184 protein-coding genes and 1 tRNA gene are annotated in these 199,671 nt (G+C 68.6%); 89 read left to right on the forward strand and 96 right to left on the reverse strand.

Annotated features, from left to right (window positions below; translation table 11 throughout):
• Positions 1–871: 871 nt before the first annotated feature.
• The gene (locus tag DFR50_RS01830) at positions 872–1,252 is read right to left on the reverse strand and encodes a nuclear transport factor 2 family protein (RefSeq protein WP_113887489.1); all 381 of its coding nucleotides are present in this window, start codon (positions 1,250–1,252) and stop codon (positions 872–874) included.
• A gap of 85 nt (positions 1,253–1,337) precedes the next feature.
• Between DFR50_RS01830 and DFR50_RS01835 the strand changes: the two genes are divergently transcribed.
• The 4 genes from DFR50_RS01835 to DFR50_RS01850 all read left to right on the forward strand — a co-directional run bounded on the left by DFR50_RS01835 (position 1,338) and on the right by DFR50_RS01850 (position 5,310).
• A complete protein-coding gene (locus tag DFR50_RS01835; RefSeq protein ID WP_113887490.1) occupies positions 1,338–1,691 on the forward strand; it encodes a hypothetical protein in 354 nt (117 codons plus the stop codon).
• A 13-nt stretch (positions 1,692–1,704) separates the two neighbouring features.
• Positions 1,705–2,496: a 3-oxoadipate enol-lactonase gene (gene pcaD / locus DFR50_RS01840; protein WP_113887491.1), complete on the forward strand. Its 792-nt coding sequence runs from the start codon at positions 1,705–1,707 to the stop codon at positions 2,494–2,496.
• Positions 2,497–2,615: 119 nt separating this feature from the next.
• Positions 2,616–4,541 carry a potassium transporter Kup gene (locus DFR50_RS01845; RefSeq protein WP_113887492.1) on the forward strand — a complete coding sequence of 642 codons (1,926 nt, stop codon included), beginning with the start codon at positions 2,616–2,618 and terminating at the stop codon, positions 4,539–4,541.
• Between the two features lie 10 nt (positions 4,542–4,551).
• Positions 4,552–5,310: a glycosyltransferase family 25 protein gene (locus DFR50_RS01850; protein WP_113887493.1), complete on the forward strand. Its 759-nt coding sequence runs from the start codon at positions 4,552–4,554 to the stop codon at positions 5,308–5,310.
• Positions 5,311–5,337: 27 nt separating this feature from the next.
• Here the strand turns inward: DFR50_RS01850 and DFR50_RS01855 are convergent, their stop codons facing one another.
• The 5 genes from DFR50_RS01855 to DFR50_RS01875 form a co-directional block, all read right to left on the reverse strand.
• Positions 5,338–7,623, reverse strand: a complete 2,286-nt coding sequence (locus DFR50_RS01855) for an NADP-dependent malic enzyme (protein ID WP_113887494.1) — start codon at positions 7,621–7,623, stop codon at positions 5,338–5,340.
• A gap of 1,748 nt (positions 7,624–9,371) precedes the next feature.
• Positions 9,372–9,872 carry a hypothetical protein gene (locus DFR50_RS01860; RefSeq protein ID WP_113887495.1) on the reverse strand — a complete coding sequence of 167 codons (501 nt, stop codon included), beginning with the start codon at positions 9,870–9,872 and terminating at the stop codon, positions 9,372–9,374.
• Positions 9,865–12,726, reverse strand: a complete 2,862-nt coding sequence (locus tag DFR50_RS01865; RefSeq protein ID WP_113887496.1) for a 2Fe-2S iron-sulfur cluster-binding protein — start codon at positions 12,724–12,726, stop codon at positions 9,865–9,867. Before DFR50_RS01865 ends, DFR50_RS01860 begins: the two co-directional genes overlap by 8 nt.
• A complete protein-coding gene (locus tag DFR50_RS01870; protein WP_113887497.1) occupies positions 12,723–12,977 on the reverse strand; it encodes a sarcosine oxidase subunit delta in 255 nt (84 codons plus the stop codon). Before DFR50_RS01870 ends, DFR50_RS01865 begins: the two co-directional genes overlap by 4 nt.
• A gap of 107 nt (positions 12,978–13,084) precedes the next feature.
• On the reverse strand, positions 13,085–13,825 hold the full coding sequence (locus DFR50_RS01875; protein ID WP_113887498.1) for an SDR family oxidoreductase: 741 nt from the start codon (positions 13,823–13,825) through the stop codon (positions 13,085–13,087).
• 407 nt (positions 13,826–14,232) lie between these two features.
• Here DFR50_RS01875 and DFR50_RS01885 point away from each other — a divergent pair, with 407 nt between their 5' ends.
• The 9 genes from DFR50_RS01885 (at position 14,233) to DFR50_RS01920 (ending at position 21,030) form a co-directional block, all read left to right on the forward strand.
• The gene (locus DFR50_RS01885) at positions 14,233–15,786 is read left to right on the forward strand and encodes an acyl-CoA carboxylase subunit beta (protein ID WP_113887500.1); all 1,554 of its coding nucleotides are present in this window, start codon (positions 14,233–14,235) and stop codon (positions 15,784–15,786) included.
• Positions 15,787–15,808: 22 nt separating this feature from the next.
• Positions 15,809–16,150, forward strand: coding sequence for a hypothetical protein (locus tag DFR50_RS01890; protein WP_170153003.1), 342 nt, complete (start codon positions 15,809–15,811; stop codon positions 16,148–16,150).
• 45 nt (positions 16,151–16,195) lie between these two features.
• Complete coding sequence (locus tag DFR50_RS01895) at positions 16,196–16,573, forward strand: biotin/lipoyl-containing protein (RefSeq protein ID WP_113887502.1); 378 nt, start codon at positions 16,196–16,198, stop codon at positions 16,571–16,573.
• Positions 16,574–16,585: 12 nt separating this feature from the next.
• The gene (locus DFR50_RS31835; protein ID WP_170153004.1) at positions 16,586–16,750 is read left to right on the forward strand and encodes a hypothetical protein; all 165 of its coding nucleotides are present in this window, start codon (positions 16,586–16,588) and stop codon (positions 16,748–16,750) included.
• 34 nt (positions 16,751–16,784) lie between these two features.
• Complete coding sequence (locus DFR50_RS01900; RefSeq protein ID WP_113887503.1) at positions 16,785–17,915, forward strand: sodium ion-translocating decarboxylase subunit beta; 1,131 nt, start codon at positions 16,785–16,787, stop codon at positions 17,913–17,915.
• 323 nt (positions 17,916–18,238) lie between these two features.
• Entirely contained in the window at positions 18,239–18,727 is a 489-nt protein-coding gene (locus tag DFR50_RS01905) for a hypothetical protein (protein WP_113887504.1), read from the forward strand.
• A 134-nt stretch (positions 18,728–18,861) separates the two neighbouring features.
• Positions 18,862–19,332 carry a hypothetical protein gene (locus DFR50_RS01910; RefSeq protein ID WP_147262633.1) on the forward strand — a complete coding sequence of 157 codons (471 nt, stop codon included), beginning with the start codon at positions 18,862–18,864 and terminating at the stop codon, positions 19,330–19,332.
• Positions 19,333–19,432: 100 nt separating this feature from the next.
• Complete coding sequence (locus DFR50_RS01915) at positions 19,433–19,825, forward strand: PP2C family protein-serine/threonine phosphatase (RefSeq protein ID WP_113887506.1); 393 nt, start codon at positions 19,433–19,435, stop codon at positions 19,823–19,825.
• Complete coding sequence (locus DFR50_RS01920) at positions 19,822–21,030, forward strand: MFS transporter (RefSeq protein WP_170153005.1); 1,209 nt, start codon at positions 19,822–19,824, stop codon at positions 21,028–21,030. The genes DFR50_RS01915 and DFR50_RS01920 overlap by 4 nt, the downstream gene beginning before the upstream one ends.
• 93 nt (positions 21,031–21,123) lie before the next feature.
• Here DFR50_RS01920 and DFR50_RS33415 read toward each other — a convergent pair whose 3' ends face one another.
• Positions 21,124–22,098, reverse strand: a complete 975-nt coding sequence (locus tag DFR50_RS33415; protein WP_342634523.1) for an MEDS domain-containing protein — start codon at positions 22,096–22,098, stop codon at positions 21,124–21,126.
• A gap of 144 nt (positions 22,099–22,242) precedes the next feature.
• On the opposite strand from DFR50_RS33415, the gene DFR50_RS31185 reads away from it, so the two are divergent.
• From DFR50_RS31185 to sorB, 3 genes are all read left to right on the forward strand, one after another.
• On the forward strand, positions 22,243–22,488 hold the full coding sequence (locus tag DFR50_RS31185) for a DUF6894 family protein (protein ID WP_147262634.1): 246 nt from the start codon (positions 22,243–22,245) through the stop codon (positions 22,486–22,488).
• Positions 22,489–23,079: 591 nt separating this feature from the next.
• Positions 23,080–24,288: a SorA family sulfite dehydrogenase catalytic subunit gene (gene sorA, locus DFR50_RS01930; RefSeq protein ID WP_113887737.1), complete on the forward strand. Its 1,209-nt coding sequence runs from the start codon at positions 23,080–23,082 to the stop codon at positions 24,286–24,288.
• Positions 24,289–24,290: 2 nt separating this feature from the next.
• Entirely contained in the window at positions 24,291–24,596 is a 306-nt protein-coding gene (gene sorB / locus DFR50_RS01935) for a SorB family sulfite dehydrogenase c-type cytochrome subunit (protein WP_113887508.1), read from the forward strand.
• Between the two features lie 826 nt (positions 24,597–25,422).
• Here the strand turns inward: sorB and DFR50_RS31190 are convergent.
• The 3 genes from DFR50_RS31190 to DFR50_RS01945 form a co-directional block, all read right to left on the reverse strand.
• Positions 25,423–25,830 carry a hypothetical protein gene (locus DFR50_RS31190; RefSeq protein WP_147262635.1) on the reverse strand — a complete coding sequence of 136 codons (408 nt, stop codon included), beginning with the start codon at positions 25,828–25,830 and terminating at the stop codon, positions 25,423–25,425.
• A gap of 440 nt (positions 25,831–26,270) precedes the next feature.
• Positions 26,271–28,799 carry a hypothetical protein gene (locus tag DFR50_RS33270; protein WP_113887509.1) on the reverse strand — a complete coding sequence of 843 codons (2,529 nt, stop codon included), beginning with the start codon at positions 28,797–28,799 and terminating at the stop codon, positions 26,271–26,273.
• A 62-nt stretch (positions 28,800–28,861) separates the two neighbouring features.
• Entirely contained in the window at positions 28,862–29,707 is an 846-nt protein-coding gene (locus tag DFR50_RS01945) for a formylglycine-generating enzyme family protein (protein ID WP_113887510.1), read from the reverse strand.
• A gap of 240 nt (positions 29,708–29,947) precedes the next feature.
• On the opposite strand from DFR50_RS01945, the gene DFR50_RS01950 reads away from it, so the two are divergent.
• Entirely contained in the window at positions 29,948–30,859 is a 912-nt protein-coding gene (locus DFR50_RS01950; RefSeq protein ID WP_113887511.1) for a DUF4399 domain-containing protein, read from the forward strand.
• A gap of 327 nt (positions 30,860–31,186) precedes the next feature.
• On the opposite strand, the gene DFR50_RS01955 is transcribed toward DFR50_RS01950, so the two are convergent.
• Positions 31,187–31,840 (reverse strand): glutathione S-transferase family protein, encoded by a 654-nt coding sequence (locus tag DFR50_RS01955; protein ID WP_113887512.1) that lies wholly within the window; start codon positions 31,838–31,840, stop codon positions 31,187–31,189.
• 134 nt (positions 31,841–31,974) lie between these two features.
• Between DFR50_RS01955 and DFR50_RS01960 the strand changes: the two genes are divergently transcribed.
• On the forward strand, positions 31,975–33,189 hold the full coding sequence (locus DFR50_RS01960) for a polyhydroxyalkanoate depolymerase (protein ID WP_113887513.1): 1,215 nt from the start codon (positions 31,975–31,977) through the stop codon (positions 33,187–33,189).
• Positions 33,190–34,296: 1,107 nt separating this feature from the next.
• On the opposite strand, the gene DFR50_RS01965 is transcribed toward DFR50_RS01960, so the two are convergent.
• Together DFR50_RS01965 and DFR50_RS01975 are read right to left on the reverse strand one after the other, a co-directional pair.
• Positions 34,297–37,203 (reverse strand): beta strand repeat-containing protein, encoded by a 2,907-nt coding sequence (locus tag DFR50_RS01965; protein WP_113887514.1) that lies wholly within the window; start codon positions 37,201–37,203, stop codon positions 34,297–34,299.
• 964 nt (positions 37,204–38,167) lie between these two features.
• The gene (locus DFR50_RS01975; protein ID WP_113887738.1) at positions 38,168–39,223 is read right to left on the reverse strand and encodes an aldo/keto reductase; all 1,056 of its coding nucleotides are present in this window, start codon (positions 39,221–39,223) and stop codon (positions 38,168–38,170) included.
• A gap of 178 nt (positions 39,224–39,401) precedes the next feature.
• Here DFR50_RS01975 and DFR50_RS01980 point away from each other — a divergent pair, with 178 nt between their 5' ends.
• The 3 genes from DFR50_RS01980 to DFR50_RS01990 all read left to right on the forward strand — a co-directional run bounded on the left by DFR50_RS01980 (position 39,402) and on the right by DFR50_RS01990 (position 43,196).
• Complete coding sequence (locus DFR50_RS01980) at positions 39,402–40,049, forward strand: DsbA family protein (RefSeq protein ID WP_170153006.1); 648 nt, start codon at positions 39,402–39,404, stop codon at positions 40,047–40,049.
• 274 nt (positions 40,050–40,323) lie between these two features.
• Positions 40,324–42,801, forward strand: coding sequence for an arylsulfatase (locus tag DFR50_RS01985; protein WP_425376059.1), 2,478 nt, complete (start codon positions 40,324–40,326; stop codon positions 42,799–42,801).
• Positions 42,801–43,196, forward strand: coding sequence for a hypothetical protein (locus tag DFR50_RS01990; RefSeq protein WP_245427255.1), 396 nt, complete (start codon positions 42,801–42,803; stop codon positions 43,194–43,196). Before DFR50_RS01985 ends, DFR50_RS01990 begins: the two co-directional genes overlap by 1 nt.
• A 204-nt stretch (positions 43,197–43,400) precedes the next feature.
• On the opposite strand, the gene DFR50_RS33420 is transcribed toward DFR50_RS01990, so the two are convergent.
• Together DFR50_RS33420 and amrS are read right to left on the reverse strand one after the other, a co-directional pair.
• Positions 43,401–43,700, reverse strand: coding sequence for a DUF2934 domain-containing protein (locus DFR50_RS33420; RefSeq protein WP_113887518.1), 300 nt, complete (start codon positions 43,698–43,700; stop codon positions 43,401–43,403).
• 47 nt (positions 43,701–43,747) lie between these two features.
• Entirely contained in the window at positions 43,748–44,857 is a 1,110-nt protein-coding gene (amrS, locus tag DFR50_RS02000) for an AmmeMemoRadiSam system radical SAM enzyme (RefSeq protein ID WP_113887740.1), read from the reverse strand.
• A gap of 157 nt (positions 44,858–45,014) precedes the next feature.
• On the opposite strand from amrS, the gene amrB reads away from it, so the two are divergent.
• Positions 45,015–46,448, forward strand: coding sequence for an AmmeMemoRadiSam system protein B (gene amrB / locus DFR50_RS02005; RefSeq protein ID WP_170153007.1), 1,434 nt, complete (start codon positions 45,015–45,017; stop codon positions 46,446–46,448).
• A gap of 61 nt (positions 46,449–46,509) precedes the next feature.
• Here amrB and DFR50_RS02010 read toward each other — a convergent pair whose 3' ends face one another.
• Complete coding sequence (locus tag DFR50_RS02010) at positions 46,510–47,094, reverse strand: PEP-CTERM sorting domain-containing protein (protein ID WP_210208781.1); 585 nt, start codon at positions 47,092–47,094, stop codon at positions 46,510–46,512.
• 567 nt (positions 47,095–47,661) lie between these two features.
• Between DFR50_RS02010 and DFR50_RS02015 the strand changes: the two genes are divergently transcribed.
• Complete coding sequence (locus DFR50_RS02015; RefSeq protein WP_170153009.1) at positions 47,662–48,345, forward strand: choice-of-anchor E domain-containing protein; 684 nt, start codon at positions 47,662–47,664, stop codon at positions 48,343–48,345.
• 251 nt (positions 48,346–48,596) lie between these two features.
• Here DFR50_RS02015 and DFR50_RS02020 read toward each other — a convergent pair whose 3' ends face one another.
• The 6 genes from DFR50_RS02020 to DFR50_RS02045 form a co-directional block, all read right to left on the reverse strand.
• Positions 48,597–50,975, reverse strand: coding sequence for a primosomal protein N' (locus tag DFR50_RS02020; RefSeq protein ID WP_245427257.1), 2,379 nt, complete (start codon positions 50,973–50,975; stop codon positions 48,597–48,599).
• 71 nt (positions 50,976–51,046) lie between these two features.
• The gene (locus DFR50_RS02025; protein WP_113887522.1) at positions 51,047–51,286 is read right to left on the reverse strand and encodes a CDGSH iron-sulfur domain-containing protein; all 240 of its coding nucleotides are present in this window, start codon (positions 51,284–51,286) and stop codon (positions 51,047–51,049) included.
• 46 nt (positions 51,287–51,332) lie between these two features.
• Positions 51,333–51,746, reverse strand: coding sequence for a 50S ribosomal protein L19 (rplS, locus tag DFR50_RS02030; RefSeq protein WP_113887523.1), 414 nt, complete (start codon positions 51,744–51,746; stop codon positions 51,333–51,335).
• 148 nt (positions 51,747–51,894) lie between these two features.
• A complete protein-coding gene (locus DFR50_RS02035) occupies positions 51,895–52,545 on the reverse strand; it encodes a GNAT family N-acetyltransferase (RefSeq protein WP_170153010.1) in 651 nt (216 codons plus the stop codon).
• Between the two features lie 30 nt (positions 52,546–52,575).
• Complete coding sequence (locus tag DFR50_RS02040; protein WP_113887525.1) at positions 52,576–53,292, reverse strand: DJ-1/PfpI family protein; 717 nt, start codon at positions 53,290–53,292, stop codon at positions 52,576–52,578.
• Between the two features lie 30 nt (positions 53,293–53,322).
• Positions 53,323–54,873 (reverse strand): Ppx/GppA phosphatase family protein, encoded by a 1,551-nt coding sequence (locus DFR50_RS02045; RefSeq protein WP_170153011.1) that lies wholly within the window; start codon positions 54,871–54,873, stop codon positions 53,323–53,325.
• Between the two features lie 190 nt (positions 54,874–55,063).
• Here DFR50_RS02045 and DFR50_RS02050 point away from each other — a divergent pair, with 190 nt between their 5' ends.
• The 5 genes from DFR50_RS02050 to DFR50_RS02070 all read left to right on the forward strand — a co-directional run bounded on the left by DFR50_RS02050 (position 55,064) and on the right by DFR50_RS02070 (position 59,906).
• Positions 55,064–55,720: a LysE family translocator gene (locus DFR50_RS02050; RefSeq protein WP_113887527.1), complete on the forward strand. Its 657-nt coding sequence runs from the start codon at positions 55,064–55,066 to the stop codon at positions 55,718–55,720.
• 253 nt (positions 55,721–55,973) lie between these two features.
• Positions 55,974–57,494, forward strand: coding sequence for a DUF1800 domain-containing protein (locus DFR50_RS02055; protein ID WP_113887528.1), 1,521 nt, complete (start codon positions 55,974–55,976; stop codon positions 57,492–57,494).
• On the forward strand, positions 57,491–58,741 hold the full coding sequence (locus DFR50_RS02060; RefSeq protein ID WP_113887529.1) for a DUF1501 domain-containing protein: 1,251 nt from the start codon (positions 57,491–57,493) through the stop codon (positions 58,739–58,741). Before DFR50_RS02055 ends, DFR50_RS02060 begins: the two co-directional genes overlap by 4 nt.
• An 87-nt stretch (positions 58,742–58,828) precedes the next feature.
• Positions 58,829–59,617, forward strand: a complete 789-nt coding sequence (locus DFR50_RS02065; protein ID WP_113887530.1) for a bestrophin-like domain — start codon at positions 58,829–58,831, stop codon at positions 59,615–59,617.
• 214 nt (positions 59,618–59,831) lie between these two features.
• Positions 59,832–59,906, forward strand: a tRNA-Gln gene (locus DFR50_RS02070).
• Positions 59,907–60,032: 126 nt separating this feature from the next.
• Here the strand turns inward: DFR50_RS02070 and DFR50_RS02075 are convergent.
• From DFR50_RS02075 to DFR50_RS02125, 11 genes are all read right to left on the reverse strand, one after another.
• Positions 60,033–60,419, reverse strand: coding sequence for a hypothetical protein (locus DFR50_RS02075; protein ID WP_170153012.1), 387 nt, complete (start codon positions 60,417–60,419; stop codon positions 60,033–60,035).
• A gap of 26 nt (positions 60,420–60,445) precedes the next feature.
• Entirely contained in the window at positions 60,446–60,862 is a 417-nt protein-coding gene (locus DFR50_RS02080) for a Sec-independent protein translocase subunit TatA/TatB (RefSeq protein ID WP_113887532.1), read from the reverse strand.
• A gap of 46 nt (positions 60,863–60,908) precedes the next feature.
• On the reverse strand, positions 60,909–62,159 hold the full coding sequence (locus DFR50_RS02085; RefSeq protein ID WP_113887533.1) for an NRAMP family divalent metal transporter: 1,251 nt from the start codon (positions 62,157–62,159) through the stop codon (positions 60,909–60,911).
• A 117-nt stretch (positions 62,160–62,276) separates the two neighbouring features.
• Positions 62,277–64,067 (reverse strand): ABC transporter substrate-binding protein, encoded by a 1,791-nt coding sequence (locus tag DFR50_RS02090; RefSeq protein WP_113887534.1) that lies wholly within the window; start codon positions 64,065–64,067, stop codon positions 62,277–62,279.
• Positions 64,068–64,122: 55 nt separating this feature from the next.
• Positions 64,123–64,398, reverse strand: coding sequence for a DUF2160 domain-containing protein (locus DFR50_RS02095; RefSeq protein ID WP_113887535.1), 276 nt, complete (start codon positions 64,396–64,398; stop codon positions 64,123–64,125).
• Positions 64,399–64,409: 11 nt separating this feature from the next.
• Positions 64,410–65,216, reverse strand: coding sequence for a carbohydrate ABC transporter permease (locus DFR50_RS02100; RefSeq protein WP_113887536.1), 807 nt, complete (start codon positions 65,214–65,216; stop codon positions 64,410–64,412).
• A complete protein-coding gene (locus DFR50_RS02105; RefSeq protein ID WP_113887537.1) occupies positions 65,216–66,106 on the reverse strand; it encodes a carbohydrate ABC transporter permease in 891 nt (296 codons plus the stop codon). Before DFR50_RS02105 ends, DFR50_RS02100 begins: the two co-directional genes overlap by 1 nt.
• Complete coding sequence (locus DFR50_RS02110; RefSeq protein WP_113887538.1) at positions 66,103–67,185, reverse strand: ABC transporter ATP-binding protein; 1,083 nt, start codon at positions 67,183–67,185, stop codon at positions 66,103–66,105. The genes DFR50_RS02105 and DFR50_RS02110 overlap by 4 nt, the downstream gene beginning before the upstream one ends.
• Complete coding sequence (locus DFR50_RS02115; RefSeq protein WP_113887742.1) at positions 67,182–68,273, reverse strand: ABC transporter ATP-binding protein; 1,092 nt, start codon at positions 68,271–68,273, stop codon at positions 67,182–67,184. The genes DFR50_RS02110 and DFR50_RS02115 overlap by 4 nt, the downstream gene beginning before the upstream one ends.
• Positions 68,270–69,829 (reverse strand): glycerol-3-phosphate dehydrogenase, encoded by a 1,560-nt coding sequence (gene glpD / locus DFR50_RS02120; RefSeq protein WP_113887539.1) that lies wholly within the window; start codon positions 69,827–69,829, stop codon positions 68,270–68,272. The genes DFR50_RS02115 and glpD overlap by 4 nt, the downstream gene beginning before the upstream one ends.
• A 116-nt stretch (positions 69,830–69,945) precedes the next feature.
• Positions 69,946–70,770: a DeoR/GlpR family DNA-binding transcription regulator gene (locus tag DFR50_RS02125; protein ID WP_113887540.1), complete on the reverse strand. Its 825-nt coding sequence runs from the start codon at positions 70,768–70,770 to the stop codon at positions 69,946–69,948.
• 310 nt (positions 70,771–71,080) lie between these two features.
• Here DFR50_RS02125 and DFR50_RS02130 point away from each other — a divergent pair, with 310 nt between their 5' ends.
• Genes DFR50_RS02130 through DFR50_RS02160 form a run of 7 tightly spaced genes read left to right on the forward strand, consistent with a single transcriptional unit; the run spans position 71,081 to position 77,710 of the window.
• Positions 71,081–71,809, forward strand: coding sequence for a YjbE family putative metal transport protein (locus DFR50_RS02130; protein ID WP_210208782.1), 729 nt, complete (start codon positions 71,081–71,083; stop codon positions 71,807–71,809).
• The gene (gene hflK, locus DFR50_RS02135; protein WP_113887542.1) at positions 71,799–72,929 is read left to right on the forward strand and encodes an FtsH protease activity modulator HflK; all 1,131 of its coding nucleotides are present in this window, start codon (positions 71,799–71,801) and stop codon (positions 72,927–72,929) included. Before DFR50_RS02130 ends, hflK begins: the two co-directional genes overlap by 11 nt.
• Entirely contained in the window at positions 72,926–73,840 is a 915-nt protein-coding gene (gene hflC, locus DFR50_RS02140) for a protease modulator HflC (protein ID WP_113887543.1), read from the forward strand. The genes hflK and hflC overlap by 4 nt, the downstream gene beginning before the upstream one ends.
• The gene (locus DFR50_RS02145; protein ID WP_113887544.1) at positions 73,837–74,802 is read left to right on the forward strand and encodes a hypothetical protein; all 966 of its coding nucleotides are present in this window, start codon (positions 73,837–73,839) and stop codon (positions 74,800–74,802) included. Before hflC ends, DFR50_RS02145 begins: the two co-directional genes overlap by 4 nt.
• Before the next feature lie 25 nt (positions 74,803–74,827).
• The gene (locus DFR50_RS02150; protein ID WP_113887545.1) at positions 74,828–75,481 is read left to right on the forward strand and encodes a TIGR02466 family protein; all 654 of its coding nucleotides are present in this window, start codon (positions 74,828–74,830) and stop codon (positions 75,479–75,481) included.
• A 7-nt stretch (positions 75,482–75,488) separates the two neighbouring features.
• Positions 75,489–77,000 (forward strand): glycerol kinase GlpK, encoded by a 1,512-nt coding sequence (gene glpK / locus DFR50_RS02155; protein ID WP_113887546.1) that lies wholly within the window; start codon positions 75,489–75,491, stop codon positions 76,998–77,000.
• Positions 76,997–77,710, forward strand: a complete 714-nt coding sequence (locus tag DFR50_RS02160) for a hypothetical protein (RefSeq protein ID WP_113887743.1) — start codon at positions 76,997–76,999, stop codon at positions 77,708–77,710. The genes glpK and DFR50_RS02160 overlap by 4 nt, the downstream gene beginning before the upstream one ends.
• Here DFR50_RS02160 and DFR50_RS02165 read toward each other — a convergent pair.
• On the reverse strand, positions 77,677–78,612 hold the full coding sequence (locus DFR50_RS02165) for a tetratricopeptide repeat protein (RefSeq protein WP_113887547.1): 936 nt from the start codon (positions 78,610–78,612) through the stop codon (positions 77,677–77,679). The two genes, DFR50_RS02160 and DFR50_RS02165, sit on opposite strands and share 34 nt — an antisense overlap.
• Before the next feature lie 390 nt (positions 78,613–79,002).
• Between DFR50_RS02165 and DFR50_RS02170 the strand changes: the two genes are divergently transcribed.
• Complete coding sequence (locus tag DFR50_RS02170) at positions 79,003–80,097, forward strand: Gfo/Idh/MocA family oxidoreductase (protein ID WP_113887548.1); 1,095 nt, start codon at positions 79,003–79,005, stop codon at positions 80,095–80,097.
• Positions 80,098–80,131: 34 nt separating this feature from the next.
• Here the strand turns inward: DFR50_RS02170 and DFR50_RS02175 are convergent, their stop codons facing one another.
• The 25 genes from DFR50_RS02175 to DFR50_RS02295 form a co-directional block, all read right to left on the reverse strand.
• A complete protein-coding gene (locus DFR50_RS02175) occupies positions 80,132–80,323 on the reverse strand; it encodes a hypothetical protein (RefSeq protein WP_113887549.1) in 192 nt (63 codons plus the stop codon).
• Between the two features lie 32 nt (positions 80,324–80,355).
• A complete protein-coding gene (locus DFR50_RS02180) occupies positions 80,356–81,153 on the reverse strand; it encodes an amino acid ABC transporter ATP-binding protein (protein WP_113887550.1) in 798 nt (265 codons plus the stop codon).
• Complete coding sequence (locus tag DFR50_RS02185) at positions 81,146–82,228, reverse strand: amino acid ABC transporter permease (RefSeq protein WP_113887551.1); 1,083 nt, start codon at positions 82,226–82,228, stop codon at positions 81,146–81,148. The genes DFR50_RS02180 and DFR50_RS02185 overlap by 8 nt, the downstream gene beginning before the upstream one ends.
• Positions 82,225–83,412, reverse strand: coding sequence for an amino acid ABC transporter permease (locus DFR50_RS02190; protein WP_245427259.1), 1,188 nt, complete (start codon positions 83,410–83,412; stop codon positions 82,225–82,227). Before DFR50_RS02190 ends, DFR50_RS02185 begins: the two co-directional genes overlap by 4 nt.
• A 68-nt stretch (positions 83,413–83,480) precedes the next feature.
• Positions 83,481–84,524, reverse strand: coding sequence for an amino acid ABC transporter substrate-binding protein (locus DFR50_RS02195; protein ID WP_113887552.1), 1,044 nt, complete (start codon positions 84,522–84,524; stop codon positions 83,481–83,483).
• Between the two features lie 215 nt (positions 84,525–84,739).
• The gene (locus tag DFR50_RS02200; RefSeq protein ID WP_113887553.1) at positions 84,740–85,546 is read right to left on the reverse strand and encodes an SDR family oxidoreductase; all 807 of its coding nucleotides are present in this window, start codon (positions 85,544–85,546) and stop codon (positions 84,740–84,742) included.
• Between the two features lie 8 nt (positions 85,547–85,554).
• On the reverse strand, positions 85,555–86,097 hold the full coding sequence (locus tag DFR50_RS02205) for a carboxymuconolactone decarboxylase family protein (RefSeq protein ID WP_113887554.1): 543 nt from the start codon (positions 86,095–86,097) through the stop codon (positions 85,555–85,557).
• 25 nt (positions 86,098–86,122) lie between these two features.
• Positions 86,123–87,424, reverse strand: a complete 1,302-nt coding sequence (locus DFR50_RS02210) for an O-acetylhomoserine aminocarboxypropyltransferase/cysteine synthase family protein (protein ID WP_113887555.1) — start codon at positions 87,422–87,424, stop codon at positions 86,123–86,125.
• A gap of 70 nt (positions 87,425–87,494) precedes the next feature.
• Positions 87,495–88,370: a nitrogenase iron protein gene (nifH, locus tag DFR50_RS02215; protein WP_113887556.1), complete on the reverse strand. Its 876-nt coding sequence runs from the start codon at positions 88,368–88,370 to the stop codon at positions 87,495–87,497.
• A 34-nt stretch (positions 88,371–88,404) separates the two neighbouring features.
• Positions 88,405–89,337, reverse strand: a complete 933-nt coding sequence (locus tag DFR50_RS02220) for a radical SAM protein (protein ID WP_113887557.1) — start codon at positions 89,335–89,337, stop codon at positions 88,405–88,407.
• The gene (locus DFR50_RS02225; RefSeq protein WP_113887558.1) at positions 89,334–89,720 is read right to left on the reverse strand and encodes a NifB/NifX family molybdenum-iron cluster-binding protein; all 387 of its coding nucleotides are present in this window, start codon (positions 89,718–89,720) and stop codon (positions 89,334–89,336) included. The genes DFR50_RS02220 and DFR50_RS02225 overlap by 4 nt, the downstream gene beginning before the upstream one ends.
• On the reverse strand, positions 89,717–91,126 hold the full coding sequence (locus DFR50_RS02230) for a nitrogenase component 1 (RefSeq protein WP_113887559.1): 1,410 nt from the start codon (positions 91,124–91,126) through the stop codon (positions 89,717–89,719). The genes DFR50_RS02225 and DFR50_RS02230 overlap by 4 nt, the downstream gene beginning before the upstream one ends.
• Before the next feature lie 11 nt (positions 91,127–91,137).
• Positions 91,138–92,649, reverse strand: coding sequence for a nitrogenase component 1 (locus tag DFR50_RS02235; RefSeq protein ID WP_113887560.1), 1,512 nt, complete (start codon positions 92,647–92,649; stop codon positions 91,138–91,140).
• 185 nt (positions 92,650–92,834) lie between these two features.
• The gene (locus tag DFR50_RS02240; RefSeq protein WP_113887561.1) at positions 92,835–94,010 is read right to left on the reverse strand and encodes a trans-sulfuration enzyme family protein; all 1,176 of its coding nucleotides are present in this window, start codon (positions 94,008–94,010) and stop codon (positions 92,835–92,837) included.
• Between the two features lies 1 nt (position 94,011).
• Positions 94,012–95,421: a pyridoxal-phosphate dependent enzyme gene (locus DFR50_RS02245; protein ID WP_113887562.1), complete on the reverse strand. Its 1,410-nt coding sequence runs from the start codon at positions 95,419–95,421 to the stop codon at positions 94,012–94,014.
• Positions 95,422–95,467: 46 nt separating this feature from the next.
• Positions 95,468–95,755, reverse strand: coding sequence for a hypothetical protein (locus DFR50_RS02250; protein WP_113887563.1), 288 nt, complete (start codon positions 95,753–95,755; stop codon positions 95,468–95,470).
• A gap of 10 nt (positions 95,756–95,765) precedes the next feature.
• A complete protein-coding gene (locus DFR50_RS02255) occupies positions 95,766–96,563 on the reverse strand; it encodes an ABC transporter ATP-binding protein (protein WP_113887564.1) in 798 nt (265 codons plus the stop codon).
• The gene (locus DFR50_RS02260) at positions 96,563–97,561 is read right to left on the reverse strand and encodes an ABC transporter permease (RefSeq protein WP_113887565.1); all 999 of its coding nucleotides are present in this window, start codon (positions 97,559–97,561) and stop codon (positions 96,563–96,565) included. Before DFR50_RS02260 ends, DFR50_RS02255 begins: the two co-directional genes overlap by 1 nt.
• Before the next feature lie 3 nt (positions 97,562–97,564).
• The gene (locus DFR50_RS02265) at positions 97,565–98,593 is read right to left on the reverse strand and encodes an ABC transporter substrate-binding protein (protein WP_113887566.1); all 1,029 of its coding nucleotides are present in this window, start codon (positions 98,591–98,593) and stop codon (positions 97,565–97,567) included.
• A 44-nt stretch (positions 98,594–98,637) separates the two neighbouring features.
• A complete protein-coding gene (locus DFR50_RS02270; RefSeq protein ID WP_113887567.1) occupies positions 98,638–99,969 on the reverse strand; it encodes an O-acetylhomoserine aminocarboxypropyltransferase/cysteine synthase family protein in 1,332 nt (443 codons plus the stop codon).
• 35 nt (positions 99,970–100,004) lie between these two features.
• On the reverse strand, positions 100,005–101,057 hold the full coding sequence (locus DFR50_RS02275) for an isopenicillin N synthase family dioxygenase (protein WP_113887568.1): 1,053 nt from the start codon (positions 101,055–101,057) through the stop codon (positions 100,005–100,007).
• Positions 101,058–101,298: 241 nt separating this feature from the next.
• Positions 101,299–102,033 carry an ABC transporter ATP-binding protein gene (locus DFR50_RS02280; RefSeq protein ID WP_113887569.1) on the reverse strand — a complete coding sequence of 245 codons (735 nt, stop codon included), beginning with the start codon at positions 102,031–102,033 and terminating at the stop codon, positions 101,299–101,301.
• Complete coding sequence (locus tag DFR50_RS02285; RefSeq protein WP_245427261.1) at positions 102,030–102,776, reverse strand: ABC transporter permease; 747 nt, start codon at positions 102,774–102,776, stop codon at positions 102,030–102,032. Before DFR50_RS02285 ends, DFR50_RS02280 begins: the two co-directional genes overlap by 4 nt.
• Before the next feature lie 10 nt (positions 102,777–102,786).
• Entirely contained in the window at positions 102,787–103,794 is a 1,008-nt protein-coding gene (locus DFR50_RS02290; RefSeq protein ID WP_113887745.1) for an ABC transporter substrate-binding protein, read from the reverse strand.
• Between the two features lie 157 nt (positions 103,795–103,951).
• On the reverse strand, positions 103,952–104,866 hold the full coding sequence (locus tag DFR50_RS02295) for a LysR family transcriptional regulator (RefSeq protein ID WP_113887571.1): 915 nt from the start codon (positions 104,864–104,866) through the stop codon (positions 103,952–103,954).
• A gap of 105 nt (positions 104,867–104,971) precedes the next feature.
• On the opposite strand from DFR50_RS02295, the gene DFR50_RS02300 reads away from it, so the two are divergent.
• Entirely contained in the window at positions 104,972–105,676 is a 705-nt protein-coding gene (locus DFR50_RS02300; protein ID WP_113887572.1) for a pirin family protein, read from the forward strand.
• Between the two features lie 70 nt (positions 105,677–105,746).
• On the opposite strand, the gene DFR50_RS02305 is transcribed toward DFR50_RS02300, so the two are convergent.
• The 5 genes from DFR50_RS02305 to DFR50_RS02325 all read right to left on the reverse strand — a co-directional run bounded on the left by DFR50_RS02305 (position 105,747) and on the right by DFR50_RS02325 (position 112,418).
• Positions 105,747–107,678 carry a S9 family peptidase gene (locus tag DFR50_RS02305; protein ID WP_113887573.1) on the reverse strand — a complete coding sequence of 644 codons (1,932 nt, stop codon included), beginning with the start codon at positions 107,676–107,678 and terminating at the stop codon, positions 105,747–105,749.
• A 132-nt stretch (positions 107,679–107,810) separates the two neighbouring features.
• Entirely contained in the window at positions 107,811–108,665 is an 855-nt protein-coding gene (locus tag DFR50_RS02310; RefSeq protein WP_147262638.1) for an extensin-like domain-containing protein, read from the reverse strand.
• A 177-nt stretch (positions 108,666–108,842) separates the two neighbouring features.
• Positions 108,843–109,844 carry an ABC transporter permease gene (locus DFR50_RS02315; RefSeq protein WP_113887575.1) on the reverse strand — a complete coding sequence of 334 codons (1,002 nt, stop codon included), beginning with the start codon at positions 109,842–109,844 and terminating at the stop codon, positions 108,843–108,845.
• Complete coding sequence (locus tag DFR50_RS02320; protein WP_210208783.1) at positions 109,841–111,403, reverse strand: sugar ABC transporter ATP-binding protein; 1,563 nt, start codon at positions 111,401–111,403, stop codon at positions 109,841–109,843. Before DFR50_RS02320 ends, DFR50_RS02315 begins: the two co-directional genes overlap by 4 nt.
• Before the next feature lie 22 nt (positions 111,404–111,425).
• Entirely contained in the window at positions 111,426–112,418 is a 993-nt protein-coding gene (locus DFR50_RS02325) for a sugar ABC transporter substrate-binding protein (RefSeq protein WP_113887577.1), read from the reverse strand.
• 469 nt (positions 112,419–112,887) lie between these two features.
• Here DFR50_RS02325 and DFR50_RS02335 point away from each other — a divergent pair, with 469 nt between their 5' ends.
• Genes DFR50_RS02335 through DFR50_RS02345 form a run of 3 tightly spaced genes read left to right on the forward strand, consistent with a single transcriptional unit; the run spans position 112,888 to position 115,137 of the window.
• Positions 112,888–113,628 (forward strand): SDR family oxidoreductase, encoded by a 741-nt coding sequence (locus DFR50_RS02335; protein WP_113887579.1) that lies wholly within the window; start codon positions 112,888–112,890, stop codon positions 113,626–113,628.
• 19 nt (positions 113,629–113,647) lie between these two features.
• Complete coding sequence (locus DFR50_RS02340) at positions 113,648–114,385, forward strand: acetoacetate decarboxylase family protein (protein WP_113887580.1); 738 nt, start codon at positions 113,648–113,650, stop codon at positions 114,383–114,385.
• Complete coding sequence (locus DFR50_RS02345) at positions 114,382–115,137, forward strand: tyrosine-protein phosphatase (RefSeq protein ID WP_113887581.1); 756 nt, start codon at positions 114,382–114,384, stop codon at positions 115,135–115,137. Before DFR50_RS02340 ends, DFR50_RS02345 begins: the two co-directional genes overlap by 4 nt.
• Before the next feature lie 93 nt (positions 115,138–115,230).
• Here the strand turns inward: DFR50_RS02345 and surE are convergent, their stop codons facing one another.
• Complete coding sequence (surE, locus tag DFR50_RS02350) at positions 115,231–116,031, reverse strand: 5'/3'-nucleotidase SurE (protein ID WP_113887582.1); 801 nt, start codon at positions 116,029–116,031, stop codon at positions 115,231–115,233.
• Positions 116,032–116,152: 121 nt separating this feature from the next.
• Between surE and DFR50_RS02355 the strand changes: the two genes are divergently transcribed.
• The 11 genes from DFR50_RS02355 (at position 116,153) to DFR50_RS02405 (ending at position 129,870) form a co-directional block, all read left to right on the forward strand.
• Complete coding sequence (locus tag DFR50_RS02355) at positions 116,153–117,397, forward strand: thiolase family protein (RefSeq protein ID WP_113887583.1); 1,245 nt, start codon at positions 116,153–116,155, stop codon at positions 117,395–117,397.
• Positions 117,394–118,911, forward strand: coding sequence for a class I adenylate-forming enzyme family protein (locus DFR50_RS02360; RefSeq protein ID WP_113887584.1), 1,518 nt, complete (start codon positions 117,394–117,396; stop codon positions 118,909–118,911). Before DFR50_RS02355 ends, DFR50_RS02360 begins: the two co-directional genes overlap by 4 nt.
• 145 nt (positions 118,912–119,056) lie before the next feature.
• The gene (locus DFR50_RS02365; protein WP_113887585.1) at positions 119,057–119,800 is read left to right on the forward strand and encodes a PEP-utilizing enzyme; all 744 of its coding nucleotides are present in this window, start codon (positions 119,057–119,059) and stop codon (positions 119,798–119,800) included.
• 39 nt (positions 119,801–119,839) lie between these two features.
• Positions 119,840–121,399, forward strand: a complete 1,560-nt coding sequence (locus DFR50_RS02370; protein WP_113887586.1) for a hypothetical protein — start codon at positions 119,840–119,842, stop codon at positions 121,397–121,399.
• Between the two features lie 17 nt (positions 121,400–121,416).
• Complete coding sequence (locus DFR50_RS02375) at positions 121,417–122,928, forward strand: AMP-binding protein (protein WP_113887587.1); 1,512 nt, start codon at positions 121,417–121,419, stop codon at positions 122,926–122,928.
• Positions 122,925–123,527, forward strand: a complete 603-nt coding sequence (locus DFR50_RS02380; protein ID WP_113887588.1) for a hypothetical protein — start codon at positions 122,925–122,927, stop codon at positions 123,525–123,527. The genes DFR50_RS02375 and DFR50_RS02380 overlap by 4 nt, the downstream gene beginning before the upstream one ends.
• A gap of 11 nt (positions 123,528–123,538) precedes the next feature.
• Complete coding sequence (locus DFR50_RS02385; RefSeq protein WP_113887589.1) at positions 123,539–125,323, forward strand: pyruvate, phosphate dikinase; 1,785 nt, start codon at positions 123,539–123,541, stop codon at positions 125,321–125,323.
• Positions 125,320–125,826, forward strand: a complete 507-nt coding sequence (accB, locus tag DFR50_RS02390) for an acetyl-CoA carboxylase biotin carboxyl carrier protein (protein ID WP_113887590.1) — start codon at positions 125,320–125,322, stop codon at positions 125,824–125,826. Before DFR50_RS02385 ends, accB begins: the two co-directional genes overlap by 4 nt.
• A 1-nt stretch (position 125,827) precedes the next feature.
• Entirely contained in the window at positions 125,828–127,195 is a 1,368-nt protein-coding gene (locus DFR50_RS02395; protein ID WP_113887591.1) for an acetyl-CoA carboxylase biotin carboxylase subunit, read from the forward strand.
• A gap of 2 nt (positions 127,196–127,197) precedes the next feature.
• Complete coding sequence (locus DFR50_RS02400) at positions 127,198–128,661, forward strand: pyruvate carboxylase (protein ID WP_113887592.1); 1,464 nt, start codon at positions 127,198–127,200, stop codon at positions 128,659–128,661.
• 15 nt (positions 128,662–128,676) lie between these two features.
• Positions 128,677–129,870, forward strand: coding sequence for a thiolase family protein (locus DFR50_RS02405; RefSeq protein WP_113887593.1), 1,194 nt, complete (start codon positions 128,677–128,679; stop codon positions 129,868–129,870).
• A 224-nt stretch (positions 129,871–130,094) separates the two neighbouring features.
• On the opposite strand, the gene DFR50_RS02410 is transcribed toward DFR50_RS02405, so the two are convergent.
• From DFR50_RS02410 to DFR50_RS31195, 3 genes are all read right to left on the reverse strand, one after another.
• On the reverse strand, positions 130,095–130,835 hold the full coding sequence (locus DFR50_RS02410) for an SDR family oxidoreductase (RefSeq protein WP_113887594.1): 741 nt from the start codon (positions 130,833–130,835) through the stop codon (positions 130,095–130,097).
• A gap of 4 nt (positions 130,836–130,839) precedes the next feature.
• A complete protein-coding gene (locus DFR50_RS02415; protein WP_170153015.1) occupies positions 130,840–131,583 on the reverse strand; it encodes a GntR family transcriptional regulator in 744 nt (247 codons plus the stop codon).
• Between the two features lie 116 nt (positions 131,584–131,699).
• A complete protein-coding gene (locus tag DFR50_RS31195; RefSeq protein ID WP_170153016.1) occupies positions 131,700–132,737 on the reverse strand; it encodes a zinc-binding dehydrogenase in 1,038 nt (345 codons plus the stop codon).
• A 130-nt stretch (positions 132,738–132,867) separates the two neighbouring features.
• On the opposite strand from DFR50_RS31195, the gene DFR50_RS02430 reads away from it, so the two are divergent.
• Positions 132,868–133,650: an SDR family NAD(P)-dependent oxidoreductase gene (locus DFR50_RS02430; protein WP_170153017.1), complete on the forward strand. Its 783-nt coding sequence runs from the start codon at positions 132,868–132,870 to the stop codon at positions 133,648–133,650.
• 30 nt (positions 133,651–133,680) lie between these two features.
• Complete coding sequence (locus DFR50_RS02435; protein ID WP_113887598.1) at positions 133,681–134,556, forward strand: 3-hydroxyacyl-CoA dehydrogenase family protein; 876 nt, start codon at positions 133,681–133,683, stop codon at positions 134,554–134,556.
• Positions 134,557–134,594: 38 nt separating this feature from the next.
• Here DFR50_RS02435 and DFR50_RS02440 read toward each other — a convergent pair whose 3' ends face one another.
• Entirely contained in the window at positions 134,595–135,089 is a 495-nt protein-coding gene (locus tag DFR50_RS02440) for a hypothetical protein (RefSeq protein WP_113887599.1), read from the reverse strand.
• A 216-nt stretch (positions 135,090–135,305) separates the two neighbouring features.
• Here DFR50_RS02440 and DFR50_RS02445 point away from each other — a divergent pair, with 216 nt between their 5' ends.
• The 11 genes from DFR50_RS02445 (at position 135,306) to pbfA (ending at position 152,272) form a co-directional block, all read left to right on the forward strand.
• Positions 135,306–136,613 (forward strand): acyl-CoA dehydrogenase family protein, encoded by a 1,308-nt coding sequence (locus tag DFR50_RS02445; RefSeq protein ID WP_281015840.1) that lies wholly within the window; start codon positions 135,306–135,308, stop codon positions 136,611–136,613.
• A gap of 152 nt (positions 136,614–136,765) precedes the next feature.
• Positions 136,766–138,559: an acyl-CoA dehydrogenase gene (locus DFR50_RS02450; RefSeq protein WP_113887601.1), complete on the forward strand. Its 1,794-nt coding sequence runs from the start codon at positions 136,766–136,768 to the stop codon at positions 138,557–138,559.
• A gap of 96 nt (positions 138,560–138,655) precedes the next feature.
• Positions 138,656–140,200 (forward strand): carboxyl transferase domain-containing protein, encoded by a 1,545-nt coding sequence (locus DFR50_RS02455; protein WP_210208788.1) that lies wholly within the window; start codon positions 138,656–138,658, stop codon positions 140,198–140,200.
• 30 nt (positions 140,201–140,230) lie between these two features.
• Positions 140,231–142,237, forward strand: coding sequence for an acetyl/propionyl/methylcrotonyl-CoA carboxylase subunit alpha (locus tag DFR50_RS02460; protein ID WP_113887603.1), 2,007 nt, complete (start codon positions 140,231–140,233; stop codon positions 142,235–142,237).
• 35 nt (positions 142,238–142,272) lie between these two features.
• Positions 142,273–144,342 (forward strand): 3-hydroxyacyl-CoA dehydrogenase NAD-binding domain-containing protein, encoded by a 2,070-nt coding sequence (locus DFR50_RS02465; RefSeq protein ID WP_113887604.1) that lies wholly within the window; start codon positions 142,273–142,275, stop codon positions 144,340–144,342.
• Between the two features lie 345 nt (positions 144,343–144,687).
• Positions 144,688–145,716 (forward strand): putative 2-aminoethylphosphonate ABC transporter substrate-binding protein, encoded by a 1,029-nt coding sequence (locus tag DFR50_RS02470; RefSeq protein WP_245427263.1) that lies wholly within the window; start codon positions 144,688–144,690, stop codon positions 145,714–145,716.
• Between the two features lie 107 nt (positions 145,717–145,823).
• Positions 145,824–146,963, forward strand: coding sequence for a putative 2-aminoethylphosphonate ABC transporter ATP-binding protein (locus DFR50_RS02475; RefSeq protein ID WP_113887605.1), 1,140 nt, complete (start codon positions 145,824–145,826; stop codon positions 146,961–146,963).
• Between the two features lie 73 nt (positions 146,964–147,036).
• Complete coding sequence (locus DFR50_RS02480) at positions 147,037–148,977, forward strand: putative 2-aminoethylphosphonate ABC transporter permease subunit (protein ID WP_210208789.1); 1,941 nt, start codon at positions 147,037–147,039, stop codon at positions 148,975–148,977.
• Positions 148,974–150,110 (forward strand): TIGR03364 family FAD-dependent oxidoreductase, encoded by a 1,137-nt coding sequence (locus DFR50_RS02485; protein WP_113887747.1) that lies wholly within the window; start codon positions 148,974–148,976, stop codon positions 150,108–150,110. Before DFR50_RS02480 ends, DFR50_RS02485 begins: the two co-directional genes overlap by 4 nt.
• Positions 150,111–150,920, forward strand: a complete 810-nt coding sequence (gene phnX / locus DFR50_RS02490; RefSeq protein WP_113887607.1) for a phosphonoacetaldehyde hydrolase — start codon at positions 150,111–150,113, stop codon at positions 150,918–150,920.
• A gap of 14 nt (positions 150,921–150,934) precedes the next feature.
• Positions 150,935–152,272 carry a (R)-1-hydroxy-2-aminoethylphosphonate ammonia-lyase gene (gene pbfA / locus DFR50_RS02495; RefSeq protein ID WP_113887608.1) on the forward strand — a complete coding sequence of 446 codons (1,338 nt, stop codon included), beginning with the start codon at positions 150,935–150,937 and terminating at the stop codon, positions 152,270–152,272.
• A gap of 6 nt (positions 152,273–152,278) precedes the next feature.
• Here the strand turns inward: pbfA and DFR50_RS02500 are convergent, their stop codons facing one another.
• Positions 152,279–153,430, reverse strand: coding sequence for a 2-aminoethylphosphonate--pyruvate transaminase (locus DFR50_RS02500; protein ID WP_113887609.1), 1,152 nt, complete (start codon positions 153,428–153,430; stop codon positions 152,279–152,281).
• A 244-nt stretch (positions 153,431–153,674) separates the two neighbouring features.
• Between DFR50_RS02500 and DFR50_RS02505 the strand changes: the two genes are divergently transcribed.
• Both DFR50_RS02505 and DFR50_RS02510 read left to right on the forward strand, forming a co-directional pair.
• On the forward strand, positions 153,675–155,081 hold the full coding sequence (locus tag DFR50_RS02505; protein ID WP_113887610.1) for an MFS transporter: 1,407 nt from the start codon (positions 153,675–153,677) through the stop codon (positions 155,079–155,081).
• Between the two features lie 132 nt (positions 155,082–155,213).
• Positions 155,214–156,809, forward strand: coding sequence for an alpha-amylase family glycosyl hydrolase (locus tag DFR50_RS02510; RefSeq protein WP_113887611.1), 1,596 nt, complete (start codon positions 155,214–155,216; stop codon positions 156,807–156,809).
• A gap of 70 nt (positions 156,810–156,879) precedes the next feature.
• Here the strand turns inward: DFR50_RS02510 and DFR50_RS02515 are convergent, their stop codons facing one another.
• Positions 156,880–157,059: a hypothetical protein gene (locus DFR50_RS02515; protein WP_113887612.1), complete on the reverse strand. Its 180-nt coding sequence runs from the start codon at positions 157,057–157,059 to the stop codon at positions 156,880–156,882.
• Between the two features lie 333 nt (positions 157,060–157,392).
• Here DFR50_RS02515 and DFR50_RS02520 point away from each other — a divergent pair, with 333 nt between their 5' ends.
• A complete protein-coding gene (locus DFR50_RS02520; protein ID WP_113887613.1) occupies positions 157,393–157,947 on the forward strand; it encodes a ferritin-like domain-containing protein in 555 nt (184 codons plus the stop codon).
• A 58-nt stretch (positions 157,948–158,005) separates the two neighbouring features.
• Here the strand turns inward: DFR50_RS02520 and ligD are convergent, their stop codons facing one another.
• The gene (ligD, locus tag DFR50_RS02525) at positions 158,006–159,022 is read right to left on the reverse strand and encodes a non-homologous end-joining DNA ligase (RefSeq protein WP_113887614.1); all 1,017 of its coding nucleotides are present in this window, start codon (positions 159,020–159,022) and stop codon (positions 158,006–158,008) included.
• A 134-nt stretch (positions 159,023–159,156) separates the two neighbouring features.
• On the opposite strand from ligD, the gene DFR50_RS02530 reads away from it, so the two are divergent.
• Positions 159,157–159,825, forward strand: a complete 669-nt coding sequence (locus DFR50_RS02530) for an SOS response-associated peptidase (RefSeq protein ID WP_113887615.1) — start codon at positions 159,157–159,159, stop codon at positions 159,823–159,825.
• 29 nt (positions 159,826–159,854) lie between these two features.
• Here the strand turns inward: DFR50_RS02530 and DFR50_RS02535 are convergent, their stop codons facing one another.
• Positions 159,855–160,844, reverse strand: coding sequence for a LacI family DNA-binding transcriptional regulator (locus DFR50_RS02535; RefSeq protein WP_113887616.1), 990 nt, complete (start codon positions 160,842–160,844; stop codon positions 159,855–159,857).
• Positions 160,845–161,133: 289 nt separating this feature from the next.
• Between DFR50_RS02535 and DFR50_RS02540 the strand changes: the two genes are divergently transcribed.
• The 10 genes from DFR50_RS02540 (at position 161,134) to DFR50_RS02585 (ending at position 171,381) form a co-directional block, all read left to right on the forward strand.
• Positions 161,134–162,093 (forward strand): ABC transporter substrate-binding protein, encoded by a 960-nt coding sequence (locus tag DFR50_RS02540; RefSeq protein ID WP_113887748.1) that lies wholly within the window; start codon positions 161,134–161,136, stop codon positions 162,091–162,093.
• Positions 162,094–162,177: 84 nt separating this feature from the next.
• A complete protein-coding gene (locus DFR50_RS02545; RefSeq protein ID WP_113887617.1) occupies positions 162,178–163,689 on the forward strand; it encodes a sugar ABC transporter ATP-binding protein in 1,512 nt (503 codons plus the stop codon).
• 25 nt (positions 163,690–163,714) lie between these two features.
• On the forward strand, positions 163,715–164,728 hold the full coding sequence (locus DFR50_RS02550; RefSeq protein WP_113887618.1) for an ABC transporter permease: 1,014 nt from the start codon (positions 163,715–163,717) through the stop codon (positions 164,726–164,728).
• 22 nt (positions 164,729–164,750) lie between these two features.
• Positions 164,751–165,785 carry an aldo/keto reductase gene (locus DFR50_RS02555; RefSeq protein WP_210208784.1) on the forward strand — a complete coding sequence of 345 codons (1,035 nt, stop codon included), beginning with the start codon at positions 164,751–164,753 and terminating at the stop codon, positions 165,783–165,785.
• A gap of 85 nt (positions 165,786–165,870) precedes the next feature.
• Positions 165,871–166,641 (forward strand): L-iditol 2-dehydrogenase, encoded by a 771-nt coding sequence (locus DFR50_RS02560; RefSeq protein ID WP_113887619.1) that lies wholly within the window; start codon positions 165,871–165,873, stop codon positions 166,639–166,641.
• A 3-nt stretch (positions 166,642–166,644) separates the two neighbouring features.
• The gene (locus DFR50_RS02565; RefSeq protein WP_113887620.1) at positions 166,645–167,598 is read left to right on the forward strand and encodes a tagatose kinase; all 954 of its coding nucleotides are present in this window, start codon (positions 166,645–166,647) and stop codon (positions 167,596–167,598) included.
• Positions 167,595–168,869 carry a D-tagatose-bisphosphate aldolase, class II, non-catalytic subunit gene (locus DFR50_RS02570; RefSeq protein ID WP_113887621.1) on the forward strand — a complete coding sequence of 425 codons (1,275 nt, stop codon included), beginning with the start codon at positions 167,595–167,597 and terminating at the stop codon, positions 168,867–168,869. The genes DFR50_RS02565 and DFR50_RS02570 overlap by 4 nt, the downstream gene beginning before the upstream one ends.
• Before the next feature lie 18 nt (positions 168,870–168,887).
• Positions 168,888–169,322 (forward strand): L-fucose mutarotase, encoded by a 435-nt coding sequence (fucU, locus tag DFR50_RS02575; RefSeq protein WP_113887622.1) that lies wholly within the window; start codon positions 168,888–168,890, stop codon positions 169,320–169,322.
• A 386-nt stretch (positions 169,323–169,708) separates the two neighbouring features.
• Positions 169,709–170,200: a DUF4142 domain-containing protein gene (locus tag DFR50_RS02580; RefSeq protein ID WP_170153018.1), complete on the forward strand. Its 492-nt coding sequence runs from the start codon at positions 169,709–169,711 to the stop codon at positions 170,198–170,200.
• Between the two features lie 359 nt (positions 170,201–170,559).
• A complete protein-coding gene (locus DFR50_RS02585; RefSeq protein ID WP_113887624.1) occupies positions 170,560–171,381 on the forward strand; it encodes a shikimate 5-dehydrogenase in 822 nt (273 codons plus the stop codon).
• 88 nt (positions 171,382–171,469) lie between these two features.
• Here DFR50_RS02585 and DFR50_RS02590 read toward each other — a convergent pair whose 3' ends face one another.
• Positions 171,470–171,958, reverse strand: a complete 489-nt coding sequence (locus tag DFR50_RS02590) for a GyrI-like domain-containing protein (RefSeq protein WP_113887625.1) — start codon at positions 171,956–171,958, stop codon at positions 171,470–171,472.
• A gap of 127 nt (positions 171,959–172,085) precedes the next feature.
• On the opposite strand from DFR50_RS02590, the gene DFR50_RS33515 reads away from it, so the two are divergent.
• From DFR50_RS33515 to DFR50_RS02610, 4 genes are all read left to right on the forward strand, one after another.
• Positions 172,086–172,355 (forward strand): hypothetical protein, encoded by a 270-nt coding sequence (locus tag DFR50_RS33515; protein WP_113887626.1) that lies wholly within the window; start codon positions 172,086–172,088, stop codon positions 172,353–172,355.
• A 230-nt stretch (positions 172,356–172,585) separates the two neighbouring features.
• The gene (gene rfaD, locus DFR50_RS02600; protein WP_113887627.1) at positions 172,586–173,575 is read left to right on the forward strand and encodes an ADP-glyceromanno-heptose 6-epimerase; all 990 of its coding nucleotides are present in this window, start codon (positions 172,586–172,588) and stop codon (positions 173,573–173,575) included.
• Between the two features lie 93 nt (positions 173,576–173,668).
• Positions 173,669–173,881 carry a hypothetical protein gene (locus DFR50_RS02605; protein WP_113887628.1) on the forward strand — a complete coding sequence of 71 codons (213 nt, stop codon included), beginning with the start codon at positions 173,669–173,671 and terminating at the stop codon, positions 173,879–173,881.
• The gene (locus tag DFR50_RS02610) at positions 173,847–174,239 is read left to right on the forward strand and encodes a hypothetical protein (RefSeq protein WP_147262640.1); all 393 of its coding nucleotides are present in this window, start codon (positions 173,847–173,849) and stop codon (positions 174,237–174,239) included. Before DFR50_RS02605 ends, DFR50_RS02610 begins: the two co-directional genes overlap by 35 nt.
• Before the next feature lie 29 nt (positions 174,240–174,268).
• Here the strand turns inward: DFR50_RS02610 and DFR50_RS02615 are convergent, their stop codons facing one another.
• Positions 174,269–174,928, reverse strand: coding sequence for a class II aldolase/adducin family protein (locus tag DFR50_RS02615; RefSeq protein WP_113887630.1), 660 nt, complete (start codon positions 174,926–174,928; stop codon positions 174,269–174,271).
• Between the two features lie 234 nt (positions 174,929–175,162).
• On the opposite strand from DFR50_RS02615, the gene DFR50_RS02620 reads away from it, so the two are divergent.
• Genes DFR50_RS02620 through DFR50_RS02630 form a run of 3 tightly spaced genes read left to right on the forward strand, consistent with a single transcriptional unit; the run spans position 175,163 to position 177,331 of the window.
• Complete coding sequence (locus DFR50_RS02620) at positions 175,163–175,633, forward strand: hypothetical protein (protein ID WP_113887631.1); 471 nt, start codon at positions 175,163–175,165, stop codon at positions 175,631–175,633.
• A gap of 35 nt (positions 175,634–175,668) precedes the next feature.
• Positions 175,669–176,283 (forward strand): L,D-transpeptidase, encoded by a 615-nt coding sequence (locus DFR50_RS02625; RefSeq protein ID WP_113887632.1) that lies wholly within the window; start codon positions 175,669–175,671, stop codon positions 176,281–176,283.
• 31 nt (positions 176,284–176,314) lie between these two features.
• Complete coding sequence (locus DFR50_RS02630; protein WP_113887633.1) at positions 176,315–177,331, forward strand: amino acid ABC transporter substrate-binding protein; 1,017 nt, start codon at positions 176,315–176,317, stop codon at positions 177,329–177,331.
• 15 nt (positions 177,332–177,346) lie between these two features.
• On the opposite strand, the gene DFR50_RS02635 is transcribed toward DFR50_RS02630, so the two are convergent.
• Positions 177,347–177,607: a hypothetical protein gene (locus DFR50_RS02635; RefSeq protein WP_113887634.1), complete on the reverse strand. Its 261-nt coding sequence runs from the start codon at positions 177,605–177,607 to the stop codon at positions 177,347–177,349.
• A gap of 312 nt (positions 177,608–177,919) precedes the next feature.
• On the opposite strand from DFR50_RS02635, the gene DFR50_RS02640 reads away from it, so the two are divergent.
• The gene (locus DFR50_RS02640) at positions 177,920–178,759 is read left to right on the forward strand and encodes a hypothetical protein (protein WP_113887635.1); all 840 of its coding nucleotides are present in this window, start codon (positions 177,920–177,922) and stop codon (positions 178,757–178,759) included.
• A 106-nt stretch (positions 178,760–178,865) separates the two neighbouring features.
• Here DFR50_RS02640 and DFR50_RS02645 read toward each other — a convergent pair whose 3' ends face one another.
• From DFR50_RS02645 to DFR50_RS02685, 9 genes are all read right to left on the reverse strand, one after another.
• Positions 178,866–179,057 (reverse strand): hypothetical protein, encoded by a 192-nt coding sequence (locus DFR50_RS02645; RefSeq protein ID WP_113887636.1) that lies wholly within the window; start codon positions 179,055–179,057, stop codon positions 178,866–178,868.
• A gap of 77 nt (positions 179,058–179,134) precedes the next feature.
• Positions 179,135–179,506 (reverse strand): cysteine rich repeat-containing protein, encoded by a 372-nt coding sequence (locus DFR50_RS02650; protein WP_170153019.1) that lies wholly within the window; start codon positions 179,504–179,506, stop codon positions 179,135–179,137.
• 154 nt (positions 179,507–179,660) lie between these two features.
• Complete coding sequence (locus DFR50_RS02655) at positions 179,661–180,275, reverse strand: RNA-binding protein (protein WP_113887638.1); 615 nt, start codon at positions 180,273–180,275, stop codon at positions 179,661–179,663.
• Between the two features lie 26 nt (positions 180,276–180,301).
• A complete protein-coding gene (locus DFR50_RS02660) occupies positions 180,302–181,147 on the reverse strand; it encodes a DUF2092 domain-containing protein (RefSeq protein WP_170153020.1) in 846 nt (281 codons plus the stop codon).
• Between the two features lie 172 nt (positions 181,148–181,319).
• The gene (locus DFR50_RS02665) at positions 181,320–181,730 is read right to left on the reverse strand and encodes a hypothetical protein (RefSeq protein ID WP_113887640.1); all 411 of its coding nucleotides are present in this window, start codon (positions 181,728–181,730) and stop codon (positions 181,320–181,322) included.
• A gap of 11 nt (positions 181,731–181,741) precedes the next feature.
• Positions 181,742–182,098 carry an HdeA/HdeB family chaperone gene (locus DFR50_RS02670; protein WP_113887641.1) on the reverse strand — a complete coding sequence of 119 codons (357 nt, stop codon included), beginning with the start codon at positions 182,096–182,098 and terminating at the stop codon, positions 181,742–181,744.
• A 99-nt stretch (positions 182,099–182,197) separates the two neighbouring features.
• Positions 182,198–182,413, reverse strand: coding sequence for a hypothetical protein (locus DFR50_RS02675; RefSeq protein WP_113887642.1), 216 nt, complete (start codon positions 182,411–182,413; stop codon positions 182,198–182,200).
• A gap of 40 nt (positions 182,414–182,453) precedes the next feature.
• A complete protein-coding gene (locus DFR50_RS02680; RefSeq protein ID WP_113887643.1) occupies positions 182,454–184,925 on the reverse strand; it encodes an arylsulfatase in 2,472 nt (823 codons plus the stop codon).
• A 133-nt stretch (positions 184,926–185,058) separates the two neighbouring features.
• Entirely contained in the window at positions 185,059–186,324 is a 1,266-nt protein-coding gene (locus tag DFR50_RS02685; protein WP_113887644.1) for an anaerobic sulfatase maturase, read from the reverse strand.
• Positions 186,325–186,591: 267 nt separating this feature from the next.
• Here DFR50_RS02685 and DFR50_RS02690 point away from each other — a divergent pair, with 267 nt between their 5' ends.
• On the forward strand, positions 186,592–187,620 hold the full coding sequence (locus DFR50_RS02690) for an AraC family transcriptional regulator (protein WP_170153021.1): 1,029 nt from the start codon (positions 186,592–186,594) through the stop codon (positions 187,618–187,620).
• A 377-nt stretch (positions 187,621–187,997) separates the two neighbouring features.
• Here DFR50_RS02690 and DFR50_RS02695 read toward each other — a convergent pair whose 3' ends face one another.
• Positions 187,998–188,243 carry a hypothetical protein gene (locus DFR50_RS02695; protein ID WP_113887646.1) on the reverse strand — a complete coding sequence of 82 codons (246 nt, stop codon included), beginning with the start codon at positions 188,241–188,243 and terminating at the stop codon, positions 187,998–188,000.
• 250 nt (positions 188,244–188,493) lie between these two features.
• Between DFR50_RS02695 and DFR50_RS02700 the strand changes: the two genes are divergently transcribed.
• The gene (locus DFR50_RS02700) at positions 188,494–190,482 is read left to right on the forward strand and encodes a M10 family metallopeptidase C-terminal domain-containing protein (RefSeq protein ID WP_113887647.1); all 1,989 of its coding nucleotides are present in this window, start codon (positions 188,494–188,496) and stop codon (positions 190,480–190,482) included.
• 107 nt (positions 190,483–190,589) lie between these two features.
• Positions 190,590–191,012, forward strand: coding sequence for a nucleoside-diphosphate kinase (ndk, locus tag DFR50_RS02705; RefSeq protein ID WP_113887750.1), 423 nt, complete (start codon positions 190,590–190,592; stop codon positions 191,010–191,012).
• A gap of 38 nt (positions 191,013–191,050) precedes the next feature.
• Here ndk and DFR50_RS02710 read toward each other — a convergent pair whose 3' ends face one another.
• The 10 genes from DFR50_RS02710 to DFR50_RS02750 all read right to left on the reverse strand — a co-directional run bounded on the left by DFR50_RS02710 (position 191,051) and on the right by DFR50_RS02750 (position 198,637).
• Positions 191,051–191,704 (reverse strand): ParA family protein, encoded by a 654-nt coding sequence (locus DFR50_RS02710; RefSeq protein ID WP_113887648.1) that lies wholly within the window; start codon positions 191,702–191,704, stop codon positions 191,051–191,053.
• Between the two features lie 139 nt (positions 191,705–191,843).
• Entirely contained in the window at positions 191,844–192,839 is a 996-nt protein-coding gene (locus DFR50_RS02715) for an aldo/keto reductase (RefSeq protein ID WP_113887649.1), read from the reverse strand.
• A gap of 50 nt (positions 192,840–192,889) precedes the next feature.
• Complete coding sequence (locus DFR50_RS02720; RefSeq protein ID WP_113887650.1) at positions 192,890–193,249, reverse strand: YciI family protein; 360 nt, start codon at positions 193,247–193,249, stop codon at positions 192,890–192,892.
• Between the two features lie 38 nt (positions 193,250–193,287).
• Positions 193,288–193,767, reverse strand: a complete 480-nt coding sequence (locus DFR50_RS02725; RefSeq protein ID WP_113887651.1) for a VOC family protein — start codon at positions 193,765–193,767, stop codon at positions 193,288–193,290.
• A 29-nt stretch (positions 193,768–193,796) separates the two neighbouring features.
• Positions 193,797–194,570 (reverse strand): VOC family protein, encoded by a 774-nt coding sequence (locus tag DFR50_RS02730; RefSeq protein ID WP_245427265.1) that lies wholly within the window; start codon positions 194,568–194,570, stop codon positions 193,797–193,799.
• A gap of 95 nt (positions 194,571–194,665) precedes the next feature.
• A complete protein-coding gene (locus tag DFR50_RS02735) occupies positions 194,666–195,367 on the reverse strand; it encodes a TetR/AcrR family transcriptional regulator (RefSeq protein WP_113887652.1) in 702 nt (233 codons plus the stop codon).
• A 534-nt stretch (positions 195,368–195,901) separates the two neighbouring features.
• Positions 195,902–196,051, reverse strand: a complete 150-nt coding sequence (locus DFR50_RS31840) for a hypothetical protein (protein WP_170153022.1) — start codon at positions 196,049–196,051, stop codon at positions 195,902–195,904.
• 206 nt (positions 196,052–196,257) lie between these two features.
• Positions 196,258–196,713: a hypothetical protein gene (locus DFR50_RS02740; protein ID WP_113887653.1), complete on the reverse strand. Its 456-nt coding sequence runs from the start codon at positions 196,711–196,713 to the stop codon at positions 196,258–196,260.
• Positions 196,614–198,365, reverse strand: coding sequence for a hypothetical protein (locus DFR50_RS02745; RefSeq protein WP_113887654.1), 1,752 nt, complete (start codon positions 198,363–198,365; stop codon positions 196,614–196,616). Before DFR50_RS02745 ends, DFR50_RS02740 begins: the two co-directional genes overlap by 100 nt.
• Entirely contained in the window at positions 198,353–198,637 is a 285-nt protein-coding gene (locus DFR50_RS02750; RefSeq protein ID WP_113887655.1) for a hypothetical protein, read from the reverse strand. The genes DFR50_RS02745 and DFR50_RS02750 overlap by 13 nt, the downstream gene beginning before the upstream one ends.
• Between the last annotated feature and the right edge of the window lie 1,034 nt (positions 198,638–199,671).

Below are 199,671 nucleotides of genomic sequence, written 5' to 3' on the forward strand. Positions count from 1 at the left end.
CGCAAGCGCCTCTGCGGCGCCGCCCAACGGGAGGACGCCCGTCCCCGGGCGGCGGGACGCCGCCCTCCCGGGGCGCGCCCTGCCCCGGCCCCTCGCGAACAACCGCCCCGGGCGTTGCACTCGCCCGCAACACCCAAGCCGCCGTCCTCGCGAGGAGCGAAGCGACGTGGCGATCCAGGGGGCGCGGCCAAGGTCTGCCGTATGCCGGGCCTCGCCGCGCTTCAACGTCGGCGCAGGCGGCCCCTGGATCGCCGCGTCGCCCTTCGGGCTCCTCGCGAGGACGGCGGGAAGCGTCATCGCCCCGCCTCGGCGTCGACGACCGCCCGTCATTCCCAAGGCGCGCCATGGCTTGGGCGTTGCACCTGCCCGGAAAAACCGCCGCAAAGGTCTGAAAAAATTGATTCCGCGCCCGAAAATCCGCCCCCTCGCGCCCCGTCCACGCAAGCGCCTCTGCGGCGCCGCCCAACGGGAGGACGCCCGTCCCCGGGCGGCGGGACGCCGCCCTCCCGGGGCGCGCCCTGCCCCGGCCCCTCGCGAACAACCGCCCCGGGCGTTGCACTCGCCCGCAACACCCAAGCCGCCGTCCTCGCGAGGAGCGAAGCGACGTGGCGATCCAGGGGGCGCGGCCAAGGTCTGCCGTATGCCGGGCCTCGCCGCGCTTCAACGTCGGCGCAGGCGGCCCCTGGATCGCCGCGTCGCCCTTCGGGCTCCTCGCGAGGACGGCGGGAAGCGTCATCGCCCCGCCTCGGCGTCGACGACCGCCCGTCATTCCCAAGGCGCGCCAAGGCTTGGGCGTTGCACCTGCCCGGAAAGACCGCCGCAAAGGTCTGAAAAAATTGATTCCGCGCCCGAAAATCCGCCGCCCTCCGCCTCAGCCGGCGAGCGCCTCCGCCATCTTGCGCCGGACGATCTCGATCGCCTTGAGCGGCCGGATCATCACCTTGAACCGGTCGATCCGGCCGTCCGCGTTCCAGCCGATGATGTCGACCCCCTCGACCGCGATTCCGTCGATGGCGGTCGAAAACTCCAGCACCGCCGAATTGGCTCCGATCCATTGCTCGACATAACGAAAGTCGGCCGTGCCGAGGATCTCGAGCGCGCCGGCGAGGTATCGCGTCGTGATCGCCTTGCCGCGCTGCGGCGTGTGGACGACCGGCGACAGGAACACGACGTCCTCCGCGAGCAGCGCGTCGAGCCCCGCCGGATCGCCCGATCGCGCGACCTCCAGCCATCGTTCGATCGCCCCGCTCACCGACCCCTCCGATCCGCCGCTTGTCGGGATCCTTGTACGCCCCTATGTCGTTGAGGGGAACAGGCCCGCCCTTCGAGGAGCAACCATGGACGCCCTCGCCTCGATCGAGGCGATCATTCGCGACCTTCTGATCTTCGTCGCGGCGATGGCGGCGCTGCTCGTTGCGCTGCTGGTGATCGTGTCCCGTATGCCGGACGACAATCCGCTCAAGCGCATGCTGACGGCGCTGAGCTGGCGCGTCGGCGCGACGGCGGCCGCGGGGCTCGTCGCCGCGCCCGCGGCCCCGATCCCAGGGCTCGACGTCGCCGTCGAGATCGGCGCGCCGATCCTGCTTGTGTGGTACTGGTGGACGTTTTTCCGCGGCCTCTGGGCGGACCGCGCCAGGACGCGTCCGGCGTCCGAGGTGGGGCGGGCGGCGGCGCGGTCGCGTCGCGACTGAAGAGGGTTGGCCAATGGGCTTTCTGAGGGCGAACGGCGGCGTGGTCCACTACCGCGACGAAGGCCGGCGCGACGGCGCCGCGATCGCTTTCGTCAACGCGCTCGGCAGCGACCTGCGGATCTGGGACGAGGTCGCGGCGCGTCTCGCGCCGACCTTTCGCGTCATCCGCTACGACAAGCGCGGCCACGGCCTCAGCGAGGCGGGGCCCGACCGCTACGACATGGCCGACTACGCAGACGACCTCGCCGGCCTCCTCGACGCCCTCGGCGCGGCGCGCGCGACGATCGTCGGCCTGTCGATCGGCGGGCTGATCGCGCAGGAGCTCTATCGCCGGCGCCCGGACCTGTTCGCGGCGCTCGTCCTCTCCGACACCGCCGCCAGGATCGGCGACGACGCGAGCTGGGACGCGCGCATCGCGGCGATCGAGGCCGGCGGCCTCGAGGCGATCGCCGACGGCGTCCTCGAGCGATGGTTCACCGCCGATTTCCGGTCGGGGCGCGCCGACGACCTGACGGGATGGCGCACGATGCTGGTTCGCACGCCCCGGCAGGGCTATCTCGCCGCCTGCGGCGCGCTGAAGCGCGCCGATCTGCGTCCCTTCGCCGGGGGGATCTCGGTTCCGACCCTGTGCCTCGTCGGCGACCAGGACGGCTCGACGCCGGTCGCGCTGGTTCGCGAGACGGCCGCGCTCGTCAAGGGCGCACGTTTCGAGATCGTCGCCGGCGCGGGCCACATTCCCGGAATCGAACAGCCCGGGACGACGGCCGACCTGGTCGGCGAGCATGCTCGGTCTGCGACGTCATGACGGTTCCGGCGATGCGAAAGACCAAAGGGCCGGCTCTTTGCCCGCGCGGCGCGAGAGAGTATGAACGACCGCCGCTTCGACGGGTTCGGCCCATGACGCCTCCGGGATTGTTGAAGTAAATGTCCGAAAACGTCTCGAAGGACTCCCCCGCGCTGTCGCCGCCCGTGGCGGAGCCCGCGGCCCACGGGCATTCCGGCGGACAGTTCTGGATTCTCGCCCTGGGGTCGATTGGGGTCGTCTTCGGCGACATCGGCACGAGCCCCCTCTATGCGCTTCAGACGGCGCTGAGCCAGTTCAAGGGCGCAGGGCTCACGGCGAGGGATGTGATCGGCGTCGTCTCGCTCATCATCTGGGCCCTCCTGATCGTCGTCACGGCCAAGTATGTCGTGTTCCTGATGCAGGCCGACAACAAGGGCGAAGGCGGCATCCTGTCGTTGAAGGCGCTCGCCCAGCGCGCCCTCGGCCAGCGCACGACCGTCGCCTTCCTGCTGGGGGCGGCGGGCGCGGCGCTCTTTTCCGGCGACGCCATGATCACGCCGGCGATCTCGGTCCTGTCGGCGCTCGAGGGGCTGAAGCAGGTCGACGCCGATCTCGCCCCCTACATTCTGCCGGCGACGGTCGTCATTCTGGTCCTTCTCTTCGCCGCGCAGAGCCGCGGCACCGCCGGCGTCGCCGCCTTCTTCGGACCGATCATGGTGGTGTTCTTCACCGTCAACGCGGCGCTCGGAATCATCCAGATCACGGCGGCCTGGCAGATCCTCGAGGCCCTGAGCCCGATTCCGGGCCTCGGCTTCATCGTCGCCCACGGGGCGATGGGATTCGTCGTTCTCGGCAGCGTCTTCCTCGCCGTGACGGGGGCCGAGGCGCTCTACGCCGACATGGGCCATTTCGGACGCCGACCGATTCAGGTCGCCTGGCTGTTTCTCGTCCTGCCGGCGCTCGTCTGCAATTATCTCGGCCAGGGCGCGCTGATCCTGAACGACCCCAAGGCGGTGGAAAATCCGTTCTATCTGATGGCGCCGAGCTGGGGGCTGATGCCGCTGATTCTGCTCGCGACCGCCGCGACGGTGATCGCGAGTCAGGCGGTGATCACCGGCGCCTTTTCGCTCGCCAGTCAGGCCATCCAGCTCGGTCTGCTGCCGCGGCTCGAGATCGTGCACACCTCCTCGACCCAGGAGGGGCAGATCTTCATACCCAGGGTCAATCGGGTGATCCTGCTCGGCGTCCTGGCGCTGGTTCTGCTGTTCCGCTCGTCTGACAATCTGGCCAACGCCTACGGCATTGCGGTCGCCGGAACCATGGTGACGACGACGGCGCTCGCCTTCTTCGTCGTCTGGAAGCTGTGGCGCTGGCCGCTGTGGGGGGCGCTGGCGCTGGTGTGCGGCTTCCTCTCGATCGACATCGGATTTTTCATCGCTAACCTGTATAAAGTGCTGGACGGCGGCTGGGTTCCGCTGATGCTCGGCGGCGCCATGTTCGTCCTGATGTGGACGTGGTCCCGCGGCAGCAAGATCCTCAACGCGAAGTCGCATCGGGATTCGATCCCCATGGCCGACCTGATCAAGATGCTGCAGAAGTCGAAGCCGGTGCGGGTTCCCGGAACGGCGGTGTTTCTCACCAACGATCCGACCTCGGCGCCGTCTTCGCTGATGCACAACCTCAAGCACAATAAGGTGTTGCACGAGCGGGTGGTGCTGCTCAACGTGCGCACCGAGACCACCCCGCGCGTCGCCGACGCCAACCGCTTCGAGATCACGCCGCTTTCGAGCGATTTCACGCTGGTCACCCTGCATTTCGGTTTCATGGAGCAGCCGCACATCCCGCGCGCGCTTGCGGCGATGCGGAAAGCGGGCCTGAAGTTCGACATCATGACGACGTCGTTCTTCCTCGGGCGACGGACGCTGAAGGCGGCGCCGAACTCCGGCATGCCGCAATGGCAAGACAAGCTCTTCATCGCGATGAGCAAGCAGGCCGCGAGCGCGCCGGACTTCTTCAACCTGCCCTCGGACCGCGTGGTCGAACTCGGCGCGCAGATGAAGGTCTGACGGGCCCCGGATGCTTCTCTACGTCATCAATCTCGACCGGGATCGGGATCGCCTGGCTCACACTCGCGAGCAGCTCGCCGGCTTGTCGTTCACGCGCGTGCCGGCGGTCGACGGGACGACGATTCCCGAGACGGCGAAAGGCCTGACACGGTTCGAACTGGCCTGCCTCGCCAGCCACCGCGACGCCTGGCGGCGGTTTCTCGCCGCCGGCGACGCCCACGCCTGCTTCCTCGAGGACGACCTGCACATCTGGCCCGGTTTCGCGGCGCTCGTGGGCGACGACGCCTGGGTTCCGGCGGACGCGCATTCGGTCAAGCTCGACACCTACTTCCAGCAGGTGAGGCTCGGGCTTCGCAGGCCCGTCGGCGGCGGGCGCGAGGTCGCGCGCCTCTACAGCCGGCACGAGAGCAGCGCCGCCTACGTGCTCAGCCGGGCCGGCGCGCAGCGCTACCTCGACCTGACCGATCCCCCAGCGCTTCCCGCCGATTACTCGCTGTTTCCCAAGAACGCGCGTCGGCTCGGGCTTCGCATCTACCAGCTCGCGCCCGCCGTCGCGATCCAGGATCATCTGCGCCCGGCAGCCGAGGGCGGCGGGACGTTTGCAACGGCGATGAACCCCGGCGCCGCCGCCCGAAAACGGCGCCGCCCGGTGTTCGCGAGGCTTCTGCGCGAAGGGGCCAGGCTCCTCGAACAGATTGATGAAGCGAATGAAGACTTATATCTAAGATATATTGTCAAAGCAGAATCGACAGCGATTCCAGTCGGTTAGGAGGCCGCTGGCGACGGCCCCGAGCCGTCACCCGCCGATGTTGAAGCTCGCCAGCGCCGCCATGTTGACGATGTCGGCGTCCTTGGCGGCGAGCGAGACGATCTGGACCGACTTCTCGAGGCCGACGATCAGCGGACCGAGGACGGTCGCGCCGCCGAGTTCCTGAACCATCCGAGTGGAGATCGCGGCCGCATGATAGGCCGGCATGACCAGAACGTTGGCGGTGTCGGTCAGCCGACAAAACGGGTAGGCCGCCATCAACCCGCGGTTCAAGGCGACGTCCGCGCCCATCTCGCCGTCGTACTCGAAATCGACCCGCCGCGAATCGAGAATGCGGACGGCCTCCTGCACCTGCTTGGCGCGATCCCCGACCGGATGGCCGAAGTTCGAGAACGCCAGCAGCGCGACCCGGGGCTCGTAGCCCAGCCTTCGCGCGACGCCGGCCGCCTCGATCGCGATTTCGGCGAGGTCCTGGGCGTCGGGCATTTCCGTGATCGCGGTGTCGGCGACCAGGATCGGACGGCCATGCACGACGATGATCGAGACGCCGGCGACGCGGTGCCCTGGCCGATCGTCGATCACGCGCCGGACCTCCTCCAGAGCGATCGAGAAATTGCGGGTGACGCCGGTCACCATGGCGTCGGCGTCGCCTTCGGCGACCATGGCGGCGGCGAAGTAGTTGCGGTCGGAGTTGATGAGCCGCTGGCAGTCCCGCAGCAGGTAGCCTCTCCGCTGCAGCTTGTCATAAAGGAGACCCGCGTAACGCGCGTTTCGATGTGACAGCCTGGCATTGTGGATCTCGATCCCCTTGTCGGCGAGATCGAGCCCGGCGGCCTGCGCCACCGCGTTCACCCGATCCTCGCGGCCGACCAGGATGGCGGAGCCGAGCCCCTGGTTGACGAAGGAATAGGCGGCGCGGATGACCTGCTCTTCCTCGCCCTCGGTGAAGACGACGCGCCGCGGGGTCCGGCGCACCCGATCGATGATGCGCTGCATCACGCCGGCGATCGGATCGCGCCGCGCGGACAATTGCGCCTTGTAGGCCTCGAGGTCGACAATCGGGCGCTGCGCGACGCCGGATTCCATCGCGGCCTTCGCCACCGCGATCGGCACCACGTGAATGAGGCGCGGATCGAACGGCACCGGGATGATGTAGTCGCGGCCGAAGCGCGGGCGCGCGCCGCGATAGGCCGAGGCCACTTCGTCCGGCACGTCCTCGCGCGCCAGTTCCGCCAGCGCCCGGGTGGCGGCGATCTTCATCTCCATGTTGATCGTCTTCGCGCGCACGTCGAGGGCGCCGCGGAAGATGTAGGGAAAGCCCAGGACGTTGTTGACCTGGTTGGGATAGTCGGAGCGGCCGGTGGCGATGATCACGTCGTCGCGCGCCTTCTGCGCATCCTCGGGCGTAATTTCCGGATCCGGGTTGGCCATCGCGAAGATGACCGGGTTCGGCGCCATCGTCTTGACCATTTCGGGCGTCAGCGCGCCCTTGGCGGACAGACCGAAGAAGATGTCGGCGCCGACCATCGCCTCCGCCAGCGTGCGCAGCGGCGTATCGACCGCGTGGGCCGACTTCCACTGGTTCATGCCCTCGTGCCGGCCGCGGTAGACCACCCCCTTGGTGTCGCACAGAATGACGTTCCTGGGCTCGAAGCCGATGGCCTTGATCAGATCGAGGCAAGCGATTCCCGCCGCGCCCGCGCCGTTGCAGACCAGACGCGTGGTTTTGATGTCGCGCCCGGTCAGGTGGATGGCGTTGATCATGCCGGCGGCGGCGATGATGGCGGTGCCGTGCTGGTCGTCGTGGAAGACCGGAATGTCCATCAGCTCGCGCAGGCGCTCCTCGATCAGGAAGCACTCGGGCGCCTTGATGTCCTCGAGATTGATGCCGCCGAACGACGGGCCGAGATAGCGGACCGCGTTGATGAACGCCTCCGGGTCCTCGGTCTCGACCTCGAGATCGATCGAATCGACATCGGCGAAGCGCTTGAACAGCACTGCCTTGCCTTCCATCACCGGCTTTGCGGCGAGCGCGCCGAGGTTGCCGAGGCCGAGAATCGCCGTTCCGTTGGTGATCACGGCGACCATGTTGCCGCGCGCGGTATAGTCGTAGACGGTGGACGGATCGGCGGCGATCGCCTTGACCGGGACCGCCACGCCCGGCGAGTAGGCGAGCGACAGGTCCCGCTGCGTCGCCATCGGCTTGGTCGGCGTGATCTCGAGCTTCCCCGGTCGCCCGCGCGAATGGAAATGAAGCGCTTCCTGGTCGGTGATCGAGGGTCGCTTGTTCGGTCCGTCGCCCTTCGCAGCCATCGTCGATGTCCTGGTCCCGTGTTCGTGCGAAGCGGTCGCGAACCGCTCGAAGGCCCCCCGTGAGGCCAGTTCCCAAGCCTCGGTCGCGCCGAGGGTTTACGCGGATGCCGGGACGTTGTCACCGCCTGTCTGTGGCCAGCGCCGGCGCGGCGGGCGGCGGCGCCGAGTCCGAGCCGGTTTCTCGCTTTTTCAAGGGCTTGTAGCGGCTTTTCCGGGCGGAGCGGCAATCTGGGACCGCTATCGACCGGCCGCAGCCTGTCGGTCGCCCGAGAGCCGGCGCAATCCTGGCAGACGATCAACGGTTTCATAGACTTGGGTGCGCAAAAGCGTCCCTCGGGAACGCCCGCGGCGGTTGAGCGCGAGAAACCGGCGGGCGTGCGCCCTAAGGGCGGCGTCCCGCCGCCCGGGCGCCCGGAACGTGCGGCTCTCCGGTCAAGCGCCGCGGCCGCCGTTCCTGCGCCCGCATGGCGGCGCCTTGCCATTCCCGAGCCGGTTTCGAGACATTTCAGCACCTTGCAGTCGATTTTCCGGGCGACTGTCACTACCAAGCCCGGCGTACGAGCGGCGGTCACGGCGCTCACCGGGAGCGGCGGCGTCTCGCCGCCGGGGTGCGCGAGACGCGCACCCTCCCAGCGCGCGCCCTGTCTGGCTCCTCGCGGACAGCCACCTTGGTAGTTACGGGCGAGCGGGGCGGGGGCCGCGACGGCGGCGCCGCGGCTCCCTGATCGCTTCGGCGGGCCGGCGATCACGGCGTTCTTCCGGCGCCTCCGAAATTCCGGGCGCGGATTCAATCTTTTCAAGGCGCTGCGGCGGATTTCCCGGGCGACTGTCACTGCCAAGCCCGGCGTACGAGCGGCGGTCACGGCGCTCAACGGGAGCGGCGGCATCTCGCCGCCGGGGTGCGCGAGACGCGCACCCTGCCAGGGCGCGCCCTGTCTGGCTCCTCGCGGACAGCCACCTTGGTAGTTACGGGCGGGCGCATCCAAGGACGGCGCATTTCCCTTTCCGTCGTCATCGCGAGGCGCCCGAAGGGCGACGCGGCGAGCCAGGGGCCGTCTGCGGCGCCCTTGAAGCGCGGCGTCGCCCGGCGCCCGGCAGACATTGGCCCTGCCCTCTGGATCGCCACGTCGCCCCTCGGGCTCCTCGCGATGACGGGCCACGCCCCCCGGATCAAGAGTCCGGGGGCGCGTCTTGCGACGACGGCGCCGGTCAGGTCCTTTCCTTTGTCAAACAGCAGTCGGTTGGTCCGCCGTGCGCAAGGCGGAGCTCGCGCGCCCGCGTGGCGGCGCCTTGCCATTCCCGAGCCGGTTTCGAGACATTTCAGCACCTTGCAGTGGATTTTCCGGGCGGGCGCATCCAGGGACGGCGCATTTCCCTTTCCGTCGTCATCGCGAGGAGGCCGAAGGGCGACGCGGCGAGCCGGGGCCGCAACAGCAGCCCAGCGGCCCCTGGATCGCTTCGCTTCGCTCGCGATGACGGCGTTCCGACGCAGATCCCGCAGCGCCCCGATCGCCCGGCGCGTTTCCTGACATTTCAACGCATTGCAGTCGATTCCACGGGCGAGTGCTCGCCCGTGGCTCCCAAAGACGGCGTTCCTGCGCTGGTCAGGTCGTTTCCGATGTCAAACAGCCGTCGGTTGGGTCCGTCGCGCACAAAGCCCACGCTCCTGCGCCGGAGGTCCCAGCGAAGCTATCGATACCACTGTTTCTGATTTTTCGCAATATCTTGCTTTGCCGCGCATCCGTCGCTCACGCCCCGTCGAGCCAGGTCGACAGCGCTTCCAGCCACGGGCGCTCGACGTGCAGGCTGAAGCCGCCGGGCGTTCGGGCGAGCAGGACGCGGAACCCCGCGAACAGCACGGCCGCGGAGGGGGAGCCGGCCGCGAGGTCGGCGGCGCATCCCTGCATCAGAACCGATGGCGCGCCGTCGCCTTCCACCTCGATCGTCGCCCAGCCGTCGTCGACAGTGGTGGCGCACCAGCCGTCGCGCCAGCCGTCCTCCGCTCCAATCGGCGCGGGCGTCACGACCAGCGCCCGGTCGCGCGCGATCCTGAGCGCGTGCGCCGTCTTCGGCGCGGGTTCGTAGAGGCCGAGGACCGGCGCGCCGGGCGCGAGCGCCGCGAGCGCCGCCGCGAGGTCGCCGGAGACCAGCGTCCGCCCGAGTCCGGCCGGCGCCCGCGCGGAAAAGCCCGGCCGCGCGACGAGGGTCCCCTCTATCAGGCGCGCCGGCGCCCAGTCGGTCTCACGCATCGGCGCGCCCTCCGTGAAGCCGCCCGCCCTCCGGATCGAAGGCGACGGGGGAGACGATGCGCGCGCGCCGCACCGCGCCGAGGTGATAGACGGCGAGGGTCTGCCCGATCCGCGCCGCGCCGCCGGCGACGAGGCCGAGCGCGATCGGGCGCTCGAGCGTCGGACTGCGGTAGCTCGAGGTGACGTAGCCGAGCGACCGGCGGCCCTGGCCGGCGTCCTCGACGACATGGGCGCCGGTCGGCAACGGCTGCTCGCCGGGCTCGACCGCGAGCCCGACCAACTGCTTGCGGTCCGGGTCTTCGGCGGCCGGCAGGAACAGCGATCGCTTGCCGATGTACTCGTCCTTGCGCTGCGCGCGCGGGCCGAGGACGCCGAGGTCGTGCGGCATGGTCGCGCCGTCGGTGTCCTTGCCGACGACGACGTAGCCCTTTTCGGCGCGCAGGATCATCAGCGCTTCGGACCCCATCAGGCCGCCGCCGAACGCCGGCAGCGCCGCCACGATTCTCTCCCGCAGGCTCCGCGCGCGGGACGCAGGAACGGACATTTCGTACGAGCGGTCCCCCGTAAAGCTCACCCGCGCCACGCGCAGCGGCGCGCCCGCGAAACGTCCGGTCGCGAAGGCCATGTGCGGCAGGGCGGCGTCGTCGAGCGCGACCCCGAGATCGAGCGCCGCGACGAGGTCGCGCGCACGCGGCCCGGAGAGGGTCAGAGTCGCCCAATGGGCGGTCGCGTCATGGACGACGACGCGGCGCGGATCGAACCGGTCCTGCCGCCAGACCTCGAGCCGCATCGCGACCGCGTCCGCATGTCCCGACGAGCAGGAGACGAGGAACCGGTCGGGCGCGAGCCGCAGCGTAACGCCGTCGTCGAACACGGTCCCGGCCTCCGACAGCATGAAGCCGTAACGGATCTTGCCCACGCCGAGCGTCGACAAGCGATTGTAGCTGTGGAAGTCGACCAGCTTGTCCGCGTCCGGGCCGATCACCTCGATCTTGCCGAGCGAGGAGCCGTCGAACAGCGCGACCGTTTCCCGGGCGCGCTTCGCCTCGCGCTGGATCGCGAGGTCGGAATCGTCCGGCCCGTACCAGGCGGGCCGCAGCCATCCGCCGTATTCGCGCATCTGCGCGCCGTCGGCGCGGTGATCGGCCTCGAGCGGCAGGCGCTTCAGCGGATTCATCAGCTGACCGCGCCGCCGGCCGCCGACGACCGTCATCGGCACGGGCGTGAAGGGCGGACGGTAGGTCGTCGTTCCGATTTCCTCGATCCCGCGCCCGGCGACCGCCGCCAACGCAGCGAGGCCGTTGACGCTGGACGTCTTGCCCTGGTCGGTCGCCATGCCGAGCGTGGTGTAGCGCTTCAGGTGCTCGACCGAGGCGTAGCCCTCGCGCGCCGCGAGCGCCACGTCCTTCAGCGTCACGTCGCTCTGGAAGTCGATCCAGCGCCGTCCGGGCGCGTCGGGCGCCGGCCAGACGGGCGTGACGCGGTAGAGTCCCGGCGGCGCGTTGGGCGCCGGACCTTCGCCGCCGCCGGCCGCGTGGCCCTCGCGAAGCGCCGCGTCGAGGGTGAAGGCGCCGTTCGCCGCGCCCGCGACGCGCAGCCCCTCGATCGCCGCGGCGGGAACGAGCGCCGCAACCCGCTCGTCCCAGCGCAGCTTGCCACGCGCCTGCATGAAGAGGTGGACCGTCGGCGTCCAGCCGCCGGAGAGCAGCAGGACGTCGGCGGCATGGGTGCGGCCGCCGGCCTTCACGGCGGTCACGCCCGAGCGGCCCTCGACCGCCTCGACCACGACGCTCGGCGTCACTTTGAGCGTGGTCGCCGGAACGTCGGCGCGGGAGTCGAAAATCTCGACCGCCGCGCCGGCTTCGGCCAGCGCCTCGGCCGCCGCATAGGCGCTGTCGTTGTTGGTCGCGACCGCGATTCGCCGGCCGACCAGCACGGCGTGGCGGCGCAGGTAGACGAGCGCCGCATCGGCTGACATCACGCCTGGCCGATCGTTGTCGGGGACGACCAGCGGCCGCTCGATCGCGCCGGCCGCCGCCACGATCCGCTTCGGCCAGATGCGCCAGAGCGCATCGGGTAATTGCGCGCGCCGCTCCCAGGCGCACACGAGATTGCCGTCGTAGACGCCGAAGGCGGTGGTCGAGGTCATCACCCGCCCGCCCGCAGCGACGACGGCGGCGCGGACGCCGTCGGCGAAAGCGCGCCAGTCGCCGCCGTCGATCGTCCCGCCCCGATGCGCGAGCTGGCCGCCGATGTCGGCGTGGTCGTCGACCAGGATCACGGTCCGCCCTGCGCGCGCGGCGGCGTTCGCCGCCGCGAGGCCCGCCGCGCCTGCGCCGACGACGAGCATATCGCAGTGCGCGTTGACATGCGGATTGTCGGCCGGCGGACGGTTCCTGGGATCCAGCCGGCCGAGGCCGGCCATGGCGCGCACCATCGGCTCGAACGTCTCCCACCTTGGCCACACAAATGTCTTGTAATAAAAGCCGGACGGCATGAAGCGCGCAAACGAATCGATGACGGCGGAGCGGTCGTCCGCCGCTGACGGCCAGGCGTTGACCGAGCGCACCGCGAGGTCGTTCTCCAGCGATTCGACGGCGGCGCGCAGGTTCGGCGTCGTCAGTCCGCCGCGCGTCACGTCGACGATGGCGTTGGGGTCTTCGGTCCACGCGCCCCAGACGCCGCGCGGCCGATGGTGCTTGAAGCTGCGGCCGACGATCCGGACCCCGTTGGCGAGCAGCGCCGAGGCGATGCTGTCGCCCGCCGCGCCGAGATAAGGCGCCCCGTCGAAGGTGAAGGCGAGCGGCCTGCCGCGATCGATCGCCCCGCCGGTCGGGAGGCGGAAGCCGCTCATGCCGGTCTCGACGATTCGACCGACAGCGTCGCGTTCGTCGCCGTGTCGCGGGTCATGACCAATACGTCCATGCAGGTGCGGTGCAGCCAGATCTCGCGGGCTTCGCCTCTCGGGTTCGCGTTGACGTAGAGGTATTCCGCCCAGGCGGCGTCGGTGACCTCGGCCGCCGGTTCGGGCCGCGCCTTCGGCTCGCCGAGGTAATGGAATTCCGTCTCGTCGCGCGGGCCGCAGAAGGGGCAGAACAACAGCATGGACAGCTTCGATTCTCGGGGTCCGACTGCATACGCCGTCGGGCCGCGCGGCGCAAAGCGCGGGACTTCGGCCCTCCGCAGCGGAGACCCTCGCGCCGGCGCGCCGCTCAATACTCCTGGGCGGTCGGGCGGAACAGGATTTCGTTGACGTCCACCTCGTCCGGCTGGGCCATGGCGAAGGCGACGATGCGGGCGAACGACTCGGCCGGGATCGCGCAGGCGGCGTAGAAGGCCTTCATGCCCGCGGCAATGTCCGGCTCGGTGACGCTGTCGGGCAATTCGCTCTCGACGGCGCCCGGGGAAATGATGGTCGTGCGGATGTTGTAGGGCTTGACCTCCTGCCGCAGGCCCTCGGAGAGGACGCGCACCGCGGTCTTGGTGGCGGAATAGACCGCGCCCCCGGCCCGGACCTTGTGGCCGGCGACCGACGACACGTTGATGATGTGGCCGCTCTTCTGCCGCTTCATGTGCGGCAGCGCGGCGGCGATGCCGTACAGGACGCCCTTCAGGTTGACGTCGATCATCCGGTCCCAGTCCTCGACCTTGCCGCGCTCGAGCGGCGAGTGCGGCATCAGGCCGGCGTTGTTGAGGAGGACGTCGATGCGCCCGTGGACGCCGACCGCGTGGTCGACGAGCGCCCTGACCTGCTCGCGATCGGTGACGTCGGTCTTCAGCGCCGCGGTCGGCCCGAGGCCGAGTTCGGCCGCGAGCCGCTCGAGGCGGTCGAGCCGCCGCGCGCCGAGGACGACCTTCGCGCCCGCGCCCGCGAGAAGGCGAGCCGTGGCCTCGCCGAGGCCGCTGCTCGCGCCGGTGATGACGACGACCTTGCCATCGATGCCCTGGGTCATGCGGGGTTCCTTTCGCTTCCTGAGGCGGGCGACTTTCCAGCATGCGCGCCCGCGCCGCAACCGCGTCGTCGAACCGGGCGCGAGCGACCTCGAAGCCCCCCGCGGCGGGAACGCGCGGCGTCTCGCGGCCTTGCGCGCGGGACGCGCGCCGCCTTCGAAGGATGCGGCGGCTGCGCCTTAAGGATGAGAAAGCGGGCCAAAATCCGCGGCAGAAAGGCCGCGACCATCTGCGTCATTCCAGATACAAAAGTGCTGATCTAGACTAAGCGTGACAGTGGCGACCGGGGGCGGAATTCTGTAGCGAACGGTAGCGTCGCCGGATTTCCGAAAGGGATCGCCGAACCCTTGTCGCCGTCAGTCGCCCTCGTTCCCGGCGACCGGCGCAAAGTCTGGCGAACGGTGACGACATGACGCTACCCGTGGAACTGCTTGAGGACCTGCGCCGCCGCCAGGAGGACATCCGCGCCGGCGGCGGCGCCGACAAGCTCGCGCTGCGGCGCGAGAAGGGTCTGATGACGGCGCGCGATCGGCTCGAGGCGCTGTTCCAGCCGGACACGTTCCAGGAACTCGGCGCCCATGTGCGTCATTCCGGCCGCTTCTTCGGCATGGAGACCAAGGTGCTGCCCGCCGACGGCGTCATCACCGGCACGGGCTACGTCGGCGGCCGCGTCGTCTCCGGGTTCAGCCAGGATTTCACCGTCGTGGGCGGCTCGCTCGGCAAGATGCACGCCAAGAAGATCGTGACGCTGATGCAGGAGGCCGCCAAGCTCGGCACGCCGGTCGTCGCCTTCAAGGATTCGGCCGGCGCCCGCATCCAGGAGGGCGTCGACGCGCTCTCCGGCTACGGCGATGTCTTCTACATGAACGTCCTGCTCTCGGGCGTGGTGCCGCAGGTCGCGGTCGTGTGCGGACCCTGCGCCGGCGGCGCCTCCTATTCGCCGGCGCTGATGGACTTCGTCGTCATGACCCGGAAGAACGCCTACATGTTCATCACCGGACCGGAGGTGATCAAGGCCGTCACCGGCAAGTCGGTGACCCTGGACGAGGTCGGCAGCGCCGACATGCACGCGTCGGTCAGCGGCAACGTCCACTTCCTCGCCGAGGACGACGCCGAGGCGGTCGCCATCGTCCAGAAGCTGCTGTCCTTCCTGCCCTCGAACAATTCCGAGGACCCGCCGCATCGGCCGACCGCGGACATCTCGCTCGCCGCCGACGACGGCATCTATCCGCTGATCCCGGACGACGCGCAGATGCCGATGGACGTGCGCGGCATCATCGACCGCATCGTCGATCCCGGCGAGTTTCTCGAAGTGCACCGGTCGTTCGCGGAAAACCTGATCATCGGCTTCGCCCGGATCGAGGGCATGGTGGTCGGCCTGATCGCCAACCAGCCGGCGGTGAGAGCCGGCGCGCTCGACATGGACGCGGCCGACAAGGGCGCGCGCTTCATCCGCTTCTGCAACTGCTTCAACATCCCGCTGGTCACGCTGGTCGACGTCCCCGGCTTCCTGCCCGGGATCGAGCAGGAGCGCGGCGGCATCATCCGCCACGGCGCCAAGCTGCTGTTCGCCTACGCCTCGTGCACCACGCCGAAGGTGACGGTGATCCTGCGCAAGGCTTACGGCGGCTCCTACCTCGCCATGTGCAGCCAGGAGATGGGCGCCGACTTCGTGTTCGCCTGGCCGACGGCGGAAATCGCGGTGATGGGGGCGGACGGCGCCGTCCGGGTGCTCTACAACAAGGAGATCAAGGCGGCGGCCGACCCGAAGGCGAAGGCGGCCGAGCTCGCCGCCGCCTACCGGGCCGAGTTCGCCTCGCCCTACATGGCGGCGGGGGCCGGCTACATCACCGATGTCGTCGACCCCGCCATCACCCGCTCGACGATCGCGCTGTCGCTGAGAAAGGCGCTATCCAAGCGGGAAGTGCGGCCGCCGAAGAAACACGGCAATATTCCCCTTTGACCCCGGCTCGAGGAACGACGCCTTGTCCACTCTGTTCGACCTGATCGTCCTCATCGTCGCGCTCGCCCTCGCGTGGGTGGCAATCCGGTACCTCGGCCGCTTTCTGAGCTGGGTCGAGCGGGCCGAGATCGCCCGGCAGAAGGCCGAGGCGGAGGAGGAGCGCAAGCGCAAGGGCGCGGCCGCCCCGCCGAGGCCCGCGGCGGCCGGCGCGCCCGAGGGCGTCCCGGCCGACCACGTCGTCGCGATCGCGGCGGCGGTGGCGGCCTACGGGTTCCGGGTCGTCCATATCGAGGACGCGGCGACCGGCAACGCCTGGGCGTCGGAAGGCCGCTGGCAGCACCAGATGTCGCATCGCCCGCATTGATCGGCGGTCCGGGTTATTTCGAGTTTCGTTGAATCAGGAGTCCCCATGCAGCGGAAGTTCAGGATCAGCGTCGACGGGCGCGCCTACGAAGTGCTCGTCGAGGAGATCGGCCATGACGCGTCGGCGCTTCCGGCCGGCGGCGTCCATCCGGTGGCGCAGGCCGTCGCGGCTGCGCTCGCGGCGCCGGCGCCGGCGAGGCCGGTGGCCGGCGCCGGCGACGAGGTCGCTCCGCTCGCCGGCACCGTCCAGTCGATCGACGTGGCGATCGGCCAGACGGTCAAGGCCGGCGACAAGATCGCCACCATCGAGGCGATGAAGATGAAGACCGAGGTGTTCGCCAAGGGCGCCGGCAAGGTCACGGCGATCGCCGTCAAGACCGGCGATTCGGTCGACACTGGCGGCGTCCTCGTGACGCTGGCCTGAAGGAGCGTTCCAATGACGATGCCCGACTCGCTCTACGGGGCGCTCATGCTCAGCTTCGTCGACTTCTTCATGTCGATTGTGATGATTTCCGGGATCGGCGTGGTGCTCGCGCTGTTCCCCCTCCTCAACCGGCTCGGCAAGGTCGACGAAAAGGGCTTGCGCGAAGGCCACCACTGAGCGGCGGACATGGTCCGGGCAGGAGAAACGTCCCTTGATTGAACAGTTCTTTGCCTTTCTCGGCGCGCTCGCCGACCAGACCGGCCTCGCCCACCTCTGGTGGGGCAACCTGGTGATGATCGCCATCGGCTGCGGCATGATCTATCTGGCGATCGTCAAGCGCTACGAGCCGCTGCTGCTGGTCGGCATCGGCTTCTCCTGCATCATCTCCAACGTTCCCGGGTCCGACCTCACCCAGCCGGGCGGCCTGTTCCATTACGCCTATCAGGGCGTCGAACTGCTGATCGTGCCGCCGCTGATCTTCTTCGGCGTCGGCGCGATGACCGACTTCGCGCCGATGATCGCCAATCCGAAGCTGGTCATCCTCGGCGCCGCGGCGCATCTGGGCATCTTCGTCGCCCTGATCGGCGCCAAGCTCCTCGGCTTCACCCTGCACGAGGCCGGCGCGATCGGCATCATCGGCGGCGCCGACGGGCCGATGGCGATCTTCATGACCGTCAAGCTCGCGCCCCATCTGCTGCCGCAGATCTCGGTCGCCGCCTATTCCTACATGGCGCTGATGCCGCTGATCCAGCCGCCGGTGATGAAGCTGCTCACCACCCCCGAGGAGCGGGTGATCCGGATGAAGCAGTCGCGCCAGGTGACGCGGCTCGAGAAGATCGCCTTCCCGATCGTGATCGGCATCATCGTCAATATGTTCTTCCCGCCGGTCGCGCCCCTGATCACGATGCTGATGCTCGGCAACCTGTTCCGCGAGGTTCTGGTGGTGAGCCGCCTCGCCAAGACCGCGGCCAACGACCTGATGAACGTGATCATCATCGTGCTCACCGTCGCGATCGGCTCGACCATGGCCGCCGACAAGTTCCTCACCGGCAGCACGATCGAGATCGTCGTCCTCGGCCTCGTCGCGTTCGTGTTCGGCACCGGCTCGGGCGTGGTCGGCGCCAAGCTCATGAACCTGTTCCTGAAGGAGAAGATCAACCCGCTGCTGGGCTCGGCGGGCATCGCCTCGGTGCCGATCGCAGCGCGCGTCAGCCACAACGTCGCGCTCGAGTACGACAAGGAGAACTACCTGATCTATCACGCCATGGGCCCCAATCTCGCCGGCGTGTTCGGCACGGCGATCTCGGGCGGCATCATGCTGGCGCTGCTCGGCGTGAAGTGACCAGGCGGGCGGCGGTTCTCGCCGACCCCTCCCGCGCTCGGCCCGCACGCAGGAAACGGCGACGCGCCGCCGTTTCTTGCGAAGGCTTAATCCGGGCGCCGGGTTCCGGAAAGTCGTCGAGGCGCAAGGGCTTTCGCCGTTCCGGGACGGCGGCTCACACGCCGACAGGAGCGGGCGGCGGCGCGAGACCGGGAGGATCTCGCGCCGCCGTTTGCTCGGTCCTGCGGCCCGCTTGCGTCCACGCGGCGAATCGGCCAAGAGCGTCGTCAAATCTTCATCTGGCGCCGCGGCGAACCGGGCGCCGAGGTCTTTGGGGGACAGTCATGACCATCTTCTCCAAAGCGGCGGCCGCCCGCTGCGCCGCGCTCGTCGCGTCGCTCGTCGCCCTCGGCGGCTGCGCGATGAACCCGATTCCGACCGAGGTGCCGAACGCGCAGACGATCGCCGGGATCGAGCCGTCCGGCCGCGTCGTCATGACGGAAGTGTTCGCCGGCGGCGCAGGCGTCGGCACGGGCGCGCTCGCCTTCCGGGGCAAGACCTATCCGTTCAAGATGGTCGGCACCGTGGTCGGACCCGGCGCGGTCGAGAAGCTCGACGTCGCGGGCGAAGTCTACCGGCTCGACGACATCAAGCAATTCTCCGGCCCCTATGTGCAGGGCACCGGCGGCATCGGACTCGAGACCTCCGGCAAGGGCGACCTCTGGCTCGAGAACAAGGCCGGCGTCGTCATGCACCTGACCGGAACCCAGACCGGCGCGTCGCTGAGCCTCGGCCGCGACGAGATTTTGATCGAGATCGGGAAGGCGAAGTAGCGCGTTCAACGCGAAGGACGCCAGGAAACGCCAGGACCCTCGTTTGCGCCTCGGCGTCCCCGGCGGTGAAAATCCCGCCCCTTGCCGCCGTGCGCGGATTGCGCGATGACCGGGCGCACGAAGGGGCGCACGCCATGACCGTCAGAGCCAGAATGTCCGGGTCCGCCGCGGCGGCGGCTTTCGCCGTCCTCGCGCTGTCGGGCTGCGCCACGCCGCCGGCCATCGTTCCCACGGCGGCCGACGTGCGCGGGCTCAGGCCGACGGCCAGGGTCGATCTCACCGAGGTGTTCGTCTCCGGGACCGGCCTCGGCGGCGGAACGCTGACGGTCGACGGGCGGCGCTATCCGTTCACGCTGACCGGCGAACTGATCGGACCGGGGGCGCTCTCGGGCATTCAGGGCGAAGGCGTCGTCTACAACCTCAGGGACGTGTCGCAATTCGCCGGCGCCTACATCCAGGGCGGCCCGCCGCTGTCTCTCGGCTCCCTGCCGGGCGAGATCTGGCTGAAGAACACGCACGGCGTGATCATTCGCCTGTCCGGCCTCCAGAACGGCTTCACCGTGAGTTCCGGGCGGTACCAGATCTTCATCCAGCTCGGCGGCTGACGGGAAGCCCGCAAACGGCGCGAGGCGGGCCGCGAGCGGCGCCCTTCGCCGACGTCGCCTCGCTACGCCCGCAGGGACAGGCTTCGGTGTCTGCGCCGCGATGACCGCCGCGCCCGACGTCGGCGGCGACCGGTGCGAACGCTTGGCGCTCGACGACGGACGCGTCGCCGTCGGGGTCGGCGACGTCTGCGGCAAGGGCGTCCCGGCCGCGCTGTTCACCGGCATCACCAAGACGCTGATCCGCATCAGCCTGCGCCAGAAGCCCGATCTCTTGGCCGCGATCCGCAAGGCCGACGCCTATCTCGTGGGCGCCGACGCCGCGGAACTGTTCGCCACACTCCTCTACGCCGCGTTCGATCCGCGAGCGACCCCGATGCGCACGCCGCCGTGGCTGGTGACTCGGCGAAGGCGATCGCATAGCCGATGGGCGCGAGGTTGGCTGGCGGGAATCGGCGAGCCAAAGGCCGCGACGGCCGGGAGAGAAGACAAGTGACGCTGATCGAACCGCGCTTCCGCGGCCTGTTTCTCTCCGTTTTTGCGCTGTTCGCTTTGTTCGGCACATCGATGACGATCATCGGCGCGACGCTGCCGAAGATCCTCGCGAATTTCCACTGGGATTATCTCACGGCGGGCATTGTCCTCGGCGCGGGCGCGGTGGCCTATTTCATCTCCACCTTCGTCGCCGGTTATCTGGTGAAGCACTGGGGGTCCAAACCGACCATTTTGCTCGCGCTGACGCTGATCGTCGCCGGACTCGCGTTCTTCGCCACCACGCCCAATCCCGCAGCCAACACGGTGCTGAGCGCGCTCATCGGCCTCGGCCAGGGCGGCGTGGAAGTCGGCCTCAATGCGACGATCCTGCGGATGGACGACCGGAACACCGGTCGGCTGATGAACCTGCTGCATGGCGCTTTCGCCGTCGGCGCGATCGTCGGGCCGTTCGCGGTCGGCATGCTGATGCTGAGCGGCCTCGACTGGGCCTTCGTCTACCGGGGCATGGCGGGGATCTTCGTGGCTCTGGCGGCGCTGATGGGGTTCGCCGCCTTGCCGCCCGTCCAGCGGGAAGCCGCCGAACACCGCGAAACGCGGGAGCGGCTGAGCGCGAGCCCGGCCTATTGGCTGTCGTTCTTCGCCCTCTTCCTCTACCTCGGCGTCGAGTTGGGGGTCTCGAACTGGGTCGCGGAGTATTTTGTCGTCGTCTTCGCCTATCCGCCCGACGCCAGCGCCATGCTCGTCTCGCTGTTCTGGCTGGGCTTGCTGGCCGGACGCTTCGGCGTGCCGTTGCTGGACAGGGGCGCGAGCCCCGAGGCCGCGCTGGTCGGACTGTCGGCGTTGGCGACCGCTGCCATCGCCCTGCTCATGCTGCTGGGCTATCTGACCGTCTCCGCCGTCACCGTCGACGTCGGCATGGGCCTGTTGTTTCTGGCGGGCCTGGGCTGTTCGATCTACTACCCGACGGTGATGACTCTGGTCGGCGCCTGCTTTCCGCGGTCGCAGAGCCAGGCGGTCGGCTTTGCGGCGACGGGCGGCGGCATCGGTTCGTTTGTCTTCCCCTTTCTCATGTCCTCGATCGCGCAGGACTGGGGCATCCGGGCGGGGTTCGCCACCTACGGCGTCTTCGCCGCCGGGATGACCATCGTCTGCCTGTGGCTCGCCCTCATCGTCAGCAAGCGAAGGCGCGATCTGACCCTTGAATGAGCAGATGTTCGCCAGTCGAAGAAATCTCCGTTCGTGGCGCCGGCTGCGGCGCCGCCGAGGCTGGCGGCGGCCAGCCGCCGGTCGACGACGACGCTATTCGGCCAGCACCTTCCGCACGAGGTCGGCTGCGTTCTTCACGCGGAGCTTCCGCATCACGTTTGCACGATGAAATTCCACAGTCCGCGGACTGACCCCGAGCGTCCGCGCCGCTTCCTTGCTGGAGGCCCCCCGGACGATCTGAGCCACCGTCACGCGTTCGCGCGGCGTCAGCAACTCCCGGCCCGGAAAAGGTCTCGACAAGACATTGATCGCACTGCTGAGCCTCTCGATCTCCTTCCTTGCCTGTTCGAGTTCTGGGGTCTCGAGAAACTCCCAGTTCCCATTGCGCCTCGCTATCGTGCATTGGTGGACCCGCGCGACGTCCAGAACATCGACCGCTCTGCTCGCCCTGAGCGAATAGGTGCACAGAACGATCATTCTCTGCCCGGCGAGCGAATGATCGAGCTCCTGTTCGTACGCGCAAAACTCCTTCCAGTGGTTCGTTGCGATCCAGAACGCGTTGCCGCTGACCCTCATCCCGTCGAAGCCCCTCGCCAAGGCTCCCTCGAGCTTCTCGCTCCACCCGCTGGTGATTCTCTTCAGATCGAAAACGCCTCCATCCAGATACCAATCGGTTCCCTGGAGCACTTCGATCGCGCCTTCGGTCAGATGCCGGTCGAACTCGGGAACGGCCTGACCCAGCGCATGCAGCGCGTCCGCCTCGGTGATTGGGTCGGACACCGCCCACACGCATAATTCGTTGTTTTTCAACCCGGCCTTGAAATAGGACGTCGCGGTGTCGAGCAGGTCGTCCTTCGTCTCGTAGAAGACGCAGACATGGGTTCCCCAAGGCATGTCGCCAAAAACACGGATGCCGGTCCGGCGCAACCCAGACAGAGGCGCGGACTTCTCCGAACCTGCCTTGGATCGCGTGAGGGCACGGATCTTGGGGCTGCCATTGGCGATTGACGTCGAGCCTGTCACGAAGACCTCCAGGGCCAAGAAGCGCCGTTCACCCAGCCATTCCATTGCTCCGCAGTGATCGCCCGTCCTGAGGCCGCCTCGACATTCGCATCTTCCCGGTATTTTTACCGGATTCCTGACGTCCCCGTAATAGCACCAGTATATTATACCGCTCGCAGCACCCATAAATCTTCAACCCTGGAGACTGGGATGCGCTACTTCTTTCACGTTCTGAATATGGGCGAAATACGCGAGGCCCATAGTCCCGACACGAACATAGACCTAACTGGAACTATCTTTGCAAGTCGACAGGCAGCACATCTTTATGCGACTGCTATCGCCGCGGAACTTGCACAAGACGGCGATACTTACAGAGGGTTCGTCGTCTTTGCTATCGATGAAAACGGTAACTTTGTTGCGAGGAAGCCGGTCCATCAGGTGAACTCTAGGCAATGACTAAGACTTTTTTACAAGCGCATGCGAAGATGCCTTGGCAAGGATAATCGCTTGAAATCCGCAGCCCAGTCGAGTTCGCGCAAGACCTCTTAGCCGAGCTTGCGGTAGACGTCCGACTCCTGGGAGCGAAAGTGGCGAACCTGACGTTGCAGTCCGCCATACGTCCGCTTTCCGATTGTCAGAACCGGCAGGCTCGGGTGCGGGAGATGCTTCTTCAGGCGGAGAGCCGGCCCAGAGCAACGCCTGTACCTGCCCGCGGCGCTTCCGAACGCGGGTTCTGGGGTTTGAATCCGGCGCCCGGATTGTTCGGATCTCGATCGAACGCCTGGACTCGTCCGCTCCGGCGGGAGACCGCCAGGCGTCGCCGTTCCCGGGTACGCTCCAGCTTGGCCATCCCTGGTCTGGCCCGGCGGCTCTATGCCTTGGCCGGCCCGGCGCGGGCGCGGCGCAGCGGCTGACGTCGTGCGCTGAAAAAGCCTCCGGCGGAGCCGCGGCGGACGGCGCTTTCGCTGAGCCCCGCCTTGCCGCGCTCGACCAATTCCATTACGATTACGTATGTTCACGGCTGTATGGGGCTCTCGAATGCCGACCATGCTTACGCGACGCGAGACGTTCAGGTTCGCGCTGACCGCCGGGGCTGGCGCGCTCGCCGCGAGCGGCGGGAGCAGGGCGCTCGCGGCGGATGCGACGGTGACGTTGCCGATCGGCAATGGCGAGCGCCCGCTCGTGGCCTATCCGGGGAAGCGGCCGCTCATCCGGCTGACGACCCGTCCGCCGCAGCTCGAGACGCCGTTCGGCGTGTTCGACGAGGGCCCGATCACCCCGAACGACGCCTTCTACGTCCGCTACCATCTCGAAAAGATTCCCCTCTCCATCGACCCGGACGCCTATCGGCTGACGGTCGGCGGCAAGGTCGACAGTCCCCTGTCGCTATCGCTTCACGACCTCAGGACCGGCTTCGAACCGGTCGAAGTCGTTGCGGTGAACCAATGCTCCGGCAACGGGCGCGGTTTCTTCAACCCGCGCGTCGCGGGCGGACAACTCGGCAACGGCGCGATGGGCTGTGCGCGCTGGAAAGGCGTTCCCCTGAAGGCGCTTCTCGCCAGGGCGGGCGTCAACCCGGGCGTCGTGCAGATCTCCTTCGAGGGTCTCGACACCGCGCTCCTGATGCCGCCCTTCGTCAAGGCGCTCGACATCGACCATGCGCGGGACGGAGAGGTCATGGTCGCCTACGCCATGAACGGCGAGGATCTGCCCTGGCTCAACGGCTTTCCGGCGCGGCTGGTCGTCCCCGGCTTTTACGGGACCTATTGGATGAAGCATATCGCGCGAATCGACGCGCTCGATGCGCCGTTCGACGGTTACTGGGTGAAGTCGGCCTACCGCATCCCCGCCAACGCCTGCGCTTGCACCGAGCCCGGAAAGGCTGCGGCGAGCACGGTCCCGATCGGCCGGCTCAACGTCCGGTCGTTCATCACCAACATCCAGGACGGCGCGACCGTCGCGGCGGACCAGAGCCTGCTGGTGCGCGGCATCGCCTTCGACGGCGGCCACGGGATCGCAAACGTGGCCGTGTCAGCCGACGAAGGCCGCTCGTGGGGGGACGCCGCACTCGGCGAGGACCTGGGCAAATACGCCTTCCGCCCGTGGACGACCCGGCTGACCCTGCCCGCAGGCGCGCACCGCCTCATGGTCCGCGCGACCAACGCCGCCGGAGACACGCAGCCGCTCGAGCCGTTGTGGAACCCGTCTGGCTACATGCGCAACGTGGTCGAAAGCGTGAACGTGAGGGCCTCCTGACCATGAACCCGCCCAGTCGCGTCTTGCTCGCCGCTCTGCTTGCGGCTTCCGTCGGTCCGGCGGTCGCCGCGCCGCTGGCTTACAAGCTGCCCGAAGAGACGGCCGCCTTGAAGCCGGGGCCCGGCGACGAAACGGCAGTCATCTGCCTCGCCTGCCATTCGGCCGACTACACGTCGACCCAGCCGCCAGGAAAAGGGCGGCCCTTCTGGGAGGCGGAGGTGCAGAAGATGATCAAGGTCTTCCAGGCGCCGATCAGTTCCGGAGACGCGGCGGTCATCGTGGACTATCTGGCGGCCGCCTATCCCTAACTAGTCTGGCACAAGTTGTGGCCCATTTTGTTCCTGTAATGTTCGCGCTCGGCTGGGACTGCGAGGTCGAAATCGAGCTTCCGCATTTCATCAACCACCCCATCCGCCGGCGGGCTGCGCACGCGTTCGGCAGTGCATAGACTTTGCGGAGCGCCGGCGCGTGCCGACTACTTGAGCGAGCAGTTACCGCGAGCCGCTTCGTGTAGGTGTAGGCGGGCCTCGTCTCGGCTTTTTCCTCTTTCCCTACATACACGCTTATGCCGCTGACTTTCCTTCCTATTCCTGTGTGTGTAAGGAGTGTAGCGACGCGCGGGCGCATGGGCGTTCTTGGGTGCAACCGGGTGGGCCCCACCGGCGCACAGAATTTTTTGACGTGGTATCGAAACACGCCAAGATGTCTCTTCATTGCCTACACATTCCAAATGGTAAAGCTTCTTTGGTAAAAATTACGTATGTACTTCTTCTTGTTCATCGTTATCACACAGATAGTGAAACCAGTTAGGCCGTATATCCATATTTTATCGCCCGGAAATAATAGAGACGAAAAATAATAAGCAAGGTAGGTCCATACTGCTATAGCAAATATTGCAACTATTCCACGGATATACTGTAATTGATACATATAGCAATAAGCAACTGCAGCTAATAAGCTGACAACAATACAAATGAGAGGGTGCGTTTTCGGCCACAAATCGTACATACCATACACAAATATAGGTAGAGATTCAATCACATAGAATGGCTCTGGTGTACTATCTACGATATATACAGGAGTAGGCATCGAACTTATATCCTCTCATCCAGCTAGCAAATTCTATACTATCTGCTACTCGCCAAAGAATTGCCGTGCATCTGCGCACCACGCGTTTTTATCTTTGATTTCTTTTCGCCTCCTATCTATTTCACGTATTAGATCGGGGTCTTTATCGTCGATTCTAAACCCGTCGTCGACAAGTGCACTGTGTATAGAGTCTGCTCTTACTTCAGGCATTTTCGGAATTCGGCATTCCATCCAAAGCGTTTGTGCTGCAATCATTCCTATAACTTCACTTTTGGGCTTTTTATGATACGGTGTCAGCGTATAACCAATTATAACAAGCACACACAAAAATATCAATACATTAACAGATTGCTTTATTGAACGTTTCAATTTGGAATCAATTTGATTTGGTGCCAAACAATCTAACACCGAAGACAAATATTTGACGAATAAATGAAGAAAATTCTTGACCATTTGAATTGGTCCCACTGCGGGAGGATCGGCTGCGCCAGCGTATCCCGACCCATACCACCAACAGCGGGATGTGGTACACTGTATACGGCTGCGTCAATAGGACGCGTGGATTTCGGAAGTCGGTGGTGTCTGGTTAGCGAGAGCGGGATGCGAAAGATGGATTCCGGCTTCGGCGAAAGATTCCGCTCTCTCGAAGAATCCCGAACGAGAGGCGATTTGACTGATTCGCATCTCGCTCTGGCGTCTCCGATGCGGTCGCGGCTGTGCCCGCGTCGGGCGGCGCCGTGGATTGGCGGCTCGGCGCTGTCGCCGGAAAGTATTCCGGCGCGCGCCGCGCTCGTACGCCCGGCTGCCTCTTCCCTTGCAGCCGTCCGCAACCGGGGCTTGGACGGGCGGCGCTGTGGTTGGCCGCCGCGGCGCGCTGCGGCTTCGCCCGGCCGTCATTCGCGCAAGCTTTCCAGCAATCGGGCGACTTGCGGCTTGAGGACGTCGCACTGGACGTCCCGGGCGAAGTCTTCCGCCGCGCGTCGGTCGGGGTTGCTCCGAATCCGATTGAGTTCCCCGGCTTCGCGCCGGCACGCGCCGGAAGGGTCGGACTTGAGATCGAGGCTCTCGAGCAGGAGGCGGACCTGGGGGCGCAACCGCTCGCATCGAAGGTCTCGCCAGAGGTCCTGAACGGCGTCCGGCGTTGGCTGCATTCGCACTCGGTTCAGGCTGTCCTGATCGGCAGCGCACGCGCCCGCAGGTCCCCCCGCGGCGCCCTCGCTGGCCGGCGAACGCGGCGCGCTCGCGGTCTGCGCGCTGGCGGTCTGCGCAGTCATGTCGTCCAGGCTGTCGACCAGGCGCGAAAACTGTGGCCACAACCTGTCGCACCTCAACGCCCGGGCGTACTGCGCAATCGACTGCCGGGAAGGATTCCGCCGCAACTCCGCGAGACTCTGCTCGTCGCGCCGGCATGCGTCGGCCGCTGCGGTTGCGTCTTCGGTTCCGCCGGACGCCCGGACTTCATCCCGCGCAACGCGCTCGCCCGCCGCGGCGGGGCTGGTTGAAGGGACGGGCGACGGAGGAACCGGCGGCGACGCCTGCGCCGTCGTCCGGTCGGCGCGCTCCGGTTCCGAAGCCGGAGGAACCGGCGGCGAAGCCTGAGCCGTCGTCCGGTCGGCGCGCTCCGGTTCCGAAGCCGGAGGAACCGGCGGCGAAGCCTCAGCCGTCGTCCGGTCGGCGCGCTCCGGCGCCGAAGCCGGAGGAACCGGCGGCGAAGCCTGCGCCGTCGTCCGGTCGGCGCGCTCCGGTTCCGAAGCCGGAGGAACCGGCGGCGAAGCCTCAGCCGTCGTCCGGTCGGCGCGCTCCGGTTCCGAAGCCGGAGGAACCGGCGGCGACGCCTCAGCCGTCGTCCGGTCGGCGCGCTCCGGTTCCGAAGCCGGAGGAACCGGCGGCGACGCCTCAGCCGTCGTCCGGTCGGCGCGCTCCGGCGCCGAAGCCGGAGGAACCGGCGGCGACGCCTCAGCCGTCGTCCGGTCGGCGCGCTCCGGTTCCGAAGCCGGAGGAACCGGCGGCGACGCCTCAGCCGTCGTCCGGTCGGCGCGCTCCGGCGCCGAAGCCGGAGGAACCGGCGGCGACGCCTCAGCCGTCGTCCGGTCGGCGCGCTCCGGTTCCGAAGCCGGAGGAACCGGCGGCGACGCCTCAGCCGTCGTCCGGTCGGCGCGCTCCGGCGCCGAAGCCGGAGGAACCGGCGGCGACGCCTCAGCCGTCGTCCGGTCGGCGCGCTCCGGTTCCGAAGCCGGAGGAACCGGCGGCGACGCCTCAGCCGTCGTCCGGTCGGCGCGCTCCGGTTCCGAAGCCGGAGGAACCGGCGGCGAAGCCTCAGCCGTCGTCCGGTCGGCGCGCTCCGGTTCCGAAGCCGGAGGAACCGGCGGCGAAGCCTGCGCCGTCGTCCGGTCGGCGCCGACCGTTCCCGAGGCTGCGCCGGCTGGCGGCATGGTCGCGACGTCCAGGGCCTGAATAAGAGCCTCGACTTGCGGCGCGAGCTTTTCGCAGCGCAACTCCGCGGCGAATTTCACGGCTTCTTCCCCCGATGGATTCGCGCGCAGCCGGACCAGGCGCTCCTCGTCCCGCTTGCAGACGGCGTCGGGGTCTGGCGGCGCCGGCGGCGGGATCGTCGCGTCGGCGCTGTCCGCTTCCGGGGCTGCGCCGGCTCGCGGCGCGCCGGCCACAACCGGAGCGGCGGCCGGCGCCTGAACTTGAAGCCGCTCCATACCGCAACGCATATCTTCGGCGAAATTCAGAGCCTCCGCGGACGAGGGACCCGGGCGTGGCGGCGCGAGGCGGCCCTCATCCTGCTTGCAGGCGACGTCGGCGGAAGGCGGAGGCGCCGGCGGCGAGCCCTGCGTCGTCGGCGGCGCGTCGGCGGCGCGTGTTTCCGAAGCAGCGCCGGCGCGCCGCGTGTCTGCGACAGCCGCCGCTGCGGCCAAAGCCACGAGTTGCGGCCTCAACCTTTCGCAGCGCAGCTCTCCGGCGAATTTCAGGATCGCCTCAGGCGCGAGAGTCGCGCGCAGCTGTCCAAGGCGATCCTCGTCGTCTTTGCAGATCTCCTCGACGGCGGAGGGCGCAGTCGGCGGCGGAACGGCCCGGCCGCCGTCGCTCACCATTTGGGCGGCCGGCGCCGCCCCGGCAGGGGGAGCGGGGGCGCGCCTGCGGTCCCAGTCCTTGCGGGCTTCCGCCTCCGCGAACTTCGCGTACGGCCCGTCGGGATGGCGCGTGAGAAACGCCTCCCACCCCTCGAACGACCCGGTCTGACGGGCCGCCAGGAAATCCTCCTCCTCGTCGTCATGCGCCTCTGCCGCAGGCGCGACCGAGGCTTCCCCAGCGCGTGAGGGAACGCTGAAGTCCTCGCGGTCGAGCGTCACGAACAGATAAGCCAAGGCGGATCCCACGAGGATCCCGAACAAGGTCACAAAAATCCTGATCATGAAATGCCCTCCGCGAAAGACGTAATCAGTCGCCTCAGAGCGAATCTTGTCTGGCTTTCCCCTCAGTTGACGTCGCGAGCGACCCGAAAGCCGTTCGCGTAGTAGCGGACGTCCTCGTCGTAGCGAAATCGCGCCGAAGATCTGACCGCCAGGGCCTTGTCGGCGAACGAACCGCCCCTCAGGACTCGCAGCGAACAATCGCCGGTTCCCCAGGCCGACCCGTCGTCCGGCGCGCCGCGATAGGAGGCGTTCCAGCAATCCTCGACCCATTCGGCGGCGTTTCCCGCGGTGTCGTACAACCCGAAGGCGTTGGGCTTGAACGAACCGACCGGCACGGTCCGGCCGGGGTCGCGGTCGCCGCACTCGGCGCACTGCGCGCGTCCGACGCCGACGTCCTGACCCCACCAATAGGGGGTCGTCGATCCGCTGCGCGCCGCGTATTCCCACTCCGCCTCGGTCGGCAGTCGATACGGCTTCCCGGTCGTCTTGGAAATCCAGGCGACGAACTCCACGGCGTCGTCCCAGTCGACGTTCGTCACCGGCCTGTCGCCCCGTCCCCAGCCCTGATCGGGCGGACTGAACTTGCAGCCGCCGGCCGCGACGCAACGGTCCCATTCGGCGAACGTCACATCGCGCCGGCCGATGGCGAAGGCCTTTGCGATCCGGACATGGTGAACCGGTTGCTCAGTCGGCTTGACGAGGGAGCCCATATCGAACTCGCCGGGAGGCGCGACCACCAGTTCCGGGCAGTCGGGGCAATCGCGAAAGATCTCCCCGGGAAGACGTTCCGCGTCCGATCCCTCGCTCCTTGCCGGCCCCGCGGCGCAGACGATCAGGACGGCGCCGAAGATCGCCGCAGCGCGCCACTCCGGAAACCTCCAGGAGAGACCATGCACAGTGCGCTCCATTGAAAATTCTTACACCGCGACGCGAATGTTGTCGATGACAAGGAATACGCGAGCCAACAAGCGCGATCAGAACAACTCTGCGGACGTATAAATCAAAATCGGTGCTTTACAATCGTGTTCATCATGATAACACCGTGCGAGAGGTATTAGGTCAAGGCTTAAAGTAAACATTGTCGACACGATCTTGAGCGCTCGAATCTGTGAATGCTGTTATCTTGACGAACGATTGGGGAAATCGGCATGAAGCTCGTCGTTTGCTCAATCGTCGCCTGGCTCGCAGGCCTGGCGTACCTGTCGAGCGCCCTCGCCCAATCGCCGACGACCTCGGGGCCGACCCCATCGCCGCCTGGGGCGAAGGTTTTCTTCGTCGACCTCAAGGACGGCGCAGTCATCGGAACAAAGGCGACGATTCACTTCGGCCTGCGAGGCATGGGCGTCGCGCCTGCAGGAACCAGGAAGGCCAACTCCGGCCATCACCACCTCCTGGTCGACACCGACCTGCCTCCGCTCGACCAGCCGATCCCGAACGACGAGAACCATCTCCACTTCGGCGGCGGCCAGACGGAGGTCGAACTCTCGCTGCCGCCCGGGCCGCACACGCTGCAACTGCTGTTGGGCGACGCGAATCACATCCCGCACACTCCGCCGATCTTTTCCGACAAGATCCACGTCACTGTGGTCGAGGGCGCGCCGACGCAGGCGGCGGCTCCGCCGGCGCCGGAAACGCGCCACGCTTCGCCGCCAGGCGCCGAGGTCTACATCATATCGCCGAAGAACGGGGCCTATGTCCCTACGACCTTTCCGGTTCGCTTCGGACTGGAAAAGATGGGCGTCGCGCCGGCCGGGGTCGACAAGCCGAATACCGGTCATCACCACCTCCTGATCGACGCTCCGCTGCCTCCCCTGGACCAGCCGATCCCGAACGACGAGAACCATTTGCACTTCGGCGGCGGCCAGACCGAGGCGACCGTGACGTTGCCGACCGGCCGGCACACGCTTCAGCTCCTCCTGGGCGACGCTTCGCATGTGCCCCATCAGCCGCCCGTCATGTCCAGCCCCGTCATCGTCTATGTCGGCATGTCGCCGCCGGCCCCGGAACCCGTCCGGCATCATCCCCGGCCCCACCGCCATCACCATCCGGTTCAGCGCTAGCCCGGACGACGCGCACGAAACGCCGCTCAGATGCGAACAGCAGCCCTTTGACGGTTTCGTTGCGCGGGGCCGACCCGAGGAGTCGCGTGCGCCTTGCAGTCGACAAATCCTTGCCGGCCTCCGCAATATGTTCTATATTTGTTCTTTCAAGACCGAACAGAGGCCGCCATGTCCGCCGTCGGGCGCGCGGGCGCCCCGTCATCGCCAACGGCGATCGCGGACGCCCAGGGCGGCGCGTCAGCGCAAACCGCTGAAAAGCAACGATCCGGGAGCCGCGAAGGCGACGCCCCTCCCGGTTCGAGGGGCGATCGCGCGCCGGCGCCGGCGCTAGAATTCGACCTCGAGTTCCTCGATCTGGTCCGCCTCGGCGAGCGCGCCCTCGCGCCACTCCTGCATCGCAGGCCAGTTCCAGACCCGGTCGGCGTAGGCTTCGAGGTTGCCGTCGAGCTGGACGCCGTAGGTTCGGAAGCGGCTGACCACGGGCGCGTACATCGCGTCGGCCATCGAGATTGCGCCGAACAGCCAGGGGCCGCCGTAAGCTGCGAGGCACTCGCGCCAGATCGCCTTGATCCGCTCGATGTCGGCCTCGGCCTTCGACCAGATCTTGAAGTTGTGCAGTTCGGCCTTGATGTTCATCGGCAGCGCCTGACGGAGCGAGACGAAGCCGGAATGCATCTCGCCGCAGATCGACCGGCAATGCGCGCGCGCCGCCTGATCCTTAGGCAGAAGGCCTGCATTCGGCGCAACCTCGGCCAGGAATTCGCCGATCGCCAGCGTGTCCCACACCGGGATGCCGTCGTAAGTGAGGCGCGGGACCAGAATCGAGGGCGACAGAAGCAGTATCTCCGCCCGCGCGTCCGCGTCGTCGGGAGCGACGATCACCTCGTCGAAATCGATCCCGGCCAGTTTCGTCATCAGCCAGCCGCGCAGCGACCAGGACGAATAGTTCTTGCTGCTGATCGACAGCGTCGTGCCTGACATTTTCGCTCCCTACCCGTTGACGGCGTCCATGGCCCGCCCCCATTTTATCCAAAAGCAAGCGTTATGCCATTGACGAATCGCTCTGGCACGACGTTTGCTCTATGTTGGGCTTGGGCTTGGGAACGGCCGACAGGATGATGTACGACGCTTATCAGAGAATGGCCGACGCGGGCGACCAGGTGCGCCTGTTCGCCGAGAACGCAAACACAATCCTCGGCGCCTGGGTCGCCAACCCGTTCGCGCCGCCGATGCGGCGCATGGCGGCCTATTACGAGCTCGTCGCGCTCGCCGGGTTCACCCATTCGCGGCCCGACTACCGAATCGATCACATCGACGTCCACGGCGAGCCGATCCCGGTCGAGGAGAAGGGGGTCACGTCGACGCCGTTCTGCGAGCTGCTGCGCTTCCGCCGCGAAGGCGGCGAGAACGACCCGAAGATTCTCCTGGTCGCGCCGATGTCGGGGCATTTCGCCACGCTGCTCAGGGGCACGATCCGAACCCTCCTGCGCGACCATCAGGTGTTCGTCACCGACTGGAAGAACCCGCGCAACGTCCGCCTTCAGGACGGCGCCTTCGCTTTCGACGACTACTCCCAGCACCTGATCGACTTCGTCAATTTTCTCGGCGAGGACTGCCACGTCGTGGCGGTGTGCCAGCCGACCGTCTCGGCGCTGATCGCCACCGCGGTGATGGCGCAGGACAATTCCAACATCCAGCCGGCGAGCCTGACGCTGATGGCCGGCCCGATCGACTGCCGCGTCGCGCCGACCAAGGTCAACGCGCTCGCGGTCGAGAAGCCGATCGAATGGTTTCACACCAACATGATCGGGGTCGTGCCGGACAAGTTCGAGGGCGCCGGACGGCGGGTCTATCCCGGCTTCCTGCAACTGTGCGCGTTCATGAGCATGAACGTCGACCGACACACGAAATCGTTCGTCGAGCTGTTCGAGCGCCGCGTCGCCGGCGACGAGGAGAAGGCCGACGCGATCCGCGACTTCTACAAGGAATATTTCGCGATCATGGACATGAGCGCGGATTTCTATCTCGAGACGGTGGAGCAGGTGTTCCAGCGCTTCCTGCTGCCGCAGGGCCTGATGAAGCACAAGGGCCGCACGGTGGAGCCGCGGGCGATCAAGAAAACCTTCCTCCTGACCGTCGAGGGCGAGAAGGACGACATCTGCGCCCCCGGTCAGACGCTGGCCGCACAGGACCTGTGCTCGGGCCTCAGGCCCTACATGAAGACGCACCACCTGCAGGCCGGCGTCGGCCATTACGGCGTGTTCAGCGGCAAGCGCTGGGAGACGCAGGTCTACCCGGTCCTGCGCAACCACATCCAGTCGAGCCGGTGAGCAGGCTGCGGTCGCGGGGTGAAAGCCGCCGCGCAGACCTGGCGGCGGCGGAACGTTTTCAAGCCTTGGGCGCCCAAACCTGTCACTCCGTCACTCCCAAGCCAGGGGTACGAGCGGCGGTCACGGCGCTCAATGGGAGCGGCGGCGTCTCGCCGCCGGGGTGCGCGAGACGCGCACCCTCCCAGGGCGCGCCCTGTCCGGCTCCTCGCGGACAGCCACCTTGGTAGTTACGTCACTCCGTAACTCCCAAGCCGGCGCCGCCCTCTCCCTCAGGGAGAGGGACAGCCGGGCGAAGCCCGGCAGCAGCCGGACTTGATCCGGGGGGAGGGCTCGGAACGCCGACAGTCGGCGTGGCGCACCCTCACCTGGCCGCTTCGCGGCCTGTCCTCTCCCGGAGGGAGAGGTGTTGCGAACGGCCCGCCGCCTGCCGCCTCGCCGCGGCTTGGGAGTTCCGTCACTCCGTCGCGCCACAGCCATTCCCGAGCGCGGGCATGCGGGGCAACGCGCATGCGTTGTCCAAGCCAAGCGTCATGTCCCGTGGCTTTCGCCGTCTCAGGCGGTCGCCTTGTGAACAAAAGACGAACATGCGACACCCGGTCTGTCAAGGATTTGTCGTCGTCCTGTTTTGCGGATCGCAGAGACGGCACGAACAACGGATCCATGAGCGTCTTGATCGCGGTTACCTGCCCGCTTCGGGACCGCCGGCCTCGTCCGGCCGACCCACGCGACGCCGCATCGGCGCGGGCGCATGGGGGCGAGGGCGTCATTCCCCGACCGCCCGGTGAGACGCCTCGCTCGGCTGCCGTCGGTCGATCGCTTACGTCTCGGTCGGGCAGAGCGGGCGTTGGTTGAGCGGCGTGAAGAGAAGAGGCGCGGTAGCGCGCGTGCGCTTTCGAGGCGCGCCGCCGAGCATCGAGGGTGTCGCCCCCCGTGAACGCGGGTCGAGGAGCGCCTCCGCCGCCCCCCGGGAAATTCAGCTGTTCAGAGTCTCACAAATGGAACCCGGTCCGGAGCGCTCGATCGACCGCAGCATCCTTGGCTCTGCCGAGCCCGGCGGCGCCTCCCAAGCGGTTTTGCCGGGAGCCGATCTTCAATTCGCCCGCTTAGCTAGGCGTGCGGCTTGTGCACCGCAGCCAGGTCGAGCGGCCCGCCCGCCTGCGCGCCGCCTTTGGCGCCGAAATCGTTGTTCGACTCGACGAAGCTCGATGTCAACGGGGCGGTCAAGAGCGAGTACGCCTGCGCGAACGCCGCATCAGCGCCCGATAGGGCGATGTCGCTATCCGCTCCGACGTGGGTCACTCCGAAGATGTCGCCAGTCAGGTTCCCCGCCAGCGTATAGTGCAACGCGCCGCCGCCACTGAGCTCGACCGTGAGGGTTGTGTCCGACCCTTTCAGGGTCGGCGTCGCGCTGATGGCGTTTGTATTTCCAAGCTCGAGGACGTCGCCCTGGGCAAACGACGCGAGCAGGCCGCCATAGGTCGTTGTCGTCGCGTTGTCGATACTGAGCTTGGCGGCCGAGGCGCTGAGGAAGGTTGCATTTTCGCTCGCGGCGCCGCCGAGCTCGAGCTCCGACCTGGCGCCGATCTCCAGCCGGCCCGCCCCCGAGAGCGCGCCGGCGACATCGAGGCGCCCGCCGTTCGTTGCTTCGAATACGCCGGCATTCGCGATGGCGCCCGCGCCGTTCAGTGTCAGCGCGCCGGCGGATACGTCGGCGTCGACCGTGCCGGTGTTGGTCAGCGCCAGGTTGCCGTCTCCGATCGTCCCCGTGCCCTGAATCACGTCGTTGTTGATCAGGGTTTCTCCATTTCCTTCGAGAACAGCGCCACCCCCGCCGGTCGCGCTCGTCATGTTGACCACGCCGCCGCCGCTCAGCGTCGTCGCTCCGGCCAAGTTCAGTCGCCCTCCGGTCCGGCCGCCGTTCACCTGAATCGCACCCTCATCGACAATGGCGCCCGAGATGTTGGTGGTCGCGTTGTTGCTCGCGGTAAACGTCGTCCCCCGATAAATGGTGACGTTCTTCAACGCGCCGGTCGCGCCCGGGCTTGTCATGAACACACCCGACCCATTGATGCCGCCGCCGGTCAGCGAGCCGTCGGACAGGATGAACTGCCCTCCCGCATTGATGGTCAGCACGCCCGCCAGTGCGGCGCTCCCGCTGTCGGTGAACGCGCCGCCGACGTTCATGTCGTCGAGAGACAGCGCGCCGCGGGACGCGAGCGAGACATTTCCGGTCGCGGTTACCGACTCGGCGGCGCCGGAAAGCATGTACCCCGAGGTGATCGACAGGCTGGCGATGGTCTCGTCCTGCGCCAGCGTCACGGTTCCGCCGCCCTCGGCGCCGATCACGACATTCGAGGTCTGGCTCGGCGTTGTCCCGTCGCCTGGCGGGCTCCAGTCGGCCGCGCTCGATGCGTTCCAGGTCCCGCCCCCGACGCGCCAGTCATACGCCGTGGCCGATGACGTCGCCACCGCCTCGAACTGAACCTGTCCGCTGGCTTCGTTGTAGAACACTTCGAGCGTGTCGCCGTCGCCGAGGTTCACGCTGTCGCCGTTGCCGGTGTGGCTGCCGAGCGCGCCCTCGGTCTCGACGTCTGCGAACTGGCCGTAAAAATGGTCGGCCCCGAAGGTCATCACCGTATAAGTCGTATCCAGGGGGAGGCTGAGCTCGCCGTCGATCAGCAGGGTTCCGCCGGCAAGATTGACGCTGCCGGACGAGCCCGGCGTTGCCGGGCCGCCGCTTACAGCGACGACGCTCGACTGCGGCGGGGAAACCCCGGGGACGACGTTGGTCTGGAGGACGCCGGCCCCCGACTGGGAGTAGGCGCCGCTCACGCTCAGCGCGCCGGGGTCGCCGTTCAGGCCGCCGACCACGGTTCCGCCGGTGATGTTCAGCGCGCCGACCACCGTTCCGTCGCCTTGCAGCGAACCTCGGGTGATATCGACAGCCGCCGCGGTCAGCTTGCCGTAGGGGCCGACGACGATTGCGCCTGAGCTGGTCACGTCATTGGTCACCACCAGATTGCCAGTCCCCGACGCGGAACCTTCGAGTGTGATGTTGCCGGTATTGGACAGCCCGCCGGCCCCCTTCACCGTCAGCGTGTCCGCGGTCGGCATGCTGGGCCGGCCGACCGAGACGCCGTACCGGCTGGCGCTGCTGTTGGTCAGATTCCCGCCGATCGTCAGGTTGCTGCCCCCGTACCCGAGCCCGCCGGTGTTGAACCCGTCGAGGTCCAGGGCGCCGGCGCCGGTGACGCTCAAATTCCCGGTCGTCGCAACCGATGAGCCGTTTTCCAGCCAGAACTCGCCGGAAACGCTGGCGAGCCCGGTCAGCGCGCTGTTCGTGCTGGTCGACCCGGCGTCGGCGACGCGCGCGTTCCCCTTGAGCCCCGCGACGCCAAACGGACTCGTGTCGAGCCACAGCTCGCCATCGACCGTCGTAATCTGGCCGCTCTTGAACTCCAGCAGCGCGTCGCCCTGAAGGATGACCGTCCCGGTCTCCACTCCCGCCGCGCCAAACCCCGCCGCGGCGTTGGCGACGTTCAGGGTCGCCTGCACACCGGCGCCCCCCGCGATCGTGATCCTGCTGCCGACGCCGTTGGAGAGCCCGCCCGCTCCTTTCACCGTCACCGTGTCGGCCGACGTGATGCCGTCGTCGATGTCGCCGATAAAGACGCCATAGCTGTTGGTGCTGGTGTTGGTCAGATTCCCGCCGATCGTCAGGTTCGAGCCCCCGCCGGCGTCGGTGTTGTCCCCGTCGAGATCAACCGTGCCGCTGCCGGAAAGCGCAACGTTTCCGGTGACCGACTGGATCGTCCCGGGATCCTGAATGTCGAAATTGCCGCCCGTACCGGTGAGCGACCCGACGTTGATCGCTGCGTCGCCGCTCGAGAGTTTGACTGATCCGCTGGCGACGACGACAGCGTCGCCGCGGCCCGGATCACCGGGCGGGCTCCAGTCGCCGCCGCTGTTGGCGTACCAATCAGCATTGCCGCCATTCCAGGTCTTCGTCGTCATGGCGCTCTCCCTTAAGAAATAAATAATCCTTAATACATCCCCTTCAACACGGCCACTCGTTCCAGAAGTTAACGCATCTATATAAAACGTTGCCGTCTATAGACTCTTACAAGAGAAAATTTTGCAGCTGAGGCGCGCAATCGTTGCATAAGGCGCGCGATACAGCAATATCGAAAATCGACTGATGCTTCGGGACGTAACGAACGTCTTGGTCCGCATTTGCACCATGAGCTTGTTGCGATGGGATCCGGAGCAACAGGCGTCGCGACCACAGCGGCTCGACGGCGGCCTCGCTGTCGTGGGCTGCTGAAGTGTCGCAGCGCACGCTATCGCCACGCGCAGGGCGGCGGCTTGGAAGAATCTCGTCCCGCGACGCCGACCTTCCGCAGACGAAATTGCGCAATGTCCGGCCGGAAAACGCGGCGACCGCCTCGGCGACCTTCCCCGGCGATCTGGAGTTGAAGGATGGCAGGTTCGCCGTGCTCGCCGCCAAGAGAGGGGAGGTCCGCCCCTCGATCCGATCGCACGTATCGACGCTGCAGCGACGCTCTGTCATTCGACGCCTTGCCCGCGCCGTCGCTTCACCTCCAGCGTCGTTCGGCGTTGCGTCGCCGCCGGGCCGCTTCGCGGTCAAGCGTCGGCGACGGCCCTCCGGATCCCGCCGTCGCAGGGATGACACGGCGGCGCCGGCGCCGACCGCTCGACCATGCCGGCGCCTGTTTCGAAGCCGCCGCGCGAGATGCGTGTCACGCCCGGCGCATCGGCCGCCGGCCGCGATCCGGCGCATTGCTTCCGTAGCGGAACGACCACCAACGGCGCGTCAGGCTCGAGTCGGTCGTCCGTCGACCGACGCGAGCGACGGGTCGCCGAGCGAAAGACTCGCGCCGTTGGCTGGCGGCTCTCATTCGATCAGCCCGTCAACGGTTGCGTCCGCCATTCCCTCAACCGACCGACCCGAAGGCGCTCACCCCTTCAGATACGGCTTGTGCAGCACGAGATCGGCGGCGTTGAAGCGGTCGTTCGCCGTCCAGGACTGATGCCAGTAGGGGTAGAGCAGCGGCGGCTGGCTGACCTTGTCGAGCCGCGCCCGCTCCTCGTCGGAGAGCTGGACCTCGACGCAGGCGAGGTTGTCGCGGAACTGCGCCTCGGTGCGCCCGCCGACGATCAGCGACGTCACCGTCGGGCGCTGAAGCTCCCAGGCGAGCGCGATCTGGGCCGCCGAAACCCCGTGCGCCTCGCCGATCGAGACGAGCTCGTCGACGATGTCCCAGAGCGCGTTCTCGTCGCGCACCGGCGGCTCGGTCCAGCCGGAGACCTGCCGCGTGCCGTCGGGCGCGGATTTGTCGCGCCGATGCTTTCCCGACAGCAGGCCCCCGGCCAGCGGGCTCCAGACCAGGACGCCGAGGCCCTGATCCGCCGCGATCGGCAGAAGCTCGTACTCCGCCTCGCGAGCCTGAAGGGTGTAGTGGATCTGCTCCGAGACGAAGGGGACGCGGCCGTCGCGTCGCGCCACCTCCATCGCCTTCATCATGTGCCAGCCGGAAAAATTCGAGCAGCCGACATAGCGCACCTTGCCCGACCGGACGAGCGTGTCGAGCGCCTCCATCGTCTCCTCGAGCGGCGTCAGCCCGTCCCACTGGTGAAGCTGATAGAGATCGATCACATCGGTGCGCAGCCGCCTGAGGCTCGCCTCGCATTCGGCGATCAGGTGCCAGCGCGACGAGCCGCGGTCGTTCGGCCCCGAACCCATCGGAAAGCGGGCCTTGGTGGCGATCAGCATGCCCGGCTTCCGGATGGGCATGGCCTCGCCGATCATCTCCTCCGACCGGCCGGCCGAGTAGATGTTGGCGGTGTCGATCAGGTTGACGCCGGCGTCGGCGACGATGTCGATCAGTCGCCGCACCTCGTCGAGCGACACGTCGCCGACCTTGGCGAACGCGCCCTTGCCGCCGAAGGTCATCGTCCCCATGGTGAGAACCGAGACCTTGAGGCCCGAACGGCCGAGCTGCCGGTATTCCATCGCCATCTCCTTCGCATCTGTCGGGCGGGAGCTAACATGCCACCGCGCGTCCGCCAAGATCGCCAGGCGGGCGCGAACGAAGACGTGAACGCCGGACGGGCGCGGGGGTTGCCGCTCGACCGGCTTTATGAGCAATGTCCCGGCCGTTCGCAAGAATCCCGATCTCCAGGAGCCCCGCATGGCTTTCGCTTCCCTTCGCCGCCTGGCCGCCGCCGCTTTGATGGCGGCTGCGTTCTCAGCCAGCGCCGGCGCGGCCGACGCGCCGCAGCCCGACCGCACCGTCGACATGGCCAAGCTCCTTCAGCCGGGCGACCTGAAGGAGCTGACAATCGGCGATCCGGGCGGCGTCGCGGTGGTGGAATACGCGTCCCTGACCTGCCCGCATTGCGCGGTGTTCAGCAAGGAGACGCTGCCGCAGCTCAAGAAGGATTACATCGACACCGGCAAGGTCCGATACGTCTTCCGGGAGTTTTCCCGCAACACGCTCGACGTGGCGGCGTTCGTCCTCGCCCGCTGCCTCGGCGACGACAAGGCGTTCGCGGCCGACGAGCTCTTGTTCGCGCAGCAGGACAAGTGGGCCTTCGTCGACAAGCCGCTCGAGCCGCTGATCGCAGCGATGCGCTCGACCGGCATGACGAAGGACCAGGCGACGCAATGCCTCAACAACCAGAAGCTCGCCGACGGCGTCGTCGCGGTCGCCAAGCGCGCCAACGACGAGGTCAAGCTCACCGGCACGCCGACCTTCGTCATCGACGGCAAGGTCTACGGGGGCGAACTGACGTTCGACCAGATGAAGGCGATCCTGGATCCGCTGGTGAAGAAGTGAGGCTCCGGACCTCGGACGACGCCCACCCACCCGTCGGATCGCGAATTGGATCAGCGCCGGAACGGCGCCGCCGGTCAGATCGGAGCGTGCGGAAAACAACGCCGTGCGAGGTCGCCTTGCCCGCGGCGATGCGCCAGGACTCGGGGCCCCGGTGATACCTGCGCAGGTTGCCGTTCCGGTCAGCGCCCTGTAGACCGTTCGTATCGGCGCGTATCGCGCCCAGGACCGGCACGGGTGCAGAGTGAAACACGATTTGCTCCGCCAGACGCTTGCCCTGTCCGTCCTCGCGCTGCTGTCCGCGAGCCTGTCGGCTTCGGCTCAGCAGATCACCGGCGCGCCCGGCTCTCCCAGCGCCACGGTTACGATCGACGGAAGCCAGCTGCCGCCGCCGCCGCCGCCATTTGGCGGCGTCATCAAGGAGACGGCGGCCGAGTCGACGCCGTACTGGCCTGCGCGGGTCGTTCCGCCCAAGGGCGCGCCGAACGTCCTGCTGATCTTGACGGACGACCAGGGTTACGGCGTCTCCGGCACATTCGGCGGCGTCATCCCGACGCCGGCGCTCGATCGCATCGCGGCGGCCGGCTTGCGCTACACCCAGTTCCACTCGACGGCTCTCTGCTCGCCGACGCGCGCAGCGCTGATCACCGGGCGCAACCATCACGAAGTCGGCTACGGCGTGATCGGCGAATTGTCGACCGGCTATCCGGGCTACGATTCCATCATCGGCCCCGACAGCGCCTCGATCGGCAGGATCCTGCGCGACAACGGCTATGCGACCTCCTGGTTCGGCAAGGACCACAACATCCCGACCTACCAGTACAGCGCGGCCGGCCCCTTCACCCAGTGGCCGGTCGGACTGGGGTTCGAGTATTTCTATGGCTTTCTCGGCGGCGAAACCGACCAGTGGACGCCCTATCTCTACCGCAACACGAGCCCGGTTTATCCCTGGGTCGGCAAGCCCGGCTACAATCTGACCACCGATCTCGCGGACGATGCGATCCATCATATGCGGGAGCTCAACGCCGCCGCGCCCGACACGCCCTTCTTTGTCTACTACGCGCCGGGCGGCAGCCATTCGCCACACCAGCCGACGCAAGAATGGATCGACAAGTTCCACGGCAAGTTCGACATGGGCTGGGAAAAGCTGCGCGAGGAGATTTTCGCCAACCAGAAGCGCCTCGGCGTGATCCCGCCGGAGACGCAACTCACACCGTGGCCCGACGGCCAGGACGCCTACGGCGGCGCCAAGCTGCCGCGATGGGATTCGCTCTCCCTGATCCAGAAGAGGCTTTACGCGCGTGAGGCTGAAGTGTTCGCCGGCTACACCGCCTACACCGACCATGAGATCGGTCGCGTGATCCAGGAGGTCCAGGACGAGGGCAAGCTCGACAACACGCTGATCATCTACATTGTCGGCGACAACGGCACCAGCGCCGAGGGCACGCTCGAAGGCACCTTCAACCAGCTCACGGCCTACAACGGCATTCTGACGCTGCCGGAGGTCGTGCAGATGCTCCATTACGAGGACTGGGGCTCGCACGCCACCTATCCGCACATGTCGGTCGCCTGGTCGTGGGCGTTCGACACCCCGTTCAAGTGGACCAAGCAGGTGGCGTCGCATTTCGGCGGCACGCGGCAGGGGCTGGCGATTTCCTGGCCGGGTCACATCGACGACGCCGGCGGACTCCGCTCCCAGTTTCATCACATGATCGACGTCGCGCCGACCATCCTCGACGCCGCAGGGATCAAGGCGCCGACGACGGTCGACGGCATTGCGCAAAAGCCGATCGAAGGGGTGAGCATGGCCTACACGTTCGCCAAGGCGAACGGCAACGCGCCCTCTCGGCGCGACACGCAGTATTTCGAGATGGTCGGCAACCGCGCCATCTACCACGACGGCTGGATCGCCGCGACTACGCCGCCCGCCGCGCCCTGGCTGCTCGCGACCGGCAAGCTGCCCGACGTCGAAACGGGTTACAACTGGGAACTCTACAACATCGCCAAAGACTATTCCGAGTTCGACGACCTCGCCGCGAAGATGCCGGACAAGCTCAAGCAGATGCAGGCGCTGTTCAAGACCGAGGCGGCCGCGAACGGCGTCTATCCGCTGGATAATTCGGGCTTTTCACGCGCGTTGACGGCTCGCCCGAGCGCCACGTCCGGCAAGACGGAATTCACCTACGTCGGCGAAAACATCGGCATTCCGGTCGGCAATGCGCCCAGCATTCTGGACCGCGACTATACGATCACGGCAGACGTGACGATTCCCGAAGGCGGCGCCGAGGGCATGATCGTGACCCTCGGCGGTCGCTTCGGCGGCTACGGCCTCTACCTGCTCAAGGGCAAGCCGGTGTTCGACTACAACTTCCTCGATCTGAAGCAGACGCGATGGGAAGGCGGGGTGACGGGCGAGGACCTGTTCACCCGGCCGCTGGCGCCGGGCAAACACAGAATCGTGTTCGACTTCAAATACGACGGACCCGGACTCGCCAAGGGCGGCACAGGCGTCCTGTCCGTCGATGGACACGAACTGTCGAAGAAGACCATCGAGCACACGATCCCGTTGCTGATGTCCGTGGACGAGACATTCGACGTCGGGGCCGATACCCGCACCCCGGTGGACGACAGCTACGACGTGCCGTTCCGCTTCACCGGCGCAATCGACAAGCTGACGTTCGATCTTGGACCGTCACAGATCAAGGAATCGGACAAGCCGGCGATCGACGAAGGGATGAAAAAATCCGACAACTGATGGGCGCAAACCTGCTTGCGGGCCTGAACAACGTGAACCGCTTTCTCGCGCTGACGGCCGCCATCGAAGCGGGGGCCGGGTTGGCGCTGATCGCCGCTCCCGAGGCCGTCGTCAGGCTGCTGCTCGGGGCCGGCGTCTCCGGCGCGGCGATCGCCCTTGGCCGCGTCGCCGGAGTGGCCCTGCTCGCGCTCGGCGTCGCCTGTTGGCTGGCGCGCGGCAAAGAGACGGGCGCACTGGTCAGCGCGATGCTGATCTACAATTGCGGCGTGGCGGTCGTGATCGGAATGGCCGGCCTCGGCTCGGGAACCGTCGGCGTCCTCTTGTGGCCCGCCGTCGCGTTGCATGTCGCGATGGGGATCTGGAGCGCCATGATCCGTCGAGGGCGTTTCGCCTGACGATGGCGAGAGCGGCGCGTCTGAGGCGTTCGCCGTGCGGCCGGTTTCGGCTCACTCCGACCGGGCCGGGGCGGCAGGACGCGCGTCGATCGCCGGCGGCGCCGGGCCATTCTCGACCAGCGCACACCCGCCCATGGAGCCAGATGGCGCCGCCGCTCGCGCTCGATTCCGCCGCAACCTGAAAACGGGAACCCACACGCCCCCTCAACCCTCCGGCGACATCCCCCGCCCCGGCAGCCTGTCGGCGAGGCGGTCGTCCTCGACGCCCTGCTCGACGATCCGCTCGCCCGGCATGCCGACCGGCACGCCGTGCTCGAAGGCGACCTCGGGCGGTTCGTCGATCGGCGGCTCGAACGGGTCGAGCGGCAGCGCGTCGATCGACTCGTCGCCCTCGATCTCGCGCCGCGCCGCGTACCAGAACTCCTCGCTGCGCCCCTGCGGGCATCCGGCGCGCTCCCACAGGGCATGGGCGCGCTCGCGGATCGCGTCCCGGCGTTCGTCCATCTCATTCTCCCCGCTCGCTCCGAGCCTCGCCGCGCCTCGCTTCCGCGTCAAGCCGCGTAGCGTTCGATCGCCACCGGCAGGCGGCGCGACCCCCAGGCCCCCGGCCTGTCGGTGAACACCCCCGCCATTTTCGTCCCGCAGCCCGGGCAGCGTCCCGCCGCGTCGAGCCGGTACTCGGTGATGGCGTAGCGGTCGCGGCCGATGCAGCGCGTCCCGCAGGTCGGGCACAGCGTCGCCTCGCGCGCCGGATCGCGGAGGTTGCCGACATAGACGTGGTGGAGGCCATTGCCGATCCCGATCGCGCGGGCTCTTTGCAGCGTCCCGAGCGGCGTCGGCGGCGTCTCGCGCATGTGGTAGTCGGGATGGAAGGCGGTGAAGTGCAGCGGCACGTCCGGGTTCAGCTCCCGGGCGACCCACTTCGTCAGCGCGTCGAGTTCCTCGTCGCCGTCGTTCTCGCCGGGGATGAGCAGCGTCGTGATCTCGGTCCAGACGCTCGTCTCGTGGACGAGGTATTTCAGCGTGTCGAGGACGGGAGCGAGCTTGCCGGCGCAGCGCTTCTCGTAGAAGCGCTCGGAGAACGCCTTGAGGTCGACGTTGGCCGCGTCCATCGCCGCGAACAGTTTCTCGCGCGGCGCGGCGCAGATGAAGCCGGCGGTCACGGCGACGTTCTTCACCCCCCGCGCCCGACAGGCGGCGGCCGTGTCGACCGCGTATTCGAGAAAGATGGTCGGGTCGTTGTAGGTGTAGGCGACGCTGGCGCAGCCGAGTTGCTGCGCCGCGCGCGCGATCGTGTCCGGCATCGCGACCGCGCTGAGGCGCGCCGTCTCACGGCTCTTGGAGATGTCCCAGTTCTGGCAGAAGGCGCAGGCGAGGTTGCAGCCGGCCGTGCCGAACGACAGCACGGACGAACCCGGCAGGAAGTGGTTCAGCGGCTTCTTCTCGATCGGATCGACGCAGAAGCCGGTCGACCGGCCGTAGCCGGTGAGTTCCATGCCCTCGCCGTCCTCGCGGGCGCGGCGCACGAAGCACAAGCCGCGCTGGCCCGCGCGCATGCGGCAGAACCGCGGACAGACCCGGCACTCGATCCGTCCGTCGTCGAGCGTCGTCCAGAAATCGACCGGGACGCCGACCTCGTTGATGCTCTCTTGCCCATCCATGGCGCCTCGGACCGCTTTCGCGAAGCCGCTCCTTGAAGGTTCGCCCCTCATGTCGGGAGCCGCGGCCGCGATTTCAACGAGGGCGCACTGGCGCAAAGCCGAGTCCGGACCTACATTTCGCCGGCAACAGATCTCCATATCGGCGAGGGAGGCCGAGATGCTCAGCGCCGTCCATCCGGCTCAGGTCGCGGGTCTCTTCTATCCGGCGGAGCCGGACGCTTTGCGCGCGCTGATCGCCGATATGCGCAAGGGCGCCCGCCCCGACGGCGGCGTCGCGCCGAAGGTCGTCGTCGCCCCGCACGCGGGCGTCGTTTATTCCGGCTCGGTCGCGGCGACTGCGTTTTCCCCCTGGGCGCGGCGGACAGAGCCCCCCCGAAGGATCGTCATCGTCGGTCCCGCGCATAGAGCAGCCTTCCGCGGCCTTGCCCTTCATCCCGCCGTCGCCTGGAGCACGCCGCTCGGCGAGGTTCTGGTCGCCCGCGATGGTCACGTACGCCTCGCCGAGGCGCGGGCCGCCGAGGTCGACGCGCGGCCCTTCGCCCGCGAGCATTCGCTTGAAATGCATCTCGTCATGCTGCAGGCGATGCTGCCGGCGCCGTTCGAAATCTTGCCGATCCTCGTCGGCGAAGCGAGCCCGGCGCAGGTCGCAGCCGCCCTCCGGCTGGTCTGGGGCGGGCCGGAGACGGTGATCGCGATCTCCTCCGACCTGTCGCATTTCCTCGATCAGGGACGCGCCCGCGCGCTCGACGACGAGACGGGCCGACGGATCGAAGGCCTCGACGTCGGAGCGCTCGACGGCCGGCGGGCGTGCGGCTATCTGCCGATCGGCGGCGCGCTGACGCTCGCGGCCGAGCGCGATCTCCGGGTGAGCGGACTGCATCTGGCGACATCGTCCGACGTCGGGGCGGATTCGTCCCGCGTGGTCGGCTACGGCGCCTTCGCGATGGAATACGCCGCCTCGGCCCGGCTTCAGGACGCCGACCGGGCGCTGCTGCTTTCGACCGCGATGGCCGCGCTCGCGTGGGCGGCGCGCACGGGCGGGCGCAAGCCGGCGATTCGCCGCGACGGCCGCCTGTCGCCGGCGCTCGCGTCGCTGCGCGGAACCTTTGTCACCCTGACCGACGGCGCCCGCCTCAGGGGTTGCATCGGATCGCCTGCGCCGCGCGTTTCGCTGATCGAAGACGTGGCGATGAACGCCGTCCAGGCGGGCTTCGGCGATCCGCGTTTCGCTCCGCTCACGGAAACCGAACTCGAAGGCCTCGAACTCGACGTCTCGATCCTCTCGCACCCCCGCCCAATTCCCGCAGCCAGCGAGGATGCGCTGGTCGCGGCGCTCGAGCCGGATCGGGACGGCCTGATCCTCGGCAAGGGACGGCAACGCGCGCTGTTCCTGCCGAGCGTGTGGCGCCAGGTCGCCGACGGACGGGCATTCGTGCGCCATCTCATGCGCAAGGCCGGCCTCGACCCGACGATGGTCGCGACGGGCCTCGAGGCGCAACGCTTCCGGGTCGAGTCGTTCGGCGCTCCTTTCCGCCGGCCGGCGGCGGCGGAGCTCGCGCCGGTCCGCATCGAGGAGGCGGGCGCGCGCTGAGGCGCGCGCCAACCAGGAAAGGGGTCCCGGGGGATCCCTTTCGCTTTCGATCTGCGCTGCGTCAGAGGCTGATCGCGCGCAGAGTCCGGGCTCTGCGACAGCCCGCAAGGCCGAGCGCGGCGAAGCCGAGTCCCAGCATCGCCCAGGTCGCCGGCTCCGGCGCGGGTGCGGGCGTGAGCGTAATGGCGTCGTTATAGGTCCAGTATTCCGTCGCGCCGCCCGGCCCGAACAGGGCGGCCTGATAGGGAGCGCCGGTCCCCGAGGCGGAGTAGACGCCGAAGACATAGCCCGTGCCCCACGCTCCGGTGTGAAAGGTCACGCCGTTGGCGTCGAGCGGGAAATTGTTCTGGGCGCCGGACCACTGGTCGCCGTTGCCCGAGGCCCAGTTCGTGCAAGTTCCGCCGCAGGCGTTGAACGTGGTGACCGCCGTGAACTCGGTCCACCCGGACGGGAGCATTCCGCCCGTGAGCTCCAGCGTGCCGGCGGTCACCTGTCCAGCGGTGACGTCGAGCGTCAGATCGCCCGTCACGGCGCCCTCGCCTCCCGGATTGTAGTCCGAAATATCGTAGGAATACGTCGCCGCCGATGCGGCGCCAGACAGCGTCAGCGTCGCCGCTACCGCGACGGAAGCCAAAAACTCCCTCATGAGCATGATATCGTCCTCTAAGAATCCCCTCGTCCACTCCGTAATTGGAGGACCACAACAGGGGTTACCCATGATAACACAGTTCTTATGTATGTCAACATTGTACTCATATGTTTACAGATGCGCCCGGTGCTCTAGTATCGAGCGCTGCGATGTCGTCTCGATCGGCGCGCAACGCTTCCGGGTCGAGCCCTTTCGCCGGCCGGACGCGGCCGACGTCGCGCCAGTCCGCATCGACGGCCTCCGGGGCTGAGCCGGCGCTCGTCCCGCTACGGCCTCCGGGGCTGAGCCGGCGCTCGTCCCGCTTATGAAAAGAGGGACCGACCGGATCGCGGCCCCAGGCCTGAAATCCATTTAAACGCAGACTTGAGTGTCGTGGCGAACGCGGCCGAGCCCTCGCGTCAAAAACATATGTTAACGACATTTTTTACGGCGCTTGCGGACAGGCGTTGTATCGTGTAAACATCTGCAGTGGCGCGCAGGGGTCTGTACGAGCGCTCATGACTCATGCATCTTCGGGGGATATACATGAGAGCGTTGACATCGGTCGCCGTCGCGGCGGCCATAATGACGGCGCCCGCATGCGCCTTCGCCGCCATTCAGTCGGTCACGGAAACCTACACCATCGCGCCGACCCTGGCGCCCTTCTCGATCAGCTTCACCTTGCCGGGCTTCGACACGGCGCTGGGGACCTTGACGGGCATCGAGATGGTTCTCAACACCTCGACCACCGCGGCGGTGAACGTCTACAACTTCAATCTGGAAACGAAATCGTTCGCGGACGCCGCTGTCACCATTCCCGTGACGGTGACGGGTCCCGGGCCGACCAGCGTCACATCGCACGATGTCGCCGGCCCGGTCTCGGGCACAGTCGGGCCCGGAGGACTCTACTGGGTCCCCGCCCTGGGAAGCTACGCGCTGGTGGCGGGCGAGGTGACCATTCCCGGCGTGACCGGCTCGGCGAGCGACTCGGCGTCGATCCCGAACAGTGAATTTTCGAATTACATTGGTTCCACAGTCAATTTGTCCTACTCGGCCGCCGCCGGCCAGGGCAATTACTCTGGCAGCGCCCCGACGGGCGTCTCCTTCTCCGGTTCGGCGACGACGGGCGGCAGTTTCGATCTGATCTACTCCTATGAGACCTCCGGCGTGCCCGAGACCTCGACCTGGGCGATGTTGGGGCTGGGCTTCGCCGCCCTCGGCTTCGCCAGCTTGCGGTCGAGCCGCAAGTCGTCCCGCTTCAGCCTCTGAGACGAATATCGCCCGGGCGGCGGTTCGGCGCACGAAACCCGCAGGGCCGCACGTCGCGCGCGGCCCTTTTCGTTCAATCCTCCCGTGGACGATGTCGCGCCTGCCGCGTCTCCACCGCCGGCGGCGTTCGTCAGCCGGGGGCGTCGGCTGTCGCCCGCTCCGCAGCCTGACCCCGATCGGCCGAGCCGCGCGTTCGCTTCGATGACCGAATGACCGAAGGCGCCGCCGCAGCGCTTTCTCGCGCGGGCGCCTTACAGGAAACTCTGCGGATCCACGTCGATGGCGATCTTCACCCCGCCGCGCGGCGGCGGCGCGGCGGCGAGGAGGGCGCGCAAGAAACCCTGCAGGTCGGCGGAGCGCGGCGCCTTGGCGGCGAGGCGGAAGCGGTGGCGCTTGCGCAGGACCGCGATCGGGGCCTCGGCCGGCCCGAGCAGCGTGATCTCCTCGCCCTGGGGCAGCCCGCCGAGCGGCGCGACCCGAAACCCCCTGGCGGCCGGCATGGCGTGGGCGGTCCGGGCCAGCGCGCGCGCGTGGGCCTCGGCCGCGCCCTTGTCCTCGGCCGAGACGACGATCGCCGCGAGCCGCCCGAACGGCGGCAGGCCGCCGCGTCGTCGTTGATCGCTCTCCTGCGCGTAAAAGCGCTCGGCGTCGCCCGAGACGAGCGCCTGGATCACCGGATGCTCGGGCTGCCAGGTCTGGAGCAGGGCGTGGCCCTCGCGTTCGGCCCGCCCGGCCCGCCCGGTCGCCTGACGCAGGAGTTGGAAGGTCCGCTCGGCCGCGCGCGGGTCGGCGTTGGCGAGGCCGACATCGGCGTCGACCACGACGACCAAGGTGAGACTCGGGAAGTTGTGGCCCTTGGCGACCAGTTGGGTGCCGATGACCAGGTCGAACTCGCCGCGCGCTGCGGCCTCGAGCTGGCGGCGCAAGGTTTCGACCCCGCCGGGAAAGTCGGACGACAGCGTGAGCGTGCGCGCGTCGGGAAAGACCAGCGCCGCCTCCTCCGCGAGGCGCTCGACGCCGGGGCCGCAGGCGGTCAGGCTGTCGGCCTCGCGGCATTCCGGGCAAAGCTTTGGCCGCGGCTCGACATGGCCGCAGTGGTGACACACCAGCGCGGCGCGAAAGCGGTGTTCGACCAGCCAGGCGGAGCAGTTCGGGCACTCGAACCGGTGTCCGCACGAGCGGCACAGGGTAAGGGGCGCGTAGCCGCGACGGTTGAGAAACAGGAGCGCCTGCTCGCCTCGGCCGAGCGCCGCCTCGATCCCGGCGATCGCTTTCGGAGACAGCCAGCGGCCGCGCGGCGGGCCCTCGCGCCTGAGATCGACGGTCGCGATGTCGGGCAGCGTCGCCGAGCCGAACCGGCTCGGCAGCTTCAGCCAGGCGTAGCGGCCGGTCTCCGCGTTGACCCGGGTCTCGAGCGCGGGCGTGGCGGAGGCGAGCACCACCGGCGCCCGTTCGAGCCGGGCGCGCACGACCGCCATGTCGCGGGCGTTGTAGATGACGCCGTCCTCCTGCTTGTAGGCGCCCTCGTGCTCTTCGTCGACGACGATGAGCCCGAGGTCGGCGAAGGGCAGGAACAGGGCGGAGCGCGCGCCGACCACCGCCCGCGCTTCTCCGCTCGCCACCGCCCGCAGCGTCCGCTCGCGCCGCCGCTCGGTCAGTCCCGAGTGCCATTCCGCCGGCCGCGCGCCGAACCGCGCCGCGAACCGGTCGAGGAATTCGCCGGTGAGCGCGATTTCCGGCATCAGGACCAGCGCCTGCCGACCCTGCCGCAGGACCTCGGCGATCGCCTCGAAATAGACTTCCGTCTTGCCCGAGCCGGTCACGCCTTCGAGCAGGATGGCGGAAAACGCGCGCGAAGCGACGCGGGCGGCGAGATCGGCGGCGGCCGGGCGCTGGTCGGCGTTGAGGACGGTGTTTCCGAAGCCGGGATCGAGATCCCCGCCGATCGTCTCCTGAGGCATCTCGACCAGGGCGAGCGCGCCGTCCTCGATCAGGCCGTCGATCACACCGACGGAGCAGCCGGCCGCCTCGGCGAGGGCGGATTTGGGAACCGGCGGCGCGCCCTCATCCCGCGCCAAAGGGCGTCCGTCAAGACGCCCTTCTGTCGCCGCGCTATGGCGCGACCCTCCCCCCGGGGGGGAAGGGGTCGGCGGCGCCTCGGCGCCCCTCTCCCCAAGGGAGAGGGCGGGCGCCGCCGGCGGCCGGATGAGGGTTTGCGGATCCTGCATGGTCGCCAGAGCCGCCAGCACGCGGGCGCGCGCGTCGGTCATGCGGGCGGGCGGCTTGCCGGTCGCGACGACGCCCGATCTCGGCGCGGGCGGCGCCGCTGTTTCCTGCGCGCGCACCGCCATGCGCAGCACCATACCGCGCGGGCTCAGCGTCCAGCGGGCGACCCAGTCGACGAAGTCGCGCAAAGGCCGCCTGAGCGGCGGCCAGTCGCGCACGGCCGCGACCTGCTTCAGGTTGTCGCCGCCCGCCTCGCGCTCCGCCCAGACGACCCCGGTCGCGTGGCGCGTTCCCAACGGAACGCTGACGAAACTGCCGGGCTCGAGCACGAGGCCGGCGGGGACGCGGTAGCTGTAGGCGGTATCGACCGCCACCGGAACGAGCACATCGACGACGCGGGCCATCGCGCACTCTTACAACGAAAAAGGCCGGCGGGTTCGCCGCCGGCCTCGGATACCCCTGTCTGCGCCCGGCCTCACAGGCTCTTGTGCGAACCGTCGCAGTAGGGCGCGTTCTTCGTGGCCTTGCAGCCGCAGAGATAGGCGGTTCCGCCGGTCTCGGCGGTGAAGGCCAGCGGCGCGAGCCCGGTGTCCTTGTGCTTGCCGTCGCAGAACGGCTGGTTCGCCGACCGTCCGCAGGCGCACCAGAAGTAGGTCTTGCCCGCCTCGAGATCCTTCGCGTACGGCGCCTTTTGGGCGATCACCGGTTCCGTCATTGTCCCCTCCCCGAAGTAACCAATCCGCCTCGGCGGAAACGAAGGCTCAGCTTTCCTTCGACGCCTTGGCGGCTTCCTTCGCCGCCTTGGCGGCTTCCCGGTTGCCGTCCGTGCGCTCGGCGATGCGCGCCGACTTGCCGCGGCGATCGCGCAGGTAATAGAGCTTGGCGCGCCGCACCTTGCCGCGGCGGACCACCTTGACGGAGTCGATCACCGGAGAATAGATGGGAAACACGCGCTCGACTCCCTCGCCGTAGGAGATCTTGCGCACGGTGAAGCTCTCGTTGAGGCCGCCGCCGCTGCGGGCGATGCAGACGCCCTCGTAGGCCTGGACGCGGCTGCGGTCGCCTTCGGTCACCTTGACGTTGACGATGACCGTGTCGCCGGGCTGGAAATCGGGGATCTTGCTGCCGGGAAGCCTGGCCGCCTGCTCGGCCTCGATCTGCTGGATGATGTTCATCACGAAACTCCTGCCGTGCGCCGGCTAGACCGGCGAGCGCTTCGGCGCGCTGTTGTCAGTTGAGGCGCGCGCTATAGGGCAAGGCGGGGCGGAAGTCGAGGGGCATATCGCGCCGCAGGCGGGGCCGAGGCGCCTTCCGCCCCTTCCATCACGGCTCGCTGGGTCGCCGGCTTGCGCGGGCGGCGCGTTCCATCGCGATCAGCGGCGGCGCCCCGGCGGGCGCGATGTCGCCGCGCGCGACAAATCCCGCGCGCTCATAAAGGGGGACGATGTTCGGATCGGAGGTTTCCAGCCAGGCCGCGACGCCCTCGTCGTCGATCTGCCGGAGCGCCGCGCCGAGCAGGGCCGAGCCCAGCCCCATCCCGCGCAAGGCCGGCGCGACCGCCATAAACGCGAGGTAGTAGTGCGGCTCGGCCGGATGATGGGCCTCCATCGCGATCTCGACGGCGGCGGCGCGGGCGCGCCGCCCGGCGTCGAGCGCCTCGGGGTCGAGGGTCAGCGCGACGGACTGCCCGACGAAGCCGCCCGCTCGCGCGGCGCCTGGCGGCAACCAGTCGGCGCAGGCCTCGCCGTCGGCGCTCGTCCACACGGCCCCGAGCGGGATGTCGCGCTCGCTCAGCACCGCCCGGTAGTAGGCCTCGGCGTCAGCCAGGTTCGCGCCGCCCGGCCCGGCGGCCCAGGCGGTGATCGGATCGTCGAGGAAGGTCGAGGCGAGGAGTCGCGCGAGCGGCGCCGCGTCCGAAAGGACCGCCTTGCGCAGGCGCGCGCCGGCGAGCCGTTTGTTTCGATCGTCGTCCATGTCCCCTCCCATCGCGCGGCCGCCCGCCCGTCAGCGGCGGGCCGTTTCGGCGTCGAGGCCGAGTCGCCGCGCGGCCTCGGCGACGAGGCGCGCGCGTTCGGCGATCATCGGCGCGAGGCGCGCTTCGACCGCCTGCGCCACCGCCCGCGGCGCCGTGTCCGGGTCGCCGGCGTCGAATGGCGGCGCAGGCGCATATTCGAGGTTGAGCTGAATCGCTTCGGCGGTCGCCCGACCCGCCAGTTCCGACAGCAGGGCGAGTCCGAAATCGATCCCGGCGGTGACGCCGCCGCCGGTCATCACCCGACCGTCGCGCACATAGCGTTGCTTGACCGGGATTGCGCCGAACGGCGCCAGCAGATGGTGCGAGGCCCAATGGGTGGTCGCGCGCTTGCCGACCAGAAGCCCGGCCGCGCCGAGCACCAGCGCGCCGGTGCAGACGGAGGCGACGAAGCGCGCGCCCTGCGCTTGCGCGCGCAGAAACGCGAGCGTCTCCTCGTCGGCGAGCAGCGGATTGATCCCGGCCCCTCCCGGAACGCAGATCACGTCGAGCGGCCCGATGGTTTCAAAGGTCGCGTCGGGCGTGAGGACGAGCCCGGTCGAGGCGCGGACCGGATCGAGGGTTTTCCACACCAGACGGACGCGCGCCCCCGGCCACGAGGCCAGCGTCTCGTAGGGGCCGGTGAGGTCGAGTTGCTGGACGTTGGGAAAAGTCAGGAAGCCGACTTCGATCGGCGGCGTCTCGGTCATGATTCGTCTCCTCGTTCCGGACAGCGCCGGTCACGCCGGGCGCGCGTCCTCGCGCACCACGATCTCCGTCCGCTTCGCCCCGACCGCCTGCGCGAGCCAGCGCAGGCGGTCGACGACCACCTCGCTGTCGGGCGCGCGCGCCGCGGGCGACACGTCGAGGCGCACGCAGTCCGGGTCGATCCGCAAGCCCGCGCTCGCCAGCACGGCCGGCACGACGCCGGAAAACCGGTAGGCGAGCTGCATCGCCCGCCCGAGAATCTGGGCGCGCCGCTGCAGCGCCGGGCTGAGGAGGCCGATCGCCGGCGCGAGCCAGGACGCGTCCGCCTTGCCGCCGTAGCGGGCGTGGAGAACGGCGGCGAGGAACACGCGCTCGGCGTGATCGACGCCGATGAAGGGAAACTGCAGCAGGCGGCGAAAGCTCTCTTCGGCCCGGAGGTCCGCGGCATCGCGCCAGGCGATGTCGGAGAGCGCGCAGGCCGCGACCCTGAGCCGCGTCTCCGCCGGCGTCTCGTTGGGAAACAGGCCCGCGGTCCAGCCGGCGAGGGCCGGGGCGAAATCCGGCACGCGGGCGAACGGCAGGCCGATCAGCTGCGCGCCCTCGACCAGCGGGTCGCGATAGCGCTCGGCCTCGTCGAGCTGCGAATAGAGCAGGCCCTCGCGCAGGCCGAGCGCGGAGAAGATCACCGTCTGCGGCGCGAGCCGCTTGAGCGCCCGGTCGAGGACCAGCGCCGCGGCCGGAAGTGTGCGCGCCCGCCGCGCCGACACGCCCGGCATGGCGGCGAGCCTGGCGGCCGGGAGCCGGGTGATCGACTTGGCGAAGGCGCGAATGACCGACGTCTCGACCGCATAGCCGTGCACCGTCTTCACCGGCGCGGCCGTCGCCTCGATGTGCGCCTTGGCGACCGCGCGCCAGCCGCCGCCGACCGGATAGAACACCGGTCGCGCGAACGACGCCTTGACGCCGGCGCGCAAGATGTCGTCGACCCGCTTCTTGGCGACGTCGTAGCCTTGCGCGAGCAGGGCCTCGACCGGCAGCGCCCCGAGCGGCAGGCTGACCCAGGCGTCGCCGACGTGGTCGTCGATCGCCTCGGCGATCTCGAGGCTGCCGCCGCCCATGTCGCCGACTGCGCCGACCGGCCGGAAGAAGCCGGAAATGACGCCGAGCGCAGCGTAGCGCGCTTCCTCGGCGCCGGACAAAATGCGCACGGTGACGCCGGCTTCGGCGGCGATCGCGTCAGCGAGGTCTCTGCCGTTGCTCGCGCGCCGGATCGCCTCGGTCGCGGTCACGTCGAGTCTGCCGACGCCCATCGCCTCGGCGATGGCGCGGAAGCGCCGCGCCGCCTCGAGCGTCCGGCGAAAGCCTTCGGGGTGAATGGCGCCGGTCTCGGCGAGCCCCTCGGCGAGGCGGGCGAGCGACTTCTCGTTGAAACGCGGCAGCGGCGCGCGGCCGAGCTGGTCGTAGACCAGCAGCCGGACCGAGTTCGAGCCGATGTCGATGATGCCGTAATGCGGACGGTCGGCGCGCATCACGCGCGCCGGATCGAGTTCGAGCGGCCGATGCGGCTCCGGGCGCCTGGACATCCCAATCCTCCTGTCTCGGCGAACTCCTATGCGCGAGACCGACGGCTTTGGCCAGCCGCCGCCTGCGGACCACCGACGCCTTTCGGGCGCGCCGGGGCCGGTCGACGACCGACCGTCCGCATGCGAAGCCCGGCGCGACGATCGGGAGCCCGGTTGACAAACGCCCCGCCCGCTCGGATGCAACGGCCGCATGACCTCTCTGCCCGCCCTCATCGGCGCCGGATTCCTGCTCGGCTGGTCGGTCGCCTGGCCGCCGGGGCCGATCAACGCCGAGATCGCGCGCCGCTGCGGCGCCGGCCGGTTCTGGAGCGGGCTCGCGGTGCTCGCCGGCGCCTCCAGCGCCGACGCCCTGTGGGCGGTGGCGGTCGCGCTCGGCGTCGGCCTGCTGTTCACCGCGCCGCTCGCGCGCGCCGCCATGGGTGTCGTCAGCATCGCGCTCCTGATCGCGCTCGCCGGGCTGTTCCTGCGCGGCGCCTGGCGCGCCTGGGCCGGGCGCGGCGGCGAGCCCGAGGCGAAGCCCGCGCCCTCCCGCTTCGGCTCCGTCCACGGCGGTTTCGGGCTCGGCGCGGCGATGGCGCTGACGAGCCCGTGGAACGTGGCGTTCTGGCTCGCGGCGATGGGCCGGCCCGAGCTCGCCGGCGCGAAGGCCGCCGCGCTGCTGATCATGGCCGCGGCGGTGATCGCAGGCGCGCTGACCTGGGGCGTGATCTGGGCGACCGCCAACACGCTCCTGCATCGCGGCCTCGACGGCGACGCGCGCCGCGCCTGGACGATCTTCGTCGACCTCGCGACCGGACTTCTGATGCTCGTTTTCGCCGCGACCTCGGCCCAGCGGCTGCTCGGCTGACTTGCAACGAACGGGTCGACCGCGCGCCGGTTCGGCTTTCGCCGAACGCCGGTCGTCGCCGCGCCGATCTCCAGGACGCGGCGCGCCGCACGCAGGCCGGCGCAAGGGGAAGCGGCCGCTCCGGCGGAGGCGGCCGGTCCGATCTCCCCCCGATCGGCCGATTGTCGCCACGATTGGTTCACGGGCGGCTCATCCTCGCTCTGATTGAATGATGAACGAAGCGCGGCCTCTGGCTTCGCGAGGTTCGTGGACCATGGCGATCAACCCCAGCGACGCTGCCGCGGTGACGGCGTTCAACCGGTTCGGGCTCGGCGCGCGGCCGGGCGACCTGAACGACGCGGCGCGAGATCCTCGCGGCTTTCTCCTCGAGGAATTGTGGACGGCCAATGTCGCGCTGATCCGCGACCATGCGCCGCCTTCGGGCGCCGAGGCTCTGCAGGCCTATTATCTCGAACAGCAGGCCCTGCGCGCGGAGCGGGCGAAGATGGCCGCCGCTGCGATGCAGACAGCCATGCTCGCTCCCGCTCCGCCTGCAGGCCCCGGCATGACCGCCGCTCCCGCGATTCGTGGTCCCTCGGCGAGTCCGCCCCCCGGTCCGTCGGCCGCCTCGCCCGCCGCTGCGAAGGCCGAACCGCCGAAGGCCCCGGCCTCGAAGCCCGCGGTCGAGCAGGCGCAGTTTCTCGCCGAGGCCCAGGCGCGGCTCCAGAAGCAGCTCGAGGCCCGCGCCGGCTTCGTCGAGAGGTTGGTCGCCTTCTGGTCGAACCATTTCGCGGTCTCGGTCGCCAAGAGCGGCGAGTTGCGCGCGGCCGCCGGTCCGTTCGAGCGCGAGGCGATCCGCCCACACGCGCTCGGAAAGTTCTCGGCGCTGTTGGGCGCTGCGGAATCCCATCCGGCCATGATCCTGTATCTCGACAACCAGAACTCGATCGGCCCCGACGCCGCGCCGGGAAAATTCGCCGGCAGGGGACTGAACGAGAATCTGGCGCGCGAGATCATGGAGTTGCATACGCTGGGGGTTGGCTCCGGCTACACCCAGGCCGACGTCGCCGAGTTCGCCCGCGGGCTCACCGGCTGGAGCGTCGCAGGGCCCGACAGCGAGTCGGGCGCGCCGGGCGGCTTCGCCTTCAAGCCCAACTGGCACGAGCCGGGTCCGCGAAAAATTCTCGGCAAGACCTATGCCGAGGCGGGCGTCGAGCAGGGACGCGCGATCCTCGACGATCTCGCGCGCCATCCGGCGACGGCGCGCCATATCGCGACGAAGCTCGTCCGCCATTTCGTCGCCGACGACCCGGCGCCGGACCTCGTCGCCATGCTGGCCAAGAGGTTCCAGGACAGCGACGGGGATCTGGCGGTCGTCGCCTCCGCGCTCGTCTCCGACGACCGCGCCTGGGTGGCGCCGCGCGTCAAAGTCCGCACGCCCCTCGAATTCGTGGTCGGCGCAGCCCGCGCGACCGGCTTCGCCCCGCACGACCCCGGGTTCTATCTGCAGGCGCTCAATCTCCTCGGCATGCCGCTGTGGCAGCCGTCCGGCCCGAACGGCTTTCCCGACATGAGCGACGGGTGGGCGTCGCCGGAAGGGATGAAGGCGCGGCTCGACATCGCCTGGGCCATGGGCCAGCGGATGCGGGGCGGCGCCGAGCCGCTCGCCGTCCTGAAGTCGACGCTGGGCGAGACCGCCGCCTCGCCGGAAACGGTCCAGGCCGTCAGTCGCGCGGAGTCGCGCGAGCAGGCGCTGGCGCTGCTGTTCATGGCGCCCGAATTCCAGAGGAGATGACCATGATCCGCCGGCCTGTCGATGTTCCCCTGTCCCGCCGCGGCTTTATCCGCGCGGCGGGCGGCTTCGGCGTCGCGTGCGGTTTCGGCTTTCTCGCCGCGCCGGCGAGCGCCGCGAGCGCGCGCGACCCGCGCTTCGTCGTCATCATCCTGCGCGGGGCGATGGACGGGCTCTCCGCCGTCCCGCCGGTCGGCGATCCGGACTACGCGACGCTGCACGGCGATCTCGCCTTCGCCGCTTCGGGCGACCGCGCGGCTCTCCCGCTCGACTCAGGGTTCGGACTTCACCCGTCGCTCGCCGCCTTCAAGACCCTCTATGACCTCAAACAGGCGATGGTCGTGCATGCGGTCGCCACGAGCTATCGCGACCGCTCGCATTTCGACGGCCAGGACGTGCTCGAAAGCGGCAATCCCGGTCCCGGGCGCACCGACAGCGGCTGGCTCAACCGGACGCTCGCCGCCCTGCCCGGTCCGGCCAAGGGCGCTATCCGCGGGCTCGGGGTCGGCGCGACCGCGCCGCTCGTCATCCGCGGCCCGGCGCCGGCGCTCGGCTGGGCGCCGCCCGGCGGCCTCGCGCCCGCCGGGGCCGATCTGACGCAGCGCGTCCTCGATCTCTACGCCCACAGCGACGCTGTTCTCGGCGAGCGGCTTCACGCTGCGGTCGCCGCCGAAAAAGTCGCCGCGGAAGGCGGTGGAGAGCCCGGGTCGACGAAGAAGCCCGGCGGCGGGCCGGTCGACCAGATGCGCGCCGCGGCGGCTGGCGCCGGCCGACTGCTCGCGACGCCGGGCGGGCCCCGTCTCGCCGCGCTCGCCTTCGACGGGTTCGACACCCACCAGAACGAAGGCGCGGCCCAAGGCCTGCTGGCGCAGAGGCTCCAGGGCCTCGACGCGTCGTTCGAAGCGCTGCATGCGAGCCTGGGCGAAGCGTGGAAGGACACGATCGTCATCGCCGTCACCGAGTTCGGCCGCACGGTCCGCGTCAACGGCACGCACGGCACCGACCACGGCACGGCGACGGCGGCGCTCCTGGCGGGCGGCGCGCTCGCCGGCGGTCGGGTTGTCGCCGACTGGCCGAGCCTGAGGCCGGAACGGCTCTACGAGGGCCGCGACCTCTATCCGACGGCCGACCTGCGCGGCGTGATCAAGGGCCTGATCGCCGAGCCGTTCGGGCTTTCCGCAAAGGCGCTCGCAGAGACGGTTTTTCCCGACAGCGCGCAGGTTGCGCCGACGCGGGGCCTGATCGTCTGACAAAGCCGGGAGCAAGCAGCCGCCGCCGGTCCGATCCGCGCGAATGCCTGTTGACAGGGCGCCGGGCGGAGATCGACAAGGGCCCGCATGGCGGCTCTTGTCGATCTCCTGGGAAATTCGCTGCCGGACGCCGCGATCCTGGCGGTCAGCGCCTCGTTCTTCTTTCTGTTCGGCGGCGCGGTCGCGTCGCTCGCGAACCGGATGTGGTTCCGGCGCTGGCCCGTTCACAGCCCGTTCGACGACAAGCTCGCCGACACCGCCCATTCCGGCCTGCTGGCGCTTTCGGCCTTCATTCTCGCCCTGATGATCACCAACGGGGTTTCGAGTCTGACCAAGACCGAAGACAACGCCCGGCAGGAGGGCGTGTCGATCTACCGTCTCGGGCGCGAGCTCGACGCCCTCGGTCCCGCGGCCGGCCCGGCGAAGGCGGCGCTCGCGGCCTACGCCCGCGATGTCGCCGGCGACGAATGGCGACGGCTCGCGAAGGCGCCGAACGCGCTGTCGCCGCTTGCCCAGAACGACCTCGACGCGCTCTGGACGAACCTTCGCGCGGTCCAGAAGACTCTCGCTCCGACGGACCCGTCCCGCTTCGACCTCGCCCGTTACGCGGACAAGATCGAGTCGCTGCGCCAGACCCGCCTTTCCGATGCGAACACCAACATACCCGGCGCCTTCTGGCTGATCCTGATCATCATCGTCGCCGGCAGCTCGTTCCTCTCCGGACGGGAAAAGCCGAAGCGCTTCGGCATGCAGGTGAACATGCTGCACACGGCCGCGATCGGCCTCGCCGTCGGCCTGGTCATCATTCTCGACAACCCCTTCCGCGGCGAGACCAGCATCGACCCGACGATCATCGGACATGCGCTCGGCCAATAGACGCAGCCGCCATCCCGGCCGTTCGCGCGTCGGCGACGGTTGCGCGCGCCGCCGACCGCCCTTTCCCGCGCGACCGGGCGGCGAGGGCGGCGGATCGAGGCGATGCGGGTGCGAAGCCCGCCGGAAATTTCGACTGCCCGGCCATTGCGATGCGCGGGGCCCGGAACTAATGTCCGGCCCGCTTTCCGCCGGCGACTGGACGCTGGCGGCGGATTGGGGCGTCGCCAAGCGGTAAGGCAGCGGATTTTGATTCCGCCATACGGAGGTTCGAATCCTCCCGCCCCAGCCAGACCAGCCGTTCTCAGCGCAACCGTGGGGCGCTTCGACCGTGCGGGCGATGGGACCGTGCGAAATCGGCGCAGCCGCCGACATCGGCGAGGCGGAACCGGCGCGCTCGTCGCGTCCGGCTTCGACGCTACGAGCATTGCGTGCAAAATATCAAAGGAAACTCGCGGCCCTCCCGACCTCCTTCGCCGTCCGGCGTGAGACTCCAATAGTTCGCCTTCTTCGCTCGGCTATAGCATGCATAGGCGCCGGTCGCCGTCTTGCCGAAATCAGGGTGGAACTTCGGGTAGAAGAATCCGCTCTTGCGATCCGCCCAAACGACAGGGTCGGCGCCGCAGGCGGCGCGGGCTGACGTCTCGTCGGAAAAGCGCGGGATCTCGCCCAGCAGGATTTCCGACGACGACTCGGTCCAGCCGGCGCGCGCCGACAGCGCCAAGGCGCAGGCGGCCGCCGTGAGGACCCGAAACCGGGCGGGGACGCTCGTCCCTTCCCGCTCCTTCGATCGCAACGAGGTCATCGCGCAAACCGGCGCGGACGGCCGCATCACGTCCAGGCTGGCGTCGGCGCAGCCTCTCCTTTCGCGAGCGCCGGCCTTTCGGCGGGCGGCGCCAGATAGGCCTGCATCTCGGGCGAAGCGTAGTGCGGCGTCTCCTCCTCGACCTCCCGCCGCGCGCCGCCTGCGCCCGAGGCCGGGAGATGACCCCGCATCGCCGTCGCGGGATTCAAGGCGATATTGGTCCGCACGACCTTGTCGAGGCTTGCAAACTCGCGATCGACCGAACCTGGGTCGGCGTCGGCCATGAACGTGTCGACGGCCGTGCGCGCGCTTGCTTGCAAACGCCGCAGATGAGCCATGCCGCGGGCCAGCGTCCGCATCACGGCCGGCAGCTCCTTCGGACCGACGACGATCAGCGCGACCACGCCGACCAGCAGCATCTTGCTCAAATCGAAGTCAAACATGGCGGAATCACCCCGGGTTGGAGACGGAGACCTAAGCGATGCGTATTCACGGAGCGAATACGCCCTGAATGCCGCCGAACACGCCGACGGCGACGACGACCGTACAGACCGCGGTCAGAATCCAGAGATACACGCCGTTGAGCCGCACGGCCTCCGGCAGCGCCTTGACCGCCAGGGCGACAAGGAGGCCGATGACCAACGGCAAGAGAAAGGCGTTGAGCGCCTGGGCCGCGATGTTGAGCCACACGAGGTCGCGCGCGAGGCCGACCACGACGGCCGAGCCGACGACGCAGAGCGCATAAACGCCGTAAAACCACTTCGCCGCAAAGGGGTGATACTCGAGAGAGTGCTTGTAACCCGTAATCTCTCCCGCGCCCCAGGCGAGCGCCAGCGAACAGACGATCGCTGCGACCAACGAGGCCCCGAGCACACCCGCACTGAAGACGAGGCGGCCGATCGTCTCGCCGAGCGCCGGGGACAACGCGTTGCTGATCTCGCCGACGCTGCCGAGGCCGATGGAGGCCCCGTTCTTGCCCAATGTCGCCGCCGCGGCGATGACGATCGCGCCGGTCAAGCATTGCGTCAGCACGGCGCCGAACGCCGTGTCCAGCCGAGCCGCTTTGAAGTCGTCGCGTTGAAGCTTTTTTTCTGCGATCGCCGACTGCTGGTAGAAGATCATCCAGGGGTTGAAAACCGCTCCAATGACCGCCGCCGCCATGTAGAGAAAGGCGCGGTCCCGGATCGGCAAATCGACGACGTCGGCGAGGAGCGCGGCAAGGCTCGGATGCGCGGCCCAGGCCACGGCGAAGAAGGCGAGCTCGAACAGTCCGACGAAAATGGCGACCCGCTCCACCCGCCGATACGACCCGGTGCCGACGATCCCGAGCAGGGTCATGACCGCGAGCGGCAGAGTCAGCGCGCGGGAAACTCCATAGAGTTCGCCTATTCCGGCCACGCCGGTGAATTCCGTCACCAGCGAACCGATGACTGCGGCCGCCAGCCCCAGAAGCGAAAGCCAAGCCCATCCCGCGCCAAAACGGATGCGGATCAACTCGCCGTAACCGCGGCCGGTGAAGATGCCGAGCCGCACGGTCAATTCCTGAACCATGTAGAGCATCGGGATCAGCAACAGCAGCAGCGGCAGGAACCGGTAGCCCCAGGCCGCTCCCGCCTGCGCGCCGGTCACGACATTGCCGGCGTCCGTGTCGGCGAGCATCACCAGCAGGCCCGGTCCCCAGACCGCGATCTTGCCGAGCACCGAACTTGTCTTGCGATTCGCTGGCGCTGCGCCGGTCATCGCAACTCCTTGCTGGCGGTGGAGTTCCCCCTGTCGGAGCGCGATCTGGTTTTCCGGCCTGGGGCATGAAAAGCCGTCTGGAGCCGGGCGACCGCCCGGCTCCGTCGTTTCCGTTCGTCAGGTCTTCTTCGGCGCCGGCAGCTGCGCCTTCCAGGTTTTCAAGAGTTCGTCATAATCGACCGTGACGCCTTGCGGCTTTTCGTTCGCGAGCTTGCGCTGCGGAGCGGTGTTGCCGTCCTTGATCGCCTGCTCGTACCAATATTCCGGATCCTTCGGCTCATTCATCTTGGGGCCGCGATCGCCCTGAACGCCCGACTTCTCCAGGCGCTCCATGATCGAGTCCATGTCGTGCGCGAGGCCGTCCATGGCTTCCTGCGGCGTTTGCTCGCCGGAGATCGCCTTGGAGACATTCTGCCACCACACTTGCGCCATGCGCGGATAGTCCGGGACGTTGACGCCGGTCGGGGTCCAGAGCTTCCGCGCCGGGCTGCGGTAGAACTCGACGAGCCCGCCGACCTTGGGCGCCATTTGGGTCATCGCATCCGCCCAAATGTCGCTCTCGCGGATCAGGTGCAGCGACACCAGCGACTTCTTCAGCGTAACTGTCTTGGCGGTGCAGAACTGCGCGTAGATCCACCCCGCCTTGACCTTTTCGCGCGGCGCGAATTTCAGCAGAGTCCAAAGGCCGACGTCCTGGTAGCCGAGCTTCATGCCCTCTTTCCAATAGGCGCCGTGCGGGCTCGGCGCCATGCGCCACTTCGGCGTGCCGTCGGGGTTCATGACCGGCAGGGTCGGCACGGTGGAGGCGTGGGTGAACGCGCTGTACCAGAAGACCTGCTGCGCGATATGGCCCTGGCCCGGCACCGCGCCGGCCTCGAGGAAGTCCATGCCCGACGCTTCCGGCGGCGCATATTTCTTCAGCCATTCGACGAATTTGGTCAGGGCGTAGACGGCCGCGGGGCCATTGGCGTCGCCGCCGCGGCTGAGCGAAGCGCCCACCGGCCGGCCGTTCTCGAGCCGGATGCCCCATTCGTCGACCGGCTTGCCGTTCGGCAAGCCCTTGTCGCCGTTGCCCGCCATCGACAGCCAGGCGTCGGTGAAGCGCCAGCCCAGCGACGGATCCTTCTTGCCATAGTCCATGTGGCCGTAGACTTTCTCGCCGTCGATCTGCTTCACCTCGTTGGTGAAGTAGTCCGCGATATCCTCGTAAGCGGACCAATTGACCGGGACACCCAGATCGTAGCCGTATTTGGCCTTGAAGCCGGCCTTGATGTCCGGACGCTGGAACCAGTCGTAGCGGAACCAATAGAGGTTGGCGAATTGCTGGTCCGGCAATCCATAGATCTTTCCGTCGACGTAGGTGGCGAAATCGATACCGATGAAATCCTTGAGGTCGAGCGTCGGGCTGGTGATGTCCTTGGCGTCGCCGTTCATGAAATCGGTCAGCGAGCCATCAATGATGTCGTTGAAACGGGGATGCGTGCCGATATGGTCGGAGTCGTTCATCCAGAAGTCGTAGATCGGCTTGCCCGAGGCGATTTCAACCGCGATCTTGGAAACGAGCAGACCCTCGTTCATCAGCTCGTGGTTGACCTTGATGCCGGTAATGTCGGCGAAGGCCTTGGTCAGCACCTTCGATTCGTAATCGTGAACGCTCAGGATTTCCGAGACGGTGCTGACTTCCATGCCGCTGAACGGCGCGGACGCCTTGATGAACCATTCCATTTCAGCCATCTGCTCATCTTTGCTGAGCGTGGAGGGCTGGAATTCGTCGTCGACCCACTTCTTGGCGGCGTCGACCTTTTGCGCATAGCTCGGCGTCGGTGCAATGATCGCCGCGCTGCCGACGGCAACGGCCGCGGTCGTCGCCGCCGCGCCCTTGAGTACGTCGCGTCGTTTCACGTCCATGTCTGCTTCCTCCCAAGAACCGACGTCGCCCGATGCGCGCCGGCGATAGTATGGGTTACGCGAACTTAAACATCGCGATCCCGTAGACTATGGCTGCGAAGAGCGGATACCAGAGAGAACCGCCGCCGAAGCGCATCCAAAAGATGAAAATGTACGCCGAGCCGATCAAGGTTACGAAGAACCGATCGCCTCGAGTCGTGGGAAACCGAAGGATTCCGATCCGGGGCGTTTCGGGTCGATAGATGGCGAGAAGGGTCAGCAAGACCAGCATGAACGCGACGAAGCCGAAGAACAACGCCGTCTGCCAGGTCCAGGCCATCCAGTCGAGCATCGCGCCCTCCGTCAAACTCGGCCAAGAGCGAACCCCTTGGCGATGTGGTTGCGCACGAACCAGATCACGAATGCGCCGGGAATCATGGTCAGCACGCCCGCCGCGGCCAGCAACGACCAGTCCATGCCCGACACCGAATAGGCGCGGGTCATCACGGCGGCGAAAGGCAGCGCATGCGTGGACGTGAGCGTCGTGGCGAGCAATTGCTCGACCCATGAGAACATGAAGCAGAAGAACGCGGTGACGCCGATGCCATTGGCGATCAGGGGCAGAAAGATCAGGATGAAGAACCTCGGGAACGAATAACCGTCGATCGCCGCGGTCTCATCGATCTCGCGCGGCACGCCGCCGACGAATCCCTCGAGAATCCACACCGCGAGCGGCACGTTGAACAGGCAATGCGCGAGGACAACCGCCCAGATCGAGTCGAAAAGCCCGACCGCGTAGTACAGCTGAAAAAACGGCATCGCGAACACCGCCGCCGGCGCCATCAGATTGGTCAGCAGCCAAAAAAACAGATGCTTGTCGCCGATGAAGCGATAACGATTGAACGCGTAAGCCGCCGGCAGCGCCACCGCGACGGCGATCACGGTATTGATCGCCACGTACGATAGCGACACGCCGAAAGCGTGCACCCAAGTCGGGTCGTTGTATATTTCGAAGTACTTCTCCAACGTCGGATGCCGGGGAAACAACGTCAGCCCCGACATGATGTCGGTATTGGTCTGCAGGCTCATTTTGACGAGCCAGTAGATTGGCGTCATCAAAATCAGCACGTAGACAATGAAGACGATCTTCGGCAGGGTCCCGTTGCGCATCAAACGTCCCTCCGCCGCTCGAGTTGAGTCATGACGGTGAAGAATATCCAGCATACGGTGAGCGTAATCAGGTAGTAGACCAGAGACATCGCCGCCGCGTTGCCGAGGTCCACCTGGCCGAGAGCGATCTTGTCGAGATCGATCGACAGGAACGTGGTCGCGCTGCCCGGGCCGCCGCCGGTGACGACGAAGGGTTCGGTATAGATCATGAAGGTCTGCATGAAACGAAGCAGCACCGCGATGACCAACACCTTCTGCAGCTTCGGCAGCTCGATCTTGGAGAAGACCGCCCAGCGGCTTGCGCCGTCGATGCGCGCGGCCTGGTAGTAGGCGTCGGGGATGGCGCGCAGACCGGCGTAGCTGAGCAGGATGACCAGCGGCGTCCAGTGCCAGACGTCGATCACGACGATCGTCATCCATGCGGAAATCGGTTCCTGGGTCACGTTGTAGCGCAGCCCCGTCCCGACCAGGGTCGCTCCGAACAGCCCGATGTCGGCGCGCGTGAAAATCTGCCAGATGGTGCCGACGACGTTCCACGGAATGAGCATCGGCAGGGCGATGACGACGAGCGAAATCCCGACCGCCCAGCCCTTCCGCGGCGCGCACAGCGCCAGCGCGATGCCGAGGGGTATCTCGATCGCGAGACAGGCGAGCGAGAACGCCAGCGTTCGAAACAAGGCGTCGTTGAACCGGGCGCCGATCGTCGTCGCCGGATTCAGGAGATCGCGGAACCACTGGTCGCCATTCCAAAAGAAGCTGTTGGCGCCCATCGTGTCCTGGACCGAGTAATTCACCACCGTCATCACGGGAATGATCGACGAGAACAGCACAAAACCGAGCACCGGCAGCACGAAGAACCAGGCTCGGTTGTTCAGGGGCTTTTCGGTCATGGCGCCCTTCCCTGCACCCGAGCGTCGGCGACATAGACATGGGTGTTGGCGGGATCGATCGAGATGGCGACCACCTCGCCGAGGCCCTCCACCTCCCGCGGAATGGTGACGACCAGCGGATGGTCTCCAAGGCTGACGTAGGCGAGCCGTTTGCGGCCGAGGTCGGCGACCCGGCGCACTTGCGCCGGCAAGCCCGGCCCCGAGGTCACGGATACGAATTCCGGACGGACGCCGACCTGCACGGGCTGCCCGGCAGGCACGTTGTCGTAGACCTGCCCCAGCCCGAACTCGAAGCCGGCCACCCGGGCGCGGTCGCCTTTGACCGCCGCCGGCATGAAGTTCATGCCGGGGGAGCCGATGAAGTAGCCGACGAACGTATGTTCCGGGCGATAGAAGAGTTCGGCCGGCGTGCCGATCTGGACGGCTCGGCCATCGTTCATCACGACGACCTTGTCGGCGAAGGTCAGCGCCTCGATCTGGTCGTGGGTGACGTAGATCATCAACAGATCGAGGGCCCGGTGCACGGCTTTCAGTTTCGACCGCAACTCCCATTTCAGCGCCGGATCGATCACGGTCAGCGGTTCGTCGAACAGCACTGCGGAAACGTCCGACCGCACGAGGCCGCGCCCGAGCGAGATCTTCTGCTTGGCGTCGGCCGTGAGACCGCGCGCGCGGCGACCGAGGTCGGCGGTCAGATCGAGCATCGCCGCAATCTCCGCCACGCGAGCCTCGATGACGGGCTTGGGCAGGCGGCGGTTCTTCAACGGGAATGCGAGGTTCTCCGCGACCGTCATCGTGTCGTAGATCACGGGAAACTGGAACACTTGCGCGATGTTGCGTTGCTCCGTCGGCAGACGCGTGACGTCCTTGTCGCCAAACAGCAACCGTCCCTCGGAGGGGATGACCAGACCGGAGATGATGTTGAGCAACGTCGTCTTGCCGCACCCGGAGGGCCCGAGCAACGCGTAGGCGAGGCCCTGCTCCCAGACGTGCTGAAAGGGTTTCAGCTGGTAATCGGATTCCGAGCGCGGCTTGCCGCCATAGGCGTGCGCGATGCGATCGAGCGTGATGCTGGTCATAGCGCGGCCTCCCGGAGCGCGTTCGCCTGGACGCGCCGACCGCTCGCGTCGAAAACCAAAATCCGTGCGGGATCGATATTGACCGTGGCGGTTTGGCCGGGCGCCCAATCGTGAACGCCTGAGACCAGACAGACCCATGTGCCGACCCCGACGTCGACATGGATGAAGCTCTCGGAGCCGCTGATCTCGGTGACCACGACCTTGCCGGGGAAGCTCAACGCCCCAGTCGCCGCCGGTCCGATCGAGGCGGCGTCGGCGCGAAACGTCACGCGATAGGCGCCGTCGGGTCGATCGGAAAGCATGCCGACGCAATCGAGCGACCGGCCTCGTCGGTCCCTGATCGCGCCGTCCTGGCGGGCGACCTGGAGTTCGTTGAGCGGCGGATCGGAAAACACGCGCGCGGCGTCGATATCGATGGGATCGCGATACACTGTCGAGGTCGGGCCGAATTGGGTGACGCGGCCCTCGCTCAGCGTGATCGTCGATCCGCCGAGCAGCAGGGCTTCGGACGGCTCGGTGGTCGCGTACATGAGGATCGCGCCGGTGCGGGAAAAAATGCGCGGCAGCTCCTCACGCAATTCCTCGCGCAGCTTGTAGTCCAGATTGGCGAGCGGTTCGTCGAGCAGGACGAGCCCGGCGCGTTTGACCAGCGCCCTGGCGATGGCGGTGCGCTGTTGCTGACCGCCCGAAAGCTCGGCGGGCATGCGGTTCAGGAGATTGTCCAGCCGCAATACGCGCGCCGCTTCCCTGACCCGCTGATCGATTTCCGCTTTCGCCACGCCCGCCACGCGCAGAGGCGAAGCGATGTTTTCGTAGACGGTGAACGAGGGGTAGTTGATGAACTGCTGGTAGACCATCGCCACGGAGCGCTTGCGCACCGGCGTTCCGGTCACGTCTTTGCCTTCGAGCAAGAGCCGGCCCGTCGACGGTTGATCCAGGCCCGCCATGAGACGCATGATCGTCGTCTTGCCGGCGAGCGTCGGTCCGAGCAGGACATTCAGGCTCGCCGCTTCGAACGTCAGGCATACGTCGTCGATCACGCGAACGCCGCCGATATCGAACCCGATATGGTCGAGAGCAAACGTCACGCGTTCCATCCTTCCGCTGCGGCGCGCGCCGATCTCGCGGCCGTGAGGAACGCATCGATCGCCTCGATCTCCTCCCTGGAGAGCCGCAGCCCGAGTTTCGATCGGCGCCAGACGACATCTTCCGCCGACATCGCCCATTCCCTTTCGACGAGGTAGTCGAGTTCGGCTTCCGTCAGCCCGGCGCCGAAGCTCCGCCCGAGCTCGGCCGTCGAGCGCGCTTCCTTCAGAATGCCGGGAACGAGGGTTCCGTAGGCGCGCGCGAGCCTTCTCACGAGGTCCGGGTCGAGCGCGCGGTAGCGCCCTTGCAAGTCTTCGACGAGCGCCTCGAAGCCCAGAACCGGGAAGTCGCCGCCGGGCAGCGACGCCTTCGCCGTCCAGGCGCCCGGCCTCGCCGGCTTGGGAAGATGCGGCGCCAGCATCGCGATCGCCGCTTCGGCGAGCTTGCGATAGGTCGTGAGCTTGCCGCCGAAGACGTTGAGCAGCGCCGGCCGCCCGCTGTCGGCGTCGAGCTTCAAGACGTAGTCGCGGGTCGCCGCCTGCGCGGCGGAGGCTCCGTCGTCGAACAGCGGACGGACGCCGGAGTAGCTCCAGACGACCTGGTTCGTGGTCACGGGGACGCGGAAATAATCGCTCGCCGCCTTGCAGAGATAGTCGATCTCCTGCTCCGACGCCGCCACCGCGCCGGGATCGCCGGAATAGTCGAGATCGGTCGTGCCGATCAGGGTGAAGTCGCGCTCATAGGGGATCGCAAACAGGACGCGCCCGTCGCTGATCTGGAAGATATAGCAGCGGTCGTGAGGAAACAGCCTTTCGGTGACGATGTGGCTGCCTTTGACGAGCCGAACGGACGCGTGCGCGTCGACTCCCACGATCGCGCCGGCGACGTCGGCGACCCACGGACCGGCCGCGTTGACGAGCGCCCGCGCCGTGATCTCGTCCTTCCGCCCGGTCAACTCGTCGCGCAGCGTCAGGCGCCAGACGTCGCTTTCGCGTTTGGCCGTCACGCAGGACGTCCGCGGCGCGATGGTTGCGCCGCGATCGGCGGCGTCGCGGGCGTTCAGCACGACCAGCCGCGAATCCTCGACCCAGCAGTCGGAGTACTCGAAGCCGACGCTGTATTCGGGCTTCAGCGGCGCCCCCGCTGGATCCTGGCCAAGACGCAGCGTCCGCGTCGGCGGAAGCAATTCGCGGGCCCCCAGATGGTCGTAGAGAAACAAGCCCAGCCGCAACATCCACGCCGGCCTCAGGCCCTTGTGGTGCGGAAGGACGAACCGCAGCGGCCAGACGATGTGGGGCGCGATGCGCCACAAGGTCTCCCGCTCGAGCAACGCTTCGCGCACGAGTCGAAACTGAAAGTACTCGAGGTAGCGCAGGCCGCCGTGGATCAGCTTGCTCGCCGCGCTCGACGTTGCGCCGGCGAGATCGCCCTTCTCGCACAGGAAAACCGACCAGCCGCGGCCAACCGCGTCGCGGGCGATGCCGCACCCGTTGACGCCGCCGCCTATGACCGCGACGTCATAGGGAGAACATGCCTTGGCTGACGCGACAACGCGCAATGCCTCCGTCCTCCCGTTTCATGGCGCAATTGCGGATCGCCACCGCCATTCGCAAACGAACCTACAACGAACATTTCTGATGTTGCAATCGAAAAAAACGAATGTCGATCGTTTCCCTATTCGGTCGATTTCGACGCCTCGCCGCTTTCGCCTTCAGCGGGGTCGCCCGCTTCGATGACCTCGACGGCGCAACGGCGGCACATCTCGGCGACCTCTTCGGACGGCAGCCGATCGGTCACGAAGATGTCGATTTCCGACAGTTGCGAGATTTTGACCGGAGCGGAGCGCGAGAACTTGCTGCTGTCGGCGACGAGGACGACCTTGCGGGCGTGCTCGATAATGGCGCGAGATATCTGGACCTCGTCGACGTCGAAATCGAGCAAGGCGCCATCCGGATCGATGGCCGACGTGCCGATGATCGCCATGTCGGCGCGAAACTGTTCGATCTGCTCGACCGTGACCGCGCCGACGATGCCGCCGTCGCCCTTGCGGATCGATCCGCCGGTGATGATCACCTGCACCGACTGGTTGCGGTAGAGTTCGTTGGCCACGTGAAGGTTATTTGTGATGACGAGCAGCCCGGAGTGGGCGGAAAGGGCCTTGGCGACCTCCTCGGTGGTGGTGCCGATGTTGATCAGCAGGGAGGCGTTGTCGGGCACCAGCCGCGCCGCGGCCGCGCCGATCAGGCGTTTGGATTGTTGTGCGACGTACTGGCGGGCTTCGTAGGCCAGGTTGGCCACTCCCGAGGCGATCATCGCGCCGCCGTGCACGCGCACCAGCGCCCTCGCCTCGCTCAGTTCGTTCAGGTCGCGCCGGATGGTTTGCAGGGTGACGCCGAAATGGGTGGCGAGTTCGTCGACGCCGACCCGTCCCGACTGGCGCAACAGCGCGACGATTTCCGCCTGGCGATAGTTTGAGGCCCTGGGCGTCGGTTCCGCCATGGATCGAAAGCTCCGTCACGAAGGCGCCGCCTCCGGCCGACCGCGACAGCGTCCCCGAAACCGTGAGGTTCGGCCTCGCCGCGCGCGGTCGGCAATTGTTTTTTACTTGCGAACGCGTAGCTGCGAGGCTAGCCTTTCGCAACGAAAAAAGCGAACGCAAAAACGCGCATCGGAGCGGAGGGGACGTGAACAGGTTGGGCGCGGCCACATTTCCTTCCGACGGCGCGTCCGCGGCGGACGACCGGCCGGGCGGGAGCGGCATGTCGGCGCGTTCGGCCGAGGCTCGCTTCGTTTCCGGAAGCAGAGCGTGATGGACTTCGCATTCGACCCGACGGCGATCTTCGCCAGCCTGGTCGTTCCGGCGCAGATCCTGTTCGTCAACCTGCTGCTCAGCGCAGACAACGCGCTCGTGATCGCCATGGCCTGTCGGGGCCTGCCTGCCGAGGACATGCAGCGCGCGACGATCTTCGGCATCGTCGGCGCCATCGTCTTGCGGCTCGCGATGGGCTCGGCGGCGATCGTGCTTTTGCGCGCTCCTCTGGTGCAAGTCGCCGCGGGCGTCGTCCTGTTGTGGATCGCGGTGCGCCTGACGCTGGTCGACGGCTCGGGCCTGGCCGATGGGGGCGGGACCTCGGTTTCGGGACCACGCCGGGGTCTGCTCGGCGCGGTTCAGGCGATCATCGTCGCCGACGTCGCGATGAGCCTCGACAATGTCGTGGCGATCGCCGCGATCGCGCAAGGCAGCATCCTCTACATCGCGATCGGCCTGTTGCTCAGCATTCCGATGTTGATCTGGGGCAGCAATCTGATCCGCGAATTGCTCGACAAGAGCGGCTTGCTGGTCCTCGCGTCGGGAGCGTTCCTCGGCTGGGTGGCGGGCGGCGTGGCGGTCGGCGATCCGCTCGTCGCGCCGGCGATCGCAGCCTATGCGCCCGCCCTGCCCTACGCCGTTCCGGCCGCGTGCGCGATTTTCGTCGTCTGGCAGAACCTCATCTTCGATCCGCGTCGCGCGCGCCTGCGAGGACGTCATGCGCAATGAGCCCGGCGACTTCGGTCCTGAATTCGTGACTCCCGCCGGCGTCCAGGCGTGGCTCGATCGCCTTCGCCGCGCGCGTCCAGCGGCGGCGGAAGGCGACGCGCCCGCGCCGGCGGTCGAGACGCGAACGCCCGCGCCCCCGGCGCCCGACCGCGCCGTCCTGGCCACGGCGCCGCCGGGCCGGCGCGTGCTGCCGATGGCGAGCATTCTGGCGACCGTGGCGCTGGCGCTCGCCGTTTGGGCGGCGAGCGGGTTCTACCGCGTCCAGCCCGATCAGGTCGGCCTCGTGCTTCGCTTCGGCGAACTTGTCGAAACCACCGAACCGGGGCTCAACTATCATTGGCCCTATCCGATCGAGTTCGTCTTGCTGCCCCGCGTCACTGCGGTCAACCAGGTCAAGATCGGCAACGGCACGGTGATGCAGATGCTCACCGGCGACGAGAACATCGTCGAGGCCACGGCTTCGATTTCGTGGCGCGTCAAGAACCCGTCGAAGTTCCTGTTCAACGTCTATGATCCCGAGGGCGCGGTGAAGCTCGCCGGCGAAAGCGCGGTCCGGCAGATCATCGGCCTCAATCCCATTCAATCCGGCCTGTCCGATCAAAGACAGAAAATCGCCGACGACGCGCAGAGCCTGTTGCAGCGCACGCTCGACTCCTACGACGCGGGCATCCAGGTTACGCAAGTTCAGCTGCAGCGCGTCGATCCTCCGCTCGCCGTCATCGACGCCTTCAACGACGTGCAGCGCGCCAGGGCCGACCAGCAGCGGGCGCGCAACGAGGCCGAGGCCTATCGCAACGACGTTTTGCCGCGCGCCCGCGCCGAGGCCGATCGCGTCAAACAGGAAGCGCTGGTCTATCGCGAACAGGCGCTCAACAAGGCGCGAAGCGACGCCGAGCGGTTCAACGCGCTGCAAGCCAGTTTCGCCGCCGACCCCGACCTGACGGCGCGACGGCTCTATCTCGATGCGATGGAGGAGGTCTTGAAGTCGGCGGGCAAGATCTTCATCGATCCCTCCGGCGGATCCGCCTCCCCGATCGTCCCCTATCTGCCCCTGCCCGCGCCCCCGACGGTTCTCGCCCCGCAAGCGGGCGCGCAGCCGGTCTCGAAGGCGACGCCATGACCATACGCGCGCTCATCCTCACCCTGATCGCGCTCGCGGCGCTCGGCTGGGTCGTCTCGCAGGCGTTCCACGTCGTGCAGCAAGACCGCATCGCGCTCGTCGTGCGCTTCGGAAAGCCGATCGAAGTCATGCACAAGCCGGGTCTCTATCTCAAGGCCCCGCTGATCGACGCCGTCGTCTCCTACGACAAGCATCTGTTGTCGCTGCAGCCGCCGCTCGATCAGATCATCCTGGGCGACCAGAAGCGTATAGAAGTCACGACGATCTCGCGCTTTCGTATCTCCGACGCCCTGCGCTTCTACCAGAGCGTCGGAACCGAGGAGCAAGCGCGCGTCAACCTGGCTCAGATCGTCTCGAGCGCGGTTCGCAGGGAACTCGGCAAAGCCTCGCTGCCGTCGCTGCTCACGGCGGAGCGCGATCGGATCAGCGACGAGATCCGCGACGAGGTGGCGCAGGAAGGTCAGGAACTCGGCGTCGAAGTGACCGACGTGCGCATCCTGCGCGCCGAATTGCCGGCGGAGACCAGTCAGGCGATCTACGACCGCATGACCTCGGAGCGGGTTCGCGAAGCCAAGGAGTTGCGGGCGCAAGGCTTCGAGGTGGCGCAGCAGATCCGCTCCAAGGCCGACCGGGAAAAGGAGATCCTGCTGTCCGACGCGCTTCGCGACAGCCAGACCGCGCGGGGAGTCGCCGACGCGGAATCCAATCAGATCGCCGTCGCCGCCTTTGGTCGGGATCCCGAGTTCTACGACCTCTATCGGACGCTGCAGGTCTATCGCGCCGCCCTCACCCAGGGCGGTCCGACGGTCGTTCTTTCGCCCAGCAGCGAACTGCTGAGATATTTCGCCCAGGCGCCGAAGATCGGCAAGCGCGCCGCCGTCCCGCCTGTCGCCGTGGAGCCGAAGCCATGAACGCCCCGGATCTCCGCCGCGCCCTGAGGGCCGCCGTGGTCGGCGTCGCGCTGCTCGTCTCCGCCGCGGCGTTGGCCAAGACCACGGGCGTCGTCGACGATCCCGCCTTGCAGACCGGCCCGTGCTACGATGCGCTCGTCGACAAGAACGCCGCGACTCCGACCACGGCGCCGAACCGGGAGCTCGGATCGGCCTGCGAAATCGAGCACGGCGACGTCGAAAAGGCCTGGGCGCGCGTCCTCCGGCTGTGGGGTTCGGACTCCACCGATATTCCCGATTACGACAGCTATCGCCGCGCCGACGCCCCGGCCGGCGGGGCCGCGCCGCTGTGGCTCGCAGCGACCGGAATCTTGCTGACCTATGCCGTCTTGGGCGCGCCGATGCGCTCCGCCGCCCGGCTGCTCGGCGCCTATCCCGGCCCGGCGAAGGGCGCGCTGATCGATGTCGCGACCTCGCTGGTCCTGCGGGGCCTGCTGCTCGCGGCGTTCGTCGTCCTGTTCAGCCTGCCGTATCTCGCCGCCATCGGCGCGGCGGCGCTGATCGCCTTTGCGGCGTTCCGGCTCGGTCGGCCGACGCCTGCGCCGCTCGACCCTTCGACCGACTCGCTCAGCGCCCATCTGGCCGAAGCGATCAACGATCCGGCCGGCGCCGCGGCCGGGCTCGCCGCCCTGGCGCTTTTCGTCCAACACAGTGTTGCGGCGTTCGCCATCGGCCTGGGGCTGGCCGTCGTCGCCTCGGCCGCCCCCGTCATCCTCGCGCGGCGGACATTGCGCGCCACCCGCGTTCGCGCCGCCGTCGCCGCGGCCGCGCTCGCCGCCGCCCTCGGCGAGGCGATGGTGGTCGCGCCGCCGGTGTCGGGTTGGGTCGGCGGACTGGCCGGCGCCAGTCTCATTGTTCCGGTCGTCCTGGCGGGATCGGCGCTTGCGGCGGGGTTCGCGCTGGCGAAACCTGCCGTGTCGTAAAAGCTGTTCGTAGAGGACGCTCGAGATGGCGGTCGAAATTCACGTGCAGGGGCTGTTCGCGACGCCGGTCGCGGCGATCATGCTGCCGGGCGCCGAAGCGCGCAACGCAGCGCTGACGGAGACCATTCTGCGCCGTCGCGAGACGCATCCGAGCCTCGAGGCGTCCAACAACGGCGGCTGGCACTCGACGCGCGATTTCGAAGCGTGGTGCGGACCGCACGGCCGCGACCTGATCGCCAGGGCGCGGTCGGCGGTGACGCAGTTGACCCGCGACCGCGAAGGCAAACCCGTCAAGCCGAACTGGATCGTCGAGGCCTGGGCGAACGTCAATGAAACCCATTCCTCCAACGCCTGCCACTTCCATCCCGGCGCCTTCTGGTCCGCCTGCTACTACGTGGCCGATGGCGGATGCCTCGACAATCCGGAATTCGGCGGCGAATTCGAAATGATGGACCCGCGCGGCGCGGCGCCGATGATGCACGCGCCGATGCTCAAATTCGCCGGCGAGGGCGGCCTGTCCGCGGGCAGCGCCGAAACCATAAGGCCGCGTCCCGGGTTGCTGTTCATCTTCCCCTCGTTCCTGCTGCACGCCGTGCGCCCCTATCGCGGGCATTCGCTGCGCATCTCGATCGCCATCAATTTCGGCGTCGATGCCGTAAACCCCTTTGAGAGGGCTTGATCGCAACATGGGCGGCCATATTCTCGTCATCGACCAGGGAACGACGTCCACGCGCGCCATCGTGTTCGACGAACGCGCGCAGCCGGTTGCGTCGGCTCAATTGGAGTTCCCGCAAATCTACCCGCATCCCGGCTGGATCGAACACGATCCGGAGGATCTGTGGAAGACGACGCTCGCGACTGCGCGCGAGGCCGTGGCGAAGTCCGGCGGCCCGCAGACGATCGCCGGGATTGGCATCGCCAACCAGCGCGAGACGACCGTCGTCTGGGAGCGCAACACCGGCAAGCCGATCTACAATGCGATCGTCTGGCAGGATCGGCGCACCGCCGATCGCTGCGCCGAACTCGCTCGCGACGGGTGCGCGCCCGTGGTTCGCGAGCGCGCGGGCCTCGTGCTCGACCCTTATTTTTCTGCGACCAAGATCGCCTGGATTCTCGACAATGTCCCGGGCTCGCGCGAACGCGCGGCCCGCGGCGACCTGGCGTTCGGCACGGTCGATACGTTTCTGCTCTGGCGCCTGACGGGCGGCGCGGCGCATGCGACCGACGCGACCAACGCCTCGCGCACCTCGCTGCTCGACATCCGCACGGGAAGCTGGGACGACACGCTCATCGAACTGTTCGACGCGCCGCGCTCCCTGCTGCCCGAGGTGCGCGACACCGCCGGCCGGTTCGGCGAGACCCTTTCCGAGCATTTCGGCGCCGTCCTTCCGATTTACGCGATGGCGGGCGATCAGCAATCGGCGCTGGTCGGACAAGACTGCCTCAGCCCGGGCATGGCCAAGGCGACCTACGGCACTGGCGGCTTCATCCTGCTCAACACCGGCGCGACGCCGATCCGCTCGCAGCACGGCCTGCTGACGACCATCGCCTATCAATGGGACGGCGTGCGCCACTACGCGCTGGAAGGCTCGATTTTCTCGGCCGGCGCGACGGTGCAATGGCTGCGGGACGGTCTCGGAATCATAGCCAGCGCGGCGGAGGCCGGCGCGATGGCGGCGGTTTCCGATCCCGAACAGGAGGTCTATCTGGTGCCTGCATTCGCCGGATTGGGGGCGCCGCACTGGCGCGCGGACGCGCGCTGTTCCGTGATGGGACTGACCCGCGGCGCCACCCGCAAGGAATTGGCGCGGGCGGCGCTCGAAAGCGTCGGCTTCCAGACCGACGATCTTCTCGCCGTGATGATCGAGGATTTCGAGGCGAGCGGGGCGACGAGGACCGAGTCGGTCGTCCGTGTCGACGGCGGCATGGTCGCGAGCGACTGGACGATGCAGTTTCTCGCCGACATCGTCGGCGCGCCGGTCGACCGCCCGAAAAACAGGGAGACAACGGCGCTCGGCGCGGCGTTCCTCGCCGGCTGGCGCGCCGGCCTCTACCCGGGGCCGGGCGAACTCGCCGCCTATTGGGGCCTCGACCGCCGCTTCACCCCCGCCATGAGCGGCGCGATGCGCGAGCGGCGGCGCGCCGGATGGCGCGCGGCCGTCGAGGCGACGCTGCATCGCCGCGAGCTTCGGCCGTGAGAATCGTGTTCCGATGCGATCCTGCGTTGCGCGAGACGTTGCCGCGTCCCCTGCCGGCGTCGCAAGCGCTGCCCGCCTGGCTGCGCGAGATGCCGGGAACGGCGTTTTCCGATTTGCACGGCCGCGACGTCCGCACGGTGAAGCAATGCCCGCCGTTCGTCGACGCCATGCGTCACGGCTTCGTGATGCGGCTGCCCTGCGACGTCGTGGTCGCCGACGGCCGGTTCTCGTGGGACTGGGATCTGCCGCCGCTCGCAGGCGAAACACAGCCGCGCTCGCCCTTGAGCTTTCATGCGCCCGCGCAAGTCGCCGGTTCGCCGCTCGCGGCCGAAGGGCGCACGCTGATCAAGTTCAACAGCTTCTGGACCATCGAACTCGAAGCCGGCTATTCGCTGTTCGCCACGCATCCTGTCAATCGCGAGGACCTGCCGTTCCGCACGCTCACCGGCATGGTCGATTCCGACCGCTTCAACGCCGTCGGAATTCTGTTTCCCGCCGCCTGGATCGACGAGCGATTCGAGGGCGTCCTGGCGGCGGGAACGCCGGTTGCGCAATGTTTCCCGGTTTCCCGCGAAGCGATGTCGCTGGCGTTCGAGGACCTGACGCCGGAGCGCATCGACGCCCACGACGACGTCGCCAACGCCCTGCATGCGACTCCGGGGGTTTATCGCAAGATCTACCGGGACAAGCGTCCGAGTTCCGACAGGTGAGCGCGTAGCGCGCCGAGGTCCATCCACAATTCGCCCTTGGGCGACGTCGTCAGCGCTTGCGCGACGCGCCCGAACGCCGACGGCATCAGGGCGATGGCCCGTCCATAGGCCTGCTTGGCGGCTGCCAGCTCGCCCTGCTCCTGCAAGACCACGCCGAGATTGGTCTCCGCCTCGGCGAGGTCGGGACGCAGCGCCAGAGCGCTTCGATAGGCCTCCGCGGCGCGGTCCGGACGCCGGCCGTCCTGGAACGCCAGCCCAAGCTTGAACCAGGCCTCCGCCGAAGCCGGATCGAGTTCCAGCGCTTTCCGATAAGCGCCGGCCGCCTCGCCGCGCCGCCCCAGGGCGTGCAACGCCGAGCCGAAGCGAAGCAGAAGCTTGACGGTCGGTTGCGCCCTCAACGCCATGGCGAAGGCGCGGGCGGCGAGCTCCCTCTGTCCGCTTCGTTCCAGCGCGTCGCCGACCTCCGCCCATGTGGCCACGGGGTCGGGAAACCGCCGCAGGAGATCGTCGAAGACGCGCTGCGCCTGCCCGGGATCGACGGCGATCGAGGCGATGGCCGCGCCGAAGGCGGCCTCGGGCCGGGTCGGCTCGAGTTCGGCCGCCCGCCGCAACCTCGCCAGCGCCCCCGGCCAATCTCCCCGGGCTCGAGCCGCATGGGCGGCCAGCATCAACGTCGCGAAATGGTCGGGCCGGGAGTCGAGGCTCGACAGCGCCCAACGCTCGGCCTCCGCCGGCCTGCCGCCACGCAACGCCACAGCCGCCATCAACTGATGAACGCTGGCGTCCTCCGGCCAACGCTGCAACAAAGCTTGCGCGATATCGGCGGCCTTTGCGCCGTCGCCGTCGGCGAGCGCCCTCAAGGCTTCGGCAAAGCGGAGCGCGCGATCCTCGTTGGCAAGCATATGGCGCTCCGGATCAGTCTAAGCGCATCATGAAGGCGAATTCGGGCGCCGGCAACTCGAGCCCCGTCGTCGCGCCTGCCGAGCGCCGCCAGCAATGCGCGTCGTCGAGGCCGGAGGGCGCTTCAGCTCCCATGCGAAATCGCAGCTTCGGGACCGGAAGCCGCCCCGTCGTCGGGCGCCGCGTCGTGGCGCGACGATCGCGCGTCCCTGGCTATCGCGAGCCTTCGCGTTCCATTCGGATGTGACGGGCGACCTCATCGGCGTGCGATTTCAGGGCTTGAAAACGCGCAACTGCAGCGCGGATCGTCATGGCTTTGGTTCTCGCGCTGTCGAGAGCTGGAATCTGGCGTAAGATGAACCCGGCATGGTGCGAGAGATCGAGGACGCGGAATGGCTGACCGAGAGATTGGCGTCGGAATTGTCGGTTTTGGATTGGGCGGCCGGGTCTTTCACGCGCCCTTCGTGAGCGCGGTGCGCAAGCTCCGACTGGTCGCGATTTACCAACGAAAGGGCGATGAGGCCGCGCGCGCGCATCCCGAGGCGCAGATCGTGCGCTCGTTCGGCGAAATGCTGGCGAACCCGGCGATCGCGTTGATCGTCGTCACCACGCCGAACGCCACCCACTTCGAACTGGCGAGGCAAGCGCTGGAGGCGGGCAAGCACGTCGTCATCGACAAGCCCTTCACGGCGACCAGCGAGGAGGCGTTGGAACTGAGCCGACTGGCCGAAAGCAAGGGGCTGTTGGCGGTTCCGTTTCACAACCGCCGCTGGGACGGAGATTTTCTCACCGTCAAGAAGCTGATCGCCGATCAGACTCTCGGGCGGCTCGTCACCTTCGAGTCGCACTTCGATCGCTTCCGCCCCGCGCCGCGCGCGGGGCGATGGCAGGAGGCGGGCGATCCGGCGAACGGAATGCTGTTCGACCTGGGGCCGCATCTGGTGGACCAGGCGCTGGCGCTGTTCGGCGCGCCGGACTCGATCACGGCGAGCGTCCGGTCCGATCGCGACGAGACCGCGATCGAGGACGCCTTCGACATCACGCTGAGCTATCGGGCTGCGAACGGCAAGAGCTTGCTGGCGCATTGCCGGACGAGCTATCTCGCCTGTGCGCATGCGCCGCGCTTCCTGCTGCACGGGACGAAGGGCAGCTTTCGCAAGTGGGGGCTCGATCCGCAGGAGCCTGCGCTGGTCGGCGGCGCCGAGGTTCCCGCCGAAGGGTCGCCGGACGTGTGGTTGCAGGAGCGCGAGCCGGCGTGGGGCAAGCTGACGCTCGCCCCGGATCCGACGACCCCGGAGACGCTGGTCGAGAGCTCGGTGATGACCGAGGTCGGCGACTATCGCGGCTTCTACGCCAATGTGCGCGATGCGATCCTGGGCGCCGCGCCGCTCGCGCTCACGGCGCAGGACGGATTCCGTGTCATTCGGCTGCTGGAACTGGCGCGACAGAGTTCGTCCGAAGGACGAACGGTGAAGGTGGAGCTATAGGCGAAGCGCGGCGGCCGGGTCGGCTCGTCGCCGGTCAGCCGCCCCCCGGGAGCGCACCCTGCCAGACCACGTGGGGGCCGTGCTGGTCGCCGAGCATGTCGTCGGTGACGACGTCGAGGTCGAGATCCTCGAACACCCGCTCCTGTTTCAGGAGATCGACCGTTGCCGGCGATGGGTGATTTTCGTCGCAGTCGAGTCGGCGGAGTTCGGATCGCGCGGGGTGCATGCCGGCTCGTTGGCGGGGACACGACGACGACGTCAGTGCAGGAGCCGACTGAGGAACTGCCGGGCGCGCTCGTGTCTCGGCGCGGTGAAGAATTCTTCCGGGTCGCCGGCCTCGACGACTTCGCCGTTGTCCATGAAGACGACCTTGTCGGCGACGCGGCGGGCAAAGCCCATCTCGTGGGTGACGACGATCATCGTCATGCCCTCGCTCGCGAGCGCCGTCATCGTGTCCAGCACTTCCTTGACCATTTCGGGATCGAGCGCCGACGTCGGTTCGTCGAACAGCATGATCTTCGGGTTCATGCACAGCGCCCGGGCGATGGCGACGCGCTGCTGCTGCCCGCCGGAAAGCTCAGACGGGTATTTGTGCGCCTGGTCGGCGATCTTCACCTTGGCGAGCAGCGCGTGCGCGCGGTCTTCCGCCTCCCGGCGTTTGACGCCCTCGGCCCAGACCGGCGCCAGCGCGCAATTCTGCAGCACGGTCAGATGGGGAAACAGGTTGAACTGCTGAAACACCATGCCGACCTCGCGCCGGACGCGGTCGATCTCTCTGGACGACGCGCTCAACTCGACGCCGTGGACCCGGATCGCCCCCTTCTGATGCTCCTCGAGGCGGTTGACGCAGCGGATCAGCGTCGATTTTCCTGAGCCCGACGGTCCGCAGACGACCACCCGCTCGCCGGGGTGGACCGCGAGGCGGATGTCGCGCAGGACGTGAAACGCGCCGTACCATTTGTGGACGCCGGCGAATTCGATCGCCGGGGCGGCCCGCGGCGGGCGCCGCGCGTCCCGGACGGTTTCGGTGCGATGGGAGAGAGGATGGTCAGCCATGGCCCGCCGCGCGCAGGCGCCGCTCCAGCCACCGGCTGTAGCGCGACGCGATGAAACAGATGGAGAAGAAGACGAGCCCGGCGACGAAATAGGCGGTCGTGTAGCAGCCGGGCCAGTCCTGCTCGTGGCTCGCGGCCTCGCGCACCGCGCTCAGGAAATCGGTCATGCCGATCACCGCCACCAGCGGCGTCGACAGGAGAACGCCGATGCCGAGATTGACCAGCGCCGGGATCACCGCTCTCAGCGCCTGCGGCAGCAGGATCAACTGCGTCGTGCGCCAATAGCCGAGGCCCAGCGCGTTCGCCGCCTCCGTCTGGCCGCGCGGCAGCGCCTGGAGGCCTGCGCGAACAATCTCGGCGAGGTAGGAGGCGACGAACAGGATCAGCGCCGTCTCGACGCTGACGAACAGGTTGATCTCGAGGCCGGGCGCGGTCATCGGCACGATGAAGCGGCTGACGTAGAGCGCCACCAGCATCGGCACGCCGCGCACGAGCTCGATCACGATGATCGCCGCCGTGCGCAGGCCCCCCATGTTCGACCGCCGCGCCAGCGCGAGCGGAATGGCGACGACGAAGGCGCCGGCGAAGGCGATCATCCAGACGAGCAGGGTCAGCGGCAGGCCGCCCCATTCGTTGGTCGACACGGGCCGTCCGAAAAAGGTCCCGGAAAGCAGGATGCAGACCGCCGCCGGGACCAGCCCCCATGCGAGCGCCAACGTCGCGCTCCACAGCCGCGGGATCATGCTCGCCGCGATCACCCCGGCCATCAGCGCGAGGCTGACCGCCGGACGCCACAACAGGTCCTGCGGGTAGACCCCGAACACCATCAGCTGGGCGTTGCTCGCGACGAACGGCCAGCAGGCGCCGCTGCGCTGACGGCAGGTTTCCGCTCCGCCCGACCAGGCCGCGTCGACAACGGCCCAGCGGGCGAACCGCCAAAGCGCGGCGGCGATCAGGCCGGCGACGACAACCGTCACCACGGCGTTGACGGGGGAGGAGAAGAGATCGGCCGCGGCTGCGCGCCACCGCTCCGCCTTCGGCGGCGCCAGTCGCGCGTCTTCGAGCAGGATCGTCATGACGTGACCACTCCGCGGCGCGCTAGCATGCGGTTGTAGGCGTTGATCGCCGCCGACACCGGCAGGCTGATCGACAGGAACACCACGACCAGCACGAGGATCGTCTCGACCGCGTTGCCGGTGTTGTTGGCGCTGGTCTTGATGACCGCGGTCACCTCGGTGAAGCCGATCAGCACGCCGAGCGTCGTATCCTTGGTCAGGTCGAGCCAGGTCGAGGTCATCAGCGGGGTGATCACCCGCATCGCCTGCGGCAGGACGACGAGTTGCAGGATGCGCGCGCGATGCAGCCCGAGGGCGCGCCCCGCCTCCCACTGTCCGCGCGTGACGGACTGCAGCCCGCTGCGCACGATCTCGGCGATATTGGCGGCGTAGTAGACCGCAAGGCCGACCAGCATCGCGGCGAATTCCGGCGTGAGACTGATCCCGCCGACGATGTTGAAGCCCCTCAGCGTCGGCAGATCGGCGGACAGGCGCACGCCGTCCGCCCAGACCCAGCCGGCCGGAACGAGGATCGCCGCCGCAGCAGCGACGAGCCACTCCGTCGCCGACAGCGGCCGCCCGAGCCGCTTGTGGATCTCGTGGACGAGGAGGGCGACGAGCAGCAGGAAGGCTGCGACCGGCCAGATCGCGCCGCCCTCGACCGTGATCCAGGGCAGGTAGACGCCGCGCACCGAGAGATAGGCGAAAGGCAGCGGCTCGAGCGCCTGTCGCACCGGCGGAGCCATGCGCGTCAGCGCGATCCAGAAGAACAGCTGCAGCACCAGCGGCGTGTTGCGGACGACTTCGACATAGGTCGCCACCAGTCTGGCGAGCAGCGGATTGCCGGCGGCGCGCAGGAGGCCGAGCGTCACCCCGAGGACGGTGGCCAGCGCGCACCCGCACACGGCGAGCTTGAGGGTGTTGAGCAGGCCGACGAGGATCGCGCGGGCGTAGGGGTCGCCGGCGCGATAGACGATCAGCGACTCCGAGATGTCGAAGTTCGCCGGCTGCGCGAGGTAGTCGAAATTCGGCGACATGCCGAGGCGGCGCATGCTCGCAACGACGTTGGCGGTCAGGACAGCAAGGACGACGGTCACAGCGGCGAGGCCGACCGCCTGCGCCAGCGCATGATCACCCCACCAGCGCCGGACCGCCGCGAGGCGGCTTTCGGCGGCGGGAGGCGGCAAGGCCCGGGCGTCGGTCATCGGGGTTCTGCTCGATGTTTGATGCGCAAGGGAACGGGAGCCGGCGCGACGGCCGGCTCCCCCGAGACTCAGCGAAACGGCGGCGAGTAGAGCAGTCCCCCCTGGGTCCAGAGCCGGTTGAGGCCGCGGTCGAAGCCGATCTTGGTCGACTTGCCGAGGTTGCGCTCGAAGATCTCGCCGTAGTTCCCGACCTTCTTGACGATATTGTAGGCGAATTTCGGATCGAGGCCGATCGCTTCGCCCAAGCTGGGATCGACGCCGAGGAAACGCTTGATCGCCGGGTCGTCGCTCTTCAGGAAGCTGTCGACATTCTCGCTCGTGATGCCCCATTCCTCGGCCTGGATGGTGGCGTAGACGGTCCAGTTGACGATCTGTAGCCACTGGTCGTCGCCCCAGCGGATGGCGGGCGCGAGCGGCTCCTTCGACAGCCGTTCGGGCAGGAGCACGTAGTCGTCCGGGTTCGGGAAAGCCGCCCGGCGCAGCGCGAGGTCGGAACTGTCCTGGGTCAGCGCGTCGGCGCGGCCCGACAGCAGCGCCTGACTGAAGGCGTTGGTGTCCTCGATCACCACGGGCTTGTAGGTCTTGCCCGACTTCTTGAAGAAGTCGGCGATGTTGAGTTCGCCCGTGGTGCCGCTCTGCACGCCGATGGTCGCGCCGTCGAGGTCGGACCCCTTGGTCACGCCGAGCGACTTCTTCACCAGAATGCCCTGTCCGTCGTAGAACACGACCGGGCCGAAATTGAAGTTCAGCTTGAACGCGCGAAGAATCGTCTCGGTTACGCCGGACAGCAAGACGTCGAACTGCCCGGCCTGAAGGGCGGGCAGGCGCTGCTGCGGCGAGGTGTTGGTGAACTGGACCTTGTCGGGGTCGTTGAACACGGTCACCGCGAGGGCGCGGCCGAAGTCGATGAAGAAGCCCTGCCACTTGCCGTTGGCGTCGGGCGCGAAGAAGCCCGCCTGCGTTCCGACGCCGACATTGATGACGCCGCGCTGCTTGATCTGGTCCACCGTCGGACCGGCCTCAGCCGAAGTCGCCGCGCCAAATCCGCCGGCGAGGGCCGCAATCGCCAGCGCGACGCCGGCCGCCCGGCGGATTGGAGTCTGTTTCGTCATGTCTTTTCCCCTGTTAGGGTCGCTCCTGACCGGCTTGTCGTGGGTCCGGCCTTCACCCCGCCGAAGCTTGGACGAGTCCTCCGTGGATTGAGTATATAAAGTCTATCGATTTTATCAACTATTAATTTGCGCATGGAATCCGAGAATTTGGAGCGGCGCGCCCGTTTGGACCCGACGGGCTCATGCAGGCGCCTCGCCGAGCGCGGCCTCGCCTGTCATCGCGTCAGGAGGCCGGCGTCCAGCGTCAGCCCGGAGCCGGTGATGTAGCGCGCGTCGTCGGAGGCGAGGAACAGCACGCAGCCCACCACGTCCTCGACCGTCACCCATGGCGTCGGCAGCAGGTTGCCGGCGGATTTCTCCGCGATCTCGAGCGCCGTCGAACCCTCGAGTTCGGCCAGCCCGTCGTTGAGCGGCGTGTCGACGCCGGTCGGGTGCAGGGTGACGACGCGCACGCGCGCCTTCGCCAGTTCGATCGCGAGCGACTTGGCGAGGCCGACGAGCCCCCATTTGGACGCGGCGTAATGGGCGAGGCGCGGAAACCCGCGCAGGCCCGCGACCGACGAATTGAAGATGATCACACCGCCGCCGCGCGCCACGAGATGGGGCGCCGCGTGCTTGGCGAGCAGGAAGTTGCCCTTGAGATTGATGTCGAGAACCGTGTCCCATTGCTCTTCGGCAAGCTCCGTCACCGCGCCATAGGCCGCGACGCCGGCGTTGCCGAAGACGATGTCGAGGCCGCGGAAGGCGGCGACCGTCTCGGCGACCGCCGCGGCCACGGCCCGCTCGTCGCGCACGTCGCCGACGAGCGGCAGGAACCGGCCGCCGAAGCCCGCGACCTCGTTGCGCAAAGATTCGAGTTCGGCGCTGGAGCCGAGCCGATAGGCGGGATAGGCGAGCGAGCGGGCGATGTCGAAGCCCGCGACCGCCGCGCCCGCGCGCGCGAACGCGAGCGCCGCCGCGCGCCCCTGTCCGTGCGCCGCGCCGGTGATGAAGACGACCTTGTTCGAGAAATCGCGCGCCATGGCCGGGCTCACCCGAACAGGATCTCGGGCGATGCTTTGTACGGGTCGAGCGAGGAATCGGGCTCGACCCTGAGGGCGCTGTTGATCAGGTTGTTGACGATCATCAGCGCGCCGAACGCGGTGAGGTCGACGATCTGGACGTCGCTGAAATGAGCTTTCAGCCGCGCGTACAGCGCGTCGGACACGCCGTTCGCGTCGAGCGCGAGCTGGCGGCCGAAGTCGGTCAGCGTCTCAGTCCGCTCGTCGAGCGCGAGGCGATCCGGGTCTTCGCCCCACTTGACGATCGCGCGGCGCATGAACAGCGAGCACAGCTCGCAGCGGTTGGCGCGCGAGATCGCGTTGCAGAACAGGATCGCCTCGCGTTCGCTCAAGAAAGGCTTCACGCGATCGAACAGCGCGTACCATTCGAGCACCGCTTTGAGCGCGACCGGCGAGTGGAGGAGCGTCGCCTTCATGTTGGTGACGACGCCGTGAGCGGCGACGGTCTCGTCCCAGACCGCCTTCTGCTCGGGGGTCGCCGTCTCCAGCGTGACCTGCGGGACTCGGGCCATGTTCAGCTTCCTGTCTTCGTTGCGCTCAGACGCCTGCCAGCGCCTGTTCGATGTCGGCGATGATGTCGTCGCAATCCTCGATGCCGATCGACAGCCGGACGAAGGCGGGCGAGATGCCGGCGGCGGCCTGCTGCTCGGGATTGAGCTGGCCGTGCGTGGTCGAAGACGGATGGATCGCGAGGCTGCGGGCGTCGCCGATGTTGGCCAGGTGATAGAAGAGCTTCAGCCGGTCGATGAAGCCGAGCGCCGCCTTCTCGCCGCCGGTCGGCTCGAAGCCGACGAGGCCGCCGTAGCCGAGCGTCAGATATTTGTCGGCGCGCTCGCGGTCGAGGCCGGTCTGCAGGCCGGGGTAGATGACCCGGGCGACCTTCGGATGCTCAGCCAGGAAATTGGCGACCTTGGCGGCGTTGTCGAACTGGCGTTTTATGCGCAGCGGCAGGGTTTCCAGCCCTTGCAGGAGCTGGAAGGCGTTCTGCGGCGACAGGCTGGGCCCGAGGTCGCGCAACAGCGCCGCGCGGGCGCGCAGCACGTAGGCGATGGGGCCGAACAGCTCCGCCAGCTGCAGGTAGTTGCGGTTTCCGTAGCCCGGGTCGGGGCGATGAATCAGAGGCTGCCGCTCGGGGAAATCGCCCCACGGGAACGTGCCGCTGTCGACGATCGCGCCGCCGATCGTGGTGCCGTGGCCGCCGATGTATTTGGTCGCCGAATAGGCGATCACCGCCGCGCCGTGCTCGAACGGCTTGATGGCGAGCGGGGCTGCGGTGTTGTCGACGATCAGCGGGACGCCGAGCGGGCGGCCGATCGCCGCGACTTCGGCGATCGGGAACACCGAGAGTTTCGGGTTCGGCAGCGTTTCGCCGAAATAGAGGCGGGTGCGGTCGTCGGTGGCGCGACGGAAATTCTCGGGGTCCGACGAATCGACGAAGCGCGCCTCGATGCCGAACTGCTTCAGGCGCTCCTTGAAGAAGTGGACGGTGCCGCCGTAGAGGTCGGGCGAGGTGACGATGTTGTCGCCGGCCTCGACCAGGGTCAGCACGGCGAGCGCGGTGGCGGCCTGGCCGGAGGCCAGCCCGAGCGCCGCCGCGCCGCCCTCGAGCGCCGCGAGGCGCTGCTCGAAGGCGTCGACCGTCGGGTTGCCGACGCGCGAATAGGTGTAGGCGATCTGCTCGAAGTTGACGATTCTGACCGCGGTCGCGGTGTCGGGGAAGTCGAACGACGTCGACTGATAGATGGGAACGGCGGTCGCCGACGTCGCCGGGTCGTGCCGGAAGGCGCCGCCGTGCAGAACCAGCGTGTCGGTGGCGAGCTTGGGAAACTGCGCGGTCATTGACGGTTCCTTTTCAAGTGCGGCTCGCGGGGGGCGAGCCGATCGGCGGGCGCGCCGCGGGCGGCGGCGATCACGCCACCGCGCGCGGTCGCGCGCGCTCGCTCCGCTCGAGCCGCACGATGTGCTCGGCCCAGCGCGCCGACCATTCGCGCAGCTCCGTCTGGCTGAGCGGCGTCGGCGCCTTCGACACCTCATGCCCGGCGATGGTGCGGGCGAGCGCGCGGTAGACGTCGGCCTGCTCGGAGTCGGGCGCCGCCTCGATCGTGGTCTTGCCGGACAGCTCGGCCTGGGTGACGGTCAGCGAGCGCGGCACGTACTGGACGATCGGCGTCGAGGTCCTGTGCGCGAAATCCTCGATGATCTCGCGCTGGAAATCGGTGTTGATCGAATTGGCGATGATGCCGCCGAGCAGCGCGCCGCCGGAATTCGAGAATTTCTCGATGCCGCGGAACAGGTTGTTGGCGGCGTAGATCGCCATGAAGTCGGCCGACGAGACGGTGAAGACGTGCTCGGCGATGCCTTCGCGCACCGGGACGGCGAAGCCGCCGCACACCACGTCGCCGAGCACGTCGTAGATGACGACGTCGAGGTCGAGGTCCTCGAACACCCGCTGCTGCTTCAAGAGCTCGACCGCGGTGATGATGCCGCGCCCCGCGCAGCCGACCCCGGGCGCGGGGCCGCCCGCTTCGACGCAGTAGATGCCGGCGAACCCCTTGAACACGGCGTCGTGCGCGTTGACCCGGCGCTTTTCGGCGAGGAGGTCGAGGACGGAGGGGATGTACTCGCCGCCGCGCAAGGTGTTGGTGGAATCGGCCTTGGGATCGCAGCCGAACTGCATCACCTTGAGGCCGGATTCCGCCAGCGCCGCCGAAATGTTGGACGTGGTGGTCGACTTGCCGATGCCGCCCTTGCCGTAGATGGCGATCTGCTTCGGTTTGCGGGCCATGGGTTCGAACTCCTTCAGGGTGGGTCGCGGGCGCTCAGCCGTGCGAAAAGGTCGGCTCGGCCTGGATGTCGTCGCCGTAGAGATCGCGGGTGAAGTCGGTGAGGCCGGGCACGCCGACCGCGTCGGCGCGGCAGCGCCGGCAGTGGGTGAACACCCTCAGGTGTTTCGCGGCCGCCACCCGCGCGCGGTGGCGCTCGATGAAGGTCGGCTCCTTCAGATGCGACAGCTGGTGCTCGGGAATCAGCGGGATGACGTTGATCATCCGCGCTCCCGCTTTCGCCACGGCTTCCGCGACCGCGCCGATGTGATGGTCGTTGACGGTCGGGATCAGCACCGTGTTGATCTTGATCGTGAGGCCGAGGGCGGCTGCGCGCGCAATGCCTTCGAGCTGGTTGTCGATCAGGCGGCGTCCCGCCTCGACGCCGTTCACGCGCTTGCGTCGCCAGGCGATCTTCGGCGTGATGTGGGCCTGGATCTCGGGATCGACCGAATTGACCGTCACCGTCAGCGTGGCGACCCCGGCTGCGGCCAGTTCGTCGACCCGCTCGGGCAGCATCAGGCCGTTGGTCGAGACGCACAGCGTGAGGTCCGGCCAGCGGGCGTGGATGCGGGCGAAGGTTTCGATGGCGTGGTCGGAGGCCAGCGGATCGCCGGGCCCGGCGATCCCCACCACCGCCAGGTTCGGCACGAGCGCGAGCGCACGCTCCGTTGTCGCGACCGCTTCGTCGGGGCTCAGGAGACGCGCGGCCACGCCCGGCCGCTGCTCGACGCGGTTGAAATCGCGCCGGCAGAAGGCGCAGGCGATGTTGCAGCCGGGCGCGACCGGAAGATGCAGCCTCGCCGCCGCCGCGTGGCCTTCGGCCGTGGTCGAGAAGCACGGATGCTTGCCCTCGAGATCGGGGAACGCCGGGGTCCCCGCCGCCCGCATGACATGCGCCGGGCAGGCGCTGGAAACGGGCGCGCTCATGCGTCCTCCCGTTCGAACAGGGCGGCGTAGCGGCCGAGCTCGCGCACCGTCTCGTCGACCGTGTCCTCGGTCTCGAACGCGAGGATGCCGAGCGTGTCGAGCCGGTTGATCGCGCATTCGCCGAGGCGGGCGACGACCACCGCCCGGCAGTCGGCGACCGCGGCGACGGAGGCGTCCATCAGTTCGTCGGCCCGGTCGGCGCCGACGCCGCAGGCCGGCCGGTTGACACGCGATTCGACGAGACGCGCGCCGTCGGGGCTCACCTCCCAGATCTCGAACCGGGTCGCGTGGCCGAAATGTTCGCTGACCCGAACCCCCGTGTGCGTCGCGATGGCGACGCGGACGGCGCGGCCCGTCCGCGCGTGAGCGGGCGCCGCGCTCATGAGAACGCCGTCTCCGGGTTCTCCTCGGTCGATTGCCGGACGACCGTGGTGTACGTCCGCTCCAGAAGCTGCAACGCGCCGCGATAGCCGACATAGGAGCGGGCGAGCACGACCTCGTCGGTCGCCGGATAGCTGATCTCGACCAGCGGCGCGCCGATCGCGCCGGCGGCCGCCGCCTCCCAGGTCGAGCCGAACAGGATCGGATACTCGCCGACGCGGGCCTTTCTCGTGATGAGCTTACGGGCGCGAAAACCATCGGGCTCGAACGCCGGCGCGCCGTCGACGCCGGGCGCGAGATCGCGGAAGGCCTGCGCGATCGCCGCCCGCTCGCTCTCGGGCGGGTTCTCGGTCAGCACGATGACGCCCGGGTTCAGTCCGAGGTCGCCGACGAAGAATTTGGCGAGCGCCAGCGCATAGGCGCTCTCGCTGACGATGTTGATCTCGGACGGAAGCCGATACTGGCTGGTGCAGCCGGCGTAGAAATGCGCGAAGTCGCGCAGGTAGTGGTAGTAGGACCGCTCTTCCCGCCCGATGAAGCGTTCGACCCGTTCGGGGTCGGCGCCGACCGCCTCGCCGACCTTTCTGAGAAAGGCGGCCGTGGCGCGCGCGCCGATCGGGATCGCCGGCTCGTGCAGGACCGGCTGGCCGTAGACCTCCTGGAGACGCCGGGCGATCGAGAGCCCGAGCCAGGGCGACAGCACGATGTTGAGCTCCGCCGACGGAATCGCTCGCCACTCGGCGAGGCCCTCCGAAGCGGGGCCGAACAGGATGTTGACCGTGAGGCCGATCCCTTCGAGGATGCGGCGGATTTCGGCCAGGTCGCCGCGCCAGAACGGGTTCTGGTAGGGCAGCAGCGACCAGACGTTGACCAGGCCCTTTCGGGTCTCGGGCGCGGGACCCGGTTGCGTGGCCACATACTGGTCGAGGATCGCGCGCACGACCGTCTCGTGGCCGGTGAAGTTCGTGCCGCGATAGCCGAGCGTCTCGGCGAACACGATCGGCACGTCGCGCCGCTGCCAGCCCTGCACGACGTTGCCGACGTCGTCGCCGACGAGGCCGGGCACGCAGCCGCTCTGGACGACGTAGAGCTCCGCCTCCATCACCTTCAAGGTCGAGCCGATCAGCTCGTCGAGCCGGTCGGCGCCGCCGAAAATCACCTCCTTGTTACCGATGTTGGTCGAGGGGACGTGGAACTCGCCGCCCTGGTAGCCGGAGACGCCGGAGAGCGCGTGGAACTGCTTTTGCGCGCAACCGGGGCCGCAGTGGGTGATCGGGATGGCGCCCTCGATCGCGATGACCGAGGCCAGTGCGCCGAGCGCGCAGCCGTACCGCACTTGCTCGATCGGGCCGGCCGAGGCCGAGAAGCCCGGCGAGGCGCTGTCGTCTAAGCGGGACTGGAGGTTCATGGCGCTCTCCCTCAGGCCGCGTCTTCGCCAACGAGGGCGTAGGGGTTGGTCTCCTCCAGCCACGACGTCTGGTAGGGAAAGCGCGAATGGGCGGCGACGTCCTCGTAGAAGCGGCGGCGCGGCAGCACGCGCAGGATGCCGCGACCGATGGTCAGCAGGCCCTCGTAGCCGAGCCCGTCGTTGGAGTAGAAGATCGGCAGCACCGGAATGCCCATCCGCCCAGCCAGGACCGCGATCGCGCCGGTGTGGCGGCAGATGACGAAATCGGGTTTGGCGCGCTTCAGCGCCGCGTGGGCCTGGAAATGCTGGTCCGGGCTGACGGTGAAGTTCTCGATGTCGCCGCTCGTCTGCACGAGAGCCCCAAGCGAGTCCTGCTGCGGGTCGCGGCTGTCGGTCGACGGGTCGTGGTGGAACGAGAAGGCGTCGTCGACGGTGACGCCGAGCTCGCGCAGGTCGGCGATGAGGCCGTGGGCGAAGGCGGCGCCGGCGGCCACGAAGCCCTTCTTGCCGGCGAGCGCCTTGCGCAGCCGTTCGAGTTCGGGCGCGATGCGCGCGCGCTCGGAGGCGATCACCGCTTCGACCAGATGCTCACGCCTGGTGACCCGGGCGATGTCGCGCAGCCAGGCGTCGGTCGCGTCGAGGCCGTAGGGCAGCGGCGCGCGGATTTCGGGCACGCCGTATTCCTGCTCGAGCCCGGTGGCGAGGTAGGACAGGACGAAGCACATCGTGACGGTCGCCGCCGCAGTCGACAGGTCGGCGAGACGTTCGAGCGAATTGCCGCCCATCACCAGGTTGACCGTGAGGCCAAGCGGATTGACCAGCGGCGAGAACACGTCCGGGCCGCCGAGATGGATGACGTTGAGCAGGTCGTCACGCTTCTCGTGTCGTCGGTCCGGCACGAGGCGGCGCAAGATGCCGTGCTCGATCACGTCCCAGCCGGACGACCAGTGGCGCGACTTGAAGCCCTCGCAATGGAGCGGCACGACCGGAATGCCGATCTCCTCCTCGAGCTGGCGGGCCGTCCCGTCGACGTCGTCGCCGATCACGCCGGTGGCGCAGGAGGTGGCGACGAAGATCGCCCGCGGCGAATGGCGCTCGAAGGCCTCCTTGATGACGTCGGCGAGGCGCTCGACGCCGCCGAACACCATGTCGCGCTCGCTCAGGTTGGTGCAGATCGACTTCGGGTCCTCGGGCTTCCAGCCGCGCCGCGCCGCGAGGTCGCGGGAATAGCGCGAGGTGAACGACTGGCTCGCCGCGCAGCCGATCGGCGCGTGCTGGATGACCACCGTGTCCCTGATGATGGTGGCGTTGGTGACGGCGATCTGCTCGGCGCACATCGAGGCCTGCGAATAGGGCGTCGACAGCTCGCACAGGCGCCGCCCGCCCGGCCCGCAGTCCCGCCCGCAGCCGTAGGTGAAGGCGGAGTCGCGGGCGAGCGTCTCGGCGTTTCCGTCCCATTGGGTGATGGTCCCGAGGCGCTGATCGCGCGTTTCGGCCTGAGGGGTGCGAAGATTGATGGCCATCGGACAGGGGCTCCTCGATGCCGGTTCGGTTCCGTCAGGATCGTCGCCGGCATTGTATCTATCATGTCTACATACATACTAGACTATAATTCGCGGCGATGTGTCGCACCCTGTTGGAGAAGCCCGCCAGCCCGGCAAAGGCAGACGCGCTCCGACCGCCGCCGACGGCGGTCGGAGCGCGGCCATCATGCGGCTTCCAGCGCCTGATCGAGATCGCCGATCAGGTCCGACGCGTCCTCGATGCCGACCGAAAGCCTCACCAGCTCCGGGGTGATCCCGGCCGCCCGGCGCAGCGGTTCCGGGATCGACGCATGGCTCATCGTCCAGGGGTGGCTGACCAGACTCTCGACGCCGCCGAGCGACTCGGCGAGCGCGAAGTAGCGGACCCGCTCCAGCGCCCGCACCGCCCCTTCGGGCCCGCCCCTGGCGAAGAACGACACCATGCCGCCGCCGCTGCTCATCTGGCGCGCCGCGAGATTGTGTTGCGGGTGGCTCGCGAGCCCGGGGTAGCTCACCCGCGCGACTTTCGGGTGCGTCTCGAGGAAGCGCGCGACTGCGAGCGCATTCGCGGCGTGGCGCTCCATCCGCAGCGGCAGGGTGCGCAGGCCCCTGAGGGCGAGAAAGCTCGAGAACGGGTCGAGCACGCCGCCGGTGGCGTTCTGCAGGAAGCGCAGCCGCTCGACGAGGTCCGGGTCGTCGCGCACGATCGCGGCGCCGCCGACGATGTCGGAGTGACCGCTGACGTATTTGGTCACCGAATGGACAACGATGTCGAGGCCGAACTCCAGCGGCCGCTGCACCACGGGCGAGGCGAAGGTGTTGTCGGCGACCGTGAGGATGCCGCGCTGTCGGCCGATCGCCGCGATCGCGGCGAGGTCGGCGATGCGCAGCAGCGGGTTGCCGGGCGTTTCGACCCAGATCATCCGCGTCGCGGGCGTGATCGCCGCCTCGATCGCGGCCGCGTCGCTGGCGTCGACATGCGTGACGGTCAGGCCGGCGGAGCGCTCGCGCACGCGATGAAACAGTCGCCAGCTGCCGCCGTAGAGGTCGTCCGAGGCGACCACATGGGCGCCGTGGTCGAGGAGCTCGAGCACCGCGGCCTCGGCCGCGAGGCCCGAGGCGAAGGCGAAGCCGGCCGCGCCGCCTTCGAGCTCGGCCAGCGCCGCCTCGAACGCCGCGCGCGTCGGATTGCCCGAGCGCGAATATTCCCACCCCGTGTTCACGCCGGGCGAGGATTGCACGAACGTCGAGGTCGCGAAGATCGGCGTGATGACGGCGCCGGTCGCGGGCTCCGGCTTCTGCCGGCCGTGAATGGCGCGGGTGGACAGGCCCGCCGCGCGCCCATTGTTGAAATCGCTCATGTCAGTCCACTTGCCGCCGGAGATGATTGAGGAGATCGATGCGGGTGATCAGGCCGAGGAACCGCTCGCCCTCGATCACGACCGCGACATAGCCCTTGTCGAACACGCGCAGCAGGTCGTCGAGCTGCGCTCCGACCGGAATGGTTTCGATCCCGCTCGACATCGCCGAGCGGACCGGAACCTCGAAGCGATCGGGGTTCGCCAGGACCGCGAGCAGAAGATCGGACTCGTCGACGATCCCCACCACCCGGTCGCCGTCGAGCACCGGCAGTTGCGACACGTCGTAGAGCTTCATGCGCGCATAGGCGACCGAGAGCCGGTCGTCGGGGCCGACCGTGACGGCCGCGCCCTCGTCGTGGCGCCGGCTGATCAGATCGCCGAGATCGCCGCGCCGTGGCTTCCATAAGAAACCCTGGTCGGCCATCCAGAAGTCGTTGAACATCTTCGACAGATATTTGGCGCCGCTGTCGGCCGAGATCACCACGACCCGCTTCGGCGCCGTCTGCTCGCGGCAGTATTTGAGGGCGGCGGCGAGCGCCGTCCCGGTCGACGAACCGACGAGAGCGCCTTCCGCCTTGAGCAGCGCGCGCGCCGCCGCGAACGCCTCCGCGTCGTCGATGGCGTAGGCCCGGCCGACCCGCGAAAGATCGGCGATCTCGGGCACGAAGTCCTCGCCGATTCCTTCCACGAGCCAGCTTCCGGCCTCGCCGGGCGTCTTGCCCGCGACGACATCCGCGAGGATCGAGCCGACGGGATCGGCCAGCACGATCTCGGTCGACGGCGACGCCTCGGCGAAGAAGCGGCTGAGGCCGGTCAGCGTTCCCCCCGACCCAACGCCGCAGACGACGGCGTCCACGTCGCCATCGAGCTGTTCGAGAATTTCCGGCCCCGTGCCGCGCTCGTGCGCGAGCGGATTGGCCGGGTTGCCGAACTGGTTGATGAACACGGCGCCGGGGATCATGGCGGCGATGTGCGCCGCCTTGTCCTGATAATAGTCGGGATGGCCCTTGCCGACGTCGGAGCGGGTGAGCACCACGTCGGCGCCCATCGCCTTGAGGTGAAAGATCTTCTCGCGGCTCATCTTGTCCGGGATGACGAGGACGAGCTTGTAGCCCTTGGCCGCAGCGACGAGCGCGAGCCCGAGCCCGGTGTTGCCGGCGGTCGCCTCGACGATCGTCCCGCCGGGCGCGAGTTTTCCCTCCCGCTCCGCCGCCTCGATCATCGCCAGCGCCGGGCGGTCCTTGATCGAGCCGCCGGGGTTGCCGCCTTCGAGCTTGAGGAACAGCCGGCACGGCCCGGCCGCGATCTTGGTCAGTTCGACCAACGGCGTGTTGCCGATCAGGGGCAGCAGCCCCTTGCTCGGCTTCGGCGCCGCGGACCCGCCGCGGCTCGGACGGAACGCGACATTCATGGGCGTCACCTCCCTCGGGAGCAAAGACCAGAACCGTGCGGCTTCATCAGGGCGCCGCCCGACGCAGCGACGGCGTCAACACGCTGACCGACAGGACGGCCAGGCCGATCCAGAAGGCGCTCGTCCAGTAGCCGATCGCGATCCGCGGATGGGCGCCGAGGCACAGCACCCTGGCGAGCGTGCAGAGGTCCGAGTCGGAAACGAGGCACCGTCCCGCCTCGTTCCACGACAGATAGCCGTACCGCACCAGGTCGCCGAACGTCGTCCACCACCAGACGAGCGACGTCAGCACGATCGCGGCGCCGGCGGCGGCCAGAACTCTCGATACCCCCATGCCCCTGCCCTCACGTCTCCAGGCCGAGCGTTCCCAGGATCCGACGCCTGAGTTCGACGACTTTCGGGTTGTCGCGATGGCGCGGATAGGCAAGGTCGACCGCGAACTCCGCCTTGATCCGCGCCGGGCGCTCGCTGAGCACGATCACCCGCGACGACAGCAGCACCGCCTCCTCGACGTCGTGGGTGACGAGAAGGGCGGTGAACCCCTTCGCCCGCCAGAGCGCCAGCAGTTCGCCCTGCAGCGTCAGGCGGGTGAGCGAGTCGAGCTTGCCGAGCGGCTCGTCGAGCAGCAGGAGCGCGGGATCGTTGACGAGGGCGCGGGCGAGCGCCGCCCGCTGCGCCATACCGCCCGACAGCTGATGCGGATAGGCGCGCGCGAAGCCCGATAGGCCCACGAGCTTCAGCGCGTCGTCGACGCGCCCGCGCTGGCGGTCGAGGACGCCGCGCGCGTCGAGGCCGGTGGCGACGTTGTTCCAGACCGACGCCCAGGGAAACAGCGTCGGGTCCTGAAACACGAGGATGCGCGAGGGGTCCGGACCCTCGACGATCACGCCGTCCGCGGCGATCGTCCCGGCCGTCGGCCGGTCGAGGCCGGACACGAGGCGCAGCAGCGTCGACTTGCCGCAACCCGACGGCCCGAGCAGCGCGACGAATTCCCCGGGCGCGACGGCGAGGTCGATGTCTTCGAGCACCGGCAGCGCCGTCCCGCGCAGGTCGAACGTCTGGCTCACGCCGCGGATCTCGATTGCGACGTTGCGCCGCGCCACGGCCGGCGGCGCGCGCAAAGCGCTGGCTTGCGGCGGCATCAGATGAACCCTTCCTGCCAGCCGAGCAGCCGGTCGCGCACGACGAACAGCAGTTTCACCAGCCCCGCGCAGATCAGCGACATGATCACGATCGTCGCGTAGACGTTGGCGTAGCCGGAATAGTTGGTCTGGAACTGGATGTACCAGCCCAGCCCATATTTGGCGCCGAGCATCTCGGCCACCACCAGCACCGCGAACGAATAGTAGAGGCCCATGAACAGGCCGACGAAGGTGTGCGGCAGCGCCGAGGGAATGGCGATCCGCGACACCAGGTACCAGGGCCCGGCGCCGAGGTTGCGGCCGACGTCGTAATAGGCGCGGTTGACCGAGGCCACGCCCGAGGACGTCAGGATCATGACGGGAATGCCCGAGGCGAGCGCGACGATGAACACGCTGGCGTCGAACGTGGTCGGGAAGAAGTAGAAGGTCACCGGAATCCAGGCGGTCGCCGGCACCGGCCCGATCAGCTTCAGGATCGGCATGCCCCAGTAGGCGAACGGCTTCGACCAGCCGAGCGCGACGCCGCCGACGTAGCCGAACAGCGCGCCGAGCCCGAAGCCGAGCGCCCACAGCCGCAGCGAATAGCCGACGCAGATGAGCAGCCTCTGCCAGTCGGACACGTAGACGTGCAAGAGGCCGGTCGGCGCCGAGAAGAACGGTTTTGGCAGCCAGCCGGTCTTGGCGGTGCTGAACTCCCACAGCGTCAGCCACACGCCGATGGCGATGAACCACGGCCCGTAGTGGTCCAGCATCTCCCGGAGCCGGCCGCTGCGCGGCCCGGCGACCGCGAGGCCCGCGAACGCGACCGCGCCGCCGCCGACGAGAATCGCGAAGAGATCGTCGCTGCCGTAGGGGACGGCGTTCGGCAGCGCCTTGGTGACGAGCGCCGCCGCGCCCCAGGACGCGGCGGCGGCGAGCCCGCCCGCCCAGACCGGCCGGCCGCCCGGCCGCGCCAGCGAGGGCGCGACACGCTCGACGAGGTGCGTCGCCTGGGTCATGCGTCAGGCCAGAATGTCGACCGTGACGCGCTCGGCGAACGCCTTCGGATCCGTCTCCGGGTCCAGCACTTTCACGAGCTTCAGGTCTTCCGCGCCGATGCGGATCTGATCGATCAGCGGCTGGCCGACCGGATGGTCGTGGTAGACGAGCGCGCCGAGGATCTCGGTGAGATCCGCCGCCGTCAGCCCCGCAGGCTTCAGGTTGTCGGCATACCACCTGGCCACTTCTTCGGGATGGTTGGCGGTATAGTCGTGAACCTCGATGTTCGCCTGAGCCAGTCGGCGAATGGCGTCCTTGTTGGCGGCGAGGAACTTGCCGTTGGCGCCGAGCACGCAGCAGGTGTGGCCCTTGTAGTAGCCGCTCTGCGTATCGGCGATGTGGACGAGGTTGTTCTTCTTCTCGATCGCCCAGGCCCACGGGTCGATGTGAATGCCGGCGTCCGCTTCGCCGCGCGCCACCGTCTCGCCGACCAGGTCGAACGGCACCACTTTCCAGTTCACGTCGGCGTTCGGGTCGACGCCGGCCTTGAAGATCGACACCTGCAGCACCGTCTGGGGCGAGGCGCCCATGACGAAGGTCGCGATCGTCTTGCCCTTGAGGTCTGCGAGCGTCTTGATCCCCGACCTCTCGGAGGCGAACAGGCGGCCGCAGCCGCCGTGCGAGCCGACGAACAGTTTGACGTCGAAACCCTGCTCCAGCGGCTTCAGCCAGTCGCCGACCAGGCCCGCGCCGGCGTCGGCCTTGCCGGTGGCGAGCGCCTGAATCACCGTCTGCCCGTTCGAGGTGAAGGGATAGAGCTCGACGTCGAGATTGTGCTTGGCGTAGAGGCCTTTGGCCACGCCGAAGCCGAGCGGCGAGTGGCAGGCGGCGATGTCCCCCCAAGCGAGGCGGATCTTCGGCGCCGGCCCCGCGATCGCCGGCGAGAACACTTTTCCGGCCAACGCCCCGGCCGTGGCGGCGACGCCGACGGCGCCGGCGGCCCTGAGAACGTTGCGCCGCGACAGCGCGACTGGCTTTTCGGTTTTCGTCATGGGAACCCCTCCGTCAGCTTTGCGACCGATTGATCGCTCTCCCGTCATGCGGCCTTGCGCGCCGGCGCCGCGTCCGCCGCTCCGGCGGCGTCGAGCGCCTGGGCGAGATCGGCGATGATGTCCTCGGGATGCTCGATGCCGATCGACAGGCGCACGTAGCCGGGGGTCACGCCGGTCGCGAGTTGGTCCTCGCCGCTCAACTGCTGATGGGTGGTCGAGGCGGGATGGATGGCGAGCGAGCGCGCGTCGCCGATGTTGGCGACGTGGTAGAAGAGTTTCAGCGCGTCGATGAACCGCCGCCCCGCCTCGACGCCCCCCTTGAGCTCGAAGCCGATCAGCGCCCCATAGCCGCCCGCGAGATAGGCGTCGGCGCGGCGGCGGTTCTCTCCGCTCTGGAGCCCGGGGAAGATCACGTGCGAAACGTCGTCGCGATCTTTCAGGAAGTTGGCGACCGCAATCGCGTTCTCGTTGTGCTGCCTGAGGCGCAGCGGCAGGGTCTCGAGGCCCTGCAGCAGCAGGAAGGCGTTGAACGGCGACAGCGACGCGCCGATGTCGCGCAACAGTTTTACGCGAGCCCGAAGCGAATACGCGATCGGCCCGAGAGGCTTGGCGGCCTCCGTCCAGACCGCGCCGTGGTAGGCGTCGTCGGGCTGGGTCAGCAGCGGGAAACGATCGGCGTGGCTTTCCCACGGGAAATTGCCGCCGTCGACGATCAGACCGCCGATCGAATTGCCGTGGCCGCCGATGTATTTGGTCGCCGAATAGACCACCACCGCAGCGCCGTGCTCGAGCGGCCGCGCGATCAGCGGGGTCGCGGTGTTGTCGGCGATCAGCGGCACGCCGAGCGAGCGGCCGATGTCGGCCACCTCCCGGATCGGGAACACGTTGAGTTTTGGATTGGGCAGGATCTCGGCGTAGTAGGCGCGGGTCTTCGAGTCGGTCGCGCGGCGAAAATTTTCCGGGTCGGAAGGATCGACGAAGCGTGTCTCGATGCCGAACTGCTTCAGCGTCTGCGCAAACAGCGTCCAGGTGCCGCCGTAGAGGTCGGTCGAGGAGACGATGTTGTCGCCGGCCTGCGCGAGGTTCAGCACCGAAAAGGCGGACGCTGTCTGCCCGGAGGCGACGGCGAGCGCCGCCGCGCCGCCTTCGAGGGCCGCCACCCGCTGTTCCAGCGCATCCCAGGTCGGGTTCTGCACGCGCGTGTAGATGTTGCCGAGTTCTTCGAGCGCGAACAGGCGCGAGGCGTGGCCGGTGTCCTGGAACTGGTACGACGTCGTCTGATGGATCGGCACCGCGACGGAACCGCTCACCGGGTCGGCGCGATAGGTTCCGCCGTGCAGGACGAGCGTCTCGAAGCGCTTGCTGTCGGTCGTCATGAAGGTTGGTCTCCTGAAAGGGGAAGGGGTCGGCGTCAGTAGGCGGAGGCGAGTTCCGGCTTGCCGTCGGACGGCTCGAGAAGGTCGGCGTGGTGGCGGCGCGCGACGTCGGGGTGCGATCGCAGCCGGCCTTTCAGGTAGTTCCTGCCGGCTTCGCGAAAGAGCGGATTGAGGGGGTCCTGCGTGACCCCGCGCGCCTCGGCCGCGAGATGCGGCGGCAGGGCGAGGACCGGCACTTCCGAGTCGAGCCGGGCGCCGAGGAAGAAGGCGACCGAGAGCCGGTCGCCGCCGGCCGGCGGCGAGACGACGCGATGGACGTTGGCGCGCAGATAGCCGTTGGACGCGAGTTCGAGAATTTCGCCGACGTTGATGACGAAGGATCCGGGGATCGGCGGCGCGTCGATCCAGCCGTCCTCGCCCTCGACCTGAAGCCCCGCGACCTGATCCTGCAAGAGGACCGCCATGAAGCCGGAATCCTTGTGCGCGCCGACGCCCTGGTCGCTTTCCCCCGCCGCGCGGCCGGGATAGCGGATGATCTTGATCAGTTGGTTCGGGGCCGGCGCGTAGATCGGTTGGAACGCGTCCTCGGGCTGATCCAGCGCGGCCGAAAAAGCCTGCAGCACGCGGATCGCCAGCGCGGTCACCTTGTCCTGATATTCGAGCAGCGTCGGCTTGAGTTGAGGCAGCGCCGACGGCCACTGGTTCGGCCCCTGAAGCCGCCGCCAGGCGGGCGCGCCCGAATCGAGCGGCAACGCGGGCCTTTCGGCGCCAATGTCGACCTGCTCGCGCCAGTCCTGCTTGCCGCGCGTGTACTCGTACCCGGGCCGCGTGTAGCCGCGGAAGTGCGGCGAGTTCACCATCTCGATCTCGAGCTTCTGGGCCTCCGGAAGCGAGAAAAAGCTGCGCGAGAGGGCGAGCGCCGACTGGATCAGCCCGTCGGAGACGCCGTGACCGGTGAGATAGAAGAAGCCGTATGTCCGAGCCGCGTCCCGGAGCTCGTCGAGAAAACGCCTCCGCTCGTCCCCGTTCGCGTCGAAGCGCCGCAAATCGAGGACGGGCAGCGAAGCCCTGGCCGTTCCGCGCGTCATCCGAAGATCCTTCCTCTCGCCGTCTGCCGCCGACGATGGCGCCGGAGTTTTGATTAGTCAAGATGGTCTATATATTTTATAGACTAATCGGCGCCGCTTGACCGTCCCCGGCCGGGGAGCCGCGGAGGAGGCGGCGATCGACGTTTCGGCTCGAGGACGGTCGTCTCGCCACGGGCGCCGCTTCGCGCCGCACGCGGCGTCAGAGAAGAGTGCGAACTCATTGAGAGTCGCGCCGCGCGCGTTAGAATTCTTCTCCGCCCGCCGCGTTGATCGCGGCCGCGACGTCGGACCGGCGCAACAGGGCGGCGGCGGCTTCGAACGCCTCCGCCGCCTCGCGGGCCGGGGCGTTGGCGAAGTCCGCGACAATCCTCCCCGGCCGGGCTGACAGGACGACGATCCGCGACGCGAGCCGGGTCGCCTCGGCGACGTCGTGGGTGACGAACAGCGCGGCGACGCCCGAGCGTTCGGTCTCGGCGCGCACCAGATCCTGCAGGCGCCGGCGCAGGCCCGCCTCGAGCGCGGCGAACGGTTCGTCCATCAGGATGAAATCGGGCTCGACCGCGAGCGCCCGGGCGAAGGCGACGCGCTGCGCCATGCCGCCCGAGAGCCGGGACGGTCGCTTCGCCAGATCGGCTTCGGCGAGCCCGAGGCGCATGAGGATTGCGCGCGCCCGCTCGCGTCGCTCCGCGCGCCGGACGCCCAGCGACTTCATGCCGAAGGCGGCGTTGTCGAGCGCGTCCATCCAGCCGAGGAGCCGCGGCGTCTGATAGACCACGGCGGCGCGGGCGAAGCCGCTCGTGACGGTTCCCCGCCCGGGTTTCAGCGCCCCGCTCGCGAGCCTGAGCATCGTGGTCTTGCCGCAACCGGACGGGCCGAGAAGCACGACGAATTCGCCCGCGGCGACGGTGAGGTCGATTCCGGAGAGGACCGGCTCCGCGCCAAACGCCAGGCTCACGCCGGCGAAGGTAAGGCTCATCGCGCCGCCGCTGTTCGGCGCCGGAGCGGCCAGAGGAGGAGTGTGTCGCTCAGAAGCGCGAGCGCGACGAGGATCAGGAGCCAGGCGAAGGTCGCCGGCAGGTCGAGATGCGCACGGGCGATCGCGAGCTGGCCTCCGATGCCGGCGCCGCTCGCCATCACCTCCGCCATCACGCAGACTTTCCACGAAAAGCCGAGGGCCGCGCCGGCCGCGGGCGCGAGATGGGACAGGAGTTGCGGCGCAATGACGTCGGTGAGCCGGACGAGCGGCGGCGCGCGGAACTGCGCCGCCATCTCGTCGAGCGCCGGATCGCGCGACGCGAGCCCCTGCAGCGCCGCGCCGAACAGCATCGGCGCGACGGTGACCGCGACCGTGAAGGCGTCCGCCCCGCCGCCCGGCCCGAACCAGATGAGCGCGAGCACGATCCAGGCGACCGGAGGCATGGCGACGAGCAGCGTCGCGACGGGGCGCGCCGCGAGCCCGAGCGGCGCGAGGAAACCGGCGGGAAAGGCGAGCGCGAGACCGATCCCGAGGCCGATCGCCCAGCCGAGCAGCGCCTGCCCGGCCGTGGCCAGAACGGCGGCGCCGGCGGCGCCCGAACCGACGAGATCGAAAGCGGTCGCGACGGTTTCGTCCGGACGCGGCAGCACGAACGGGCCGTAGGCCGCATGCCCGCCCGCCCAGGCAAGGGCGAGGACGACGAGCCCGGAGAGGCTCCAGAGCGCCCGCTCGGCCGCGCCCACGGACGCCGGCTCAGAGCTCGAGGAAAAAATCGTCCGGCGGAACTCTGCCCGCCAGCGCGTCGGGGGAGACGGCGACGATCGTTTCATAGAAGTCGACGAGGTCGGCCTTGGCGGCGCGCGCCGACCGGATGTCGAGGTTCATGAACGGCAGCGCCTTTTCGAAGATCGGCGCGCGCATCTGCAACGCCTTCTCCGCCAGCGCCCCGGCCTCGCCCGGGTTGGCGAGCGCCCAATCCTTCGCCTGCGGCAGGCCGTCGCGAAGCGCGGCGAGGAGGCCCGGCGCCTGGTCGAACACCCCCGCGCGCACGGCGACGCCGACCATCGGAACGCCGTGGCTGTGGCGATGCCGGCTCCAGACGTCCTGAAGGCTGATGGCGCGGCGCAATATCCGGTCCTGCCTGGCCGCCATCACGATGGCCGCGGTCGCGGGCGGCTCGGACAGGATCGCGGTCGCGGCCTTGCCGGCGGCGAGAAATTGCGCCGCCTCCATCCCGCTCTGCACGTAGCTGAGCTGGATGTCCTTGTCGGGGTCGAGACCCTCCATCTTGGCGCAGGCGCGGAAGACGAGATCGGGCATGTCCTTGCGGAAGAAGCCGAGCACCGGCTTGCCGGCGAGGTCCTTGAAGCTCGCGACGCGCTCGTCCGCCGTGACGACGTAGAGATGGCCGGCCCCGAGGAGGCACAGGAGCCTGATCGGCAGACCGCGGTTGGCGAGATTCGCCGGCACGTGCGTCGGGGTTGAGAAGAGCTGCGTCTTGCCCGAGACAATGCCGGCGCGCAATTCGTCGGGGTCGCGCCAGGGGCGGAGCGTCGCGCCCGGCGCGGCGGCGGCGAGACCGCCCGCCTCGACGACGCGCGCGAGCGAGATCGAAGCCCCGGTCGGGGCGGCGAGGATTTCGAGCCCCTCCCCGGAATAGGCCGCGGCGCGGCCCGCGGCGCCCGCCGCGACCGAGGCGAGCGCGCCCGCCAACGCCGCGCGGCGCGTCGGGCCGCGACCGTTCGCGAGCGCTCTGTGCATCTCCATCTCCCCGCCTCGGCCCCTGCGCCTCGTCGAGGCGTCCCGAGCGCTATATCGAAACGAATATCGCGACGCCATGAAAAAGACCGATCTGGGGTGGTGTGGCGACTCGCGGCGCGCAGGCCGCCGGGCGGGCGCCGGAACGGAGCCGCGGCGATCACGCCCTCTGGAAGCGGTCCCATTCCGGCTCGTCGCCGAAACGCTTCGCCAGAAAGTCGACGAAAGCGCGGGTCTTGGCGGCGAGATAGCGGTTCGAGGCGGTAAGGGCATGGACACCCAGTTCCGGCTGCGGAAAACGGTCGAGGACGGTCTGGAGCCGGCCGGCCGCGATGTCCGGACCGACGAGGAAGGTCGGCAGGAACGCGACGCCACGGCCGTTGACGGCGGCCGACCGCAGAACGTCGCCGTTGTTCGAGCAGAGGACGGATTGCACCGGGACCATGACCGCCTCGCCGTCGCGGACGATCCGCCATCGCTGCAGGGTGGTGGTGTGGCCGTAGGTCAGGCAGGCGCGCCGCCCCAGATCCTCGGGCGTTTCCGGCGCGCCGAGGCTTTCGAGATACGAGGGCGAGGCGACGAACACGCGCCGGGCCGGCGCGAGCTTGCGGGCGATCAGGCTCGAATCGGCGAGCTCGGCGATCCGGATGGTCACGTCGACGCCCTCCTCGATCGGGTCGATGAAGCGGTCGGTCACCGTCAGTTCGATCCTGAGGTCGGGATAGGCGGCCATGAAGTCGGCGACCGCAGGTCCGAGATAGAGCGCGCCGAAGGAGGTCGGCCCATTCACCTTGAGCACGCCCCTCGGCTCGGCCTGCAGGCTCGCGACCTGCAGGTCGGTCTCCTCGACGCGCGCGAGAATGTCGACACATCGCTCATAATAGGCGAGCCCCGCCTCCGTCGCCCCGACGCGGCGCGTGGTGCGATCGAGCAGCCGGACGCCGAGACCATGCTCGAGCTCCATCACCGTCTTGCTCACCGCCGAGCGGGTCGAGCCCAGCGCCCGCGCGGCTTCGGCGAAACTGCCGAGCGCGACCACTTTGGCGAAGGCGTTCATGGCGCCGAGTTTGTCCATCGATTGGTTCCAATCCGACGACAGACCGCGGTGTTTCCCCGCTATTGTATCTTGGAACTGCGCAAACACATAGGGCCCAACGCAGACAGACGAAGTGGGGACGCCATGCAAACCATCATCAGGAAATCGGAAGATCGAGGCTCGGCCAACTTCGGCTGGCTCGACAGCAAGCACAGCTTTTCCTTCGGCGGCTACCATGACCCGCGGTACATGGGTTTCGGGCCGCTGCGGGTGATCAACGAGGACCGCGTGGCGCCGGGCGGCGGGTTTCCGACCCACCCGCACCGCGACATGGAGATCGTCACCTATCCGCTCACCGGCGCGCTCGAACACGAGGACAGCACCGGCGAGCACGCGGTGATCCGGCCCGGCGACGTGCAGCGCATGTCCGCCGGCACGGGCGTGCGCCACAGCGAGTACAACGCCAGCCGGACCGAGCCCGTCCGCTTCCTGCAGATCTGGATCATCCCGGAGCGGGACGGCCTCGATCCCGGCTACGAGCAGAAGACGTTTTCCGCACAGGAGAAGCGCGGAACCCTGCGCCTCGTCGGCTCGCGCGACGGCCGCGACGGCTCGCTCACCATCCACCAGGACGTCGATCTCTATGCGACGGCGCTCGAGGGCGGAGAGAGCGTCGCGCTGGCGCTGCGCGCCGGACGCGGCGTCTGGGTCCAGGTGGCGGACGGGGAGCTGTCCGTCAACGGCCAGCGCGTGAGCGGAGGGGACGGGATCGCGATCGGCGAGACCGACGAAATCCGCATCGAGAGCCTCGGGCGGACCGAGGCGCTCGTCTTCGACATGGCCCTGTAGCGGACCGCGCTGATCGACGGCGACGTCCCGGCCCGCGCCGAAAGGCCGGCGCGGCCGGGTCGGCGCCGCCTCAGAATCGCAGGCCGGAGCGCAGGATCAGCCACGCATAGAAATAAAGCTCCGCGTCGAGCGCGCGCCTGATGGTGTCGGCCTTGCGGAAACCGTGCTGCTCGCCCTCGAACAGAAAGTATCCGACCGGAACGCCGCGCGCCTCGAGCGCCGCGACCATGAGCTCGGTCTGGTTCGGCGGGACGACGCGATCCTCCGAGCCCTGGAAGAAGATCACCGGCGCCGAAAGCCGATCGGCGTGGTTGATCGGCGAGCGATCGGCGTAAATCGCCTTGTCCGCCGGATAGGGGCCGATCAGCCAGTCCAGGTAACGGGACTCGAACTTGTGCGTGTCGCGCGCCAGCGCCTCGAGGTCGCTGACGCCGTAGTGGCTCGCGCCGGCGCTGAACGTCTTGTCCCCTTCGCGCGTCAGCGCGCAGAGCGTCGTGTAGCCGCCGGCGCTGCCGCCGGTGATCATGAGCCGCGCCGGGTCGGCGTTGCGGCTCGCGACGAGAAAGCCGGCGCCGGCGATGCAATCCTCGACGTCGACGAGGCCCCACTGCCGTTCGAGGCGCAACCGGTACGGCCGACCGTAGCCCGTGCTGCCGCGATAGTTCACGTCGAGGACGCCGATGCCGCGGCTCGTCCAGTATTGCGTCGCCAGCGAGAGCGTGCTCGACGCGGCCGAGGTCGGTCCGCCGTGGCTCTTCACCAGCACGGGCGCCGTCTCGCCCGCCGGCGCGGCGGAGTCGGGCGAGAAGGGCGGATAGTAGAGCGCGTGCGCCGTCTCGCCTCCGCCCGTCGGGAACGCGATCGGCTCCGGGATCGAGACGTAGCGGCGCAGGTCCTCGCCGACGACGAAGGCGCGGCGCAAGACCCGACGCGTTCCTGCGTTCAGGTCGAGATCGACCAGCGCGGGGGCTTCGGACGGCGACCCGCCGATGAACACGGCCCGCCCCGGAGCGGCGCGCAGCTGGGCGATGTCGGTGAACCCCGTCGGAATCGCCTCGAGGCGCCCGGAGCGCGCGTCGATCCGCGCCAGCGTCCAACCGCCGTCGCGAACGAAGCAGGCGATCAGACGGTCGGCCGACTCGAAGGCGTAGGTCGAGGCGCCGAACTGCCATTGCGGCCGCCCGAATTCGGCGTCCATCGTGACCAGCGGCTCGATCGCGCCGTCGCGCTCACGATGGAGGTTCCACCAGCCCGAGCCGCGATCGGAGACGAAATAGAGGTCCCCGTCGGGCGACCATTCCGGCTGGAACACCGACTCGTTCGGCCCGCCGGCGACCTTGCGCGCCTGTCCGATCGCCCCGTCCGGCAGAACGTCCCCGACCCAGGCCTCGGTCGAGACCCACGGCATGTCGGGATGGCGCCAGGTCAGCCAAGACAGGCGGTTTCCGTCGGGGTTGAGACGAGGGCTCGAATAGAAGTCGTTTCCCGAGACGAGAACGCGCGGAACGGTCGCGCCGGAGAGGTCGACGGCGACGAGCGTCGCGATCGCCTCGCCGGCCCCGCTGTGATCCTCGCGCACGCAGACCATGCGTCCCCGGCGCCGGTCGACCACGCCGTCCGCATAACGCAGCCCATCCGCCGCGCCGTCCGTGGGCGCCGCCGTGATCGGCGTCGGCGGTCCTCCGACGGCCTGCCGGTAGAGCCGCTGATCCTTGTTGTTGGAAAAGAACACCACGCCGTCGGCGACGGCGAACGCGCCGCCGCCGTATTCGTGGACGCGGGTGCGAACGCTGAAGGCGTTGGCGTCGTCGGGCGTCACGCGGTCCGGCTCACCGTCCCCGCCGGCGCGATAGACGAACGTCCGACCCTGCTTCTGCGGCTGCGTCTCGCTCCAATAGACGCCATCGCCGTCGAGCGCGACCTGCTCGAAGCGGACCGCGTCGGCGACGACGAGGTCGGAGGTGATCGGCGACTTCCAGAAGCCATAGGGGGTCGTGGCCATGCTTCGCGTCCCGTCTCGGCGTCGGTTGCGATTGAACCGTACCCGGACGGCCGCCGGCAAGCGAAATCGGCGACGCCTGTGCTCGTCCCGCTCTGGCGTCGATCCGCGAACGGCGCACACAGCCGGGGCCGGTCACTGGCAAATGCGGTAGTTCGGCGTCGCGCCGTGCAGGGCGGAGTCGAAGTGCAGGTGATCCGCGTGGGCCGGGTCCGACCCGGGACCGAGGACCGTGGTGAAGTAGCCGCAGGCCGTCATGCGCAAGGCGTGAACGAGGTCGTCCGCGAGCGGAGCCTCGGAAGCGTCCTGCCCGACGCGAACGCGGCTGTGGTCCGCGAGAACGAAGGCGGCGACATCGACCGCGTCGCCCCTGGCGTGCTCACTGGGAACTGCGCCCGGCTTGTCGGCGCGCGCTCGGCAGGCGAAGGCCGACACGATCTCGATCGCCGCCAGCTTGCGGCCGGTGTAGGCGAGAGTCATCGGGGCGGCGACGTCGCGCACCCAGCCGCTGAACTGGCCGGCGAAGCCGCACAGCATCGTCGGGCCGCCGGAAACGAGGACGTCTCCGAAGGGCGTCGCGACGGAGAGCAGCCTCACTGCGCCGGAGAGTTCGCAATGGCCGAGCTTCACCGCGTTCGTCTGCTCGAACCCGACCTTCCGCGCGGCGAGGTCGGCGAAGCATCGGGCGGCGTCGGAGGCGCTCATCGCCGCCGACGATGTCGGGGCGCCGACCTCGCTGGCGGTTCCAGGCGGAGGCTGCCGCGCCGGGGGGGCGGTCGGCGGGCCCGGCCCCGAATCGCGCCTCCGGCGGACCTGAGCCGGATGCGGAACGACCGGCGAGGCCGCGTCCGCGACCATCACGGCCGCCCCCTGCGCGTCCGAGACGAGGCGCGTCCGGGCCCCGGCGTCGAGCGTCCCGGCGTCGGCTGCGGCGGCCATGGCCGCGAGGGCGAGGCGGAGGACGGGCGCGAGGCGGGATGGGCGAGTCATCCCGGGCATAACATGCGCTGCGTCCTCCGGTTCCCCCGGCCCGATCCGCCGCCGCCCCGCCGGCGTCGAGCCGGCCGGGAAACCCGCAAAAAGGCGGGACGATCAGCGCCCGACGGCGCCGACCGGCGGCTGGCGACGCGGAGCGCCGCCGGGCGGGCGGATCATTCGAACCCGCCGTCAGCGCCGCCGCATCGTGAGCACGCCGGCGCTGAACAGCGCGGCGATCAGCAACAGGCCCTGCACGATATACTGCCAGTAGGTCGGCACGCCCATCACCGACAGGCCGTTGTTGATCACGCCGATCAGCAGGACCCCGATCATGGTGCCGAGAATATGGAATTTCCCCGGTCTGAGCGACGAGGCGCCGATGAACACGGCGGCGAAGGCGTTGAGCAGGTAGCCGTCGCCGACCCCCTGCGGGCGCCCCGCGCCGAGCACCGCGGCCGACATCAACCCGCCGAGCCCGGCGCAGACGGCGCAGACCGCGAGGGCGAACGGCGCGTAGCGCTTGACGGCGATGCCCGACAGGCGCGAGGCCTCCGCGTTGCCGCCGATCGCGTAGAGGTGGCGTCCGAGCTGCGTGTGTTCGAGCATCAGCCAGAGAACCAGCCCGACGCCGAGCATGATCAGGATCGGATTGGCGACGCCGAGAATAATCGCGCCCTGTCCGATCGCCATGAAGGCGTCGGGGATGCCGGTGATGATCGTTTTCGAGTCCGAAATGCCGAGCACCGCGCCGGTGATGATCGAGCCGGTCGCGAGCGTCGCGATGAAGGCGGAGATCCCGAGATAGCTGACGATCAGGCCGTTCATCACGCCGATCGCCGCGGCGACTCCGAGCGCGATCGCCACCGCGACCGGGACGCTGATCGTGTCGGGGTACTGCACCAGCAGGAAGGTCGCGATGTAGCCGCCGAGCGTCGCCATCGCCGCGATCGACAGGTCGAACAGGCCCATCACCAGGCAGACGGTCAGCCCGAACGCCATCGTGCCCAGAATCGAGATCTGGTTCATGATGTTGAGCAGGTTGTCGACCGTCGGGAACACGTCGGGACGCGCGATCGAGAACACGATCAGCAGCGCGACGAGCGAAAGCAGCGTGCCGTAGCGCGCGAGGAACACCGTCAGGTCGATCCGGGGACGCGCCGCGACGCGTCGGGCGCCGACATCTGCGGTCATTCTGCACCTCCTGCGGCGAGATTGAGGATATTGGCTTCCGTCGCATCCTGGCCGACGAGTTCGCCGGCGATGCGGCCGTCGCGGAACACGAGGACGCGGTGGCAGACGCGCGGGAATTCCTCCACCTCGGTCGAGGTGAAGATCACGCCGGCGCCGTCGTGGGCGATTTGCCGGATCAGGTCGTAAATCTCGGCCTTGGCGCCGATGTCGACGGCGGCAGTGGGAGAGTTCAGCATGAAGATCTTCGCCCCGCTCATGAGCCAGCGGCCGAGGATCGCCTTCTGCTGGTTGCCGCCGCTCAGCGAAGCGATCGGCGATTCCACCCCCGCCATCTTGACCGACAGGCGCTTGGCGACGCTCTGCGCCTCCGCGCGCTCCTTGCCGCGCCGGATGAAGCGGAAGACCGGATCGGCGGCGAACCGGCGCAGATTGGGCAGCGAAATGTTCTCCCGCACGCTCGCCCCGGGAAGCAGACTTTCCGCGTGGCGGTCCTTCGGCGCCAGGGCGAGCCCGGCGGCCTTCGCGTCGCGCGGAGAGCGGAACGCCACGGGCGCGCCCGCGATCACGAGCCGCCCGCCCGTCGCCGGAAACCGGCCGTAGAGCAGGTCGAGCGCCTCTTCCGCCCCGCTGCCGGGCAGCCCCGCGACGCCGACGATCTCGTGCGCGCGCAATTCGAACGACATCTCCGCGACCCGGCCGCCGCCCAGCCGCTCGGAGCGCAGCAGCACGTCGCCCTGGCGGACCGGCGCCGAGGAGATCGCCTCGGAAAAACTCTTCTGTCCGACGATCGCGTTGATGATCTCGCGCCGCGCCATGTCCGACCGCCGCCAATGGCCGGCGTTGCGGCCGTCGCGCAGCACGGTGACGCAATCGGCGATCTCGAACACTTCGGCGAGCCGGTGGCTGACGTAGAGGAACGCGTGTCCCTCGGCGGCGAGGCGGCGCATGTGGCCGAACAGCACGCCGACTTCGCCCGGCAGCAGGGCGGCGGTCGGTTCGTCGAGGATGATCAGCCTGGCGTCGGCGCCCATCGCCTTGGCGATCGCGACCATCGCGGCTTCGTCCGGCCTGAGGTCGCTCACCATGGCGCGCGGATCGATGTCGAGGCCCACGCGCGACAGAAGCGCCCGCGCCCGCCGGTAGGCCTCGCCCCAATGCACGAACACCCCGCCCCGGCGGGGCAGGCCCTCGGTCAGGAACAGATTCTCGCACACCGTGATCTGCGGCACGAGATTGAAATGCTGATGCACGACCGCGATGCCGAGGGCGGCCGCGGCGTGCGGCGAGGGCAGGGAAACCTCCCTGCCCTCGACCAAAATGCGGCCTTCCGTCGGCTGGCTCGCGCCGCAGATCTGGCGGATCAGCGTCGACTTGCCGGCGCCGTTTTCGCCGAGCAGCGCGTGGATCTCGCCGCGTCCGACGCGAATGTTCACACCGTCGAGGGCCCGTGTCCCGGGGAATACCTTGACCAGTCCCTCGACCTCGAGAAAAGCTCCGCCGCACGACCCCTCCGCGCTTGCGCTTGCGGGTCCGACCGTTGCGCCGTGCGTCGCGAGCATTTCGGGTCGCCGAATAACGGAGCTACTGCGAATTCGGCATATCGGCCGAATAGAGGGCGCAGGTCTTGAAGTCGGGGTACTGTCCCTTCGCCGGCACGGTCGCCTTCGTGATGAGGCACGGCTTCTTGTAGATCTGTCGCTCGGGGAAGCTCTTGCCGTCCACGGCGTCCGCGACCGACTGAACCGCCGCATCGCCCATTCCGCGCACGTCGTAGGCCACCGTGAGCGCCAACGGGCTGCCGTCCCGAATCAGGTCGTAGGCGGCGTCGTTGCCATCCATGCTCACCACGAAGGGCTTCTTCTCGACATGCGATTGCTGAACCGCGCGGGCGGCGGCGACGCCGACTTCGTCCCAGCCCATCCAGATCGCCTTCACATCCTTGTGTCCCGTCAGGAAGTCGGTGACCTTGTTGAACGTGTCGTCGACCTGCCCGGGAACTTTCAGCTCCATCTCGGTGACCTTGATCTTCTTGTATTCGCTCATCACCGCATGAAAGCCGGCGTCGCGCTCGGCCAGCGCCGGCAGGACCGTCCAGTTGAGTTTCAGGACTTCGCCCTCGCCGTCGATGCGAGCCGCGATCTCGGAAGCGGCGAAAACGCCGTCCGCGACATTGTTGGAGCCGATGTCGACGGTGATGCCCGGCACCATGCCGGAGAAGGTGGAGACGAACGGGATCTTCGCCTTGTTGGCGTTGGCGATCACGCCGCCCATCTGCGTATTGGCGGAGGCGACGTTGATCAGCGCGTCGAAGCCGCGGTGGATGAAGGTGTTGACCTGATTGTTGGTGGCGACCTGATCGCCGTTGCCGTCGTAGGTTTCGACCGTCCATCCGCGCGCCTTGGCGGCGGCGGTCGCGGATTCGATCATCGCGTGAATGGTCGGCGACGCGGCGTTCACGGAGAAGATCGCGACCTTGATGGGGGTCTTCGACTTATCTTGCGCAAACGCGGCGCCGGTTAGCGCCGTCGTCGCCAGCAGCGCGGCCGCGGCCGCGATCCAAGCCTTGGTGTTCATGGTTTCCTCCCGGTGTTTTCGCGGCGCTGGCAAAGGCGCCGAGACCCTTTGTTGCGGAAAGCCTACCCGCACCCCCGACGACCGTCAACAGTTTTGGTGAACATTTTTGTCGGACAATGTCACCGATTCCGGAAAGCCCTCGAGAGACAGCTTTCCGCCCATGCGCCGACATCGCCCCCCCTTGGCGCCGTCGATCAGACCGAGATGACCGAGCTGGGCGATCAGCCGGGCGAGTTCCGGCCGATGACGGTCGCTCACCGAGACCGCCTTCACCGCGATCCGCCGATCGAGCCCCGAGGTTCGTGGAGCGGATCGACGTCGACGAGGCGCTCCGGGTCGGAAACCGGAAGCGCTTTTGCATAAGCGGCCGCGCGCATGGGCCCTCCCCTCGCCCGGCTCTTGAATATGGCGGGCGACTGCGCCATTGTTGTCAGACAAAAACGTATGACACAATATCGGAGAATGGGCGATGGCGGTCCTGATCGTCGGCGGCGTCAAAGGCGTGGGTCTGGCGATCGCCCGTCGCTTCGCCGCCAAGGGTCGCGACCTCTTTCTCGCTTACCGCGCCGACAGCGGCGCCGCCAACCGGGCTTGCGCCGAAATCGCGGCGCTCGGCGGCAGACCGCACGCGATCCAGGCCGATGTCGGGACGCCGGAGGGCGCCCGCGATCTCATCCGGCAGGTGGCGGAGCAAACCGATCGGCTCGACCTGATCGTTCACGGCGCCGTGACGGCGCTGGCCGGGCCGCTTCTCGGCCTCGATCCCGCGGCGTTCGCGCAGGCCATCCTCGTCAACGGCGCCTCGCTCGTCTTTCTCGTTCAGGCCGCCCAGCCCCTGATCCGCCGCGGGACCAGCATTGTCTTCCTGTCCAGCCGCGGCAGCCGGCAAATCGTGCCGAACTACGGGACCGTCGGCGCCGGCAAGGCGCTCGCCGAGTCGCTGATGCGCTATCTCGTCCCGGAACTCGCGCCGCTCGGCGTGCGCATCAACGCGATCGCGCCCGGCACGCTCGACACCGAAGCGGTGCGCCAACTGTTCGGCGAGGGAACGGACGGCTTTCTGGCGAGCGAGGCGGCCGGCAATCCGAGCGGGCGCAACATTGCGCATGACGACTATGTCGGCCTGGTCGAATTTCTCGCCGGCCCCGAGGCGTCGATGATTCAGGGTCAGGTCGTGTTCGTCAACGGCGGCCAGTACGTGATCGCCTGACCCCTTCACGGAGGAAAGCATGTCCGCCAGAGGCCGACTGACGCTCGAAAAACTCGGCTATTCCATGCCGTCGGACGCCCCCGCCTTTCAGGCGCCGCCCTATCACTATCGCAACGCCCAAGCGGTCTCGGTCAAGTTCGAGACCGACCGCGAAGCCGCCCTCGACGCGCTTCCCGAACCGCTCGAGCTGATCGAGCCGGCTTCGGCCAACCTCTCGATCTACTGGTACCCGTTCTCGACCTTCGGGCCCTATCACGAGGCGATCCTGCGCCTCTATGCGCGCCACGACGGCAAGCCGCTCACCTACATCCACCAGATCTTCGTCGACACCGAGCCGCCGATGCTCGCCGGCCGCGAAGTCTGGGGATTCCCGAAGAAGCTCGCGACCATCGGCTTCGAGCGCGACCGCGACATGATCGTGGGGCGGCTCGAGCGGCCGGCGGGCGTGCGCCTGGCCACCATGCTGATGCGGCCCGAGCAACCCGTCGCTCACCTCGGCTCGAACGGGCCGACCACCGGCTTGCGGATCATTCCCTCGGCGGACCCGGCCGACCCGCGCCCGGCGCTCGCCGAGTTGATCGCGGCGGATTCGCAGCACGAGCTGCGCGCGGCCTGGGAAGGGCCGGCTTCGATCGCCTTCCCCGACGCGTCCGTCTTCGATCCGGTGAATCGTTTCCCGGTGCGCCGTATCGTCAAAGCGGTTTTCATGGAATACGACATCCTCCTGCCCGCCGGCCGTGTGATCGCCCGCCTATGACCCAACAGCACCCCAGACGCATCGACTTCGAAGGCGCGGTCAACTTCCGCGATCTCGGCGGCTATCCGGCCGCCGGCGGCCGGCGCACGCGCTGGCGGCGCGTCTTTCGCGCCGACAATCTCGGCGGTCTCACCGCTCAGGACCTCGCGCGCCTGCGGGGCCTCGACCTCGGCGGCCTGGTCGACTTCCGCATCGACATCGAGCGCGCGGTCCACCCCGACCGGCTGCCCGACGGCCACCGGGTGAGGAAGCTGGAGCTCGGCTTCCTGCCGGTCGGCACCCTCGACATGCTCGACCGCGCCCGCAAGGGGGCGATCACGCCGGCGGAGATCGAGACCGAAGTGATCGGCCACTATCGACGGTTCGTCACCGATCACGCCGACACCTACCGCCGGATGATCGCGTTCGCCGCCGAGCCCGACCATCATCCCCTTCTCATTCATTGCACCAGCGGCAAGGACCGCACCGGCTTCGGCTCGGCGATCCTGCTGCGCGCGGTCGGGACGCCGCGCGAGGTGGTGGAGGAGGATTACCTCATGACCAACCAGTACGTGCGCGACGTCTCGCACCTGTTCGGCCCGAACTCCTCGCGCGAAGTGATCGCGTTCGTGCTGTCCGCGCGAGCCGGCTACATCCGCGCGGCGCTCGATGAGATCGACGCGCGGTACGGATCGTTCGACGACTATCTTGCGCGCGGACTCGGCGTCGACGACGCGACGAGGGCGCGTCTGATCGATCTTTTGACCGAGTAGCTCGGCGAAGGCGGCGCCGGGGCCCCTGCCCAATCCGCCGCGGCGCTCGGGGTCAGCCCGATGACCGGGCGCTCGCCGGCGGTGTTTGGCGCCTCACGCGGACGCCCGAAAGGTCCGGTCGAGGTCGTGACGGAAGGCGTGGGCCGTCAGGTCCATCTGCATCGGCGTGATCGAGATCGCGTTCTCGGCGATGGCGAGCAGGTCGGCGCCCGCCTCCAGTTCGCCGACCTCGTAGGCGAGCTTGATCCAGTAATAGGGGACGGCGCGCTCGTCGATTCTGCGCACCGGCCGGAACGATCCCGGCAGGCGGCGCCCCTGCGTCGTGACCCGGGTTCCGGTGACGGCGTCCGGCGGACAGTCGGGAAAGTTGACGTTGACGAAACTGCCCGGCTGCCAATCGCAGGTCAGCAATTGCCGCAGGATGTCCGGCGCGTACCGCCGCGCCGTCGACCAGTGCGCCTCGCCGCCGATCGTGAACACCTGGCTCAGCGCGATCGCGCGCACGCCGAGCAGCGCGCCTTCCATCGCCGCCGCGGCGGTGCCGGAGTAGGTGATGTCCTCGGCGAGATTGGCGCCGCGGTTGACGCCCGACAAGAGCGCCGTCGGCTTGCGCTCGCCCATGAACTCGTGGATCGCCAGCAGCGCGCAGTCGGTCGGCGTGCCCTTGACGGCGTAATGGCGGGAATCGATCTGGCGCACCCGGATCGGCGCCGTCAACGAGATCGAGTGCGAGAAGCCCGACTTCTCCTCGTCCGGCGCCACCACCCAGACGTCGTCGCTGATCTCGCGGGCGAGCGCCTCGAGCAGCTTGATGCCGGCGCTCTCGATGCCGTCGTCGTTCACGATCAGGATCCGATGGTCACGCAGATCCGTCGGCGGCGCGAGTTCGGGCATGTCCTCTCCTTTGGTCGTCGGCGCGTTATGGGCCCGGCGGGGCCTTGCACGCCGCGCTGTTCGGGAACATACTACAAAAACGTAGGACAAACCAAGCGCTATCCCGGGAGGAGACAAGCCCATGCGGGCAACCTGCATCGTCGGCGTCGGCATGACCCGCTTCGGCCGCTTCCCCGAGCGCTCGCTCGCCGACCTCGCCGCCGAAGCCGCGCGCGGCGCGCTCGCGGACGCCGGAGCCGCGCCGGCGCTCGCGCAGGCGATCGTGTTCGCCAACGCCACCCAGGGCGCGCTCGAGGGGCAGCACGGCATTCGCGGCCAGGCCGCGCTCGACGGCTGCGGCTTCGGCGCCGCGCCCGTCATCAACGTCGAGAACGCCTGCGCCTCCGCCACCACCGCGCTGCACCTCGCCCACGTCCTCGTCGGCTCCGGCGCCTACGACTGCGTGCTGGCGGCGGGAGCGGAAAAGATGGTCATGCCCGACCCGGCGAAGTCGATGGCGGCGTTCGAGGGCAGCTGGGACCTGTCGCGGCGCGACGCGACGATCGCCGGCCTCCTGGCGATGGGGGCCGGCGTCCGCGTCCCGCCGGGCGCCGAGGCGGAAGGGCCACACAGCGTGTTCATGGACGTCTACGCCGCCTTCTGCCGCCATCACATGGCGCTGTTCGGCACGACCCAGCGCCAGATGGCGGCGGTGAGCGCCAAGAACCACCAACATTCGGTCGAAAACCCGCGCGCCCAGTACCGGCGCGCGTTCACCGTCGAGGAGGTGATGGCGGCGCGGCCGATCGTCTGGCCGCTGACCCTGCCGATGTGCAGCCCGATCAGCGACGGCGCGGCGGCGGCGCTGGTCTCAACCCCCGAGGTCGCCGAACGGCTCGGGCAGTCGGGGCGCGCCGCGCGCATCCGCGCGAGCGTGCTGATGTCGGGCGACCATCGCGACCCGGACCGGCTCGAAGACCACGTCGCGCGCAAGGCCGCGCGGCGCGCCTGGGACGCCGCCGGACTGGGGCCCGAGGACGTCGACGTCGTCGAATGCCACGACGCGACCGCCTTCGGCGAGATCTTGCAGAGCGAGATGCTGGGCTTCTTCGGCCTGGGCGAAGGCGGTCCCGCGGCCGAGCGCGGCGACACCCGGCTCGGCGGCCGGATCCCGTTCAACCCGTCCGGCGGCCTCGAGTCGAAGGGCCACCCGATCGGCGCGACCGGGCTCGGGCAGGTGTTCGAGATCGTCGCGCAACTGCGCGGCGAAGCCGGCCCGCGCCAGATCGGCGACGCCCGCATCGGGCTGATCGAGAACGGCGGCGGCCTGCGCGGCGTCGAGGAGGCGGCGGTGGCGATCACGATCCTGGAAGGGGCCGGCCGATGAACCTCGCGCGCCTGCTCGACTCCGCCGCGCTGAGCTTCCCGCGCCTGCCGGCCGTGTCGGTCGCCGACCGGCCCCACTACGACTACGCCGCCTATGGCGCGCTCGCCGCGCGGCTCGCCGGCGGGTTTCGGGCGCTCGGGCTCGCGCCCGGCGACCGCGTCGTGCTGGCGATGAGCAACAATCCCGACTATCTCGCGGTCCTGTTCGCGATCTGGCGCGCCGGCCTCGTCGCCGCGCCGGCCAACGCCAGGCTGCACGCCCGCGAAATCGCCTTCATGGCCGCCGACTGCGCGGCGAAGCTGTGCCTGGCGACGTCCGATCTCGCCGAGGGACTGGCCCGCGAACTCGAGCCCTCGACCCGCCTCGTCGTCCTCGGCGACGATCTCTGGCGCAAGCTCGCGAGCGCCGACCCGACCGGGATCTCGAATCGCCGCGGCGACGACCTCGCCTGGCTGTTCTACACCAGCGGCACCACCGGCCGGCCCAAGGGCGCGATGCTGAGCCATCGCAATCTGATGACGATGGCGACGCTCTATCTCGCCGACGTCGACGCGCTGTCGCCCGGCGACACGCATCTCCACCTCGCGGCGCAATCGCACGCGACGGGCCTGTTCGGCCTGTCCCACATCGCCAAGGCGACCCATCAGGTTCTGCCGGCGAGCGGCGGCTTCTTGCCCGGCGAACTCGCCGACCTGCTCCGCCTCTATCGCAGCGCGAGCTTCTTCGTGCCCCCGACCGGCCTCAGGCGGATGCTGCGCGATCCCGCTTTCCAGAGCGCCCCGATCGAGAGCATCCGGACCGTGCTGCTCGGCGCGGCGCCCGTCTACGCCGCCGACCTGAAGGCCGGATACGCGGCGCTCGGCCCGCGCCTATGGAACGGCTACGGTCAGGGCGAGAGCCCCTGCACCATCGCTGCGATGCCCAAGGCCCTGCTCGCCGCGGCGATCGCCGCCGGCGACGAAGCGCGGATGACGAGCGTCGGCCTCGCGCGCACCGGAATCGAGGTCGCCGTCCTCGATCCCGACGATCGGCCGCTGCCGCCCGGCGAAGTCGGCGAAGTCGCGGTGCGCGGCGACACCGTGATGGCCGGCTACTGGAACCTGCCCGAGGCCTCGGCGGCGGCGCTGCGCGGCGGCTTTCTGCACACCGGCGATCTCGGCGCGCTCGACGCCCAGGGCTTCCTCACCCTGCTCGACCGGTCGAAGGACCTCGTCATCTCCGGCGGCGCCAACATCTATCCGCGCGAGATCGAGGACGTGCTGCTCGACCATCCGTCGGTCGCCGAAGTCGCCGTGATCGGCGCGCCCGATCCGGAATGGGGCGAGAGCGTGGTCGCCTTCGTCGTGCCGACGGACGGCGGCGTCGACGTCGCCGAACTCGACGCGCTCTGTCTGCGGCGGATTGCGCGCTTCAAGCGCCCGAAGCGCTGGCTTGTGGTCGACAGCCTGCCGAAGAACGGCGCCGGCAAGGTTCTCAAGCGCGCGCTGCGCGAGCGCTTTGGGCCCGTGGACTGAAAGCCTTCATGTCCTACATTTTTGTCCTAAGATGTTGTTGACACCGCCGGGCGTTGCCGGCATCCTGTCGGCAACGAACGGGGAGATCGGCCGATAGGTCGCATCCCCCTTGATAGCGCGCCTCAGTCAGGCCAGGGAGGACAACGTGGCCAAGCTTCTCGTGGACAACGACAAGTACGCCGAACCGAACGCTTCCGTCGTCGTCGACGCCTACCACGCGGCGATCCAGGACCTCATCCGACGCAAGCTCGACACGGTCGGCGGCGACTGGGCGAGTTTCGTGTTCGACAAGTCCTACGATCTCGTCACGGCCGCAGACTTCGCGGCGATCGAGAAGAAGCTGCTCGCGACCGGCCACCGCTTCGACTGGTCGGCGATGATTTCGGTGCGCGAGCGCCCGGAAGCCTACAAGCCGGCCGCAGGCGTCGGCGACGACCTCGCGACCTTCTCGTTCGAACACCCCGAAGCGGTGATCGCGCCGGCGGACGAAAACAACCGCGAGCAGCGCGGAATCGGCGACAACGTGGTCAAATACGCCAACAACCTGATCGGCATCGCGCGCTACATCCGCTCGAGCGACCGCGTGCTCGAACTCCTGACCTCGGGCGTGCCCGAAAACACCGTCGCGGTCATCGACGACAGCGGCGGCACGCTGACCGCGCCGATCCTCGAACAGTTCAAGGGCGTGATCTGCGCCGGCGGCACGGTGCGCTCGCACCTCGGCATCCTGACCCGGGAATACGGCATTCCCTGCGTGATGAACGCGAAGATCAGCGGCATCCGGGAGGGCGACCGCGTGGAAATCGAATGCACCGCGCCCGCCAAGACCGCCGAAGCCTACCAGACCGGGGTCGAAATGACCGCCAAGGTCTGGCGGCTCGCCAAGTAAAAAATTAGCAGAATCAGGATTCCCGGGGAGGATCGTCCGATGGGTTCGAGCCGCATCACGTATTCGCAGCTTCTCGAGACCAATAACCTCATACAGGCCAACGCAGACGAGACCTACTGGCTGTGCGTGACGCGCACCGTTCAGGAATCGAAGCTGTTTCCGGTGCCGGCCTACATGATGCTGTCGTATATGATGGCCTACTACCGCTATCCCTCGCTGTTGCGCAAGATCGAGCAGCGGATGTCGGCCGAGGAGATCGGCGACCGCGCCCGCAACGCCGGCATCAAGATCCAGAATCCCTCGATGGGCTGGGCGCTGCCGGGCTTCTATCTGCTCGGGCGCGAATGGCTGATCTCGCTCGGCCTGATCCGGCCGCAAGACGCCCTCGACGACCTGGTCTACCTGATGGACTTCTGGAAGCGCTTCCAATTGTCCTGGCATCGCAACAACGGCCACATCACCAACAAGGAATTCGGCCATCGCGGCCAGTTCCTGCCGGAACGGACCGTTCAGGTCTTCCACGCCGACATGTACGACTGCAAGGCCGGCGACGACCTGCACGAGGCGGCGCAGGCCTTCATGGCCGCGGCGTCGCAATACGGCTTTCTGATCTCCTGCGAGAGCCGGATCAGCTTGCACAATTCCGGCCCCTACAAGATCGCCGAAGACCGCGAGATGATCGTGCGCGACTTCATGGATCTGTCGGAGAGCGATTTCCCCTGGCTCGACGGCGTCGCGGCCGACGTGCCCTACAACAACATCACCGTGACGATGGCGGTGAAGGACTGCCACTTCTATCTGGTGGACGACTGGGGCAGCTTCGAATCGAAGCCCGAGTTCACCGCCGACAAGCTCGTCGGCGTCGGCCTCTACACCTCCGACACCCTCTCCGACGGCTACCTGCCGGTGGCGATGGGCTCGCGCGAGGAACTGACCGCCTGCTTCAAGACCCTGACCGAGAAGGTGAAGGACGCCACCAACAAGCTCTGGCGCCGGCTCGCCGGCTGGTCGCGCGACCAGATGATCGACGCCGGCGCGATCACCTATTTCTCGATCGTCAAGGACCTCGCCCATGTCGCCGGCGTCTACGAGGTCGACGACTGGATGATGGTGGACGAGCGCGCCGAGCGCTTCCGGCCGCTGTTCAACGACGAGTACAGCCGCGACGCGCTGGTGGCCTTGTGCATCGGCACGCACACCTCGCATCGGCTGAGCGAGTATACGATGATGCAGCACTCGAACGGGCCGCAGCGGCTCTACTCGCTGATCCCCTATTCGATCCTGCAGGGCGACAGCTACACGACGACGTGCGGACCGGTCTATCCGGGAACGAGCTGCCTGCCGGCCAAGGTCGACCGCTACAACACGACCCGCGGCGTGATCGGCCTCGAGGAATACAACCGGCTGGCGCGCGAGGTGCGGCCGCCGGCGCTCGACCCGAAGTACCGCCACCTGTGCGAGACCTGGGTCAAGTACCACGCCGGCGAACCGCTGGCGGACGAGCTCTATCGGATCGACCAGGCCAATTCGCGCCTGCTGCGCGGAAAAGGTTCCGGCCTCCGGCGCGCGGATGTCGAGAAACTGCGCAATCCGCGCTGATCTCGAGGCTGGCAACCATGCAGATCGGCAGTCTGATCCGCCGCGCCGCCGTTCACTTCGGCGCCGCTCCGTGTCTCGTCGAAGGCGACAGGGTCGTGTCCTTCCGCGACTTCGACCGCCTCACCGACAAGCTCGGCAACGCGCTGCTCGGCGCCGGCTTCGTCCCCGGCGACCGCGTCGGCGTGCTGCTGCCCAACGGCATCGACTGCCTCGTCGCCTATTACGCGCTGGCCAAGGCGGGCCTGGTGCGGGTCGGCATGAATACCCGCGAGACGATCGCCAACCATGCCTTCAAGCTCGCCGACAGCGGCAGCCGCGGCGTGATCCACACGCTGACCGATCCGGCCGACATCGCCCGCCTCGGCGTCGAACGCGCCATCGGCGCCGAAGAGCTGGCCTCGCTGACCTCGGCCGGATCGGACGCGCCGTGCGCGGTCGACCGCGCGCTCGATGCGCCCTATCGCCTCGGCTACACCGGCGGCACCACCGGACGATCGAAGGCGGTGACGCTGACCACGCGCGGCGAGCTTGCGGAGCTGTCCGCCTTTCTCACCGACCTCACGCCCGATCTCAGGCGCGGCGAGACGTTCCTGCACGCAGCCCCGATCGCGCACGCCTCCGGCGCCTTCTTCCTGCCCTCGCTCGTGCGCGGCGTCCGCTCGCTGGCGATGTCGAAGTTCGACGCGGCGGCGTTCATCGCGCTCGCGGCGCGCGAACGCTGCGAGCACACCTTCCTCGTGCCGACCATGCTGGCGATGGTCCTCGAGGCGCCGGGAATCGACAGCGCGGCCTTCGCTCTGCGCTCGATCGCCTACGGCGCAGCGCCCATGGCGCCCGCCCTGTTGCATCGCGCCGAGAAGCGGTTCGGCCGGATCTTAGCCCAGACCTACGGCCAGGCCGAGAGCCCGATGGTCATCACCTGCCTCAAGGCGGAGGATCACGACCGCGTCGGCTCGTGCGGGCGCCCCTTCACCATCGTCGACGTCGCGGTGTTCGACGACAACGACCAGCCTGTGGCGCCGGGCGAGCGGGGCGAGATCGTCTGCCGCGGCCCGCAGACGATGGCCTATTACTGGAACAACCCGGAAGCGACCGAGACCGCGTTCCGCAACGGCTGGCTGCACACCGGCGACATCGGCTACCAGGATTCCGACGGCTTCTTCTATCTGGTCGACCGCAAGAACGACATGCTGATCTCCGGCGGCTACAACGTCTATCCCCGCGAGGTCGAGGACGTCCTGCTCGCCTGCGAGGGCGTGGTCGAAGCGGCCGTGGTCGGCCTGCCGGACGAGAAATGGGGCGACCGGGTGTTCGCCGTCGTCTCGGGCCGGCCGGGCCTCGACGCCGATCGGGTCCTCGCCCACGCCCGCGAAAAACTCGCCAGCTACAAGCGCCCCAAGGGCGTCGAGATCTGGCCGGAACTGCCGAAGACCTCCGCCAACAAGATCCTGCGCCGCGCCGTGAGGGAGCGCCTCGTCGAGCGGGCGCGACAGGAAGCCGCCGCGGCCCGAGAGGAGACCCCAACGTGAACGACATGCATCTGGTCATGCACGGCCTCGCCATCAAGAAGCATGCGACGCCGGAGGATGTCGCGAGCGGCGTCGGGCTCGACCTCGACGCGGTGCGCGAGACGCTGGGCAAGCTCGTCGCCGCGCGGCGCGTGGTCGAGGCCCAGGGTCGCTATCTGCTCGCGCCGGCGGCCCGCATGCTGCTCGACGCCGATTACGGGCGCTACTACGATTCCGTGCGCGCGAGTCCGGCGTTCCAGGCCGGCTACGCCGGTTTCGAACGGCTGAACGGCGCTCTGAAGCAGCTGATCACCGACTGGCAGACCATCTCCGTGCGCGGCCAGCGCGTGCCCAACGACCACAGCGACAAGGACTACGACGCGAAGATCGTCGATCGCCTGGGCGACCTGCACGAGCGCGCCGAGGAGACGCTGGAGAAGCTCGCCTGCGCCCTGCCGCGCCTCGCGATCTACCGCGACAAGCTCGAGGCCGCGCTCGACAAGGCCGAGAAGGGCGCGATCGCCTGGGTGAGCGACGCCAGGATCGAGAGCTACCACACCGTCTGGTACGAGCTGCACGAGGACCTGCTGCGCCTGATGCAGCGCGAACGCAGCGAATAGCGGCGGCCACGATGACCCACGCCTTCGGACAGTGGACGCTCGGGCTCGAAGGCGGCGATCCGCCTCCGCGCGAGCTGATCGGCGGCAAGGCCTGGTCGGTCGCGCGCATGCAGGCGCTGGGCTTGAGCGTGCCGGCCGCCTTCGTCGTGACGACGGCGGCGTGCCGGGCTTTCCTCGCCTCCGGCCGCGAGCCGCCCGGCCTCGAGGCCGAGATCGACGCCGGCGTCGCCTGGCTGGAGGCCAGGACCGGGCGCGCGTTCGGCGCGGGGCCGCATCCGTTGCTCGTGTCGGTGCGTTCCGGCGCGGCGGTGTCGATGCCCGGCATGATGGACACCGTGCTCAATCTCGGCACCAACGACGTCACCGAGGCGGCGCTCGCGGCCGAATGCGGCGATCCGGCCTTCGCCCGCAACACCCACAAGCGGTTTCTCGATCTCTATTCGCACATCGTGCTGCGCTCGACCGCGCCCGAATTCGAAGAGACCCGAACGCCCGCCCAATGGCGGGCGGCGATCGCCGCCGATTGCGGCGTCGAAGTCCCCAGCGACGTGCGCGAGCAGCTGCGCGGGGCGGTTCGCGCCGTGTTCGAGTCCTGGAACTCGCGCCGCGCCCGCCGTTACCGCCAGCATCACGCCATTGCCGACGACCTCGGCACCGCCGTCACCGTGCAGGCGATGGTGTTCGGCAATCTCGACGCGCGGTCGGGCACGGGCGTGCTGTTCTCGCGCAACCCGACCACCGGCGCGCGCGAGCCCTATGGCGAATACCTGCCCCGCGCGCAGGGCGAGGACGTCGTCTCGGGCAAGTTCACCCCCGAGCCCTTGTCGGCGCTCGGCGCGCAAATGCCCGAAGTCCTCGCCGACCTGCTGCACGCCGCGCACAGGCTCGAGCAGGCGGGGCGCGACGCGCAGGACATCGAATTCACCGTCGAGCGCGGACAACTCTATTTCCTTCAGTCGCGTTCCGCCAAGCTCGCGCCGCATGCGGCGGCGCACATCGCGGTCGACCTGGCGCGCGAGGGGCTGATCGACGAAAAGGCGGCGGTGATGCGCCTGTCGCCCGACCAGGTCCGCATCCTCTTGAGCCCGCATGTCTGCGCCGGCGCCCTCGACAACGCGCGCCTGCTGGCGTCCGGCGAACCGGCGTCGCCGGGCGTCGGCATCGGCGTGGCGGTGACGCATTCCGACGAGGCCGAGCGGCGCGCGCAGGGCGGCGAAGCGGTGATCCTCGTGCGCCCGACGACGAGCCCTGAGGACCTTCACGGCATGATCGCGGCGCGCGCCGTGGTCACCGAACAGGGCGGCAGCACGTCGCACGCCGCGGTGGTCGGCCGGGCGCTCGGGCTTCCCTGCGTGGTCGGCTGCGGAAAGGGCGCCCTCGACCAGCTCGCTGGCCAGACCGTGACGGTGGACGGCGGCTCGGGCAAGATCTACGCCGGCGCGCTCGAGATCGAGGCGCCCGACGAGAGCGATCACGAAGCGCTGGCGCAACTCACGCTCTGGGCCGCCAGGATCTCGCCGCTTCGCGTCGTGCCGCCGTCGGCGCCCGAAGCCGCCGCCGCCGTGGATCTGTCCCAAAACGACGAGGCGGCCGACCCCGACAAGATCGGGCGGGTGTTGAGCGGCCTCAAGGGCGCGCGCGGCGCGCGCGGCGGCGTCGTCGCCTCCGAGGAGGGCGTGCGCGCGGCCCTCCTGGCCGGGCTCGAATTCATCGTGGCCGAACCCGTTCTGCCGCCTCTGCTTGCCGCTGTCCGCGCTGCGGAAGCCGGCGCGACACCCGAGGTCCAAGACACATGAGCGACATCAAACCCAGGGACATCGAGGCGCTGCTGGAAACCTTCGAGGCGTCCGGCTGGAGCGAAATGCGGCTCAAGATCGACGGCCTCGAGATGGTTCTTTCGAAGTCCGCCGACGCGCGGCCGGCGGCCGGCGCCGCCGGGTTCGCGCCCCCCGCCCCGCCGTCCCTCGCGCCGGTCGCGGCGCCGCCGCCGGCCGCCACCACCTCCGCCGCTGCTTCGGGCGCGTCGCGGGCGGGCCCGACGCCCGAGCACTGGCTGACGGTGCGCGCCCCCAACCTCGGCACGTTCTATCGCGCCCCGAAGCCGGGCGCCCCGCCCTACGTCAAGATCGGCCAGCACGTCGATGCGGACACCGAACTCTGCCTGATCGAGGTGATGAAGCTGTTCACCACCGTGTTTGCCGGCGTGTCCGGAGTGGTCCGGCAGGTGCTGGTCGAGGACGCCGACCTGGTCGAATTCGATCAGGCGCTGTTTCTGATCGAACCCGCGCCCGCGGCCTGACATGCGCATCCGCCGCGTCCTCGTCGCCAACCGGGGCGAAATCGCCCTGCGCATCGTGCGAGCGGCCAAAAGCCTCGGGCTCGAGACCGTGCTCGCGGCGTCGGTCGCCGACCGCGGCAGTCTCGCCGCGCGGGAAGCCGACCGGGTTGTGACCCTCGGCCCGGCGCCGGCGCGCGCCTCCTATCTCGACGCCAACCTCGTGGTGCATGCGGCGATGGCCACGGGCTGCGACGCGCTGCACCCGGGCTACGGCTTCCTTTCCGAGCGCGCCTCGCTCGCGAGGCTTTGCGAGGACAACGGCGTGGCCTTCGTCGGGCCCGCCGCCGCCTCGATCGAGGCCGTCGGCGACAAGCTCGCCGCTCGCCGTCTCGCCAGAAGCGCCGGCGTGCCGATGACGCCGGGCAGCGCGAAGCTCGCCAGCGCCGCGGAAGCGGTCGCCTTCGCCTCGGAGATCGGCTTTCCCGTCGTCACCAAGGCGTCCGCCGGCGGCGGCGGGCGCGGCATGGTGGTGGCGCGGGACGAAAAGGCGCTCGCCGCCGGCTTCGAGCGCGCCTCGACCGAGGCGCAGCAGGCCTTCGGCGACGGCACCCTCTACCTCGAGCGCTACGTCGAGCGCGCGCGCCATGTCGAGGTGCAGGTGCTGGGGCTCGGCGACGGCCGCGTGCTGCATTTCGGCGAGCGCGACTGCTCGATGCAGCGCCGCTACCAGAAGATGATCGAGGAGGCGCCGGCGGCCGCGATGCCCGACGGGACGCGGGCGCGCCTGCACAAGGCGGCCGTCGACCTCCTGTCGTCGATCCGCTACCGCAACGCCGGGACGGTCGAGTTCCTGTACGACGTCGAGCGCGACGCCTTCTATTTCATGGAGGTCAATGCGCGCATCCAGGTCGAGCATCCGGTCTCCGAGATGATTTCGGGCGTCGACCTGGTGAAGCTGCAACTCGAAGTCGCGGGCGGCGCGCCGCCGCAAGTCGACCAGCGCGACATCGTCCCGCACGGTCACGCCATCGAGGTCCGCATCCTGGCCGAGGATCCGGCTCGCGGCTTCCTGCCCTGCCCCGGTCGCGTCACCCGCTGGCGCCCGCCCCACGGCGAGGGCGTCCGGCTCGACACCGCGATCGAGGAAGGCTCCGTCATCCCGCCCTGGTACGACAGCATGATCGCCAAGCTGATCGTCCACGCGCCCGACCGCGCGCACGCGGTCGGGCGCCTGCGCGACGCGCTCGACGCGTTCGCGATCGAGGGCGTGGCGACCAACCTCGATCTCTTGCGCGCCGTCGCCGCGCATCGCGACTTCCTCGACAACCGCCTCGACACGCGCTGGCTCGAGACCGTTTTCCTGCCGCACTACGGCGAGCCCCAGGGGTAGACATGGCCCATATCGAGTTTCTCGACGAGACAATGCGCGACGGCCAGCAGAGCCTGTGGGGCATGCGCATGCAGGCGGGCATGGCGCTGCCGGTGGCGCCGCTGATCGACCGCAGCGGCTACCGCGTCATCGATCTCACCGGCTCGTCGCTGTTCGAGGTGATGATCCGCACCTGCCGCGAGAACCCGTGGGAGGGGCTCGACCTGCTGGTCCAGGCGATGCCGCGCACGCGCATCCGCGGCGGCATGCGCTCCAACGCCTCGGTCACCTTCGGCGTCACCCCGGATTCGCTGATGGACGCCTGGATGCGCCAGCTCAACCGGCACGGCTGCCGCAGTTTCTGGATCTACGACGTCCTGTTCAACATCGACAAGATGCATCGCCTGGCGAAGGTCGCGAAGGAATTCGGCTCCGAAGTCTCCGGCGCGATCATGTTCGCGCTATCGCCGGTTCACACCGACGCGTACTACGCCGACAAGGCCGACAAGCTGTCGGCCTCGCCCGACATCGACACGCTGCTGCTCTACGACACCGCCGGCGTCCTCGACAAGGACAGGCTGAGCACGCTGGTCCCGGCGATCCAGGCGAAGGCGCGCGGCAAGCCGATCGAGTTTCACGCCAACAACATCCTCGGCCAGTCGGCGAAGGCCTATCTCGACGCGATCGATCTCGGCGTGACGATCCTGCACACGGCGAGCCGGCCGATGGCCAACGGGCCCTCGGTGCCCTCGACCGAGATCATGCTGCACAACATCGAATTGCTCGGCCATACCCACGGCGTCGACAAGTCCTTGCTGCCGCCGGTCGCCGAGCATTTCGAGAAGGTCGGAAAGGCTGCCGGGTTCCTCGTCAACCAGCACAACGAATACGACGTGCTGTCGATCCGGCATCAGATTCCCGGCGGCATGACCGGCACGCTCAAGGCGCAGCTCGCGCAGCACAACATGACCGACAAGCTCGACGACGTGCTGCGCGAGACCGCCGAAGTGCGCCGCGACCTCGGCTACCCCGGCATGGCGACGCCGTTCAGCCAGCTCGTCGGCATCCAGGCGGTGCTCAACATCGTCACCGGCGAGCGCTACAGCATCGTTCCGGACGAGGTGATCCAGTACGCCGCAGGCTTCTACGGCGAGACCGTGGCGCCGATCGACGCCAACGTGCTGGACAGGATCATGGCCGCGCCGCGCGCGAAGCAGGTCGTGGCCAATCCGCCCGAGCAGCCGACCATCGAGGACTTGCGCAAGCGCTACGGCACGGACAACGACGACGAACTGATCCTGCGCGCGCTGGTGCCCGAGCCCGACCTCGAGAAGATGCGCGCGGCCGGCGCGGTCAAGCGCGACTATCCGACCCTGTCGTCGCCGGAGCTCGATCAGGTGCAGACGCTGATGCGCGCGGCGCGGTCGCCGGTGGTGCAGCTCAGAACGGCGACGATGTCGCTGGAACTCTATCGCCAGGCCGGCTGAGTCGAGGGAAACGTCATGCGTCGAGCCGTCATCGTCGATGTCGTGCGGTCGCCGTTCGGACGCGGCCGCGCCGGCGGCGCGCTGTCTTCCATGCACCCGGTCGACCTCTATGCCGGCGTGCTTCAGGCGCTCGTCGAACGAACCGGCGTCGACCCGGCGCTGATCGAGGACGTGATCACCGGCTGCGTGATTCAGGTCGCCGAACAGTCGGGCAACATCGGACGGCAGGCCGCGCTCGCCGCGGGCCTGCCCGAAAGCGTGCCGGCCGTCACCCTCGACCGCAAGTGCGGCTCGGCGCAGCAGGCGTTCGACTTTGCCGCCCAGGGGGTGATCGCCGGAGCCTATGATTGCGTGGTCGCTGGCGGCGTCGAGATGATGAGCCTCGTGCCGATGCGCCTCAACCGCATGGGCAAGGACAACGAGGGTCCGCTGTTTCATCGGCGTTATCCCGAGGGCCTCGTGCGCCAGGGGATCTCGGCCGAACTGATCGCCGCGCGCTGGGGCATCGACCGCGAGGCGATGGACGCGTTCGCGCTTGGCTCGCACCGGCGCGCCGTCGCCGCCGAAGAGGCGGGAATCGTGCAGCGCGCGATCGCGCCCGTGGACGCGCCGCAGCCGGACGGCGGACTCGTCCGTGTGGAGCGCGACGAGGGCCCGCGGCGCGACACGTCGCTCGAAAGGCTCGCTTCGTTGAAGCCCGCCTTCGAGGACGAGGCCGCCGCCGCCCGCTTCCCAAGCATTCGCTGGAGCGTCACCGCCGGCAATTCGAGCCAGGTCACCGACGGGTCGTCGGCCGTGCTGATCGCCGAGGAGGGCTTCGCGCTCCGCCACGGCCTGAAGCCGCGCGCGGCGATCACCCATTTCGCGGTCGCGGGCGACGATCCGATCTTGATGCTGACCGCGATCATTCCGGCGACGCGCAAGCTGCTGCAGCGCGCCGGGCTCGGGATCGAACGCATCGAGGCGTTCGAAGTCAACGAGGCGTTCGCCTCCGTCGTGCTCGCCTGGATGCGCGACACCGGCGCCGATCCGGAGCGGGTCAACGCCTACGGCGGCGCCATCGCGCTCGGTCATCCGGTCGGCGCCTCGGGCGGACGTCTGCTCGCCAACCTGCTCGCGCGGCTCGAGGCGACCGGCGGCCGCTACGGCGTTCAGACCATGTGCGAGTCCGGCGGCATGGCCAATGCGACGCTGATCGAGCGGCTATAGAAAGCCCGTCATCGCGAGCGAAGCGTGGCGATCCACGGCGGGCCTGGCGAATGGCGCAGCTTGCGGCGCGCCCTGCTTCCATTCAACGTCCGCGCAGGCTGCCCCTGGATCGCCGCGTCGCCCTTCGGGCTCCTCGCGAGGACGGGTCGCCCTTCGGGCGCCTCGCGATGATGGGTCGCCCTTCGGGCTCCTGGCGATGACGGAACAAGGCCGCCATCCGCCGGTCAGGCGCTCAGGTTGGCGCCGCCGTTGACGAACATCACCTGCCCCTGAACGAACTCCGCCTCGGGCGAAGCGAGCCAGCGCATGAGATTGGTGTAGTCGCTGTCGACCACGCCGCGGCCGGACGGATTGTGGCTCGCCGAGGCGCGCACGAGTTCGCCGGCGCCGGGGCCGAACAGGGCGCGCACGGCGTCGGTCTCGACGATCGCCGGCGCGATGGCGTTGATCCGTATGCCTTTGGGCGCGAGTTCGACGGCGAGGTAGCGCATCAGGCTCTCGGCCAGCGCTTTCGCGGCGCCGACCGCGGCGTAATTGGCGACGACGATGCGGCCGCCGCGGCTCGTCAGGTAGAACACGGTCGAGCCGCGCCGCATCAGCGGCAGCGCCGCCTGGACGAGAAACAGCAGGCTCACGCCGTTCGTCGTGACCGCGCGCGCGAAGCGTTCGGGGTCGGCGTCGAGCGTGGTCGTCGCATAGGCGTCGACCGCGCAATGGACGAGCTGGTCGATGCCGCAGCCTGCGCTGCGCGCAGCCTCGACGAGCGCGGCGCAGCCTTCGGGGGTTCCGGCGTCGGCCTTGACCAGGTGCGGCCGTCCGCCGGCGGCCGCGACCGCCTCGGCGGCGCGTTGGGCGGCCGCCTCGTCGCTGTGGTAGCCGAGAAAGGCGTCGCCGGCGTCGCGCGCGAACGCGGTCGCGATCGCCAGTCCGATCCCCTTGGTGCCGCCGGCGATCACGATCGTCATCCCGCTACTCCGTCGCCCGCACGGCTGGAAACGCCTCGTCCGGCAGGCGCATCAGGCTCAGGCGCGTGCGTCTGACGTGCAACGCCGCCACCTTCTCCGCGCGCAGGCCGTCGCCCGACAGGATCGTGTCGGTGATGGTCTGGTATTCCGCGAACTGCTTTCCGCGATCGCGCGGCGTGATGTAGGCCTGGAACTGCATGCGCAGCAGATGGATCTGCATGAGCGGCAGCATGCGCTGCAGTTCGTGATTGCCCCCGATCTTCAGGATCGTATCGTAAAAGCTGCGTCGTTCGTCGAGAAAGGCGGCGGTGCCGCCGTCGTTGCGGAAGGCCAGCAGGCGGCGGAAGGCTTCCCGCATGGTGTCCGCGTTGTCGCCCTCCGCGATGCGCTTGGCGGCGAGCTTGGCCATCAGGCCGACCAGCACTTCGAGCACCATGAGACTGTCGTGCACCTCGGCGCGCGACAGCGCCCGCACATAGGCGCCGCGGTGGCGCGTCAGGGTCAGGACCCCTTCGGCCGCCAATCGCTTCAGCGCCTCGCGCACCGGGCCTCGGCTCACCTGGTAGTCGCGGGTGAGATCGGCCTCGATCAGCCTCTGCCCCGGGACGTACACGCCCGCGCGGATGGCCCGAACGATCGAGTCCACCACCCGATCGGGCGAGGTCATGCCGGCGCGCTCGGCGGCCGCCTCGCTCTTGGCGTCCCGCCGGGGGTGCGCGACGGCGTCGTCGCGGCCTTCGATGTCCATGGTGCCGCGTCCCATCTTCCGGCCAGGGCGTCCCAGGCGCGAAGGAAATACCCCGGCCTGCTTAGAGGCCGTTCCCGGACGAATCAAGGAACACTCCTGCCCTACAATCTCGAACCTTAGTCGTGAGGGCGGACCATGACCTTGATCTGCGTGTCCGGCTTGCGCAGCGCTTCGAAGGCGGCCGGCAGCGCGTCGAGCGCGACGACGTCGGTGATCATCGGCCTGGGGTCGACGCGCCCGGCTTCGAGCAGGTCGAGCACGAGACGCCAGTCGGGACGGCCGTAACCCAGAACGTACTGGATGTTCGTCTCCTTGAAGATCGCCGACATGGGTATGGCGGTGTCCTCGACCATGCAGACGCCTACGACCACGATCCGGCCCCAGGTTCGCGACAGGTCGACCGCCTTCTGGATCATGCCCGGGACGCCGACGCATTCGAAGATGACGTCCGGCGGGCCGCCCGCCTGGCGGGCGAACGCCTCGCCAACGTTCTCCTTCGAGGGGTCGATCACGCCGGTCGCGCCCATCGCGCCGGCGGCTTCGCGCCGCGCCGGCGCGTACTCGCTGACGATCACGTCGCGGGCGCCGGCGAGCTTCGAAAACACCGCGGTCGCGAGCCCGATCGGCCCGCCGCCGAGGATCAGCACGCGTTCGCCGAGCGCCACCTTGCCCCGGTTCACCGCATGGAGCCCGACGGCTAGCGGTTCGACCGCCGCGCCCTCGCGGCTCTTGACCGCGGACGGCAGACGCAGCGCCTCCGTGCAGCTGAACTTCACATACTCGGCGTAGCCGCCCTGGAACGAGGGGTGGAAGCCGGTCAGGGTGTTCTTCGGGCACATGATGCCCATGTCGTCCTTGCACTTCATCAGGCCGATCCTGCGGCAGTCGTCGCAGGCGTTGTTCGGCAACGCGGTCGCCATCTCGCCGACCTTCCAGTCGGGAGCGCCCGATTCCACGATCTCGCCCGCGAACTCGTGGCCGAGGATCGTTCCGTCGGGAACGACGAACACGCCGGGGTGGGTCGCGTGCAGATCGGAGCCGCAGATTCCGCAATAATGGACCTTCAGCACGATCTCGCCGCGCCCGGCCTGCGGCCTGGCGACGGTCTCGATCTGCAACGGCTTGCCCAGTTCGTGAAACACAGCGGCTCTCATGGTCGTCGCCTTCCCTCGTTCGCGCCCGCGGATTTTTCCGCTTCCATGTCCTACAACTTTTTCATACAATAACGTCGGGCGATGGGAATGTCCAGATGGGGACCCCGCACTTCGACCCAGGGAGGAACGCATGGACCGGGTGAAGGGAAAGGTCGCGCTGATCACCGGCGCGGGGACGGGAGTCGGGCGCGCCTGCATGACGCTGTTTGCGCGCGAAGGCGCGAAGGTCGTCGGCGTCTCGCGCACCCAAAGCAATCTCGACGAGACGCTCGCCGAGGTGAAGGCGGCCGGCGGCGACGGCGTCGTGGTCGCGGCGGATCTCTCGACCTCGGCCGGGGCGGAAAAGGCGGTCGCGGCGGCGCTCGCGGCCTATGGCCGGATCGACATTCTCGTCAATTGCGCCGGCGTCGGCTATTCCTGGCTTGAGAAGAGCCCGGGTTCGATGGGCCCGGTCGACGACACGACCCCCGAGAAATGGGCCGAGGTGATGGCCATCAATCTCGATTCGCTGTTCCACATGTGTCGGCTGACGATTCCGCAGATGAAGACGCAGGGCGGCGGCGCGATCGTCAACGTGACCAGCATTTCCGGCATCCAGGGCCTTCCGGTCGCCCACACCTACACCGCCGCCAAGGGCGGCGCGATCAACCTCACCCGCTCGATCGCGATCACCTATTGCGACGACAACATCCGCTGCAATTGCATCGCCCCGGGCTTCATCGCCACGCCGATGGTCGCTTCCGTGCTCGGCATGTTCGACGACCCGCAGACGGCCGAGCGCCTGACGCCGATGAAGCGCCCCGGGACGCCGGAAGAGATGGCCTACGCCTGCCTCTATCTCGGCTCGGACGAATCGACCTATTGCCAGGGAACGGTGCTGGTCGTGGACGGCGGCACGACGGCGCGGCAATAGCCGGGCCGCAACGATCGGGGAGGACTGGAGATGAGCGCGTTTCACACCATCGGCGTGGTCGGCGCCGGCATGATGGGCTCCGAGATCGCGCTCGTCTTCGCCCTCGGCGGCCATCCGACCCTGCTCGCCGACCAGAGCCGCGACGCCGCGGAGCGCGCGATCGAGCGGCTCCACGGCGTGCTCGATCGCGGCCTGCCGCGCGGCTTCTGGACGGCGGAAGCGGCGGAAGCCGCCCGGCGCAACCTGACGGTCGCCGACGGACTCGACGCCTATGGCGACCGCGATCTCGTCGTCGAGGCGGTGTTCGAGGACGAGGCCCTGAAGCGCGACGTCTTCCGCCGCCTCGACGCGATCCTGCCGCCCGGCGCCGGCCTCGCCTCCAACACCTCGTCGATCTCGATCACGACGCTCAGCGCTTCGGTCGCCGAGGCGCGCCGGGCGCGCTTCGTCGGGACGCATTTCTTCTCGCCGGTGTCGCGCATGCGCCTCGTCGAGGTCATCCCCGCCGCTGACACCGACGCGAGCTTCGTCGAATCGGTGGCGGAGACCCTGACGGCGATCGGCAAGGCGCCGATCCGGGTGAAGGACGTCGTCGGCTTCGCCGTCAATCGCCTGCTGCACGCGCTGGTGATCGAATCGATCCGGCTGGTCGAAGAGGGGGTGTGCTCGCCGGCCGATCTCGACGCCGCCTGCAAGCTCGGCCTCGGCCATCCGATCGGCCCGTTCGAACTGATGGACAACACCCAGAATTCCCTGTCGCTGAGCGTCCACGAAATCCTTCACCAGGCCTATGGCGAGCGCTTCCTGCCGCGGCCGCTGCTGCGCCAGATGGTGGCCGCCGGCTACAACGGCCGCAAGGCCGGGCGCGGCTGGCATCGCTACGACGGGAACGGCAAGCGCGTCTGAGACGAGGACGCCGTCGCGCCCTCGTCCGTCGCAAGTCTTCAGGGGAGGAGGGTGTGATGCGTGTCGCCGAAGGACATCACGTCGATCTTCCATTTGCCGTCCTGCTTGTCGAGGACGAAGACCCAGTCGGCGGCGACGCTTTGCGGCTTGCCGCCGAGCACGAACGGGAACGAGGCGGGGATGATCGCCTCCGCGCGGGTGTCGGTGGCGAACAGATAGCGCGGCGTCTGGCGCTGGAAGCGCCAGTCGGTGATCTTGTACTGCGTCAGGACCGCCTGCAGGTCGTGCGCATAAGCGGCGACCGCGGACTTGCCGCTCCAGGCGAAGGGCGCGAAATCGTCGACGATCGCGCTCGGCGCTTCGGTGAAAACGGCCTGCAAATCCGCGACCGAGCCGGAATTGATGGCGCCGATCGCGGCGTCGATGGTCGAAAGGATCGCCGGGTCGGCGTCCGCGGCCCGGGCGGGCGCGGCGGCGGCGATCGCGATCGCGGCGGCCATCGCCGCCAAGCCTCGGTTGGGCGTGGTCATCATGTCGTTCCTCCCGTTTTTGCCGCCCTCGTCGGTCTTGCCCGGTCCCCGGCGGCTTCGAGACGGGCCGGCTTGCAAACCGCAGGCTTGCAAGCCATAGACTGGCGACGAATTTCGTCCTACAATTTTGAAGGACAATACCGGGGCTGATCTTGCCTGTCAATGACGGTCGGCCGCGGGCGGGGGCTCGCCCCGCGCCGCCGCAACGAGGAGTTCGACTTGGACATCACGCAAAGCGCCCGCAGCCTGGACCTCGCCGCGCGCATCCGGAGCTTCATGGCCGAGCACATCTATCCCAACGAACGGCGCTACTATCAGGAGGCCGAGCGGCTCGGGCCGTGGAAGACGCTGCCCGTCGTCGAGGACCTGAAGCCGATCGCGCGCCGGGCCGGCCTGTGGAATCTGTTTCTGCCGGCGCACGAGGCCGGAGGCCTGACCAATCTCGACTACGCCCCTCTGTGCGAGATCATGGGCCGTTCCCACCTCGCCCCCGAGGTGTTCAACTGCAGCGCCCCCGACACCGGCAACATGGAGACCATCCTGCGCTATGGCACGGAGGCGCAGAAGGAGCGGTGGCTGACGCCCCTGCTCGAAGGCCGGATCCGCTCCGCCTTCGCGATGACCGAACCGGACGTGGCGTCCTCCGACGCCACCAACGTCGAGAGCAGCATCGTGCGTGACGGCGACCACTACGTCATCAACGGCCGCAAGTGGTACACGACCGGCGCGACCGATCCGCGCTGCAAGATCATCGTCTTCATGGGCCAGACGGACCCTCTGAACGCCGACCGGCACCGGCGCCAGTCGATGATTCTCGTGCCCAAGGACACCGAGGGCGTGCGCGTCGTCCGATCGCTGCCGGTCTTCGGCTTCTACGGCGTGCCCGACCGCGCCTCCGAGGTCAGCTTCACCAACGTCCGCGTACCTGCCGACGCCATCCTGCTCGGCGAGGGGCGCGGCTTCGAGATCGCTCAGGGGCGGCTCGGCCCGGGGCGGATCCACCATTGCATGCGCCTGATCGGCCTGAGCGAGCGCACGCTCGAGCGGATGTGCCGGCGGGCGGAGAACCGCGTCGCTTTCGGCAAGGCCATTTCCGAGCAGACGGTGACGCTCGAGCGCATCGCCGAGGCGCGCATCATGATCGAGCAGGCGCGCCTCCTGACCCTCAAGGCCGCCTACATGATGGACACCGTCGGCGCCAAGGCGGCCCGGCAGGAAATCGCGATGATCAAGGTGGTCGCGCCGACCATGGCGCAAAGGATCGTCGACTGGGCGATCCAGGTCTTCGGCGGCGGCGGCACCAACAACGACCACTTCCTGGCCGCCGCCTTCGCGACCACGCGCCTCCTGCGCCTGGCCGACGGTCCCGACGAGGTGCATCGCAACCAGATCGGTCGGCTGGAGCTTCGTCGTTATCGCAATACCGACCCGTCGCGGTCGGGCGGAAGCGGCGCTCCGCTGTCGCTCGACGAAGCCGCCGCGTGGGCGGAGGGCGGTCTCTGGCCGCGCCCGGCCGACCTGCCTTGACGGTCCGAGAACGGCGTGACCAGAAAGGCCCGGCTGCGCAGAGCCGGAAGCGGAGCGAGAGACGAGGCCGGCCAGTCTCGCCACGCCTGGCGCCGAGGGCTTCGGCGGCGGGGCCTGCCGGGCGATCTCGCCAAGGACCCGAGGAAACGACTATGGACGTCATCAGCCGCGAGGATCTCGAGTTTCTCCTGTTCGACTGGCTCGATGTGACGAGCCTCGCCCGGCTGGACCGCTTCTCCGGCCAGACCGCCGAGGATTATCGCGCCATTCTCGACCTCGGCGAGCGGATCGCGCGCGACGCGTTCCTGCCTGCGTACAAGATCGGCGATCGCGAGGAGCCGCGCCTGACCGAGGACGGGCGCGTGCTGGTTCAGCCCCGGATCGCCGACGCGGTCCGCGCCTGCCTCGACGCCGGGCTGCAGCTCGCGACCGTCGATGCCGAGCACGGCGGCCTCCAGCTTCCGGCGACGGTCGCGACCGCCGTGACCGCGAACATGATGGCGGCCAACATTGCCGCCTCCGGCTTCGCCATGCTCTCGACCGGCAATGCGCGTGTCCTGACGAGCTTCGGAACGCCGGCGCAGATCGAAGCCTTCGCCGCCCCGCAATTCGCGGGCAAGGCGCTGGGGACCATGTGTCTCTCCGAGCCCGACGCCGGATCGTCGCTCGGCGACATCGTCACGCGGGCGACGCCGGACGGCGACGACGCTTTCGGGCGCCGCTATCGGCTCGCGGGCCGCAAGATGTGGATCTCCGGCGGCGGACAGGACATCGTCGGCAATACGATCCATCTCGTGCTCGCCAAAATTCCCGGCGCCGACGGGCGGCTTCCCCCCGGCGCCAAGGCCAATTCGCTGTTCGTCGTCCCGACCGTGTTGCCCGAGACGCTCGGCGGCGCCCGCAACGACGTCGTCGTGGCGGGCCTCAACCACAAGATGGGCTACCGCGGCATCCCGAACTGTCTGCTGAACTTCGGCGAGGGCGGCGAAGGCGCGCTCGGCTGGCTCGTCGGCGAAGCGGGCGACGGCATGCGGATCATGTTCCAGATGATGAACGAGGCGCGCATCAACGTCGGGCTCGGCGCCGCCGCGCTCGCCTACCGCGGCTACCTGCAATCGCGCGCCTACGCCGCCGAGCGCCGCCAGGGCCGGCCGCTCGGCCGCAAGGCCGAGGGCGCGCCCGTCCCGATTCTCCAGCACCCCGACGTGCGCCGGATGGTGCTCGCGCAAAAGGCGATCGCCGAGGGGGCGCTGGCGCTGTGCCTCTATTCGGCGAAGCTCGTCGACCTCGCCGAGCACGGAGGCGACGAAAGCGAAAGGACGCGAGCCAAGGCGCTGCTCGATCTGCTGACGCCGGTGACGAAGACCTGGCCGTCGGAAATGGGGCTGGTCGCCAACCACCACGCGATCCAGATTCACGGCGGCTACGGCTACACCCGCGACTTCGACCTCGAGCAGATCTACCGCGATAATCGCCTCAACCCGATCCACGAGGGCACGACCGGCATCCAGGCGCTCGATCTCCTGGGGCGCAAGATGCTGTTCGACGGCTTCCGCTCCTTCGACGTGTTCCTGGAGGAAGTGCGCGCGACCGCGGCGGAGGCGGCGAAGATCGAGGGCCTCGGACCGTTCGCCGCGATCCTCCTCGGCGAGGCCCGGCGGATCGAAGCCCTGGCGCGCGCGGAAGCCCGGTCGGAGGACCCGGCGCGGGCGCTCGCCAACGCCACGCCCTTCCTGTTCGCCTTCGGGCATCTGGCGGTCGGCTGGCTCTGGCTCGACATGGCCCTGACGGCCGCCTCGTCCGACGGCGACGATCCGGTCCGTCGCGGCAAAGGCGTCGCCTGCCGCTATTTCTACGAATACGAGATGCCCATGATCGCAGCCTGGCTCGCGCCGCTCGGCAGCCGCAGCGACCTCACCGCCCGCGTCGAGGAGAGCCTGCTGTGACGGTTACGCAAGACCACGAGAAGAGGGACGCCCGTGCCGACGCTTGAATCCGCCGTCGACCTTCATTCGCCTGAGGCGCGCGCCAACGCCGAGGCGATGCGCGGGCTGGTCGCGGACCTTCGCGACACGGTCGAGCGCGTCCGTCTCGGCGGCGGCGAAGACGCCCGCAGGAAGCATCTGGCGCGCGGCAAGCTCCTGCCCCACGACCGGGTTCGCGCCCTGATCGACCCGGTCTCGCCATTCCTCGAGATCGGGCAACTCGCGGCCCACGGATTGTACGGCGGGGAGGCGCCCTCGGCGGGCCTGATCGCCGGCATCGGACGGGTCGCGGGACGCGAGTGCATGATCGTCGCCAACGACGCGACGGTGAAGGGCGGCACCTATTTTCCCGTCACCGTGCAGAAACATCTGCGCGCGCAGGAGATCGCGCAGCAGAATCGCCTGCCATGCCTCTATCTCGTCGACAGCGGCGGCGCCAACCTGCCCAACCAGGACGAGGTGTTTCCCGGACGCGATCATTTCGGCCGCATCTTCTTCAATCAGGCCAACATGTCGGCGCAGGGAATCGCGCAGATCGCGGTCGTGATGGGATCGTGCACCGCGGGCGGCGCCTACGTCCCGGCGATGTCGGACGAGACCGTCATCGTCAGGAATCAGGGGACGATCTTCCTCGCCGGGCCGCCGCTTGTGAAGGCTGCGACCGGCGAGGTGGTCAGCGCCGAGGAGCTCGGCGGCGCCGACGTGCACAGCCGCCATTCCGGCGTGACCGACCATTACGCGGAAAGCGATGCGCATGCGCTCGGCATCGCGCGCCGGATCGTGGCGAGCCTGAACGTCGTCAAGCGGCCGCCGGTCGAACTGCGCCGCCCTGCCCCGCCGCGCTACGCCGCGGAGGACGTCTATTCCGTCGTTCCGGCCGATCGCCGCACGCCCTACGACGTCCGCGAGGTGATCGCGCGGCTGGTGGACGACAGCGAATTCGACGAATTCAAGCGCCTCTACGGTCAGACTCTGGTCTGCGGCTTCGCGCATGTGTGGGGCTACCCCGTCGGCATCGTCGCCAACAACGGCATCCTGTTTTCCGAGAGCGCGCAAAAGGGCGCGCACTTCATCGAGCTCTGCGCCCAGCGCGGCGTGCCGCTGGTGTTCCTGCAGAACATCACCGGCTTCATGGTCGGCAGGAAATACGAGGCCGGCGGCATCGCCAAGGACGGCGCCAAGATGGTGACGGCGGTCGCGACCGCCGCCGTGCCCAAGTTCACCATCATCATCGGCGGCAGCTTCGGCGCCGGCAATTATGGCATGTGCGGCCGCGCCTACGGACCGCGCTTTCTCTGGATGTGGCCGAACGCCAGGATCTCGGTGATGGGCGGCGAGCAGGCCGCCTCGGTGCTGGCGACGGTGCGCCGGGACGGGATCGAAGCGCGCGGCGGCGTCTGGTCGGCCGAGGACGAGGAGGCGTTCAAGGCGCCGATCCGGGACCAGTACGAAACGCAGGGTCATCCGTACTATTCGAGCGCCCGCCTGTGGGACGACGGCGTCATCGACCCGGCCGACACGCGCCGCGTTCTGGCTCTGGGCCTCTCCGCCAGCCTGAATGCGCCGATCCCGGAGACGCGCTTCGGGCTGTTCCGGATGTGACGGCAGGCGACGGGACGAGGGCTGAGCACAATGTTTCGTAAAATCCTGATCGCCAACCGTGGCGAGATCGCCTGCCGGGTGATCGCCACCGCGCGCCGGCTGGGGATCGCCACGGTCGCCGTCTATTCCGAGGCGGACGCCGGGGCGCGCCATACCAGACTCGCCGACGAGGCCTGGCCGATCGGCCCGGCGCCGGCGCGGCAAAGCTACCTCGCGCGGGACACGATTCTCGACGTCGCCGCCCGTTCCGGCGCTGAAGCCATCCATCCCGGCTACGGCTTTCTGTCGGAGAACGCCGACTTCGCGGCCGCCTGTGCGGCGGCGGGCGTGACCTTCATCGGGCCGCCCGAGGCGGCGATCCGCGCGATGGGATCGAAGGCCGAGTCCAAGGCGCTGATGGCCCGATCCGGCGTGCCGCTCGTGCCGGGCTATCACGGCGAGGCGCAGGACCTCGCGCGGCTGACGCGCGCGGCGGCCGAGATCGGCTATCCGGTGCTGATCAAGGCGTCGGCCGGCGGGGGCGGCAAGGGCATGCGCATCGTCGCCGCGCCCGACGCGCTCGCGGCCGCCGTCGCGGGCGCGAAGCGCGAGGCGCTCGCGTCGTTCGGCGACGACCGCGTCCTGATCGAGAAATACCTCACGCAACCGCGTCACATCGAGATTCAGGTCTTCGCCGACACCCATGGCGCCTGCGTCTCCCTGTTCGAGCGCGACTGCTCGCTACAACGACGCCATCAGAAGGTTCTCGAGGAAGCCCCCGCGCCCGGCATCGGCCCGGAGCGGCGCAAGGCGATGGGCGAGGCCGCCGTCGCGGCGGCGCGCGCGGTGAACTACGTCGGCGCCGGCACCGTCGAATTCATCGCCGAGGGCGACGCCTTCTACTTCATGGAGATGAACACCCGCCTGCAGGTCGAGCACCCCGTCACCGAGATGGTGACCGGCCTCGATCTGGTCGAGTGGCAGATTCGCGTGGCCGCGGGAGAGCCGCTGCCCTTGGGCCCCGAGCGGCTCCGCCTGCGTGGCGCCGCGATCGAAGCGCGGGTCTACGCCGAAGATCCGGCGCGGGACTTTTTGCCCGCGGTCGGAACCCTGCGCCACCTGCGACAGCCCGCCGAGAAGCCGGGCGAAGTGCGCGTCGACACCGGCGTTGCGCAAGGCGACCGGATCACGCCGCACTATGATCCGATGATCGCGAAGCTGATCGTCTGGGGGGAAGACCGCCCCGCCGCCGTCCGTCGTCTGGCGGCCGCCCTCGCCGACTACGAGGTGGTGGGGGTCGCCACCAACCTCGACCTTCTGCGGAGAATCGCCGACCATCCCGCCTACGCCGCGGCGGAGCTCGACACCGGGTTCATCGCCCGTCACGCCGCGGACCTGATTCCGGCGCCCGACGCCGCGCCCGACGCCGACGGCGGGGTCGCCCTCGCCGCCGCGGCGCTCGCCGTCGTCGCGGACGAGCGGGCGGCGATCGCCGCCGGCGCCCGGGCGTCCGGCGATCCCTGGTCGCCATGGGCCGAGATCGACGCCTGGCGGATGAACGGCGACGGGTATCAGGATCTTCACTTCAGTCAGGACAACGCGCCGCCGGTCGCCGTTCGCGTGCGCCCGCTGGGGGACGGAACATTCCGGGTCGACCTTCCGGAAGGCGCGGCCCGTGCGGCCCTGGACGAGGGTCCCACCGATCCGCACCTGTCGCTCGACGGCGTCAAGCGGCGCCTGCGGGTCGTGCGCCGCGGCGCGGAGTTCACCGTCATTCGCGGCGCCCGGAACGTCACGCTCGTCCGGGACGATCCGCTCGCCCCGCCGCAGACCGAGACGGCCGGCAGCGACCGCGTGACAGCGTCGATTCCGGGCCGGGTCGTGCGCATTCTGGTGCAGCCCGGGGACGTCGTCGAAAAGAACGCGCCGCTGATCGTGATCGAGGCGATGAAGATGGAGCTGACGTTTTCCGCCCCCCTGGCCGGGGTCGTCGCCGAGGTTCGCTACGCCGTCGACCAGATGGTCGAGGAGGGAAGCGAATTGATCGTCTTCGCGTGAAAGGAAACCGGACGGACGTCGAGAGGAGAAGCAGGATGCCGAAGCGGGCGGACCTCATCCGGGAAGGCGACCTCGGCGTCCTGAGGATCGACAATCCTCCGGTCAACGCGCTGTCGCCCGAGACGATCGTCGCCATCGCCGCCGCGTTCGACGCCTTCGAGGCGGACCGAAGCCTCGCCGGACTGGCGATCGAATGCGCCGGCCGCACCTTCGTCGCCGGCGGCGATATCGCGTCTTTCGCCGATCCGTCGTTCTCGCCCGCGCCGTTCAACGCCCTGCTGGCGCGCATCGAAGCGTCCGCGCGGCCGGTCGCGGCGGCGCTGTTCGGCACGGTGCTGGGCGGAGGGGTCGAGCTGGCTCTGGCCTGTCACCTCCGGATCGCGCATCCGGGGACGAGGTTCGGCATGCCCGAGATCGCGCTCGGATTGTTGCCGGGTTCGCTCGGCACGCAACGCCTGCCGCGGCTGATCGGCGTCGAGGCCGCCGCCCGCATGATCACGGGCGGGAAACCGATCGCCTCGGACGAGGCGCGTTCGCTCGGGCTGGTCGACGCCCTCGCGGACAATCCGGGCGAAGCGGCGCGCGAGGCCGTTCGCCGCGCCGCTGCATCCGGAGCCGCGCTTCGCCGCCTGAGCGCGCTTTCGCCTCCGGACACGGCGGACGCCGAACCCATTCTCGCCGACCTGAAGGCCGACGCGGCGCGACAGCCGCACCTGCCGGCGCTCGCGGCGATCGCCGCCAGTCTCGACGCCGCCGCGCACCGGCCGTTTGCGGAAGGCGAGGCGGTCGAAGCCTCGGCGTTTCGCGCCCTTCTGGCGAGCCCCGCGTCGCGCGCCCTGCGTCACGCCTTCTTCGCCGAGCGCGCGGCGCGGCGCATTCCCGACCTGCCCGAGGGCGTGCGCGCGCGGGAGGTCCGCCGGGTGGGCGTCCTTGGCGCCGGCGCGACGGGCGCGGGCGTCGCGATCGCCTTCGCCGACGCCAATATCCCGGTGACGCTGGTCGACGCCGCGGAAGCGGCGCTAGCGCGAGGGCGCGCCGCGATCGACGCGGCCTATGCCGCCCAGGTTTCGCGCGGAGGGCTGGGCGAGGGCGAGCCGGCGAGGCGCTCCGGCCTCGTCACGGGCGCGACCAATATCTCGGAACTGGGCGATGTGGACCTGGTGATCGAAGCGGCGTTCGAGGAGATGACGCTCGACGTCGCGCGCAAGCTCGGCGAAGTTTGCAGGGCCGGCGCCGTCATCGCGACCAGCGCCGCGACGCTCGACGCCGACCGGATCGCCGCGGCGACCGGGCGGCCGCAGGACTGTCTCGGCGTCTTCAGCCCGTCTCCCGGCGCGCGCCTGCTGGAAGTGGCGCGCGGCGCGAACACCGCTGCCGACGCGTTGCAAACCGTCGTGCAGCTCGCCCAGCGCATCGGCAAGACCATTGTCGTCTCCGGGGGCGGCCACGGCTTCATCGCCGCCCGGATGGCGGCGGTCTATGCGCGGGAGAACGACGCGCTCCAGCTCGAAGGGGCGACGCCCGAGCAGATCGACGGCGTCGCGGAAAGCCCGCGCTGGATCGGCATGGCGATCGGTCCGAGCGGCATGTTCGACGAGGCGGGCGTCGACGTCGGCGCGCGCGCCGTCCGCGATCCCGCAAACCGCGCCCTGTCGAGAGCGCTGTTCGAGGCCGGCCGCTGCGGTCGGAGGAGCGGCGAAGGCTACTATCGCTACGAGGGGCGGACGCGGCTTCCTTCGGAAGCGCGAACCGCGCTCGCGATCGAGCTTGCCGCCCTCCACGGCGTATCGCGCCGCGAGTCGATCGCCGATCGCGAGATCTTCGAGCGTCTGCTCTATCCGATGATCAACGAGGCGGCCGAGATCCTTGCCGAAGGAGTAGCCCGGCGTCCCGGCGACATCGACGTCGTCTGGACGGCGGGCTACGGCTTCCCGGCCTGGCGGGGCGGCCCGGCGTTCATGGCGGACGAGATCGGACTTCGCGAGGTGGTCGCGGGCCTCGACCGCTGGGGCGCGGGGAAAAACGGTTGGCGGGTCTCGCCCCTGTTGCGCGGGCTCGCCGAGCGCGGCGAGAGACTGAGCGACTGGCGACGCGACAAGGCTTGAGAAGGCGCGCGGCTGGCGCCGTCGCGGCGTCCGGTTCGTTCCTCGTATCGCGGCCGACGAGATCCGGCGGGACGGCGCCGGGCGGCGGCGTCGCTGCGCCGAGGCCCGCTCGCCGCCGGAGGCGACAGCGGCCCGGTTGACGCGCTCCCTCGGCGTCCGCGCCGCGATCGGCGCCGCCGGCGGATCGGCTCGTCGTTGCGCCGCGCGCCCGCCATCGCCGCTTCCCCGTGTCCCGTCATACGCCCTTCAAGCGCCAGCCTTATCGAATTGGCGGTGAGGTCCGGTCCGGCGCCCCGCTCCAGGAGAGCGGCGCGGCGGCGCAAGGCTGTGGGAAGGATGCGGCTCATGAGAATCGGGATGATCAGTCGTCTGGGCGGTCTCGCCGCTGTCGTCTTTTCCCTGCTTGCAAGCTCGGCGCTGGCGAACGACCTGACCGTCTACACGGCGCTCGAGGCGGACCTTCTGCCGATCTACAAAAAGAGTTTCGAAGACAGGTATCCCGGCGTCAACATCCGCTGGGTCCGCGACTCGACCGGCATCATCACCGCCAAGCTCCTTGCGGAAAAGGACAATCCCCAGGCGGACGCCGTCCTCGGCACGGCCGCGACCTCCCTGCAGCTGCTCGACAACGAGGGCATGCTCGAGCACTACGCCCCCAAGGGGCTCGACAAGATCGATCCCCGCTTCGTCTCCAGGGACACGCCGCCGACCTGGGTCGGCGCCAACGCCTGGGCCGCAGCGCTGTGCGTCAACACGGTCGAGATGAAGAAGCGCAACCTGGCGATTCCGCAGACCTGGGCGGACCTCGCCAGGCCCGAGTACAAGGGCCTGATCGTGATGCCGAACCCGGCCTCCTCGGGCACCGGCTTCCTCGACGTGTCGAGCTGGCTGCAGATGATGGGCGACGAGAAGGGCTGGGCCTACATGGAGGCCCTGCACCAGAACATCGCGACCTACACCCATTCGGGCTCGAAGCCCTGCACGCTGGCCGCGTCCGGCGAGTATCCCATCGGCATCTCGTTCGAATTCCGCGCCGCCCGGGTGATGAGCCAGGGCGCGCCGGTGGTCGTCGTCGTGCCGAGCGAGGGCGTCGGCTGGGACGTCGAAGCCTCGGCGATCGTCAAGGGGACGCCCAACGAAGACGACGCCAGGAAGCTGATCGACTGGGCGGTCTCCGACGACGCGATGAAGATCTACGCCAAGTACTACGCCATCCTCGGCAACGCCGCGTTCGAGGAGCCGATCCCGAACCTGCCGACCGACATCAAGGCGAAGCTGTCGAAGAACGATTTCGAATGGGCCGCGGCGCACCGCGCCGACATTCTCGACGCGTGGCAGAAGCGCTTCGGCGCCAAGAGCGAAGCGAAAAACTGAAGGGGCGCAGGGCGGCTGCGACCGGCCGCCGCCGGAGCGAAAGGGTCGAGGTCCGGCGAGCCGCCCCGTTCGCCGGCCGCTGTTCCAGCGAGCGAAGGATTTCCGACATGACGCTTGTCGCCGCCGACATCGCTCTCGCGCCGGCCGCCGCCCCCGAGCGGCCGCCCTATCTCGTCGTGACCAACGTCACCAAGCGGTTCAAGACCTTTCTCGCGCTCAAGGGGGTCTCCCTCGAGGTGCGCGAGGGCGAGTTCGTCTGCTTCCTCGGGCCATCCGGCTGCGGCAAGACCACGCTCCTGCGCGCCATCGCCGGTCTCGACATCCAGTCCTCGGGGACCATCACCCAGGGCGGGCGCGATATTTCCGCCCTGCCGCCGGAGGAGCGCGACTTCGGCATCGTGTTCCAGTCCTACGCCCTCTTCCCCAACCTCACCGTGCGCGGAAACATCGCCTTCGGCCTCGAGAATCGCGGCATGAACCGGGGCGACGTCAGCGCCCGGGTCGAGGAGCTGCTCGCCCTCATCGGCCTCACCGAACACGGGGAGAAGTACCCCTCGCAGATCTCCGGCGGCCAGCAGCAGCGCGTCGCGCTCGCGCGCGCCCTCGCGCCGGGACCGGGCCTGATCCTGCTCGACGAGCCCCTGAGCGCGCTCGACGCCAAGGTGCGCATCCACCTGCGCAACGAATTGAAGCAGCTCCAGGCGCGCCTCGGCGTCACCACGATCATGGTCACCCACGACCAGGACGAGGCGCTCTCCATGGCCGACCGCATCGTGGTCATGAACATGGGGGTGATCGAGCAGATCGGAACCCCGCTCGAGATCTACAACGACCCCGCCACGCGCTTCGTCGCCGATTTCGTCGGCGCCATGAACTTCTTCGACGGCGCCGTGTCGCACGAGAACGAAGTGCAGGTGGGCGGCGTGCGCCTCGCGGTCGACGGCCGCACGCCGGCCAGGGGGGCCCAGGTGACCGTCGCCATTCGCCCCGAGGACGTTCGCATCCTCGGCGCCCATCCGAGCGCCGGGCTGGACGCGCCGAACACGCTGAAGGTGGAGGTCGGCGACGCCGAATTCCTGGGCTCCGAAGTCCGCCTCAGTCTCAACTACTTCACTTCCGGCCCGATGGTGGCGCAGACCTCGCAGGAGTCGGTGCGCGCGCTCGGGATCCAGCCTGGCAAGCGGATCGACGTGTGCCTGCCCGCCGACCGTCTGCGCATCTTCATGAGCGGGGCGAACCATGTCTGACGCCGTCCTCGGCGCCGCGGCGATCGCCCGGGCCCCCGCGATCCGGGCCAAGGTCGGGCGCGACGACAGGCTGATGCTGGTGTTCACGCTGGTCATCGGCCTCTACCTGGTGGTGAGCCTCGCGCTGCCGATTCTGTTCATGCTGTGGAAATCGACGGAGGTGCGCGCCTTCGCCTATTCCGCGGTGGAAATGCAGGTCGACACAGGCCAGGGGCCGACGTCGGTCGGCACGCTCGCTGATGTGGCGGGCAAGCTCGGCCTGCTGTCGGACGTCGACCAGGCGCGGCGCGCCAATTCGCTCACCGCCGCCCAGCTGTTCCCGAAGCGCGCCTTCGACGGCGCGCCGCTGAAGAGCGTGCGCATGCGCTTTTCCGGCGGCTCGGCCGACGGCCGGCTCGATCTGTCGGGAAAGCCGGTCGAGGCCGGCCAATGGGCCGAGGTTCCGGCGCAGGATCTGCGCCGCCTCGTGCTGCGCGCCGGGACCCAACGCTCGCTCGCCAACTACGCCGCCTATTTCAGCAATCCGGCGCTCACCCAGTCGATCGCCAACTCTCTGGCCGTGTCGCTGATCACGACGGCGATCGTCGTGCTGCTCGCCTTCGGCTTCGCCTACGGGCTGAGCCGGACCATGATGCCGCTGAAAGGGCTGTTCCGGACCATCGCCATGGTCCCCATTCTGGTGCCGTCGCTGCTCGCCGGCATCTCGCTCGTCTACCTGTTCGGCAATCAGGGTCTGCTCAAGGACCTGATGTTCGGGGCCAGGATCTACGGCGCGGGCGGCATCGTCGCGGGCTGCGTATTCTTCACCTTTCCCCACGCCTTCCTGATCATCTCGACCGCGCTCGCCGTGTCCGACGCGCGCCTCTACGAGGCGGCGCGCGTGCTGCGCACGACGCCTCGACGCACCTTCTTCACCGTGACCCTTCCCGGAGCGCGCTACGGGCTCATCTCCGCGGCGTTCGTCGTGTTCACCCTGACGATCACCGAATTCGGCGTTCCCAAGGTCGTCGGCGGCGACTTCAACATGCTCGCGGTCGACATCTACAAGCAGGTGGTCGGCCAGCAGAATTTCGCCATGGGCGCGGTCGTGTCGGTGATTCTGCTGATCCCCGCGGTGGTGGCCTTCTTCGTCGACCGCACCGTCACGGCGCGGCAGGTGGCGTTGCTGACGGCGCGGGCGGTCCCCTACGCGCCGCAGCCCAACCGGCCGCTGGACTGGGCGGCCTTCGCCTTCTGCTCGGTGGTGGCGGGGCTGTTGCTGCTCGTCGTCGGCGTCTCGCAATTCGCCGCGCTGGTGAAGTTCTGGCCCTACGACCTGTCGCTGAGCTTCCAGCACTACGCGTTCGAAGGCGTCGACGGCGGCGGTTGGGGCTCCTACTTCAATTCGCTGCAACTCGCCCTCTACACGGCGATCATCGGCACGCTGGTGGTGCTGGTGGGCGGCTATATCGTGGAGAAGGGGCGAGGCTTTGTCGCCGCGCGCACCGGCCTGCACTTCCTGGCGATGCTGCCGATGGCCATCCCGGGCCTCGTGCTCGGCCTCTCCTATATCTTCTTCTTCAACGACAGGTCAAATCCGTTCAATTTCCTGTACGGGACGATGGCGATCCTGGTGGTCTCCACCATCACCCACTTCTACACTGTCTCGCATCTGACGGCGCTGACCGCGCTCAAGGCCATGGACCGGGAGTTCGAGGCGGTGGCCGCGTCGCTGAAACAGCCGGTGACGCGCATGTTCACCCGCGTGACCCTGCCGGTGTGCCTGCCCACCGGCCTGGACATCGCGGCCTACTATTTCGTCAACGCCCTGACCACCGTGTCGGCGGTGGTGTTCCTCTATGCGCCGACGACGACCTTGGCCGCGGTCGCGGCGCTCAACATGGACGACGCCGGCCAGATCCAGCCAGCGGCGGCGATGTGCATGCTGATCTTCTACACCAACCTCGCGGCGCGCGGCGTCCACGCCGTCCTGACGCGCGTCCTCGCCAGCACGCAGGCGTGGCGCGCCCGATGACGGATCGTTTCGACCTGATCGTGGTCGGGGCCGGCATCGTCGGCCTCGCCCATGCCCTCGCCGCCGCGCGCCGCGGCCTCAGGGTCGTGGTGGCGGATCGCGACCCCGAGGCGTCGGGCGCCTCGGTGCGCAATTTCGGATTCGTGACCGTCACCGGCCAGCAGGCCGGCGACACCTGGCGGCGCGCCAGACGCTCCCGGGACGTGTGGCTCGAGGCGGCGCCGCAGGCCGGCATTCGCATCGAGCAGGAAGGCCTGGTCGTGGTCGCGCGGCGGCCGGAAGCCATGGCGGTGCTCGAAGCCTTTCGCGCCACGGAAATGGGCGCGGACTGCGCGCTCCTCTCCGCCGAGGAAACGCGGCGGCGCTACGGCGACGTCCTCGCGCCCCGGACTCTGGCCGGGTCGCTGGTGAGCCCGCACGAGCGCCGGGTGGAAAGCCGCGACGCCGTGCCGAGGCTCGCCCGCTGGCTGGAAGAGGCGAAGGGCGTCGCCTTTCGCCGCCGCTGCGTCGTGACCGCCGTGGAGCCGGGCAAGGCGTCGACGACGCAGGGCCCGCTCATGGCGGAGCGCATCGTCGTGTGCCCCGGAGACGATCTCGTCTCGCTCTTTCCCGACGCGATCGCCGCGCTCGGCGTCGGGCGCTGCCGCTTGCAGATGCTCAAGGTCATGCCCGCCGACCCCGCTTTCCGCCTGCCCGCGGCGATCATGTCCGACCAGTCCCTGGTGCGCTATCTCGGCTACGCCGAACTGCCGCAAGCCGAAGCGCTGCGGGCGCGGCTCGCCGCCGAGCAGCCGGAGGCGCTGGCCAACGGCGTGCATCTGATCGCCGTGCAGGGAAGCGACGGCGGCCTCGTCGTCGGCGACAGCCACCATTACGGGTCGAGTCCCTCGCCCTTCTCCTCCGCCGCGGTCGACGATCTCATCCTCGACGAACTCCACGCCGTCCTGCGACTGCCGGGCGCGCGGGTCGTGGAGCGGTGGGCGGGGACCTACGCCTCGCTCCCCGACAGACCGATGGCGCGCCTGAGCCCGGCGCCGGACATCCGCCTCGTCATCGTCACCAGCGGAACCGGCGCTTCGACCGCCTTCGCCATCGCCGAAGAAACCCTCGACGAACTTTATGGGAACGCCTGAATGACCTACAAGCATCTGAACGCCGTCGTCCTCGACTGGGCGGGAACCGTGGTCGACTACGGCTCGAAGGCCCCCATGGGCGTGTTCCAGCGCGCCTTCGCCAGGTTCGGCGTCGACATCACCATCGCCGAGGCCCGCGGCCCGATGGGCAGGCCCAAGCGCGACCACATCGCCGCCGTCATCCGCCTGCCGCGCATCGCGGCGCTGTGGGAGACGGTCCACGGCCACGCGCCCGGCGAAACCGACATCGACGAGATCTACCGGGTGTTCGTGCCGCTCAACGTCGAAGTGGTCGCCGACTATGCCGACCTGATCCCCGGAACGGCCGAAACCATCGCCCGCCTGCGCGCCCTCGGCCTGAAGATCGGCTCGACCACCGGCTACACCCGCGAGATCATGGCGCCGCTGCTGCCGCTGGCCGCCGAGCAGGGCTACACGCCGGACAATCTCGTCTGCGCCGGCGACCTCCCGGCCGGCCGGCCGACGCCGCTGATGATGTACCGGACCTTCCTCGATCTCGAGGTCTGGCCGGCCTGGCGGGTGGTGAAGGTCGACGACACGGAGGTGGGAATCGAGGAAGGGCTGAACGCCGGCGCCTGGAGCGTCGGCGTGGCGCTGACCGGCAACGCCTTCGGCCTCGACGAGGAGGAGACGGAGGCGCTGTCGGAGGAGGACTACGAGGCGCGCGTCGCCGCCGCCTACGCCAGGCTCACCCGCGCCGGCGCCCATTATGTCGTCGACAGCGTCGCCGATCTCGTCGACATCCTGGACGAGATCGAGGGTCGGCTGGCGCGGGGAGACCGGCCCTGAGCGGCGCCGATCCCATGAGCGGCGGCGCGAGCGAGGGCGACGTCAACACCTCGCCGCTGCGCGCCCGCTGGATCGAGGGCCTCGACGCGGACACCCGCGCCGTGCTCGACGCCGACGCCGAGGTTTTCCTGCACCAGTCGCTGTCGAGCCCGTGCCTCGACGTGGTGACCGGGGCCGAGGGCGCGTTTCTCACCACCCGCAGCGGGCGGAGGATCTTCGACTTCCACGGCAACAGCGTGCATCAGCTCGGCCACGGCCACCCGGCGGTCGTCGCGGCGATCAAGGCGCAGCTCGACCGCCTGCCCTTCTGCCCGCGCCGCTTCACCTGCGAGGAGGCGGTCGCCTTCGCGCAGAAGCTCGGCGACCTCGCGCCCGAGCCGCTCGGCAAGGTTCTGCTGGCGCCGTCGGGTTCGGCGGCGATCGGCATGGCGCTGAAGCTCGCCCGCATCGCCACCGGGCGCCACAAGACGATCTCGATGTGGGACGCCTTTCACGGCGCCAATCTGGACGCCATCTCGGTCGGCGGCGAGGCGCTGTTCCGAAAAGGGGCCGGCCCGCTCCTCCCCGGCGCCGAGCACGTGCCGCCGCCGGGCCTCGCCCGGCGCTTCTTCGGCGACGACGACAGGGCCGCCGACCGCCTCGCCGACTACATCGACTACGTGCTCGAGGTGCAGGGCGACGTCGCCGCCGTGATCGCCGAGCCGGTGCGCTGGACGACGGTCGAGCCGCCGCCGCCGGGCTTCTGGGCCAAGGTGAAGCAGGCTTGCGTCCGCCACGGCGCGCTGCTCGTGTTCGACGAGATCCCCTCGGCGCTGGCGCGCTGCGGCAGTGTCTACGTCTTCGAGCAGATGGGCTGCACGCCCGACATGGTCGCCCTCGGCAAGGGCCTCGGCGGCGGCGTCCTGCCTCAGGCGGCGCTGGTCGTGCGCCGCGACCTGGACGTCGCGGGCCACCTCGCGCTCGGCCATTACACCCACGAGAAGAGCCCGCTCGGCAGCGCCGCGGGGCTCGCGACCCTCGCGGTGATCGAGAGCGAGGGCCTGTGCGCGCGGGCGCGAGCGCTCGGCGAGACCGGCCGGCGCCGGCTGGACGCCATCGCCGCGCGCCGCCCGGAGATCGCCGCCGTCCGGCACATCGGCGCCTTCTTCGGCGTCGAGGTGAAGGACCACGCCGGGCGCCCGGCGGCGGCCCGGGCCGATCGCATTCTCTACGAGGCGCTCGCCCTGGGGCTCAGCTTCAAGGTCGGCGGCGGCAAGGTCCTGACCCTGTGTCCGCCGCTGACGATCACCGACGCCGAGTTCGACCGGGCCCTCGACATCCTCGACGCGGCCTTCGCCGCCGCCGACGCCTGAGCGGCTTCAGCGGGGCGTGAGGTCGACGTCCATCTCGGCCAAAGTCTCCCGCACCGCCTCCAGCGCGCCGCGCATGTGGTCGGCGTCAAGACGGCCGATGCAGCCGATGCGGAACGAATCGGCGACGGTCAGCTTGCCCGGATAGATGACGTAGCCGCGCGCCTTCAACCCGTCGTAGAAGCGCTGGAAGACGAAATTCGGGTGGTCCGGCGTGCGGAAGGTGACGATGATCGGCGCCTGCAGGGCGTCGGGCAGCAGCGTTCTGAAGCCGAGCGCGCGCATGCCCTCGATCAGGACGCGCGCGTTGCCGGCGTAGCGGCCGCCGCGGCCGGGGACGCCGCCCTCGTGGGAAAATTCCTCGAGCGCCTGATGGAAGGCGACGATGACATGGATCGGCGGGGTGAAGCGATATTGCCCGGTCTTTTCCAGCGCCCGGTGCTGGTCGTGGAGATCGAGCGTCAGCGTCGTCGCGCGTCCCTCGGTCTCGGCGAGCGCTTCGCGCCGGCAGACGACGAATCCGAGCCCTGGCACGCCTTCGAGGCACTTGTTGGCGGAGGCTGCGACGGCGTCGAACGGAGTCGTGCGCGAATCGAGCGGCAGCGCGCCGAAGGCGCTCATGGCGTCGATCAGCAGCCGTCTGCCCTGTCGCGCCACGATCGCGGCGATCGCCTCGATCGGATTGAGAATGCCGCTGGTGGTCTCGCAATGGACGGCGAAGACATGCGTGACCGCCGGCGTCGCGACCAGAATGCGCTCGACCTCGGCGAGGTCCGGCGGCGTGTCCTCCGCCGTCTCGTGCACGATCGCCGCGCGCCGGGCGATGTCGAGGATGCGCCTGGCCCGCTGGCCGTAGGCGCCGTTGACGAGCACGAGGACCACGCCGTCCCTCGGCGTGAATGTGGTCAGCATCGCTTCGACCGCGAAGGTGCCCGACCCTTGCATCGGCACGGCGACGTAACGCCCCTCGCCGTGCACGATCTCCGGAAGACGCTCCAGCGCCTGCCGGTTGAGCGCGACGAACGCCTCGTCGCGCGAACCGAGATCGTGAACCATCGCCTGCTTCACCGACTTCGAGGTCGTCAGCGGCCCCGGAGTCAACAGCAGCGGATCGCCGGTCTCTGACCGGGCGGGCTGGCGCCGCGGCTCGGCGTCGGTCATCGGAACTCCCTTCAGGCGAGGCAAATCATCCAAACTCCGGCTCTATCCGCCGGATGCGAAGGCATTGTAACGGATCGTTCCGCCGCGACCGCGCGCCTCCGCAATACCCGATCTCCGACCGCGTCGATGTGGCGGTGATCGCGGCGACCGTCGCGCCGACGCGAACAATTCGTTGATGACGGAACCATGACGACAGGTCGCTGGTTCGTTCGGACGGGGGACCTCCTTCAACCCGGATCGCGCCATGGCCGTCACCACATCCGCCGGTTCGAGCGTCCTCGACCGCATGGACGAGGCGAAGCTCAACCGCCTGCACTGGAAGATCATGTTCATCTCGGGCATGGGCTTCCTCACCGACGCCTACGACCTGTTCATCATCGGCGTCGTGATGGCGCTCCTGAAGGAGCAGTGGTCGATCACGCCGACCGAGGAAGGCCTGGTCGCGTCCACGGCGCTGATCGCGTCGGCGGTCGGCGCGGTGTTGTTCGGCCGCATCGCCGACATGCTCGGGCGCAAGCGGATCTATGGATACGAGGTCCTGGTGCTGGCGATCGGCTCGGTCGCCTCGGCGCTGTCGCCGAGCATCTGGTGGCTGATCGTGTTTCGCATCATCCTCGGCCTCGGCATCGGCGGCGATTATCCGGTGAGCTCCACCATCATGAGCGAATACGCGAGCCGCAAGACGCGCGGCATGATGGTGACGCTCGTCTTCACCATGCAGGCGGCGGGCCTCGTGCTCGGGCCGCTGCTCGCGGCCGGGCTGCTGACGACGCATCTTTCCCACGACACGATCTGGCGGCTGCTGCTCGCCTTCGGCGCGATTCCGGCGATGGCGGTGTTCCAGTTGCGCCGCCAGATGGCCGAGACGCCGCGCTACCTTCTCGCCACCGGACAGCACGAGGCGTTCGGCGAAGCCGCCGCGCACGTGCTGGGGCAGGTCGAGGGGCGGAGGCCCGAAGGCGCCGCGGCCGGGCCGGCGCCGAGGGGTCGGGAGCCGTTCTGGAGCGGCTTCGCCACCCTGACGCGCAACCCGGTGTTTCTCAGCCGGCTGGTCGGCGCCAGTCTCGCCTGGGCTTTCATGGACTTCGCCTACTACGGCAACACGGTGTCGAGCCCGATGGTGCTGGCGGCGATCAGCCCGGACAAGAGCCTGCTCAATCACACCCTGACCCAGCTCGCGATCTTCGCCGTCGCCGCCGCGCCGGGCTATCTCCTCGCCGCGGCGACGATGGACAGAATCGGCCGCAAGTCGATCCAGATCGTCGGCTTCGTCATGATGGCGATCACCTTCGGGGCGATTGCGCTCATCCCCGACGTCGAGCACCTCGTGCTGCCGTTCCTGATCATCTACGGCGTCAGCTACTTCTTCACCGAGTTCGGGCCGAACTCGACCACGTTCGTCTATCCCGCGGAGATCTTCCCCGTCCGGGCGCGCACCACCGGGCACGGCGTCGCCGCCGCCGCCGGCAAGCTCGGCGGCTTCTTCGGCGTGTTCCTGTTCCCGATCCTGATGGCGTGGGGCGGCCTGATCGCCGCGGAAGCCGCGGCCGCCGCGGTCAGCGTGTTCGGCGCGCTCGTGACGCTGACGCTGCTGCCGGAGACGAAGGGGCGCAGCCTCGAGGAGCTCAGTCCGGAGGAATCGCCGGCGTGATCCCGTCGCTTCCGCGCGGCGAGCGCCGAGCCGGCTTGGTGAACGGCGAGCGTTCCGCTAACCTCGGCCTGCCCCCCGCTTTCGAACGGCTCGGGACGCCCGGGCCCGTCCGAGCCCGAAGCCGGAGCGACCATGACAGAAATCGCCTGGTGGCGAAGCGCAGTGATCTACCAGGTCTATCCGCGGTCGTTCCAGGATTCGGACGGCGACGGCGTCGGCGATCTCGCCGGGATTGCGCAGCGGCTCGACCACCTCGTGCGCCTCGGCGTCGACGCGGTCTGGATCTCGCCGATCTTCCCCTCGCCGATGCGCGACTTCGGCTATGACGTCAGCGACTATTGCGCCATCGATCCGCTGTTCGGCACGCTCGCCGATTTCGACGCGCTGCTCGAGGCCGCGCACGCTCGCGGCCTCAGGGTCATCCTCGACTTCGTGCCGAATCACACCTCCGACCAGCATCCCTGGTTTCAGGAGAGCCGCGCCTCGAAAAGCGCGCCCAAGCGGGGCTGGTACGTCTGGCGCGACCCCAAGCCCGACGGCTCCCCGCCCAACAACTGGCAGAGCGAATTCGGCGGCCCGGCCTGGACCTTCGACGCGGCGACCGGCCAATCCTATTACCACGCGTATCTCACGGAGCAGCCCGACCTCGACTGGCGCAATCCCGAGGTCGAGGCGGCGATGACCGACGTGCTGCGCTTCTGGTTCGATCGCGGCGTCGACGGATTCCGGGTCGACGCCATCCACCACCTGCACGAGGACGAAGAGGGCCGCGACAACCCGCCCAATCCCGACTGGCGGCCGGGCATGCCGCCGAACGATCGCTGGCTGCAAACCCGCACGATCGATCAGCCGGGCGTGCACGCCTCGATCCAGGCGATGCGGCAGATCGCCGACGCCTACCCGGATCGCGTCATGATCGGCGAGGCCTATCTGCCGATCGACCGGCTGATGGCCTATTACGGCGCGGACCTGACCGGCTTCCACCTGCCTTTCAACTTCCACCTGATCTCGACCGACTGGAAGCCCGCGGCGCTCGCGGCCCTGATCGAGACCTACGAGGCGGCGCTGCCGGCGGGCGCGTGGCCGAACTGGGTGCTCGGCAACCACGACCGGTCGCGCGTCGCGAGCCGGATCGGCCCGGCGCAGGCGCGGGTCGCGGCGATGTTGCTGCTCACGCTGCGAGGCACGCCGACGATCTATCAGGGCGAGGAGATCGGCATGCTGGACACGCCGATTCCGCCGGACCTGGTGCAGGACCCGTACGAGAAAAACCTCCCGGGATTCGGTCTCGGGCGCGATCCCGTGCGCACGCCGATGCCCTGGAGCGGCGAACCGAACGGCGGCTTCACCTCGGGGCGGCCCTGGCTTCCCCTCGCCGCTGACGCCGCGACGCGCAACGTCGCCGCTGAGGCCGGCGATCCGCGATCGATGCTGTCGCTCTACCGGGCGCTGATCCGGCTCCGCCGCGCCAGCGCGGCGCTGTCGCTCGGCGACGTCAGACTGCTGGCCGCGACCGGCGCCGCGCTCGTCTACGAACGCCGGCTCGGCGGCGAGCGCGTGGTCGTCGCGCTCAACCTGACCGGGCGGGCGACGTCGCTGCCGGTCGGCGCCTCGGCTTGCGACGTGCTGCTGTCGACCCGGCTCGACGATCCCGCCCCGCCTCGCGCGGCGATCCGCCTGCGGGCGGACGAGGGGCTCGTCCTGCGCGCCCCGGCCGACCACCCTTAGCGGATGCGTCTGTCCGGCCCTTCACGAACCCCGAAGTCGACGTGACGCGCCCCATCGGTCCGCCGGGCGTTCAGGCGGCGGTCGGCGAGATCGGCGAAATCGAAACGTAGCCGGACGGATAGATCACGCGCACGCGGGCGGCGTGCAGCGGCGGCGGCGCCAGGAGCGGGAAGCCGGCGCTCTTGCCGTCGGCGCGCACTTCGCGAATGACGTTGTCCAGACGGTCGAGAAATTGCACCCGGTACTGCATCGATCGCTCCATCGCGCCAAGAGCGCTACGCCGGGGTCGGAGACCTGGCCGACCCTGTCTCGCGAACCCTGCGAGGAATGGGATACTCCGCTGAACCCGTTAAGGAAATGCGCCAAGGCGCCGCGCGCCACGGCGCCGCGGCGGTCGTCAACAATCCTGCGCCGCGGTCCCCGCGCGGACCTCCTCGCCGCCGTCGTCGCGAGGCGCCCGAAGGGCGGTGCAGGCGTTCCGACGGCCCGTCCGGGGCCCCGGGCGCAGGCGGAACAAAGACCGACAGAGCCGGTTGGTCCGGCGACCGGCGGCGCCGCCGCCGACAGCAACGGAGTTGGACGCATGACGGATCGCACCGACGCCACGGAGACCATCGCCTCGCTCTACGCGACCGGGCTCCGCAACGCCCACGCGATGGAGACCCAGGCCGAGGAATTGCTCAAGCGCCAGATCGAACGCCTCGACGCGTACCCGGATTTGCAGGCCCGGATGCAGGAGCACCTCCACGAGACCAGGACCCAGCAGGAACGCCTCGAGATCCTGCTGCGGTCGATCGACGAGACGACGTCGACCTTCAAGGACACGGCGATGGCCTTCGTCGGCAATCTCGCCGCGGCGGCGCACATGCCGGCGAGCGACGAGGTTCTCAAGAACGCCTTCGCCAGCGTCGCGTTCGAGAACTACGAGATCGCCGCCTACAAGTCGCTGATCGACCTCGCCGGGCGGGCGGGCGCGACCGAGGCCGTCGGTCCCCTGCGCCAGTCCTGCGCCGAGGAGCAGGCGATGGCGGCATGGCTCGACAGCCGGATCGAGGCGGTGACCGAACAGTTCCTGGCGCGCTCGACCGGCGCGCCGCCCCTGAACCCGGCGACGGCGGCGGGGCATAGCCCGCTCTGACGACTTCGACTTCCGGCCCCGGGACGGCCGCACGGGCGGCGGTCCCGGGCAGTGCGCGCTAGGAATCGCGCCCGACGTCTCGCGCGGGCTTGTCGGCGCGCAGCCCGACAAAGACCGTTTGGCGCAAGAGCCCATCCCCGGTCCAGGTCAGATAGGTGACCTCGGCAACGAGTTGCGGCTCGACCCAGTGCACGCGCGAGAGCACGAGCGGCGAGCCGAAACGAGTCTTGCGCGGCGGCGGCGCGCTCAGGGGCGAGATCGTGCGCGCCAGCGGCTCCAGGCGGCGGCGCAGATCGGCGAGGACTGTGTCCGGCATGCCGGCGCCGACGCGGCCGGCGTAGGCGAGCCGGCCCTCTTCGGTGAAAAAGCCGAGCAGCAGCGCGCCGAGGCAAGGTCTCGACCCTTCCGGATCGGTCCAGCCCACGATCACGAATTCCTGGCGATTGAGACACTTCGACTTGCGCCAGAGACCGCGATTGCCGGGCGCATAGGGCGCGTCGACGGTCTTGGAGACGACGCCCTCGAACCCGAGCGCGCCGGCGTGCTTGCGGATGAGCTCGCCGTCGCCGGTCTCGTGCCCGTTGAACTGAAGGCCGGCGACGTCGGCGACCAGCGGCGCCAACAGCGCCTTGCGCTCGACGAGCGGCAGGCCGGCGGTGTCCCGGCCGTCGAGGTGCAGGCAATCGAAGGCGTAATACACGAGCGACACGCCGCGCGCGCCGTCGCTCGCCGCCTGGGTCTGCGAAAAGCTCGGCAAGCCGTCGGCGCCGATCCCGCACAATTCGCCGTCGAGATAGGCGCGCTTCGCCCCGACACGGGCGAGGGCGGCCACGACGCCCGGATATTTCTCGCTCCAGTCGAGGCCGGTCCGGGTCAGCAAGCGCGCCCGGCCGCCCTCCATGCGCGCGGCCATGCGGTATCCGTCGAGCTTGATCTCGTGCAGCCACTGCGGCCCCGACGGCGCCGCGTCGACGAGCTGGCAGAGTTGAGGCGCGATCCAGTCGGGAAGCGGCGCTTCGTCCTCGCTTGCGCGCCGCATCGCCTCGGGCGCCGGACGCTTGACACTGCGCGACATGACGGGAACTCGATCGGGGGCCGGCTGCTCAACATCGGCTTTCGGACTTCGTTCCCGCAACGGGTCGGAAGACCCGTGGACAACGCCGGGCGCGCCCCTTTGCCGAAGGCCCGGGCGGGCGCAATAGTCGGCGGATGTGCAATCTCTACAGCGTCACCAAGGGCCAGTCGGCGATCCGGGATCTCTTTGCGGTCGAGCACGACCGCACGGGCAACCTTCCGCCGCTGCCGGCGATCTTCCCCGACCAGATGGCGCCGATCGTGCGCGTCGGCGCCGACGGCGGGCGCGAACTCGTCATGGCGCGCTGGGGCATGCCGGGGCCGCCGCAGTTCGGCGGCGCGCCGATCACCAACATCCGCAACGTCAAGAGCCCGCACTGGCGGCGATGGCTCGGTCAGGCGAGCCGCTGCGTCGTGCCGGCGACATCGTTCTGCGAATACGCGGACACCAAGCCGCGCAAGACGCCGAAGTGGTTCGCGCTCGACGAGCAGCGGCCGCTGTTCGCCTTCGCCGGGATCTGGACGCCCTGGCGCGGCGCGCGCGGGCCCAAGAGCGCGCCGGTCGAGGGCGAGCACGAGCTGTTCGGGTTCCTGACCACCGACGCCAACGCGGTCGTCGCGCCGATCCACCCGAAGGCCATGCCGGTGATCCTGACGACGCCGGAGGAGATCCGCCTCTGGCTGATGGCCGACCCGGCGAAGGCGCTCGCACTGCAGCGGCCCTTGCCGGACGCGGCGCTGCGGATCGTGGCGAGCGGCGAGAAGGAGGACGGCGGACTCGTCGCCGGGCCAGCCGCCGGCTGAGCGGGCGCGACGGGCGGGCCTCGCCCTAATTAGGCCGAAGCGCGCATGATCAGCCTGGCCTCGATCAGCCGGGTCGAGCTGAGGTTTGCGCCGTCGGCCACGCCCTGCATCAGGGATTCGAGGCTGATCGTCGCCAGGCGCTCCACGTCCTGCGCGACCGTCGTCAACGACGGACAGGCGTACTGGCTCAGCGGATGGTCGTCGTGCCCCGCGACCCGCAGGCCCGCGGCCCTGCCGAGCCGCACGCCCGCCTGGCACGCCGCGGCCATGACGCCGAAGGCGATCCGATCGTTGGCGCACAGGATCGTCTCGCCGATGGGCTCGCCGGTCTCGAACAGGCGATGCGCCTCGTCGAAGGCGATCCGCTCGAAATCCCAGTCGTGCGTCGGAACGGAAATGATTTTCGGCTCGGCGCCGCGCTCCAGCATCGCCGCCTCGTAGGCCTCGCGCCGTTCGCGCGCGTTCTGGTTGACGTCCGGCATGTCGAAGTAGCTCGGAGGCGGTCCCGACCGGAGCAGGTAGTCGACCATCAGGCCAATGCTTTGCCGGTTGTCGGTGCCGACGAACGTCCCTTCCGCATCCGACCGCGCGTCGAGGAAAACGACCGGCATGTCGCCGACCATCTGCCGGTAGAGACTTTCGCGCGAGGAATGGCCGAGCGGAATCGCGATCACCCCGGCGAGCTTCAGCGACATCAGGGTCGCCACCGACACCGCCTCGAGGTCCGGGTCGCCCTGGCTGTTCTGAACGATCGTCCAATAGCCCGCCGACAGCGCCTGCCGCTCGATCCGCTGCACGAGACTGGCATAGAACGGATCGGTCAGCGACGGCACCACGATCCCGAGCGTCTTCGGATTGCGGCGATTGAAGTTCAGGGCGAACAGATTGGGCCGGTAGCCGAAGCGCTCCATCGCGTCTTCGATCTTGACCCGCGACGCCTGGCGCACGCTCTGCGGATCGTTGAAATAGCGCGACAGCGTCGGCCGCGAAATGCCGCTCGCCGCAGAGAAATCTTCCATCGTTCGGACGCGGGGTGGATCCGGGCCGTTCATTCTCGTCCCACACCTTTACGTTCGTAAAAAAATTCTGAAACGTAGGATTGACATTTTTGATCCCCTGTTACAATAGATATTTGCGCATGAAGAAGTCCGAACAGCGGATGGGCGCATGAACGCGGTCAACCGGCGCCTTGGGGTCGTCGTGGAAGAACCAAATTTCAGCCGCCGCATGGAAGGGCTGAACAGGGACGGCGAGGAAACGGGATCGCGGCAAAAGACAGCGCCGCTGGCGCTCCAAAGGAGAACAACCATGAAGACGTCACTGATCGCCGCCGCGTTGCTCTCGGCGGCCGCACTGAGCCTGCCGGCTCACGCCGCAGACAAGCCGACGATTCCGGTCATCGTCAAGGATACGACATCTCCATATTGGCAAATCGTGTTCGCCGGCGCCCGTCAGGCCGCCAAGGACCTCAACGTCAACGTGCCGGAGCTCGGCGCCCAGTCGGAATCCGACATCAACGGCCAGATCACCGTGCTCGAGAACGCGGTCGCCGGCAAGCCGGCCGCCGTCGTCATCGCCCCGACCCAGTTCAAGGCGCTCGGCGCGCCGATCGACGAAGCCGCCAAGAGCGTGCCGATCATCGGCATCGACTCGTCGGCCGATTCGAAAGCCTTCACCTCGTTCCTGACCACCGACAACGAGAAGGGCGGCCGCATCGCCGCCGACGGCATGGCGGAGGCGATCAAGGCCAAGTACGGCAAGGCCGAGGGCAAGGTCGCGCTGATCACCCACCTGCCCGGCGTCGGCTCGCTGGAAGCGCGCAACAAGGGCTACAAGGAAGAGCTCGCCGAGAAGTATCCGGGCCTTCAGCTCGTCGCCGACAAGGTCTCGGACGGCAACGCCACCACCGGCCTCAACATCATGACCGACCTCATCACCGCCATTCCCGACCTGCGCGGCGTGTTCGCCGACAATCTCATCCAGTGCGAGGGCGCGAGCCAGGCGATCGCGGAGAACAAGAAGGGAGACGCCATCAAGCTCGTCTGCTTCGACGCCGACGACAAGCTGGTCGGCTATCTCAAGGACGGCACGATCGCCGGCCTGCTGCTGCAGGACCCCTATCGCATGGGCTACGACGGGGTGAAGAGCGGGCTCGCCGCCTCCAAGGGCGAGAAGCTGCCGGCCAACGTCGACACCGGCGCCAACCTCGTCACCAAGGCGAACATGGACAACGACAAGGAGCACAAGCTCCTCTTTCCGCCGAAGTGATCTGACGGCGGGCGCGCCGGCCGGCGACGGCCGGCGCGCCAGTCCGCCCCGAAGCCCCACCCGATCGAAGTCCGGACGCCAGACATGACATCCCCCGAGGCCGTCGCCGGCTCCCCGCGGCCGCCCATCCTGGTCCTCGACAAGCTCGACAAGCGCTTCAGCGGCACGCACGCACTGAAGTCCGTCGACCTGGCCTTCGAGGAAGGCGAGATCCACGCCATCGTCGGCGAGAACGGCGCCGGCAAGTCGACCCTGATCAAGGTCCTGACCGCCGTCCATCCCCGCACCTCGGGCGACATCGCCTGGCAGGGCAAGTCGGTGCCGCTCGCGAGCCCGCACGAATCGATCCGCCTCGGCATCAACGCCGTCCACCAGGAGGTGGTGCTCTGCCCGCACCTGACGGTCGCGGCCAACATCTTCCTGGGCGACGAGGAGATGCGCGCGGGCCTGCTCGACAAGCGGCGCATGACGCGCGACGCGCAGAAGCTTCTCGACGAACTCGGCTTCACCCTGCCCGCGGGCGCCGTGCTCTCCTCCCTCACCATCGGCCAGCAGCAACTGGTGGCGACCGCGCGCGCCGAGCGGCGCGGCGCGAAATTTCTGATCTTCGACGAGCCGACCGCCTATCTCACCCGGCAGGAGGCCGCCGCCCTCTTCAAGCTGATCCGCCGCCTCAAGCAGCGCGGCGTCACCATCGTCTACATCAGCCATCGCCTCGAGGAGGTGTTCGAGCTGTGCGACCGGGTGTCGGTGCTGCGCGACGGCGCGTTGGTGGGGACCCGCAAGGTCGCCGAGACGAACGAAGCCGACCTGATCGCGCTGATGATCAACCGCAAGATCGAGCAGATCTACATCAAGGACACGGTTCCGATCGGCGCCACGATCCTGACCACCGAGGCCCTCACCGGCCCCGGTTTCCGCGACGTTTCCGTCACGGTTCGAGAGGGCGAGATCGTCGGTCTCTACGGCCTCGTCGGCGCCGGTCGCAGCGAGTTCGTCCAGAGCGTGTTCGGCCGCCGGCCCGCGACCGGCGGACGCATCGTGTGGCGCGGCGAGCCGGTCTCGATCCGCAGCGAGCGGCGGGCGATGGACCTCGGCATCGCGCTGTCGCCGGAGAGCCGGCGCGACCAGGGGCTCTGCCTCAACCTCGGCGTCGGCCTCAACATCAACCTGCCGATCTTCAAGCGCCTGAGCATCGGCCCGCTGATCAATCTCACGCGCGAAGCGGTCTCGGCCGACAAGCAGATCCGCGACGTGCAGATCAAGACGGCCTCGCGCGCCGCTCCGGTCTCGAGCCTCTCGGGCGGAAACCAGCAGAAGGTCGTGATCGGCAAGTGGCTCAATCACGGCGCCAAGCTCTTCATCTTCGACGAGCCGACGGTCGGCGTCGACGTCGGCACCAAGGCGGAGATCTACCGGCTGCTCGGATCGCTGCTGAGACAGGGCGCGGGCATCATCATGATTTCGTCCTATCTGCCGGAGGTCTACGAACTCGCCGACACCCTGCACGTCTTCCGGGCGGGCCGGCTGGTGGCGACCCACGGCCACAAGGACGCGACCCACGAAACCATCCTGACCGAAGCGATCGGCGTTTAAGCCGCGGGGGGCATCGAGAAAAGCCATGACAGACCAGACCACCACCGCCTCGGAAGGCCAGCGCGGGCGCCGGCTGGACCTGCTGCTCGGGCTGACCCTGCTCGGCCTCCTGCTCGTGATGTGGCTCGCGCTCTCGCTCGAGACGACGACCTTCTGGACGTCGAACAACATGTCGAACCTGTTGCGCCAGGGCGCGATGATCGCGATCCTGGCGATCGGCGAGACCTTCGCCATCATCACCGGCGGCATCGACCTTTCGGTCGGGGCGGTCGCCGGCTTCGTCTCGATGGCGGTGGCGTGGCTCCTGACCCACGATCTCGGCGTCGCCTCGACCATCGCCGGCGCGATCACGATCTCGCTCGCCATCGGCGTCGTCATCGGCCTGTTCCACGCCTTCGGCGTGGTGCAGATGGGCCTGCCCCCCTTCATCATGACGCTTGCCACGATGTACGCGCTGCGCGGCATCGGCCTCCTGATCACCAACGGCGCGACGATCTCGATCACCAACACCGCCTTCACCGGCTTCTCGCGCGCGAGCTTCCTCGGATTCCCATGGACGGACGGGACGTGGTTCCAGATCCCGATGCTGTTCTGGATGGTGATCGTGGTGGCGATCCCCGCCTACATCCTGCTCGACCAGAGCCGCTGGGGCCGCTATTTGTTCGCGATCGGCTCGAACAAGGAGGCCGCCCGCCTCTCCGGCGTCAACGTCGCCGCGATCACCTATCTCGCCTACGTCGTCTCGTCGTTCTGCGCCGCCTTCGTCGGCATCCTGCTGGCCATGCGGATCGGCATCGGCAACCCGACCCAGGCCGAAGGCTGGGAGCTTCAGGCGATCGCTTCGTCGGTGATCGGCGGCACGAGCCTGTTCGGCGCGGTCGGCTCGGTGCACGGGCCGCTGATCGGCTCGTTCATCCTGACGACGATCAACAACGGCGCGAACCTCTTGAATCTGAACCCGTTCTGGCAGCGGATCATCACCGGCTTCCTGATCATCATCGTCGTCTATTTCGACACCTTGCGCACGCGGAAGCGCTGAGCGCCAGAGCCGGAGGCCCGACATGAGCGTCGTCACAGAGACAGGACAGAGCCCGATCGATCCGGCGTCGATCCCGCAAAGACGGCTCTACACCGGCGCGACCATGCCCGCGATCGGGCTCGGAACCTTCGGCTCCGACTCCGTCTCGGCCGCCGACGTCGCCGCGGCGGTCCGGGGGGCGGTCGAGATCGGCTACCGGCATGTCGACTGCGCCTCGGTCTACGGCAACGAGGCCGCCGTCGGCGCATCGCTGGAGGCGATCATGCGCGGCGGCGTCGCGCGCGAGGAGCTCTGGATCACCTCCAAAGTGTGGAACGACAGGCACGCGCCGGACGCCGTGATCGCGTCCTGCCGGGCCTCGCTCGCCGACCTGCGCCTCGACTATCTCGATCTCTACCTCGTCCACTGGCCGTTCCCGAACTTCCACCCGCCGGGCTGCGACGTGAGCGCGCGCAGCCCGGACGCCAAGCCCTACATCCACGCCGAGTACATGAAGACCTGGCGTGCGATGGAGGCGCTGGTCGACCAGGGGCTCGTCCGTCACATCGGCGCCTCCAACATGACCGTGCCCAAGCTCGCGCTGCTGCTGCGGGACGCGCGGATCAAGCCGGCGGCGAACGAGATGGAGCTTCACCCCCACTTCCAGCAGCCGGCGCTGTTCGACTTCGTCGTCGCCAACGGGATCGCGCCGATCGGCTATTGCCCGCTCGGTTCGCCCGGGCGCCCGGAGCGCGACCGCACGCCCGAGGACACCTCGCCGCTCGAGGATCCGGTCATCCTCGCCATCGCCGAGGCGCACGGCGTCCATCCGGCGGCGGTGTGCGTCAAATGGGCGGTCCAGCGCGGCCAGACGCCGATCCCGTTCTCGGTCAACCCGCGCAACTACGCCGCCAACCTGCGCGCCGCCGCCGAAGACCCGCTGAGCGACGACGAGATGCGCGCAATCGCCGGCGTCGACCGCAATTGCCGGCTAATCAAGGGGCAGGTGTTCCTGTGGAAGGACGGCCAGAGCTGGGAAGACCTCTGGGACCCCGACGGAACGATCACGCCGCCCTGACCGGACGAACGGCGGCGCGGGCGTCGCAACGGCGCGGGCCGAGGCGGCCGCGTGGACGGATCCATAGCGTATCGAGGAGATAACAATGAAGATCACCGACAAAGTCGCCATCATCACCGGCGCAGCGCGCGGCATCGGCCGGGCGATCGCGGATCGCTACGTCGCGGAAGGCGCCAAGGTGGTCATCGCCGACATCAACGAGGACGGCGCGAAGGCGGCCGCGGCCGCGCTCGGGCCCAACGCCCTCGGCCTCGAGTTCGACATCACCCGGCAGGAGTCGATCGACGCCACCATCGCCGCGACGGTGGCGCATTTCGGCCGCCTGGACATCCTCGTCAACAACGCCGGGCTGTTCGACCTCGCGCCGATCGTCGAGATCACCCGCGAAAGCTACCGCCGCGTCTACGCGGTCAATGTCGAGGGCCTCTTGTTCATGCTGCAGGCGGCGGCGAAACAGATGATCGCGCAGGGCCACGGCGGCAAGATCATCAACTTCGCCTCGCAGGCCGGGCGGCGCGGCGAAGCGCTGGTCGCCATCTACTGCTCGTCAAAGGCCGCGGTGATCAGCCTGACCCAGAGCGCCGGGCTCGACCTGATCAAGCATGGCATCAACGTCAACGCCATCGCGCCGGGCGTGGTCGACAACGAGCACTGGGCGCACGTCGACGCGATGTTCGCCAAATACGAGAATCTGCCGCTCGGCGAGAAGAAGCGGGTGGTCGGCAAGTCGGTGCCGTTCGGCCGCATGGCCCGGCCGGACGAGATCGGCGGCCTCGCCACCTTCCTCGCCAGCGAGGACGCCGACTACATCGTCGCCCAGACCTACAACATCGACGGCGGCAACTGGATGAGCTGAGTCATGAAGTCGGTCCTCACCATCGGCGAGATCCTGGTCGAGATCATGGCCACCGATCGCGGCGACGGCTTCCTCGAGCCGGTGCCGCTGATCGGCCCCTTCCCGTCCGGCGCGCCGGCGATCTTCATCGACCAGGCCGCCCGCTTCGGCCAGCCGGCCGCCATGATCGGCTGTGTCGGCGACGACGACTTCGGCCGCGTCAACCTGAACCGGCTGCGCCGGGACGGGGTGGACGTGAGCGGAATCCGCATCGACCCGGAGGCGGTCACCGGCAGCGCCTTCGTGCGCTATCGGCCCGACGGTTCGCGCGCCTTCGTCTACAACATCAAGCAGAGCGCCTCGGGCCGGATCGAACTGGACGCCGCGGCGCGCGCGGCGCTCGCCCGCAGCGACCATCTCCACGTGATGGGGACGGCGCTGTTTTCGCCCGCCATCGTCGCCGCCGTGCTCGAGGCCGCGGAGGCGATCAAGGCGCGCGGCGGCACCATTTCCTTCGATCCCAACCTGCGCCCGGAAATGCTGCGTCTGCCGGGCCTCAGCGAGGCTTGCGACGCGCTGTTCCGCCGCTGCGACCTCTATCTGCCGAGCGGCGAGGAGCTGACGCTTTTCACCGTCGCCGGAACGGAGGAGGGGGCCGTCGCGGAAATCCTGCGCGGCGGCGTGCGGGCGGTCGTGCACAAGAAGGGCGCCGAAGGGGCGGTCTACCACGACGCCGCGACCCGGCTCGTCCAACCCGCGTTCGCGGTCGAGGAAGTCGATCCGACCGGCGCTGGCGACTGTTTCGGCGCGACCTTCGTCAGTTGCTGGCTGCGTGACAGGCCGCCGGCCGAATGCCTCGCCTACGCGGCGGCGGCAGGCGCCCTCGCGGTCACCCGCCAGGGGCCGATGGAGGGCGCCGCGACCCGGGCGGAACTCGACGCCTTCCTCGCGGCGCGCTCCGGGAGGCCGGCGCAATGAGCCGCGCCCTGCCCTCCCTGGTCGGCGAGCGTCTGACCGACGGCGCCCTCGGCGTAACCTCGGTCTGCACCGCCCATCCCATGGTCATCGAGGCGGCGCTGCTGCAGGGCGCGCGCGACGGCCGCAGGGTCTTGATCGAAGCGACCTGCAATCAGGTGAACCAGGACGGCGGCTACACCGGCATGACGCCGGCCGACTTCCGCGCCTTCGTCGAGGCGATCGCGGCGCGGACCGGCTTCGACCCGGCGCGCGTCATTCTCGGCGGCGACCACCTCGGCCCCAGCCCGTGGAAGCATCTGCCGGCCGAAGACGCGATGCGCCGCGCCCGGACGATGATCGAGGCCTACGCGCGCGCCGGCTTCGCCAAACTGCACCTCGACGCCAGCATGGGCTGCGCCGGCGAGAGCGCCGCCTTGCCCGACGAGGTCGTGGCCGAGCGCGCCGCCGCGCTGGCGGAGGTCGCCGAGGCGGCCAGGCCCGAGGGCCAGGAGCCCGTCTACGTGATCGGGACCGAGGTGCCGACGCCGGGCGGGGCGCAGCACGCGCTCGACTCGCTTTCGGTCACCCGGCCCGAGGCGGCCTTGCGGACGGTGGACGTGCATCGCCAGGCCTTCAGGGCCAAGGGCCTCGACGCGGCCTTCGCCCGCGCGATCGGCGTCGTCGTCCAGCCGGGCGTCGAGTTCGGCAATGCCGAGGTGGTCGCCTACCGGCCCGACGAGGCGCGGGAGCTGGTCGCATCGCTCGCCCTCATGCCGGGCTTCGTGTTCGAGGCGCATTCCACCGACTATCAACCGGCTGCGGCGCTCGGCGCCCTGGTGCGCGACGGATTCGCCATTCTCAAGGTCGGCCCCTGGCTCACCTTCGCCTTGCGCGAGGCGCTCTACGGGCTCGACGCGATCGCCGCGGCGCTCGATCCGGCGCGGGCGGCGGACGGCCTGCCGGCGACCATGGAGGCGCTGATGCTCGAGGCCCCCGAGAACTGGCGCGCGCACTACCAGGGCAGCGCGGAGGACTTGCGCTTTCAGCGCCACTTCAGCTTCAGCGACCGGATCCGATACTACTGGGCCCAGCCGAAGGCGCAGGCCGCGGTCGAGCGGCTGTTTGCCAGCCTCGGCGACCGCGTCATCCCGGAGCCGCTCGTCGGCCAGTATCTCGGCGCCCTGCAGCCGGCGGTCGCGGACGGCGCGCTCGCGGCGCGGCCGCGGGACCTCGTCATCGCCGCGGTCCAGCGCGTGCTGAGCGTGTACGACCGGGCCTGCCGCGCCGGCTGAACTTTGGAGGAACGAACAATGCTGCGCGGACTCTCTCCCCTTCTGTCGCCGGATCTTCTGGCGGTGCTGAGCCGCATGGGGCACGGCGACGAACTGGTGCTGGCGGACGCCCATTTTCCCGGCGATACGTGCAACGCGCGGGTGCTGCGCGCCGACGGCGTGCGGATCGCGCCGCTGCTCGACGGAATTCTGCCGCTGTGGACGCTCGATCCCTATGTCGCGCACCCGGTGGTGATGATGGCGCCGGTCGAGGGCGACACGCTCGACCAGTCGGTCGTCGACGGCTACCGTGCGGTCATCGCGGCCCACCACCCCGAGACGCCTCCGACCGCCTTCATCCCGCGCTTCGAGTTCTACGACCGGGCCAGGAAAGCCTTCGCGGTGGTCGTCACCGGCGAAACCGCGAAATACGGCAACATCATCATCAAGAAGGGCGTGATCCCGCTCGCCTGACCGGTTTCGGGCGCCGACACGAATATCCGGTAACGGGGTCGATTTCGGGGCGTCTTTGCAGCCGCGGTCGCTGACCTGCGGCGTGCGCATATTCAGCGCCGCGGCCGGGGTTTGCCTTCCCCAGCTGGCTGGGGAAGGTGGCCGAAGGCCGGATGGGGTGCGGAAAGCAGGACGCCGCCGTTGAAGGTTATGCGTCGGCGGTCATGCAATGCGGCCGGCGCCGGAGGACCACGGCGAGCATCGTGTTGTCCAGGGGTCCGCCACCGGCGGCGCCGTCCGCGGAATCGCGTCCTGTAGCGACGGCGCTCCGCCCGGCAGTTACGCATGGAACAGAACCGACGAGAAAGGGGTTTGACGGCGATCCGAGCGAACCAAAGGAGCCTCGCATGTCGCGCACCCTCTTGATGCTGTCGGCTGTCGCCTTCGCCTCGACCCTGAGCGCTTCGGCGCTGGCGAAAACGGAGAAGGAATTCGTCGCCGACGCCATCGCCGGCGACTCCGCCGAGATCGCGCTCGGGCAACTCGCCCAGGTGAAGAGCGGCAGCGGCGAGGTGAGGGCGTTCGCCCAGGTTCTGATCGACGACCATACGAGGAACAAGCGCCAGGCGGCGACGGTCGCGGCTAAATTCCGCATCGAGCCGCCTGACGAGCTCCCGCCGGAAGCCCGGGAGGAGATGAGCAAGCTGGAAGGATTGAGCGGCGCGGACTTCGACAAGGAATTCGTCCGCTACATGGTGGCCGACCACGAAAAGGACATCGCCGAATTCCGGCAGGAATCCGCCGACGGCGCCGGCGCCGTCCAGCAACTCGCCGCGCAATCCCTTCCGACTTTGGAAAAACACCTCGAGATCGCGAAAAGTCTCGAGGCCGGCAAGTAGGCTTCAAGGGCCGCGCCGGCGTCTGGCGCCCGGCCTGCGTTCGGCGCTCTCGGCCGGGCGCGGCGAGGGCGCGGACCAACCTGGGCCTGCCGGGGGCGCCGCCAGCGTCCCGGCCGGCTTTCGGCGGGTTCGATCCGGCCGGTGCGGGCGACATCGGCGGCGGACGCCCCTGGTCCGTCGCCAGGCGCGCGAGCCGATTCGCAACGCCTCGCCCTCGGTCGCGGTCTCCGCTTCGCCCGAAGACCTCTCCTCAGCGGACCACGACGCCTGCGGGTCCGCTATGGTCGCGCGCGGGCTGGATGACGCGGCTTTCCGCATGTAGGCTCACGGTTTCCGCGCTCCCCGCGAACGAGGCGCCCGTGCGCACCGACATCGACCGCAACACCGTGCTGTGCATGTCGCTGTCGGGGCGGCCCGGCGACACCGGCACGCGCTTCCACAATTTTCTCTACCGCGAACTCGGCCTCAACGCCGTCTACAAGGCCTTCTCGACCCGGGACCTCGCCGCCGCCATCGGCGGCGTCCGGGCGCTCGGGATTCGCGGCTGCGGGATTTCCATGCCGTTCAAGGAAGCCGTGATCCCGCTGGTCGACGAATTGACCCCGTCAGCCGCCGCGACCCGGTCGGTCAACACCATCGTCAACGACGACGGCGTCTTGCGCGCCCACAATACCGACTATCGGGCCGTGCGCCTCCTGCTCGACTTGCGCCTGGTTCCTCGCGACGCGCCCTATGCGCTGCTCGGAAGCGGCGGCATGGCCAAGACGGTTGCGACCGCGCTGCGCGACGCGGGCTTCCGCGACGGGACGATCGTGGCGCGCAACGAAGCCGCCGGCAGGGCTGTGGCCGCGACCGCCGGCGCCGACTGGCGCGCGAGCCTCGGCGGTCTCCGGCCGCGCCTCGTCGTCAACGTCACGCCGATCGGCATGGCGGGCGGCCAGGAGGCCGACGCCCTCGCCTTCCCGCGCGATGTCGTCGAGGCGGCGTCGACGGTGTTCGACGTCGTCGCGCGGCCGGTCGAGACGCCGCTCGTCCGCCTCGCGCGGTCGCTCGGCAAAGCGGTGATCGACGGCGGCGAGGTCATGACGCTGCAGGCGGTCGAGCAATTCGTGTTGTACACCGGGATTCGTCCGGGAGACGACCTGATCGCGCGGGCGCAGGCTTTCGCCCGCGCCGGCTAGCCCCGATTATGCGCCTCGGGTTGGCGGGAGTAGCTCAAGCGGCTGATTTTGCGTAGACTCTGGTTATCGAAGCCGATTCGTCGCGTTGTCAGTCCGCGAGCTTGAAGTTCAGCTGAACACGCCATCGCGTTTTGCGTTTCTCCTGCCGTTCGTCGCTCAGATACGCTTCGTAGCGGCAGGTGAAGGCGTCGCCGGCGGCCGTCGCTTGCTGGTCGAAGGCAATGCCCGAGCTTCTTGCCCAATCGATGAGATGGGCGTTGGCGCGATAGGCATGATCGACATAGGTCAGCGTCGCATAGCGTCCGGCCGGCAACTCGCCGCGACGGAGCCGGCTGTCGCGTGGATCGCCGTCGGCGATCGCGCCGACTTCGAGATCCATGTCGCCCGTCATGTCGACGACGTGAAGGCGCATGAACAACGGTCCAGAGTCGACCTGATGATGGTCAAGCCAGGATCGGATTTCCCGCATCAGTCCGTCTCGAACCGCCAGCATGCCGCGAAACGGAGTGACGACCCGGATTCCAACGGTTACGGCGCGCAGCCGATGCACGATATGCGGCGGTTCGATCAACTCCATGGGCTAGCCCTGATTATACGCCCTCGGGTTGCGGGAGTAGCTTAAGCGGCTGATTTTGCGTGGAATCTGGTTATCGAAGCCGATTCATCGCGTTTTCAGACGCGTTGCCCCCGCCATGAGCGATCCTATGCTGCCGCTGCCCGGATTGTCATCGGCTTCCGGCAAATCGGTCGTGGTCAAAGTTGACGGCGGCTTCCTGTCGTCGGACGGCGGCGTTTTGGCGTTGCGTGCGATCGAAACGCGGCTTCGGGTCGCGGATAGGCTGGCCGCGCGCCCATGCATAATGCCGGCTAGGTCGGCGCGTTCGGCGCTCATGATCGCCGGCGTCGCCTCGGCGCCGATTCGGGGGCCGGGGATGCGGCGCGGTCTGCATCTCTGCTTTGCCCCGGAGGCATGACCGCCGACTTCGATGGCGCCGCTCCCCGGGGGTTTCAAGCGCGCAACCGGCAACACCCCGACAAAAAAGCGGGAACATTCCGGCACGGAAGCAGAGGAAGCTTGCGTCGGCGTGGAAGTTCGAATTTATGCTCACACGCGTAAAAGCGCGCGCGCTGGTTGGTGCACCGCGCGACAGGGGTTGCCGACATCCCGCTCGAAAGGGGCGTCACGGCATGTGAGGATGACCTGATGTATATTATCACCGGCGGCGCCGGATTCATTGGCTCCAACATCGCTGCCGCGCTTGAAGCGGCCAACGTCGACGTCGTCATCTGCGACCGTTTCGGTTCCGGATCAGCCAAGTGGCGCAACATCGCGAAGCGCCAATTGTACGATATCATAACGCCGAACGCGCTGGCGGAGTTTCTCGCCCATCCTTCCCGACCGGTGGAGGGCGTGGTGCACATGGGCGGGGTCTCGACCACCACCGAGACCGACGTCGATGCGGTCATCAAGAGCAACCTCCGGCTTTCGATCGACCTCTGGAGGCATTGCGCGGAGAAGGACATTCCGTTCGTCTACGCTTCGTCCGCCGCCACTTACGGGGATGGCCGATGCGGCTTCGAGGATCGGTCCGACGCGGACTATCTGTCGCGGCTGAGGCCGATGAGCCCGTACGCCTGGAGCAAGCACCTGTTCGACCGCTGGGTGTCGCGGGCGGTCGAGACCGGCGCCGCCGCTCCGCAACGCTGGGCCGGCCTCAAGTTCTTCAATGTCTACGGGCCCAACGAGTACCACAAGGGCGGCCAGCGCTCGGTCGCGGTCCAGTTGCACGCCCAGATCCGCCAGTCCGGCCGCGCCCGGCTGTTTCGCTCGGAAAGCCCCGACTATGCCGACGGCGGCCAGTTGCGCGACTTCGTGTGGATCGGCGACTGCGTCGACGCAACCATGTGGGCGCTGCTCGATCCGTCCAGGCCGTCCGGCCTCTACAACATCGGCTCGGGCGCGGCGCGCTCGTTCCTCGATGTCGCGACCATCCTGTTCGAGGCGATGGGGGTGGAGCCGCACGTCGAATACATCGATCTGCCGCCGAACCTGCAGGACAAGTATCAGTATTACACCTGCGCAACGATGGATAAACTGCGCGGCGCCGGCTTCGACAAACCGTCGACCGTCCTCGAAGAGGGCCTGGGCAAATACGTACGCGACTATCTCGAAACGGACGACCCGTTTCGCTGAATTCAGAGCGGCGGCGTCCCTCCGCGGCGCTTGCAAGCCCCTTACGTTCGGCGGCGCGATTCCCGATCGAACGCTTATGCGCGAGCGTTCAAGGTGGACCCGACGACCACCCTGGAGTTCGCTCGCATGCGCGCCGCCCGGCAAATCGACTTTCGGATCTCAACGTCCCGCCGCGCCGAATTTGCCGCCGAGAACGAGCACGCCCCGCCAGCGCCGACAGAATTGTTGGCGCGCCTCGGCCTTTTGCTTGCGATTGCGCTCGGCTTCGGCCTTGTCGCTCAAATCATCGTCGGCGTTCCCGCCTGAGACGGATTGCGACGATCTCGAAAGCTCGCCTCCTCCCGACGGCGATCGCCGCCGCACGCCCGAGAGGCGGCGGCAGGCCGTTTTCCGCACAGTGGACCTGCTTATGATCCGGCAACAAAATGTCCAACCGGCGACCACCCCCGCCGCGTGTTTGTTCATCGGACAAGACAGCTACGGGCATTGGGTTGTCCGCGACGCACTGAATATGTGTGGCGGGCTGTTCGTCACCCAGACCGAGGCGATCCGCTTCGCCATGGTCGAATGCCAGCGTCGGCCGCAATCGGTAATCATGGCGCCATACCGCCTCGAGCTCGACGACGCCGCGCCCGGCCTCTCTCCGGAAACGAAGTGCGCGTAAGCGCCCGGCCAAGTCGCCCGCGGGCCCCTTCACCTCGGCGCGGAATAGAGGCCGTAATCGGCGATCCGCGCGGCCACGTTGGCGACCTCCTCGGAGGTGAGCAGCGGCGGCTCGCGCCCGAGCTGCAAGCAATTCAGGTACTGGCGCGCGAGGGTCTCGACCTCGACGGCGAGCCACATCGCGCTCTTGAGGCTGCCGCCGACAGCGATCATGCCGTGATGGGCGAGCAGACACGCGCTCCGGTCCTGCAGCGCCGCGAGCGCGTTGTCGGACAACGCCTGCGTGCCGAAGGTGGCGTAAGGCGCGCAGCGGATGGTGTCGCCGCCGGCGGCGCAGATCATGTAGTGCAGCGGCGGAATGCTGCGCTCGAGGATCGCGAGCGTGGTGCTGTAGATCGGATGGGCGTGGACAATCGCGTTCACCTCGGGGCGCGCGCGCAGAATGTCGAGATGGAATCGCCATTCGGTCGACGGCCGCCCATTGCCGACCACCGTGGCGTCGAAGCCCATGCGGACGAGGTCCTCCGGCTGCATCTCGTCGTAGGGCATGCTGGTCGGCGTGACGAGAAACCCGTCGCCGTCCCGGACGCTGATGTTTCCCGACGTGCCCTGATTGATCCCGAGCGTGTTCATCGAGCGGCAGGCGTCGATGACGGCCTGACGTTTGTCTCTCTCGGCGGCGGACAGCATGAGGTTCCCTTCTCTTCCTGCGGCCGGCCCGCGCTCCCGGGACTCGCGGCCGCCTCCCCTTAAGGCGTCGGGCGCCGCCTCGACAAGCGCGCTCGACCCGCGGGCGCGAAAACGCTCGCCGTTCCATCCGATTGACCGGTGAAAGTCCGTTTGCTAGGGACGCTGTGGATAGAGGCTGCCCGTGACGATTCGCCGCTCATAGATCAGCCCGACCCGATGAAAGTGGGGGCGCCGATGGCATACGCATTTCGCACCGCAGCGCTGGCGCTCGGAGGTCTCGCCGCCGCGCTGATCGCCGGATGCGCGACCGAGCCGCCGCCCCCGCCGGTCGTCGCGGCCCCCGCTGTCAGCGCCGACCAGCTCGTCGGCAAGTGGGGCTTCGCCGCCTATCATCGCGACGCCGACCGCGCGCGCACGATCAAGGAAGCGCTCGCGCAGTGCAACAAGCCCTACGTCATCAGCAAGGGCCCCACCGGCGGCGTGATGATGAACCTCGCCGATCAGGCCGAATTGACTGAGCTCGTGCTGAAGGCGGGCCCGGACGGCAAAACCTATCTCGGGCCGCCCGGCGACGCCGGAACGGCCGATGACCGGATCATCAGCAACGTCGACGCCAATTCCTTCACCTCGACCTACGTCGACCCCGACAACACCGCACGCTACGGTACGTCGGTCTACGAGCGTTGCGGTCAGAAAAAGGCGTGATGCGCCTTTCCCGTCACCTCCAGCACGGAGCGGATATGAACGTTCGAATGGCTTTCCTGACGCGAGCGGCGGCGGTGGCGATCGCCGCGGCGGCGGCGTTCCTGCCCGGCGCGGTCGCGATGGCGGAGCAGGTCGACATGAACGTGGGCGAACAGCCCGGCCATGTTCCGACGCCCGAAGAGAATCAGCTCAGCGGCGCTTTCGAGCGGCAGGAGGTGTTCTTCCGCACCACCGAGGCGCCGGGAACCATCATCATCGACTCCAAGAACCGCTTCCTCTACCTGGTCCAGCCCGACAATCGCGCCTTGCGCTACGGCATCGGCGTCGGGCGCGACGGCTTCCAGTGGCAGGGCGTGGAAAAGATCTCGCGCAAGCAGGAATGGCCGGACTGGCGGCCGCCGCCGGAGATGATCGAGCGCCAGCCGTATCTGCCCCGCTTCATGGCGGGCGGCCCGGGCAACCCGCTCGGCCCCAGGGCGATGTACCTCGGCAAGACGGTGTACCGCATCCACGGGACGAACCAGCCCCAGACGATCGGCCACGCGGTCTCGTCCGGCTGTTTCCGGCTCGTCGACGACGACATCGTCGACCTCTACGATCGGGTGCCGGTCGGCACCAAGGTCGTCATCAAGCAGGCCGTCGCGCTCTGACGGCGGCCCAACGACAATTCGAGGCTGGCACATGCGCATGATCAAACCGCTTCTCGCCGCCGCGGCGGCCCTCGCGCTCGCCGTCGGCGCGGCCGACGCGCAGACCCTGAAGACCGTCCAGGATCGCGGCAAGCTCGTCTGCGGCGTGAGCCAGGGCATCGCCGGTTTCTCGATCAAGGACGACAAGGGCGAGTGGTCGGGTTTCGACGTCGACTTCTGCCGCGCCCTCGCCGCCGCGATCTTCAACGACCCGTCGAAGGTCGAGTTCGTGCCGCTGACGGCCGCCGAGCGCTTCGACGCGCTGAAAGACAAGAAGATCGACGTGCTGTCGCGCAACTCGACCTGGACGCTCGGCCGCGAGGAGGATTCCAACGTCGTCTTCGCCGGCGTCACCTATTACGACGGACAGGCCTTCATGACGCCGAAGGCGGCCAAAGCGACCTCGGCGCTCGAGCTGGACGGCGCCAAGGTGTGCGTCCAGAAGGGCACGACCTCGATTCCGAACGTGAAGGATTTCTTCGAGGCCAACCACGTCACCTACGAGATCGTCGAGGGCGACACGGTCGCCGACCTGGTCGGAAACTATCTGTCGGGCAAGTGCACCGTGCTGACGACCGACGAGTCGCAGCTGTTCGCGCTGCGCTCGCAGTTTCCCAAGCCGGGCGAGCATGCGATCCTGCCGGACGTGATCTCCAAGGAGCCGCTCGGGCCGGTGGTGCGCCAGGACGACATGCAGTGGCTCAACCTCGTCAAGTGGATGAACTTCGCCTTGCTCAACGCCGAGGAGATGGGCGTCTCGTCGAAGACGATCGACGAAGCCCTGCAATCGCAGAAGCCGGCGGTGAAGCGTCTCGTCGGAACGGACGGCGACTTCGGCAAGGGGCTGGGGCTGTCGAACGCCTGGGCCGCCAACGCGGTGCGCTCGGTCGGCAATTACGGCGAGATTTTCGACCGCAACGTCGGCGCGCACACCCTACTCGGCATCCCGCGCGGCCTGAACGAATTGTGGGACAACGGCGGCATTCAGTACGCGCCGCCGATTCGCTGAAGCCGACGAGCCGGCCTACTGGCAGACCCGGGTCTGGCCATGATAGGTGCAGACGATCTGCGGCTGAGATAACGGGTCGGTCGGCGGCGGCGAAACCGGGGGCGGCGCGGGCTTCGGCTTTCTCGGCATGACGAGGTTCTGCGCCGGCGGCGGAACGGCGATCACGGGAAACCCGCCGGGGGCGAAGAATTGCGCCAGCGCCGGCGAGACCGCCGCGAACCCGAGCGCCAGCGCCAGGGCGGCGACGTGCGTGCGATGTCGATAGGGGGTCTGCATCGCCGCTCCGATCCACGCAGCCTCGTGTCGACACGGCCGCAAGCATCGTCCTTTATTATCCGGTCTATGCTCGGCTTGTCGATAGCCGCCGGCAAGGTTCGCGGACTCCGCGTCCGCAGGGCGGCGCCGGTCTCCGGCGCGGGCGAAGGATCTCGGGCGTCCATGTGTCTCGACGGCCACATCGCCGCTATGATCGACCGCCGGATGGGTAAAACGCCGATCGCGAGTGGGAGCCGTCCTTGCTCCGGTGGCCTGGTAACGTTATCGATTCCGGGTGATCGGCGCGCGGTGGCGGCGCCACGGAGGGTGCGCATGACACGCTTGCTCAACACGACGCTGATGGTCTGCGCACTGGCTGCGGCGGCGACCGCATCGGCGGCGGCGGACCTGCCGACGCGGAAGGAGCCGCCGCCCCCCGTCCCGGTCGTTCAGGCCTCGCCCTGGCGCGTCGAATTGACCGGCTACGGTTGGGCGACCAGCCTCGCCGGCTCCGCCGGTTTCGGATCACAGCCGACCCTGCCCTACTACGCCTCGTTCGGCAAAGTGATCGAACACTTCCAGGGCGGCCTGATGGGCGCGGTCGTGGCGCGCAACGGCACGTATATCGTCGGCCTCGACGGGATCTGGTCGAGGGTCGGCGGCGCGGGGACGGTCCAGGTGTCGCGCCTTCCCGGCGGCGCCCTCGGCACGGACCTCACCCTCACGGAGGCGTTCGCGACCGCGTTCGGCGGCGTTCGCATCCCCGTCGGGCCGCCCAATCTCGAGCTCTATGCGACAGTCGGCGCCCGCTACATGTTCAGTGGAACCAAGCTCACGCTGAGCACGCCGCTCAACTTCAACTTGAACACGACCGCCAACAAGAGCTGGGTCAATCCGGTGGCGGGCCTGGCGGGCCAATACCGTTTCGACGACCGCTGGTTCATGAACCTGCTCGCCGACATCGGCGGTTGGAGCGACAGCGCGACCGGACAGGCGCTCGCTTCCGTCGGCTACAACTGGACCAAGACCTGGTCGACCACGCTCGGCTATCGCGTCATGTACAACTACGAGAAGCAGAACACCGGCTACGACCCGATCACGTTCGAGCCCAGGAGCTTCCGCTACCAGCAGTGGATGTACGGGCCGTTCGCCGGCGTGAAGTACAGTTTCTGAGCGCCGGGGCGCGCAGGAGCCAAGACGGCGCCGGCCGGCGAGAGGGATCGCCTCTCCGCCGGCCGGTCGACTTTGCCGGCGGCCGCAGCGGGCGGCCGGTCGGGCTCTAGCGAACGCAGACGCGGCGGCCGGCGCGCCAGTAGCAGCGTGCGACCGGCGCGCGGTGGGTCACGACCGCGCCGCGCGGGCCGGCGCAGCCCGCCCGATACACGCCGGCGGCGCACACCACCGCCCCGGACTCGCCGACCGAACCCACGAGCATGCCGACCATCAGGGCGGCGACAGCGATTGTCTTCACGATTTCAACTCCATGAGTTCCAGGTTCAAACACGCGCGCCGAAAGCCGGAGCGGCGACGCCACACGCCCGGGATACGCTACCGGCTTCCCGCTTCCGCCTTCGTCAACGCATCCTTGCAGCCGTCGCTGAGGTCGGCAGTGTGCGACTGCAGGCACTCGGCGACGCGGTTCTTGCCGGGCTTGAGGTCCGAGCACAGCTTCTTGGCGTCCGCCTTGCAGGCGCGCCCGACCGCCGCGACCTTGACGATCGCGATCTGACACTCGGTCGACAACTCCGAATAGTGCTCCTTGACGCAGGCCTTGAGCTTGCCGCCGCCGGACTTCACGTCGGCGCATACCGACTTGATGTCCTTGGCGCAGGCCTTGGCGACGGAGGGCGCGGCCTCTGCGGAGGCCGCCCCGAACGACAGCCCCGCTGCGAGCGCGACGATGGAAATCCATGCTTTCATGTCAAACCCCTCCCGAGGAGCCGGGTTCGCGCTGTCCGTCGAGACTGCGGCGCCGCGCCTCATTGACGTTTCTCTATCCGAGGCTCCGTGAACTGCTTGTGAACGGGCGCGAGGCCGGATCGCCCCGCGCCGGGCGCTGTCGCGCCCGCCCCGCTCACGGCGTCGGCACGACCCGGTAGTAGAGGCCGTTCGCGCCGTAGACTGGCGTCAGCCAGCCCGACGGGCACCGGTAGGAGGGGCCGACCAGGACGCAGCCCGCCGGCAGGTAGCCGACCGACATCCCGACCGGCCAGGCCGAGGCCGCGGCGACCGCCGCCGCCGTTCCCACCGCCGCCGCGCCGACCGCGACGCCCGCCGCCGCCGCGCCCCAGCCGCCATAGCCGCAGTTGTAGCAGCCGGCGCCGTAGGAGTTCACCACCACCGGCTGATGATAGTACGCGCCATAGGCGCCGGTGTGATAGGCGCCGTACGCGTTGGCGGTGGTTCCATGGTAATAGCCGCCGTAATCGCTGCCGTGGTAGGCGCCGTAGCCGTTGGCCGCGGTTCCGTGCCAGGCGCCGCCGGCGTCGCTCTCGTGCGCGACGCCGCCCGGGCCGACTTCGGTCGCGTGGGCGAATCCGCCGGCGTCGCCCGCGTGATAGACCCCGCCGCCGGCGGTATGGCCCCAGCCGCCGCCGAAGCCGCCGCCGCCGCGCATCCAGGCGTCGGCGGGTCCGGTCGCGGTCGCGACCGCGAGCGCGGCCGTCGCCGCGAGCATCACAGTTTTCATCGCAAGTCCTCCTGAACGAACCGGGCTCACGGCTTCTTCCCCGCCGGCGGCTGATCGACCTCGGGCGGCGGCGCCGCGTCGCCGGGCGGGGCGAACTCGATGCGCTGGGCGGCGAGCGCCTTCGGATTGGCGAACTCCGCCGGCGAGACCGGAAGATTGAGCCGCCAGTCGGAAAACACGGTCTGGTAGCGCGCGTGCGCCGGCTCGCTGGCGTAGACCGCCCGCACCTGGCGCGGCAGGCGATCGGCGACGCCGATCCACACCTCCGCCGCGACCTCGTCGCCGGCGAGCGCGATCATGTCGGTTTCGACGCCGCCGACCGCGATCGAGCGGCCGACGTAGAACGCCGACTTCAGCGTCTTCGACAGTTCCGCCGCCGGATCGGAGGCGAGCACGTCGGCGAAGGGGAAATAGATCGCGGCCTTTTCCCAGGCGTGGTCGAGCAGCGCGTCGACGGTCGGCGGCGCGTCGGCGACCGCGACCACGTTCTTCGAGGGCACGTAGGCCATCATGGTCCGGCCATCGTAATAGAACTCGTCCGGCGTGCCGTCGCCGGGGGTGACGACCCTGAGCCGGTTCGGGCGCTCGAGCAGCACCTCGTGGATGGAGCTGTAGTAGAGCGGCTGGCCGTTCAGCGCCGCGCGCTCGTAGGTGCTGACGGCGGTGAAGGCCATCGTCCGCGCCGCGGCGAGGGTCTGGCTCGCCGCTTTCAGGATCTCCATGGCTTTCGGCTCGAGCGCCGGCGCCGTTGGCGCGGGCTGCGCCGAAGCGGCGGGCGCAGCCGGAGCCGGCGCAGGGGCGTTCTGCGCGAACACGGCGGGCGCCAGCGCCAGAAGCGCCGCGCTCAATCCGATTGTCACTCTCAGCGTCATGTGTGGCATGGCTCCATTCGTGGCGGACCGTCGCCGGGCGGCGACGAAGCCGCGAGGTTCGTGGATTCGTCGGGCGCGACGGCGACCATCGGCCCTGCGACGACGCGTCGCGCCGTCGGTGTTGCAAAAAAGCGAGAGGCGGGAAACTGCGGATCCCGCCTCTCGTTGCGGCTCAGTCCTGTTCGTCCGCCGTCCGGCGAAGGGCCGCCGGCCCCTCTCGACCCGCGGCGAAGCGGTCGTTGGCGATGTCGTTCTGGGAATTGAGCCCCGGATCGACCGCCAGCCAGGAGCCCAGGCACCAGTGATCGAGTCTCGGCGCTTTGCAGTCCGCCGTCACCGGGCCGGGATCGCAGACGCAATAGGTGTCGGCGTGCGGCCTGATGTTCGCAATTTCCGTCCGCTGGCCCGAGGGCAACGGGAAGTTGATCGGCCCGGACGCGGTGTTGATCTGGAACTGGCACACGTGGCCGGCCGGCGCGTTGCACAGGAAGGTCACGGTCTGCTGCGCAAACGCCGGGCTCACGCCCGACACCGCGGCGAACGCGGCGGCGCCGAGCGCCGCACGCAGGAATATCGCTTTCATGGCGGCGCGCCTCACTTTTCCTGCATCATGCCTTCGGCGCGCTCTTCGTGGAGCACGATCCCCATGGCGTGGATGATCTTCTGGTCCGGATGCGCCTTGCAATATTCGATCACCAGGTGCTCGGTCTCGCGGCCCTTCTTGTAGTCCAGGAAATGGTGGTGCGAGAGGCCGTTGTACCAGCCGCTGTACCAGGACATCAGCGCGTTGGCGTCTTCCTGATAGGTGTTGGCGAGCTGGCCGCACATCAGCGCCGTCACGTCGATGAAGCCGTTGGCGTCGACATAGGCGGACAGATCGACCGGATTGGCTTTCGCCGCGCCGAACGACATCAGGACGGCGACGGTCGAGATCAGAATTGCTTTTTTCATACCTGGCTCCTTGTTTTGAACGATGATCGGGTCGCGGGCGCGGCGCCGTTCGAAGGGCGACGCGTCCGTTTGGACGGACGTCCCGTCAGGCTCGGCGCGTTACCGCACCACGCAGCCTCTCGGCACGCCGACGCGCTTGCAGTAGACGACCGGCCGGGCCGCGACGGGTCGGGCGACGCAGCCCCGGGGGACTCCGGCCGTCTTGCAATAGACGACGGCGTTGGCGGGCCCGGCGCCGAAAGACAGGGTCTCGACGTTCGCGACGCCGGCGATCGACAGGGCGGCGACAAAGCCGAACAGCATGGTCCTGGTCATGACGGTTTCCTTTTCAACATGTCGGAATGCGCATTGCAAATCAGCGGTCGCGCTTCTTCGCCAGTTCCTCCACCATCGCCTTGATCGCCTCCGGCGACATCAGTGTGTCGCCGAGATCGAAGGTGATCTTGTCGAGCTTGCCGGTGAACGGGAACGGAACCTGATAGTCCGCATCGTCCACGGGCGTGCCGGTGTCGATGCCGACGTCGAACGTCTCGTCCCAGGCCCAGAGGATCGGCTGGGTGTGCGGCAGGGACTTCGTCGCCACGGGGCCGCCATCCACCGACAGCGTGCCCGCGCCGCCGCGCCCGATCGGCGCGCCGGTCGGCTCCGGTTTCCACTCGAAGGCGATGGTGTGCTTTCCCGGCTGAAGCGGCAGGTCGCTCTGCCACTTCGGCCGCGCGAGGTCGAGCAGATTCATGGTGAAGGTGGGCTTGCCGTCCTTGAGATAAAGCCCGTAGCCCGAGAACCGGCCGCCCTGGGTCACCAGAACGCCGTTCGCGCCCCCCTGCGGGACCTCGAACTCGGCGGTGATCGTGTACGGGCGGTTGAGGATCGAGGGCGCGACGGCGAACTGATTCGAGGGGTTCTGCGCCGTATACTCGAACCGCGACCGTCCCGAGGCCGGGCCGGGTCGCTGCACCGTCAGGATCGCAATCTGCGAGGCGTTCAGCGGCAGCACGTTGTTGCGCACCGCCTCGATCATCCAGAGCTCCTGCAGGCGCTTCAGGCGCTCGGGCTCCTGGCCGGCCAGATCGTTGGTCTGGGTCGGGTCGTCCTTCAGGTTGAACAGCTCCCACTTGAAGCCGTTCAGCACGTCCACCGGCGGCGCCCCCGCGATCCCCTCCCAGGGGTAGACCGCGGGAATGGTGTTGGCCATCCAGCCCTCGTGATAGATGGCGCGGTTGCCGAGAATTTCGAAATACTGCGTCGTGCGGGCCGAGGGCGCGTCGGCGTTCGTCCGGTCCCAGCTGTAGACCATGCTCACCCCGTCCCACGGGGTCTGGGCGATCCCGTCGACCATGGTCGGCTGCGGGACGCCGACCGCGTCGAAGATCGTCGGGACGACGTCGATGACGTGATGGAACTGGTGGCGGATTCCGCCCGCGTCCTTGATTCGCTTCGGCCACGTCACCACCATGCCGGTGCGGGTGCCGCCGAAATGCGAGGCGACCTGCTTCGTCCACCGGTAGGGCGTGTCCATCGCGAACGCCCACGGCGCCGCGAAATGCGGATAAGTCTTGTCGCTGCCCCAGGCCGGGATCATGGGCAGCATCTGCTCGACGGCGAAGGCGAAGCCGTTGAAATAGGCGACCTCGTTCGGCGTGCCGTGCATCGAGCCTTCGGCGCTCATGCCGTTGTCGCCGCAGACCCACATGATCAGGGTGTTGTCGAACTGGCCGAGCCGCTCGAGCGTCGCGACGATGCGGCCGATTTCGTGGTCGGTATAGGCCATGTAGGCCGCCCAGACGTCGATCTGGCGCAGATAGAGCTTTTTCTCGTCGGCGTTCAGCCCGTCCCATTTCGGCAGGAAGTCCGGCCACGGCGGAAGCTTGGCGTTCGCCGGAATGACGCCGAGTTTCTTCTGGTTGTCAAATATCCGCTCGGCGACGGCGTTCCAGCCGGCGTCGAAGAGATGCATCGCGCTGATCGTCTCGATCCACTCGGGCGTGGGATGGTGCGGCGCGTGCGTCGCGCCCGGCGCGTAATGGATGAACCAGGGGCGCTTCGGGTCGGTCGCCGTCTGCGTGCTGATGTAGTCGATGCACTCGTCCGCCATCGCCGTGTTGAGGTTCCAGCCCGGCTTGTCCATGTAGGGATGGATCGGGGTGGTGTTGCGGAACAGGTTGCCGGGCTGCCACTGGCTCGTGTCTCCGCCGACGAAGCCGTAGAAATAGTCGTAGCCCTCGCCGACGGGGAAGTGAGTGAAGGGCCCCTGCGGGCTCGCCTCCCAGACGGGGACGTTGTGGTTCTTGCCGAACCAGGCGGTGGCGTAGCCGTTCTGCTTGAGCGCCTTGGCGCCGTGCGCGTTCTCGGGGCCGGTGATCGAGTTGTAGCCGGGATAGCCGGTCGCTCCCTCGGCCACCATGCCGTAGCCGACGCGATGATGGTTGCGGCCGGTGAGCAGCGCCGCGCGCGTGGGCGAGCAGAGCGCGGTGTTGTGCATCTGGGTGTAGCGCAGGCCGGCTTTGGCGAGCTTGTCGAGCGTCGGCGTCGGAACCACGCCGCCGAAGGCGGAGTTCGAGCCGAAGCCCGCGTCGTCGATGAGAATGAGCAGCACGTTCGGCGCGCCTTCGGGCGGCGTGATCGCCGGCGGCCAGGCCGGCGCGCTGTCGATCAGGTTCGGCTGGATGAAGCCCTTGAACGGCGGCGTCGGCGTCGGCAGCACCTTGCTATCGGGAAAGACGGTCGCGGTCGCCGACTGCGCGCGCGCCGGCTTGGCCAGCGGAAGGCCGAAGGCGCCGAGCAGCGCGGCCTTGGCGGTCGAGAAGAAAAGCTGACGTCTGTTCATCCCAGCCTCCTGATCCTCATTCCCTCGCCGCCCGCCGGATCGAAACCGGCGCTGCGGCACCTTGGGCGATTCGGTCGCCGCAGTCGATGCCGCGGGGGCCCGCTTCTTCTGTCTCCGCGACCGACGGCCGCGGTTACGCCTTCGCTCCGCCCCCCGAAGCCTTCGCCTTCGCCGTCGCCATGATCTCGTCCGCGTAGCGCCCCTTGCGCACCAGGTCGGCCATCGCCCGCATCGGCTTATCGACGTGCAGGAAGAAGGCCTTGTACCCCTCGCAGAGATAGTTGAGCCCGCCTTCGCCGTCGGGCGTCGAAACGAATCGGTTGCGCGGACACTCGCCGTAGCAGGCGAACAGCACCGGGCATTGGCGGCAGTATTGCGGGAGCGTCTCGTATTTGGCGTCGCCGAAGCGGCGCTGCTTTTCGCTCAGCGCCAGCGCGCCGAGCGGCGTCTCCCGCACGTTGCCGAGGCGGTGGTCCGGCTCGACGTAGTGGTCGCACGAATAGACGTCGCCGTTGTGCTCCATGACGAGCGAGGCGCCGCAGGTCGGCGAGACGATGCAGGAATTGTGCTGGCCGAGCCAGCTGCCGAGCGCGACGTCGAAGGTCACGACGAACACGCGGCCGACGTCCCGCTTCACCCATTCGTCGAAAATGGCGATCAGGAATTGCCCGAACCGGCCCGCCTTCACCGACCGGTCGGTGACCAGGCTCCCCGTCTGGGTGTAGAGCGGCCTGTCCGATCCCCTGAGCCCGCCCCAGCCGCGGTTGGCGAGCGCGATCGTCTCGGGCGTCGCCCGTTCGACCACGGGAATGAGCTGGATGTAGCGCGCCTTCATCTCGTCGCGGAAGAAGCGATAGACCTCGAGCGGATGGGCTTCGTTGGCGGCGTGGATGGTGCAGAGGATGTTGGCGTCGACCTCGCGCCTTTGCAGGGCTTTCCAGCCGCGGATCACGTCGTCGAAGCTTCCCCTGCCCTGCTTGTCGACGCGATAGGCGTCGTGCAGGTCGCGCGGGCCGTCGACGCTCACGCCGACGAGATAATTGTTGGCCTTGAAGAATCGCGCCCATTCGTCGTCGATCAGCGCGCCGTTGGTCTGGATCGTGTGCAGGACGCGCGCGCCGGGCGGGCGGTAGTGTTCGGCGAGCGCGACCGACCGCCTGAAGAAGTCGAGGCCGCGCAGCATCGGCTCGCCGCCCTGCCAGGCGACCTCGATCTCGGGGCCGAACGACGACTCCATCAGTTGCCGGATATGGGCCTCCTGGACGTCGTCGGGCATGAGCGCGCGCTCGCCCGCCGGATAGAGGTTCTCCTTCGACAGGAAGAAGCAGTAGCGGCAACCGAGGTTGCAGGCGGCGCCCGCCGGCTTGGCCAACAGATGGTAGGCGGATCTCGCCGTCATGGGCCGAACGCGGGACGGTTGGTTCCGGCGATGGCTGCGGTCTCGGGTTGGCGGTGCGGCCCCATCGCGCGCTCCCTGGTCGCTGTCGCCGTCGTCCGCCAGAAGCCCGCCGAAAGGCGCCGTCGCCGGCCGAACGCCTGCGCTATACCCGCCCGGCGCCGGGCTGTCATTGACTCCACGCGCCAAAATTTGGCCATATGCGCAAGCAGAGCAGCGCCGGCCTGCAAATGGCGCAGTTCCTGGACGGCGGCGACGGGCGGATGGATCGTGGACACCCTGGGCCGGACACGACCGCGGCACGCCACCATCAAGGTGCGCAACTTTCTCGCCGTTCCCGCCGTGGTCGAGGCGCTGGGCGCTGATCCCGACGCCGTCGCGCGGTCGGCCGGCCTCGACCCGGCGATCTTCGCCGACCCTGCCCTCGACGTCCCTTACGCCGCGTTGGGGCGGCTGGTTCGCGCCTGCGTCGCCGCGACGGGGTGCGACACCTTCGGCCTCATGGTCGGGGCCCGTCAGGGCGCGACGGCGCCGGGGCTGACCGGGCTGATGGCGCTCAACGCCCCGACGGTCGGCGAGGGCTTGCGCGTTCTCGCGGAAGGCTTGAAGACCAGCGACACCGGCGGCGTCGTGCTGCTCGGCTGCTCCGGCGGCGAGGCGTGGGTGGGCTATCACGTGATCGCGCCCGCCATCGACGAGGCCGACCAGATCGTCGACGCGGGCGCGGCGATCGCCTTCAACATCTTGCGGGCGATGCGCGGTCTCGAGTGGCGGCCCTTGCGGGTCCGGCTGACCTGCAAGCCGCCGCGCGACCGCACGCCATACGCGCGCCTGTTCGGCGCGCCGGTCGAATTCGGCGCCGCCTCGGCCCGCGTCGTTTTCGACGCCGCTTTGCTCGACGCCCCGATCCTGGGGCGCGATCCCGACACCGCCGCCATCCTCGCGCCCCTCTACGCCGAGGCCCTGGCCGCCGCGACGGCGGACTTCGTCTCGGCGGCGCGGGCGCTGGTGCGCGCTCAGCTCGGCGCCGCCAGCCTGTCGCGCGAAAGCGTGGCGCGCGCCCTCGGGGTGAGCGAACGTACGCTCGTCCATCGGCTCGAGGCGCGCGGCCTGACCTATTCGGGCCTCGCCGACGAAGCCAAGTTCGAGACGGCGCAGAGCCTGTTGAGAAAGGGCGAGACGATCGCCGACACCGCCGCCCGCCTCGGCTTCGCCGACCAGAGCGCCTTCACCCGCGCCTTCAAGGCCTGGTCGGGCGCGCCGCCGGCGCGCTGGCGCACCGAGCGCGGCGAGGGGTGAAACGGAGCGCCGCGCCGGCGGGCGCGGATGATCCGGACAGCATCGGCGTCCCCGCGTTCGCCCCGGGAACCGACCAGAACCACCGACGCGGCTAATCCCGAAAGTATTCTCCCACAAACATTTGGTTGACACAAGTTGCGTCGAAACGACGCTAAGTACAGAGCTTGTTGAATTGTTTGAACTCTGTTACAGATTGCTCGCGAGCGTCAATAGAACGGCACGGACAGACCAGCATTGAACCGAACGGCTTAAGGGTTTCCTCGATGGAGATCCAACGGGCCGGCTCCGGAACCACGATGCGCCGGGAACGGCGACGCCTGCAGCAATCCGGTCCGGACCCTCCCGCGCGTGGCCACGCCGCCCCGCGCCGCGGAGACCTATCGGCGGTCGACGCCGCCCAACACAGGGACACGAGCGACAGTGGACGACGCCGCGACAGGAGCCTCGATACCGGGACTGCGGTCCGCGCCGACGGGTTTCGGCGGCGCGATGCGGGACACGGCGACCGCGCCGATCATCAGCGCGGAGACGAAGGCGATGAGGCCGATCAGCGCGCCCCATCGCGCAGCGACGAGCGCCGTGACCAGCACGAGCGCCCAGAACAGAAGCGAAATTAGGCTCATGACGAATTCCGACTTCGTCTCGGGCCCAGGGTCGATACCCGGGCCCCGAGCGACACTCCTGCGCTCGGTCGGATCAGGAATCGATACGGGAACTGTCTGCGACCCATAAGGAACCCGTCAATCCCGGCCATCCCGGCCGGCGACGGGCCCATATCCGACAATTCGAGAATGGAATTCGCCTCCGTGTGTCCGGTTGTGACGGAGCGGCCTCTCGCCAAGGTTTCTACAGCCGACGACTGGTGTAACTTCGATGTATACGAGTGTTGAACTTCAACTGCTTCGCAATGCCGATCCCGGCGTCAAGATCCCCGGGATCGATACTCCGACGGGAAATCTCCTGGCGAAGGCGACTCTGAAACCGCTGAGCGCGATCGGCGCCGGCCTCCCGTTCTCCTACGATCCATCGCAGAACGTCGTCTATGTCACCCAGGCCGGCGCGGTCCTGAGCGGCTACGACCTCGGCAACGCTCAGGTCATCGTCAAGGCGAGCGACGTGACCATCAAGAACTGTACGTTCAGCGCGACATCGGGATATTTCGCCGTTCGCACGGAGAACAACGCCGCCAACATGACGGTGACGAACTGCACCTTCGACAGCGGCGACATTCCGTCCGGCCTCGCCTGCTGGATCCATTCGCCGGGCTCGGTCACGGTGACCAACAACCGCTTCATCGACACGCCCGCCGACGGCGTCGACGTCACCGGCGGCGGAACCATTTCCGGAAACTATTTCTCCGGCTCCGGCTACACGTCGAACGGCCAGCATCCCGACGGAATCTGGATCACCAACCAAACCGCGCCGATGACCATCTCCGACAATTTCATCGACTGGTCCACCAATGCGAACTCGGTGTACGGAACCAACGATTGCATCCGCATCACTGGCGAGCAGGGACCTGTCAGCAACCTCACGATCACCGGAAACTTCCTGCTCAACGGCACGACCAGCATTCAGGCCGTCAACGTCGCCAGCCAGTCGCCGCTGAGCGCCATTTCCATCAGCAACAACTTCATGGGCTTCGGAAAGGTCTACAGCATCTATCCGGGATCGACGTCCGGCATCACGGAAACTGGCAACGTCGTCTTCGACTATACCAATTCCGCATATTCGACCAAGGCGTGGACCGCCTATCAGGCCGCGGGACTGCCGACGCCGACCCTGCTCGCGTCGGCCAACGGCTCCGTCGTCAACGCCGCCGCCTCGACCGGCGCGGTCACGCTCTACGCCGGGCAGGCCGCGACGATCGACGGCGGAGCGCACGAAAACAACTGCGTCGGCGGGTTCGGCGTCCAGAACATCTGGGCCGGAACCGGCGCCAACATCTTCACCTACCTGTCGCCGGCGGACTCGACCGCCGCCGCTTCGGACTTGATCACCAACTTCGATCCGGCCAAGGACGTGATCGACCTCAGCCACATCGACGCCAGCCTCGCGCCCGGCGTCCAGCAGGCCTTCGCCTTCATCGGTTCGTCGGCGTTCAGCGGCGCAAGCGGCCAGGTTCGGGTCCAGCTCGATGCGACCGACAACCAGACCCTGGTCGAGGCCACGCTCGCAGGCGACGCCTCGCCCGATCTGGAGATCCACATCGCCGGGCTCATGCCGCTGACCGCAGCCAATTTCGCCTTGACGGCCGCTCAGTCCAAGGCCGCCATGGCCAACGGCCTTGCGGTTTCGGACCCGCTCAGCGCCTACTGGCCGCTGGCTGAACATCAATACACCAACGTCAAGGGCCGAGCCTATACCTCGTATACCTCCATCAGTTCCGGCAGCTACCTGGTGGCGGACGATCTCAATCTCACCGCCTCGAGCGGCGAGATCGAACTCTTCGCACCTGGCGGAGCCGCGACCGGCAGCGTCACGATCAGCCGCGGAAACGCGCAGGAGACGATCACCGGGTCCGGGAAGACCGACAGCCTGACCTTCCACCCGACCGAGACGATCCAGGCGGGCGGCGGGGCGCCCAGCGTCTTCGCCCTGAGCAAGGGCTTCGGCGCCGAGACGATCGCCGGCTTCGTCGCCTCGGGCGCGGGCGCCGACACGCTCGAGCTGTCGACGGCCGCCTTCACCTACCTCAACGCCGGCATGAGCCAGGCCCAGGACCTCGCCGCGGTGCTCGCCACCGCGTCGAGCGGGCCGAGCGGGACGACGATCGCCGACAGTTACGGCGATCGTCTGACCCTTGCGGGCGTCGCCGCTGCGACGCTCGTCTCGAACCCGAAGGCGGTGACGTTCGCGTGATCGTCGCCACGGCGCGGCGGCCGAAGCCGCCGCGCCGCCTTGCCGGTCCGGGCTTGCGCGGCTATAAGCGCCGCGTTTTCGTCAGCATTCACAAGAGACCCGTCGCCATGGCCGTGCAGCGCACCTTCTCGATCCTCAAGCCCGACGTCACCCGCCGGAACCTCACCGGCGCGGTCAACGCGCGGATCGAGGCCGCCGGCCTTCGGATCATTGCGCAAAAGCGGGTGCACATGACCCGCGCCCAGGCCGAGACCTTCTACGGCGTTCACCGCGAGCGCCCGTTTTTCGGCGAACTGGTCGAGATGATGACGGCGGCGCCGGTGGTGGTGCAAGTGCTCGAGGGCGAGGACGCGATTCTCGCCTACCGCGCCGTCATGGGCGCGACCAATCCCGAGAAGGCCGACGCCGGCACCATCCGCAAGGACTTCGCGATCTCGATGGGCGAGAACTCCGTCCACGGCTCCGACGCGCCGGAAACCGCCGCGCAGGAGATCGCGCAGTGGTTCGCGGGCAACGAGATCGTCGGCTGACGTCCCGCCGATAGCCGGGCGGGCCCGCCGCCCGGCGCTCACGCCCGCGGCTTCGCCTTCATCGCCCGGCTCCAGAGCGCTTCCTCCATCCGCTCGGCGATTTCGCGCAAATGCGGATTGCGCGCCTCGCGCCCGGCGCGCCCGGCGTCGAGATCGTTCTGGAAGCCGTCGCGCTGCGGCCAATGTTCGGACAGGAGTTCGAACCCCGCGTCCTCGATCGCTTCCACCGCCTTGGCGAACTGGGTCTCCGACCGGCCGACCTTCGACAGCACCATCACCAGGCGCCCCTCGGCGCCGCGGCGCGCGAGTTTTCGCGCCAGCGCCAGCGTCGGGCGCAGATCGTCCTGGGACACGCCGGTGGGCAGGAACACGACCTCCGAATCCTCGGCGATCTCGGTCGACAGATCGTCGGCGAGACCGCGGGTGTCGGCGACGATGAAATCGACGACGCTCTCGTCCTTGCGCAGCTTCTTCAGGCTCTTGAACGGGCGGGTGTCGAGCTCGGGCTCGATGCTGCCGCGCAGCCGCGCCGCGCCCCATTCGACGCAGGTGAGCTGATCGAGATCGAAGTCGGCGAGCAGCGTCCTGCGCCCGCGATGAACGGCGCCGACCGCCAGCACGCGCGCAAGCGTGCTCTTGCCGACGCCGCCCTTCTGACTGACGAACGCCGCCGTCGTCGCGACCTTGCTCATGAACCGTTTCTCCGGGCGCTCAAGGGAAAGCCACGCGCCACTGCATAGCCGGTCCGACCGAGTCCTTTGCGCGCATGCTAGCCGTCGGTTCGGCGATGGCAAGCCTCAAGGCCGCCAGGGGCCGCCAGGCGGCCCGCGCTCACCGGTCGATCGCCGCCATCGCCACGTCGGGATAGCGCTGTCCCGCGATCCGGCCCGGCCCGAGCGCTTCGTCCAGCGCCGCGATCTGCGCCGCGTCCAGCGCGACGGCGGCGGCGGCGACGTTTTCCTCCAGATGCCGGCGCCGTTTCGCCCCCGGGATCGGGACGATGTCGGCGCTCTTGTGCAAAGCCCAGGCGAGCGCGATCTGGGCTGGCTTGACGCCCGCGGCGGCGGCGATCGCCTGCACGATCGCGGTCGCCTTCACGTTGGCGTCGAAGGCCGACCCCTGGTAGCGCGGGTCGTTGCGGCGATAGTCGCCCTCGGGATAATCCTCCGCCCGCTTCGCCTCTCCGGTCAGAAAGCCGCGCCCGAGCGGCGAGAAGGCCACCAGCCCGACGCCGAGTTCGCGCAGCGCCGGGAGCACGTCCGCCTCCAGGTTGCGCTCCCACAGCGAATATTCGCTCTGCAGCGCCGAGACCGGATGCTCCCGCAAGGCCCTGCGAAGGACGCCGACGCCGGCCTCGGACAGTCCGAAATAGAGAACCTTGCCTTCGCGCACGAGGTCGCCGACCGTGCCGGCGACGTCCTCGATGGGAACGGCGGGATCGACCCGGTGCTGGAAGAGCAGGTCGATTCGGTCGGTCGCGAGCCGGCGGAGCGACCCCTCCACCGCCGCCCGGATCGACTTCGGCCGGCTGTCGAACGCGACGCCGCCCTCGCTGCCGTAATTGAACTTGAACCCGAACTTGGTGGCGATCGTCACCCGCTCGCGCCGGCCTTTCAGCGCCCGGCCGATCAGCGCCTCGTTGGCGAACGGACCGTACGATTCGGCGGTGTCGAAGAACGTGCAGCCGAGATCGATCGCGCGGTGGATGGTGGCGATCGATTCGGCGTCATCGGCCGGACCGTAATAGGCCTGGGTCATGCCCAGACAGCCGAGCCCGATCGCGGACACCTCCAGCCCCTGGCCGCCCAGTTTGCGCTTGGCAAGCATCCCGCCCTCCGCCGACACGAACCGGCGCGAAGCTACGGCGCCGGCGGCGTTCAGGAAAAGTCTTCCATCTCGTAGAGCGGGCGGATTTCGATGACGGACGGACCCGGCATCGGATTGGGGCAGCGCCGCACCCAGTCGATCGCCTCGTCGAGGTCCTTGACTGTCCAGATCCAGTAGCCGGCGACCAGATCCTCGACATGGGCGAACGGCCCCCGGGTGACGGCGCGCTCCGCGCCCGAGAAGGCGACGCGGGCGCCCTCGCGGGTCGGCTTCAAGCCGGCGCCGTCGGTCATGATCCCCGCCTCGATCAGCGCCTGGTTGAACGCCCCCATGTCCTGAAGCAATTGAGCGCTCGGCTTCGCGCCGGCCTCGGAGTCCTCGGTCGCCTTGACGATCACCATCACGCGCATGTCATCCTCCCTGTCTGGTTTCCCGGCTTTTTCCAGCGTCACGGCCCGGCGAAGGCCTGCTCGAGCGTCGCGACGTCGATCTTGGTCATCGGCGTCATCGCGCGCATCGCGCGGGCGATGCCGGCGGCGTCGCCGCTCTGCATGATCCTGGCGACGGCGCTCGGCACGATCTGCCAGGTCACCCCGAACTTGTCGGTGATCCAGCCGCATCGCATCGGCTTGCCGCCTTCGCCGAGGCCGTCCCACAGGCGGTCCACCTCGTCCTGCGTCGCGCAATCGACGATCAGCGAAATCGCCGGCGTGAAGGCGTAGTGCGGGCCGCCGTTGAGCGCGAGGAACCTCTGGCCCGCGATCTCGAACAGCATCGTCATCACCGCGCCCTTCGGGCCGGGTCCGGCGTCGCCGTAGCGCGCGGTCGACACGACCCGTCCCCCGGCGAAGGTCGCGAGGTAGTGTCCGACCGCCTCCTCGGCGTTGAAATTGAACCACAGACAGGGCGTGATGGCTTGTGCGCTCATCGGCGTTTCCTCCTTCGCAGGCCTATTCGTCACCGCGTCGGCGCGACCAGCGCGAAGGCGGCGTTCTGCGGGTCGAGCGCGTGGACGATCCAGCGCCCGCCCGGAACCTCGTGCGGGCCGTTGACGATCCTGCCGCCGGCCTTGGTCACCCGCGCGCTGGCGGCGTCGATCGCCTCGACGTTGACGTAGAAGCGCCAGAACGGATGCGGCGTCTCGGCGTCCTTGCTGAACACCGCCCCCTCCTGGCCGCTCCTCGTCGCGAACATCTGATAGACGTTCGACGGGCCCATCGGCATCGACCCGGTCTTGGTCCAGCCGAACAGGTTTGCATAGAATGCGAACGCCTTTTCGCCGTCGCCGGCGTTCAATTCGCGCCAGCCGACATGGCCGGGGCTGGTCGGCTCGTAGGCCGGCGCATCGCCGCCCGTTCCCCGGAACAGCAGGAAGCCAGCGCCGTCCGGGTCGGCGGCGATCGCGAACGTTCCGACGTTTTGGATGTCGGTCGGGCCGCGGTGGATCGCCCCGCCCGCCGCCTTCACCTTGTCGCAAGTGGCCGCGACGTCGTCGACCGCGACATAGCCCATCCACATCGGCGGGACGCCGCGGGCATGGTCGGGGATCGGCATCAGCCCGGCGACGCCCGCAGCGCCTGCGGTCAGCACCGTGTAGCGTTGGTCGTTCATGGTGTTGGGCGTCAGCGTCCAGCCGACCGCCTCGGCGTAGAACCGCTCCGATCCCGGCAGGTCGTTCGACATCTGGTCGTACCAGACGAACGAGCCGAGCCACTTGGTCACGTCGTTCATGCGTTTCCTCCTCTCTCTGTCACTCGGGCGAATTCCGCGGCGCGGCCCTGGTGGGCGCGCTCGTTGAGCGCGCCGGCGGGGTCGGCGCCCCCGCCCTACGCCGGCGCCCGGGCATCTGCGCCGGCTCCCTCTCCCGCTCCCTCCGCCCGGCCGTCCGGGCGTTCGGGCAGCAGCGTTTCGAAATAGCGTTTCAGGTGGTCGAGGCAGTCGGCCGCGACTTGCGACCCGTGCTGCGCCTTCGCGAGCACGAAGGCGCCCTGCAGCACCGCCTGGGAAAACAGCGCCGCGCTCTTCGGGGTCCAGTCCGCGTCCGGGGCGTGCCGGCGCTTGGCCTCGGCGAGGTCCTCCTCCAGCCGTTCGGCGTGCGCGGCGATGTAACGGTCGCAGGCGGCGCGAAGGCCGGGATGGGTGTCGTAGGCCTCCTGGACCATCGTACCGAGGAGGCAGGTGAACTGCGCCAGATCGCCGCGCAAAATCGCCTTGCGGAAGTCGACATAGCCGAGCACGCGCGCCCGCGGGTCGGCGAGACCGGCGTAGGGCGCGGCGTCGAACAGCGCGTCGGCCATGGCCGCGAAATGGCCCGCGGCGGCGACGGCGCAGGCTTCCTTGCTCGGGAAATGATGAAAGAAAGCGCCCTTGGTCAGCCCCGCCTCGGCGCAGATGTCCTCCACCCGCGCCGCCGAATAGCCCTTCGAGCGGATGACGTGGACGGCGGCGTCGAGAAGCTTTTCGCCCGAGGCCCTGAAGGCGGTCGCCTTGGCGGTTGGCGTGCTTGCGCGGGCGGCGGGTTGTGGCATGTCGGGAGCCTCTGTGTTGGACACATACCGACTGGTCGGTATCGGGTCAAGCGGCGAAGAGAAGCGCCGTTCGGAGAATCGCCTGAAGCGCCGTCTCCGGCGGTCGGGCGCGTCCCCGCCCCCCTGTGGGGGCGGGACAGGATGGGGGGTCTCACGGACCCCTCCGTCTTGCGGCTGCAAAGACGCCAATCGTCAAGGGTCGACGGCCCGGACCCTTCTACTGCATGCACACATCTTGGGCCCCGCACGAAAACGGTCGGCGCCGTGCGCCTCCTCCCCCCTTGTGGGGGAGGAACGAGGAGGGGGGTCACGCTGAACTCGACGGTTAGCGTCTTTCCAGCCGCGAAACTGAGAGGTCCGTGAGACCCCCCACCCTGTCCCGCCCCCACAAGGGGGGCGGGGACGCTGTTGGTCGCTCGCAGATCGCGCCGGCAAGGAGATGTGTGCATGCCGTAGCCGGACCCTTGGGAGATTTTCCAGAATCGTGCGCCTGCTCTTATGTGAGAAAGTTGGGTTTCGATGGTTCGGTCAACGTCAGGGCTTTTCGATATCCGGCCATTCGCTCTTGGCAGAGCGGTTGGCGAGCGCGAGGCGGGGGTCAAGGATGCGAAGCACCGGCGAAGCCGCGCGCGCGAAGCGTGCGTCCTTGACGTCCGCCTCGCGCTCGCCGATCATGAACAGCAAGAGCGATGAGCGCGTCGGACACTGTCCGACAGATCCAGTCCAAGTTTCTACATCTTATGGCGTTCGCTGTTGACTGTCCCAACGGTCGCCTAGGCGCGCTCGAAACCAACAGCGAACGCTATAAGCGCGCCTGCGCCTGATGATCGTGATCTTCCAAAGCGAGCGCGGCGTTCTTCCCGCATGCGAGGCCGCCCTACGCGAGCCGCTCAGGCCCGGTCGTTGCGCGCACTCTCCTCGCTCTCTCCGAACAGCTCTTCCAGTCCTGCCCTTGCCGCCGAAACGATCTCCACAATGGAACGCTCTTGGTCCTCCTGAAAGCGCACCACGAGGGTTTCGAGAAGCTGCCGGGCGGCGCCGCGCCGATCGCTTGACCAGAGGACGATCGCCTTGCAAAGCAGCGCCTTCGCGACCGGCTCGCGCAACGCCGGCTCGCCCGCGTCCGCGTAACGCGAAACAACCGCGTCGCAGACTGCGATCGCTTCCTCGCTGAGCTGAAGCTGGCCGAGCCTGACCCCCTTGTTGACCAGCGCCTTCGCGACCTGCTCGCGCAACGCCGGCTCGTTCACGTCGCCGTACCGCGAAACGACCGAGTCGTAGACCGCGATCTCTTCCTCGCTGCGCTGAAGCTGGCCGAGCCTGCGCCCCTTGTTGACCAGCGCCATGGCTTTCGCCGCTCGAGTTCGACGTCGTCGAACTCGAGGGCGAGCGCCTCCGTCTGGGAGACGATCGCGTCCAGATCGTCGAACCGCTCCGTCGGCAGCGCGCCAGCCAGATCGACCGCCGCCGCGGCAAAGGCGCGCGCGGCGGCGCTTCGGGTCGGAACACAGTGATCGAGCGCGCGCCACGCGTCGGGGAAGTCGAGCGCGCATCGGATCAGGAACACGCCGGCCTCGTCGCCGCCGAGTTCGAGGCCTGCGTCAATCAGCGCCTGCCGCGCGCCGCCAGATCTGAGGCTCTGGAGCCGGGTCAGGACGAAATATTCGCCCAGAATGTCCGGCTCGAGTCTCCGGAGCTCGCTGTCCGGATCGCCGCCCGCCATGCGCTGGTAGCGGTCCGGCTCGAAGACGTCCAGGGACGGCAGGTAAGGCCGGACAAACCCGGGGAGGCCGGTTTCTAACCTGTCCCGCGAGAGACCCAGCGCCATCGTCGCGACCAGCAGAAGGTTCTCGTGCAGCTCGAGGGCGCGCCCCGCGGCGCCGGGCTTCCAGAAATGTTCGCGCTCGCGATCCAGAATGTATTTCAGCACGCCCTGCCGGCCGAGCGAACCCAGCAGGCTATCGACGGACTCGCCGCCGCGCGACAGGTCGGCGACGGCCTGGGCGGCCGCCGCCGCGAACAGCGGCCTCGGCGCGAACCTCCCATCGGCGCCGGCCGCGAGCGGATTGGGATCGACGCGGACCAGGGCGTCCCAGAGCCCCTCGTCCCGGACCGGGAGGTTGCCGAGGCGGCCGCGCATGATCGCCAGCAGAGCGTCCCGGCTCAGCGGCGAAACCGGATGGTCGATCCGCTCGGCGGAAGGCCGGAAAGCGAAGTCCTTGACCAGTTCGCCGTCGCCGGTCGCGGGAACGAGCGTCTTCCACCACTCGCCTTCGGCCTGCCGCTCCAGCAGGAGCACACGAACCGGAAACCCGTAACCGTCCGCCTCCTGCGCCGCCACGCTGGCGAACGCCGACAGGAGATCGGCCACCGCCTCGGGCGCCTGGGACGGATAGTCGATCACCAGCAGGGTCGCCCATCTGGGGCGCCAGCGCCGGGGATCGATCGTCTGCGCGCTCCGGCCGGGCACGAGTTCGGCCATCGGCAGGAAGCCCGCGTGATGAAAGCCGTGGCGCTTCGCGCGGGCGAGAAACTCGATCGCCAGTCGCGTCTTGCCCTGGCCGCCGGGACCGGTCAGGAGCGTCCAGGAAAACCGGTGACGCGGGCCAGCCCCCGAGAGGTCGCCGAGGAAACGGTCGAGGAATTCGAGGTCCGACTCTCGCTCGCGAAAAGCGTCCGCCGCAACGTCGGCGATCAGGCTCGCGACCCCCCGGTCCCGATCGCGCCGCGCCCGGCCCTTGGCGATCGGATCGTCGAGACGCGGCTCGTAGAACCGGTCGAGGAATTGGTGGATGTCGTCGGACAAAGCGCGCAAGGGCGCGGCCACCGTCGCGTCAAGCTCCGCCAGCAACTCTCCGCGCGCGCGTTCCTCGTACAGGAATCGCACGATCTCGAGGTCCGTGGTCGAGTCGGCGGGGACCGTGATCGGGGTCTTGTCGCCGCGAAGGTTGCGGATCAGCTCCTCCCTTAGGCGATGCTTGTCGCTCAGCCCTTGCACAGGCCGAGAAGGCGCTGAAGAAGCTTGCGCGCGACGGGCGTCCGCTCGGCGTGGCGGACCAGCCATCGGGCCACGTTCGCGCCGACGCCCTCCTTGCAGAAGGCGGCGACGGCGAACACGGTTTCGACGCCGATCTTCGCCACCGGCGCCGGAACCCACGCCTTGCAGCCCTCGACGCAGGCCCGGCGCAATTCGATGTCTTCGAACAGCAGTTCGAGGCCGTAGCTCTCCAGCTCGGCGATCGCCGAAGAAACGTCAAACGCGTCCGCCATTCGCCCCGGCCCGTGACCGTGCGAACTCTCGCGCGCGAACCGGGGAAGCACAAGCCGTTGCGTGAATGTGCCGCAGCGAGGGGCGCCGGGGCCGGGGCCTTCGCGGGACTCGCGTCTTCTGAATAGTCGGAGGGCGGAAATAAATTATTCCCTTTAGAAGAACCATAGGCTAACGTAATGCTCCCGCCCCCGATCGAGGTGGTCGATGCTCCTCAGTATGTGCGTCTTGCTCCCGAGGGTTCTCGCCGCCTGCGCGATCCGCGAGGCGACCGAGGACCGCAGCGCCCGGCGCCGTCTCTCGGGGAGCCAGCCCGGGGCGATTCAATTCCCGCCCGAACTTGCGGGGCCTCCCGACGCGCCTGCCCATCGCGAGCAGCGATTGTCGCCGTCGCTCGGGCAGCCAACCCGAGGCGGCGACCGCCCGCCGGCGCAACAGCCGCCCGGGATTTCCGCCGCAAGGCCTTGCAAACGTTCAATTCGCGCCCGGACTTGCGAGACCTCCCGACGCGCCGGCGCGTCCCCGGCTGCGCGTGTCGCCGTCGCTCGGGCCGCCAACCCGAGGCGGCGACCGCCCGTCGGCGCGACAGTCACGCGGGCGTCATCGCGAGGAGCGAAGCGACGTGGCTCGTCATCGCGAGGAGCGAAGCGACGTGGCGATCCAGGGGGGCAGGGCCAAGGTCTGCCGTATGCCCGGCGTCGCCGCGCTGCAACGTCGGCGCAGGCGGCCCCTGGATCGCCGCGTCGCCCTTCGGGCTCCTCGCGAGGACGGCGGGAAGCGTCTTCGCCCCCGCCTCGGTGCACGGCCCGTCATTCCCAAGGCGCGCCATGGCTCTGCAGTTACAGCCGCCCGGAATTTCCGCCGCAACCCCTTGCAAACATTGCATTCGCGCCCGGACTTGCGAGACCTCCCGACGCGCCGGCGCGTCCCCGGCAGCGCGTGTCGCCGTCGCTCGGGCCGCCAACCCGAGGCGGCGACCGCCCGTCGGCGCGACAGTCACGCGGGCGTCATCGCGAGGAGCGAAGCGACGTGGCGA

This window comes from Roseiarcus fermentans, assembly GCF_003315135.1.
Taxonomy (GTDB): Bacteria; Pseudomonadota; Alphaproteobacteria; order Rhizobiales; family Beijerinckiaceae; genus Roseiarcus; species Roseiarcus fermentans.

Coding starts and splice junctions, on each gene's coding strand:
- DFR50_RS02370 (WP_113887586.1), top strand. CDS start 119,840: ATGGGTTCGAGCCGCATCACGTATTCGCAGCTTCTCGAGACCAATAAC.
- DFR50_RS02150 (WP_113887545.1), top strand. CDS start 74,828: ATGGCGGTCGAAATTCACGTGCAGGGGCTGTTCGCGACGCCGGTCGCG.
- DFR50_RS02565 (WP_113887620.1), top strand. CDS start 166,645: ATGAAGTCGGTCCTCACCATCGGCGAGATCCTGGTCGAGATCATGGCC.
- DFR50_RS01945 (WP_113887510.1), bottom strand. CDS start 29,707: ATGGAGCGCACTGTGCATGGTCTCTCCTGGAGGTTTCCGGAGTGGCGC.
- DFR50_RS01895 (WP_113887502.1), top strand. CDS start 16,196: ATGCAGCGGAAGTTCAGGATCAGCGTCGACGGGCGCGCCTACGAAGTG.
- DFR50_RS02615 (WP_113887630.1), bottom strand. CDS start 174,928: ATGCTGTCCGCCGCCGAGAGAGACAAACGTCAGGCCGTCATCGACGCC.
- DFR50_RS02275 (WP_113887568.1), bottom strand. CDS start 101,057: ATGACGCGCGGAACGGCCAGGGCTTCGCTGCCCGTCCTCGATTTGCGG.
- DFR50_RS02085 (WP_113887533.1), bottom strand. CDS start 62,159: ATGACCGGCGCAGCGCCAGCGAATCGCAAGACAAGTTCGGTGCTCGGC.
- DFR50_RS01845 (WP_113887492.1), top strand. CDS start 2,616: ATGTCCGAAAACGTCTCGAAGGACTCCCCCGCGCTGTCGCCGCCCGTG.
- DFR50_RS01905 (WP_113887504.1), top strand. CDS start 18,239: ATGACCATCTTCTCCAAAGCGGCGGCCGCCCGCTGCGCCGCGCTCGTC.
- pcaD (WP_113887491.1), top strand. CDS start 1,705: ATGGGCTTTCTGAGGGCGAACGGCGGCGTGGTCCACTACCGCGACGAA.
- DFR50_RS02710 (WP_113887648.1), bottom strand. CDS start 191,704: ATGAGCAAGGTCGCGACGACGGCGGCGTTCGTCAGTCAGAAGGGCGGC.
- DFR50_RS02750 (WP_113887655.1), bottom strand. CDS start 198,637: ATGGCGGACGCGTTTGACGTTTCTTCGGCGATCGCCGAGCTGGAGAGC.
- DFR50_RS02245 (WP_113887562.1), bottom strand. CDS start 95,421: ATGAATGTCGCGTTCCGTCCGAGCCGCGGCGGGTCCGCGGCGCCGAAG.
- DFR50_RS02670 (WP_113887641.1), bottom strand. CDS start 182,098: ATGAAAAAAGCAATTCTGATCTCGACCGTCGCCGTCCTGATGTCGTTC.
- DFR50_RS02480 (WP_210208789.1), top strand. CDS start 147,037: ATGCTGGTGTTCACGCTGGTCATCGGCCTCTACCTGGTGGTGAGCCTC.
- DFR50_RS02320 (WP_210208783.1), bottom strand. CDS start 111,403: ATGCTCGCGACGCACGGCGCAACGGTCGGACCCGCAAGCGCAAGCGCG.
- hflC (WP_113887543.1), top strand. CDS start 72,926: ATGACCATACGCGCGCTCATCCTCACCCTGATCGCGCTCGCGGCGCTC.
- DFR50_RS02025 (WP_113887522.1), bottom strand. CDS start 51,286: ATGACGGAACCGGTGATCGCCCAAAAGGCGCCGTACGCGAAGGATCTC.
- DFR50_RS01850 (WP_113887493.1), top strand. CDS start 4,552: ATGCTTCTCTACGTCATCAATCTCGACCGGGATCGGGATCGCCTGGCT.
- DFR50_RS02015 (WP_170153009.1), top strand. CDS start 47,662: ATGACGGCGCCCGCATGCGCCTTCGCCGCCATTCAGTCGGTCACGGAA.
- pbfA (WP_113887608.1), top strand. CDS start 150,935: ATGAGCGGCGGCGCGAGCGAGGGCGACGTCAACACCTCGCCGCTGCGC.
- DFR50_RS02680 (WP_113887643.1), bottom strand. CDS start 184,925: ATGAACAGACGTCAGCTTTTCTTCTCGACCGCCAAGGCCGCGCTGCTC.
- DFR50_RS02395 (WP_113887591.1), top strand. CDS start 125,828: ATGCGCATCCGCCGCGTCCTCGTCGCCAACCGGGGCGAAATCGCCCTG.
- DFR50_RS01885 (WP_113887500.1), top strand. CDS start 14,233: ATGACGCTACCCGTGGAACTGCTTGAGGACCTGCGCCGCCGCCAGGAG.
- DFR50_RS02570 (WP_113887621.1), top strand. CDS start 167,595: ATGAGCCGCGCCCTGCCCTCCCTGGTCGGCGAGCGTCTGACCGACGGC.
- DFR50_RS02300 (WP_113887572.1), top strand. CDS start 104,972: ATGCAAACCATCATCAGGAAATCGGAAGATCGAGGCTCGGCCAACTTC.
- DFR50_RS02020 (WP_245427257.1), bottom strand. CDS start 50,975: ATGGCCCGCGTCGTCGATGTGCTCGTTCCGGTGGCGGTCGATACCGCC.
- DFR50_RS02660 (WP_170153020.1), bottom strand. CDS start 181,147: ATGACGCTGAGAGTGACAATCGGATTGAGCGCGGCGCTTCTGGCGCTG.
- DFR50_RS02340 (WP_113887580.1), top strand. CDS start 113,648: ATGTCCGCCAGAGGCCGACTGACGCTCGAAAAACTCGGCTATTCCATG.
- DFR50_RS02315 (WP_113887575.1), bottom strand. CDS start 109,844: ATGACCGCAGATGTCGGCGCCCGACGCGTCGCGGCGCGTCCCCGGATC.
- DFR50_RS02650 (WP_170153019.1), bottom strand. CDS start 179,506: ATGAAAGCATGGATTTCCATCGTCGCGCTCGCAGCGGGGCTGTCGTTC.
- DFR50_RS02200 (WP_113887553.1), bottom strand. CDS start 85,546: ATGGCGCGCGATTTCTCGAACAAGGTCGTCTTCATCACCGGCGCGGCG.
- DFR50_RS01975 (WP_113887738.1), bottom strand. CDS start 39,223: ATGGAATACCGGCAGCTCGGCCGTTCGGGCCTCAAGGTCTCGGTTCTC.
- nifH (WP_113887556.1), bottom strand. CDS start 88,370: ATGGCCCGCAAACCGAAGCAGATCGCCATCTACGGCAAGGGCGGCATC.
- DFR50_RS02280 (WP_113887569.1), bottom strand. CDS start 102,033: ATGAGCCTTACCTTCGCCGGCGTGAGCCTGGCGTTTGGCGCGGAGCCG.
- DFR50_RS02230 (WP_113887559.1), bottom strand. CDS start 91,126: ATGAACCTCCAGTCCCGCTTAGACGACAGCGCCTCGCCGGGCTTCTCG.
- rplS (WP_113887523.1), bottom strand. CDS start 51,746: ATGAACATCATCCAGCAGATCGAGGCCGAGCAGGCGGCCAGGCTTCCC.
- surE (WP_113887582.1), bottom strand. CDS start 116,031: ATGCCCGAACTCGCGCCGCCGACGGATCTGCGTGACCATCGGATCCTG.
- DFR50_RS02530 (WP_113887615.1), top strand. CDS start 159,157: ATGTGCAATCTCTACAGCGTCACCAAGGGCCAGTCGGCGATCCGGGAT.
- DFR50_RS02640 (WP_113887635.1), top strand. CDS start 177,920: ATGACACGCTTGCTCAACACGACGCTGATGGTCTGCGCACTGGCTGCG.
- DFR50_RS02100 (WP_113887536.1), bottom strand. CDS start 65,216: ATGCGCAACGGGACCCTGCCGAAGATCGTCTTCATTGTCTACGTGCTG.
- DFR50_RS02700 (WP_113887647.1), top strand. CDS start 188,494: ATGTATACGAGTGTTGAACTTCAACTGCTTCGCAATGCCGATCCCGGC.
- DFR50_RS02385 (WP_113887589.1), top strand. CDS start 123,539: ATGACCCACGCCTTCGGACAGTGGACGCTCGGGCTCGAAGGCGGCGAT.
- DFR50_RS02195 (WP_113887552.1), bottom strand. CDS start 84,524: ATGACGAAACAGACTCCAATCCGCCGGGCGGCCGGCGTCGCGCTGGCG.
- DFR50_RS02050 (WP_113887527.1), top strand. CDS start 55,064: ATGACCTCTCTGCCCGCCCTCATCGGCGCCGGATTCCTGCTCGGCTGG.
- DFR50_RS02735 (WP_113887652.1), bottom strand. CDS start 195,367: ATGCCACAACCCGCCGCCCGCGCAAGCACGCCAACCGCCAAGGCGACC.
- DFR50_RS02250 (WP_113887563.1), bottom strand. CDS start 95,755: ATGGGGGTATCGAGAGTTCTGGCCGCCGCCGGCGCCGCGATCGTGCTG.
- DFR50_RS02180 (WP_113887550.1), bottom strand. CDS start 81,153: ATGGCTGACCATCCTCTCTCCCATCGCACCGAAACCGTCCGGGACGCG.
- DFR50_RS01915 (WP_113887506.1), top strand. CDS start 19,433: ATGACCGCCGCGCCCGACGTCGGCGGCGACCGGTGCGAACGCTTGGCG.
- accB (WP_113887590.1), top strand. CDS start 125,320: ATGAGCGACATCAAACCCAGGGACATCGAGGCGCTGCTGGAAACCTTC.
- DFR50_RS02580 (WP_170153018.1), top strand. CDS start 169,709: ATGTCGCGCACCCTCTTGATGCTGTCGGCTGTCGCCTTCGCCTCGACC.
- DFR50_RS02435 (WP_113887598.1), top strand. CDS start 133,681: ATGAGCGCGTTTCACACCATCGGCGTGGTCGGCGCCGGCATGATGGGC.
- DFR50_RS33415 (WP_342634523.1), bottom strand. CDS start 22,098: ATGGAATGGCTGGGTGAACGGCGCTTCTTGGCCCTGGAGGTCTTCGTG.
- glpK (WP_113887546.1), top strand. CDS start 75,489: ATGGGCGGCCATATTCTCGTCATCGACCAGGGAACGACGTCCACGCGC.
- DFR50_RS02535 (WP_113887616.1), bottom strand. CDS start 160,844: ATGGAAGATTTCTCTGCGGCGAGCGGCATTTCGCGGCCGACGCTGTCG.
- ndk (WP_113887750.1), top strand. CDS start 190,590: ATGGCCGTGCAGCGCACCTTCTCGATCCTCAAGCCCGACGTCACCCGC.
- DFR50_RS02310 (WP_147262638.1), bottom strand. CDS start 108,665: ATGACTCGCCCATCCCGCCTCGCGCCCGTCCTCCGCCTCGCCCTCGCG.
- DFR50_RS31185 (WP_147262634.1), top strand. CDS start 22,243: ATGCGCTACTTCTTTCACGTTCTGAATATGGGCGAAATACGCGAGGCC.
- DFR50_RS01910 (WP_147262633.1), top strand. CDS start 18,862: ATGACCGTCAGAGCCAGAATGTCCGGGTCCGCCGCGGCGGCGGCTTTC.
- fucU (WP_113887622.1), top strand. CDS start 168,888: ATGCTGCGCGGACTCTCTCCCCTTCTGTCGCCGGATCTTCTGGCGGTG.
- DFR50_RS02105 (WP_113887537.1), bottom strand. CDS start 66,106: ATGACCGAAAAGCCCCTGAACAACCGAGCCTGGTTCTTCGTGCTGCCG.
- DFR50_RS02130 (WP_210208782.1), top strand. CDS start 71,081: ATGGACTTCGCATTCGACCCGACGGCGATCTTCGCCAGCCTGGTCGTT.
- DFR50_RS02465 (WP_113887604.1), top strand. CDS start 142,273: ATGCCGAAGCGGGCGGACCTCATCCGGGAAGGCGACCTCGGCGTCCTG.
- DFR50_RS02430 (WP_170153017.1), top strand. CDS start 132,868: ATGGACCGGGTGAAGGGAAAGGTCGCGCTGATCACCGGCGCGGGGACG.
- DFR50_RS02075 (WP_170153012.1), bottom strand. CDS start 60,419: ATGACCTCGTTGCGATCGAAGGAGCGGGAAGGGACGAGCGTCCCCGCC.
- DFR50_RS02695 (WP_113887646.1), bottom strand. CDS start 188,243: ATGAGCCTAATTTCGCTTCTGTTCTGGGCGCTCGTGCTGGTCACGGCG.
- DFR50_RS02455 (WP_210208788.1), top strand. CDS start 138,656: ATGCGCGGGCTGGTCGCGGACCTTCGCGACACGGTCGAGCGCGTCCGT.
- DFR50_RS02730 (WP_245427265.1), bottom strand. CDS start 194,570: ATGAACGACGTGACCAAGTGGCTCGGCTCGTTCGTCTGGTACGACCAG.
- DFR50_RS02675 (WP_113887642.1), bottom strand. CDS start 182,413: ATGACCAGGACCATGCTGTTCGGCTTTGTCGCCGCCCTGTCGATCGCC.
- DFR50_RS02305 (WP_113887573.1), bottom strand. CDS start 107,678: ATGGCCACGACCCCCTATGGCTTCTGGAAGTCGCCGATCACCTCCGAC.
- DFR50_RS01980 (WP_170153006.1), top strand. CDS start 39,402: ATGGCTTTCGCTTCCCTTCGCCGCCTGGCCGCCGCCGCTTTGATGGCG.
- DFR50_RS01965 (WP_113887514.1), bottom strand. CDS start 37,203: ATGACGACGAAGACCTGGAATGGCGGCAATGCTGATTGGTACGCCAAC.
- DFR50_RS02440 (WP_113887599.1), bottom strand. CDS start 135,089: ATGATGACCACGCCCAACCGAGGCTTGGCGGCGATGGCCGCCGCGATC.
- DFR50_RS02590 (WP_113887625.1), bottom strand. CDS start 171,958: ATGGAGTTGATCGAACCGCCGCATATCGTGCATCGGCTGCGCGCCGTA.
- DFR50_RS02450 (WP_113887601.1), top strand. CDS start 136,766: ATGGACGTCATCAGCCGCGAGGATCTCGAGTTTCTCCTGTTCGACTGG.
- DFR50_RS02205 (WP_113887554.1), bottom strand. CDS start 86,097: ATGGCCCGAGTCCCGCAGGTCACGCTGGAGACGGCGACCCCCGAGCAG.
- DFR50_RS02035 (WP_170153010.1), bottom strand. CDS start 52,545: ATGGACGACGATCGAAACAAACGGCTCGCCGGCGCGCGCCTGCGCAAG.
- DFR50_RS01860 (WP_113887495.1), bottom strand. CDS start 9,872: ATGCGTGAGACCGACTGGGCGCCGGCGCGCCTGATAGAGGGGACCCTC.
- DFR50_RS33270 (WP_113887509.1), bottom strand. CDS start 28,799: ATGATCAGGATTTTTGTGACCTTGTTCGGGATCCTCGTGGGATCCGCC.
- DFR50_RS02210 (WP_113887555.1), bottom strand. CDS start 87,424: ATGACCGCGCAGTTTCCCAAGCTCGCCACCGACACGCTGGTTCTGCAC.
- DFR50_RS02545 (WP_113887617.1), top strand. CDS start 162,178: ATGACATCCCCCGAGGCCGTCGCCGGCTCCCCGCGGCCGCCCATCCTG.
- DFR50_RS02235 (WP_113887560.1), bottom strand. CDS start 92,649: ATGGCCATCAATCTTCGCACCCCTCAGGCCGAAACGCGCGATCAGCGC.
- DFR50_RS31195 (WP_170153016.1), bottom strand. CDS start 132,737: ATGAGAGCCGCTGTGTTTCACGAACTGGGCAAGCCGTTGCAGATCGAG.
- DFR50_RS02500 (WP_113887609.1), bottom strand. CDS start 153,430: ATGACCGACGCCGAGCCGCGGCGCCAGCCCGCCCGGTCAGAGACCGGC.
- DFR50_RS02685 (WP_113887644.1), bottom strand. CDS start 186,324: ATGACGGCGAGATCCGCCTACCATCTGTTGGCCAAGCCGGCGGGCGCC.
- DFR50_RS02400 (WP_113887592.1), top strand. CDS start 127,198: ATGGCCCATATCGAGTTTCTCGACGAGACAATGCGCGACGGCCAGCAG.
- DFR50_RS02240 (WP_113887561.1), bottom strand. CDS start 94,010: ATGAGCGATTTCAACAATGGGCGCGCGGCGGGCCTGTCCACCCGCGCC.
- DFR50_RS02255 (WP_113887564.1), bottom strand. CDS start 96,563: ATGCCGCCGCAAGCCAGCGCTTTGCGCGCGCCGCCGGCCGTGGCGCGG.
- DFR50_RS02520 (WP_113887613.1), top strand. CDS start 157,393: ATGACGGATCGCACCGACGCCACGGAGACCATCGCCTCGCTCTACGCG.
- DFR50_RS02045 (WP_170153011.1), bottom strand. CDS start 54,873: ATGTCCAGGCGCCCGGAGCCGCATCGGCCGCTCGAACTCGATCCGGCG.
- DFR50_RS02345 (WP_113887581.1), top strand. CDS start 114,382: ATGACCCAACAGCACCCCAGACGCATCGACTTCGAAGGCGCGGTCAAC.
- DFR50_RS02550 (WP_113887618.1), top strand. CDS start 163,715: ATGACAGACCAGACCACCACCGCCTCGGAAGGCCAGCGCGGGCGCCGG.
- DFR50_RS02415 (WP_170153015.1), bottom strand. CDS start 131,583: ATGGACATCGAAGGCCGCGACGACGCCGTCGCGCACCCCCGGCGGGAC.
- amrS (WP_113887740.1), bottom strand. CDS start 44,857: ATGGATGGGCAAGAGAGCATCAACGAGGTCGGCGTCCCGGTCGATTTC.
- DFR50_RS02715 (WP_113887649.1), bottom strand. CDS start 192,839: ATGCTTGCCAAGCGCAAACTGGGCGGCCAGGGGCTGGAGGTGTCCGCG.
- DFR50_RS02225 (WP_113887558.1), bottom strand. CDS start 89,720: ATGAGCGCGGCGCCCGCTCACGCGCGGACGGGCCGCGCCGTCCGCGTC.
- DFR50_RS01865 (WP_113887496.1), bottom strand. CDS start 12,726: ATGAGCGGCTTCCGCCTCCCGACCGGCGGGGCGATCGATCGCGGCAGG.
- phnX (WP_113887607.1), top strand. CDS start 150,111: ATGACCTACAAGCATCTGAACGCCGTCGTCCTCGACTGGGCGGGAACC.
- DFR50_RS02220 (WP_113887557.1), bottom strand. CDS start 89,337: ATGAGCGCGCCCGTTTCCAGCGCCTGCCCGGCGCATGTCATGCGGGCG.
- DFR50_RS01875 (WP_113887498.1), bottom strand. CDS start 13,825: ATGACCCAGGGCATCGATGGCAAGGTCGTCGTCATCACCGGCGCGAGC.
- DFR50_RS01950 (WP_113887511.1), top strand. CDS start 29,948: ATGAAGCTCGTCGTTTGCTCAATCGTCGCCTGGCTCGCAGGCCTGGCG.
- DFR50_RS02740 (WP_113887653.1), bottom strand. CDS start 196,713: ATGGCGCTGGTCAACAAGGGGCGCAGGCTCGGCCAGCTTCAGCGCAGC.
- DFR50_RS02510 (WP_113887611.1), top strand. CDS start 155,214: ATGACAGAAATCGCCTGGTGGCGAAGCGCAGTGATCTACCAGGTCTAT.
- DFR50_RS02470 (WP_245427263.1), top strand. CDS start 144,688: ATGAGAATCGGGATGATCAGTCGTCTGGGCGGTCTCGCCGCTGTCGTC.
- DFR50_RS02165 (WP_113887547.1), bottom strand. CDS start 78,612: ATGCTTGCCAACGAGGATCGCGCGCTCCGCTTTGCCGAAGCCTTGAGG.
- DFR50_RS31190 (WP_147262635.1), bottom strand. CDS start 25,830: ATGGTCAAGAATTTTCTTCATTTATTCGTCAAATATTTGTCTTCGGTG.
- rfaD (WP_113887627.1), top strand. CDS start 172,586: ATGTATATTATCACCGGCGGCGCCGGATTCATTGGCTCCAACATCGCT.
- DFR50_RS02405 (WP_113887593.1), top strand. CDS start 128,677: ATGCGTCGAGCCGTCATCGTCGATGTCGTGCGGTCGCCGTTCGGACGC.
- DFR50_RS02010 (WP_210208781.1), bottom strand. CDS start 47,094: ATGAGGGAGTTTTTGGCTTCCGTCGCGGTAGCGGCGACGCTGACGCTG.
- DFR50_RS02190 (WP_245427259.1), bottom strand. CDS start 83,412: ATGACCGACGCCCGGGCCTTGCCGCCTCCCGCCGCCGAAAGCCGCCTC.
- DFR50_RS02540 (WP_113887748.1), top strand. CDS start 161,134: ATGAAGACGTCACTGATCGCCGCCGCGTTGCTCTCGGCGGCCGCACTG.
- amrB (WP_170153007.1), top strand. CDS start 45,015: ATGCTCAGCGCCGTCCATCCGGCTCAGGTCGCGGGTCTCTTCTATCCG.
- DFR50_RS02040 (WP_113887525.1), bottom strand. CDS start 53,292: ATGACCGAGACGCCGCCGATCGAAGTCGGCTTCCTGACTTTTCCCAAC.
- DFR50_RS02620 (WP_113887631.1), top strand. CDS start 175,163: ATGGCATACGCATTTCGCACCGCAGCGCTGGCGCTCGGAGGTCTCGCC.
- DFR50_RS02055 (WP_113887528.1), top strand. CDS start 55,974: ATGGCGATCAACCCCAGCGACGCTGCCGCGGTGACGGCGTTCAACCGG.
- DFR50_RS02170 (WP_113887548.1), top strand. CDS start 79,003: ATGGCTGACCGAGAGATTGGCGTCGGAATTGTCGGTTTTGGATTGGGC.
- DFR50_RS33515 (WP_113887626.1), top strand. CDS start 172,086: ATGCTGCCGCTGCCCGGATTGTCATCGGCTTCCGGCAAATCGGTCGTG.
- DFR50_RS02375 (WP_113887587.1), top strand. CDS start 121,417: ATGCAGATCGGCAGTCTGATCCGCCGCGCCGCCGTTCACTTCGGCGCC.
- DFR50_RS02185 (WP_113887551.1), bottom strand. CDS start 82,228: ATGACGATCCTGCTCGAAGACGCGCGACTGGCGCCGCCGAAGGCGGAG.
- DFR50_RS02080 (WP_113887532.1), bottom strand. CDS start 60,862: ATGTTTGACTTCGATTTGAGCAAGATGCTGCTGGTCGGCGTGGTCGCG.
- DFR50_RS01955 (WP_113887512.1), bottom strand. CDS start 31,840: ATGTCAGGCACGACGCTGTCGATCAGCAGCAAGAACTATTCGTCCTGG.
- DFR50_RS02555 (WP_210208784.1), top strand. CDS start 164,751: ATGAGCGTCGTCACAGAGACAGGACAGAGCCCGATCGATCCGGCGTCG.
- DFR50_RS02720 (WP_113887650.1), bottom strand. CDS start 193,249: ATGCGCGTGATGGTGATCGTCAAGGCGACCGAGGACTCCGAGGCCGGC.
- DFR50_RS02410 (WP_113887594.1), bottom strand. CDS start 130,835: ATGACGATCGTGATCGCCGGCGGCACCAAGGGGATCGGACTGGCGATC.
- DFR50_RS02360 (WP_113887584.1), top strand. CDS start 117,394: ATGAACCTCGCGCGCCTGCTCGACTCCGCCGCGCTGAGCTTCCCGCGC.
- DFR50_RS01870 (WP_113887497.1), bottom strand. CDS start 12,977: ATGCTGTTGTTCTGCCCCTTCTGCGGCCCGCGCGACGAGACGGAATTC.
- DFR50_RS01835 (WP_113887490.1), top strand. CDS start 1,338: ATGGACGCCCTCGCCTCGATCGAGGCGATCATTCGCGACCTTCTGATC.
- DFR50_RS31835 (WP_170153004.1), top strand. CDS start 16,586: ATGACGATGCCCGACTCGCTCTACGGGGCGCTCATGCTCAGCTTCGTC.
- DFR50_RS02725 (WP_113887651.1), bottom strand. CDS start 193,767: ATGAGCGCACAAGCCATCACGCCCTGTCTGTGGTTCAATTTCAACGCC.
- DFR50_RS02265 (WP_113887566.1), bottom strand. CDS start 98,593: ATGACGAAAACCGAAAAGCCAGTCGCGCTGTCGCGGCGCAACGTTCTC.
- DFR50_RS01855 (WP_113887494.1), bottom strand. CDS start 7,623: ATGGCTGCGAAGGGCGACGGACCGAACAAGCGACCCTCGATCACCGAC.
- DFR50_RS02355 (WP_113887583.1), top strand. CDS start 116,153: ATGCGGGCAACCTGCATCGTCGGCGTCGGCATGACCCGCTTCGGCCGC.
- DFR50_RS02110 (WP_113887538.1), bottom strand. CDS start 67,185: ATGACCAGCATCACGCTCGATCGCATCGCGCACGCCTATGGCGGCAAG.
- sorB (WP_113887508.1), top strand. CDS start 24,291: ATGAACCCGCCCAGTCGCGTCTTGCTCGCCGCTCTGCTTGCGGCTTCC.
- DFR50_RS02270 (WP_113887567.1), bottom strand. CDS start 99,969: ATGACGACCGACAGCAAGCGCTTCGAGACGCTCGTCCTGCACGGCGGA.
- DFR50_RS02560 (WP_113887619.1), top strand. CDS start 165,871: ATGAAGATCACCGACAAAGTCGCCATCATCACCGGCGCAGCGCGCGGC.
- DFR50_RS02630 (WP_113887633.1), top strand. CDS start 176,315: ATGCGCATGATCAAACCGCTTCTCGCCGCCGCGGCGGCCCTCGCGCTC.
- DFR50_RS02460 (WP_113887603.1), top strand. CDS start 140,231: ATGTTTCGTAAAATCCTGATCGCCAACCGTGGCGAGATCGCCTGCCGG.
- DFR50_RS02260 (WP_113887565.1), bottom strand. CDS start 97,561: ATGACCCAGGCGACGCACCTCGTCGAGCGTGTCGCGCCCTCGCTGGCG.
- DFR50_RS02065 (WP_113887530.1), top strand. CDS start 58,829: ATGGCGGCTCTTGTCGATCTCCTGGGAAATTCGCTGCCGGACGCCGCG.
- DFR50_RS02665 (WP_113887640.1), bottom strand. CDS start 181,730: ATGAAAGCGATATTCCTGCGTGCGGCGCTCGGCGCCGCCGCGTTCGCC.
- DFR50_RS02335 (WP_113887579.1), top strand. CDS start 112,888: ATGGCGGTCCTGATCGTCGGCGGCGTCAAAGGCGTGGGTCTGGCGATC.
- DFR50_RS02475 (WP_113887605.1), top strand. CDS start 145,824: ATGACGCTTGTCGCCGCCGACATCGCTCTCGCGCCGGCCGCCGCCCCC.
- DFR50_RS02060 (WP_113887529.1), top strand. CDS start 57,491: ATGACCATGATCCGCCGGCCTGTCGATGTTCCCCTGTCCCGCCGCGGC.
- DFR50_RS02515 (WP_113887612.1), bottom strand. CDS start 157,059: ATGCAGTACCGGGTGCAATTTCTCGACCGTCTGGACAACGTCATTCGC.
- DFR50_RS02095 (WP_113887535.1), bottom strand. CDS start 64,398: ATGCTCGACTGGATGGCCTGGACCTGGCAGACGGCGTTGTTCTTCGGC.
- DFR50_RS02125 (WP_113887540.1), bottom strand. CDS start 70,770: ATGGCGGAACCGACGCCCAGGGCCTCAAACTATCGCCAGGCGGAAATC.
- DFR50_RS02295 (WP_113887571.1), bottom strand. CDS start 104,866: ATGGACAAACTCGGCGCCATGAACGCCTTCGCCAAAGTGGTCGCGCTC.
- DFR50_RS02290 (WP_113887745.1), bottom strand. CDS start 103,794: ATGCACAGAGCGCTCGCGAACGGTCGCGGCCCGACGCGCCGCGCGGCG.
- DFR50_RS02505 (WP_113887610.1), top strand. CDS start 153,675: ATGGCCGTCACCACATCCGCCGGTTCGAGCGTCCTCGACCGCATGGAC.
- DFR50_RS02325 (WP_113887577.1), bottom strand. CDS start 112,418: ATGAACACCAAGGCTTGGATCGCGGCCGCGGCCGCGCTGCTGGCGACG.
- DFR50_RS02145 (WP_113887544.1), top strand. CDS start 73,837: ATGAACGCCCCGGATCTCCGCCGCGCCCTGAGGGCCGCCGTGGTCGGC.
- DFR50_RS02635 (WP_113887634.1), bottom strand. CDS start 177,607: ATGCAGACCCCCTATCGACATCGCACGCACGTCGCCGCCCTGGCGCTG.
- DFR50_RS01990 (WP_245427255.1), top strand. CDS start 42,801: ATGGGCGCAAACCTGCTTGCGGGCCTGAACAACGTGAACCGCTTTCTC.
- DFR50_RS33420 (WP_113887518.1), bottom strand. CDS start 43,700: ATGGACGAACGCCGGGACGCGATCCGCGAGCGCGCCCATGCCCTGTGG.
- DFR50_RS02655 (WP_113887638.1), bottom strand. CDS start 180,275: ATGAAAACTGTGATGCTCGCGGCGACGGCCGCGCTCGCGGTCGCGACC.
- DFR50_RS02175 (WP_113887549.1), bottom strand. CDS start 80,323: ATGCACCCCGCGCGATCCGAACTCCGCCGACTCGACTGCGACGAAAAT.
- hflK (WP_113887542.1), top strand. CDS start 71,799: ATGCGCAATGAGCCCGGCGACTTCGGTCCTGAATTCGTGACTCCCGCC.
- DFR50_RS01960 (WP_113887513.1), top strand. CDS start 31,975: ATGATGTACGACGCTTATCAGAGAATGGCCGACGCGGGCGACCAGGTG.
- DFR50_RS02090 (WP_113887534.1), bottom strand. CDS start 64,067: ATGGACGTGAAACGACGCGACGTACTCAAGGGCGCGGCGGCGACGACC.
- DFR50_RS02485 (WP_113887747.1), top strand. CDS start 148,974: ATGACGGATCGTTTCGACCTGATCGTGGTCGGGGCCGGCATCGTCGGC.
- ligD (WP_113887614.1), bottom strand. CDS start 159,022: ATGTCGCGCAGTGTCAAGCGTCCGGCGCCCGAGGCGATGCGGCGCGCA.
- sorA (WP_113887737.1), top strand. CDS start 23,080: ATGCTTACGCGACGCGAGACGTTCAGGTTCGCGCTGACCGCCGGGGCT.
- DFR50_RS02625 (WP_113887632.1), top strand. CDS start 175,669: ATGAACGTTCGAATGGCTTTCCTGACGCGAGCGGCGGCGGTGGCGATC.